Annotated in this window: 145 protein-coding genes and 1 pseudogene (1 of these 146 only partly in view); 129 read left to right on the forward strand and 17 right to left on the reverse strand. The window is 54.4% G+C overall.

Annotated elements, in window-relative coordinates; all coding sequences use genetic code 11:
- Positions 1-291, forward strand: the end of a protein-coding gene (locus MKX63_RS28095) for a Crp/Fnr family transcriptional regulator (protein WP_341021828.1). It extends 420 nt beyond the left edge of the window; the window shows 291 of its 711 coding nt (coding positions 421-711); the start codon falls outside the window, past its left edge; its stop codon occupies positions 289-291.
- Between the two features lie 25 nt (positions 292-316).
- On the opposite strand, the gene MKX63_RS28100 is transcribed toward MKX63_RS28095, so the two are convergent.
- Both MKX63_RS28100 and MKX63_RS28105 read right to left on the reverse strand, forming a co-directional pair.
- Positions 317-1,621: a hypothetical protein gene (locus MKX63_RS28100; RefSeq protein WP_341021829.1), complete on the reverse strand. Its 1,305-nt coding sequence runs from the start codon at positions 1,619-1,621 to the stop codon at positions 317-319.
- Between the two features lie 19 nt (positions 1,622-1,640).
- Entirely contained in the window at positions 1,641-2,141 is a 501-nt protein-coding gene (locus MKX63_RS28105; RefSeq protein ID WP_341021830.1) for a TetR/AcrR family transcriptional regulator, read from the reverse strand.
- Between the two features lie 231 nt (positions 2,142-2,372).
- On the opposite strand from MKX63_RS28105, the gene MKX63_RS28110 reads away from it, so the two are divergent.
- The 7 genes from MKX63_RS28110 (at position 2,373) to MKX63_RS28140 (ending at position 10,621) form a co-directional block, all read left to right on the forward strand.
- Positions 2,373-3,062: a response regulator transcription factor gene (locus tag MKX63_RS28110; protein WP_341021832.1), complete on the forward strand. Its 690-nt coding sequence runs from the start codon at positions 2,373-2,375 to the stop codon at positions 3,060-3,062.
- On the forward strand, positions 3,059-4,177 hold the full coding sequence (locus MKX63_RS28115) for a HAMP domain-containing sensor histidine kinase (RefSeq protein ID WP_341021833.1): 1,119 nt from the start codon (positions 3,059-3,061) through the stop codon (positions 4,175-4,177). The genes MKX63_RS28110 and MKX63_RS28115 overlap by 4 nt, the downstream gene beginning before the upstream one ends.
- A gap of 33 nt (positions 4,178-4,210) precedes the next feature.
- Positions 4,211-6,541, forward strand: a complete 2,331-nt coding sequence (locus tag MKX63_RS28120; RefSeq protein ID WP_341021834.1) for an ABC transporter permease — start codon at positions 4,211-4,213, stop codon at positions 6,539-6,541.
- A gap of 3 nt (positions 6,542-6,544) precedes the next feature.
- The gene (locus MKX63_RS28125; protein WP_341021836.1) at positions 6,545-7,303 is read left to right on the forward strand and encodes an ABC transporter ATP-binding protein; all 759 of its coding nucleotides are present in this window, start codon (positions 6,545-6,547) and stop codon (positions 7,301-7,303) included.
- A 99-nt stretch (positions 7,304-7,402) separates the two neighbouring features.
- Positions 7,403-8,494: a PRK06851 family protein gene (locus tag MKX63_RS28130; protein WP_341021837.1), complete on the forward strand. Its 1,092-nt coding sequence runs from the start codon at positions 7,403-7,405 to the stop codon at positions 8,492-8,494.
- A gap of 199 nt (positions 8,495-8,693) precedes the next feature.
- Positions 8,694-9,464 (forward strand): endonuclease/exonuclease/phosphatase family protein, encoded by a 771-nt coding sequence (locus tag MKX63_RS28135; protein ID WP_341021838.1) that lies wholly within the window; start codon positions 8,694-8,696, stop codon positions 9,462-9,464.
- A gap of 245 nt (positions 9,465-9,709) precedes the next feature.
- A complete protein-coding gene (locus tag MKX63_RS28140) occupies positions 9,710-10,621 on the forward strand; it encodes a glycerophosphodiester phosphodiesterase (protein WP_341021839.1) in 912 nt (303 codons plus the stop codon).
- 106 nt (positions 10,622-10,727) lie between these two features.
- Here the strand turns inward: MKX63_RS28140 and MKX63_RS28145 are convergent, their stop codons facing one another.
- Entirely contained in the window at positions 10,728-11,903 is a 1,176-nt protein-coding gene (locus MKX63_RS28145; protein ID WP_341021840.1) for a serine hydrolase domain-containing protein, read from the reverse strand.
- Between the two features lie 179 nt (positions 11,904-12,082).
- On the opposite strand from MKX63_RS28145, the gene MKX63_RS28150 reads away from it, so the two are divergent.
- Positions 12,083-15,586 carry a glycosyl hydrolase 53 family protein gene (locus tag MKX63_RS28150; protein WP_341021842.1) on the forward strand — a complete coding sequence of 1,168 codons (3,504 nt, stop codon included), beginning with the start codon at positions 12,083-12,085 and terminating at the stop codon, positions 15,584-15,586.
- 458 nt (positions 15,587-16,044) lie between these two features.
- Positions 16,045-17,262: an IS110 family transposase gene (locus MKX63_RS28155; protein WP_341018523.1), complete on the forward strand. Its 1,218-nt coding sequence runs from the start codon at positions 16,045-16,047 to the stop codon at positions 17,260-17,262.
- A gap of 260 nt (positions 17,263-17,522) precedes the next feature.
- Here the strand turns inward: MKX63_RS28155 and MKX63_RS28160 are convergent, their stop codons facing one another.
- Positions 17,523-18,485 (reverse strand): helix-turn-helix transcriptional regulator, encoded by a 963-nt coding sequence (locus tag MKX63_RS28160; RefSeq protein ID WP_341021843.1) that lies wholly within the window; start codon positions 18,483-18,485, stop codon positions 17,523-17,525.
- A gap of 97 nt (positions 18,486-18,582) precedes the next feature.
- On the opposite strand from MKX63_RS28160, the gene MKX63_RS28165 reads away from it, so the two are divergent.
- Entirely contained in the window at positions 18,583-19,068 is a 486-nt protein-coding gene (locus tag MKX63_RS28165; RefSeq protein WP_341021844.1) for a GyrI-like domain-containing protein, read from the forward strand.
- 26 nt (positions 19,069-19,094) lie between these two features.
- The gene (locus MKX63_RS28170; protein WP_341021845.1) at positions 19,095-19,559 is read left to right on the forward strand and encodes a phage tail protein; all 465 of its coding nucleotides are present in this window, start codon (positions 19,095-19,097) and stop codon (positions 19,557-19,559) included.
- A gap of 117 nt (positions 19,560-19,676) precedes the next feature.
- Here the strand turns inward: MKX63_RS28170 and MKX63_RS28175 are convergent, their stop codons facing one another.
- Together MKX63_RS28175 and MKX63_RS28180 are read right to left on the reverse strand one after the other, a co-directional pair.
- Positions 19,677-20,927 (reverse strand): MFS transporter, encoded by a 1,251-nt coding sequence (locus tag MKX63_RS28175; protein WP_341021846.1) that lies wholly within the window; start codon positions 20,925-20,927, stop codon positions 19,677-19,679.
- A complete protein-coding gene (locus MKX63_RS28180; RefSeq protein WP_341021847.1) occupies positions 20,924-21,760 on the reverse strand; it encodes a TrmB family transcriptional regulator in 837 nt (278 codons plus the stop codon). Before MKX63_RS28180 ends, MKX63_RS28175 begins: the two co-directional genes overlap by 4 nt.
- 235 nt (positions 21,761-21,995) lie before the next feature.
- On the opposite strand from MKX63_RS28180, the gene MKX63_RS28185 reads away from it, so the two are divergent.
- Positions 21,996-22,619, forward strand: coding sequence for a lysozyme inhibitor LprI family protein (locus tag MKX63_RS28185; protein ID WP_341021848.1), 624 nt, complete (start codon positions 21,996-21,998; stop codon positions 22,617-22,619).
- A 178-nt stretch (positions 22,620-22,797) separates the two neighbouring features.
- Here the strand turns inward: MKX63_RS28185 and MKX63_RS28190 are convergent, their stop codons facing one another.
- Entirely contained in the window at positions 22,798-23,112 is a 315-nt protein-coding gene (locus tag MKX63_RS28190; protein ID WP_341021849.1) for a DUF1835 domain-containing protein, read from the reverse strand.
- A 260-nt stretch (positions 23,113-23,372) separates the two neighbouring features.
- Between MKX63_RS28190 and MKX63_RS28195 the strand changes: the two genes are divergently transcribed.
- The 5 genes from MKX63_RS28195 (at position 23,373) to MKX63_RS28215 (ending at position 36,188) form a co-directional block, all read left to right on the forward strand.
- Positions 23,373-29,033 (forward strand): rhamnogalacturonan lyase family protein, encoded by a 5,661-nt coding sequence (locus tag MKX63_RS28195; RefSeq protein ID WP_341021850.1) that lies wholly within the window; start codon positions 23,373-23,375, stop codon positions 29,031-29,033.
- Between the two features lie 632 nt (positions 29,034-29,665).
- A complete protein-coding gene (locus MKX63_RS28200; protein ID WP_341021851.1) occupies positions 29,666-30,970 on the forward strand; it encodes a BNR-4 repeat-containing protein in 1,305 nt (434 codons plus the stop codon).
- Positions 30,971-31,285: 315 nt separating this feature from the next.
- Positions 31,286-33,907 (forward strand): phosphoenolpyruvate synthase, encoded by a 2,622-nt coding sequence (gene ppsA, locus MKX63_RS28205; protein WP_341021852.1) that lies wholly within the window; start codon positions 31,286-31,288, stop codon positions 33,905-33,907.
- A gap of 46 nt (positions 33,908-33,953) precedes the next feature.
- Positions 33,954-34,727: an ABC transporter ATP-binding protein gene (locus MKX63_RS28210; RefSeq protein ID WP_341021853.1), complete on the forward strand. Its 774-nt coding sequence runs from the start codon at positions 33,954-33,956 to the stop codon at positions 34,725-34,727.
- 204 nt (positions 34,728-34,931) lie between these two features.
- The gene (locus MKX63_RS28215) at positions 34,932-36,188 is read left to right on the forward strand and encodes a peptidase G2 autoproteolytic cleavage domain-containing protein (RefSeq protein WP_341021854.1); all 1,257 of its coding nucleotides are present in this window, start codon (positions 34,932-34,934) and stop codon (positions 36,186-36,188) included.
- 106 nt (positions 36,189-36,294) lie between these two features.
- Here MKX63_RS28215 and MKX63_RS28220 read toward each other — a convergent pair whose 3' ends face one another.
- Positions 36,295-37,593, reverse strand: coding sequence for an alpha-glucosidase/alpha-galactosidase (locus MKX63_RS28220; RefSeq protein WP_341021855.1), 1,299 nt, complete (start codon positions 37,591-37,593; stop codon positions 36,295-36,297).
- Positions 37,594-37,729: 136 nt separating this feature from the next.
- Here MKX63_RS28220 and MKX63_RS28225 point away from each other — a divergent pair, with 136 nt between their 5' ends.
- Both MKX63_RS28225 and MKX63_RS28230 read left to right on the forward strand, forming a co-directional pair.
- Positions 37,730-38,620: an AraC family transcriptional regulator gene (locus tag MKX63_RS28225; RefSeq protein WP_341021856.1), complete on the forward strand. Its 891-nt coding sequence runs from the start codon at positions 37,730-37,732 to the stop codon at positions 38,618-38,620.
- Complete coding sequence (locus MKX63_RS28230; protein WP_341021857.1) at positions 38,617-39,366, forward strand: AIR synthase related protein; 750 nt, start codon at positions 38,617-38,619, stop codon at positions 39,364-39,366. The genes MKX63_RS28225 and MKX63_RS28230 overlap by 4 nt, the downstream gene beginning before the upstream one ends.
- A gap of 90 nt (positions 39,367-39,456) precedes the next feature.
- Here MKX63_RS28230 and MKX63_RS28235 read toward each other — a convergent pair whose 3' ends face one another.
- The gene (locus MKX63_RS28235; protein WP_341021858.1) at positions 39,457-39,630 is read right to left on the reverse strand and encodes a hypothetical protein; all 174 of its coding nucleotides are present in this window, start codon (positions 39,628-39,630) and stop codon (positions 39,457-39,459) included.
- Positions 39,631-40,083: 453 nt separating this feature from the next.
- Between MKX63_RS28235 and MKX63_RS28240 the strand changes: the two genes are divergently transcribed.
- From MKX63_RS28240 to MKX63_RS28285, 10 genes are all read left to right on the forward strand, one after another.
- Complete coding sequence (locus MKX63_RS28240; RefSeq protein ID WP_341021859.1) at positions 40,084-41,049, forward strand: NAD(P)/FAD-dependent oxidoreductase; 966 nt, start codon at positions 40,084-40,086, stop codon at positions 41,047-41,049.
- Positions 41,050-41,123: 74 nt separating this feature from the next.
- Positions 41,124-42,548 (forward strand): spore germination protein, encoded by a 1,425-nt coding sequence (locus MKX63_RS28245; RefSeq protein WP_341021860.1) that lies wholly within the window; start codon positions 41,124-41,126, stop codon positions 42,546-42,548.
- A 34-nt stretch (positions 42,549-42,582) separates the two neighbouring features.
- Positions 42,583-43,686 (forward strand): GerAB/ArcD/ProY family transporter, encoded by a 1,104-nt coding sequence (locus tag MKX63_RS28250; RefSeq protein ID WP_341021862.1) that lies wholly within the window; start codon positions 42,583-42,585, stop codon positions 43,684-43,686.
- An 18-nt stretch (positions 43,687-43,704) separates the two neighbouring features.
- A complete protein-coding gene (locus MKX63_RS28255; RefSeq protein ID WP_341021864.1) occupies positions 43,705-44,883 on the forward strand; it encodes a Ger(x)C family spore germination protein in 1,179 nt (392 codons plus the stop codon).
- A gap of 47 nt (positions 44,884-44,930) precedes the next feature.
- On the forward strand, positions 44,931-45,149 hold the full coding sequence (locus MKX63_RS28260; RefSeq protein WP_341021866.1) for a hypothetical protein: 219 nt from the start codon (positions 44,931-44,933) through the stop codon (positions 45,147-45,149).
- Positions 45,150-45,287: 138 nt separating this feature from the next.
- Positions 45,288-46,238: an ABC transporter permease gene (locus tag MKX63_RS28265; protein WP_341021867.1), complete on the forward strand. Its 951-nt coding sequence runs from the start codon at positions 45,288-45,290 to the stop codon at positions 46,236-46,238.
- On the forward strand, positions 46,232-47,137 hold the full coding sequence (locus MKX63_RS28270; protein ID WP_341021868.1) for a carbohydrate ABC transporter permease: 906 nt from the start codon (positions 46,232-46,234) through the stop codon (positions 47,135-47,137). Before MKX63_RS28265 ends, MKX63_RS28270 begins: the two co-directional genes overlap by 7 nt.
- 96 nt (positions 47,138-47,233) lie before the next feature.
- Positions 47,234-48,856, forward strand: a complete 1,623-nt coding sequence (locus MKX63_RS28275) for an extracellular solute-binding protein (RefSeq protein ID WP_341021870.1) — start codon at positions 47,234-47,236, stop codon at positions 48,854-48,856.
- Between the two features lie 102 nt (positions 48,857-48,958).
- Positions 48,959-50,425, forward strand: coding sequence for a response regulator (locus MKX63_RS28280; protein ID WP_341021872.1), 1,467 nt, complete (start codon positions 48,959-48,961; stop codon positions 50,423-50,425).
- Positions 50,422-52,254, forward strand: coding sequence for a cache domain-containing sensor histidine kinase (locus tag MKX63_RS28285; protein WP_341021874.1), 1,833 nt, complete (start codon positions 50,422-50,424; stop codon positions 52,252-52,254). Before MKX63_RS28280 ends, MKX63_RS28285 begins: the two co-directional genes overlap by 4 nt.
- A 339-nt stretch (positions 52,255-52,593) precedes the next feature.
- Here the strand turns inward: MKX63_RS28285 and MKX63_RS28290 are convergent, their stop codons facing one another.
- Complete coding sequence (locus MKX63_RS28290) at positions 52,594-53,712, reverse strand: IS4 family transposase (RefSeq protein ID WP_341019699.1); 1,119 nt, start codon at positions 53,710-53,712, stop codon at positions 52,594-52,596.
- Positions 53,713-53,928: 216 nt separating this feature from the next.
- Between MKX63_RS28290 and MKX63_RS28295 the strand changes: the two genes are divergently transcribed.
- Both MKX63_RS28295 and MKX63_RS28300 read left to right on the forward strand, forming a co-directional pair.
- Positions 53,929-57,051 carry a family 43 glycosylhydrolase gene (locus MKX63_RS28295; RefSeq protein ID WP_341021876.1) on the forward strand — a complete coding sequence of 1,041 codons (3,123 nt, stop codon included), beginning with the start codon at positions 53,929-53,931 and terminating at the stop codon, positions 57,049-57,051.
- A gap of 20 nt (positions 57,052-57,071) precedes the next feature.
- Positions 57,072-58,784, forward strand: a complete 1,713-nt coding sequence (locus MKX63_RS28300; RefSeq protein WP_341021878.1) for a hypothetical protein — start codon at positions 57,072-57,074, stop codon at positions 58,782-58,784.
- Positions 58,785-59,098: 314 nt separating this feature from the next.
- Here the strand turns inward: MKX63_RS28300 and MKX63_RS28305 are convergent, their stop codons facing one another.
- Positions 59,099-60,076: a biotin--[acetyl-CoA-carboxylase] ligase gene (locus MKX63_RS28305; protein ID WP_341021880.1), complete on the reverse strand. Its 978-nt coding sequence runs from the start codon at positions 60,074-60,076 to the stop codon at positions 59,099-59,101.
- Positions 60,077-60,325: 249 nt separating this feature from the next.
- Here MKX63_RS28305 and MKX63_RS28310 point away from each other — a divergent pair, with 249 nt between their 5' ends.
- From MKX63_RS28310 to MKX63_RS28645, 68 genes and pseudogenes are all read left to right on the forward strand, one after another.
- Positions 60,326-60,877 (forward strand): biotin transporter BioY, encoded by a 552-nt coding sequence (locus MKX63_RS28310; protein WP_341021882.1) that lies wholly within the window; start codon positions 60,326-60,328, stop codon positions 60,875-60,877.
- A gap of 6 nt (positions 60,878-60,883) precedes the next feature.
- On the forward strand, positions 60,884-61,018 hold the full coding sequence (locus tag MKX63_RS28315; protein WP_341021883.1) for a hypothetical protein: 135 nt from the start codon (positions 60,884-60,886) through the stop codon (positions 61,016-61,018).
- Positions 61,019-61,147: 129 nt separating this feature from the next.
- Positions 61,148-61,360, forward strand: a complete 213-nt coding sequence (locus MKX63_RS28320; RefSeq protein WP_341023392.1) for a hypothetical protein — start codon at positions 61,148-61,150, stop codon at positions 61,358-61,360.
- A 20-nt stretch (positions 61,361-61,380) separates the two neighbouring features.
- Positions 61,381-62,181: an ATP-binding cassette domain-containing protein gene (locus MKX63_RS28325; protein ID WP_341021885.1), complete on the forward strand. Its 801-nt coding sequence runs from the start codon at positions 61,381-61,383 to the stop codon at positions 62,179-62,181.
- Positions 62,166-63,020 (forward strand): ATP-binding cassette domain-containing protein, encoded by an 855-nt coding sequence (locus MKX63_RS28330; protein WP_341021887.1) that lies wholly within the window; start codon positions 62,166-62,168, stop codon positions 63,018-63,020. Before MKX63_RS28325 ends, MKX63_RS28330 begins: the two co-directional genes overlap by 16 nt.
- Positions 63,017-63,781: an energy-coupling factor transporter transmembrane component T family protein gene (locus MKX63_RS28335; RefSeq protein ID WP_341021889.1), complete on the forward strand. Its 765-nt coding sequence runs from the start codon at positions 63,017-63,019 to the stop codon at positions 63,779-63,781. The genes MKX63_RS28330 and MKX63_RS28335 overlap by 4 nt, the downstream gene beginning before the upstream one ends.
- A gap of 42 nt (positions 63,782-63,823) precedes the next feature.
- On the forward strand, positions 63,824-65,023 hold the full coding sequence (locus MKX63_RS28340; RefSeq protein WP_341021890.1) for a phosphoenolpyruvate hydrolase family protein: 1,200 nt from the start codon (positions 63,824-63,826) through the stop codon (positions 65,021-65,023).
- Positions 65,024-65,097: 74 nt separating this feature from the next.
- Positions 65,098-66,315 (forward strand): Tm-1-like ATP-binding domain-containing protein, encoded by a 1,218-nt coding sequence (locus MKX63_RS28345; RefSeq protein ID WP_341021891.1) that lies wholly within the window; start codon positions 65,098-65,100, stop codon positions 66,313-66,315.
- 25 nt (positions 66,316-66,340) lie between these two features.
- Positions 66,341-67,171: a phosphoenolpyruvate hydrolase family protein gene (locus MKX63_RS28350; protein ID WP_341021892.1), complete on the forward strand. Its 831-nt coding sequence runs from the start codon at positions 66,341-66,343 to the stop codon at positions 67,169-67,171.
- Between the two features lie 363 nt (positions 67,172-67,534).
- Complete coding sequence (locus MKX63_RS28355) at positions 67,535-67,822, forward strand: hypothetical protein (RefSeq protein WP_341021893.1); 288 nt, start codon at positions 67,535-67,537, stop codon at positions 67,820-67,822.
- Between the two features lie 117 nt (positions 67,823-67,939).
- On the forward strand, positions 67,940-69,310 hold the full coding sequence (locus MKX63_RS28360) for a right-handed parallel beta-helix repeat-containing protein (RefSeq protein WP_341021894.1): 1,371 nt from the start codon (positions 67,940-67,942) through the stop codon (positions 69,308-69,310).
- The gene (locus tag MKX63_RS28365) at positions 69,307-69,855 is read left to right on the forward strand and encodes a nitrous oxide reductase accessory protein NosL (protein ID WP_341021896.1); all 549 of its coding nucleotides are present in this window, start codon (positions 69,307-69,309) and stop codon (positions 69,853-69,855) included. Before MKX63_RS28360 ends, MKX63_RS28365 begins: the two co-directional genes overlap by 4 nt.
- Positions 69,856-69,857: 2 nt before the next feature.
- On the forward strand, positions 69,858-70,679 hold the full coding sequence (locus MKX63_RS28370) for an ABC transporter permease (protein ID WP_341023328.1): 822 nt from the start codon (positions 69,858-69,860) through the stop codon (positions 70,677-70,679).
- A complete protein-coding gene (locus MKX63_RS28375) occupies positions 70,672-71,391 on the forward strand; it encodes an ABC transporter ATP-binding protein (protein ID WP_341021897.1) in 720 nt (239 codons plus the stop codon). Before MKX63_RS28370 ends, MKX63_RS28375 begins: the two co-directional genes overlap by 8 nt.
- Positions 71,388-71,912, forward strand: coding sequence for a TlpA family protein disulfide reductase (locus tag MKX63_RS28380; protein ID WP_341021898.1), 525 nt, complete (start codon positions 71,388-71,390; stop codon positions 71,910-71,912). Before MKX63_RS28375 ends, MKX63_RS28380 begins: the two co-directional genes overlap by 4 nt.
- Positions 71,913-72,383: 471 nt before the next feature.
- Positions 72,384-73,706 (forward strand): ABC transporter substrate-binding protein, encoded by a 1,323-nt coding sequence (locus tag MKX63_RS28385; protein WP_341021899.1) that lies wholly within the window; start codon positions 72,384-72,386, stop codon positions 73,704-73,706.
- An 80-nt stretch (positions 73,707-73,786) separates the two neighbouring features.
- Complete coding sequence (locus MKX63_RS28390; RefSeq protein ID WP_076153858.1) at positions 73,787-74,668, forward strand: carbohydrate ABC transporter permease; 882 nt, start codon at positions 73,787-73,789, stop codon at positions 74,666-74,668.
- Positions 74,668-75,486, forward strand: coding sequence for a carbohydrate ABC transporter permease (locus MKX63_RS28395; protein ID WP_341021901.1), 819 nt, complete (start codon positions 74,668-74,670; stop codon positions 75,484-75,486). Before MKX63_RS28390 ends, MKX63_RS28395 begins: the two co-directional genes overlap by 1 nt.
- Positions 75,487-75,504: 18 nt before the next feature.
- Positions 75,505-77,241 (forward strand): protein O-GlcNAcase, encoded by a 1,737-nt coding sequence (locus tag MKX63_RS28400; RefSeq protein ID WP_341021902.1) that lies wholly within the window; start codon positions 75,505-75,507, stop codon positions 77,239-77,241.
- Complete coding sequence (locus tag MKX63_RS28405; RefSeq protein WP_341021904.1) at positions 77,234-78,763, forward strand: DUF4127 family protein; 1,530 nt, start codon at positions 77,234-77,236, stop codon at positions 78,761-78,763. The genes MKX63_RS28400 and MKX63_RS28405 overlap by 8 nt, the downstream gene beginning before the upstream one ends.
- A gap of 364 nt (positions 78,764-79,127) precedes the next feature.
- Positions 79,128-79,835 carry an N-acetylmannosamine-6-phosphate 2-epimerase gene (locus MKX63_RS28410; RefSeq protein ID WP_341023329.1) on the forward strand — a complete coding sequence of 236 codons (708 nt, stop codon included), beginning with the start codon at positions 79,128-79,130 and terminating at the stop codon, positions 79,833-79,835.
- Positions 79,822-80,655, forward strand: a complete 834-nt coding sequence (locus MKX63_RS28415) for a MurR/RpiR family transcriptional regulator (RefSeq protein ID WP_341021906.1) — start codon at positions 79,822-79,824, stop codon at positions 80,653-80,655. Before MKX63_RS28410 ends, MKX63_RS28415 begins: the two co-directional genes overlap by 14 nt.
- Positions 80,656-81,389: 734 nt before the next feature.
- Positions 81,390-82,307 carry an ROK family protein gene (locus MKX63_RS28420; RefSeq protein WP_341021909.1) on the forward strand — a complete coding sequence of 306 codons (918 nt, stop codon included), beginning with the start codon at positions 81,390-81,392 and terminating at the stop codon, positions 82,305-82,307.
- Between the two features lie 27 nt (positions 82,308-82,334).
- On the forward strand, positions 82,335-83,921 hold the full coding sequence (locus MKX63_RS28425) for an FAD-dependent oxidoreductase (protein ID WP_341021910.1): 1,587 nt from the start codon (positions 82,335-82,337) through the stop codon (positions 83,919-83,921).
- A gap of 421 nt (positions 83,922-84,342) precedes the next feature.
- Entirely contained in the window at positions 84,343-85,899 is a 1,557-nt protein-coding gene (locus tag MKX63_RS28430) for a stalk domain-containing protein (RefSeq protein WP_341021912.1), read from the forward strand.
- A 564-nt stretch (positions 85,900-86,463) separates the two neighbouring features.
- Positions 86,464-87,993: a methyl-accepting chemotaxis protein gene (locus tag MKX63_RS28435; RefSeq protein WP_341021914.1), complete on the forward strand. Its 1,530-nt coding sequence runs from the start codon at positions 86,464-86,466 to the stop codon at positions 87,991-87,993.
- Positions 87,994-88,217: 224 nt separating this feature from the next.
- Positions 88,218-88,715: a DinB family protein gene (locus MKX63_RS28440; RefSeq protein ID WP_341021916.1), complete on the forward strand. Its 498-nt coding sequence runs from the start codon at positions 88,218-88,220 to the stop codon at positions 88,713-88,715.
- A 310-nt stretch (positions 88,716-89,025) separates the two neighbouring features.
- Positions 89,026-90,774, forward strand: a complete 1,749-nt coding sequence (gene iorA, locus MKX63_RS28445) for an indolepyruvate ferredoxin oxidoreductase subunit alpha (protein WP_341021917.1) — start codon at positions 89,026-89,028, stop codon at positions 90,772-90,774.
- 7 nt (positions 90,775-90,781) lie between these two features.
- Positions 90,782-91,372 carry an indolepyruvate oxidoreductase subunit beta gene (locus tag MKX63_RS28450; RefSeq protein ID WP_341021919.1) on the forward strand — a complete coding sequence of 197 codons (591 nt, stop codon included), beginning with the start codon at positions 90,782-90,784 and terminating at the stop codon, positions 91,370-91,372.
- The gene (locus MKX63_RS28455; RefSeq protein WP_341021921.1) at positions 91,362-99,632 is read left to right on the forward strand and encodes an SDR family NAD(P)-dependent oxidoreductase; all 8,271 of its coding nucleotides are present in this window, start codon (positions 91,362-91,364) and stop codon (positions 99,630-99,632) included. The genes MKX63_RS28450 and MKX63_RS28455 overlap by 11 nt, the downstream gene beginning before the upstream one ends.
- A gap of 6 nt (positions 99,633-99,638) precedes the next feature.
- Positions 99,639-105,854, forward strand: a complete 6,216-nt coding sequence (locus MKX63_RS28460; RefSeq protein WP_341021923.1) for a beta-ketoacyl synthase N-terminal-like domain-containing protein — start codon at positions 99,639-99,641, stop codon at positions 105,852-105,854.
- 32 nt (positions 105,855-105,886) lie between these two features.
- Entirely contained in the window at positions 105,887-112,045 is a 6,159-nt protein-coding gene (locus tag MKX63_RS28465; RefSeq protein ID WP_341021925.1) for an SDR family NAD(P)-dependent oxidoreductase, read from the forward strand.
- A complete protein-coding gene (locus tag MKX63_RS28470; RefSeq protein ID WP_341021927.1) occupies positions 112,038-114,191 on the forward strand; it encodes a beta-ketoacyl synthase N-terminal-like domain-containing protein in 2,154 nt (717 codons plus the stop codon). The genes MKX63_RS28465 and MKX63_RS28470 overlap by 8 nt, the downstream gene beginning before the upstream one ends.
- A gap of 57 nt (positions 114,192-114,248) precedes the next feature.
- A complete protein-coding gene (locus MKX63_RS28475) occupies positions 114,249-126,647 on the forward strand; it encodes an SDR family NAD(P)-dependent oxidoreductase (protein ID WP_341021929.1) in 12,399 nt (4,132 codons plus the stop codon).
- 209 nt (positions 126,648-126,856) lie between these two features.
- Positions 126,857-130,384, forward strand: a pseudogene (locus MKX63_RS28480) (beta-ketoacyl synthase N-terminal-like domain-containing protein); the annotation flags it as partial.
- A 153-nt stretch (positions 130,385-130,537) separates the two neighbouring features.
- A complete protein-coding gene (locus MKX63_RS28485) occupies positions 130,538-139,894 on the forward strand; it encodes an SDR family NAD(P)-dependent oxidoreductase (protein WP_341021933.1) in 9,357 nt (3,118 codons plus the stop codon).
- 52 nt (positions 139,895-139,946) lie between these two features.
- A complete protein-coding gene (locus MKX63_RS28490) occupies positions 139,947-148,886 on the forward strand; it encodes an SDR family NAD(P)-dependent oxidoreductase (protein WP_341021935.1) in 8,940 nt (2,979 codons plus the stop codon).
- On the forward strand, positions 148,883-151,453 hold the full coding sequence (locus MKX63_RS28495) for an alpha/beta fold hydrolase (protein ID WP_341021937.1): 2,571 nt from the start codon (positions 148,883-148,885) through the stop codon (positions 151,451-151,453). The genes MKX63_RS28490 and MKX63_RS28495 overlap by 4 nt, the downstream gene beginning before the upstream one ends.
- 112 nt (positions 151,454-151,565) lie before the next feature.
- Positions 151,566-152,273 carry an MBL fold metallo-hydrolase gene (locus tag MKX63_RS28500; protein WP_341021939.1) on the forward strand — a complete coding sequence of 236 codons (708 nt, stop codon included), beginning with the start codon at positions 151,566-151,568 and terminating at the stop codon, positions 152,271-152,273.
- Positions 152,274-152,301: 28 nt separating this feature from the next.
- Positions 152,302-155,685, forward strand: coding sequence for an ACP S-malonyltransferase (gene fabD / locus MKX63_RS28505; protein WP_341021941.1), 3,384 nt, complete (start codon positions 152,302-152,304; stop codon positions 155,683-155,685).
- Positions 155,682-155,921, forward strand: a complete 240-nt coding sequence (locus tag MKX63_RS28510) for a phosphopantetheine-binding protein (protein WP_341021942.1) — start codon at positions 155,682-155,684, stop codon at positions 155,919-155,921. Before fabD ends, MKX63_RS28510 begins: the two co-directional genes overlap by 4 nt.
- Complete coding sequence (locus MKX63_RS28515) at positions 155,908-157,212, forward strand: beta-ketoacyl synthase N-terminal-like domain-containing protein (RefSeq protein ID WP_341021943.1); 1,305 nt, start codon at positions 155,908-155,910, stop codon at positions 157,210-157,212. Before MKX63_RS28510 ends, MKX63_RS28515 begins: the two co-directional genes overlap by 14 nt.
- Entirely contained in the window at positions 157,213-158,445 is a 1,233-nt protein-coding gene (locus MKX63_RS28520) for a hydroxymethylglutaryl-CoA synthase family protein (RefSeq protein WP_341021945.1), read from the forward strand.
- Between the two features lie 3 nt (positions 158,446-158,448).
- Positions 158,449-159,240, forward strand: coding sequence for an enoyl-CoA hydratase-related protein (locus MKX63_RS28525; RefSeq protein ID WP_341021946.1), 792 nt, complete (start codon positions 158,449-158,451; stop codon positions 159,238-159,240).
- A gap of 12 nt (positions 159,241-159,252) precedes the next feature.
- Positions 159,253-160,026, forward strand: a complete 774-nt coding sequence (locus MKX63_RS28530; RefSeq protein WP_341021947.1) for a 4'-phosphopantetheinyl transferase family protein — start codon at positions 159,253-159,255, stop codon at positions 160,024-160,026.
- A gap of 39 nt (positions 160,027-160,065) precedes the next feature.
- Positions 160,066-160,578: a flavodoxin domain-containing protein gene (locus MKX63_RS28535; protein ID WP_341021949.1), complete on the forward strand. Its 513-nt coding sequence runs from the start codon at positions 160,066-160,068 to the stop codon at positions 160,576-160,578.
- Positions 160,575-161,342 (forward strand): electron transfer flavoprotein subunit beta/FixA family protein, encoded by a 768-nt coding sequence (locus MKX63_RS28540; protein WP_341021950.1) that lies wholly within the window; start codon positions 160,575-160,577, stop codon positions 161,340-161,342. The genes MKX63_RS28535 and MKX63_RS28540 overlap by 4 nt, the downstream gene beginning before the upstream one ends.
- Before the next feature lie 64 nt (positions 161,343-161,406).
- Positions 161,407-162,432, forward strand: a complete 1,026-nt coding sequence (locus MKX63_RS28545) for an electron transfer flavoprotein subunit alpha/FixB family protein (protein WP_341021952.1) — start codon at positions 161,407-161,409, stop codon at positions 162,430-162,432.
- A gap of 4 nt (positions 162,433-162,436) precedes the next feature.
- Entirely contained in the window at positions 162,437-162,715 is a 279-nt protein-coding gene (locus tag MKX63_RS28550) for an acyl carrier protein (RefSeq protein WP_341021953.1), read from the forward strand.
- 11 nt (positions 162,716-162,726) lie between these two features.
- Positions 162,727-163,806, forward strand: coding sequence for a 3-oxoacyl-ACP synthase III family protein (locus MKX63_RS28555; protein WP_341021955.1), 1,080 nt, complete (start codon positions 162,727-162,729; stop codon positions 163,804-163,806).
- Positions 163,807-163,822: 16 nt separating this feature from the next.
- Positions 163,823-164,860 carry a hypothetical protein gene (locus tag MKX63_RS28560; protein WP_341021956.1) on the forward strand — a complete coding sequence of 346 codons (1,038 nt, stop codon included), beginning with the start codon at positions 163,823-163,825 and terminating at the stop codon, positions 164,858-164,860.
- A 20-nt stretch (positions 164,861-164,880) separates the two neighbouring features.
- A complete protein-coding gene (locus MKX63_RS28565) occupies positions 164,881-166,512 on the forward strand; it encodes a class I adenylate-forming enzyme family protein (RefSeq protein ID WP_341021957.1) in 1,632 nt (543 codons plus the stop codon).
- A 55-nt stretch (positions 166,513-166,567) separates the two neighbouring features.
- Complete coding sequence (locus MKX63_RS28570; protein WP_341021958.1) at positions 166,568-167,722, forward strand: acyl-CoA dehydrogenase family protein; 1,155 nt, start codon at positions 166,568-166,570, stop codon at positions 167,720-167,722.
- A complete protein-coding gene (locus tag MKX63_RS28575; protein ID WP_341021961.1) occupies positions 167,715-169,340 on the forward strand; it encodes an amino acid adenylation domain-containing protein in 1,626 nt (541 codons plus the stop codon). Before MKX63_RS28570 ends, MKX63_RS28575 begins: the two co-directional genes overlap by 8 nt.
- Before the next feature lie 3 nt (positions 169,341-169,343).
- Positions 169,344-169,637 carry an acyl carrier protein gene (locus tag MKX63_RS28580; RefSeq protein ID WP_341021962.1) on the forward strand — a complete coding sequence of 98 codons (294 nt, stop codon included), beginning with the start codon at positions 169,344-169,346 and terminating at the stop codon, positions 169,635-169,637.
- 5 nt (positions 169,638-169,642) lie between these two features.
- Positions 169,643-172,597, forward strand: coding sequence for a non-ribosomal peptide synthetase (locus MKX63_RS28585; protein ID WP_341021964.1), 2,955 nt, complete (start codon positions 169,643-169,645; stop codon positions 172,595-172,597).
- Positions 172,598-172,600: 3 nt separating this feature from the next.
- A complete protein-coding gene (locus MKX63_RS28590; protein WP_341021965.1) occupies positions 172,601-173,971 on the forward strand; it encodes a coproporphyrinogen-III oxidase family protein in 1,371 nt (456 codons plus the stop codon).
- Positions 173,968-174,216 carry a phosphopantetheine-binding protein gene (locus tag MKX63_RS28595; protein WP_341021966.1) on the forward strand — a complete coding sequence of 83 codons (249 nt, stop codon included), beginning with the start codon at positions 173,968-173,970 and terminating at the stop codon, positions 174,214-174,216. Before MKX63_RS28590 ends, MKX63_RS28595 begins: the two co-directional genes overlap by 4 nt.
- A 6-nt stretch (positions 174,217-174,222) precedes the next feature.
- The gene (locus MKX63_RS28600; protein ID WP_341021968.1) at positions 174,223-174,966 is read left to right on the forward strand and encodes a response regulator transcription factor; all 744 of its coding nucleotides are present in this window, start codon (positions 174,223-174,225) and stop codon (positions 174,964-174,966) included.
- Positions 174,963-175,994 (forward strand): sensor histidine kinase, encoded by a 1,032-nt coding sequence (locus MKX63_RS28605; RefSeq protein ID WP_341021969.1) that lies wholly within the window; start codon positions 174,963-174,965, stop codon positions 175,992-175,994. The genes MKX63_RS28600 and MKX63_RS28605 overlap by 4 nt, the downstream gene beginning before the upstream one ends.
- Before the next feature lie 86 nt (positions 175,995-176,080).
- On the forward strand, positions 176,081-176,848 hold the full coding sequence (locus tag MKX63_RS28610; RefSeq protein ID WP_341021970.1) for an ABC transporter ATP-binding protein: 768 nt from the start codon (positions 176,081-176,083) through the stop codon (positions 176,846-176,848).
- Positions 176,838-178,796: an ABC transporter permease gene (locus MKX63_RS28615; RefSeq protein ID WP_341021971.1), complete on the forward strand. Its 1,959-nt coding sequence runs from the start codon at positions 176,838-176,840 to the stop codon at positions 178,794-178,796. Before MKX63_RS28610 ends, MKX63_RS28615 begins: the two co-directional genes overlap by 11 nt.
- Positions 178,797-178,970: 174 nt before the next feature.
- Positions 178,971-180,791 carry a sensor histidine kinase gene (locus tag MKX63_RS28620; RefSeq protein WP_341021972.1) on the forward strand — a complete coding sequence of 607 codons (1,821 nt, stop codon included), beginning with the start codon at positions 178,971-178,973 and terminating at the stop codon, positions 180,789-180,791.
- Entirely contained in the window at positions 180,788-181,633 is an 846-nt protein-coding gene (locus MKX63_RS28625; RefSeq protein WP_341021974.1) for a response regulator transcription factor, read from the forward strand. The genes MKX63_RS28620 and MKX63_RS28625 overlap by 4 nt, the downstream gene beginning before the upstream one ends.
- A 630-nt stretch (positions 181,634-182,263) precedes the next feature.
- Complete coding sequence (locus MKX63_RS28630) at positions 182,264-183,559, forward strand: ABC transporter substrate-binding protein (protein ID WP_341021975.1); 1,296 nt, start codon at positions 182,264-182,266, stop codon at positions 183,557-183,559.
- 85 nt (positions 183,560-183,644) lie between these two features.
- Complete coding sequence (locus tag MKX63_RS28635; protein ID WP_341021977.1) at positions 183,645-184,529, forward strand: carbohydrate ABC transporter permease; 885 nt, start codon at positions 183,645-183,647, stop codon at positions 184,527-184,529.
- 12 nt (positions 184,530-184,541) lie between these two features.
- Positions 184,542-185,369, forward strand: coding sequence for a carbohydrate ABC transporter permease (locus tag MKX63_RS28640; RefSeq protein WP_341021979.1), 828 nt, complete (start codon positions 184,542-184,544; stop codon positions 185,367-185,369).
- A gap of 22 nt (positions 185,370-185,391) precedes the next feature.
- Positions 185,392-186,999 (forward strand): bifunctional metallophosphatase/5'-nucleotidase, encoded by a 1,608-nt coding sequence (locus MKX63_RS28645; RefSeq protein WP_341023330.1) that lies wholly within the window; start codon positions 185,392-185,394, stop codon positions 186,997-186,999.
- Positions 187,000-187,067: 68 nt separating this feature from the next.
- Here MKX63_RS28645 and MKX63_RS28650 read toward each other — a convergent pair whose 3' ends face one another.
- Genes MKX63_RS28650 through MKX63_RS28665 form a run of 4 tightly spaced genes read right to left on the reverse strand, consistent with a single transcriptional unit; the run spans position 187,068 to position 191,436 of the window.
- Positions 187,068-187,889, reverse strand: coding sequence for an arylamine N-acetyltransferase (locus MKX63_RS28650; RefSeq protein WP_341021980.1), 822 nt, complete (start codon positions 187,887-187,889; stop codon positions 187,068-187,070).
- 4 nt (positions 187,890-187,893) lie between these two features.
- Positions 187,894-189,138, reverse strand: a complete 1,245-nt coding sequence (locus tag MKX63_RS28655) for a beta-ketoacyl-[acyl-carrier-protein] synthase family protein (protein WP_341021982.1) — start codon at positions 189,136-189,138, stop codon at positions 187,894-187,896.
- Positions 189,135-190,421, reverse strand: a complete 1,287-nt coding sequence (locus MKX63_RS28660; RefSeq protein ID WP_341021984.1) for a beta-ketoacyl synthase — start codon at positions 190,419-190,421, stop codon at positions 189,135-189,137. Before MKX63_RS28660 ends, MKX63_RS28655 begins: the two co-directional genes overlap by 4 nt.
- 4 nt (positions 190,422-190,425) lie before the next feature.
- Complete coding sequence (locus MKX63_RS28665; protein ID WP_341021986.1) at positions 190,426-191,436, reverse strand: NAD-dependent epimerase/dehydratase family protein; 1,011 nt, start codon at positions 191,434-191,436, stop codon at positions 190,426-190,428.
- Between the two features lie 197 nt (positions 191,437-191,633).
- Between MKX63_RS28665 and MKX63_RS28670 the strand changes: the two genes are divergently transcribed.
- The 6 genes from MKX63_RS28670 (at position 191,634) to MKX63_RS28695 (ending at position 195,394) form a co-directional block, all read left to right on the forward strand.
- A complete protein-coding gene (locus MKX63_RS28670; RefSeq protein WP_341021988.1) occupies positions 191,634-192,029 on the forward strand; it encodes an acyl carrier protein in 396 nt (131 codons plus the stop codon).
- A 6-nt stretch (positions 192,030-192,035) separates the two neighbouring features.
- Positions 192,036-192,791: an SDR family NAD(P)-dependent oxidoreductase gene (locus MKX63_RS28675; RefSeq protein ID WP_341021990.1), complete on the forward strand. Its 756-nt coding sequence runs from the start codon at positions 192,036-192,038 to the stop codon at positions 192,789-192,791.
- A gap of 70 nt (positions 192,792-192,861) precedes the next feature.
- The gene (locus tag MKX63_RS28680) at positions 192,862-193,311 is read left to right on the forward strand and encodes a hypothetical protein (protein WP_341021992.1); all 450 of its coding nucleotides are present in this window, start codon (positions 192,862-192,864) and stop codon (positions 193,309-193,311) included.
- On the forward strand, positions 193,292-194,521 hold the full coding sequence (locus tag MKX63_RS28685) for a glycosyltransferase (RefSeq protein ID WP_341021994.1): 1,230 nt from the start codon (positions 193,292-193,294) through the stop codon (positions 194,519-194,521). Before MKX63_RS28680 ends, MKX63_RS28685 begins: the two co-directional genes overlap by 20 nt.
- Positions 194,508-194,930, forward strand: a complete 423-nt coding sequence (locus MKX63_RS28690; protein WP_341021996.1) for an acyl-CoA thioesterase — start codon at positions 194,508-194,510, stop codon at positions 194,928-194,930. Before MKX63_RS28685 ends, MKX63_RS28690 begins: the two co-directional genes overlap by 14 nt.
- Positions 194,927-195,394 carry a hypothetical protein gene (locus MKX63_RS28695; RefSeq protein WP_341021998.1) on the forward strand — a complete coding sequence of 156 codons (468 nt, stop codon included), beginning with the start codon at positions 194,927-194,929 and terminating at the stop codon, positions 195,392-195,394. The genes MKX63_RS28690 and MKX63_RS28695 overlap by 4 nt, the downstream gene beginning before the upstream one ends.
- Here the strand turns inward: MKX63_RS28695 and MKX63_RS28700 are convergent.
- Complete coding sequence (locus tag MKX63_RS28700; protein WP_341022000.1) at positions 195,369-196,103, reverse strand: SDR family NAD(P)-dependent oxidoreductase; 735 nt, start codon at positions 196,101-196,103, stop codon at positions 195,369-195,371. The genes MKX63_RS28695 and MKX63_RS28700 overlap by 26 nt on opposite strands.
- Before the next feature lie 99 nt (positions 196,104-196,202).
- Here MKX63_RS28700 and MKX63_RS28705 point away from each other — a divergent pair, with 99 nt between their 5' ends.
- The 11 genes from MKX63_RS28705 (at position 196,203) to MKX63_RS28755 (ending at position 210,520) form a co-directional block, all read left to right on the forward strand.
- On the forward strand, positions 196,203-197,213 hold the full coding sequence (locus MKX63_RS28705) for an NADP-dependent oxidoreductase (RefSeq protein WP_341022002.1): 1,011 nt from the start codon (positions 196,203-196,205) through the stop codon (positions 197,211-197,213).
- Between the two features lie 25 nt (positions 197,214-197,238).
- Positions 197,239-198,198, forward strand: coding sequence for a phosphotriesterase family protein (locus MKX63_RS28710; protein ID WP_341022004.1), 960 nt, complete (start codon positions 197,239-197,241; stop codon positions 198,196-198,198).
- Positions 198,199-198,219: 21 nt separating this feature from the next.
- A complete protein-coding gene (locus tag MKX63_RS28715) occupies positions 198,220-199,455 on the forward strand; it encodes a sugar efflux transporter (RefSeq protein WP_341022006.1) in 1,236 nt (411 codons plus the stop codon).
- The gene (locus tag MKX63_RS28720) at positions 199,452-200,585 is read left to right on the forward strand and encodes a glycosyltransferase family 2 protein (RefSeq protein WP_341022008.1); all 1,134 of its coding nucleotides are present in this window, start codon (positions 199,452-199,454) and stop codon (positions 200,583-200,585) included. Before MKX63_RS28715 ends, MKX63_RS28720 begins: the two co-directional genes overlap by 4 nt.
- 125 nt (positions 200,586-200,710) lie before the next feature.
- Positions 200,711-201,703: an alpha/beta fold hydrolase gene (locus MKX63_RS28725; protein WP_341022010.1), complete on the forward strand. Its 993-nt coding sequence runs from the start codon at positions 200,711-200,713 to the stop codon at positions 201,701-201,703.
- Positions 201,704-201,920: 217 nt separating this feature from the next.
- Positions 201,921-203,165, forward strand: a complete 1,245-nt coding sequence (locus tag MKX63_RS28730) for an MFS transporter (RefSeq protein WP_341022012.1) — start codon at positions 201,921-201,923, stop codon at positions 203,163-203,165.
- A gap of 37 nt (positions 203,166-203,202) precedes the next feature.
- Positions 203,203-203,889, forward strand: a complete 687-nt coding sequence (locus MKX63_RS28735; protein WP_341022014.1) for a response regulator transcription factor — start codon at positions 203,203-203,205, stop codon at positions 203,887-203,889.
- Positions 203,876-204,865: a sensor histidine kinase gene (locus tag MKX63_RS28740; RefSeq protein WP_341022015.1), complete on the forward strand. Its 990-nt coding sequence runs from the start codon at positions 203,876-203,878 to the stop codon at positions 204,863-204,865. The genes MKX63_RS28735 and MKX63_RS28740 overlap by 14 nt, the downstream gene beginning before the upstream one ends.
- A gap of 81 nt (positions 204,866-204,946) precedes the next feature.
- On the forward strand, positions 204,947-205,630 hold the full coding sequence (locus tag MKX63_RS28745; protein WP_341022016.1) for an ABC transporter ATP-binding protein: 684 nt from the start codon (positions 204,947-204,949) through the stop codon (positions 205,628-205,630).
- Positions 205,627-208,233 carry an ABC transporter permease gene (locus tag MKX63_RS28750; RefSeq protein ID WP_341022017.1) on the forward strand — a complete coding sequence of 869 codons (2,607 nt, stop codon included), beginning with the start codon at positions 205,627-205,629 and terminating at the stop codon, positions 208,231-208,233. The genes MKX63_RS28745 and MKX63_RS28750 overlap by 4 nt, the downstream gene beginning before the upstream one ends.
- A 619-nt stretch (positions 208,234-208,852) precedes the next feature.
- Positions 208,853-210,520 (forward strand): hypothetical protein, encoded by a 1,668-nt coding sequence (locus MKX63_RS28755; RefSeq protein ID WP_341022019.1) that lies wholly within the window; start codon positions 208,853-208,855, stop codon positions 210,518-210,520.
- A gap of 12 nt (positions 210,521-210,532) precedes the next feature.
- On the opposite strand, the gene MKX63_RS28760 is transcribed toward MKX63_RS28755, so the two are convergent.
- Positions 210,533-212,824, reverse strand: a complete 2,292-nt coding sequence (locus MKX63_RS28760; RefSeq protein ID WP_341022020.1) for an AraC family transcriptional regulator — start codon at positions 212,822-212,824, stop codon at positions 210,533-210,535.
- Between the two features lie 261 nt (positions 212,825-213,085).
- Between MKX63_RS28760 and MKX63_RS28765 the strand changes: the two genes are divergently transcribed.
- The 12 genes from MKX63_RS28765 to nagZ all read left to right on the forward strand — a co-directional run bounded on the left by MKX63_RS28765 (position 213,086) and on the right by nagZ (position 230,535).
- Positions 213,086-214,054: an ABC transporter permease gene (locus MKX63_RS28765; protein ID WP_209870926.1), complete on the forward strand. Its 969-nt coding sequence runs from the start codon at positions 213,086-213,088 to the stop codon at positions 214,052-214,054.
- Positions 214,055-214,069: 15 nt separating this feature from the next.
- Positions 214,070-214,939, forward strand: a complete 870-nt coding sequence (locus MKX63_RS28770; RefSeq protein ID WP_341022021.1) for a carbohydrate ABC transporter permease — start codon at positions 214,070-214,072, stop codon at positions 214,937-214,939.
- A 43-nt stretch (positions 214,940-214,982) separates the two neighbouring features.
- Positions 214,983-216,551: an extracellular solute-binding protein gene (locus MKX63_RS28775; RefSeq protein ID WP_341022022.1), complete on the forward strand. Its 1,569-nt coding sequence runs from the start codon at positions 214,983-214,985 to the stop codon at positions 216,549-216,551.
- An 85-nt stretch (positions 216,552-216,636) separates the two neighbouring features.
- Positions 216,637-219,696, forward strand: a complete 3,060-nt coding sequence (locus tag MKX63_RS28780) for a CBM96 family carbohydrate-binding protein (RefSeq protein WP_341022023.1) — start codon at positions 216,637-216,639, stop codon at positions 219,694-219,696.
- Positions 219,697-219,745: 49 nt separating this feature from the next.
- Positions 219,746-220,528: a glucosamine-6-phosphate deaminase gene (locus tag MKX63_RS28785; protein WP_341022024.1), complete on the forward strand. Its 783-nt coding sequence runs from the start codon at positions 219,746-219,748 to the stop codon at positions 220,526-220,528.
- The gene (locus MKX63_RS28790) at positions 220,525-221,691 is read left to right on the forward strand and encodes an N-acetylglucosamine-6-phosphate deacetylase (RefSeq protein ID WP_341022025.1); all 1,167 of its coding nucleotides are present in this window, start codon (positions 220,525-220,527) and stop codon (positions 221,689-221,691) included. The genes MKX63_RS28785 and MKX63_RS28790 overlap by 4 nt, the downstream gene beginning before the upstream one ends.
- A gap of 347 nt (positions 221,692-222,038) precedes the next feature.
- Complete coding sequence (locus MKX63_RS28795; protein WP_341018523.1) at positions 222,039-223,256, forward strand: IS110 family transposase; 1,218 nt, start codon at positions 222,039-222,041, stop codon at positions 223,254-223,256.
- Positions 223,257-223,644: 388 nt separating this feature from the next.
- The gene (locus MKX63_RS28800; RefSeq protein ID WP_341018523.1) at positions 223,645-224,862 is read left to right on the forward strand and encodes an IS110 family transposase; all 1,218 of its coding nucleotides are present in this window, start codon (positions 223,645-223,647) and stop codon (positions 224,860-224,862) included.
- Between the two features lie 388 nt (positions 224,863-225,250).
- Positions 225,251-226,468, forward strand: a complete 1,218-nt coding sequence (locus tag MKX63_RS28805) for an IS110 family transposase (protein WP_341018523.1) — start codon at positions 225,251-225,253, stop codon at positions 226,466-226,468.
- A 148-nt stretch (positions 226,469-226,616) separates the two neighbouring features.
- Positions 226,617-226,901 carry a hypothetical protein gene (locus MKX63_RS28810; protein ID WP_341022026.1) on the forward strand — a complete coding sequence of 95 codons (285 nt, stop codon included), beginning with the start codon at positions 226,617-226,619 and terminating at the stop codon, positions 226,899-226,901.
- A gap of 73 nt (positions 226,902-226,974) precedes the next feature.
- Positions 226,975-228,927: a DUF4838 domain-containing protein gene (locus tag MKX63_RS28815; protein ID WP_341022027.1), complete on the forward strand. Its 1,953-nt coding sequence runs from the start codon at positions 226,975-226,977 to the stop codon at positions 228,925-228,927.
- A 30-nt stretch (positions 228,928-228,957) separates the two neighbouring features.
- The gene (gene nagZ, locus MKX63_RS28820) at positions 228,958-230,535 is read left to right on the forward strand and encodes a beta-N-acetylhexosaminidase (RefSeq protein ID WP_341022028.1); all 1,578 of its coding nucleotides are present in this window, start codon (positions 228,958-228,960) and stop codon (positions 230,533-230,535) included.
- The last annotated feature ends 151 nt before the right edge of the window (positions 230,536-230,686 follow it).

Here is a 230,686-nt window from a genome sequence, read left to right on the forward strand (position 1 = left end):
CTCGCCCACACCGAGAATCTGGCGCAGAGTCTGGCCACCAAGGACCCGGAAATCCGGATCGCTTATATGATTATGGAGCTGAGTGAGAAATACGGCAAGCCGCGCGGCGGACGCGTTCATATCGACCTGCCGCTGTCCCGCGAAGAGCTGGCCAGTTATGTCGGAGTGACCCGGGAGACGATCAGCAGGAAGTTCTCCCGCTTCGAGGACTCCGGCCTGATCAAGCTGATCGGCAACAAGCAGATGGTCGTCATGGACCCGTCGGGTGTGGAGAAATATATGGGCCTTTAATCGATATAGAAGAGCGGCATTCCTGTCATTTCATGATGGGGATGCCGTTTTCATTGTGAGGGAATGTTAATTCCCGCAGAGCTGATTCCCAAAAATCCTTCTCCTCAGACAACAGATCGTTGCCTGCCACATGTAATGAAAGGGTTAGCCGGTCCTCAAAGGTACAGATGCCAACGATCCGCCTTGCATTTGGGACAAGAGGGGGTACGAAGCTGACTGCGGTCAAGCTATATTTGCCTTGTGATTTGTGTATATCTAGTGTAGTCAGGTTGGTGATGCTGATGCTCTTGGGCTTTACTCCATAGCCGAACAGGTTCGAAACGGTGTGAGCCGCTTTGTTCACGTAGCCACCATAGGCAGAGAAATAGGCAGCATCAATCAGTGTCGGTGATACTTCATTCATGAACTGAAGCAAGAAGAACTTCGCTTTATGATTATTTAATTTCTTATAAATTCGTTTATGTACCTTATGGGCGTTCGCCCCAAAATCGTGAGTCTTGTTATAACGGTACCGGATTGAAATTCCTGTGGCGTAATTACCCATTCCCCGATAGTTTTTTGGACGAACACTAACCGCCAGGCCGATGTCAGAGTGACCTTGAGCCGATTTAGCGAAGGCTGTCGTAAGCAAACTGTTAATGGTAATTCCCTGGCGTTTGGCGGTTTCTTTCAAAGCGGATAACTGCGATTCATTAAGCTCCTTACAATAAATTTTAGTTGTTCGGCTACTCCAATAGCTCTGATACATCTCCTGATATTCTGTATAATTAAATGCCTTTCCAGTTGAATTCCATTTACGGTTAAGCCCGTGAAGAATGATGCGCATCCACGGGGGTAGTTTGGAACGAGGAGGAACCGTCTTTGGATCAAAAAGCTGCAGCCGCTTATAAATCAGCTCATCTCCATTTAACGCGTGTAGAACGTCATTCAGTAAATAGGAGACTGCCAGGCCATCGCCTGTCAGATGGTGAGCGAGAATCAGCAATTGGAAGCTGTCCTGTTGCCGCTTAACAAAGAAACGGATCAGTTCGCCGTTAACCCAATCAAAAGCAATCGTTTCCTGATCCTGCACAACTGCCTTCCAATCACGGTCAAACGGCTCGATATGAATCCGCGGCTGCTCTATTTTTTCATAAAAGGCTTCTCCTTGCTCGTCGAATGTTATTTTACAGCTTAAAATTTCATGATTGGATACTGCTGCGGCAATGGCCGCACCTAGATCATGATCGGAGACATCCCCCTGAATGATTCCTAACATCGCAATGGTAATGCTGGGTGAGAATATGTGAGTACGTTCCTTTTGTATGCGTAAGGGTGTGTAAGTGTTCATCGGTAACCTCCTCCCCAATTTATTGATCACTTCTCTTAAAAGAATCGTACGCCTTCACAATCATTCCTTTAACGGTATCCCATGGCAATGGAAGTGTATTGTAGGCCATCATCATAACAATGCCGTGAGCATAAATGATCATGTTCAAGTCGATTCCGCTCTCCTTGGGCATAAACGGCTGATCAGCTTCTCTGTTCCCCCCGCCGGAGGCGAAAATAAGCTGGAACAGATATTTTTCCGTATTGGCAAATTGGACATATCCCAGGATACGTGACAACTCAGCAGGTAAATCCGCATCCCCGTTCATGGAAATAAACTTCATCATCCACTCTTGGGCTTTGTGGGTGAGAGCAAGCTTAAGGCCATTCATGTCGGTGAAGGACTGATAGATCGGTTGTGTGGAACAGTTGAGCGCTTGGGCAAGCTTCCTAGCGGTAATGGATTCATAGCCCTCTTGACGTACCATTTCAAAGGCTTTTTCTACAATCTGAATAGCTGTGATTTGCTTTTTTGGCGGCATCGTACACCTCATATTTTCAATAACATCGTTATATAACAACGTTATTTTACAACTCAAGGAATAAAATGTCAATGGGGCAGGTGAGTTTTGACCGAACCTCTATAAACTGCTTAGACAGCCGCTTCGTATGATAAATCTTAAGGCAATGTTAAGGTAACCCGTGTTTAACTGAAAGGTAGAGCCAACATAATGGACTTACAGCCCTGCGGGATGGGCAGGAGGAGAGGTGAAATGATGAACCAAACAATTCTGATAGTGGATGATGAGAAGGAGATCCGGGAGCTCCTGCGCCTGTATGTTGAAAAGGATGGATATACCGTGATTCAGGCCGGTAACGGCCGGGAAGCATTGAAGCAGGCGGCCGCTGCACGGATTGATCTGGCTGTCATCGACATCATGATGCCGGAGCTTGATGGCTATCAGTTAATTAAGGGCCTGAGAGAGTACAGCAATCTGCCTATTATCGTCGTTAGTGCCAAGACGGAGAATCACGAGAAAATTCTGGGGCTTGACCTTGGCGCGGATGATTATGTGACTAAGCCGTTTGACCCTTTGGAGGTGCTTGCGCGGATTAAAGCCCAATTACGCCGCAGTAGCGGAGTTGAAGCGGATTCCGCAGCGGATAAGCTGATGGCAGGGGAGCTCTGCCTGGATATATCTGTTTGCAGTCTAAGCTGGGGGAGCACCGCGATCCACCTTACCGCAACAGAATTTAACATCTTGAAGCTGTTTATGCAAAGCCCAGGGCGCGTATATACCAAACAGCAGTTGTATGAAGCGGCCTGGCAGGAGACGGCTATCGTGGATGATAATACGGTGATGGTGGCCATCAGCAAGCTGCGCGCCAAGCTTCCCGGCGGCTGCGGGGTGTCCATTGGAACCGTTCGGGGATTAGGGTACCGGCTGGAGGTTCAGCCGTGAAGAACAAGCGCAGCTTCAGAGGAGTCATCATGCGCAGCTTCATAGGCTACACCTTCGGCATTGCGCTGACGCTGCTGGTCCTGGAGTTATTGTTCGGTCTGTTGACATGGAAGAACGGGATGAACTTCGCGGAGCTGGCCTCTTCCCCGCTGGCTAAGGGAACGGAGTCGCTTCAGGTCACGCTGTCCGTAATCTGGATTCTTATTACAGCCGCCGTTTATGTTATCGGGATTGCCTTGTTCGGGCGCGGGATCAACAGGAAGCTTATGGAGCCCGTAAGGAAGATGGAAGAAGGGTTCAAGGCGGTGACCTCGGGCGATATGGAGATCAAGCTGGATTTTGAGACGGAAACAGAATTTGGAGAAATGCGGGATGCGTTCAACTATATGGCCCGGAGGCTGAAGGATGCAGAAGAACAGAGGAAGAGGATAGAGAGCGAGCGGATGCAGCTGTTCTCGCACATTGCCCATGATCTGCGGACTCCTATGACAACGATCTCCGGCTATGCAGGGGCTTTGGCAGGAGGGTTGGTTGAGGAACCGGACAAACAGCGGGAATACCATCTGGCGATCCAAGCGAAATCGGGGCAGATGAACCAATTGATAGACCAGCTGCTGGCCTATTCCAAGCTGGGTGCACCTGAATACAAGCTGAAGCTGGCGAAGGTTGACCTTGTGGAGTTGCTTCGTGTATCTTGCGCTGCTCTGTTTGGTGAAATCGAAAGTAAGCAGTTGAGCTTAGAGCTGCAATTACCGGACCAGCCCGTGTTTTACATGTCAGACCCGCTGGAAATAAGCCGGGCCATCAACAATCTGCTGACCAATGCAATCCGCCATAACCCGTCAGGCAGCCTGCTATATGTGGGATTAACGGATGAATCTGGCCGGATTGCAATCCATATTGCCGATAATGGAGCAGTGATTCCGGAGTCTATCGCCGGCAATCTGTTCGAGCCGTTTGTATCCGGCAGCGCTTCAAGAAGTGCGAGCAGCGGAACCGGGCTCGGGCTGGCTATTGTGCACAAGGTGATGGAACGGCATTCCGGCGGGGTTAGTGTATTGAACGCAGCTTCACCTTATACGAAGGAGTTTGTCCTCGATTTTCCCAAAAAATAAATCTGTAAGGACACAAATAGACGGAGGAGTGACATGTATCTTCAAATGATCAAAAACGATCTGCGCAAAAGCAAGCTGATTACCGCCACGATTATGGCATTCATCCTCGTTGCCGCCATGCTGACCTCGCTCGCCGCATCGCTGACCGTGAATCTGTCTGGCGCAATTGATAACATGCTTCGATCTTCGAAGGCGCTCCACTTCATGCAAATGCATACTGGCAAGGTTGATATGAATCAATTGCGGCACTTCGCGGAGACGAATGGAAGTGTTGAGGAATATCAGGTGCTGGAGTTCCTCAATATCGAGGGTGCAGAGATTGTGATCGGGGATGATACGCTTGCCGGAAGCATACAGGACAACGGCCTTTCCGTACAGGGTGAGAAATTCGACTACCTGCTGGACTTAAACGGTAAGGTGATTCATCCGGCTGACGGTGAAATCTATGTCCCTGTCTATTACAGGCAGGAAGGGAAGGCAGTACTTGGAGATACAGTGAAGATCCATGGTATTTCCTTCCATGTTGCGGGGTTTTTGCGGGATTCGACCATGAATCCGGCGCTTGTAAGCTCCAAAAGGTTCCTTGTGAGCCCGGCGGATTTCGAGCGGGTCCGTGAGTTCGGACAGTTGGAGCACCTGATTGAATTCCGGCTACTGGATGGGGTTAACTATCCGGCATTTGAGGCTGCTTATCTGGATGCTGGACTCCCGGCCAACGGTCCGCCTGCGATCACGTACAATCAGGTGAAGATGATCAACGGCATTACGGATGGCATTATGATTGCTGTGCTGGTACTGATTGGCATACTGGTCATCATCGTGGCGTTCTTGTGCATTCGCTTTACGCTACTGGCAACGATTGAAGAGGATTATAAGGAAATAGGCGTAATGAAGGCCATCGGGATACGGGTATCACAGATTAAGAAGCTGTACCTTGCGAAATATGGTGCGATTACGGGTGCAGCTTGTGTGCTGGGCTTTCTGGCCTCTTTGCCGCTCCAAATGCCTTTTATGCAAAATATACGTCTGTACATGGGCGATAGCGGGAGCCGGTTCCCCGGATTACTCTGCGGGCTTGCAGGCGCAGTGCTCATCTGCGTGGTGGTCATGCTATATGTGAATGGTGTGCTGCAGCGCTTCCGTAACATCTCCCCGGCGCAGGCGGTGAGGTTCGGTACTTCGCGCGAATCCTCGGCACCGGCCAGAGGCTTCCGGCTGAGTCACAACAGACTGTTCACCCGAAATATCTTTATAGGCGTCAAGGATGTGCTATCCCGCAAGAAGCTGTATGTCACCATGACGATAGTGCTGGTGATCTCTTCATTCATTATGATTGTGCCGTATAATATCAGCCGTACAATCTCTGCCCCAAGCTTCATCACCAATATGGGGATGGGCATCAGCGATGTGAATATCGGAGTGCTGCGGACACGGGTGGAGGATGTTCAGGGGAAGGCACAGGAGGTTGCAGCCCGGCTGGATGAAGATCAGAACGTTGAGAAATATGCATTATTCACCAGCCGGATGCTAGAGAGAAGAACAGATGAAGGGACGCTGGAGAAGCTGCGAGTGACCATTGGAGACTATGCCGCTTTTCCTATTACGTATTCCAAAGGCCGTGCGCCGCAAGCGGAAGCAGAGATCGCCCTCTCGGTACTGAATGCGGAAGACCTCGAACAGAATATTGGGGATGAGCTCATCGTAAGGGTTGACGGCATGGAAAAGCACCTGAAGGTGTGCGGGATTTACTCCGATGTCACGAACGGCGGGCGTACAGCACAGGCTAATTTCAACATGAATAACGGGGAGATTCTAAGTGTGGGGCTTGCGGTTACGTTCCGGGACCGTCAGAGTGTCCAGGCGGCCATATCACAGTACCGGGAACAATTCCCCTCAGCCAAAATCACCGGGATCGACGAAACCATCGGGCAGATGCTCGGTCCTATGCGCAAAGCTGTACAAAAGGCATCCATTGTCGCTACTGTGGCAACTGTCCTGCTCACACTTCTGGTAACAACGTTATTCATGAAGATGTTGGTGACGAAGGATCGTTATCCCATTGCGATATTGAAAGCTATCGGCTTCGCTAGCAGGGATATTCGCAGGCAGTATCTTTCGCGTTCCATCACCGTGCTGGTGCCTGGTGTCATCACGGGTACGCTTTTGGCAAATACGCTGGGAGAGCTTGTGGGGGTGGCCATCGTGTCTTCCTTCGGCGCAGCAGCCTTTCAGTTCGCGGTAGACCCGTGGTTTGTCTATTTCATTTCGCCTCTGCTAATTGCAGGCTGTGTCGTTGCCGCTGCCAGGTTAGGGATTTCGGGCATCCAGGCCTTACCAATTGCCGGGCATATCAGGGAGGATTAACAGATGAGCAGCATTATTACAGGTACCCATATCGTGAAAACGTACGGCAAGGGTATAGAAAAGGCGACAGTGTTGAATGGAGTAGACGCAGATATAACAGAAGGTGAATTTGTTGCTGTAATGGGACCGTCAGGCTCAGGCAAAACGACATTGATGTTCGCGCTCAGCGGCATGGATGAGATTACAGAGGGAACGGTCAAATTTGGCGATACAGAATTATCCGGTCTCGGGGAAAGTAGGCTTGCGGATCTTCGCCGCACCCGGATGGGGTTTATCTTTCAGCAGCCTACAATGCTGAGGAACCTGAATCTGATGGATAATATCATGCTTCCCGCCGTGCAGGACGGCAAGAGGAATACAGCGGAACTCGTTGAAAAAGCGGCACACCTGATGATCCAGACAGGCATTGCCGGTCTGGAAAACAGGCGTACCACGGAGGTATCCGGTGGCCAGCTCCAGCGGGCCGGAATCTGCCGCGCGCTGATCAACACCCCGGAGATCCTATTTGCCGATGAGCCAACCGGTGCGCTGAACTCGAAGACCGCAGAGGAAATCATGGAATTGCTGGTGGCCATCAATCAAGCGGGCACAGCCATAATGCTTGTGACCCATGACACGAGAGTCGCCGCCAGGGCGGAGCGGGTACTGTTCATGAGGGACGGGAGCATCGTCTCCGAACTGGTGCTGCCAAAGTTCAGCGGCGGGGATCTGGTGGTCAGAGGGGAGAAGGTGCTTGCCCGGATGGTGGCTATGGGCATTTAGTTGGACGGAAATCTCATCGCTGCCCGAACCTTACAAATACCTGACGCATATTGTATGGTTATAAGCCTATAAGGCGACAACAGGAAAGGAAGTGGATGTATGGCTGCGGGAATTTTAAGATATTTTGCCGACGGAAATACGGCTCTTGGCTTCTACAGTTTGTTCGAATCGAATCTTCAAGGACTCCGGAGGATATTCATCTTGATGGGCGGGCCCGGTTCCGGCAAATCCTCGCTGATGAAAGCAATCGGCACAGAATGGGCAGAGCGGGGTTATCAAATTGAGCTGATCCATTGTTCATCCGATAAGGATTCTATTGACGGGGTCATTATTCCCGCGCTTGGCGTGGGCATTGTTGACGGGACTGCGCCCCATGTGATCGAGCCTAAGGCTCCCGGAGTAATTGAGGAATACGTGAACCTGGGGGAAGCACGGGACTCGGCAGCGCTTATCGGCCAAAGGGGGATCATTGAGGAGCTGAACCGGAAGACCGCGGATGCCTATGCGGCAGCGTACAGCAGATTTGCGGAGGCCCTGAACATTCATGACGAATGGGAAAAGATCTACTTTGAGCATATGGACTTCGGCCAGGCGGATCAACTAACGGCCTTAATGCTGGAACAGTTGTTTGGCGAAGCGAATCTTCAGAAGAGTGCTGAAGTGAAGCACCGGTTTCTGGGCGCAGCAACGCCGGCAGGATCGGTTGACTTTGTGCCTAATTTGACCGAAGGGCTGTCCAGACGCTTCTTCCTCAAAGGCCGGGCCGGAACCGGCAAATCAACCATCCTCCGCAAAATCGCCGCTGAGGCGGAGAAGAGGGGCTTTGATACGGAAATCTATCATTGCGGATTTGATCCCCACAGTCTGGATATGGTTATTGTGCGTGAGCTTGATTTTGCGATATTTGACAGCACCAGCCCGCATGAATATTACCCGGAGCGGGCAGGAGACGTAATCATCGATACCTATGAAGCTGTTGTTGCACCTGGAACGGATGAGCGCCTCGCCGGTCCGCTAGAGGAAATAAGCGCACAATATAAGGCCACAATGAAAACAGCAATAGCTGCGTTGGCAAAGGCCAAGTTGCACCGGGATGAATTAAAGGGAATATATATCGCAGCAATGGATTTTAGCGTGGCGGATGCGGCCAGAAACCGGATTTCTGCTGAACTGGCAAGTATGCTGGCTTAGCAGGTACTATGCTCTGAACCAGCCTTGGGGCTTACTCAGCGGAGGTATTCGCCTTCCGTAGAGTAAGCTCCAAGGCTTATAAAAGATGCGGTGTCTCCTGCCCGGAATACCGGTTGCGCTGCGTTCGGAAGAATTATAGACTTCAAGATGTGACAGTGTGAGAATTATAACCACTACAAGTATGGAGGAGAGAACAGCGATGAGTACTTACGAAATGGCTTCCTTTAATATCCGCCTGGACACTACGGCAGATGGAGAGAACAGCTGGGAGTTCCGCAAGGAGCATATGCTGCGCATGATCCGGCATTACCGCTGGGACGTCTTCGGACTGCAGGAGGCGCGGGGCAATCAGCTGAGGGATTTGGCAGCACTTGAGGATTATGAGGTGGAGGGCATCAGCCGTGATCATGATCCTGAAGGCGAACACTGCCCGGTCTTTTATAACAAGTCCGTATTCACCAAGGAAGACGGAGGCACCTTCTGGCTATCGGAGACGCCGGAGGTTCCGTCCAAGTCCTGGGGTGCTGACTACAACCGGATCTGCACCTGGGTGAGACTGCAGGATACAAGAAACGGGAATCGGATTCACTTTGTGAATACCCATCTGGACCATATCAGTGAGGAAGCCAGATACCGCGGTGCGCGGATGATTCTGGACTGGATTCGTAATCAAAGCGGGAATCTCCCGGTTGTATTGACAGGGGATTTCAATGCCATACCGGACGAACGTTGCTACCGGGAGATTATAGCGCAGCTGACCGATACCCGCAGAGCAGTTGATGCACACTATGGTCCCTGGGGTACATTCACCGTTTTCCGCTACGATATTCCGTGGGATGAGCTTCAGGAGATCGATTATATTTTTACGGACAAGCAGGTGAAGGTGCTGAAGACCCGGACGGTAACCGACAGCTTCGACCGGAAATACCCTTCGGATCATTATCCTGTTACAGCAACTCTGGTAATCTAACGGGGCGAAACTCAGCGAATTGGCTTGGGCTCTGGCAGAGCCTATTCCCGTAACACAAAGAAACCGGACCTCAAGGGGGCTGGTTTCTTTGCGCTGCATGGAGATATGGAGACAGTGGATTGTTTAGGCGATAAATGTCTGATACGATAGATAAGCTTCAAGATGGAAGTCCAAACACTCTCAGGAGTCACGGTTATCCCATTCTGAATAGAGTATCTTATTATCACACAAATGGGGACAACAGCATGATGAAGATGTTCAGACATAAGGGTTATTTTATCGGAGTCCATATTGTATTGTGTATTTCCTTGTTCTCCACCCTGTACGCGTATTCTCCGCTCATCCGGGTGAAAGTGAAGGAGATCATTGAGCCGGCAGACAAAGTCTATACGATTGCCCACCGCGGCGCGTCCGGTTATGCTCCTGAGAACACGCTTGCCGCCTTCGAGCTGGCGCGTGAGATGAATGCCGACTCGATTGAGCTCGATATCCATCTGACCAAGGACCTGATTCCGGTCGTGATTCATGACGAGACGGTTAACCGTACCACCAGCGGCAAAGGCTATGTGAAGAATATGACCCTGGAGCAGATCAAGCAGCTCGATGCAGGCTCATGGTTCAATCAGGCTTACCCGATGTTCGCCAGAGATCTCTATATTGGACTTACCGTCCCTACTCTTGAGGAAGTATTCGAGATGTTCGGCAAGGACATGAGCTATGTGATCGAGATCAAGGAGCCTGCCCCGAAGTTCGGGATCGAAGCGATCCTGAATGAAACGATTCTGAAATATGATCTCGCCAAAAGGGTATCCGTACACTCCTTCAGCGCAGCCAGTCTGCGGAAGCTTCATGCGATCAACCCGGATATCCCGCTATATCAGCTGGTATGGAATGATTATGCGGCTACAAGGGTGACTCAGTCCTATCTGGATACCGTGAAGACTTATGCCGTAGGCATCAGTCCCAATTTCCAGGGAATTAGTGCTGCTTATGTAGCGCAGGTGAAGAGGGCCGGGCTGAAGATCATCCCGTACACGGTGAACTACCAGCTCAATATGGATAAAGCCTACTCCTGGGGACTAGACGGAGTGCACACCAATTATCCCGACCGCTTCCTTGAAGTGATTGCTGCCAACAGGGCGAAAGGCAAATGGTAGGGGTGGAGTGGGAACACAGAGCCGCTCATTTACTATAAAAAGTCCAGAAAAAGAGTCCAGTTCTTGTCCGGGTAGCCGGACAAAGACTGGACCCTTATCGTTGTGCCTATAATGCGCTTAATACGATATTCCGCAGCTTACGTGTAATGGGCAGGGTACCGGAGTCCTTTCTCTGGATCATGAACAGGAGGGTCAGGCGTTCCAGCGGACAATTGGCAAAATAAGCTCCCAGCCAGCCGTCCCAGCCGTATTCTCCCAGGCTGCCGAGTCCTCCGGCTTGACCCGGATTGGTCAGGACGCGCATCTGATTGCCGTAGCTGTAGCCTTGCAGCGAATGCCAGGGGTTGAAGCCTTGCTGCTGCCAGCTGGTCAAGCTGGCCGAGGTCATAAACTGAACGGTGCGGGGCTTCAGCAGCTGCACCCCGTTCAAGCTGCCCTGATTCATCAGCATAGTGGTGAATTTGGCAGCATCCTCAATGGTCGAGACCAGTCCGGCTCCGCCTGCTTCATAAGCTGCCTCCCGGTCCATATGATGGTTAACGCCCAGGGGACTCTCCGAGAACGGTGTCAATCCGCCCTCGCCATCATCCTGGTAGACAGTGGCCAGCCGCTCTCGCTTGTCTTCGGGCAGCCAAAAGCCGGTATCGTTCATTTGCAGCGGACCGAAGATCTCCTGTTGCAGGAATTCTCCGTACCGCATGCCGCTGACAACTTCAACCAATGCACCTAGTACATCCGCAGAGGTTCCATACTGCCAGGAGGATCCCGGCTCTAAGGCCAGCGGACCCTCACCCAGCCGGTTAGCGAATTCCAGGGTGCTCATCGGGTTCGTGCCAAGCAGGCGGCTGTTCAGCTCCTGGTACAACAACTCCGTATACTGACCTGCCAAGCCTTCTCCGCCGTAGACCAGGCCGGAGGTCATGTTCAGCAAGTCATTAATATCAACCTCACGAGTTACGGGCACAAGCTCGCCGTTCTTTTCCGCCTTCTGATTCTTGAATCCGGGTATGTACTGGCTGACCGGATCGAACAGGTCGATCTCCCCACGCTCCAGGAGCAGCATAACGGCTGCGGCAGTAACCGGCTTCGTCATCGAGTAGAGGCGGAAGATCGAATCCCTGGACATTTTACGGCCAGCTTCAATATCGGCAAAACCGTCTTCGTGATACCAGCTTTCATGTCCGTCCTGAATCACCATGAAGTTCGCACCGGCAATTTCCTTATTGGCAATGCTTGCGCTTATCGCTTTGGTGATTAGACGGGTAGTGTTTAAATCCAGCATCTCTAGGTCTCCTTTGGTTATATTTCACATAGAAAATATTATACGTCTTTCAGAGTGAAATGTAAGCGCATTTCAGCGAAAAAATTGAATAAGTATAGGTTTTCGTTGCTTTGCTTAATTCAATGTTACCTTTCTGGTCATCTATACTTACAGGGAGACTATCACAGGGAGGTAATAATTTGAAACAGAGAACAAGATGGCTTGCAGCGGTTCTTACGTTTACAATGCTAATCATGTCGCTGACTGCACTTGGATTACCGGCACAAGCCGGAGCGGCTCCGATTCCGCAATCCTTCGCCAAGGGCGCAGATGTCAGCTGGCTGCCGCAAATGGAAGCTCAGGGTTACAAATTCTATAACGATCAGGGAGACGAAGCGGACCTGCTCCAGATTCTGAAGGATCACGGCATTGATTCCATACGACTCCGGGCCTTCGTCAATCCCTCCGATGATCCGATTAACGGGCATAACAGCACCGGAGAGCTGGTTCAGCTGGCCTCCCGTGTAAGCGCTCTCGGCTTCCGGGTGATGGTTGATCTGCACTATAGTGATTCCTGGGCCGATCCCGGGAAGCAGGTTACTCCGGCAGCATGGGAGAGTGATAACCTGGAGCAGCTCAAAGCACATGTCTCGGAGTACACCACAGAGGTAATGCAGGCGCTGAAGACTGCGGGGGTAACCCCCGAGTGGGTGCAGATTGGCAATGAGATTAATAACGGGATGATGCATCCGCTGGGCAGCTATAGCAATACGGCGAATCTGGTGGAATTGATCCAGTCGGGATCACATGCGGCCAAGGCTGTTTTTCCTGAGACCAAAATCATAATTCACAGAGCCAACGGAGCAGATAGCGGTGTAGATCCTTTCTATGCCGGGCTGGTCGAAGCAGGGCTTAAGGACAGCGATTATGACATCATCGGGTTATCCTATTATCCGGATTCTATCTATACTTCTTCCATTAATGAACTATCCTCCAACATGAATCTTCTGGCTGCAAAATACGGCAAGGAGGTTATGGTCGTCGAGGTTGGCGGCGATGTCAGCAAGAATGTAGATAATGTATATAACATGCTGGTTGCTGTGCAGAACGGCGTGAAGGCCGTACCTTGCGGCCAGGGAACAGGCGTGTTCTATTGGGCACCCGAGGGAGTCTATTTCGGCTATGGGCTGTCTGCCTGGAACCCGGACGGAAAGCCTTCCTTCGCGATGGATGCTTTTATTGAAGGTGCTTCTGCAATCAACCGGGTACCCGTTCAGTCGGTAAAAGTAGAGAAACAGACCGCTATCCTTGAAGTAGGCGGAACCGGCAGCGTCAAGGCAACGATCAGCCCGGGAAATGCAACCTATAAGGGGCTGACCTTCACCAGCTCTGATGAAACCATCGTTAAGGTAGACAAGTATAAAGGAACGATCTCCGGGCTTGCTGCCGGGACCTCCACCGTAACAGCGGTTACTTATGACGGCGGATTTACAGATTCAACTGAGATTACAGTCTCGCCAAGCACCAGCTTCATTCAGAATCCAGGCTTCGAGGACGGGCTGAATGGCTGGACCGTAAGCGGCGACAGCACGGCGGTCAATGTGGAGTCAGATGCCCACTCCGGTTCGGCTGCACTGCACTACTGGAGCTCAGGGGCTGCGGAATTCCAGATCTCCCAGACGGTCACCGGACTTGAGAATGGTACCTATCAGTTATCTGCTTGGGTCTCGGGTAACGGCGGGGAAGAGACGGCAGAGATCTTTGCAGGTAATCAGAAGCAGCCGTTCGTCAATACAGGCTGGCAGCAGTGGAGTAATCCAACCATTGATACCGTTGAGGTTACAGATGGAACGCTGACACTAGGCGCTAATCTGAAATACGCGGGAGACAAGTGGGGGAATATTGATGACTTCAAGCTGGTCAAAAAAGCCGGAGCCGTCAGCACTAATAATCTCACGGTGAACGGCGCGAAGTCCGACTGGTATCTGAGCGGCACCAAGCCCGCTACCTTCGGAGACAGCAATGCTTCAGGCGGCTTCGATTACGGGGATGACAAGCCCATTAACTTCAGCCTTACTCATGAAATTACCGGACTGGAGCCGGGAACCTATACCCTCCAGGCCAAAATCTTCGGGGACAAGGGAGAGCCTTCTCCCGGTTCGGTGATGTATGTGATCTCCGAGGGACAGACGTATTCGGTGCCGGTTACCTATTCAGGCAGCGCCTGGCTGAAGCCCCGGACTCTGACGCTAAAGCATGTGCACATAGGGGAAGACGGCAGCGCATCGCTGGGCTTCAAAGTCATGACGGACTCAGATAATCATTACGGTTATCTGCAAGAGGTGACCTTCGTGCGTAATAGCACAACTGCACCTGAAGTTCCAAGTGAACCAAGCGAACCCAGTGAACCAAGCGAACCTGTAACACCTCCAACAACAGAGCCAGTAACACCTCCGGTTACAGAACCGGTAACACCTCCTGAAGAGAATCCTGCGCCAAGTGCGGAAGCCAGTCCGGCACCAAGTCCGGCTGTGGCACCGGGAAAGGGCTCCGGTTCAGGCTGGACAGCTCCGCTGGCAACAGCACAAGCGTCAGCTGCACCGCAGCCGGAGATTCTGACGGTAACGGAGCCGAAGGTGAATGCCCAGAACCAGATTGTGATTCCAGTGGCCGAGGGGCAGAAGGAAATAAGAATTCCGGCAGACGCTGCGGCGCTTAAGGGAATCGCTGCGCTGAAGGTGGAGGGCCAGACCGTGGCTATAGAAATTCCAGGTAAGGTTGTTCAGCAGCTTCAAGCGTTGGCAGGACAGCAGCTGAAGGGCTCGATGATGTCTATCGTGCTTGAGCCATCGTCCCCAGAGCAGAAGACAGCCTGGATTCTTCAAGCGGGTAAGAAGAATAAGGCTGAACTGAGAACAGCCGGAGAAATGTTCAATCTCAGTCTGTCTGTACTGAATCAGCAAGGGGTTAAGACTCCGCTGGCCTCCTTCACCGAGCCTGTCATGCTTCGTCTGAAGCTTCAGGAGAACGGGAATCGGAAGCTGGCTGGTGTGTACGCGGTAGCAGATGACGGGACGATTGAATATGTGGGGGGAACCAGCGAACAGAGCTTGATGATTGTACAGGTTCCGCAATCCGGCAAGTATGCTGTGCTTGAGTATGACAAGACCTTTGCCGATGTGGGGCAGGGGCACTGGGCCTATCAGGCGGTTCAGGAACTGGCAGCAAAGCATATCATTGCCGGCAACGGCGGGGACAGCTTCGCGCCGAAGCGGGAAGTGACCCGTGCCGAATTTGTTACGATGCTTGTACGCGCGCTTGGGCTAAAGGCGGAGGGCATGAGTTCGTTCGCTGACATAACCAGCAGCAAGTGGTATTCGGCCGATGTGGCAGCCGCTTATGAAGCGGGAATCGTGAAGGGAGATGCGGCCGGCCGGTTCGCAGCAGAAGCGCCGGTCACGCGCCAAGAGATGGCCGCGCTGCTTGTGCGAGCTTACGAGCTGCGCTCGGGAAGCCCGGCTCCGGCAGGAACACCAGCCGCTTATACCGATGCCGGAACCATCGGCGGCTGGGCGAAGGAGGCCGTGGGTGCTGCAAGTTCGCTTGGCTTCCTTGCGGGCAGCCCGGACGGGGCTTTCAAGCCCCAGGCTTATGCAACGCGCGCAGAGAGTGCGAAAGTGTTGGCCTTGCTGCTAAATCAGTAAGCCGAAGACTAAAAGCATAAGTAACAGTAGAGTAGAGCAGCGATCCTCCTGTAAAGGGGGCGCTGCTCTTTTTACTGGCATGGGATCGTGCGGTTGCGAAGGAGCAGGGCGGATATATGCGAAAAACCTACTACATTGGATCGCGGGATGGCAAACGGGCCGAATGCATGCGAAAAACAGGCATGACAAGACAGAGACCTTGTCACCCCCAGGAATGAAAATAAGTGGGTGGCATCCGTCGCATCCATTCTAAAAGAGGCTGTAGTCGTCAACACTACATATACAAATCAAAGGGCGGAAACGGTTACTGGGATACACCCCGTGCGAAAAACTGTTCTATTGCGCTTTTCGAGCATCGCCTATTGTAGCCCCCAAAAGTACGTGTATTAAATTACACTCACTCGAGCGCATGATTTGTAAGCTGACGATGGAGGATGATTGGAATGGATGCTGTACGTATGTGTTGCGCCGGTCTGGACGTGCACCAGGAAACCGTTGTGGCCTGCGTGTTGAAAGGACCGATCGAACAGAAACCCCAATGTCACCTGAAAACCTTTGGGACGACAACCAAAGAATTGCTAGGCCTGCAAGATTGGCTGAGTGAACAAGGCTGTCGGGAGGTGGTGATGGAGAGTACGGGCGTGTTATGGAAACCGGTATGGAACATCTTAGAGGGCAGTTGTGATCTGGTCTTGGCCAACGCCCAGCGGGTAAAGAATACGCCGGGTCGAAAAAGTGACATGCAAGATGCGCGCTGGTTAGCGCAATTGCACCGTTGCGGGCTCATTGAAGGCAGTATGGTGCCCGAACAAGACATCCGGGATTTGCGAGACTTGACCCGTTACCGGAGTAAGATGGTGCAGGCGGTGACGGCGGAGAAAAACCGCATTCACAAAATCCTGCAGGATGCCAACATTAAGCTAACCACCTTTATGTCCGATCTATATGGGGTTTCGGGACGGGGCCTGCTCCAGAAGATCATGGACGGCGAGGTCATCGACGAAGGGACCGTTAAAAACCTGGTCAAAACCCGTTTGAAAAAGAAAGTTCCGCAGTTGCTAGACGCGCTCAATGGCAAGTTGCGCCGTCATCACCGCGAGATGATTCGAGACCACTGGGACCACTTGGTCTATTTGGAGAAAAGGATCACGGAGCTGGAAGCTCGAATCGAGGCGAAGGCAGAACCGTACCTGGAGGTGATTGAACAAATTGACTCCATTCCAGGAATTGAGCGGACGTCTGCCGTGACCATCTTTGCCGAAGTGGGGCCGCATGTCGCGGAAATGTTCCCGAGTGATGCGCAGTTTGCATCATGGGCGGGGGTGTGTCCAGGGAACAACGAAAGCGCGGGAAAGCGAAGAAAGTCAAAAACGATGCAAGGGAACAAGCATCTGAAAGGGGCCTTGTGTCAGGCGGCTTGGGCGAACTCTCGCTCCTCGAACCGGATCGGCCAATTTTTTCGACGAATACGTAAGAGAAGAGGCGATAAAAAAGCAAACGTCGCCACCGCGCATTTGCTGATTCGAATCCTCCATGCCCTGATGCGGGAGAAGAGGTCATACCAAGAAATAGACGTCTCACTAGGCGATGAGACGTCCAAGAAAAACACGTTAGATAGGTACGTGAACTATATCCAGCAGTTAGGATATAGCGTGCAATTAAATCCTATCCAATAGTCTTCCCTTTTTCAAAAAAAACGAAACGTTTTTTTGGGGCGGTGGGTCTTTTTTTGTCAAAACCCGTTCTGCTGCGCATTTTCCGGTACTTTTATTTTCGTATTAAACCGATCACATTGGACAGCGGGAAGGCGAACGGCCGCAATGTAGTTGAAAAACCGATCACATTGGACAGCGGGATGGCAAACGGGCCGAATGTAGTCGGAAAACAGAACACATTGGATCGCGGCGAACGCAACAGTAGGCGGGCCGCACACTCCCTAAGTCTGAAACAAATCTACCCTCGCTTGCAGCTCCGCCCGTACTTCCTCCGGGATTTCCTTCATCTTAAGATCATCGCCCAGGAACAACAGCCAGTTTGTGATCTCCTTCAGCTCCTCCATCCGATTGACCTCGACATCCATCTTCAGGATAGCGGTAGTCTGATAGGGATTGGTGTAGGACAGCGCAACCCGGAACGGGTGATATTTGCGGTATTGGGCAATGGCCCGGGGACCGAGCTCCAGGACAAGGTTGTTTTTTACCTGCTGCTTGCTTAGCTTCTCCTGAATTTTTTTGGTGCTCAGCCTCTTGGGTTCGGGGGAGGGGATCACATCCGTAAGCTGATCAACCGGGATGATCCGTTTTCTGGAGGCGTCCAGGTCGAAGGACTCGATGAGCCACAGGCTTTTCTCCTGATAGAGACGTAAAAGATACACAGCATATGTGATATCCTGTTGCTCTTCCCGGCAGGTGAGTAGCAGATAGCGGTCCGCCAGCAGGAGCCGGATCAGCTTGTCCAGCATAGGGTGGGGGAGATCAGACAGATCCAGCAGATCAGGATTGCCCGGATGGGTGCCCTCGAACAGCAGGATCTGATTGAGAAGAACAAGCTCCTCCTGCTGATTCTCCGAGATGAGCCCCAGTAATTTCTCCGTCAGCGACTGGCGGCTTTTGAGATAAGGAAGTTGGCCGTTTCTTGTCGCCATGAAGGCAATGAACAGCGCTTTGACCTCGTTATCCGTGAACCGGACCACCGGAAGGATAGAGTTACGCATGACGGAATACCCGCCATCCCGGCCCACCTCAGCAACCAGCGGCATACCCAGAGCCTCGATTTCCCGGATATCCCGCTGGGCGGTCGAACGTGAAATGTTGAATTCCCGCATGATTTCCGTCAGGGTAAAATGGGCACGATTGTTAATGTACCGCATGATGATGTTGATCCGTTCTACTTTTTTCATCGCGGCTCCTAAACAGGTTCATTTTTTGACATGATTTAAGGTTATCATATACATAGCAGGTGAGGAACACAAATATGAATAAAGGCGGGATATGACAATGGCAGGGTACACTATTGAAGAGAAAGACAGCTTTACGGTGATTGGTCTGGGCGTTGATCTTAAGAGTGATTATACGGACTATGCGGGGATCTATAAGGAGAAGATGGATTTTTGGCAGGCAGTCAGTGATGATGGCAGGCTCGACTTATTAAAAGGGATTGCGGCGAATGAATATGTGTTTGTAGTAAACGAAGCAGTGAACGGCAAAATGATGCATTACGCCGGGGTAATGGCTGATGCAGCCGCGCAGATTCCGCAAGAGGCCCGGGTGATCCAGTTCCCGAAAGGGGAATACCTCGTAGTGGCAGGAGAAGGAGCGACGACTGAGGAATTAAGCAATACCGTGACGGGCATAGCCTTCGGACAAGCCTTGCCGCAAGCAGAAGGGTACGCCTACGTGGGCGGGCCCAATACGGCTGTGGAGATGGGACGGCGTGACGGCTCGCTGTATGGTGAAATGTGGATTCCGGTCGTCAGAAACTAAAGTAATGTAATGGAGGATAACTAACTATGGCGTATACAGTTGATTTCAAAGAAGTATCTGTGCAAGGTCTGGAGTCGTCGCCCGTTGCTGAGGCGCTGGCGGGTCTGCGTGCGAATGAGGCGCGATATTTCATGAACAAGTATAAGCATGAATTCACAGTCGTTCCGGCCAGTGAAAGCCAGGAGACGCTGGATTACGTGAACGGGATTCTGAGCAAGGAGCGGGGTCTTGAATTTGCAGCCAAGCCACTCCAAACATCGCGCTTCCAGGTGGAGAATATCAGGTTCGCCTACGTTTTCTATGAGGATGGTCTTGCCCTTAACGTGATGTATACGGTGGATGATCCCAAGAAGCGGGCAGTTGGCTTCAAGCTCTCAGAGGGGATGGAGATTCCGAAGGAGCTGGCGGACAAGTTCAAGTTCGCGCGGCAGAAGTCGAAGCTGGCCGGTACGATCCGGGGATCGTTTTTTGTGATTAAAGGGGAGTACTAATTTCCATCCCCACAAAGTGGAGCTTAAGCTTCGAAGTATATTCAGATACTTTGCGGGGGCCCCAAAACAAATAAATTCGTAAAGAGGGGCTGCCAACCGGCAGCCCCTTTCGAGCGTTCAAATCTCCTCCGCTGTATACGTCTTCTGGGTACGGAGGACCGGGAAGAACCGGTACATCCAGAGCACGGTAATAATCAGGGTGCCCACTCCGCCGATCACGGTTGCAGGCACGGCCCCGACGAGCCCGGCCATGGTGCCGGACTCGAATTCGCCAAGCTGGTTCGAGGTACCGATGAATAACGAATTCACTGCGTTCACCCGGCCCTGCATCTCCTGCGGTGTGTTGACCTGCACCAGTGTCGAGCGGATAACGACACTCACGACATCCGAGCCGCCGATCAGAACCAGTGCGAACAGGGACAGCCAGAAGCTGTGGGAGATGCCGAACAGCATCGTTGCCAGGGCGAAGACGACCAGCGAGGCGAACAGCATCCGGCCGATGGCCCGTTCCACCGAATAGCGGGTCAGGATGAGCGAGACGATAATCGCACCTACCGCCGGGGCGGAGCGCAGCAAACCAAGACCGAGCGAGCCGGTCTTCAGGATATCCTCGGCGAAGATTGGCAGCAGTGCCGTGGCCCCGCCAAGCAGTACAGCGAACAGGTCCAGCGAGATTGTACCCAGGATAATCTTGCGGGCGAAGACAAACCGCAAGCCGCTGAGAAAGGTGTCCATGCTGACCGCGTCCAGCTTCTTGACGAAATGGACGGTCTTGACGAAGAAGATTAGCACCGTAGATACCAGCAGCGCGGCAAGCGAGGCGAGATAGGCGGCAGCCGTACCCCAGACGACGAGGACACCTCCGAGCGACGGGCCGACGATCATCGCCGTCTGCATAGCAGACGCGGACCATGCCGCTGCCTTCGGAAGCTGCTCCCGATCCACAATGTCCGGCACCAGCGCTGCCGAGGCCGGACTCTCGAAGGTACGGCATGCACCAAGCACTGCTGCGGCTGCCAGCAGTTGGACCGCGCTGAGCCAGCCTTCGATGCTGCCGAGGACAAGCATCAGCACGATGAGGCACTCTGTAAGCTGGCACAGGAACACAATGGTTCGGCGGTCATAGCGGTCAGCCGTCTGTCCGGCAGGCAATGTCAGCAGCAGCATGGGCAGGAATTGGGCCAGCCCGACCAGTCCAAGCTGGTAGGCGCTGCCGGTCAGCGCATACATCTGCCAGCCAATCGCCACCGACAGCATCTGGAAGGCACTGGTGGAGAAGATCCGCGCGATCCATAGGCGCAGGAACGAGCGGTTATGCAGTACAGATGAGTGTGAAGTAGTCATATCCGGTGTATTCAATCTATTCAATGGGAGTCATCCTCCAAGCAATCTGGATTAGGTTCCGATTCGGGGGCTGGCTTCCGCCCGCGCATTTCTGGGTGTTCCTGGAATATTAAGGAGTAATTCTTGCCATAACGCGCCTCCAGCTCCAGGGCGAAATCCTGCTCAATGCGCATCATCACGACATCGTGATAATAAGACGTCTGAAGGACATCCAGCACAGCCGGATGGTTGCTCTCCAATGCAGAAGCCTGCCCGTGGCGGGTGAAGCTGCCCAGCAGAGAGGTCTCCTTATCCAGCAGGAGAGAGAAGTTCCGGGAGGTCTTCGGCCCGCCTGCCGGAACACTATGCACAATGACACGCGACAGCGCTGTAGGTATGTCGCCTATCACCATCAGGTGGACGGCAATGCCCCGTTCTTCGGCGGCAAGCAGTGTGTCTTCTATCCGGTGCAGATCCTCCGCCCAGATATCTGCCAGAATCTCCTCGCTGGCATTGGCAGCAAGACGCTTTACTGCCAGACCGACCTGTGCATCTCCCTTCCAGTTGCTGAAGAATGGCGGTGCGGCAGGCAGGTGGGTCAGCTCGTTCTCCAGCAGGCGGGCGGTGCGCTCAAACTCTGCCTGAAGCAGCTTGACGACCTGACGGACTGGAATTGCAGCAAAGGTAACCGGCTCGCCTTCGATTGTCCGGCAGACTCCTTTATCTACCAGACTGCGTAGTGCGGCGTATACATTGGAGCGGGACACGGACACCTGCTTGGCGACCTCATAACCCGAGGAGGGCGGCTGCCCGTGCAGCGCCAGATAACAGCGGGCTTCCAGGTCGGATAAGCCGAGCTTGCGTAATGCTTCAATCATAGGTGAACCGCCTTTCTGTGAGAGTAAATAATGCTTCGTTGTATGTAGAAGTATTTCAAAATACTACTCCGATCCCAAAGTGCTGTCAAGCAGTAATATTCGGCCGTCCGCGCTTCCAAGCGTTTCAAAAAATGATTACACCCGGGTGAAATCAGGTAATAACTCTCAAGACGGCTTATGAACAGCCGGTATACAATAGAGTCTCAACTATAAACCAATGACAGGATGAGGACTTATGCGAAAAGCAATTCTGACTACCATGCTCATCTCCAGTCTCTTACTGGCTGGCTGCGGCAATAACGAGGCGGCAAATGGCGGTGCGGCGGCTACGGCAGAGACCGGACAAGCAGCGACGGCAAGCCCGGAGGTTACACCAGAGGTCACGCCGGAACCGGCATCTGAGGCTACCGTAGAGCCCGCACCGGAAGCTACGGCACAGGCTCCTGCGCAGACAGCCGCGCCTGAAGCCACTCCGCAGGCCAGTGCAGCGGCGGGGGAATCCCAGCGGCAGACTTATTTTGACAAGCTGGATAAGATTGAAGAAGGACTAAGCGATCTGAAGGCGATGTCAGCCAGCGGTGTAACGGCAGACATGAAGGAGGCCGCCTCCAAGGAGCATGAACGCTGGGACAAGGCGCTAAATGAAATCTACCAGGAGCTTAAAGCGCAGCTTACCGAAGCCGATATGGCGAAACTGAAAGAGGAGCAGCTAAGCTGGATCAAGGAACGCGATAAAGCAGCAGAGGAAGCAGCTGCCAAATATAAAGGCGGAACGATGGAGGGGCTGGAGTACGCGGCGACCTTGGCTTCAGTAACGAAGGAGCGTTGTTATAAGCTGGTGGAATTGTATATGAAGTAATCAAATAGCGCAGCGATTTTCTCATAAGGAGGGCCGCTGCGCTATTTTTTTGACCACTTGAATGGCTGAAGAATTATTAACTCTAACACGCGGATGAAGACACCCCCTGCACTAACAAATCCCTTTCTGCCCTGATTGCGCTCTTGCTCCACTTTCAGTTCAGTAACGGACCTCAGAATTACCTCATCCAGCGCGCTTTCACGGTCTGTGCCATATGGACAAGCTGATTCTCTTGGTTATGGTGCTGGCTAAGGCTGTAATTCTCATCTCGTTCCATTATCCAAAGATGCCTGTTCTGCATTCCGGTTATGGTGTCCAACCCTGATAAAGGCCCAATTGAGAATAATTCATTAAAAGCCAGAACTTGGCTTGTCTCACGTTTACCGAGGGCACTAAGCGCTACTTTTAAAGAACCCGCATCCGACATGCCGAAAAGAATATGTACATATTCCTGTTCCATTCCTTCAATTGAAGCTCCGTGTGCCTCTGCCATAAACACTCCCCTAACCAAACATATCCTTTATGATACCACATATTGGAACCTGGCTTAGCCGTTATAATAGTCGATTCTAGGCTGAAAGTGCTTTTTTTTGAGCAGAATGAATCCCTATTATTTGTTACGCTCCATATGAATGTTACCAGGAAAGGAGGCGGGAGTGCTCAAGCTCAAGCCGGAAGACAACTATGAGAGCATCTGCACAAGTGTCCCCTGATTTCTAAATTGATTTTAGAATAATAGGAGGAGTGAAGTACATGGGTAGAAAAAAGAGGTCTGTTCAGAAATCCTTGCTCACATTCATATTATCCTGTCTGCTTGTCTTACCGCTTGCCCTCCCGCCTGCTCCGGCACACGCAGCAACTACAGGGAATCTTCCTGCCCGTCAGGCAGAATATCTGGACCGTGGCTTGGTGGCTGTTCTGACGGATGGCGGTGTTTTTGTGAGCTGGAGGTACTTGAATACGGATTCGGATGAAATCGCTTACAATGTCTACAAGAACGGGATGAAGGTGAACCCGGCACCCATCACGGATTCTACCAACTATCTGGACACCACAGGTGCAGACAGCTCACAATATCAGATTTCTACAATTGTTGCCGGGAAGGAAGAGATGCAGCCCGATCGGGCAGCGGTGTGGCATAACTCTTATCTGCCGATTCCGCTGGATAAGCCTGAGGGTGGCCGGACCAAGGACGGGGGGACGTATTCCTATTATGCCGGGGATGCGACCGTTGGCGATCTGGACGGGGACGGGGAGTATGAGATCGTTTTTTTGTGGAGTCCGAGCAATTCCAAGGATAATTCACAAGCCGGGTATACAGGGAACGTCTACATCGATGCGGTCAAAATGGACGGCACCAAGCTCTGGCGCATTGATCTTGGCGTGAACATCCGGGCCGGGGCGCACTATACGCAGCTGATGGTGTATGACCTGGACGGCAACGGCAAAGCCGAGGTGGTGGTCAAAACGGCAGACGGCACCAAGGACGGACAAGGTACTGTCATTGGAGACGGCACCAAGGATTACCGTAATGACGGAGGTTACATCCTCAGCGGACCGGAATATCTGACGCTGTTCGACGGACAGACCGGCGCAGCGGTGTCCACCGTTGACTATGATCCGCCAAGAGGCAATGTGAGCGCGTGGGGAGACGGATACGGCAACCGCGTCGACCGGTTCCTGGCCGGGATTGCTTACTTGGACGGCGTGAAGCCAAGCGTTGTGATGGCCCGTGGCTATTATACAAGAACAACGCTTACCGCATACGACTACACGAATGGCGCATTGGTGAAGCGCTGGAACTTCGACACGAACCAAGCTGGCTCACAGTACGAAGCACAAGGCAATCATAACCTTAGTGTGCTGGACGCAGACGGGGACGGCAGAGACGAGATCATGTACGGTGCGCTGGCAATTGATGATGACGGCACGCTGCTGTACAGCACAGGGCTCGGCCATGGAGATGCGATGCACGCCGGGAAGCTCGATCCGAACCGGGAAGGATATCAGGTCGTCAGTGTGCATGAGCATAAGGATGCTGCTTACGGGCTGGAGATGCGCGATGCGGCTACAGGCGAGATCCTCTGGGGCCAATTCACCGGAAAAGACACCGGGCGGGGAATGTCCGCCGATATCGATCCGGAGCATCCCGGCTACGAGTCTTGGGCGTCCACGATTGTAAACGGGCAGATGGACCCGTTATCCCGAGGCTATTCGGCAGACGGACAGGTGATCTATGAACAGAATGAAGTGCCGCGAAGCGCGAATTTTGCGATCTGGTGGGATGGGGATCTTCAGCGGGAGCTGTTCGACCACGACTGGAATAACACTACCGCGCAAGGCATTCCGCTCATTTATAAGTGGGATTACCGGAATAAGCAGCTGAAGGAGATTTTTCGGGCGGCGGGTACACTGACTAATAATCATACCAAAGGCAACCCGGCCCTTCAGGCGGACCTTCTGGGCGATTGGCGCGAGGAGCTGTTGCTGCGCAGCGAAGACAGTACGGAGTACAGACTCTATACCACCACGATTCCTACAACCTACAGAATTCCAACACTCATGCAAGATCCGGTGTACCGGCTGGGCATTGCCTGGCAGAATGTGGCGTACAACCAGCCGCCGCACACCGGCTTCTATCTGGGGACGGAGTCCACGGCATTCCCCAAAGCCAATCTGACATTGACCGGCGCGCCGCAACCGCTGGAGCAGCTATTCCACTTCGGGTTCGGTACGGAGATTCCAGCCGGAACAACATCTGTGCAGGCTACGCCTTACACGGAGGGAACGGGATATGGTTTCGAGAGCATAAGTGGAATCACCTTAGGCACGGGCCACGCTTCTCTGCCGGAGAACACCAAGTTTGCGGTAGACCTGCCAAATGCCAACTACAAGGTGACGCTCAAGCTGGGCAGCGGAGACAGAGACTCGAACGTAGGGGTGAAATCCGAATTTGTGCAAAAGCTGGCACTCACTGGGGTACCTGCCGGAACACCACTACACTATTCCTATGATATTGCGGTGGTTGACGGACAGTTAGAGTTTATTTTCTCCGGCAAGGCAGCCGATGTGCAGGAGATTAAGATTGAGAAGTACCCGCAGAAGACGACGGGAACCGGAACAACCATCTATATGGGCGGGGATTCGACGATGCAGTCTTATAGCGGGATGCAGGCTCCGCAGGAAGGCTGGGGCCAGCAATTCGGTAACTACTTCAGCAGCGGAGTCACGATCCAGAATGATGCCATCGGCGGCCGGAGCAGCAAATCGTTCATGGTGGATGGCCGTCTGGATAGTATTCTGCAGCAGATCAGGCCGGGCGATTATTTCTTCATCTCCTTCGGTCATAACGATGCAAGTGTCGGCATCCCTGACCGTTATGCCTCTCCGGCAGATTATGCAGCGTACTTGACCCGCTACGTGAACGGAGCCAAGCAGCGCGGAGCCACTCCGGTTCTGTTAACGCCGGTAGGACACAGAGACTTCAATACGATCACTCAGGAATTTAACGTAAGCTTTCCGGAATACGTGAAGGCGGCAAAAGAAACTGCGGCTGCGCTGAACGTTCCGCTGATCGATCTGAGCCAGTTAAGCATTGCAGAGTATAACCGTGTCGGCCTGGCGGCTACGGAGAAGCTTTTCCTGTATGCCAATCCCGGGGAGTATCCGAAGTACCCGAACGGGGTCAGCGATAATACCCACTTCAGCACCTACGGCGCACAGGTCATTGCCGGTCTGGTAGCTGGCGCAGTGAAGGACATGGGCCTAAGTATATCCCCGTTCGTAACTAATCCCGGAGTCACGGAACCGGAGCCAGAGCCGGAGGTGCAGCAATATGCGGAGGACTTCGAGGGTGATCCGGCCGCAGCACAATATTCGATGGTGAATGCTACGGGCACTGCCGGAACTATGGCAGGCACGGTTACCGAAGAGAACGGGAACAAGGTATTGTCTGTGACGGGTTCCGGCTCCGGCAACCGCGCTAAGGTATTCCGCCTGTTTGATGCAGTGAACGGTGACATTGTGAATGTCGATTTCAACTGGCATTCCGGCAATGTGGGCGCTGCTCCGTCGGAGGGGCATCTGAGTCTGCAGGATGCGAATGAGAATTTGATTTTCACCCTGTTCAGCAAGACCGGAGCGGCAAGCCCGAATACGAACATTCATTATTTCACCGGCCCGTATACACCTGATTATGGTACCGGCACTACTGCCATTCCAGGGGGCGGGACCGCTACGGATATTCCCAAGAACCAGTGGGTGAATGTTAAGCTGAAGATTGATTTTGCCGGAAAAACCCTTGACCTCACATTAACAAGTCTCGCTAATCCAAATGTCACCCAGACGATCCGTGATATTCCGCTGAGTCCTGGCGTCTATGCGAATAACGTTAGGGGCTTGCGGTTCCTGGGTACGCGAAAAGGAGGAGGAGGCACGCTGAATTGGACTACCCAGATCGACAATGTAAAAATTGAAGGCACGAAGCTGCCGGTGGCAGCAGGCGACATGGCTGCGTTGATTGTGCTGCACAAAGATGTTAAGGCTATCGACCTGTCATCCTACACGGAAGCGTCTATAGCTGTGGTGCAAAGAGCCTTGAACGCTGCCGAAGCCCTGATCGGAACAACAGCCTCGCAGGCGCAGATTAACCATGCGGTGAATATGCTGAACGTTGCACGCGACTCACTGACCAGCGAGGTTGCCGGGGATGTTAGTACGTATTCCTTTGATTTTGGCTCCGGCAGTGCAGCAGACAGCTATACGAAGGTGGATGCCAAACGGGCCTACGTAGAAGGGAACGGCTACGGGTTCGCCGACACTGCGCTGGTCCAGGATGAGAACCGGGGAACCGGCAATCCGCTGACCGAGGACTTTACCCGTGTGAACGGCACTTCGTTTCTGGTGGAGATGAAGCCGGCGAATTACCGGGTGACGATGACTATCGGGGATGCGCAGGAAGTGACCCAATCCGGGGTTACGGTGGAACAAATGAACAAGCTGCCAGCCACCACCATCCCCTCCGGCCAATTCAAGGAAGTGACCTATGATGTCGCCCTGATCGATGGCATATTTAACTTCAGCTTCTCCGGCAGTACACCGAAGATCAACGCGCTGAAGATTGAACGCCTGCCGGAGAAGGTAGCGGCTGATAAGCCAACTCTCTATCTGGCGAGCGATTCCACCGTGGCCAATTATGCGGAGAGCTACCGTCCGCAGGCCGGATGGGGCGAGACGCTGGGCCGTTATTTTGACACTGACAAGATTGCCATTGATAACCGGGCAGTCGGTGGACTAAGCAGCAAAACCTTCCTGAACGGCGGATATCTAAACGATATTCTGCTCGGTATTCATGAAGGGGATTATCTGTTCATGCAGTGGTCGCATAATGATTCCACGCCTTCCCGGCCGGAACGTTATCTTACCCCGGAGCAGTTCAAGGAGTATCTGAAGGATTATATTAACGGCGCAGTGCAGAGAGGTGCGGTTCCTGTACTGGTTACACCAGTGAACCGGCGGGATTTCAGCGGTGAGGTGCTGAATAAGAGCTTCCCGGCATACGTGCAGGCGATGAAGGAAACGGCGCAGGAGACGGGAACGCTGCTGGTTGACCTGAATGAAGCAAGCTGGGAGTATTTTCAGGAGCTGGGTACAGAGGGCACCAAGTCCATCTTCATGTGGACGGGAAGCACAGAAGACAATACCCATCTACAGATGAACGGTGCGATTAAGGTATCTGAGCTGGTAGCGGGGCTTGTGAAGAAGCTGAATATTCCGCTGTCCGCCTGGGTTACCCTAGGCGAACCGCTCGCGGACGGCGCTCCGGGCCAGCCGGTGCTGTCTGATAATAACGGCCATGATACGGGGCTGCGGGACGGCGATTATACTGTTACGATGAATCTCTGGTGGGGCAATAATGGGACCCGCTTCAAGCTCTTCGAGAACGGCGAAATGATTGAGGAGGGCGCTCTGACAGACCAGTCACCGTCCGCCCAGTCAGTGCAGATTGATATTACCGGCAGATCGAATGGAACTTACGTTTATACGCTGGAATTGAGCAATGGGTATGGAGCGGTGACCAGCGAACCTTTGACAGTAATAGTCGCTGATGCTGCCCCGGGGCAGGCGGAGTTATCCAACGATAACTGGGACGGGGACGGCAGCTATGCGGTCACAATGAATCTGTGGTGGGGGACGAATGCGGCGGAATACCAGTTGTATGAGAATGGTATTTTGGTTGATACCCAGACTCTACAGGCGCATACCCCGGATGCCCAGTCCGCAGTCACTGCAATCTCCGGCAAAGCTCCCGGAACCTATGAATACGAAGCCGTCCTGCGCAACGCGGCAGGCGAGTCGAGATCTGAGAAGATGACGGTAACGGTGGGAAGTGAGCGGCGGGCTAAGACTGAATGATGCGCGTGCTGGTGTGAAAATTACTGGAAAAGCCCGGGGAACCGGGCTTTTTGTGCATATATTAGAAACTATTACAGTATCGGACCGAAGAGACCTTATCCCCACAAGAACACCACCTTTTGTAGCGTAACGGACTCAGGCGACCTTATCGTCTTTCTGCGAGACGTTTCGGAGCTGAAATGCAGGGGATAAGGTCCTTGCGGTCCGTTAATCGCTCAAGTGACGACTTTCTTCCCGGATAAGAGCACCTTAGTCCGTTACGCTAAGCCAAACGGTCCTAAAGAAAAACCTCATAATGACTGTGAAAAACAGCATACATTCAGGCCGCGTATTGGTGCCTCTCCCTACGCCGGATGCCGTCAATAGTAGCAGTAGAGTGAAAGAGAGTCGAAATTCATGCAGCGACGTGCAGCTATTGCGATAAAAGACCCCAGCTACAGCAATCTTGCAATAGTACAGTAACAATCCTTTAAGCAGCATGCTATTCTTGGGCCAGCAACCAGCAGCACCAAGAACACTAATACCTGGATAGTTGTTGAAAGGGGAGGCGGGGCTGGAGAGGAATGTATGCGTTTACATTTAAATTCAGTATGTCTTTGTGTAAGTCGATGAGATAAAGGAGGCGTAAATAGTTGAAGCAGATCAGTAAGTTACAAAAGAACCGAAACCCGAAACAGATCAAGCATTGGATGCTTGCTCTAGTGATGATGCTGCTGACGGTAGTACCTGCGGGGACGGGGAGCGCGGCGGCTGTGCTGGAGGAGGTGCCTTTTCCGATGGATTCCAGTAATCAGGCCGGTTGGTGGTCTCCACTTGCCACTTATGGGCTGGGCTATGAGTATGCTTATATGGCCTATAATGCTCCGGGGGCGATCCCCGGCAAGCATACGGTAGCTATTGCAAGAAGAGACAACGACGGTCTATGGAGCAAGCTTCCGCTCATGGATGGGACAACCCCGACGGAATATCTGGACGATCTCGGGCATAACCAGCCTTCTATGGCGAGAGACGGGAGCGGGCGGTTCCACGTTTTTGCTTCGATGCACAGCAATCCCTGGCGCTATTACCGCTCAGATACGGTGGGCGGGATTCCGCAGAACCACTCGGACGAGCTGCCCGCAGGCATGACGGTAACCTATCCGGTAGTGACGACTGCTCCGAATGGAGATCTGTATTTACTGGTGCGTGTTGATAAAGACCTGGCTGGCAAAAGAGAGGCTGTTCTGCTGCGCTGGAACAATGCCGACTCCGTATGGACTCAGGTAAAAACCATTGCGGCGCATCTGAACCGGTCTGTCTATCCGGATGACCTGGTCTTTGATGCGAACGGCGATCTGCATATCTTGTTCGAGTGGGCGTATTTTGCCGCCAGCCCGCTGCGCCATCAGTTGTCCTATCTGAAGTACAGCCCGTCCACGGGCGTATTCAGCAAAGCAGACGGAACTCCGGTTACAGCGCCGGTCTCGCTGACTACGGCAGATATAGTGCAGCCTATGGCGCCAAGCGAAGCCTATGTGCAGAGCGGCAGCGATCCCGGTGGTCCGGGAGTACAGAGTGCCAAGATGACGCTTGACTCTGCGGGGCATCCGGTCATTGCTTACCGTTACCGTGAGGAGGGCAGCACCAGCTTTGCTGTGAAGCAGGCGACTTACGGTACAGGAGGCTGGAACTTGCAGACCGTCTATAACGCAGCTCCAACCAACGCGGCGATCGATGTGACCTGGTCCGGTACAGCAGCCAGAATCTATTATGTCAAAAGCAGCGGTACAGACCGTGCGTTCATGGCAGTGAATAGCGGCGGAGGCTGGACCGAGAGCTCGCTTGCACCGGGTATCCCGGTTGAACGGCTGGCGGTAGACCGAAGTCCGAAGGGCATTGACATCTTGTATCTGGTAGATGTAACGAACCTGAAGCTCTACTACGGACGAAATAACTAGGCTGGGCAAGGGTGGTTCCACCACATAGCTATTCTACCAAGTGGAAAAGGCATTGCCATCCTACTAAAGGACAGTACCGTTTCAGCGAGAAATAGAATTCAAAAAAAGAACCCGGACATGCGCCCGGGTTCTTTCGTATTGCATCTATACATACACGATGATATAATCAACTGCGACTATTTAAAACTAATTGAGAACATAAAAAAGTCATCTTATATTTTTATCATAACATGCCGACATGAGGATGTCAAATTTTTTCTCGCCCGATATGTTTCCGCTTCACAAGTTCTAATTCACAAGTTAGGGGAGATTGGAATGGAATCACTCGTTCTCGGATTAAAAGAAATGGACCATGAACCACTGCTGCTGGTTGGCGGAAAGGGGCTGAACCTGGGCAAGCTGTCCCGGATGGAAGGCATCCATGTACCAGAGGGGTTCTGTGTAACAACCGAGGGGTATCAGCAAGCTACCCGGCATAATGAAGCGTATCATGCTTTGCTGGAACGGTTAATTGTGTTGCAAGCCAAAGACCAAGACCCGGCACAGATCAAGGACATCAGCAGAGCGATCCGCGAGACGATTGAAGAATCCGAGATTCCGCCCGAAGTTGCAGCAGCTGTGAAGCAGCGGCTATCCCGGCTTGGAGACGATCAGGCGTATGCCGTTCGCTCCAGTGCAACGGCAGAGGATCTGCCGCATGCGTCTTTTGCCGGTCTACAGGATACGTTCTTGAATATTGTCGGACTGGACGCCATTCTGGAGCACATCCGCAAATGCTGGGCATCGCTGTTCACGGATCGTGCGGTGATCTACCGCATGCAGCAGGGCTACGATCACAGACAGGTCTATTTATCTGTCATTGTGCAGCAGATGGTCGTCCCGCAGGTCTCAGGTATTATGTTCACTGCCGATCCTGTCACGAATAACCGCAAGCTGCTGTCGATTGAAGCCGGGTACGGTCTGGGGGAAGCGCTCGTCTCGGGCATGGTATCTGCGGATGTCTATAAGGTGCGGGGGGAGAACATCGTAGAGCAGCGGATTACCTCTAAAAAGCTGGCGGTCTACGCGTTACCGGAAGGCGGGACGGAAATCCGGCAGCTTGACCCGGAGCAGCAGGAAGCGCAGACGCTTACGGAACCGCAGATTGTGCAGCTCGCCCGGATCGGGAGACAGATTGAGGCCAATTTCGGAGCTCCGCAGGATATCGAATGGTGCCTGGCCGATGATATCTTCTTTATCGTCCAGAGCCGGCCGGTCACAACGCTATATCCCATCCCTGATTCCGGGGACTCGGAGAACCGTGCTTACATCTCGGTCGGCCATGGGCAAATGATGACAGACGCAATGAAGCCGCTGGGCTTGTCTTTTCACCTGATGGTTACTCCTGCCCCTATGCGGGTAGCCGGTTCCAGACTGTTCGTTGATGTCACCGCTTATTTGGCCTCACCAGCCAGACAGTCGATTATTGATACGCTCGGGAAGTCCGATCCCTTAGTCAAAGACGCGCTGCTGACGATCCTTGAACGCGAGGATTTCATACCCGTATCGCCAGAGCTTCAACCCGCCGCCAGTCCCGGTACAAGCAAACCAGGCATACCCGCTCCCCAGGAGCAAGACCCGCTCAAGTCTGATCCGGCCATCGTTACAGAGCTGATTAAGAATAACGAAGCCTCGGTTGGCGAATTGAAGCAGGCCATTCAGGGAAAATCCGGCGCGGAAATGTTTGATTTTATCCGTGGGGATATGAAGGAACTCAAGCGGCTGTTGTTCGATCCGCACAGTACAGCAGTGTTCATGGCTGCTATGGATGCTTCGGCCTGGCTGAACGAGCACTTGAAGGAATGGCTCGGCGAAATCAACGCAGCAGATACCTTATCGCAATCGGTGGACAACAACATTACCTCATCCATGGGGCTTGCGTTGCTTGATGTGGCCGATGTCATCCGTCCTTTTCCTCAGGTGACCGATTATTTGCAGCAGCACGTTCAAGACGGGGATTTCCTGACCGGACTCCTTGCGATAGAAGGCGGGCAAGCTGCCTATGCAGCGCTGACAGAGTATCTCGGCAAATACGGGATGCGCTGCACCGGGGAAATTGACATTACCCGAACGCGCTGGAGCGAGAACCCGGCGATTCTAATTCCGATGCTTCTCAGCAATATCCGGCAGTTCGCGCCGGGGGCCGGCAGACAGAAGTTCCAGCAGGGACTTAAGGAAGCCCGGGAGAAGGAGCGGGAGATCATAGAACGCTTGCAGCTGCTGCAGGATGGGGACGACAAGGTGCTGGCAACCAGACAACGGATTGAGCTGGTCCGGCATTACATCGGATACCGCGAATATCCGAAATACGGGATGGTCAGCCGCTATCTGGTATACAAACAAGCCATTATGAAGGAAGCGGACCAGCTCGTTCAAGCAGGCCTTGTTCATGACAGCGAAGATATTTTCTATCTACAATTCGAGGAACTATATGAGGCCGTTCGCACCGGTGTATTCGATGCCGAGCTGATTAAGAGACGCAAGGACGAGTTCAAATTCGCCGACAAGCTTACGCCGCCGCGTGTCATCACCTCAGAGGGGGAAATCCTGTCCGGCCGGTACAGACGGAAGGATCTTCCGCCCGGCGCCCTGGCAGGCCTACCTGTCTCTACAGGTGTAATCGAAGGACGGGCTAGAGTAATCCTTAATATGGAGGAGGCAGAACTGGAAGAAGGAGATATCCTGGTCACCTCATTTACAGACCCCAGCTGGACGCCGCTGTTCGTGTCGATTAAGGGCCTGGTCACCGAGGTCGGCGGGCTGATGACACACGGTGCCGTAATCGCTCGCGAGTATGGCTTGCCGGCAGTGGTAGGTGTTGAAAATGCTACCCGGCGGATTCAGGACGGGCAACGCATTCGTGTAGATGGAAGCGCAGGGTTCGTTGAGCTGCTATAATATTTCATTAAAGACTACTATGAGGGCAGGGGGGAACACCAAGAACATGATTATATCGCTAGAAAAGGTATCCTGGCGGCGTGAGCAGACAATTATTCTGCACGATATGAATTGGCAGGTACATGAGGGACAGCACTGGTGCATAGTCGGTCTGAACGGCTCAGGCAAGACGACCATGCTGAACGTTGTGAACGGCTACATCTGGCCGACAGAGGGACAGGTAGAGGTGCTGGGCCACCGCTTCGGCGATGTGGACCTGAGAGAGCTGCGCAAGCGGATCGGCTGGGTCAGCACCTCTTTGCAGCAGAAGCTGTACGGCCATCAGACGGCACTGAACATCATTCTGAGCGGCAAATTTGCCACGATCGGGCTATACGACAAGACAGAAGAACAGGACCTGAAGCAGGCAGAGGAGCTGCTGGAATTCCTGGATTGTTCGGCTTTGGCATCGCGCACATATGATACCTTATCACAGGGACAACGCCAGAAAATTCTTATCGCCAGGGCGCTCATTGCAAATCCTGATCTGCTCATCCTGGACGAGCCTTGTACGGGACTGGATATTTTTGCGCGGGAGCAGCTGCTGCAGATGATCGAGAAGATCACCAAGCAGGAAGGGGGCCCTACCTTGCTGTATGTGACCCATCATATCGAGGAGATTACTGCCTGCTTCACGCATACCCTGCTGGTTAAGAAAGGGGAAATCTACAAAGCGGACAAGACGACGGAGTGTCTGAAATCCGGGGTGCTCAGTGATTTCTTCGATACCCCGGTTGAGGTGCAGGAGCATCATAGCCGGAGATGGCTCACATTGGGGTGAAAATACATTGCAGAGAAGGCATAAACGCAGTAAGGTCGCCTGAGTCCGTTACGCTGCAAAAGGTCGCGTTTTCGCGGGGATAAGATCTCTCCGGTCCGATAAATAGTGTTTTGTACCCGGGAGACATGCCGTGTCCATTCCATCAAGTCCGCAATATTGTGTAGGGCAGGACCATAAAAACCACAATATTAGGAGGAATGGCTTATGGCAGATGAAGGATGCAATCAGACCGCTTCCGGATCTTGCTCACATGCAGAGGGGAACTCCACTACCGCCAGCGGCTTTGCTTCTCATGCCGAGGGGTTTGAGACCACGGCCAGTGCTTCTGCGGCTCATGCGGAAGGGTACCAGACCATTGCATTTTTGGATACGGCCCATGCCGAAGGAAATGGAACACTTGCCACAGCACCGGCCGCACATGCGGAAGGCTACAAGACCTATGCAATCAGTGACGCTGCCCACGCTGAAGGAGGTTTAACTGTTGCTTCCGCACCTCAAGCTCACGCTGAGGGTGCGCAGACGACAGCTTCGGGTGTGGCTTCACATGCGGAAGGTAATCAGAGCACTGCAAGTGGTGATTACGCCCATTCCGAAGGCTACCTGACTGTAGCTTCTGATGGTGCTGCTCATGCAGAAGGCTTCTTCACTCAGGCCAATGGGCTTTCTGCTCATGCAGAAGGTTCGTTCACTGAGGCGAATGCAAACTTTTCTCATGCAGAAGGTTCTTCTACAATTGCAGGTGCTCAGAACTCTCATGCTGAAGGTAATTCTACAGTTGTTCTTGAAGAACACTTTGAAGCTCACATTATGGGTTCCTTTGGTCAGACGTTATACCCCGGTTCCTGGCACTTAGCCAATGGTACTCCAGGCAATCCTGACCTGGCTGCTGTTCTTCAGGGTTCTACCGGAAATTTATACCTTCAAGGCACCGTAATAAATCCTGGGGCGGATTATGCCGAAATGTTTGAAACGGTGGATGGATTGCCGATGGAGCCGGGTTATTTTGTGACCACGGATGGGGAGCGGGTAAGAAGAGCAACGCCGGCAGACAAATATATCTTGGGCGTGGTCAGTGCAAAGCCCTCTGTCCTTGGCGATGCAAGCCCCTTGAACTGGAAAGGCAAATATGAAAGAGATGAATGGGGCAGGGTTAGATATGAAGATCGGGAAGTAGAGGCCGTGACAGACAGCGAGGGCAATGTTCTCGCACCTGCACATTCTGTGAAGGCGGCTGCGGTCAATCCCCAATTCAACCCTTCTCAAAAATATGTGCCGAGGATTGATCGTCCAGAGTGGGTAGCAGTAGGAACCATGGGCAAGCTGCTGGTCCGTGATGATGGAACTTGTCAGGTGAACGGATATTGTCTGGCTGGTGAGAACGGAGTGGCAACCGCTTCTGCAGAAGGCTACCGCGTTCTTGCGAGAACGGCACCTAATCAAATTAAAATTTATGTGAAATAAATGGTTCTGCAAACGAGCGCAGTTCAAAAATATAAGGCAGCAATTCCCCTGTTACGGAGGATTGCTGCCTTTGCTATGGAGGTACCCCTAAAATATAGGCTGGAAATTATTGATACTTCGGCAGCCAGTCACCATGAGCCGCTATCAGATCATCGCACATGCTGACAATGTCGTCCATCGACAGCTCGGCGGCGGTATGCGGGTCCAGCATGGCGGCGTGGTAGATATGGTCCTTTTTGCGGGTCATAGCGGCTTCGATAGTCAGGAGTTGGGTGTTGATATTGGTCCGGTTCAGCGCTGCGCACTGCGGAGGCAGATCGCCCACGAAGGTTGGCGTTACGCCGCTTCTGTCCACGAGGCAAGGCACCTCGACACAGGCTTCGCGCGGCAGATTGGTGATCAGGCCCGTGTTCATCACATTCCCGCCGATCTTGAACGGCACATCCGTCTCCATGGCTTCCAGGATGTAGGAGGCATACTCATGGGAACGCTCATGTGTCAGATCCTGATTATTTACCAGATCTCCGCGCATCTGCTCCCAGTCCTTAATCTGTTCCACACAGCGGCGCGGATATTCGTCCAGCGGAATCTGGAAGCGTTCGATCAGCTCCGGGTAGTTCCGCTTGATGAAGTACGGATGATACTCTGCGTTATGCTCGGAGGACTCGGTAATGTAGTAGCCGAATTTCAGCATCATCTCATAGCGGACCATGTCGTAGTGAGGCTCAAGCTGCTTCGCGGCCGCACGCCGTTTGATCTCCGGGTACAGGTCCTCGCCGTCTTTGGTGACTTCAAGCAGCCAGGCCATGTGGTTGATGCCGGCGATTTTGGCTTGAACCCCTGTCTTGTCAATGCCGAGGTGGTCGAATAATCCAGGGATACACTGCTGCACGCTGTGACAGAGTCCAATAGTATTCACGCCGCCGTAGGTGTTCATGACATTCGTCAGTACGGCCATCGGGTTCGTATAGTTCAGGAACAGCGCATCCGGGCACACCTCACGGATATCCGCTGCAAAATCCAGCATAACCGGAATGGTGCGCAGATTGCGGAAGATGCCGCCAATGCCTACAGTATCTGCAATCGTCTGGCGCAAGCCGTATTTCTTGGGAATCTCAAAATCCGTAATCGTACAAGGATCGTACCCGCCGACCTGAATGGCATTCACTACATATTTGGCACCGCGCAGCGCCTCCTTGCGGTCGGTATACATACTGACGGTACACGTGCTGCCGCTGCTTTTCTTCAGATTCTGGAGCATGCTGGCAGAGTCATTCAGTCGCTGCAGATCGATATCATATAGGGCAAGCTCGAAGCCCTGCAGAGCGGGCGTAGCCATGATATCTCCGAGGACGTTTTTGGCGAATACTGTACTTCCGGCACCGATAAATGTAACTTTAGACATAAGAGTCTAACCTCCTGTTGGTTGTGGGATATTAGGTTTCAGAAGCTTTTTTCGCTTGTTTCATCTATAATCACTATAGAATAGAACCGAAGTTCCGCCTATGGAGAAAGACAAGATAGATATGGAGGAATGTTGCATGAATCCGGATCATTACGAGTTCACTCTGGCCATTAACCTGACGCCTGAGGAGCAGGATATGTCCGTGCTGTTCAGCGGCGAGGGGAGACCGCTTCCCGGACATACCATTGGACCGTCCGTACATGATTTCTACTTAATACATACCGTTCTGGAGGGCGGAGGCCTCTTCGAGTGCGGGATGTTCACGGCCGAGTGCCGGGCGGGAGATACCTTCGTGATTATGCCCGGGTCCTTATTCAGCTATAAGGCTGACCCGGATATTCCGTGGCATTATGCGTGGGTAGCCTTGCAGGGGATCGGTGTTCTGGATCTGCTTAGAGCTGTGGGCATTACCAGGGAGCAGCCCTTTCTGTCTTCCGGCAACGTACCTGAATTGCACAGCTTATATGAACGTATCCGCTTGTCATTCAAGCAATCCGCATATCCGCGGCTGGAGAGTCTGGAGGCGTCAGGCTGGGCACGGCTGCTGCTGCATCAGTTCGGACGGGATAATTTAAGCGCCTTGCCGCCGAATCCGTCCGGGATGCCGGAGATGATCGACCGGCAGATCGACCAGGCGATCCGCTGGATCTCGCTGCAATACCATCAGCAGATCAGCATCGATCATCTCGCGTCCTCGCTCGGCTATCACCGGGTGCATTTATCCAAGGCGTTCAAGCAGCGGACCGGCCTGTCGCCCAAGCAGTTTTTGCTAAAAATCAGAATGGACAAGGCCCGGGAGCTGCTGGGCAGCATGCTGACGATTGAACAAGTGGCCTCTTCCGTCGGCTTCAATGATGCCTTGTATTTCTCCAAGCAATTCCGCAAAGCTGCCGGTATGCCGCCGAGCGAATACCGGGCCGGACTGAGGAACGGGAACGACAAAGATACAGGAGGATCAAACCTATGAAACCGCAAGTTCAGCGAATCCGGGATCTGACTATAGTGCGGAGAGGGGGAGGCCGCTTGCTGGTCATCGGCTGCGATTCCAGCGCGGGCATCGGGAATAAGCCGATGGATGCCGTGCAGACCCCGCCTGCTGTTGCAGGCTATTACGCGGCCAGAGTTGCAGTGATGGAGGTATTGTCTGCGGGGGCGGAGATCTTAACGGTCATCGATACCCTGGCGGTAGAGAAGGAGCCTACAGGAAATGAGATTATCCGGGGCATCTGCAAGCTGCTTGAGGAAGCCGGACTAACTGCTGCACATGTGAACGGCAGCACCGAGGATAATTTCGTGACCTGCCAGACCGGTATCGGAATCACTGTGATCGGGGAGGCGGATGAGACGCAGTTGAAGGTGGGGTGTTCACGTATTGGGGATTGTATCATGATGCTGGGCGAACCGCTGGTCGGAAGCGCTGTTCTGGAGCGGGAAGCAAGCCAGTGTACCATCCGGCAGCTTCAGCTTCTGGCAGCTGCGCCGGAGGTCCATGACATTCACCCGGTCGGCTCTAAGGGAGCAGGATACGAAGCGGAGCTGCTCGCAGAGCTGAACGGCTGCGGCTTCCGGCCGGTGCCTGGAATAGCAGATAAGCTACAGGCATCCGGGGGGCCGGCGACAGCGGTAATTTTTGCGGCAGAGGAATGTAAGATTAGAGAACTTCAGTCCAGAATAGGCGGCAAGATGGAGATTATCGGTTATTTGCAGGCATAACCGGCCTGCGGAAGGTGAATACCGGTGCGAACAAGGCGGATGTGATTAAGCCACCTCTGCCTTGCCGGCAAATGAATGGATATACGTATCTTAATTTCCCGCTTTCTGAGGAATGTCCTGAAACAAGTGGAAAAACAGCAACTGCTGCTCACGGATTGGGCCGTTTCGGGTAAAGTGTAAGTATTTAAGTGCCGTTTTTCCAATTGCTTCTCCAGCGTGGACCATACGTTCCTCAGCAAGTGGAGAAAATCCAACTAAATGCATTCCAGCAAACCTACATATCCCAGTTTCATCCTCTATCCAAGCGCAAAGTTCACTGTCAGCCCCTTGCAGACTGCGGGGTGGTGTGAGCTGGATGTGTACAATCCTTCTATTAATTGTTCAATCAGCAAAAGCCAAGAATCACTGCAATTGACATCATTTAAATTCGAAGTTATTATAGACACACATAGTCTTTAATTGAAGTGATGCAGATGTGTATTACAGATAGGTGATGTAGAGTGGACCATGTAGATTGGCCGGCGCAGATGTTCATTACAGATTGGTAGATACAGCTGTGCAATACAGATTGGCGACACATGTGGACGATGGAGATGCGGGGTCTATTTTTTTGCAATAATCGCAGACTACAGAAGTCTCTAATATCTGCGATAATTGCCCGCCGTCACCCACCCGCACACCACCTAACACCCACCACACACAAGGAGGAATTGCAAAATGAAGAACCTGGAAAACGCTGATGCAGCAGCAAATGTAAATGTATCAGATACAGCGAACGCTGATGTAGTCATTATCGGAGGAGGGCCTGCGGGGCTTAATGCTGCGCTGATGCTGGGCAGGGCACGCAAACAGACTATTGTTATAGATGCGGGACAGCCGCGCAATGCAGTCACCCGGGAAGCGCATGGCTTCCTGACCCGGGACGGGATTGGTCCGTTTGAACTCCGGCGGATTGCCATCGAGCAGCTTCGGGCTTATCCGTCCGTCTCTCATATTGAAGATACCATAACGTCTGTTACTGGCGAGGATGGAGCCTTCCTGCTGGAGACAGCTTCAGGGCTTAAGATTACCAGCAAGAAGCTGCTGTTCGCCGCAGGCATGAAGGATCGCAGGCTGGACATTCCGGGACTTGCCGAGGTGTACGGGAAAAGCGCCTTTGTCTGTCCGTACTGCGATGGCTGGGAATTAAGAGATCAGCCGCTGGTGGTCATCAGCAGAGGGGCTGCACTCATGCATCTGGCACCTTTGTTATACGGTTGGACGAAGCAGTTCGCGGTCTGCACGAATGGACCCGATGAGCTCACAGAAGCGGAACGCGAGGAATTGCGAGCTCACGATATCCCATTATACGATGCCCCGATTCGTGAGATTTCATCCATTGAGGGCATGGTTAACCATGTGAAGCTTATGGATGGAACAGAGATTCCTTGTACAGGCATCTTCTTCCGGCCCGAGCTTGCTCCGGGAACGGATCTGCCGCAAACCCTTGGCTGCCGGATATCCGAGCAGGGTATCCTGGAGGTTGGCGAGTCCGGTCAGACCAGCGTACCCGGAATATACGCTGCCGGGGATGCCGCCACAATGATGCATCAGTCCATAGCTGCTGCCGCATCGGGCGCGCTGGCTGCTGCTGCGGTGAATGGCGAATTGAACCGGGAAGCCTGGAAGGCCGGGCTTGCATAATTTCCCCCCCGATAGTACAGGATAACATTACTATGAATATGAAATTCAAAGGGTAGAGCAGGGAGGAAGTATAGATGAATACTGCAACAGAAGCAGAACCGGAGACCCGGCTGATCCCGCTGCTGGCAGAGAATGAACTGTTTTTGCGCGGAGTTTTTGATGGCTGTGAGGATGTCGTGTTCCATTCGTTCCAGACAATTCATCGTACTTCCGCGCTCTGTGTATACTGTACAGGATTATGTGATACGGAGCGGTTAGAGCAGCAATTGCTGGTACCGCTGGAGCAGACCGGCCTTGCAGTTGAACCGGCAGTGGAATGGTCTGCAGAGGTTCCGGTCGCCTCGATTCACCGGATTAGAACCGTAGAACAAGCCGTTACAGCGATTCTGGACGGTGAAGCTGTGCTGTTGCTGGACGGCCAGGCTTCGGGTAAAGGCTATCCGTTATACAAGGTCCCCACCCGGACCCCCGAAGAACCGGCGGCTGAATCCACTGTGCGCGGTGCCCGTGACGGCTTCACAGAAGCTCTGGCTACGAATCAGTCTCTATTGCGTATGCGGCTTAAGACGCCAGCACTGAAGCTGCACTCTTGCACTATTGGAGAGTACAGTAATACGAAGGTCACCCTCGTGTATGTGGAAGGCATTATCCAGCCGGGACTGGTCACTGAAGTCAACAAACGGCTAAGCCGGCTGAATATTAAGGATGTGCTGGAGAGCCAGTATATTGAACAGGGCATCATTGACCAGCCTTTTTCGCCGTTTCCGCAGATGATTGCCACGGAGCGCCCGGATGTGGTGGTCTCCAATTTGCTGGAGGGCCGGTTTGCACTGCTGATTGACGGGACGCCCTTCAGTCTGATTGCCCCGGTCAACATGTTCTCCATGCTCCAATCCCCGGAGGATTACTACGAGAATATTTACATGAGTATTTTTGTCCGCTGGCTCCGGTATATCTTCTATGCCTTGTCGCTCCTGCTCCCCTCAGCTTACGTAGCTATCACCACCTTCCATCAGGAGATGATCCCGACCGTGCTGCTGCTGAGCATCGCGCGGGCGAGAGAGGAGATTCCTTTTCCGGCTCTGGTGGAAGCGCTCATTATGGAAATCGCATTCGAGGCGCTGCGGGAGGCCGGCGTCCGGCTGCCAAAGCAGATAGGTTCCGCCGTAAGTATCGTGGGTGCATTAATTATAGGCCAGGCTGCGACCACTGCGGGAATTGTCTCTGCTCCGATGATCATTATTGTAGCGATCACGGGTATTGCTTCCTTCATGGTTCCGCGTTATTCAGCCAGTATCGCAACCCGGCTGCTGCGCTTCCCTATGATGATTCTGGCAGGCACGCTGGGGCTGATCGGCGTTATGCTCGGCATCATCCTGGTGGTGATTCATCTCAGCAGTCTGCGTTCGTTCGGCAGGCCCTATCTGTCACCGGCAGCTCCGACGTTCAGCAAGGCCTTGAAGGATGTGTTGTGGATCTCCCAGCCACGGAGCAAATGACGGCAGCCGGATTTCACCAGAGAAGGGGATTCTTATGTTGACTGACAAAGGGAAAATATCGGTTACCCAGCTGGCCTTTCTGGTCTTTCCCTCCATTCTCGCTACAGCTATTCTGTCTGTCCCCGGGATCACCATGCATTATGCGGGGCATGATATGTGGTTATCGCCCATCCTGGGCTCACTGATTGGAGTAACGGTCATAGGGATCTCGCTTGGCTTGAACCGGCTGTATCCCGGAAAGACCATTATGCAGTCCAGCCTGTTGATCGCGGGGTGGCTGCCGGGCAAGCTGATCGGACTGGGCTTTCTGCTTTTTTTGCCCCATTTGAACGGACTGGTTATTCTGGAATACGGCGAGTTCATTGTGAATAATGCACTTCCCAAGACGCCGCTGCTTGTCACTATGGGGACGATGGTTGCAGTCTGTGCGATTAATGTGAGGCGGGGCATTGAGATAGTCAGCCGGACCGCGCAGGTGTTCGTCACACTGGTGGTGGTGATGCTCTGCCTGATCTTTGTGCTCCTGATCCGTGAGCTTCATCCCCCCGAGCTGCTTCCGTTCATGGAGAACGGGCTGGTTCCCGTCATCAAAGGCTCGGTAGCCCCGTCGGCATGGTTCAGCGAATATATTGTGCTGGCCTTCCTGTTGCCATACGTCAACAATAAGAAACATCTGGGCCGGACGATGTTCGCCTCGCTGGCCGCAACGACACTGGCGATGACCGCGACGAATCTGTTCTGCCTGCTGCTGATGGGCGATTTAACAGACAGCTTTACTTTTCCGGTGATGATTGCTGCACGTTACATTACGATCGCCGATTTCCTGCAGCATATAGAGGCGCTAATTATTGCCATCTGGATCTTCGGGATCTTTGTCAAAATCTCTGTCTTTCTCTATATCTTCGCCGCCTCTGCAGCCGAATGGTTCGGGCTGGACGATTATAAGCCGCTGGTCATTCCGCTCGCCTTCGTAAGCATGGTGTTCTCTTACTGGGTAGTAACCGGCGCTGCGGGGGCGGCTGCGCTTGTCAGTGCTTCGGCTAACATATATACAATGATGTTCCTGGTGGCGCTTCCTGCCGCAATTTATGGACTGGCTCTGCTGAAGAAGGGCTTGAAGCTTCTAAGTAAAGGCTGAAGATAAGGAGGGAGGACAATGCGGGGCTTCAGAGCCATGGTTATGCTTCTGCTAAGCAGCATGCTGCTTAGCGGATGCTGGGACCGGACGGAGATCAATGACTTGGCGATCGTGCTGGCTACCGGCGTGGATTACAAGGACGGCCAGGCGCAATTGACGGCCCAGATCTTCATTCCGCGAAAAGGAAGCGGCGGCTCGGAGAGCGGCGGGGCAGGCGAGAGCGCAAGCGGAGTCACCATGACCCGCACTGCTGAAGGCGTGAACATTGCGGAAGCCTTGAACCGGCTGCAGCGGAAGGTCGCACGCCATATGTTCTGGGGCCACTGTGAGGTCATTGTGATCAGTGAAGAGGCAGGGAAAAAGGGATTACGTGAATATGTTGATTTCTTCCTCCGTTATCCGCAGTTCCGAGAACACGCGTATATCTTCTCCAGCCTGGATTCCGCCAAGGATATTCTTGCCCTGCTGGACCCGCTGGAGCGGAGCTCCTCCGAATCTCTCAGGGAAATGGCGAATATGAACCTTGGCACGCGTGTGACTCTGCTGGAATTGGCCCAAGACATTCAAGGAGCCAGCGGTTCGGCCGTCCTAACCCGTATTCTGATTGCTCCCCCGGAACCGAATGATGGCCCGAATGCGACAACACCCTCACTTAAAGGGTTAAGCTTGTATAAGCACGGACGTTATTCCCTCACGGTAAAAGAGCCGGTTAGCCTGGGAGTATTGCTCATGCTTAACGAGCTGGATAATATTATTATCCCTGTATCTCTGGAGGGTGAGGGAGGCTCCTTCTCAATTCTGTCTAAACAAATCACCACCATGCTGAAGCCAAGCATCGTCAATGGGGAATGGAAGATGAAGGTCCGGATTGTCGCGAGCGGAGAGGTCGTTCTGAATACAACGGATGCCAATCTGACTGATCCGGCGAAGGTGAAGGCGCTGAAGCAGGCATGGCTGGAGAAGCTGAAGGAGTTCGCCGGTCAAGCCCTCCATATGTCGCAAAAAGAGCAGCAGACCGACTTTTACAGATTCGCCGATTCCTTCCGCAAGCAATACCCGCAGGAGTGGAAGGCAAAGAAGGACCAGTGGGAGGCTATGTATCCCGGGTTGAAGGTTGAGGTATCTGTCAAGACGAGCATTACCGGCAACGGAAGATCAACCGGGCCTCAAGGCATACCGGAGCAATCGTCTGACTGACAGAGGCTGCGCCTGAATTCCAGCAACCATACAAGGATGTGGGAAGCATGAAAATGGCAATAATTATAGCGATTCTGCTGCTGGCATGCGGGATCATTATTTTTGAATTCCGGGGCAGTAAGGACAAGAAGGCAAGAAAGGTTATTGCAGGCATTACTTTTGGGGCGGCGGGCCTTACCATTCTGCTGCTTTTTCAACCAGGATTACCGGGTCCCACTGAGCTGGTGAAGCTGTTGTTCGGCAGAATCGATCTGATTATGAAATGAAGCCTAAGGCAGCTCCTTCACGGGGCTGTCTTTTAAGTTTTTACCAAATTCATTTAAGCGATTACATTTTTTAATTCCCCCGGGTGACTATAATGAAAAACAAGAGAGCTCCTTAATACAGCCGGAGGGATGGGAGAAATGAAAGCGGTTTTAAACAATCAGCAAGATCAAATCGGACTCACGCGACAACACACCTTTTGGCTCAGGATCAGGAGAGATGCCTTACTCTACATCCTTTTGCTGCTGCCACTCCTGTACATTGCCATTTTTAAATATGCCCCGATTTACGGCTTGATTATGGCGTTTCAGGATTACAATATTTTTCAGGGGACGAGTGGAAGCGAATGGGTGGGACTGGATGTGTTCCGGTTTATTTTTCAGCAGGACAGCTTCTACCGTGCCCTCAAAAATACGCTGGTTCTGAATGTGCTGGATTTAGTGGCAGGCTTCCCGGCCCCGATTATCCTGGCGATTCTGCTTAACGAGGTCCGCTTGCCCCGGTTCAAGAAATTAACGCAGACGATTCTCTATCTGCCTCACTTCATGTCCTGGGTGATTATCGGCGGGATTGTCTACCTGATGTTCTCGAACAGCGGGATGGTTAATCTTTTTCTGGATAGCCTGGGCCTGTCAAAAATTGAATTCCTGTCGCAGAAGACCCCTTGGCTGGTCACGTATATTACGGTGGGGGTATGGCAGAACATCGGGTGGGGGACGATTATTTATCTCGCGGCGATTACCGGCATCAACAAGGAGCTGTATGAAGCGTCCGATATGGACGGCTGCAGCAGACTCCGCAAAATGTGGCATATTACACTGCCCGGCATTAAATCTACGATTAACATTCTGCTGATTCTTCAGATTGGCCGAATGGTATCGATCGGGTTCGACCGCCCGTTTGTAATGGGGAATTCACTGGTCAGCGAATATTCCGATGTCATCAGCACCTTCGTGTACAGAGTCGGTATCAGCTCGGGAGACTTCTCCCAGGCAACGGCCGTCGGGCTGTTCCAGTCTGTGGTAGGTCTGACCCTGCTGATCGGTGCCAACTATATTGCGAAGAAATTGGGTGAGGATGGGATATGGTGAGAGCGGCAAGCACGATACGAACCAGAAGGATTGGCCGGAAAAAAAGTGTAGCAGATATTGCGATTATAGTCTTTATTGTGGCTTTGTCGTTCACCTGCATTGTCCCGTTCTTATACATGATAGCGCTATCATTCAGCTCCAACGAAGCGATTGTCTCGCAAAAGGTAAGCTTATGGCCGGTAGACTTCACTGTAGATACGTACAAGACGATTCTGAGCGATGCCGATATGCTGTATACGCTGGGCTATAGTATTGTCCTGACGATTTTTTACACCGTGGTGTGCATGTTCCTGACCATCTGTGCGGCGTATCCATTGACGAAAAAGCGGCTATGGGGGAGAAACTTCCTGCTGTCCGCGCTGGTCTTCACAATGTATTTCAGCGGCGGTCTGATTCCTTCCTATATCCTGATCAAGAACCTGGGGATGATGGACACGATATGGAGTCTGGTGCTTCCAGGTGCGATGAGTGTATTTAATCTGATTATCCTGAAAACCTTCTTCAGCTCTCTTCCCGAGAGTCTGGAGGAATCAGCGTCCATTGACGGGTGCTCGGATCTGGGGATTCTTCTGCGGATTGTGCTGCCTCTCTCGCTGCCATCGATTGCCACCTTAAGCCTCTTCTATGCTGTGGACCGGTGGAACGGATTCCAGGATGCCTTATTCTATATTACCAAAAAAGAGCTCTATCCCATGCAGCTCAAGCTCTACCAGATCATCTCAGCCAACCAGCAGCTCGACAGCCAGCAGGGCGGCGAGGGGAGTGTCGGCTCGTTCATTGTGCCGGAGTCGCTGAAGGCCGCAAGCGTCATGTTCACCACCATTCCGATTCTGCTGATCTATCCCAAGCTGCAGAAGTATTTCGTAGACGGTGTAATGACAGGCGCGATCAAGGGCTGATGCAGTACACTCCAGGGAAGGGGGAATGCTTGGCTGGCGGAAGTTGAAGCTGCCTGGGCAAGGAAGCTATAATCTGGATTACTATCATGATAAGAGATGAAAGGGTGGTATACCGTGAAGACAGGCATCAAGAAAATATCGGCCGTTCTGTGCAGCACCGTGCTGCTGGCCGGCGTTGCAGCGGGCTGCGGGGAAAGTGACAAAGAGAGCAAAGAGACAGCCGCGCCGGAGTCGTCGAGTGCAGCAAAGTCCCCTTCTGATCCTCCTGCAAAGCTTACAGTGGAGGTATTCGACAGAGGGGTTCAGGGCCAGCCGGATCTGAATAATAATTTCTGGACGAAATATGTGAATGAGCATTTCGGCAAGGCGAATAACGCCATTGTTGAATATGTACCGGTTCCCCGGTCCCAGGAGGTAGATAAGCTGAACGTATTAATGGCTGCAGGCCAGGCTCCGGACATCTCCTTCACCTATGACGGGACGCTGGTCACCCGCTTTGCCAAAAGCGACGGCCTCTACACGCTCGACGAGCTGCTGGAGAGCCACGGCCAGCAATTGAAGGCTTATCTTGGGGAGAATGTTCTCGCTTACGGCAAATATAACGACAAGCAGGTATCCATTCCGGGTAAGCGTACCCTGCTGGCCTGGAACGGGATGTTCATCCGTAAGGATTGGCTCGACAAGCTCGGGATGCCGCTTCCGACCAATAGAGATGAGTTATACAATACACTGGTAGCCTTCCGCGACAAGAATCCGGGCAATGTGAACGGCGTCATTCCTTGGGCAACGGCGGCAGCGGGCATGAACTACACCTTCGGCAACCTGGTTCAATCCTTCTGGGGACAGATGTCAGAGGAGGAATTCGTCACCACGCCAAACTGGCTGAAGCAGGGCAACAAGGATGCGTATAAATGGCTGAATAAGCTGTATAATGAGAAGCTGATCAGCCCCGATTTTGCCCTGGACAAAACCACCAAGCAGGCGGATGCCGATGTGACCAACGGCAAGGTCGGCTTCTATGCCGCCAACTGGGATTATCCGATGACCCAGAAAATCCGTGTTCCGCTGAAGCAAAACTCGCCGGATGCCCACTATGTTCCGGTGGATACCTTCAAGAATGCCGAAGGCAAATACCTCAAAGAGGTATATAATGAGAACGGGATCTTCTCCTTCATTCCCAAAAGCAGCAAAAATGCGGAGCTGGCGGTCAAATATCTGAACTGGATGGCGGACCCGGAGGTGATGTTCTTCCTGCAGTTTGGTGAAGAAGGCGTTCACCATACGCTGAAAGACGGCATCCCGCAAGGGATTGCACAGACCGGCGAGAAAATGCAGATGAGTAATTTGAACATGGACTATACGATGATTGTTAACGGCGCTGAGCTGGGCGACACCGAAAAGAACGTCAAAACCTATGCCGCAGCTCTGGCCTCCGGGGATACGCAGTATGAGGAGCTCGCGATGGAATCGTATAAAATTAATACTACAGACGGCTATTCCTCCTTCTATTACGGGGTGCCGAACGAAGCCAATATTAAGTACGGCAAGACGCTGGGCGATATGAACAAGCAGATGATTGACCGGCTGATCGTTGCCAAGGCGGCCGAGTTCGATGCCTTGTACGAAAAGCTCGTGAAGGAGTATATGGACGCCGGCGGTAAGGCGGTTCAGGATGAGAATGTGAAGAACTACAGGGAAGTCAAAGCAAATACCAAATAAATCTTGAAATACGGATAAACCACGACGATGATAAGAAGTGGTTTATCCGCATTTCGTTTGCCGGGTAAGCTCAGATGAATTCACAGGTTCAGGAGGACATCCATGTACAAGGTCATTATTGTAGATGATGAGTCGTGGGCGATTAGAGGGATCAGCAATGCCTTTGACTGGGAGCAGTATGGCTTTGAAATCTCGGGACAATTCACAAGTGCCTCCCAGGCGTGGGAAGCCATCGCCTTGCAGGAGCCGGATCTGGTAGTTACAGATATCCGGATGCCGGAGATTTCCGGGCTCGATCTGATGAAGCGTGCCAAAGCGCAGGGCATAGACACGGAATTCGTCATTATAAGCGGGTATGCGGAATTTGAATATGCCCAGGAAGCACTGCGCTTCGGGGCCTTGGATTATTTCCTGAAGCCGCTGGATGTGGATATGACCGATTCGTTCCTGGCGAAGCTCGCCCTGCACTTCTCCCGGCGAAGTGCGGCGCGCAATCACCTTCTGTTGGATGCGCTTACCTCGGCAGATGAAGAGGAGATCAAGCGCTGCCTTCCTGCCGGCATGAGTGCAGGCTGCTGTCAGGTGCTTGCTGTCCATTATGAGGCAGAGCGGCCGAAGCCGGCTGAACTGCTGAGACTGGACGGGCGGCCGGTTCATGTGCTGGTGGTAGAGAACGGAGCAAGCACCCTGCTGGCGGTTCTGATCACAGAGCAGGAGAGTGAGCTGAAAGGAATTACGGATGAATGGCCTGCGGCCGCGGGCAGCCCGGATCTTCCTGTTGTAGGGATCAGCAGCATCGGCAGCGGGCTTAAGCAGATCGGCAAGCTGATCAAGGAAGCCGAGCTGGCGGCCTCCCGGGTATTCGTGGATGAAGCTTCCGGCACGGTTCACTATAATCCCAAGCTGCCCTTGGTGAAGCCCTGTATAGATGAGCTGCATTCTATAGTTCATGGTAATCAATACGACAGCATTGAGACATACACCCTGGGCTTACAGGAATACTTCAGGCTTCATCAGCTGGGCATGAGCGAGGTTGTCTACCTATGGAATCAGGCTGTCGGACTTCTGACGAACGCTTATTCAGAGGAGCTCAGGGACATGGAGCTTGAATTCCTGAATTATGCCGAGCTGAAGGAGCGGTTCGAGGACCTGGAGTCGCTGTGCAGCTTCCTGCATGACGTTCTTACCGTAATCCGGCAGGGGAACAGCCGTGCTTTGCAGGAAGGGGATATCCTCTCCTGCTTCAACCGGATGGTGGCCTATATCGACCGGAATTATGAGCAGAAGCTGTATCTGAAGGAGCTGTCGGTCCAATTTTTCATCAATCAGGTGTATTGCTGCCAATTGTTCAAGAAGAATCTGGGCAAAACCTTCTCTGAATATGTGGCTGACCTGAGGATCAGGAAAGCGCGCGGGCTTTTGCAGCAGACAGACCTGTCCATTGAGAGCATTGCCATCCAGTCCGGTTATTTAGATTACTATTACTTCAATAAGGTGTTCAAGAAGCACTGCGGGATGACGCCCGCCAAATTCAGGAAAAGGGAAGCCGAACGGAGCCGCAGGCCATGAAGACCCGCAAGGTGAAATTGAAGCATCAGCTATGGCTGTTCTTTTGCTGCTCCATTGTTATATTCACTGTGATGGAATTTTACTTCTTCTATAATTTCTCAGCGCTTACTCAAAAGAGGGCGGTCACGTATAGCAACCAGATGATAGAGCAGACCCGCCGCAAAATTGATTCTGTATTCAATGATATCCGGATCAGTACCGGCTTCGCGGTCAACAGCAAGCTGATTCAGGAATTCACTATAGCCGATGATGATTACAAAAGGGCGTTCGACAGCGCTCCCTATGCTCTGGATCTGATGGAATATATGCGGTCCTTCAATTCCTATGTGAACGGCATCATGATCAATGACCTCCAGGGAAGACGGCTCTCCAGCGAGGATTCTGCAAGCGGCGATATTTTTTATATCAACCTGTATGACAGCTTTATCCGCCCGTACAAGAACGATCCTGCGCTTCGGCAGAAGGGGAAGTTCACTGCTATTCTGAAGGATGACCGGACAGGAACGGAACAATTCTTCTATATTGCTCCGATTGTGGAGTCCATCGGCGGTGTTCATTTCTCACAGATTACGGGCTACTGCATGGTGATGGTCAATATGGATAAAATGCAGGGGCTGGTCGCAAATACGGAATTAACGGAGAACTCCACCTTGTCCATCCTGAATAACCGGGACGAGGTGGTGGCCTCCACCAATTCCTATGCGCGGGGCAATGTGATCAAAGATGTGCTGTCTATGGATAAGAACCATTTGCTTAACGGGGTAAAGGCAACGATTGACGGCAAGGAGGTCCTCATTCAGGTGAAGGGGCTGGAGCAGGCTGACGGGTGGCGGGTGGTCAGTATGATCCCGGTGCAGGAACTCACTGCTGATATGATCCCCATGCGCAGGGTCAGCATTATTGTGGGGATTGGCATCATTGTCAGCATGATCCTAACCGGCAGCTTCTTCATGAGCAATCTGATGCGTCCCCTGATGGGGCTGGTCATGGATATGAAGAAGGTGGCCGGGCGGGACAGAGGCTTCCGGATCAAAGTCAGGTTCACTAACGAGGTAGGCCTGCTGGCCCAGGATATTAACCGGATGATGGATGAGATGGACGAAATGACGCGGGAGATGTTCAATACCCAGGCCAGATTGTACGAATCCGAGCTGAGCCAGAAGCAGGCGGAGTTCTCTGCCCTGCAGAGCCAGATTAACCCCCATTTCCTCTATAACACGCTGAATTGTATCAGCAGCATCGGACTGGAGTACGGAAGCCGGGAGATTGCGCAAATTACGTACTGCATGTCCAAGATCTTCCGCTACAGCATCAAGAAGGATGATCTTGTGCAGATTCGTGAAGAGGTGGACTGCATCCAAGCTTACATGAAGATTATCCTGATCCGCTACGAGAATAAATTCTCGCTGGCGCTTGATGTGGAGGAGAGCTTGCTGGGGCTGCAGACCCCTAAGATGATTCTCCAGCCCATCGTGGAGAATTCGGTCTATCACGGGCTGGAGCGGATGGATCAGGGCGGAAGCCTTCAGATTACCGGGAGCGTGGATGAGCGCGGGGATGTGTGCTTCCGCATCACGGATACCGGCAGGGGGATGGAGCCGGAGGAGCTGGCCGCCCTTCAGTCCAAGCTTGGCCTGGAGCAGAACGGGCTGGCTCTGACCGGCCAATCGGCACAGGGCATCGGGCTGCTGAATATCCATAACCGGCTGCGCCATCTGTTCGGAGAAGGCTACGGACTTACCGTTGACAGCCGGTTAGGCTATGGGACAACCGTGAACGTGAAGATTCCGAAGCTTCCGGGCAGCAGCAGCACGCTTCCGGACAAGTAGATTAATAGTAAGTGCGTGCGGATCAGATCAGGGTGCCTCCGTTAAACGGGAGGTGCCCTGTTTGGCTGTGTGGAGAGGGCTTAGCCTCATACCGCCTCTGTACCGGAGGAAGGCCTCTGGATGATTCAGGCGGGAAGGGGAAAATAGTTCGATTTAGTCCACCTTCTGATAGAGTTACAGCCCACCCGGACGCATTAGTTGGATAAACAGCACTTACTCAAGCGCTATTTACTTAAAGTGCCTGAATCCGTGAGCAGCAGTTGCTCTTTTTCCACTTGTTCCCCTGCAATCGCCAGAAGTCGAGAAATTAAGCTGCATTTATCTAAGCCTGTTGATTACCTATATTTTGGTGATAATGTCAGTGGAATGGGCTAAGTAAATCCTCCACTCCACAGGTAGCTTTTGCAGCGTAAATAACCGATCAAACTCGGCGAACGTTAATCTAGCGCTAACATGCACAGTACTATTTCCCTGCTCAAACAGAAACTTTAGCAACACATAAACCAATAAAGCCACATATAGCTGTCCATATACTGCATTTTCTGTGGTTCCAAACAGTTTGGGAATGTTTAAATGCTGCTTGATCCAACGAAAGAAAACTTCAATCTGCCAACGTTTTTTATAGATGTTTGCTATGGCTTCTGGGGAGTGCCAATGCAAATTTGTTGCAAGAATGACGGGATTCCCTTTGGGATCTTTAAGAATCACCACCCGAAACCGATTCTTGGTGAGTGCCTTAACCTTTCCTAATTGACACGTCAAATCTTGCTCGATACTTCCCTCAAATGGGCGATTTCGTAAACGCGGGATCGGATGTACGAGTGTGGTATTATCCTTGAGGCGAATCACAAAATATTGCCGCTCTTTCTTCTCTTGATAGCTGTCAAACAGCCCGTGCTTCCCGTAAGCGCGGTCTGCTACCAAAATATATAGGCTGTCCAGCAGGAATGCACAGCTGTTTAAATCATGCTCTAACCCCGTGGTCTCCGTCACTTTGTGCAATTCATTCGAGTCCCCAAGTAATCCGACATGCAGCTTAACGCCTGCTTTTTGGCCTTTGATGGGAGCCCAAGGCAGTCGGCCGAGACCGACCGAAATGGTGGTAGAATCCACGATTAACAGCTCTTTTGGGATACCGAGTACGCGCTTCGTTTTCCGATTACACAGCCCTATCATGAGATTCAATAGACGCTTAAATAATTGAAAGTGAACCCCTTTGGCCTTTTTAGAAAGCGTTGAGTAATTCACCGCACGTTGCCCATACAGGGACATCCGTTCTGCGCCGTCCCGGTATCCGTCCCACTGCTGGAACGCAGCTTCAGCTAAAAACAAAAACAAATCATAAACGGTAAACTTACGCGCAACGTCAACATACTTTATTTCTTTTAAGATCGGTTTTAATTGTTCCTCGGGAATCAATAATTGCAGAATATTTGAAATTGAAGTAGACTTTTTCATGAGGTCGCCTCGTTTCGGATGTTTGTAGGGGTACAAACACTTTAACGAATCAGCGGCCTTTTTGCTACCTTTTTTTGGGTAATCAACAGGCTTAGCATTTATCCAATTATTTGATTACAAAAACAATTTAAGATCTTCCATTTTTTTAATCTGCCCTGGAGGGTATTATGAGTACGCCAGACGGAATCATCATTCCTGCTAGAAGGAGATGAAAAAATGAAAGCGGTTAATTTTGCCCGAAAAGAACAGAAGTGGTCCAGAACAAGTGTCAAAGCTCTGCTGCTCAGCCTCGTGGTCCTGTTCATGCTGCCTCAGTGGGGAGGGGGCGCTGCGGCGGAAGAATCGGGGCCGGTTACGCCGGAGACGGTGATGGCAGCACAAGGGGGAACGAACGTGACGGATTTCTACAATGTCATCATGCAGACCGGGGCCGATCCCTGGGTATACAAGCACACGGACGGCTATTATTACAACACCTTTGTCAATGCCAGCGGCGTCATGGTCCGCAGGTCAAAGAGCATTACCGGCATTGAAGCAGGCGAGCGGAGTCTGGCTTGGTCGCCCGTTAAAGGAACCATGTACAGCTCCAATGTGTGGGCGCCAGAGATGCATTATCTCAAGGATACGGACGGTCAGTACAAATGGTATATCTACTTCGCAGCCGATAACGGAACCAACGCCAACCACCGCATGTATGTGCTGGAGAATGCCAGTGCCGATCCGATGAGCGGAAGCTGGACCTTCAAAGGCAAGATTACCGATGCCACGGACCGCTGGGCGATTGACGGCACTGTGCTGACGATCGGTGACCAGCACTACTTCATCTGGTCCGGCTGGGAGGACACCGATGGCAGCTTTCAGAATCTGTACATTGCCAGAATGAGCAATCCATGGACGATCAGCTCGCAGCGCGTGCTCCTGTCCACACCGGAATATGACTGGGAGACCTCCCCCGGCCGGATTAATGAAGGACCGCAGATTACGATCAAGGGGAACAAGATCAATCTGGTGTACTCCGCCAACGGAAGCTGGACAGACAGCTATAGCCTCGGATTAATCACAGCCGGCACCAGCGCCGATCTGATGAATCCCGCTTCCTGGACCAAGCGTAACCAGCCGATCTTCGCAAGCGCGAACGGTGTCTATGGCCCGGGCCATCACAGTATCGTGACTTCACCGGACGGTACCGAGGACTGGATCATCTACCATTCCGCCCGCTGGCCGGGCTCAGGCTGGACCCGCAATGTCCGCACGCAGAAGTTCTCCTGGAATACAGACAACACGCCGAACCTGGGAGAGCCTGTTAATCCGAACAATCCGATAGCAGTCCCATCAGGCGAGCCGGCCCGAATTCGTTATGAAGCCGAACAAGCTCTGCTTGTAAAAGATCCGGCTGGCGCTTCATCCCCGGCGGTCCGGCGCGAAAGCTCCGCCTCCGGCGGGATGAAGATTACCAGCCTCGCGAACACCTTCGACTATGCCCAGTTCAATGTCAATGTGCCGGAAGCGGGCTTCTACGTGCTGTCCGTGCGTAACAGCAACGGCTCAGCGAATGCGGGGGATGCCTCTCATATCCTGTCGGTTAACGGCGGCTCCGGAGCGTCGATGAATATCGTCTATTCCGGCGCGAACCGCTGGGGAGCCTCTACGGCGAAAATCTATCTTCAGCAGGGAGACAATGTTCTCCGCTTCTTCAAGGGGAACAATCTGGCGGACATCGACAGCCTGGATTTATCCCGGCTGAATACCTCGGAGCTGCTGTTGGGGGCTCCCGGATATACGCTGGGACTTAACGAGACCCGCAGCCTGCCCCTCTATACAGTAACAGGAACTACCTATTCTGCTGTCACGGCAGGCGTGGTCCTGACCTCGTCTGATACGAACGTAGCCGTTATTCAAGCTGGGAATCAAGTGAAGGCCGCCGGAGCAGGAAATGCAACCATTACCGCCTCCTATAACGGCAAAACCGCAACCGCAGCAGTTAACGTCAAAGCTGATCCGAAAACAGTGCAGTCCTTGGTGCTCACCGGGCCGGAGCCTGTGCTGATCAGCGGCCAGACCAGCTCACCGCTGCGGGCAAAAGCACTTTACAACAATTATGAAGTTCAGGATGTAACTGCGAGTGCGCAGTACACCAGCAGCAATCCAGGCGTGGCGGCCATTGACCCGGCAACCCATACAGTAAGTGCTGTTCAACCAGGCACGGCGCTAATTACAGCCGTAAACGGCGGCAAGCAAGCCACTTACCCAATAACAGTTATTAACGCTTCAAATGCCGTTCAGGTCACTACAACAGTTAAGACACCTTCCGGCATGGTTCCTGCGGTTCCAGGCGTGGTGAATGCTGTCTACCACAACCAGCCGGTTCAGGCACAGGTAACCGGCAGCGAGACGGCAGGTCTGGACTTCAGTACCATTGGCACGGTTCAGATGCCTGTGACCCTCAAGATAGACGGGCAGGAGTTCTCTTCCACGATTTCTGTAGAGGTTGTGCCGGGCTATGGCCTGGATGAGATCGTAAATCAGCTTCGCAGCAAGCTGGCTAATAACTCCTATCCGCTTGGGAACGGGGCAGGCAATTATAGCGGAGCCAAGTACGCTGACTTCGTTGCCGCCGTGGATCATGCGGAGGCGTTGGCCGGTAATGCGGAATTGACGCAGGCGCAGTTCAATGCAGAGCTGAATGCACTTGCTGAAGCGGAAGCCGCCTTGCTGGCTTCACTGAATACCACACAGAACGGGATAACCTATAAGGCTTACCGGGATTTCTCCGGCGATACAACCGGCAAATATCCCTATGGCATTACAACGCAGGATCTGACGAATGGCGCCGCCGCTGTGGTTCAGGAGGAAGCAGGCAATAAATTCCTGCGGTTAACCACAACCTCAGTAGCAGGCAAAGCCAACCTCTTCTTGCCTTATGCGGGCGATGTAAACGCTGAGGGGAATCAGCGGATTGTTATCGAGTACCGCGTCCGGTTAAACAGCAACTTCCAGTATGCCAACGGCGCTATGGTAAGAAATGATAGCGGGACCGGCAACTATTCGATGGTGACAGCGTTTGATTCCGGTAAAATCCTGGTGCAGAATGGCGGCTCCAACAAGGTCAAGGTGAGAGACTTCTCGCTGGGCACATGGTATAGCATCAAAATGGTCGCGAACTGGGATGCCAAGACGTACAGCGTCTATATCAACAATGAAACTGTTCCGGCTGCTACAGATTTCGCCTTTCGTCATACGGGCGGCAGCACATTGACCGGACAACTGTTCGGCGTTGACGGCTATGCGAATGCGTCTATCGACTTCGACGACTTCAAGGTCAGTGTTACCGGAGATTAAGCAGCGGAGGGATAGACAACATGGCAAGTCAAACTTACGAAAAGTTCACGCCGTTACTGAGTGCCAAGCTCGTTCTGGGGTATCTGACCTCTATGGTGGATGCGCAGGAAGATAATCTGCCCTATTGGCTTGTACTGCCGCATAAGAAGCCAGCTGAGGCTGCCCACTGCCGGGTGGACGATGCGGAGCTGGTCGGCTCCTGGTATGAGGCTATAGATGCGGTGCGCAAAATGCTGAAGACGGGGGAAGGCGCTGCGGTGCAGCAATCCTTTTACCGTCATCTGATGAAGTCCTGGGGGGAGCACGGCCTGCGCTTTCATGAGCCTTATCCGTGGACACATACGAATCATAGCTCTTTTCACGAGATGGGCTATATTCTTCCCGCGCTGAACCGGATGCTGGAGAATGATCCCGGGGATGAGGAGGCGGAGAGCAGAGCGGCCGGGCTGGTCAGGGGAATGCGCTCCCTGGTGATCGAGCGGTCGGTCCGAACCTTCTGGTCGGGGGATTATGAGGAACAGGAGCCGCTCTACGAATTCCCGAATGATGTGTATTTGAAGGACGGCGGCTTCGATCTGTCCAGGCATACCGGGCGGGGGGAGCAGGCGATCCGCAATGCCATTGTTCTTCATTCTCTGGTGCGCAGATATGAGCTTGCCGGAGATGAGGCGGCACTTGATCTCGCAACGGGTCTCGCTAATTACCTGCTCGGACCTTCACGCTATTTCAATTATAAGATGGAATTCTTCGGACATGTCCATTCTGCAGGCTGGGTAGCTTCCGGTCTGGTACGTCTGGGCCGGGTAACGGGCAAGGAGCGGTATATTACCGCAGGCAAAGGAATCTATGATTATATCCGCAGCCTGTCCTCCTCCTTCGGTTGGGTGCCTGAGTATGCCCAGTGGCACCCGCCGCATGAGGAGCATTGCGAGACCTGCTGCATCAAGGACATGATCGAATGTGCAAATGAGCTGATTTTGGCCGGGTACGAGGAATATTGGGAGGATATGACCCTGTATGCGCGGAACCAGCTGGTGGAGAATCAGCTAAAGGTATCTGCCTACGTGGTCACAGACAACACCCGGCCTGACGAAGCAGGCATAACCTACAGGGAGATTGATACAAGAATGATCGGGGGCTTCACCGGAGGCTCACTCGTGAATTCCATGTCGTTATCCAGGTTCCGCTCTATTGCGGGCTGCTGCGTCGGCATGGCTCCGGTAGCCCTGGAGATCATATGGAATCGGGCGGTGGAATTCCAGAATGGCACAGTAATCGTCAATATGCCGGTGGATAAGGAGACGGACGAGGCTACCGTCACCATGAGCTATCCCGATCAGGGATATATGTCCATGACAGCCAAGCAGCCGTGTAATGTTGCGGTACGGGTCTATGATTGGATGGGGACGGACCTCACCGTTAGGTTAAATGGAGCCGTATGTGCAGCCGCACGGGAAGGCAATCTGCTTGTGATCCGCAGTGTTGGAGAAGGGGATACGGTAGAGCTTGCGCATCCGCTGGAGACGGTGGTGGTGAAGGAGACGGTGCGCGGCGAGGAATACAAGGTCTCCTGGAGAGGCTGTGATGTCGTGGATATCGCTCCCCGGGGAGAGCATTTGCGGCTGTATCAACGGGATCTGCGCATCCCGAAGGTGTATCCCGCGCCGGAAGATGTTAACTTCACCGGAGCGGCCAATTACGGTCCCACCCAGCAAGCGCAGGGGAGTAAATAACTTCAGCACTGAAGCAAGCCACAACTAAGCCGTAATTGAAAAACCGCACCCCGCAGGCGTCGCTTGCGGGGTGCGGTTTGTTTGCTTGTTCATACACTTCTACTCCTTTGCTTTTTTAATATCGCGCTAACCAGCTCGGAATATTTATGATCTTCAAGCAGACCATGACCCATAAAGTCAGTAAAGTATTTGCTAAGCTATGCTGCATCTATTTTCTGGCATCAATCAATTCACGCGTCAAATATCCGGGCCGAAACAACGGCATTAAAAAACCACAACCCGCAAATAACGCTTGGGAATTGTGGTTTGAGGCGTTAGAGCAGAATACGAACCTCGCCGCTCGACAGATATTCCTCTTCGCCATTCGGATACCGGACCTTCAGGCGGCAGTCATTGTCGATATCAACGGCGGTTGCCGGTTGCTCTTGATGCTCCTTAACAACCATAATTGTCTCGCCCAAGGACATCATGCGCTGGCGGTAATCGGGCAGGAACAGCCGTTCCTTAAGCTGCTCATAATAGGCCATGAAGCGGTTCAGCACTTCGGCTGTAAGCCGGTTCCGCAAATCCCCTTCGGGATTGCCTGCCTGATAGATAGAGGTCGCAACCTCAGACAGCTCTGCGGGAAAGCCGCCGGAGGGCAGTGTCACATTGATCCCGATCCCGAGCACAGCATAATCCAGCCACTCGCTCTCCAGAGACAGGGAAGCCTCGGTGAGGATTCCGCACACCTTTTTACCGTTCATGAATACGTCATTCACCCATTTGATCTGTGTGCTGAGGTCGGATACACTCTCGATAGCCAGAGCGACCGCAACGGCAGCAGAGGTAGTCAGTAGCGTAGCATCCGCCGCCGACAGCCGGGGACGCAGCAGAATGCTCATATAGATGCCTGTCCCCGCAGGGGAAAAGAAAGGCCGGCCTTTCCGGCCACGCCCGGCGGTCTGCTCCTCCGAGAGAATGACTTTGCCTTCCGATTCTCCGCCGGAAGCGAGCGCCTTCACCAGCTCGTTCGTGGAAGCCACGCTCTTGAAGACTTCAAGCCGCAGCTTCTGCCCCCTGGCATCCAGGTATTTGGACACCGCTGCGGCGGACAGAATGTCCGTCTGCGGGGACAGGGAGTATCCCTTATTGGTGACGGCCTGAATGGAGTAGCCATCGCTTTGCAGTGCTTTGATGGCCTTCCAGACTGCGCTGCGCGTCACGGATAACCGCCCGGCGATATCCTCGCCGGAGAAGTACTCACCCTTATTGCTGTCCAGTAAGGCCAGGATATGTTCTTTGACTGTCATGCCTATAACCCTCCACAAGTCTAACGTTCCGAACTCATCTCTTTAAGTATATTAACATGCTTAGGATCATTAGAAAAATCAAGACTTTTCGTTATTTCTTTAGGGCATCTTATATGATTCAATTGTGAACCTAAAATTAAATAATGGTTTACAATAGAACCATCCTCCACTATAATTCAGCTTGTTGGCTGGACTCCCTAACCGGAAGGCCGTCCAGTTCCTATATCTTATCTCGTGGAGGTTATTGAATTGAGAATTAAAGAGTTGGTCTATGCAGCCTTATTTGCTGCGCTAATCGCGGTGCTGGGCTTGATTCCGCCCGTATCCCTAGGCATTATTCCTGTACCTGTCACTGCCCAGACGCTTGGCGTCATGCTGGCCGGCTGTTTCCTGGGCTGGCGGACGGGTGCGCTCAGCCTGATCGTTTTCCTTATCCTCATTGCGCTAGGCTTGCCGGTCTTACCAGGCGGACGCGGCGGGCTGGCTATCCTGGTTGGACCGACAGCAGGCTATTTGTTCAGCTGGCCGCTGGCAGCCGGGCTGATCGGCTGGTTCGCTGAAGCGGTCTGGCCGAAGCTCCGGGCCTGGAAGCTGTTCGCTGTTAATCTGATCTTTGGCGTTCTGCTCGTTAATCTGATCGGCGCTTCGGCCATGGCCTGGATCACACATACTCCGCTCTGGACCGGACTTGCCGGGTCTGCGGCTTTTCTGCCCGGAGATCTGATCAAGGCTCTGCTGGCCGCCGTCATCACCATGCAGCTCCGGGCGCTCAGTCCGCTTGAAGACAAGAGAAGGGGATAGACAGCGATGAATCTGGCAGAGCTTATTCTGGAGCGTGCACAGCAGGTCCCGCACCGCATCGCGATATCGGACGGACAGGAGATTATGCGGCTATGGATGGGGAGGGGCAACTGCGCCTGGCCGGACGCGCAGGCAGTATGATCAAGAGCGGAGGACTGAAGGTGTTCCCCGAGGAAGTCGAGGCCGTACTGCTCCGCCATCCCGCGGTCCGGGAGGTGATGGTGTGCGGCTTCCCGGATGACCGGTGGGGAGAGCAGGTCACAGCGCTCATTGCGTGGAGCGGTCCTGGTCCTGGCCAAGCGGATGCCAGTCGGCAGAATCGGCGGACAGCTCTGTACGCTGGAACCGGAGCAGCTGCTGGCTCCGCTGATTCAGCGGTTAATCCATGAGGCCCGTCTGCCTCCCGAATGGATTGACGATGGGGCTGGCTGTACTTGTCGAAGGGATACCCCGCAGATGAGCGGGTATGAAAGTGAAGGATAGAACAGAAAGGAGCAGCGCCAATGCTGATTTTTGACCGGGTGAATTATGATTACCGGCAGAGGGAGCCTGTGCTCCGCCAGCTTAGCTTCGGGATTCATCCCGGTGAATTCGTAGCCGTCACCGGAGCGAACGGCAGCGGCAAATCCACAGCCGCCAAGCTAATGAACGGGCTGCTGCGGCCTAGAAGGGGAGAGGTAAGATTGGGGGCACTTAGTACCCTGAACCGGGATGATCTTGTGAGCATCCGTGAGCGGGCCGGACTTGTCTTCCAGAACCCGGACGATCAGTTCATCACGGCGTCGGTGCTGGATGAAGTGGTGTTCGGACTGGAGAATCTGCGGGTGCCGGGAGCAGAGATGAGGCAGCGTGCAGAGGCTGCCCTGCGGGCTGTGCAGATGGAAGCCTACGCAGACGCCTCTCCGCATCAGCTATCCGGCGGACAGAAGCAGCGGGCCGCCGTGGCTGCTGTTATCGCCATGCAGCCGGAGATTCTGATCCTGGATGAAGCAACCTCCATGCTCGACCCGCAAGGGAGACAAGAGCTTCTTCAGCTTCTGCATGGCCTGCACCGGCAAGGCCTGACGATCATCCACATCACGCATCATATGGATGAGGTGCTGGCCGCTGACCGCGTTCTGCTGCTAAACAACGGGGAACTGGCCTATGACGGGCCGCCTTCCCGCTTGTTCAGCAATAACTCTATCGCCGGGCAGGCGCTGGAGCTACCTTTTACAGCCAGATTGTATCAGGCTCTTGGACTAGATGTATCCGTAAGCGCGGACTGGAAGGAGGGGATCAGGCAATTATGGGCTATGCGTTAAGGGATATAAGTGTAAGGCTGGACGGCCGGGATATCCTGCGTTCGGTAAGCTGCCATCTTCAGGAGGGGAAGTGGATCTCGCTGATCGGCCGGACCGGGGCCGGGAAGTCTACTTTTGCCAAGGTGGTTAAAGGGCTGATTCCCTTCTATAGAGGCGAATACACACAGCATGGACAGCCTATGCCAAAAGACCGCCACGGACGGCTGAAGGTGGTTCCGCAGATCGGCTATGTTTTTCAGTATCCGGAGCACCAGCTCTTTGCGGCGACGGTGGAGCAGGAGCTGGCGTTTGCGCTCACTGTGCAGGGGGTATCCAGAACAAGCGTGGACCAAGCTATTCATGCGGTTATGGAAAAGGTGGGGATACCCGCTGTGCTTCTTCCGCAGAATCCGTTCCAGCTCAGCGGGGGGCTGAAGCGGCGGGTGGCGATAGCTTCTGTGCTGATTGCGGACCCGGAGCTGCTGATTCTGGATGAGCCGGCGGCAGGGCTTGATCCAGGCAGCAGAAGGTCACTGCTCTCCCGGCTCCGAAGCTGGCAGAAGGAGAACAGGCGGACGGTGCTGTTCATTTCCCATCAACTGGAGGACGTAGCCGAATATTCGGATGAGGTGATTCTTTTCCATGAAGGGCGCAGCTTGGGTCACTACGGGGTGAATGAATTATTCCTGAAGCGCCCGGAGCAGATGGAACAGGCTGGCCTGCCTCTGCCGGAGCCGGTGCAGCTCTTAAGACTCATGGAGCAGTTATCCGGGCAGAGGCTGGAGCCGGCAAGCTGCCGGGAAGCCGATATTATGGAACGGGTCAGAGCAGTCTGGCACGGCAAAGGCAAGCTGGCATGAGCACTGCGACCGCTTGGGGGCAGTATGTCCATTCCAATTCTGTCATTCACCAGCTTGATCCGCGGACCAAGCTGTTGAGCGTCGTTGTGTTCACCCTGTGCTGTATGCAGCTAAGATCACCCTGCGGATATTTGGCAGCTGTTGTACTTGCAGGGAGTTCCATGCGGTTATCCCGTCTCCCGCTTCGTCTGTACCTCGGCGGCTTACGGCCGGTGCTCTTGTTCCTGCTGCTGCCGCTATGCTATCATCTTCTGTTCAACCGGAGCCAGGCCGGTATCATGACGGAAATATTCAACCTCTGGCGCATTCTGCTTCCGGTCGCGTTTGCCCTGGTCCTGACACGGACCACAAAGCCGCTGGATCTGGCCAAAGGCCTGGAAGTCATGTGCAAGCCGCTCGCCCGTCTGGGGATTCCTGTGGAAGCCTTCGCACTGATGGTCATGCTGGCGGTCCGCTTCATTCCGACCATCAGCCAGGAGCTGGACCGCATTCTTATGGCGCAGAAGGCACGGGGCTGCGAAATTGGGAGCCTCCGAGGCCGCCAGCGGCTTCAAGCCTGCCTGCGTTTAATCATTCCGCTGCTGGTTACTACAATCGGCCGGGCCGAGCAGCTCGCTATGACCATTGAGGCCAGAGCTTACGGAGACGGGAGGGGCCGGACCTCGTTCAGAGTGCTGCACTTCTCGCGAATGGATGCTGCGGCAGGGGGAATCATGCTTGTGTATACTCTGCTGATTCTATCAGGCTGGCGGCCATGGTAAGATGGACAAGAAGTGAACAATGTTAGAGAGAAGGGATGACACTTGAACCGGCCTGCTATTCTGGAACGGCTCCAGACACAGCTTCGAGAAGGCAACCATATTATCGGTGTCTCAACAGGCACGGGAATTACAGCCAAGGTTGCCGCTGACAGCGGAGCAGACTTCATTCTCATGCTGAATTCGGGCAAGTTCAGGCAGATGGGGAGAAGCTCGCTGGCTGGGTTCCTGCCCTTCTGCAACAGCAATGAGATGGTGATGGATTTTGCCTCGAAGGAGATAGTGCCGCTGGTGAGAGACACTCCGGTGCTGTTCGGGCTGAATGCGAATGATCCAACGAGAGAAATGTCCCTTTATATAGAAGAGATCAAGGCCAGAGGCTTCGCGGGAATGAACAATTATCCGACGGTCGGCCTGATCGACGGGGTGTTCAGAGAGGCGCTGGAGGAAGCCGGGATCAGCTATGACAGAGAGGTTGAGGCTATATGTGTGGCTCATCAGCAGGGGTTGTTCACCGTGGCCTTCGTCTTCGACGAATCCCAGGCGGTCCAAATGGCCGAAGCGGGGGCAGATGTGATCTGTGTGCATCTCGGCCTGACCGTAGGCGGATTGCTGGGGGCGCGGAAGGTCGTCTCCCTGGAAGCTGCCAAGGCGAAGGCCCTGCGCATTCTCACTGCCTGCGGGGAGGTTAAGCCTGAAGTCATTAAGATGATTTACGGCGGGCCGGTCAAGACTCCGGTTGATGTTCAGTACATGTACAGCAGCAACACGCAGATAATGGGCTACATTGGCGGCTCAGCCTTTGAACGGATTCCCTCCGAGATGTCGATTACATCCATAACCCGCGATTTCAAGCGCCTGGGCAAGCTGGATGAGGATGATCTCATGGTCAAAATGCTCAGCGGCATCACCCGGCATTACGATTACGTAGAATTCGTCAAAGAATATGTCGCCCAGAATTACAGCGAGGAAGTTGTGTTCGCAGATCTGGCCAAGGTGGCGCATGTGTCACGCAGTTATTTGAGCAGCTTATTTAAAAAAGAAGTCGGGTGCAGCTTCCAGAGCTATCTGGTCGGTTTCCGTATGCAAAAGGCTGCCATCCTGCTCCAGGCCCCGCACCTGCCATTATCCGAGGTGTCCGCAATGGTCGGCTACCCCGACTATGCCCAGTTCAGCAGAATGTTCAAAAAGCTTATGGGCTGCTCGCCCAAGCAGTACAAATCTAACCTAAACACAAAAACATAGGACATAAAAGCGTTTTCATATATAAAAATGCCCGGTATGATGAATCTATGATACGCATACGAGGAGGCAGCAGAATGAAGACGATCGCTATAGCTGGAACGTTTGATACGAAGGGTGAGGAGTACCTGTACATCAAGCAGCTTGCAGAGGAGCTGGGCCTCAAAGCCCTGATGATCCATACCGGTGTTTTCGAGACGGCCTTCCTTCCCGAGGTGTCTAACCGGGAGGTCGCTTCCGCCGCAGGGGTGGAGCTGGACGAGCTTGTTGCTAAGAAAGACCGGGCGTTAGCTACAGAGGTGTTGTCAAAAGGACTGGAGCAGCTCGTTCCCCGGTTATACCAGGAGGGCAAGTTTGACGGCATTATTTCCTTCGGGGGCACCGGCGGAACATCACTGGTTGCTCCTGCTATGAGGGCCCTGCCGATTGGCGTACCGAAGGTGCTGGTATCGACGGTGGCCTCCGGAAATACCGCCCCCTATGTCGGGACCAGCGATATTATGATGATTCCGTCTGTCGTGGATGTCTCAGGCCTCAATTCGATCTCGACAAGAATATTCAGCAATGCGATGTTTGCCATCGCAGGCATGCTCCTGTTCGAAGCAGACTATGAACCGGAGAAAAAGCCGCTGGTAGCAGCCACCATGTTCGGAGTGACCACGCCTTGTGTGACCGAAGCGCGCAAATACCTGGAGGAGCGCGGCTACGAGGTGCTGGTATTCCATGCAACCGGAATTGGCGGACAATCGATGGAGGCGCTGATCGAAGCGGGTTTCATTGAAGGAGTGCTGGATTTAACCACTACCGAATGGGCGGATGAGCTGATCGGCGGCGTCTTGAATGCAGGGCCGCACCGCCTGGAGGCCGCAGGCCGCAACCGTATTCCGCAGGTCGTCTCGGTGGGCGCTCTGGATATGTGCAACTTCGGACCGGCGGATACCGTACCGGAGAAGTTCAAGGACCATAGGTTCTATCAGCATAATCCCACCGTCACCCTGATGCGGACGACCGTGGAGGAGAATGAGCAGATCGGCAGAAAACTGGCCGAGAAGCTCAATATGGCGACAGAGAGCACGGTGCTGATGCTGCCGCTTGGCGGCATTTCAGCCATTGATGTGGAGGGGCAGCCTTTCTACGGCCCTGAAGAGGACCGGATGCTGTTCGATACCCTGCGCCGGCAGGTGGACCGCTCAAGGGTTGAGCTGATCGAAATGGACTGTGCGATTAATGATCCGGCTTTTGCCGAGGCGGCAGCCCGGAAGCTGGTTGATCTCATGCAGGCTGCGAAGGCCTGAACCACACATTAAGGAGGAGCTACTAATGAATAAACTGACCAGAGCCGAGATTATGGATAGATTCAAGCAAGAGGTGAAGGCGGGCAAAATTCTTCTTGGTGTCGGGGCAGGCACGGGGATTACCGCCAAGAGCAGTGAGGCAGGCGGAGCGGATATGCTGATTGTGTATAATTCAGGCCGTTACAGAATGGCAGGACGCGGTTCACTGGCAGGCTTGCTGTCGTATGGGGACGCCAATCAGATCGTGGTGGAGATGGGCTCGGAGGTGTTGCCTGTCGTCAAGGATACGCCCGTTCTGGCAGGGGTATGCGGCACCGACCCGTTCCGGGTGATGGAGGTCTTCCTGAAGCAGTTGAAGGAGCAGGGCTTCAGCGGTGTGCAGAATTTCCCGACAGTGGGTCTGATCGATGGCGTATTCCGGCAGAATCTGGAGGAGACCGGGATGGGCTACGGGCTGGAGGTCGAAATGATTCGTATCGCCCATGAGCTGGATATGCTGACCACCCCGTATGTATTTGATCCTGAACAAGCGCGGGCCATGGCAGAAGCAGGCGCAGATATTCTGGTTGCCCACATGGGTCTCACCACCAAGGGCACCATCGGTGCAGTTACCGCGCTGACGCTGGACGATTGTGTAGAGCGTATTGAAGCGATTATCGAAGCCGGACGGGCGGTCAATCCGGAGATTATGATTATCTGCCACGGCGGCCCGATTGCTGAGCCGGAGGATGCGGCTTATGTCATTCAGCGGACGAAGGGCATCCATGGATTCTTCGGCGCATCGAGCATTGAGCGCTTCGCCGCGGAGCAGGGAATCACCCGCCAGACCGAGTCGTTCAAAGCGATTGGGCAATAAGCAAGAAGATAAGATCAAAAATTAAAGACCACAGCCCGGCTTCCGCCGATTGTGGTCTTTTTTTGTTATTATAAGCTGCGATGAGGGATGGGGCCCCATACCCGTAACATTTTAGAGAAATCCTGCAAAAAGTGCAACAATGCTGCCCAATAGAAGCGCCAGATACTGAAATCCTGCATGAAATGCAACAAAGCCAGCGATAACTTGATTTAATCACCGGAATTCCTGCAAATGATGCAACAATGTACCATAGTCAGTAACATTTTTTAGAGAAATCCTGCAAAATGTGCAACAATGCGATCCATACAAACGGTCCGAGAGAGGAAACGCTCAGAATTGGTGAGAGATAGGCGGAGCACCACCATGAAAAGAAAAAGCACTTCAGAACGTATGCGAAAACCAACTATAATACGTGGACAAAAAGGAATATGGGACTGGATGCACGGGCTGTACAATGCCAACGGCCGTAGCACAGTGAAGGGGATTGACGGCGAAAGCTTCCGTATGCTGAATTCATTCTGGGGCAAGGATGATCATGAAGTGTTCTTGCTTCAAGACTGGAGGCGTGCAGAAGACGCCCGGTTCATCTATACAGTTACAGATAACAATACGATTAATCACATTTTAGACACATTTTTTTGTCAAGGATAGCTAAAATGGGCTATGGTCAGCGGAGCTCCTATTACCTACAATGGGAGCGTTATCATTGCACAGCTGTAAGGCTGGAATTGGGAACATTACTACGTCACTATGTCGAGGGAGTGAACAATGCTAATCTCACAAGGCTTTCGTCCATCCCGTTACACCAAAGTAAGGGCTGTACTGTTGGCAGGCTTGTTCATTATATGCCTGTTCTGCTGCCGTGAGGTCAATGCAGGGAGCAGTACAGAAGCGGCTCTTCCGCTTCAGCCCATCATTGATTCAGCCAGTGAGGGAGATCTCATCACCCTGGCTCCGGGAACCTATTCCGGTCCGGTCCGGCTGAATAAGCGGGTGACGATTAACGGTAACGGCAAGGCAATTCTGCTGCATACGGCTAAAGATGAACAGGCGGCGGTGCTGATCGCAGCAGACGGTGTAAGGCTTGAGAATCTGAAGATACAGCAGAATAACGACGGGGAAGCGGCAGCTGTACGCGTTGAAGCGGACAGGGTCACCTTGAAGGGACTGGTGATTCATTCGGCAGGGTACGGAATACTGCTGCGTGAAGCCGATGGCGGAGTGATCTCGGATAATAAAATAAGCTGGTTCATCCCCAAAGGAGAAGCACCGGGAACGAGAGGCAACGGGATCGATCTCTATAACTCTCACGGTGCTGTGATCCGGGGCAACGACATCGTTTATCTGCGAGATGGCATCTATCTGGAGAACAGCCGCAATACGGTGGTGGATCAGAACAAGCTTGCTTATCTGCGTTACGGGGTCCATTGCATGTATATCAATGGCTCGAAGGTCACTAACAACACCGGGGAATACAACATTACCGGCGCGATGGTGATGGGCGTAACGGATGTGGTGGTGTCCGGGAACTCCTTCCGCAAGCAGAGCCGGAATGTACATTCACAGGGAATTCTGCTCTACGATGTGCAGAATTCAGAGATTATGAACAACCGGGTCGAAGGCAACCGGGTGGGGATCTACATGCAGCAGTCCTCAGATAACAAGCTGCAGCAGAATCTGGTGCTCCGCAACTATATCGGTGTACAGTTCGAGAATGCAGAGGGCAACCGCTTTGAGCGTAACGGGTTTATTGCGAATGTCATTGAGGCCCAGGCCACAGGCAGCAGGAACAATGATATGAACGGGAATTACTGGGACGCCTTTGGCGGACTGGATCTCACGGGGGACGGGGTTAGCGACCTGAAGTATGCGATCAACCCCTTCTATCAACAGTTGGTAGCCGGGAATGCAGCGTATCAGCTGTTTTTCCAGTCACCGGGGATGACCTTCCTGAGTGATATGTACACCGGCGGTTCGGCAGGGTGGTCCACAGATTCAGCGCCGCTGATGCAGCTTGAGACAGGTACAGTTAGCCCGGATCAGGCGGCAGGCGGACAAGGCACGGTCATGGTAGTAGGCTGGCTGCTGCTGTTCCTGTCTGTCATTACAATCATATACTTGGGGGTATTGCGGTTATGAAACGATGGAGTCTGGTATTGATGGTAGCAATGAGTCTGGTGATCCTCGCGGCCTGCGGGCAGAAGAAGTACGAGCCGGTAGCGGTTAATGAAGACGTCGATATCTGCGTGGTCTGCAATATGCAGGTGAAGGATGATGCCTTCGCCACTCAGCTAACGACCAAGGACGGCAAGAATTATAAGTTCGATGATATCGGCTGTATGAATGAGTGGAAGAAGAGTAACGGCACGGAGCAGATCGGCATGGATTATGTCCGCGACTATAACGACAAGAGCTGGGTTGAATTCAGCAAGGCGAGCTATGTATATGACGCTTCTCTGCGTACACCTATGGCTTATGGAGTGATTAGCTTCAAGGACAAGGCGGCAGCAGAAGCGTTCGTGAAGGAGCAGGGGGTAGGCGCTGTGCTGACCGCCGGAGAGCTGGCCTCCCATGAATGGAAGCAGAACAAGGATATGATGAACATGGGCATGCAGAGCGGGGAAGGTCATATGGAGGAGCATAGCTCAGAGGAAGGCACGCATTCCGATGAGACGGATATGTGAGTATGGCTGACATCCTGCACATTGCCCGCAGAGAGCTTAAGATGGGCTTCCGCAACCCGTGGGCCTATTCTTTCCTGGTCTTATTCTGCACCTTCAGTCTCGGGCTGCTGCTGATCCATGCGAATAATGCGGTGGAAGGCTATACTGCCGTTACGGGCTCCATGCTGAGCCTGATTCTGTATCTTTTGCCGCTGATGACATTATTTCTGGGCTCCTTCTCACTGACCTCGGAACGGGAAGACGGAAGCTGGCAGCTCTTATCCACCTATCCCATTGGAACCATGTCCTTCGTTCTGGGAAAATACACCGGTCTGGCCGCTGTCCTGCTGACGATTGTAGTGTTTGGTTACGGGCTGATGGGGCTGGTCAGCGGCCTGCTCGGGATGGCTTTTGCGGCGGATACTTACTTCCTGTTCCTGGCCTTCTCGGCAGGTCTGGTCTTACTGTTCCTGACTCTCGCCCTCTTCATTGGCTCGTTATCCCGCAACCGCTGGCAGGCCTTGACGATCTCTGTAGCGGTCTGGTTCTTCGCTGTAATCGGCTGGCCGACGTTCCTGATCGCAGGCCTCGGGCTGCTCCCGTATCTCTGGATCAAGCCTGCGCTGATCGTGCTGACGATTCTTAATCCGGCTGAACTGGTGCGTCTGTTCGTGGTGGTAAAGCTGGGCGGAGGGTCGGTCCTGGGACCGGAATATTATCAGTGGGTGGAATGGATTAGCCGTCCGGGCGGCAGTCTGCTGTTCCTCGGGGTCTGCACGGCCTGGGTACTGCTGTCTGTCTTAGCGGTATATTGGATCTGGGAGAGGGGGCGTTCCCGTGGATAACCCGTTGGTGCAGGTGAAAGAGATTACCAAGGTCATAGGGCGGCAAGCACTGGTTGAAGAGATCAGCTTCCAGGTTCCCGGCGGCAGTATACTTGCCTTGTGCGGCGGGAATGGAGCCGGCAAAAGCACGGTGCTGCGGATGGTAGCCGGGATAGTGCAGCCGACTTCCGGTGAAATTACAGTAAACGGGCTGAAGTGGAAGCAATCCCGCAAGCGCTTTTCCATGCAAATCGGCTATATGCCGGATGATTATCAATTCAGCCACGGACTGTCTGCGGAAGAGCTGCTGAATTTCTGGGCGGCATTGCGCCGGATTCCCAGACGCAAAGAGCGGGTAGAGGAGGTGCTGGCTTTAGTCGGGCTTGCGGATAAACGCAACACCCTGGTGACTACCTTCTCCAAGGGGATGCGCCAGCGCGTCCTGTTCGCGCAAGCGCTGCTGGCGAAGCCGCCGCTCCTGATTATGGATGAGCCGACTAACGGGCTGGACCCGTTCTGGATGAACGAATTCGTGAAGCTGCTGCAGGACATCCGGGAAGAGGGGCATACCGTCCTCTTTTCCACCCATCAGCTGGAGATTGCGGATCGGGTGGCTGATCAGATTGTCTTCTTGAATCAGGGCAAGCATGTGGGGTCAGGTACGACGGCAGAGATCCGGGCAGAATTCGGTTCGCTGTACGCCGCCTTTCACCACAGTCTGGGGCTGGAATGAAGCTGCGCCGGATCGTTACTCTGCTGATTATTGCCGCTGCCTCCGCTGCCGGAATCTGGGTGTACCTTCAGCAGTCCAGCCAGCCTCCTGCCGGGAGAATGACTATAGGGGCTTCAGCTCCGGCGTTCGAAGCGGTAACCTTGCAGGGGGAGAAAGTGAGTCTCAGTGAATACAAGGGCCGGGTCGTGCTGCTTAACTTCTGGGCTACCTGGTGCAAGCCCTGTATGCGGGAAATGCCGCTCTTAAATGAACTAAGCCAATCCGCAGAGCTTCCAGTCGAGACCTTGTTCGTGAACGCTGGGGAATCTAAGGGGACGGTATCGGAGTATATGGCGGAGCAGCGATTTTCATTTCCCGTAATTATCGATGTTACCGGAAGGATATCTGCCTCGTATAGCGTCAATGCACTGCCGACAACTTATATCATCAATAAGGCGGGCGGGATAAGCAAAATCGTGGCCGGAGAGATCGGGGATCTCGATAACCTAAAGCAATGGCTGGTTGAGGCCGGAGCTGAATAATTATATTCTATACAAAGTATAAAAACGGTAAGCTCTCCCAAAGTCATGAAATACAGATAATTATTATCTTTCAAAAAAAGCGAAACAGACGATTTAACTGTTTCGCTTTTTTATCTTAGAAGAAAATTTCCAGAAGGGATTTTTTAATTTTCAGCAATTCTGCATAAGTAATTACATCTTTTTTCCAAGCGGGCGGTGTTCTTCAGGGGCGTTTGGCTTAGCGTTTTGGACTGAGGTGCTCTTATCAGGGAAGAAAGTGGTCACATGGGTGATTAACGGACCCTCCATTCGTTTAAATCTGATTTTAGAACTCAAAAAAGAAAAATTATTTCTTTATTTATTTTATTTTAGGAAAAATATTTTATTTAAATCCGAATTCTGCTATACTCATTGCAAAGAGGGAGCAATAAGTCAGGAATCCTGACGCGGGAAGGGCGCTCGCCTTACACTTAATCTGAGGGGGAATGTGGTGTGGGAACTAACAGAAAGAGCTTCACAGTATCGCTGCTGCTGACCATGTCTATGCTGCTTGCGGCTTGCGGAGGAAATGGCAACACCAAGGGGACAACGGATGCCGGAAGCACCGGAGCACCAGGCACGGGCGCTGAAGCTACGGCTGCGGCAGAGCCGGTGAAGCTTGAATTCTGGACGATTGCACTTCAGCCTACGTTCAATGATTACTTCAATAATCTGATCACCCAGTATGAGAGCAGTCACCCCGGGGTGACGGTGGAGTGGAAGGACTATCCCTATGATGCGATCTCGCAGCGGCTGTTGACTAGTACAGCAAGCGGCAAGAGTCCCGATGTCGTGAATCTCAACACCGAGTTCGCCAGCCAGTTAGGCAGTAAGGGAGCGCTGCTGAATCTGAACGAGTACCTGACGGATGAGCAAGCGAAGAGTTATTTTGAGGGGATTTATAATTCTACGGTATTGGGCGGCCAGGCTTACGCGCTTCCCTGGTACACAGGCACAGAGGTGCTGTTCATGAACAAAAAGCTGGTAGAGAAGGCCGGCCTCGACCCTGCCAGTCCGCCGCAGACCCGTGAGGAGCTGGTGGAGTGGGCCCGCCAGGTTCATGAGAAGACCGGGGCTGCGGGATATGCGCAGCAGCTGGTCTCCAAGCTGTTCCCGATTGACGGCATCCCGATTCTGAACGAGGACAAGACGGCCGCAGCCTTCAATACGCCGGAAGCCGAGGCCATGATCACCCAGATGCGCGATTTGATGAAGGAAGGCGTGGTACTCAAGGAGGATGCGGACTTCAGCAAGCAAATCCAGTATTTCTCAGGTGAGCAGGTGGCCTTCCAGCTATCCGGCCCGACGTTCATTAACTTCATTAAGACCTCCGCGCCGGATGTCTACAAGAACACCATCGCTGTCCCGCTGCCGACAGGCAAGGCAAATCTGCGTCTCTCCAACTCCATGAACCTGGTGGTGCCGCAGAAGTCGAAGAACCCGCAGCAGGCAGTCGAATTCGCCGCCTTCCTTACGAACGCCGAGAACCAGACTGCCTTCTCCAGGGTCGCCAACACACTGCCGTCAAGCAAGGCATCGATTCAAGATCCGTTCTTCACCGACTCTGACGGTTCACTCGAAGCTGAAGCGAAGGTGGCTTCCTCGCAAAGTCTCGACAAGGCTACCGACTATATGGTCGGCGTCCCAAGCGCCGCAGATATCAACTCTGCGTTGGCGCGGGGCTTGCAGGAGATTCTGATGAACGGCGCAGATATCAAGGAGACGCTAGACAAGGTAGAGAAAGAAGTCAATAAAATTATCAGTCAGGGCTCCTAAGCTGCTGAAGCATAGCTGATAAGGGGGAGTTTCTCCCCCGATTCAATTGAGGGTACTTGAAGGAGTGGGAGGTGTAGCGGGTGTACAAGGGGTTTCGGTCTGAATCTTTTACTGCATGGGCGTTTATGGCGCCGGGGCTGCTGTTTCTGGCGGTGTTTACCTTTTGGCCGATTATATACGGAGTACCGCTCTCATTAACAGATTATTCGGTCATTGCCGAGACGAATTATGTGGGTCTGGATAACTTCACCCGGGCCTTCCAGGATCATAATTTCCTGATTTCACTGTGGAATTCACTGGTGTATGTGCTGATTGTGCCGGTGATCCAGATCATTTCGATCTTAATGGCGATTCTGGTCAACAGCCGGATTCCTGGAGTCAAAATGTTCCGGGCCGCCTACTATATACCGGTCGTGACCTCAATGGTTGCGGTGGCGCTGATCTGGAGCTGGCTGCTCGGCAATAACGGAGTTGTCAATTACCTGCTGCTGAAGGCAGGGATGATCAGTGAACAGGTCTCCTGGTTGTCCACGAGCAGCACGGCGCTGTATGTTCTAATGTTCATTACAATGTGGAAGGGTCTCGGCTATTACATGATGCTCTATCTGGCCGGGCTTCAGGGCATTCCGGCAGATCTGTATGAGGCTGCCAGGGTGGATGGTGCAGGGCCGCTGCGGCTGATTGTACATGTAACGCTGCCGCTGCTGCGACCGCATATTCTGTTCTGCACACTGATTTCGGTCATGGGCGCGATCCGGGTGTTCGATGAGGTCTACATTCTGACCAAGGGCGGGCCGGGAACGTCCACATTAACTTCAAGCGTTTATATTTTTCAAAAAGGGCTGGAGCAGTTCAACTTCGGCTATGCCTCGGCGCTCGGGCTGATCGTCAGTGTGATGGTGGGAGCGCTTAGTGTACTTGTATTCAGATTGAACCGGAAAGGCGGGGTGAATTCCTATTGATGCCGCGTAGCTTACGTGTTCTGATTACTTATCTTCTGCTGATCCTGCTCGCCCTGTTCATGATGGGTCCGTTCCTGTGGCTGCTCAGCGTCTCGCTGATGCCGGGGCGCAACGTGTTTGCGAACCCGCCGGCGATTCTGCCCACCTTCATTGCATTCGACAACTATGTGCAGGTATGGAACTTCATGAATTTCCCGCGTTACATTCTGAATACGGTCATCATCACGCTGCTGGGAGTCGTGTTCAACATTATACTGTCCTGTCTGACGGCGTATCCGCTGGCTGCCTTCCGGTTCAAGGGCCGGAATCTGGTCTTCACACTGCTGATCTCGACCATGATTATTCCGTCGGCAACCGCCATGATTGTGCATTATCTGACGATTCAGGCTTTTCAGCTGGGCAATACGTTCTTCGGCGTTGTTCTTCCGGCTGCGGTGTCCGTGTTCAATATCTTCCTGATGCGGCAGACGTTCCTGGGTATTCCGGCAGACATCCGGGATTCGGGTAAAATGGACGGGGCCTCCGAGCTGCGGATCTTCATCCAACTGGTCATGCCGCTCGTCAAGCCGGGGATTGCGGTGATTGGATTACTGGAGGTCATGGCGTTCTGGAATAACTTCCTGTGGCCGATTGTCGTACTGGACGACCCGGAGAAGTATCCGCTCGCTGCGGCGCTGACGTATCTGAACGGGCAATTCTCCTATAACTTCGGCTGGATTGCCGCCGGAACCATGATCTCGGTGCTGCCGATCATCCTCGTGTTCCTGTTCACGCAGAAGTATTATATGGAAGGGATTGCCGGCGCGATAAAAGGCTAACTAAGGAGGCATAACTCAATGGGAATTTCGTTACGGGACTGCCAGTATTTGTTCCGCGACTTTTATTCGCAAGGGAAAGAGCTGACCGTGGAGGGGCCGCAGCTGCGCTGTGAATTGGCCTCGCGGTATGCCATGAATCAGGATGTCCACGGTCTGATGGAAGAAGGCGGAGACATCGCAATTCTGGAACCGGCCGGTCCGGGCGTAGCCACCGCCGATAAAGGCAATGCGCAGCTGATGCTGGAGTATGACGGCGGGATTGCTGCGGACGGCTATCGGCTTGTGATTGGAGAGGACGCGAAGCTGGTCATTGCTGCGTCTAACCGGCGGGGGCTAAAATACGGGCTGGATGCGCTGACAATGCTCCTTACCGCGGAGGAGGATTGCTGCCGCCTGCCGGTGGTTACGGTGGAGGATGAGCCTTCTTTTGCGGTGCGGGGCATTATTGAAGGGTTCTATGGCGTACCCTGGAGCTTCGCGGACCGGATGGATTCGGTGAGATATATGAGTGAGCACCGGATGAACGCGTTCATGTACGCGCCGAAGGATGATCCGTATCACCGGAAGCTGTGGCGTGAGCCGTACCCGGATGAAGTGTTTGCCAAGATTCATGACTTGAAGCGGGAATGCGACAAGCATCTGGTGGATTTCTACTATTGTATCAGCCCGGGCAATGATCTGGAATTCCGCAGCAGTGCGGATTTCTTGAAGCTGGAGGAGAAGCTTGCGGCCATGATTGCGATTGGAGTGCGGCATTTCGCACTATTAATGGATGACATAGATTATGTGCTCCAAGGTGACAACAAGCAGTTCCTGGAGCGCTCCGGGACCGCCCATGCTTATGTGACGAACCGGGTCTATGATTACTTAGCCGAATGTCTGCCGCACTTCACCCTGGCGATGTGTCCTTCGGAATACTGGTCGTATTGGAACACGGAGTACAAGAAGGATATCCTTGAGCAGCTTCATCCCGCTGTCAAGGTGTTCTGGACCGGATATTTCGTCTTCGCCCCGGAGATCGGCCGGCGGCATGCGGAGGATAACTTCAATTATTACGGGCATGAGCTGTGGCTGTGGGACAATATTCCGGTGAATGACTGTGACAAGGACCGGCTGTTCCTCGATCCGGTGCGCGGGCGCAGCTCCCGGCTCGGCAGGTACGGGCATACAGCGGTCGTCGCCAATCCGATGAATCAGTGGGAATGCTCCAAGATCACGCTGGGCACGATGGCCCACTATATGTGGAACAGCGAGCGTTACATGCCGGAGCTGTCCTGGGAGCTGTCCGTGCGTGAATTCGCCGGAGAGCTTGCGGAGGACATGATGTTCTTCTGCCGCCAAAATCTGAACAGCCGCCTGTATTCCGGCGACTACCGGGACCTGGACGATGCGCTGGCGGAGCGCGATCTGGAGCGGCTGGACGCCTATTTCAGCCGGCTGGAGCAGACTGCCGTGCGGCTTGGCGGATTAGACAATGACAAGTTCATAGAAGAAGCTGGACCTTGGCTGTGCCGGGCCATCGGGGATGCTATGCTGTGGCGGGCTGTGCGCAGACAGCTCACGGACCCGCTGAACCCGCAGGCACAGGCGGAAGTTTACCAGCGCCTGGAGACCTGCCGCAGCTACGGTGTACGCCTCGGCATTGATGCGGCCGTGCGTGCGGCTGAGGCACTGGGGATCGGGCTGCCGGAGATGGAAGAAGAGATTAAGGAGGATTTGAAGGAAGCGACAAAGGAGGAGGACAGACATGACTAAGCTTCATAAGCTGATTCTGGTTCCGCTCGATGAGCGGCCCTGCAATTATGAATTCCCGTATCTGCTGGCTCAGGGAACAGATTATACGGTAGAGCGTCCGCCCGCCGGGATTATGGGCCTGAAGAAACGTCCGGGTGATGTTGAGCAGCTGTGGTCCTGGTTCGAGGCTGCCTGTGAAGGTGCGGAAGGTGCGGTGGTCGCGCTGGATACACTGCTCTACGGCGGTATCATTCCCTCGCGGCTGCACCAGCTGGAGCTTGAAGTGCTGGAGGCACGCCTGGAGCGGCTGCGGGAGATCCGGCGGCGTTATCCGCAGCTGAAGCTGTATGCGTTCCAGCTCATTATGCGTTGTCCGCAGTACTCCCTCTCGGATGAGGAGCCCGATTATTATGCCGACTGGGGCCGGGATATCTTCCGCAAGGGCTTTACCGGCCACCGGCTGGAGCTGGGCATTGCCACGGATGAAGAGATTCGCGAGCTGGCTGATATCGATCTCCGGCTCCCGGCAGAGGTGCTGCAGGATTATCTTGGCCGCCGGGCGATTAATATAGAAGCCAACAAGCAGGCGCTGGAGCTGGTGAGTGACGGAGTAATCGACTTCATGATTGTGCCGCAGGATGATTCGGCCCCGTACGGGCATACCGCCAAGGATCAGGAGAAGGTACGGGCACGGATTACGGCGCTTGATCTGGAGCTTAAGGTCTATATGTATCCTGGAGCAGACGAGGTGGGCTGCACACTGCTCGCCCGAATGCTGAACATGGCCGAAGGGCGGAGGCCGCTGGTGTACCCGCGCTTGTCCGCTGTGCAGGGGGCGTTTGTGACGCCGCTGTTCGAGGACCGCTTTTTCTATGAGACATTGAAGTATCAGATTCTGGCGGCTGGGGGGCTGATTGCATCCAGTGCTGCGGAGGCAGATCTGGTTCTGCTGGTCAGTACACCGGGGGAGACGATGGCGGAGGCGGTGTCGCAGCATCATGCTTACTTCAGCTATGATATCTACCGGAATCTGATGGAGCTGGTGGAGTACGGGGAGCATCTGCTTCGTGAACGGAAGATAACGGTGGCTGTAGCAGATGTCGGGTATGCCAATGGCGGTGACCAGAAGCTGGTTAAGATGCTGCGGCAAAAGAACCTGCTGTTCGACCTGGCCGGATACGCCGCCTGGAATACCAGCTCCAACTCGCTGGGAACCGTAATCTCGCAGGCGATGCTCTATCTGATCTACGGACGTACAACTGGCCATCTGGATTTCCTGGCGCTCCGCTATGCCGAAGATGTATGCTATTGTTCGGTAGTGCGCGGAGAGCTTAGTGATGGCCCTGTGCAGGAGATGGGCTATGGCAAATATGAGCTGGACGGACCGCGCGGGCGCGTGGCTGCCCGAGTACAGGAACGGCTGAGTGAGGAGCTGGCTGGCCGGATTGACAGTCCATCGGGGAGCGTGAAGATTACCGATTGCTATATGCCTTGGAACCGGATGTTCGAGGTGGGCTTAACTGTAGAGTATGTGCCCTTGTGAGGGCGAGTTGACTCTATCCATTTTCAATTGAAGCAAACATTCAGAGATAGGTGTATTCTGTGCAATTAAAAACAAGGAAATGGATAGATTTACTCCTCTAAATGTAGTCTGTACAACTAAATTTCCCAAATGGGCCAAAACACAGGCACTGCAGGCATTTTAAATGTACAAAATACAACTAAACGAATCGTAAGCGGAACATCAGATGATTTAATTGTACAGAATGCACTTAAGCATATCGCGTATACCTTAAACGGGGCATCGCAAGCCCTTGGCATGCGGCTGGGTACAGTAATTCTTACTGTTAAATTCTGATGTTGTACTTGTTCAATGGATGTAGAATACGAGAGAGAGGGTGGGGACCCTGAGCAAAAATATACTGGAAAGCCTGCACCACGGGCTGATTGTCTCCTGCCAGGCACTGCCGGATGAGCCGCTGCACGGGCCGGAGATCATGGCCCGGATGGCCGTGGCGGCTGCGGAGGGCGGAGCCATCGCCATCCGGGCGAACGGGGCAGCAGATGTGCGGGCGATCAAGCAGGCGGTTGCGCTGCCGGTGATCGGCATCGTGAAGCGCAATTACCCGGATTCGGACGTCTATATTACCCCTACGCTTAGAGAGATTGAGGAACTCCTGGAAGCGGGGGCGGATATTATAGCTTTTGACGGGACCCGGCAGACCCGGCCGGAGCATTCTACGCTGGAGCAGATCATAGACCTGCTGAAGGCAAGCCCGGCAGCGTCCATGGCGGATATCTCCACTCTGGAGGAAGCGCTATACGCCGAGTCGCTTGGGGTCAGCTGTGTCTCGACCACTTTGTCGGGATATACATTGTATTCCCGCCAGCAGGAAGGGCCGAATCTGGAGCTGCTGGAGCAAGCTGCACGGCGGCTTGAGATTCCGGTCATTGCCGAAGGCCGGATCAGCCACCCCGCCCAAGTGGAGGCAGCGCTGAATCTGGGGGCCTATGCGGTGGTGGTAGGCTCCGCAATTACCCGGCCGCAGATGATCACCCGGCCGTTCGCAGCAGCGGCGAGAAAAGTGAGGATGAACCTTAATGGAAATGAATGACCGGATCAACACGTATTACCCGTCCATGACCAAAGCTGAGCAAAAGGTAGCCCGGTGTGTGCTTGAGCATCCGGATAATCTGATCTATTTGTCTGTGACTGAGCTGGCCGATTTTGCCGGAACGGGCGAGACTACCGTTATGCGCTTCTGCCGCAAAATCGGCTTCAAGGGCTATCAGGATTTTAAGCTGATGCTCGCACAGGGGCTGCCGAAGCGGCAGACTCTGACGGACGGCGAGCAGGGGGCAGGCGAAGGGGATTACGCCGACCATCTGTATTCCCTGATGGTCGGTGTACTGCAATCCAGTCTGGGCATGCTGGACCGGGAGCAGCTGCAGCAGGCAATAGAGGCTCTGGATCAGGCCCGGCATATCCAGTTCTTCGGCGTAGGTTCTTCAGGGATCACGGCACTGGATGCCAAGAACCGCTTCCTGCGGATCGGGCGTCGGGTCGAAGCCAGCTCCGACAGCCACATCCAGGCGATGATGGCGGTGACGATGGGACCGGGTGATGTCGCTTTTGGCATCAGTGTATCGGGCAGCACGCTGGATACGAATGATATGCTGATGAAGGCCAAGCACAATGGGGCCAAAGTCATTGCCATGACTAATTACGCCAAGTCCCCGATTGCTTCAATTGCCGACATTGTGCTGCTGACAGCCGGGAAGGAATCGCCGCTGGAAGGCGGCTCCGTAGGGGCCAAGGTCTCCCAGCTGTTCATTATCGACCTGCTCTGCCAGGGGCTGGAGCAGCTCCATGGCGAAGAGACCAAGCGGATGAAGGAGCTGACCGCCCGGGCGGTTATTGACCGGATTTATTAGGGTGCGGGGGAAATGAAACGGTAGGGAGAAATGAAACGACTGGGAGAAATGAATTATATATTACATGCCGGTTAAGGGAACAGCGTTGGTGATATAGCGGACGTTGAGTTCGTCTGTTGAGTTAGGGTGTGAGAAAGAGGCGTGTAGGCGGAAAACCGAACACATTAGGGTCGGGGACAGCGCGTTGGCCAGATGTAATCGAAAAAACGATTACAATGCGCTGGCGAGAGGACAGATGGCCAGATGTAATCGGAAAACCGATTACATTGCGCTCACGAGAGGGCAGATGGCTGGATGTAATCGGAAAACCGATTACAAGGCGCTCGCGAGAGGACAGATGGCCAGATGTAATCGAAAAAACGATTACAATGCGCTGGCGAGAGGACAGATGGCCAGATGTAATCGAAAAAACGATTACAATGCGCTCGCGAGTGGGCGGATGGCCAGATGTAATCGGAAAACCGATTACAATGCGCTGGCGAGAGGACAGATGGCCAGATGTAATCGGAAAACCGATTACAATGCGCTGGCGAGTGGGCGGATGGCTGGATGTAATCGGAAAAACGATTACAATGCGCTCACGAGAGGGCGGACGGCTGGATGTAATCGGAAAACCGATTACAGGTGTATTGTTACTCAGGGATCATGCTCTATGCCGCCAGAAAGTTACCTTTCCTACAAGGATGGCAGCGCCGTTTCTGTGTGGTACAGACGCAGTAGTGGAGGTGGTGCGAATGCGGCAAGTCATTGGTTTAGATATCGGGGGGACAGGCATCAAGGGGCTTGTGACCGATGAAGCGGGGGTGGTTCTGGCGGAAGCCGGGCGCGACACGGAGGCCCGGCTGGGCCGGGAGGTTATTCTCGGCCAGCTCCATAGTCTGGTGGAGGAGCTGCTGGCGGAGCATCCTGCCGTGGAGGCGCTGGGGATTGGTTCGGCGGGCAGGGTGAATGCGAATACGGGCGAGGTGGTCTACGCCACCGACAATCTGCCCGGCTGGGAGGGCATGCAGCTTACGCAGTGGGCAGAAGCTGCTTTCGGGCGGCCTGCGGCGGCCGATAACGATGCCAACGCGGCGCTGCTGGGCGAGGCCTGGCTGGGCGCGGGACGCGGCAGGGCGAGCCTGGTCATGCTGACCCTGGGCACCGGGGTCGGCGGGGCGAATCTGGCGGAAGGCCGGCTGCTGCGCGGAGCCGCCTGGAGCGGTGGCGACTGGGGGCACAGCGTGCTGGTGCCGGGAGGCCGCCCCTGTAATTGCGGCAAGCGCGGCTGCGCGGAGCAATATGTGTCCGGCCAGGCGCTGCTGCGGCTGGCACTGGAGGAGACCGGCCGTGCGCATGCGCACGGGCGGGAGATTATGGCGGCGGCGGAGCAGGGCGACGCGGCAGCGCTGGCAGTGCTTGCGCGCTTCACAGCGGACCTGGCGCTGGTGGCAGCTAACATCGGGGCGGCGGTAGACCCCGAGCTGATTATAATCGGCGGCGGGGTCATTCAGAGCCGCGCGGTCTGGTGGCCGCTGCTGGCCGGGCAGGCGGACGGCAGTCTGGCCGCCCGGATCGTGCCAGCGGAGCTGGGCAACCGGGCAGGCTGCTTCGGCGCGGCCCGGCTGGCTCTGGAACGGCTGCGCCGCGCCGAAGGCGCAAGGCAGATCTAACTGCTGCGGCGGGGAGGAGATGGAGAGATGACTGGCGAACAGGAGAAGTGTTCGGATGTTGTGATTATCGGCGGCGGCCTTGGAGGAACGGCGGCAGCACTGGCCGCAGCCAAGGCAGGGCTGCGCGTACTTGTGACAGAGGAGACGGACTGGCTGGGCGGGCAATTGACCTCCCAGGCCGTGCCGCCGGATGAGCACCGCTGGATTGAGCAATCGGGCAGTACCGCAGCTTACCGGGAGTTCCGCAGCAGAGTCAGGGAGTATTACAGGCGGAATTATCCGCTTACGGAAGCTGCCAGGAGCAACCCTATACTGAATCCCGGCAACGGCTGGGTCAGCCGATTGGCACATGAACCGAAGGTGGCACTGGCTGTTCTGCAGGAGATGCTGGCTCCGTATGTGAACACCGGACGGATTGAGGTGCTCTATCATACGGTGCCGGTTACGGCCGATACTGAAGGGAATTACGTTACTGGAGTGACTGTACGGCAGGGATCGGGCGGTGACCTGATCAAACTGAGGGGAGCCTACTATCTGGATGCCACGGAGTGCGGCGATCTGCTGCCGCTGGCCGGAGTGGAGCATGTCAGCGGCGCAGAAGCCCGCAGCGAGACAGGGGAGCCGCACGCATTAGAACTCGCGGACCCGCTCGACATGCAATCGATCACCCATGTGGCGGCGGTGGACTATGTGCCGGGCGGAGACTTTATAATCCCGCGTCCAAGAGGTTATGATTACTGGCGCGAATATGTCCCCTCGTTCTCGCAATATCCGATCTTAAGCTGGTACGCTTCAGATGCTGACGATACGACCAAGCTGAAGCAGTTCACGATGTTCCCGAATGAGCAGGGGATTGTCTCCCTGTGGGATTACCGGCGGATCGTAGACCCGGCAATTTGGACGGAGCCGCTGAATGACGGAGAAGTCACTCTGCTAAACTGGGCTCTGAACGATTACTATGCCGGGCCAATTATCGGCGTATCGCCGGAGGAGCGGAAGCGGCATCTGGAGGGAGCACGGCAGCTCACCCTCGCACTTGTGTACTGGCTTCAGACCGAAGCGCCCCGCCTGGACGGAGGGAAGGGCTACCCGGGTGTACGGCTGCGCGGGGATGTGCTCGGCACGGAGGACGGGCTGGCCAAGGCCCCGTATATCCGGGAATCCCGGCGTATTCGCGGGCTGTACACGATAGCGGAGCAGGATGTAAGCAAGGAGCTGCGCGGACCGGCCGGGCCTAAGCGCTATGAGGACAGCGTCGGGGTAGGCAGCTATCATCTGGATCTTCATCCCACGACAGTGAGCCAGCGTACCTTTTATATCCCGAATCATCCTTATGAGATTCCTCTTGGAGCATTGATCCCGGTAAGGGTCAAGAACCTGCTCCCGGCCTGCAAGAACATATCCATGACCCAGATTGCGAATGGCTGCTACCGCCTGCACCCCACGGAATGGAACATCGGCGAAGCGGCGGGAGCCCTTGCGGCTTATGCCATCAGGCAACAGGTCGAACCATCGACGGTCAGGGGAAATACGGAGCATCTGGAGGCCTATCAGCAGCAATTGATTGCACTCGGCGTCCAGCTGCACTGGACCACAGAGGAGTTGGAGGCCTAAGCGCACATGCTCCTGCAATCCACCCTAACTTAACCGGCTATAATCACTTATCCAAGATAAGGTGCCCCGTCAGCGGGGTGCCTTTTTGGCATGGTCTACCTAGTTGTCGAAGTTACTTGGCAGCAAGTAGGTGGATAAACGTATCTTCTTTTATTGATTTTAGCAGAAACGGAGGAAGCAAGTGGAAATTGTACAACTAAATAGCTTCAGTCTCGCTCCTTAGCAGCAAATATGCAAAATTAAGTGCCTTTTTCCAACTCCTATCCTACTATGGCCTAATCGTCCATCTGCAAGTGTAGAAAATCCAACTATTTCCTCTTGCAAAAAATACTTTGCAGAGTACTCCCTTATGCTCCTTTAAAGGAAAAGGTAGATAAATGTCGAATCTAGTCACTATGACATTTCAAGGAGTGAATTTATTTTGTGTAAGACGATCAAACTTGCATCCACCGCTGTACTTGCTTTTCTGCTATGCTTCGTTTCTATTCCATCCGTATTTGCAGAAGCCGCTCTCATCTCAGACAAGAATCTGGAACAGGCAATTCGTATCGAGCTGAAGAAGCCGGCCGCGCCCCTTACCACAGAAGATCTGCAGAGCCTAACCTCCCTCTATCCTAAAGATCCTGAGCAGAAAATTAACAGTCTAAGCGGACTAGAGCTCGCTGTTAATATGAAAAGCTTAATGCTCCCTGGGCTGGGCATTACCAACATTGAGCCCCTTCAAAAGCTGCATAAAGTCACCTTCCTGGCTCTGAATGACAATCGGATCACTGCGCTTGAGCCTTTGCAGGAGTTGTCCCGGCTGGAGCAGCTTAATCTTGATTCGAACAACATAGAGAAGCTTGATGCACTAGCAGGATTAACGCAATTAACCGATCTGTTAATCGGCAATAATCAGCTTAAAGATCTGACGCCAATTCAACCATTAGTCAATCTGAACTGGTTAATCATCAGCGATAACCACATCCAGTCTCTTGAACCGCTAAGAAATCACCCGGAGCTGGAGCATGTCTACTTTGAGAATAATCTGGTCGAGGATATTAGCGTCTTAACTACTCTTCCGAAGCTTAAGGAGGTTGCCATCAGCCATAATCCTCTGAATGCAGGTGCACAGAAAATCCTGACCGCGCTCGCTGCCAAAGGCGTCGAAGTGCTTGATGAAGATACTACAGAACCTGCACCGCCTTCAAATCCCGACGAAATCATGGTGCATTTGAATGGTGAGCGTATGACATTCCAAGCTCCGCCCATCCGGCAAAATGGATCGGTCATGGTTCCGTTCCGTGCTATTTTTGAAGCATTGGGACTGAAGGTTGAGTGGGATTCCACAACGCAAACGATTAAAGGAAGCAAACCGGGTACGCTGATCAAGCTTAAACTGGGTTCAACAACTGCTGAGATTAATGGCAATCAGAAGAAACTGACAGTAGCCCCTGCTAACATCAAGGGAAGTACTTACGTGCCATTACGTTTCATCGGCGAGGCCGTGGACGCGAAGGTGAGCTGGCTCGCGGAGATTCAGACCGCCACAATATCTACGAAGCAGCCTTTTACAACCAAGGATAAAAAAATAAAGGTCACAGGCTACAGTGATTGGAGTGATGTAACTTCTTCTGTAGAGAATGCAGCAGATCGCGAGTTGTTCTTGATCTCACCCGAGAAGAGCATGCTGATTATTAGTCATTATAGTAAGACTGAATTAGGTATGAACCTTGAAGAATATATTAGCTTGGTCAAAAAAGATATAACGGACAAGAATGCCTCGAAAATCACAGAACAGTCCGTAAAAGCAGGGAAAATTAATGCGAAACAGTTGACCTATACTTTGAGCGATACAGATGAAAAGCTGACTTATCAAATGGTTTTATTCGAAAAAGATAATGAAATCTATACCCTGGTGTCAGCTTTTCCAGCGAAGATTAGCCAACAAGCCAAGGCAGAATTCAATGAAATTTTAAAAAGTATACAAGTGAACTAACTTAACCGAGATAACGGATAGGATATTGTGATGTTGTTCTTGAATTCTTTAGTCAAACATACTGTTTGTAATGAGGGAAGAGGGATAACATGCAATTACTTATTGATTGGCTAAACCGCAATCGGATATGTAAATGTGAAGCCTGTAAAACTGAGCTTAATGTTTATGCATACGTCTCTGATAAATCGCTGATTTTGTACTGTGTTGCATGTAATGAGTATTTTTTTAGAGCAGATCCTAACTCACCTGTAAATAAGTATGATGTTCCTGAAGGACTTTTAAAGCTCTGGGCAATGGACCCTTATAATATTTATTATAAAGGGCTTCCAATTAGCCAAGCATACGAGCCCAAGTGGATTAGATTTCTCCGGAAATTTTTAAAATAACGCTATACGTTAGTCAAATAACAGCGGCAGTCTGAGACTTTTTGTCAAGTCTTATTCTGCCGCTGTTTTATATTAAAATTTAAATATAAATTTATATATTAAATCTCATGTGTGTTATATACTCATTCTAGCCTTCCCGATGCATTTGACACCACTAGATGAGGAGAAATGAAATTATATGTCTATTCTGAACAAATTCAAAGGAATCACACCCGCAGGTGCGCCGCCCCAAACAGACCCTCAGCTGATCGGCCTATTAAGAAACTATGTGGAGCGGGCTGAACGAAATGAAGAGCAAGCCGATACATATTCTGCCGCAGTTCCTGATGAACTGCAGGCAATGTTAACGCGACTAACGTCCATGATACATAAACGCGAGGACTATTACAAGGTTCGGTTGGAGATGATCACTGAAGCGATTGAGATCTCCCTATGGGAAATGGATGTGTACGAGGGTGATCCGGTGAATCCGAATAATGAGTTCAGGTGGACCGATGAGCTGCGCCGGATGATCGGCTATACGGATGAGCATGACTTCCCCAATGTGCTGGAGAGCTGGTCCAACTGCCTTCATCCCGAGGATAAAGAGGGCGTACTGCAGCTGTTCGCGGATCATATGCTGGACCGGACGGGCACGATCAAGTACGATATCGAATACCGGCTCAAGACGAAAGCGGGCGAGTACAAATGGTTCCAGGCGACGGGCACAACCATACGTGCCGCTGACGGATCACCTATTATGGTAGCTGGAGCTTTGCTGGATATTCATGACAAAAAAATCAAGCAGGACGAGCTGAGTGCCCTGGTAGTCCGCTACGATCTGGTGAACCGCGCCTTGGTTGAAGCCCCTTGGGATATGGTGGTTATAGCAGGCGATCCGGTCAACCCGGATAATGAGTTCTGGTGGTCAGAGCAGTTCCGCAGAACAATTGGTTTTGAAGGCGAGCATGATTTCCCGAACCTGTTAAGCAGCTGGAGCAACCAGCTACACCCCGAGGATCTTCAGCCCACGCTGGATGCCTTCGCCAATCATCTGAATGATTACACCGGGCAAACGGATTATAAAGTGAACTACCGGCTGCGCTCCAAAAATGGCGAGTACCGCTGGTACCATGCAGGCGGCGAAACCGTTCGCGATGAGCAGGGCATCCCACTGAGAGTTGCCGGTACGATCCGGGATGTTACCCACGAAGTCACCAAAGAGGAAATTGTACGGCAGGTCAATGTACAGATGGAGGGCTTGCTGGCAGCGATTAATGAGATCGTCCGCGGCATTGTGTCGGTTACCGAGCAGGCTCAGGACATGGCCGAGGTCCAGGAACAATCGCACAAGGCAGCCATGGAAGTCAAGGTCAAGACAGGGGAGACCAAGGAGATCACCCAATTCATCAGCGAGATCTCGAACCAGACAGGCCTGCTAGGGCTGAATGCTGCGATTGAAGCTGCCCATGCGGGCGAATACGGCCGGGGATTCTCCATAGTGGCTGGTGAAGTGAGGAAGCTCGCGGAGCACAGCAAGACGGCATCGGGCAACATTGAAACCACCATGCAGCAGATGAATGATAAGGTTGACGACATCATTACACGGATTAACAGCATGTCCAGCCTCACCGAAGCCCAGGCCGCTCTGACTGAGGAGGTCAATGCGTCGATTGAAGATGTGAGCCGGATGTCGGAGGAATTGTTAAATATTCTGCGTACTTTATAATGGCTAACCGGAATGGAACACTATAGTTAAGATCAAAGAGCGAAACGAAGCTTCAAGCGTTTCGCTTTTTTGTGCTGCAAATTTCGGAACGCGATTGGACCTTCAGGGACATTACTATCAGATGTTTAAGATACAGGCGGATGCTTATTGACAAAGTGTTAGAATCCGGATATATTGAATTTCGGTAAATTATATTACGCACAATTAATAGGAGGAGCATACTGATGTCCGAATCCAATCATGCTTTTGGACAAGCACTGGTGAAATCTCTGGTAGGGGAACGTGGACATATTCCGATTGCCCGGGCCTTGCCGGATCTGACACTTGAGCTTGCAGGTTATACAATAGAAGGAATTCCCTACTCCATCTACCAGTTGGTGAAGCATATGGGCTACTGGCAGGACTTCATGCTGACCCATCTGGAGGGGGGCCGCCCACAGCCGCCTGCAAGTGTACAGGAGAGCTGGCCTGCGGAGAAGGCCCCGGCAGAAGAGTCCCAGCTTCAAGAGGCGATTATGCATCTGCTGGAAGGGGTCGATAAGGCAGTTGCCATTGCCCAGACCGTCCAGCTAGACGAGCCATTAGCCCATTTTCCAGGAGAAACCAAGGGCGGGCTTCTACGTAACATTGCCTCTCATAACTCCTATCATCTGGGGGAGATTGTTCTGCTCCGCCGTCTGCAGGGAGCGTGGCCGCCGCCGGGGGGCGGGTATCCTGCTTAAGGCTCAAAAGACGCAAATCCATTCGACATATTTTGAAAATAAATGAAATATATGTTTTTCTATGGAAAAGTCTGCGATGTTAGGTTGCAGGCTTTTTAATTATTTCAATTCTGTGAAATTTAGCAGATTTAAGAATAAAACAGCAGGAATTTATTAAAAAAAAGTAACAAATTTAATAGTAACACTATATTATTGACTATATCCTATTAACAAGTATAAAGTCCTATAAATGTTAATTGCATGAATTAGTACTTTGGGGTGTATGAGGCCGCGCTTTTCTGTTAAATGAGATGGACGAGAGGACGATCTGATGAAAGCTCTAATGATGGGTAATGAGGCAATTGCCAGAGGCGCTTATGAAGCAAATTGTAAAATCATTTCATCGTACCCCGGAACACCGAGCACAGAGATTGTCGAGAGCATCAGTGTCTATGAAGGCGTATATGCCGAGTGGGCACCCAACGAGAAGGTGGCGCTGGAAGTGGCGGCAGGCGCATGTATCGCCGGTATCCGCAGTCTGACCACCATGAAGCATGTAGGGGTCAATGTGGCGGCTGATCCGCTATTCAATATGACCTATGAGGGTGTGAATGCGGGCCTTGTCATTGTCTCGGCAGATGATCCGGGCATCCATTCCTCCCAGAACGAGCAGGACAACCGTATTTACGCCAGTCATGCCAAGATGCCATTAATAGAACCCTCAAGCTCCCAGGAATGCAAAGATATGATGCTTGAAGCCTATGAGATCAGTGAGCGCTTCAATACACCGGTCCTGTTCAGGACGACTACCCGGGTCTCCCATTCCAAAGGAATAGTAGAATTCCAGGAAGGGCTGGCTGTGGAAGAGAGGTATAAGACCTATAAGAAGAACAAGCTGGACCGGCTGCTGCTTCCGGCCATCTCCAGGCGACGTCATCTCGAAATTGAAGCAAATCTCCTGGAAATTCAAGCCTATTCCAACTCCTCCCCTCTAAATGTACTGGAATTCAGCTCCCCGGATATCGGCATTGTCACCAGCGGAATATCCTATCAATATGTTAAGGAAGTATTCGGAAATACAGTATCTGTGCTGAAGCTGGGTATGAGCTACCCGTTCCCGGATGAGAAGGCCCGCGCATTCGCTGCACAGGTCAACAGGATCTATGTAGTCGAGGAAGGCGAACCGTTCATCGAGACCTCCCTGAAGGCCATGGGCATTGCCTGCACCGGCAAGGAGATCATTCCCGTCTGCGGTGAGCTGAATCCGGAGATTATCCGGAAAGCCATCACCCGCGAAGAAATGGACTGCTACGAAGCTGTCCAAGTACCGCCGCGACCGCCGCGGCTGTGTGCAGGCTGCGGATATCTGGGACTGTACAGCGCGGTCAAGCAGCACAGGGATATTCTGGCCGCCGGAGATATCGGCTGTTACACCTTAGGTGGAACGGAGCCGATCAAAGCCCTGGATACGGTGCTCTGTATGGGAGCATCCATCTCCATGGCCACAGGCATGCAGCGGACCCAGGATTTCAAGCCGCTGGGCAAGAAGGTATTTGCCTTCATTGGCGACTCCACCTTTTTTCACTCAGGCATGACCGGGCTGCTGAACGCCGTCTACAACAAGACCCCTATCGTCGTTTGCATTCTGGACAACCGCTCCACCTCCATGACCGGTAATCAAGAGAATCCGGGCACCGGACGCACGCTGCAAGGCAGTACTTCGGAGCCTATACGGATTGAAGATATTGTGCTCGCACTGGGCATCAAACCGGATAACCTCATCATACTCGACCCCACTAACCTCCAAGAAACGCAGCAGTGTGTGGAGACCGCCAAGCTCAGCACTGAACCATTCGTCATCATCTCCAGGCATCCTTGCGAACTTCTCAAAAACAAAACCGAAACCAAAAGAAAATATGTTATTGACAACGCCAGCTGTGTAAACTGCAAAAAATGTACGATGCTGGGCTGCTCGGCGATCAAAATTGTGGACCGCCAAATCATTATTGATCCGCTCGAATGCAAGGGCTGCAGCATCTGCCAGCAGGTATGTCCCTATGACAGCATTAAGGAGGCTTAAGCGACCGATGAACACAGCTACAAGCATTATTTTGGCCGGTGTAGGCGGAAAAGGTGTCATTACTGTAACCAATGTGTTGTCACAGGGACTGGTGACACTCGGGTATGACGTTAAGGTCTCCGAGGTGCACGGCATGTCGCAAAGAGGCGGAAGCGTGCATGCACAGGTCCGGTTCGGCGACAAAATATATTCCCCGCTGATTGAGATGGGTACTGCGGACTATATCGTCGGCTTCGACCAGATTGAAGCCCTGCGCTGGGGAAGCTTCCTGAAGCAGGACGGGCGGATGCTCGTGAATCTTGCGGAGCTGAATGAGGATATTTACAAGGGGAAATACGATGACAGCTTCAGCCGCTACATGCATGTCTCTTTTGTTGAAGGACGGGCCATCGCCAAGGAAACGGGAAATGTGCGGAATGAGAATTTTGTCATGCTGGGCGCGCTCCTGCAGCTGCTCGGATTCGAATTCGCCGCCTGGAAGAGCACGATGGAGAAGTATATCAAGAAGCAATACCAAGAGGACAGCATTCTCGCCCTGCTGAGAGGGATGAGGGACCAGGCTGCTATGGAAGAAAAGGAGACTGTGTATGAGCTCTAAGGCTTCGGCAAGCAGGCTTAAGCCCCGCGGAGGGGCAGCGGGACCGGATGTGGCTATCGTCGGCATCGGCTGCAGGTTTCCGGATGCCGGTCACTACACCCGTTACTGGGATAACATGGTGAACCATGTGAATTCTATCCGCCCCATCAGTCTTGAACGCTGGGAGAACGGAAGATACGGGCTGAAGAAGGGTGCGGAGCTAGGCTGGGACAATGAGCAATTCGTGAAATTCAGTGCTCCGCTGCAGGGAATAGATAGATTCGATCATACCTTTTTTAACCTGTCGCCCAGAGAGGTAACCAGCATGGACCCACAGCAGCGCATTCTGCTGGAGGAGACCTGGCACTGCCTTGAAGATTCGGGCATTCCGCTGGAGTCGCTTCAGCAGGAAGGGACCTCGGTCTATGTCGGCGTAACCGGCAATGATTATGCGCTTCTCGCCCTGTCCGGCGGCGAACAGGTGGATCATTACGCAGGTCTGGGCAACTTCGAGTGCATTGCGGCGAACCGTATCTCCCATTATCTGGGCCTGACCGGAGAGAGCCTCTCCCTGGATACCGCCTGCTCCTCCTCACTGGTTGCGGTGCATAAGGCAAGACAGAACCTCCAGTCGGGCGAAGCGAAATACGCTATCGCAGCTGGAGTGTGCCTCGCTTACCATCCTTGGCGGTATGTGAGCTTCTCCAAGTCGAATATGATGAGCCGGGACGGGCAATGCAAGGCTTTTGACGAGAATGCGGACGGATTCGTGCAGGGGGAGGGCGTTGGTGTTCTGCTGCTGCAGAAGCTGGAGGATGCGATCCGGGACGGCAACCATATCTATGGTGTCATCCGGGGCAGTGCCGTGAACCACTGTGGTCCGTCGCAGACGATCGCCGCACCAAGCATGACCGCACAGAAGCAAGTGATTGAAGCCGCCCTGCGTCAATCCGGAGTTGATGCTTCAACAGTCAATTATATCGAAGCACATGGTACCGGAACCGCTCTTGGCGATCCAATTGAGGTTGAAGCGCTGACACAGGTATTCAGACAGTACACCGAACAGAATCAGTTCTGCACCATCGGCTCTGTCAAGACGAATATCGGCCATCTGGCAAGTGCCGCCGGGATGGCCGGAATCATCCGGGTGCTGCTGATGATGAAGCATAAGACGATTCCTAAGCTGCTTAATCTGACCCGGCTGAATCCGCTGCTGGACTGGGAGCATACTCCGTTCAAGGTGGCAACGGATAATACCGGCTGGGTGCAAGTAGATGCACAGGTTCCACTGCGGGCAGGCATAAGCGGTTTTGGCTTCGGGGGAGTCAATGCCCATGTCATTCTGGAAGCCTATGAGCCGCCGAAGCCCGCCAGGGTAAGCAAGGAACCGGCTCCGGGGCCGCAGATCTTCGCCCTGTCTGCCTTGAATTCCGGCAGTCTGAACGAGGGGATCTCCGCCTGGAAGTCGTACTTGAACGCTGCGGAGATCAACGGGTCTGCCATCGGCGATCTATGCAGAACGCTGCTGGCAGGCAGACGGCATTGCCGGGAATACAGAATCGGCGCGGTTGTAAGAAACAAGGAGGAGCTGGCAGAATTCCTTGAGGGGGCTGCAACCAGCGCTGAACGGTTAGAGCCGGGCTGCAAGGCATGGTCGGTTCAATTCACCAATGTGATTTATAAAGGGTACCCGGAGATTAAAAGCATCCTGCAAGAACCGTATATCCGCCGGACTTTTGAAGAGGTTATCGCTGAGATTGCGCTGACTGAAGGGCTGTCCTCTGTCCGCAGCGGCATCACAGTTGCCAAATGGAGCAAGGAGAAGCTGGCTGCACACTCCTTCATAGTGAATTATACACTCGCTAAGGTGCTGACCGGCCTCGGGGCCGAGATTGCTGCCGTGAGCGGCGAACAGCAAGGAACGCTGCTCGCTATGGCCGTCTGCGGCATGATAACACCCGCTCAGGCATACAGCATTCTTAGCGGCAGGACCACGTTTGAAGAGACTGTCCTGAGAAGCCCGGAACGGACGTTCATTGATCCGGTTCATCATGTGAAGCTTCAGCCCGTGAACATCAGCACTTCATATATTGCTGACCTGCGCAGTATGCGTATCGGCGAAGCTGATGCGGCAGCGTTCAGGCACTATGTGGAGAAGGCCCGGATTCTGAGCCGGACCCAGTTCACTTACAAGAAGTACTTACGGGACTGGGATCAGGTTCCGGCCCTACAAGAGGCGGGGCTGACTGTAGACTCCATACTCAATCAGGAAGAGCTGCTGGTTGCCGGAAATGATAGCCCGGAGGCGGGGTGGCAGTGCGTTCTGCTGCTGTTGATCACCTACGGCTCGCTGCTGAAGCTGAATCAGAAATGGGACTTGTCGGAGCGGATCACTCTAAGGGATGAACGTCTGAATGAATGGGTTCAGCTTGTCCTGGGAGAGGTGATTTCCAAGGAAATGGCAGTGCGGCTGTTAGCTTCTTCCGAAGCGGAAGCAGCCGGGGTCATTGAAGCGGTGCGGGAACAGCTGAATGCACGGCAGAGTCCATTAAGCTTGAACAGGGCTTACACACATCTGCATGAAGCGAACACTCTGCTGCCGGAAATCGCTGACATGGCGGGCTGGAAGCATCAGCTGCAGGAACACAGCGCCGGACAGAGTATTCTGCAGACTGAGATGATCCGGCTGTCAGCGTCAGACAAGGACTCTGAAGTATATTCACTGTCGATCCAGAATGACGGAATCTCCGGGTTCCAAGAGATCCTGCTTCAGTTATGGCTGGCCGGGGCAGATCTGGACTGGAGCCGGTTGTATCCCGGGGGAAGCTTCAGGAAGCAGCCGTTGCCCGGATATGCTTTTAACCGTTCTAGACACTGGATGCCTGCTCCGCCGCCTGCTGCGGTTCCGGGCCATCCGATGCTTGATCTGGCGAAGTCCAGTCCAAGGCAGCTGCTGTTCGTGAAGACACTTCAGGCGAGCGATTTCTACGTTGGTGAGCATGTTGTCGATGGACGGGTGATTCTGCCGGGAGTAGCTTATCTGGAGATGGTCAGAGCCGCTGGTGAGCTGGCCTTCGGTGATCAGGTGCATGCCATTAAGGATGTACTGTGGGTGAACCGGCTGGAAGTGGCCGATACGCGGGATGTCTCCATTCAGCTTACCCGGGATTCAGGGTATTTGAGGTTCCAGGTGTATACCGGGGATATGGACCATCCGGTGATTCATTGTACGGGTAAGCTCTATGCGGCCAAACCGCAGCAGGCGGTACCGCGCAGATTCATGCTTGACGAGATACGGGCAAGGGGCGGAGCCATTGTAGGGAAGGATTTCTGTTACAACGAAGTATTCGCCGGATTCATCGGCTTTCAGTATGGGCCAAGCTTTCAGGCAACGGCTGAAGCGCTCTGCGGTGACAGGGAATCCTTGGAAAAGCTTGAGCTGCCGCCGCATCTGCAGCCCGGCTTCAACGACTACCTGCTGCACCCGTCTCTCTTAGATGCGGCGCTGCGGGCCGTAACCTGGATCGGCGGAGCTGAGGCTTACAAACAGCTCAAACTACATATTCCTTTTGCGCTAGGGGAAGTGATCATTCACGGCAGGCTCACACCAAGCTGCTATTCCTATGCAGAGATTGTTCCTGAGACAGCGGATAAGGCAGCAGGCATGAAGCGGTTCAATATCTATATTCTGAATGAGCAGGGTGAAGTGCTGGTGGAAGCCAGAGACTTCACGATCCGGGCTATTCCGGGCAACTCTCCGCTGAATCCGGCAAGCCGCATTCAATTGTATACCGAACGCTGGCAGAATGCTGAGATCCCCGCTCATTCCGGGCATTCTCCTGTGATGACAAATGTGCTCTATCTGACCCGTGACCACGGAAGGAGGCATCTGCTCGCAGACGCCTTCAACCAAGGGCAAGCGGCACCGGACCACATCATCAGTGTGACTCAGGCGACGGATTACAGCACTTCAGACGAGGTGGCAGAGTTCACCATCCGGCCCGGATGTGAAGCGGATATTCACAAGCTGCTGGGCGGGCTGCTGTCGAGGGGTATAAGAATTGACGCAGTTATAGATGAATGGGACGGGGCACAGACAGGGCTCCTTACCGGTTACTACACGATTCTGTACCTGTTCAAGACGGTTACATTGCTCTACAAAGACCATCCGGTCCGCTATCTGCTGGGTGCAGTCTGTGGAGGCCAGCCGGAAGCGGGGATGCTGCAAGGGTTGTCCAAAGCATTACAGTCCATTAACCGCAGCTTCAATCCGTCCGTGATGTACTGCAGTACCGTTGAAGAAATTCCATTCTATGCGGCGCAGGAGCTGCTCTATCCGCAGCGGTCTTCTTATATAGAAGTCGCCTATACTGGCAGTGCCCGGACCAGTCTTGCTATTCTGCCGCTGGCATCCTTACCGGAGGCTGCATTCAGCGGGTTCCGCAGACATGGAACTTACCTCATTACCGGCGGCATGGGCAAGCTGGGACTTGCGGTGGCCGAATATGTCCTCCGGCATTACGAGGCCAATCTGGTGCTGACCGGAAGAGCCGCGCTGGACGCTTCAAGAAGCGCTGAGCTGCAGCGGCTGCAGCAGTGTCCGGGGCAGGTCATCTATCTGCCCGGCGATATCGCGCAGCGGGATACTGCCATACAGATTGTTGCGCAGGCCAAAGAGGTGTTTCATTCTATGGATGGCATCGTTCACTGTGCCGGAGTACTGGGTGAAATGGCGCTGATGGAGACCACTCCGGAACAGATGGCGGAGGTGCTCCTGCCCAAGATTCAAGGAGCCTTGAATCTGGATGAAGCTACACGGCAGGAGAAGCTGGATTTCTTCGTCCTGTTCTCCTCTCTTTCATCCATTATCGGTGATTTCGGCAGGGGAGCCTATGCCGCAGCCAACAGCTATCTGGACCGGTTCGCCGTGCTGCGCGCGGAGCAGGTTAAGGCAGGATATCGCTCGGGAGCTTCACTGTCGGTCAATTGGCCTGTGTGGAATGAAGGCGCGATGCAGTTGACCGGAGAAGAAGCTGTGCAGTACAGCCGCCAGGCCGGAATGGGTCAGCTGGACACCCGGGCAGGTCTTGAGCTGCTGGAGCAGCTGATCCGCACAGGGGAATCACGCATCATCGTAGCCTGCGGGGAAGCGCAGCAATTGAACCGGGTGCTGGGCACAGCGGCTGAGAAGGCGGGAGAGGAGCAGGTGCTGAGTGCTTCCGTTAAGGCTGCCGGAAAGCGTCCGCAGCTTCAACCTGGTGCTGCCGGGACTGTGCTGGTAGAGGCAGCAGTTCAGCAATATTTGAAAAAAGTCGTGTCTCAGGCAACCGGAGTTCCGGCAGTGCAGATTGAGGCGGACGGCAATTTCTCCAAATACGGCATCGATTCCATCATGATCATGGAGCTGAATGGAATTCTCGATAAGGACTTCTCTGATCTGCCCAGCACCTTGTTCTTTGAATACAGCTCGATCGCGGGCCTGACCGGCTTCTTCATGGAGCATCATGCCGGATTCTTTCAGCAGTCAGCGGGAGAAGCGGAACGGGAGATGGCTACGGGGGATGGAGAGCTATTGAACGGGCCGGCACCGCAGATCATTGCAGATCAAGCGGCAAGTGAAGTGTTCCATGCCCCCCTGTATGCAGCTCATCCCGCTGATCCCCGGTTCCGGGCTGCGGAAGCAGCTGGCGGAGACATTGCGATAATCGGCTTAAGCGGACAGTATCCGATGGCGGAGACGCTGGAGGAATTCTGGGAGGTGCTGTGCCGGGGACAAGACTGTGTCACCGAGATTCCGCCGGAGCGCTGGGATTACCGTAAGGATTACCACCCGGAGAAGGGGAAGCAGGGCAAGGTCTATACCAAATGGGGAGCGTTCATGAAGGATGTGGAAATGTTCGATGCCGGATTCTTCCATATCTCCCCGAGGGAAGCGGAGCTGATGGACCCGCAGGAGCGGCTCATGCTCCAGACCGCGTACCACACGCTGGAGGATGCCGGAGCGGCGCCGGATACACTCTCCGGGAAGAAGGTTGGCGTATTCATTGGCGTGATGAACTCCCATTATCAGCTCCTTGGCGCGGAAGCATACACTAACGGCCGGCTGGTGGATGTGCGTTCATCGTTCGCGTCCATTGCCAACCGGATCTCCTATCATTTCAACTTCAAGGGGCCGAGTCTGGCGGTGGATACGATGTGCTCCTCAGCACTGGTAGCCCTGCATATGGCCTGTGAGAGTATCCGGCACGGCGAGAGCGAGCTGGCGGTAGTCGGGAGTGTCAATACCATTGTGCATCCGGCAAAATACATCTTCCTGGCCGATCAGCGCTTCGGCTCCACGGAAGGCAAGTGCAGGGCATTCGGCCAGGGTGGAGACGGTTATGTTCCCGGCGAGGGCGTAGGCGCAGTCCTGCTGAAGCCGCTGGCGGCGGCGCTCAGGGACGGGGACTCGATCTATGGCCTGATCAAAGGAACGGCGGTGAATCACGGCGGCAAGGTCAGCTCATATACAGTGCCTAACCCGAACGCCCAAGCCGAGCTGATCGAAGAGGCGCTGATGAAGTCGGGCGTGCACCCCAGACAGATCAGTTATATTGAAGCCCATGGCACCGGTACGGCGCTGGGAGATCCTATTGAGGTGGCCGGCTTAACGAAAGCCTTCAAGAAATCCACTTCGGATACCCAGTTCTGCGCCCTGGGTTCCGTCAAGAGCAATATCGGCCATCTGGAATCGGCTGCCGGTATGGCTTCCTTGACCAAGGTACTGCTGCAAATGAAGTATAAACAGCTGGTTCCCTCTATTCTGGCCGAGCAGCTTAACGAGAATATCGATTTCGCAAGAACGCCGTTCTTCGTGCAGCGCTCGCTTGAGCGGTGGGAACCGCTGGCGGAGGAGACGCCGGAAGGGATGAAGCTCCAGCCGCTAAGGGCTGGCATCAGCTCCTTCGGGGCAGGCGGCACGAACGCTCATATGATCATCGAGCAATATGTGCCGGAAGTCATTCCTGCTGCGCAGCAGGGAGAGCAGTTAATCCTGCTGTCCGCCAAGAGCAGGGAGAAGCTGCGGGAACAGGCCAGACAGCTTGCTGCATTCATTGCCCGGCAGCGGAAGGGTGGCTGTGTTACTTCGGGCACTGGAGAATATATTGCCGCCAGAGTGCAGGCTGTTCAGGAGCAATGTCTGAATATGGTGGCTGAGGTGCTTGGCATGAATCCCGGACAGATCGACTTCGATGAAGACTTGGCCGGACTGTGTACGGATGCTGTGCATCAGGTCAGATTAGCCGGTGCGATTAAGGATTTACTTCATGACCCTGCCGCTCAGCACGCACCGTGGACCAACTGGTCCCTGCGGGAGCTGATGGCCGAGATAAGCCGGAGCCTTAGCGGCGAATTATCCGGCGGACGGGCGGATACGGGTGAGTATACACTGCGGCTGGAGGATGTCGCCTATACGCTGCAAGCGGGACGGGAAGCTTTTGACGAGCGGGTGGCTATTGTAGTGCGTAATCTCAGTGAGCTTGAGGGCCTATTGAGCCGCTTCGCTGACGGAGAGCATAATCTGCCGGATGTCTACACAGCCAGCCTGGACCCTCAGCGCGATATCGCGGCTATCCTGTTCCAGAACGGGCCCGGGCACGAGTTCATCCGCAGCGCCATTACCCATAGACAATTGCCGCAGCTTGCCCAGCTCTGGCTGCTGAAGGCGAAGATTGACTGGAAGCTCCTGCATGATGAGCCGAGCTGTGCAAGGGTGATTCCGCTGCCTAATTATATTTTTGACAAGCAAAGATACTGGATCGGCAATAGCTTCTCAGCAGCCCAAGCCGCAGGCCCTTCCGAAGCCAGCCGTTTCGTCATTGAACCGCCGCAGATCTCTGGTGATCCCCGCCGGATGAAACGCTCCCGTCCAGTGTCGCCGGTAGTACCGGCTGAAGCTGAACAGCCCAGTGCGTCTAGTGCCTATGAGGTGAAGCAATGTCTGGAACAGACACTGGAGGAAGTCATTTATAGGGAAGCGGGGACTATCAACCCCGACCTTCCATTCTCGGAGCTGGGTGTGAACTCTGTGCTGACGCTGGAGCTGGTGGACAAGCTGAATGACAGACTTGGCCTGAGCCTGCACTCCAATGATCTGTTCAACTACAATACGCTGCGGCTGCTGACTGCCCATATTCTTAATATGCCAGGTCACACGGCAGTCCTGTCCGGGGATGCTGAACCGGCGGCGGATGATCCGGTTGATCTGAATGAACTTGAACTTCTATTGGAGGGAAGATAAGCGCCTATGTTAAGCAGAACGTATACAGCTGACCCTTCGCCAAGTCAAGGGAATGTTCGCCGGGAGGACATCGCCATTATCGGAATCTCCGGCAGATTCTCCGGCGCGGAGAATGTAGAGGAGTATTGGAACAACCTGATTGAGGAATCGGACTGCGTGCAGGAAGCACCTGCTGAACGCAGGGAGCTCTCCAAGCTAAGCCCGGAGCAGAAGACGCATATCCGTTACGGAGGATTCATCCCCGGGGCGGATCAGTTCGATCCGTTGTTCTTCCGCCTCTCGCCGAAGGAGGCAGAGCATATGGACCCCAGGCAGCGGTTGTTCCTGGAAGAATCCTGGAAGGCCATAGAGGACGCGGGATATTCGCTGGAGGAGATGTCAGGAAGCAAATGCGGCATATTCGTTGGCCTTCAGCAGGGGGAGTACCTGGAACGGTTCGCCGGTGAGCCGAACGAGTATGTTCCTACCGGCAACAGCCTGTCGGTCATTCCGGCGAGGATATCCTATCTGCTGAATCTAAAGGGGCCAAGCATCGCCCTTGATACCGCCTGCTCCTCCTCTCTGGTGGCATTGTCGCTTGCTTGTGAGAGCCTGCACAGCGGCGGGAGCGATCTGGCCATTGCCGGAGGCGTGCAGATTATGCTCGAACCCTGGATCTATATGTCACTGGGCAAGCTGGGGATGCTGAACACCGACGGTATCTGTAAGCCGTTTGCCGAGGAGGCAGACGGTATTGGACTGGGCGAAGGCGCCGGGGCAGTGTTGCTCAAGAGGTATGCAGATGCCAGGCGGGACGGAGACCATATCTATGGCATTATCGCAGGTATCGGGGTGAATCAGGACGGCAAAACCAATGGCATCACCGCTCCGAACGGCCTCTCACAGACAGCCTTGGAACGGGAGATTTACCAGAAATACCAGATCAACCCGGAGCATATCACCTACGTGGAGGCGCATGGCACAGGTACCCGCCTGGGTGATCCGATTGAAGTCGCCGCCCTTACCGAGAGCTTTCAAACCTTCACGGACCGGAAGCAATACTGTCATCTGGGTTCAGTCAAAGGCAACATAGGACATACCTTGTCCGCTTCAGGGATTGCAGGGCTGATCAAGGTGCTGCTGAGCCTGAAGCACGGAAGAATCCCTGCCACTCTCCATACTGGCACGGAGAACAAGCTGATCGATTTCCAAAACAGCCCGTTCTACGTAGGCAAGCAGACAGAGGAGTGGCGCCGGGAAGAAGGGCGCCCGAGGATGGCGGCGGTCAGCTCTTTTGGAATGAGCGGCACCAATGCCCATGTGGTTATTGCCGAGTATATCGAAGACATCCTTAGCGGGACAGACGGAGAGCAGGACGGCAGCATTCTTCTGTTCCCCTTGTCTGCCCAAAGTGACCGTGCGCTGGAGGCCAAGGCCCGGGATCTGCTGGACGCACTGCGCAACGATCCAAGCTTAACGGAACTGGCCAACGTATCTTATACTCTGCTGGCAGGCAGAGATCATTACGCATACCGCAGCATGTTCGTCGCTTCAAGCAGAAAGGAGCTTGTCCTGGAGCTGGAGGCGTACCTGCTCAGGCAGCCTGGCTCCGGCTGGTACAGCGGCGGCGGATCGGGCAGCAGCACAGAGGTGAATCCTGCGCTCAAGGCTAAGATGGAGCGGTTGCTGATACAATTTCATCAGGACCGGCTCCCTCCGCAGGAGCGGGCAAAGGCAGCTCAATTAATCGCCAATTATTACATTAAAGGCTATGCTATTAGCTTCATAAGCCTGCCCCTGCCAAGGAGCTTCCGCAGAGTATCGCTGCCAGGCTATCCCTTCGACTATATGCGCTGCTGGATTGATGCAGAGGAGGAGAAGGCAAGGACTGTCCAGAGCGGAGGTGCCGCAAGCCCCATTACTGTGGATATGGGACTGCTCCATCCGCTGGTACACCGCAATATATCCACAGTTCAGGGAATCTGCTTCATCAGTGAGCCGAGGGCAGCCAGGCAAGCCATGCCCGGCAAGACGGTATACGGGACGGCAGTCTTCAGCGAAGCTGTACTGCTCGCTATGGGCGTACAGGCTGCTGTTCTTGGAGGCAGCACATCGGAGATTACGGCTCTGGAGCGGGTGCAATTCTCCTATCCGGTTGCCGGCAGGCAGCCGGGTAAGCTGCATATCCGGCTCCAGAACGAAGAGGGCTCCCTCAGGTTCGCTGTTCTGTGTGAAGGAGCAGAGCAGGATATTCTGGCAGCAGGCACAGCCAGAACAGACCTGATCCCTTCGCTGGAGGAACGGGCAATCGTGGACATCTGCAAGCTCCAGCAGGAAGCGGCGCAGGTGCGGACCGGGGAGGATGTCTACCGTATATTGGAGAACCAAGGCATGGCTTATGAAGATCAGGCCCTGGTCATTACCTGTATGTACAGCAGCTTAAGCGGACAGCTGGTAGAGATCTCCCAAGCGGCGTTAGAGCAGGCGGACGATAGTCTGTCAGCCCGGCTGACCGAAGCTGTGCTGCAAAGTCTGAACGCGGACATGATCGCTTGCGGCGGCACGGCCGCAGCCGTCTATGAGATCGGTGAAATCCGGCTGGTGTCACCGGCAGCCTCAGCCAGATTTCTCTATTTTCAATCTGGAGGAATAGGCAACAGTCACAATAACAGCGGGCTTCATTATGACGTTCATGTGCTGAATGAGTACGGTGAAGAAGTGTTGCTCTATAAGGACATTCACATGGTTCCGCTCCGGACTGACGGGATTATCTACGGGGGGCAATATGGATTGCTGAAGAAGGAATGGATTAAGTCAGAGCGGATTCAGCAACAGCAAAAACGGCTGGACGGTCAATATCTTGTGATCATCAACGAAGAGATGGACGAAGCCGCACTGGCAGCGGTGAAGGCTGCACTTGATCCGCCGCTGATCCTGTGTGACGGAATACGGCAGCAAGCCCGTGACTCTGTACTGGATGTTGATTTCACTGATACCGCAGGCACTCAGCCATTTATTGATGCTCTGCTTGGCATGAAGCTGACCCTTCACGGAATCATCGATTTCTCAGATCTTCATGTCCGGCCGAAGTCTTGCTCCAAGCAGAGCTACGGCAAAATCATGCTGTTGCAGACCCTAGTCAAGCAGGCGGGCAAGAATTTCCGGATCATACATTTAACCGGCGGTGTTCAGGGCCCCGGAGGCACGCATACACTGGCGGGTGCTGATGTTGCCGGTCTAATCCGCACCATCGGTGCCGAGTACAGGCAGATTACCGCCCGTACAGTGGATATCGGAGCCGGGGCCATGGATATTCAGGCTCAGCTTCAAATGGTGCAGGCAGAATTATGCCAGGAATCCGCAGTAGCGGAGGCAGCTTACAAGGACGGCTGCCGCCATGAGCCGGTACTAGCCGTCCTGAAGCAGGAGAATAAATGGATTGGCCGAAGACCGGACAACCGGCTATCGCTGGACCCGGAGAAGGTCTATGTCATTACCGGGGGGACGCGGGGAATCGGAGCCGAGTTGGCCCGTCTGCTGGTCAGAAGAGGGGCGCGGAAGCTGGTGCTAATGGGAATCCAGGCGTATCCTGCACGGGCAGAGTGGTCCGGAATCTTGTCTGACGCGGGTCATAGCCCCGGGAATCAAGCGCGGATCAAGCGGATCATGGAGCTGGAAGCGTCCGGTGCCTGCATTGACATCTACTCCGGATCGTTGACCGATAACACGCGGCTCCAGTCCTTTATGGGGAATATCCGTCAGCAACGGGGAGAAATAGGCGGCGTGATCCACTGCGCAGGCTCAAGCCTGAATGAGCATCCGGCTTTTGTTCATAAAAGCATCAGCGAAATTAAGCAGGTATTCGAGCCAAAGGTGGAAGCGATGCCTTCCCTCCAGCAGGTGTTCGCCGGGGATGCACTGGAATTCTTCGTTCTGTTCTCCTCCATTTCAGCCTTGGTCCCACTGCTGGCTGCGGGGCTTAGTGATTACAGTGCCGCCAACTATTATCTGGACCTGTATGCACATTACCAGCACACCCTGGGCAACACGCATTATCAGTCGATTCTCTGGCCGAGCTGGTCGGAGGTAGGGATGCTGGCGGACTCAGGGTTCCTGCTCAGTCCGCTCTATACAGAAACTGGCCTCACCGCACACAGTCTGGCCGACGGTCTCTCCATGCTGGAGGATATCCTCTGCGGCAAGGAGGAGCCAAGCGTCATTCCGGCCATTCTCAACATGGACCTGTATAGCCCGGAATTATGGCTAAGGACGAGCGCGGAGCGGTCCAGGGCGGGAGCTTCACCGAAGACATCCCAGACGGATCAGACGGGCAGCTCCGGCACTGCGGCTCCAGGAATCCCGAGTATAGCGGTTCCCTTAGCGGAACTGCAGCAGGCATCCAATCTGATACTGGATCTGTTCTGCACAGAGCTGAAGCTGCCGAGGGAACGTATACGTGAGGATGTACCTTTTGCCGAGATTGGCGTAGATTCCATTCTGTTGATTGAAGTCATTAAGAAGCTGGACATTGCCTTCAAGACCCGTATAGATCCTGCGCTGTTCTTCGAGCTTAGGGATATACGTGCACTGGCGGAGCATCTCTGCCCGAACCGTGCCGAGCTTGCAGAGAAACCGGAACACCTTGATCACGGCGGACAGCCGGGACGCGAAGAGCAGTTCTTACAGACTGGTAATGAGATTAGATTCGCCGGGCAGTACAGCCGGGTACCGGAATTCCGAACCTCCCGCAGCCATGAAGGCAAGGCAACAATACAGAGCACGCACCTGTTGCCGGACGATATGCACGCTTCCCCGGGGAATGCGGATGAGCGGATTGCCGTCATTGGCATGGGCTGTCATTTTCCGGGAGCGGGCGGCAAGGAGGCCTTCTGGAATAACCTGCGGGAAGGGATAGACAGTATTACCGAGGTTCCGGCCAGCCGCTGGGACAAGGATGAATGGTATGCCCCGCAGCATGCCGCAGGAAAAAGCATCAGCAAATGGGGAGGCTTCCTGGAGGATATCGAGAGCTTTGACGGCGGATATTTCGGGATTAAGGAGAATATGGAGCAGATCAGCCCGCTGATGCGGCAGTGTCTGGAGGTAACGGCAGAGACCCTGCTGGATGCAGGGTATGAGCAGGCGGAAATCAGCGGGAAAAAGGTCGGTGTATTCATCGGTGCCCATCCCGGCTCCTATCCCGGCTGGGTGCAGGAGATTAATAAGAATACGATCATCGGCATCGGGCAGAACTTCATTGCAGCCTATGCCTCACATTTCTTCAATCTCAAGGGTCCCAGCTTCACAGTGGACAGCGCCTGCTCTTCCTCGCTCCTGAGTCTGCATCTGGCCTGCCAGAGCATCCGGTTGGGTGAATCGGAGATGGCGGTAGCGGGAGGAGTTGACCTGCTGCTCGATGAGCGCCCTCACCTCGTGTTCAGTGCCTCCAGAGCGATGTCGCCGGACGGCAAATGCCATACCTTCGATGAGGAGGCGAACGGCATTGTGCCCGGGGAAGGCTGCGGGATGGTACTGCTCAAGCCGCTTAACCGGGCCCTTGCCGACGGAGACAGCATCTATGCGGTAATCGAAGCTTCGGCAGCGGGCAATGACGGACGGACCATGGGAGTGACTACTCCAAGCATGCAGGGACAGGAGGAGGTTATCGCTGAAGCCATCCGGCGTGCCGGGATCGACCCGGGGACAATTGGTTATGTGGAGACCCATGGCACAGGGACGATGATTGGCGATCCGATTGAGCTGAAGGCCCTGACTTCCGTATTCAAAAAATACACCGCTGCCACCGGCTACTGCGGGGTAGGCAGCGTGAAGACCAATATCGGCCATTGCCTTAGTGCGGCGGGCATAGCCAGCTTCATCAAGACCGTACTCTGTGTACATCACAAGATGCTTGTACCCACGCTGAATTGCAGTCGGCCGAATCCGCGCTTTGACTTTGCGCATTCGCCTTTTTATCCGGTGCTCGCAGCTTCAGCCTGGGACAATCACGGACAGCAACGCCGGGCAGCCGTCAGTTCCTTCGGCTTCGGCGGCACCAATGTGCACATGATTATCGGGGAATGCGGGGAGGCTGCACGAAGTGGCTATATCCCCCGCAGGCAGCCGTTGCCGGTGGCGGTGTTCGACAAGCAAAGGGCTTGGGTGGACCGCAGGCAACAGGCGCGAGAGCAGACTCAGGAGGAGCTGGACCAGCTGTCCTTCCTGCAATTCATTGAAGAGTGAGCTTGAATACGGAAGAGCGGAGAGGTGCGGGGATGGACACATTACATGGCACTAGGTTCAGTACAGTAATCACCAACAGTAATTACATTGTCAGAGATCATCGGGTCCATGGTGTGCGGATGATGCCGGGAGTCACACTGCTGGACATGATCTGCCGGTTCCTGCAGACCAAGGGCGTGAATCTGCGTGACATCGAGCTGCGCAAGGTTCTGTTCAGCGAGCCGGTCACAACCAGCGAACAGTACGATAAGAAGATCCGGATCACTTTCACAAGGGCAGCAGACGGGTACGAGATTGTGGCACAGTCCCGGAAGGTCAAGGGGCACCGCGAGCTGGACAGTGTCTGGGATGAGAATCTGCGCTGCGGGCTGCATTTGTCTCCTCCGCACAGCGGCGAACGGAAGTCGATTGACATCGGGCAGATTAAAAGCCAGAGCCGGCGTGTGGAAGACCTGGACCATGCCTACAGCTATGTGCGGCGAATTGATATCCGCCACCTTGAATTCATGAAGGGTCTGGGGAAGCTGTACTATGGCGACCAGCGGATTCTCGCGGAGATCCGTCTGGGAGAACTGGCCAGGGAGTATATGGATCACTTCTGCATGCATCCTTGTTATCTGGATGCGGCCACGCTGGTGCAGGGCTTCGTCGTCCTGCAGGAGCTGGATTTCTCCCGCGGAATTCAGGCCTCCATTCCGATGTTCATCGAATCCTTCCGTGCGTATGAACCAATGAAGGAGCAGATCTACGTCTACATTAAGGATGAGGGTTACCCGGATGGCGACATCCGTGACCTGATGTATTTCGATATTGAGGTATATAACGCACAGGGGGAAGAGATTGCCTGCTTCAAGCGCTGGGGCCTCAAAAAGATCCGCTCCAAGGAGCTGATCCGCAATCCCCGGAAGCTCCAGAATCCGGTTGGTCCCGCAGCAGAGCCGGAGCCTGGGACGAAGACGGTACAGGCTAATCCTATCTTGCCGCTGAACCTGGCGGGGAATCCGGCCGGAGAACGTGCACGCCAGGACGCGGTTACCTCTTATCTGAAGCATCTGGTAGGCGGTTTGTCCGGAAGGGACGAGGCCGGGCTTCAGACAGAGGAGGGCTTTTATAATCTGGGGCTCAATTCACAGCATCTGCTGGACATCGTGAAGAGGCTGGAGGAGAGACTTGGATGCCCCTTGTATCCGACGCTGCTCTTCGAATATGCCACACTGGATGAGCTGAGCCGCTATATTCTCCGGGAGCACGCAGAGTCGTTCTTTCATTCCGGTACGGTTGTTCACGCCTATACCCCCGCTTGGACAGAACGTCCGTTAAGACATCCGGGAGGGCCGGGATATCCGGGGCAACAGGAGCAGGTGCTGGTCTTATGCCGGGAACAGGATACGCTGCTAGATCTGACTGGAGCTGCGGCTGGCAACCGGTACACCTTCGTACATCCGGGAGAAGAATTCGCTGTAGAAGGGCCTGGCTTGTACCGCATCAATCTGGCCCGTGAGCAGGATTACAAGCAGCTCGCGGATGCATTATCCGCGTCAAGACAGTTGCCAACGGTTCTAATCAACAGCCTGAACTGCGGCGGGGAGAGCCGGAGTGATCTGACGGAGCCGTCCGGTCAGCGGGTAATGCCTATGTTCTGCATTCTTAGAGAGCTGCTGCGCAGCAGAATAGAATCGGCTGTAAAAGTATTGTATCTGTACAATCGGACAGGCTCTGCGGCTCATCCGGGTGATTCAGCCATGGAAGGATTTCTGGCCTGTCTTCAATCGGAGACAGATAAAGTAACTTATAAATGCATCGGACTAGACGCGGAGAACATACAACACTTACATACCTTTGTCCGTAACGAGCTTCATGAGGGCTGGGAAAATGGCCGAAGCATCGAATATACACAGGGGACACGTAGAATACGGACTTACCGCAAGGCCGGTCAAACCGCTGGCGGTGGGGCGGCAGCGATCCGCAGACACCATATTTATTTGATCACCGGCGGGGCCGGCGGGATTGGACAGCAGCTGGCGGCGTATGTTCTGGAGCAAGGCGGGACAGCTCTCCTCTGCGGCAGAGCAGCAAAGCTGCCGGAACAGATCCTGGCTGCGTTAGGCGCGCATCCGCAGCTGGACTATATGGCTTGTGATGTAACCGACAGGTCATCGGTGGAGCGGCTGCATGCTTATGTGAAGGAGAAGTACGGCAGGCTGGACGGGATTTTTCACGGTGCGGGAATGACCAGGGATTCGCTGCTGGTTCATAAGGACAGTGCAGATTTCCTTGACGTACTGCGGGCCAAGACAGAAGGGACGGCGAATCTGGATGAAGTATTTCAGGAGGAGCCGCTGGCATTCTTCGCCGGGTTCTCTTCTGTCGCAGGGGTCCTGGGCAATCCGGCTCAAAGCGATTATGCGTATGCGAACTTGTACATGGACGGCTATATGCAGCATAGGGAAATATGGAGAACGCAGGGACGGAGGAGCGGTAAATCCCTGTCTGTCAACTGGCCGCTCTGGCGCGACGGGGGTATGAAGGGCGGCGAGCACACAGAGCTTGCGCTAAAAAATAAATTCGGCATTGCGGTGCTGGATACCTCCGCAGCAATCGCGGCGCTGGAGTGGGCCTTGCAGCGCGAAGAAGCCGTACTGCTCATGGCACCGGGGGAAGAACTCCGAATCGATGAATTCCTGATTAGAGAAGGAAGTCCAGCAAGTGAGCCTGCGGCTGCTCCGCAGCCCGAGTTCATCCAGAGCCTGTCCGGAGCCGCCGGAAGCGAAGACGGGGATCTCGCAATTATCGGCATCAGCGGAAGATTCCCGGGGGCGGACAATCTGGAAGAATATTGGGAGCTGCTCAAGTCAGGCCGGGATGCGGTGACTGAGATCGATCCGCAGCGGTGGAACCATGAAGAACAGCAGCGTACGGCACAGGAGAGCTGGGGCAAGGATAGCTCCAGATGGGGCGGCTTCCTGCGCGATGTGGACAAGTTCGATTCCCTCCTGTTCAATATCGCCCCTTTTCAAGCCGTGCTGATGGACCCGCATGAGCGGATATTCCTGGAGCTGGCCTGGGAGACATTCGAGGATGGGGGATATAACCGCTCAGCACTAAAAGGCAAGAAGGTGGGCGTATTCACCGGAGCGATGTGGATGCAATACCAGCTTTACAATACCGGCCGGCAGGTTTCCACTTCTACGATCTCCTCCATTGCTAACCGGGTATCCTACTATTTTGGACTGACCGGACCTTCTCTGGGCATTGATACGATGTGCTCTTCCTCCATGACGGCACTGCATCTGGCCTGCCAGAGCGTGAAGAATCAGGATTGTGCCATGGCGCTGGTCGGAGGCGTTAACCTCTCCGTACACCCGGATAAATATCTTCTGTTGTCCCAGGGCAACTTCGCTTCTTCGGACGGCAGATGCCGCAGCTTCGGTGAAGGCGGGGATGGGTATGTACCGGCAGAGGCGGCGGGGGCCATCCTGATTAAGCCGCTGCGGCAGGCAGAGCGGGATCATGACCGCATCTATGCGGTCATCAAAGGCAGCGCCATTAACCATGGCGGCGAAGCCAGCGGGTTCACCGTACCTAATCAGCGCGCACAGGAAGAAGCGGTATCGGAAGCGATCCGCAGAAGCGGTGTCGATGCTGGCACGATCAATTATATTGAAGCACACGGGACAGGTACCCCGCTTGGTGATCCTGTTGAGATGCAGGCGCTAATGAACGCTTTTGCCCCCTATAAGGATGCTGGCTTCAGCTGTTCCATAGGCTCAGTCAAGTCCAATATCGGCCATGCTGAAGCGGCAGCCGGAATATCGGCCATCGCGAAGGTAATCCTTCAGATGCAGCACGGGCAGCTTGTACCTTCATTACATTCGGAGCCCCTTAACCCGCATCTGCGGCTTGAGGATTCGGGCTTCTATATTCAGCGGAAGCTTGAGACATGGTTACCTGTCACACGTATGGGCCAGGAACGGACAACCGTATACCCTAGACGCGCTGGCATCAGTGCCTTCGGTGCAGGCGGTTCCAACGCTCATGTCATTCTGGAGCAATACACAGGCAGTCTAGAGGACAGCAATCAGGAACAGGAAGAGACGGATACACACGGCCCTTATGTCTTTGTATTGTCCGCCCAGACTCCTGAGCGGCTGCAAGCCTATGTCCGGCGGATGAGGGACTTCATCGGACATGAGCAGGCCGAGGACTGGGGCCATATGAAGGGAGTGCTCTCATATCTGAAGCAGCAGATGGCTCAGATGCTGGATCTTAAGATTACCGGGATTACGGAGGATCACACCCTCTCTGAGCTAGGCCTTGGTCCTGTCGAAACGATCCGGTTAAAGGAGATGCTCCGGGCAGAATTCGGCCTTGCGGCTGATGCTATCGCTGTTAGCGGTGACTTGACGCTGCTGGAGCTGGGAAATCGGCTTATACCCGAAAGAGCAAGTACGGAATTACGCGGGGCTGGCGATGAAGCGAAGACTGGTGCTGTACACGAGCTATCTCTACTGGGGCTAAGCTATACCCTTCAGGTTGCCAGAGAACCTATGAAGCACCGGGTAGCCATCGTATACAGCACTCGAAACGAGCTTCTGGCTTTGCTTACGGATTACTTGGATGAGCGGGCTTCCGGCCAGTGCTTCGCTTCGCAGGTACATGGCCAATCATTACCGGAGGTCCCGGCATACAAGCTGCATGAAGCCGGGAGCCTGGCCCGGGCCTGGGCGCAAGGCGCTGTGATAGACTGGCGGGCGCTGTACGGGAATTACACACCTGAGCTTGTGTCGCTGCCTCATTACCCTTTTGCCCGCAAAAGCTATTGGATAGAGCCGGCGAATTCCTTACATCCAACGACAAGTACACAAGAGCCTGTAAAAACGGCTCAGGCTTCGGAACCCGCAGTGCCCATTGCAGCCGGGGCGGCGTATACCGGAGACGAAGTTGTGCTTGAACGGCTGGAAGGCGGCGTAGCATTGATCCGCATGCAGGATATCAGACATAACAACACATTCACCCATGAGGTCATACAGGGACTAACCCATTGCTTCAACCTTGCACAGCAGGACGAACAGATCAAGGCAATTGTCGTTGCCGGGGATGAGCGGATCTTCTCCATGGGCGGCACCCAGGAGCAGCTGCTGGATATTTCCGACTCGAAGCTGAGCTTCACGGACGCTCCGATCCTCTATAGGGGGATGCTGGAATGCCCTATTCCGGTGATCTCCGCGATGGAAGGCCATGCTTCCGGCGGCGGTATGCTGTTCGGATTGTACGCGGATATCGTGGTGATGGCTGAAGAGAGCGTGTATTCTGCTGCTTTTGCCAAATATGGCTTCACCCCGGGAATGGGCGCCACCTTCATCCTGGAGGACAAGCTGGGCAAAAATCTCGCCATGGAGATGATGTTCACGGCCAGCATGTACACAGGAGAACAGCTCAAAGACAGAGCTGCACCGGTTCTCTTCAGGGCTAAGAACAAGGTATTGCAGGAAGCCGTGTCGATTGCCCGGCAAATTGCCGGGAAGCCCCGGACGACTGTCAGCGTGCTGAAGCAGGAGCTGGCCAGCCGGGTGCTGGAAGAGCTGCTGCACTGTGTAGAACGGGAGAATGAAATGCACCGGATTACCTTCACCACGCCAGAGGTCAAGGCGAAGATCCGCCAGCTGTACCGGCCTTGGACGCCGGAAGCAGATGAACAGGAAAGCGGCAAGCGGGCAGCCGGAACAGCACCAAACGGAGCAAGGGATATAAATTACCCGGATACAAAGGAGGAAGCGGCGGCTGATACAAATGCCGAAGCCGCGCTGAGCATCAGGAGCGAACTCACCCGGATCGTTGCCGGGCGGATTCGACTGGATGAAGAGAAGCTGGATGCGGAGATGAATTTCAAGGAGATGGGGGTGGACTCCATCAGCGGTGTGGAGATTGTCCGCGATCTGAACGAGTGCTTCGGCCTCCGGCTGGATACCATCGATATTTATGATTACTACTCCATTAACCTGCTTGCAGAGCACATCGGACGTATACAGGGTGTGTTGCAGCAGCCCGAGACAGCGGAGGGATCTGTGCAAGCCGTTGACGCTTCGCTTAACCCGGAGGATCACGACCTGCTGGAGCTTTTGTCCAGACTGGACGGGGATGAGCTGGATGTGGATGAGGTTGCCCAGTTCTTGGAGGTGTACTATGAGTAACGGCGGGATGATCAGAGATATTCTGCAGCAGATCAAGGAGCATAGGCTGGAGGCCCGCGAAGGCCTGAGACGTATCAATGAACTGAAGAAGCAGGAGCGGACAGCCGCTGCCGCGCAGCTGGAGCCTACTCAAGAATCGGTGGAGGAGCTGGTCAAGGAGGTGCTGTGCCGGGTGGTCAAGCTTCAGCCGGAGGAGATAAGCGATGAGCTGTCTTTTAAGGAGATGGGGATTGATTCGATCAGCAGTGTGGAGATTGTCCGCGACCTGAATGAAGCGCTGCGGCTCCAGCTCGACGGAATTCTGCTGTATGACTATCCGACGATTCCGGAGCTGGCCCGGTATATGGTTCACGAGGTTCAGAAGAATAGCATTCCTGATATTCCGGGTCCGCTCAGTAGAGTGCAGGCGGCTGCGGAGAAGGTACCGGAGAGCAGCTCTGAAGCCGAAGCGGCACGATCTCTGCGGCTGAACCACAGATATGAATATATGAACGATCTGATCGACCAGTTCTCACAGCACAAACCGGCTGCCGCACCATCCGCACCGATTACAGTGACTCCAGTCAAGCATGAGGCTGGACCATCCCGTGAACCGGTAAAAGCACCGGCGGTGCAGGCTTCTCTGCCCGCAATACCACAAGTCTCCGGGGCGCCCAAGCTTCGGCTTCAGACCGGCGCGAATTCAATGGCACCCGCAGCTCCTGCTGCGGAAGCGGAAGCAGCCGGCAAAATCAAGCTGGGCTTCTCCACCGCCGCCCGCAATGCGAAAGAACCGGCTGCAGCTGCGCCAAAAGCTGCATTCAGCAGTCCGCCGGCAGCCGCACCCGCCACAGCATCCGCCGCTGTGCCGGAAGGCATTGCCATCGTCGGATTATCAGGCCGGTTTCCCGGCGCAGCTACAGCAAGAGAGCTGTGGCGTAACCTGCGGGACGGCGTCTCCAGCACAGGTGAGGTTCCCGGCAGCAGGTTCGATATCCGTGCCTGGTATGACGAAGACCGCAAGGCCGACCAGAAGACCTACTGTACCGTTGCCGGTCTGCTTGAGCAGGTGGATGAATTCGATCCGTTATTCTTCAATATCTCACCTAAAGAGGCGGAGATTATGGACCCGCAGCAGCGGATTTTTCTGCAGGAGGCCTGGAACGCGCTGGAGGATGCCGGATATTCCGACCAGGCGGTGCAGAACACACGCTGCGGCGTATTTGTCGGATGTGCTCCAAGCGACTATACCAAGCATCTGGAAGCGAATCACTTGAGCAATACCTCAGAGGCTTTTACAGGAACCTCTTCCTCTATCCTGGCCGCCCGGATCTCGTATTTCCTGAACCTGAAGGGACCGAGTATTTCGCTGGATACCGCCTGCTCCTCCTCGCTGGTAGCTGTACATCAGGCGTGTGCCAGCCTCTGGAATGGGGAATGCGACATGGCGCTTGCCGGAGGCATCCGGCTGATGATTACGCCAGACAGTATGGTGCAGAGCAGCCAGATGGAGATTTTGTCGGCAGAGGGGGTATGCAGACCCTTCGATCAGGCCGCAGACGGGACCTTACTGAGTGAGGGGGCCGGGGTTGTAGTCCTGAAGCCGCTGAAGCAGGCGATTGAGAACAGGGACCATATCTACGGTTTGATACGGGGAAGCGGCGTGAATCAGGACGGCCGGACAAACGGCATTACGGCGCCGAATGTGAATTCGCAGATTCAGCTGGAGAGAACGGTCTATGAGCGGTTCGGGATCGATCCGGCTGAGATCAATTATGTGGAAGCGCATGGAACCGGCACCTCACTCGGTGATCCGATTGAAGTCAAGGCACTGACAGAGGCCTTCCGGTCCTTTACACAGGACAGCCAGTACTGCGCGCTTGGTTCCGTCAAGGCCAATATCGGACATGCCACGATGGCCGCCGGAGTTGCCGGAATGATTAAGATTCTGCTGTCTCTGAAGCACAGGCAGATTCCGCCGCTGATCCACCATACCCGGCTTAACGAGAAGATCCGGCTGGAGGGAAGCCCCTTCTATATCAACCGTGAGCTGGTGGACTGGCCGGAGAACAAACGCGGCTCCCGGATGGCTGCCATCAGCGGCTTCGGCTTCAGCGGAACGAACTGCCATCTTGTCATTGAAGAATACCGCAGCAGTGCTATTTAGGGGTAGACGCTATATCTATATATGCATTCATTAGGAAGAGAAGTGGAGGCTACACGGATGAGCAATAATGCCATACCCGGCGGCGAACGCCCATTATATCTGTTTCTCTTGTCAGCCAAGACCCGTAAGGGCCTGATCAGGAAGCTCACGGAGCTGCAGGTGTGGATCAGGGAAGAAGCGGACAACCGGACAGATGCCGGGAATATCGCGTACACATTATCCATCGGCAGAAGCCATTTCAGCCAGCGGGCGGCACTGATTGCCGCCGATCTGCAGGAGCTGGAGAGGGAGCTGCTGCTCACCCTGGAGAAGCTCACCTTAAAGAGTGGCGAGGCCTCCCGCGAGCTGCTGCGCAAGCAGACTGCCCGGGAGGATCAGCTCAGGCTGGACGCCATCGCTCTACTCGGGTCTGCTCAAGGGAATACCCCTGCATTATTCTCCCGGCAGACCCTGGAGCAATGCGCAGCGCTGTATCTGGAGGGCGGTGTATGCGATTGGAAGAGCCTCTACACCAACCGTTCTTACTTCAAAATACCTCTGCCCGCCTACCCGTTCGAGAAGCAAAGGTATTGGCTTGAGCTGAACACAGGCCGGACATCCCCATCTTCGGCACCGGGGCAAGCTCATATACAGGCAATAGGTCCGGTGCTGGACTGCAACCGGTCTACGGTGCATGAGCAGTGCTTCGAGAAGAGGCTGACGGGCGAAGAATTCTATCTGAAGGATCATATCGTGTCCGGCCGTAAGCTGCTGCCGGGTGTGGTTCAGCTGGAGATGGCTTTGTCCGCTGCTGCTGCTTCACTGCCGGGAGCTTCAATACGCAGCATCACAGATGTGGTATGGGCTTATCCGGTTCAACTGAGTGACGGCGAAGAGTCCAAGCTGCTGCAGGTACGTCTGTATCCGGGCAGGAGCCAGGACGAGCTGGATTATGAGATTATCAGCCAATCTGACGGAGCTGAAGTTGTTCACAGCCAGGGAAGTATCGGATATACACAGGAAGCACCATGCGGCCCCACGGAATCGATGGATATTGCCCGGCTGTGCCAGGGAAAGACGGACGTAAGCGGAAGCCTGATCTATGACAGATTCAGAGAACATCAGCTGGAGCTGGGCCCGTCCTTTCAGTCCATTACCCGGATGTCCGCCGGAGCGGCAGACGCAGTAGCCTTCATTGAGCTGCCTGCCCATTTGCATGAGGGCTTCGGGGCATTTACGCTGCATCCTACGGTGACTGACGGAGTGCTGGAAGCTGTCATCGGGCTGATCAGCGGCCACGGGGAACTGGAGGGCGCGGTGGCACTGCCGTATTCTTTTGACAAGCTGGAGATCTTCGGAAGCCTGTCGCCTAACTGCGTCTCTTACGTGACAAGGCTTGCTGCCGGGTCAGATGACGGGGATCTGGCCTTCGATGTGGCGGTCGCCGACGTCCAGGGCCGGGTGCTGCTGAAGTTCACCAGATTTGTACTGAGAGTATTCCAGCAGGGAAGAACGCAGAGCATGGAAGAGATGTGCTTTGTGTATGAGTGGAAGGAGCGGAAGACGCTTCTTCCTGCACCTGACAGTGTGTCTGGCGATATCGTATGGTTCGCCGCTGAACCCGAAATGATCAAGTCGCTTGCCCAAGACAGTGACCGGCCAGCCGTCCATCCAGGCGTGTTATATATAGTAGAAGCTGCTGCAGAATATCAACAGGCAGGGGGAGCGAATTACCGGATGAACCCGGAGCACCCTGAAGATTATGTTCGCTTGCTTCGTGATCTGGCAAATAGAGGCTGCAGTCTGGAGACTCTCGTCTATGAGCAGCAGGAGCACTCAGAAGAGACAGCCCCAAATGCTGCTGAAGGAGTGTATCTGCACCAGCTGTATCTGGCCCAGGCGCTGATGGCTGTCCGGGGGAACCGCCATAGCCGGGTGATTCAGCTATGCAGGAGCGGGGAGGAATTCGCTGTGCCTCCCGGACAGGGGGCCTTAAGAGGCTTCAACAAAACGCTGAAGCTGGAGTATTCCAAGCTGCATTTCAGCATGCTGTACACAGGATCTGCGGGCAGGGATGACATCTACCGGATGATTGCGGCTGAGATCCGCTCTACGGACGATGAAGTATTATACCGGCAGGGTACAAGATATGTTCATGCCCTGAAGGAAATCGCTCCCCCTGCGAAGGAAGCCGCTGAAGCCTCTAAAAATATTCTCCGTCCACACGGCGTGTATCTCCTAACAGGCGGACTGGGCAAGCTGGGGCTGATTGTGGCCGGGCATCTGGCCCGCCACTATCAGGCTAAGCTTGCGCTGGTTGGCAGGTCGGCACTCCTGCCGGAGCAGGAACGGGAAATCGCCCGGCTTCAGAAGCTGGGTGCAGAAGTAGTGTATGTGCAGGCGGATCTGTCGCAGGCGGAGGCAGCGGCGGCAGCCGTGGCCGATGCGCGGAGCAGGCTGGGCAGCCTGAACGGCATTATTCATGCGGCAGGAGTTACCCGTGACGCGCTTATCCAGGTGAAGGATGAGGGTCAGGCAAGCGGGGTACTAGGGGTCAAAATCCAAGGGCTGGCGCAGCTTGACCGGGCTACCCGAGAAGATAAGCTTGATTTCATAGCGGGCTTCTCCTCGATTGCGGCGGTCACAGGCAATGTCGGGCAGAGCGATTATGCCTATGCCAATGCCTGGATGGATGAATATCTGCTGTACCGGAAGACCCTGGTCCAGTCGGGGCACAGACATGGCAGATCCATCTCCATTAACTGGCCGTTCTGGCAGGAAGGCGGGCTGTCGGTTGAGGAGCAGACCCTGCTGTTCTTCAAGAATACCGTAGGGCTGAAGCCGCTGGAGACCTCCGCAGGACTAAAACTTCTGGAGGCGATTCTTAACGGGTCTGAAGCGCAGATCCTGCCCCTCTTGGCGAACCGCAGGAAAATATACGGCATTCTGGGGCTGGAATCGGCAGCTTCAGGCACAACAACAACCATCATCCAACCTGGAACCGGTGCCGAGCCTGCCGAGAGCCGGGCTGCCGGGCAGCTGGAGCCAGTACAGCAGATCCTCACTGATACAATTAGCCGTCTGATGAAGCTGGATGCCGCCGCTATTCATCCTGATCAGGATTTGGGCGAATACGGCATGAGCTCTTTAACGTTCACTGATGCCGCAAATGCGGTCAATGCTGCCTTCCAGGTACGGATGACACCGGCAGTGTTCTTTGAATATCCTACAATTCGTGCATTAGCAGCCTATCTGTTAGAGAGCTATGCGGACGAGTTAGTTACATATTTCAGCCGGGGAGCTGCACAGGCACCGGAAGCCGCCGTTGATTACGGCTCCGTTCAAGCGTCCGCTCCCGGCCAGAAGGCCCGCCAGAGCTGGAAGCCGCTCCGGCCGGAGACTGCCGGGGCCGGTAAGCCGGAGCCGGTTGCAATTATCGGCATCAGTGGAGCGATGCCGCAATCAGAGAACCTGGATGCCTTCTGGGAGCATCTGCAGGACCAGCAGGATCTGATCACGGAGATTCCCGCAGACCGCTGGGATGCGAAAGAGCTGAACCGGCTGAAGGGCAGCGGGTCGGATAAGCCCGTCTCCGGCTGGGGCGGCTTCATGCAATCTGCCGATAAGTTCGATCCGGGCTTCTTCAGCATCAATCCGCGTGAAGCGGATCTGATGGACCCGCAGCAGCGGATATTCCTGGAGACTGTGTGGTCCACACTAGAGAACGCCGGGTACAAGCCCTCTGAGCTGTCCGGCCGGAAGGTCGGGCTGTTCGTCGGCGTCTCGACGAATGATTACAGCACGCTTTTACAGGATAACGACATTGAGATTGAAGCCTATTCTTCCACCGGCAGCTCCCACTGCGTGTTAGCCAACCGGATCTCTTATCTCTTCAATTTCCGCGGCCCCAGTGAACCGGTGGATACCGCCTGCTCCAGTTCACTGGTAGCTGTACACCGGGCAGTGGAGAGTATCCGCAGCGGGGACTGCGAGCAGGCGATTGCAGGGGGAGTGAATGTGATTGCCGCGCCGACCCTGCATATCTCTTTCAGCCGGGCCGGGATGCTGTCGCCGGACGGACGCTGCAAGACCTTCGATCAAAGTGCGGACGGTTATGTGCGCGGAGAAGGTACGGGGGCCGTTCTGCTCAAGCCGTTAAGCCAGGCGGAGGCAGATGGGGATTATATCTATGCAGTGATCCGGGGAACCGCGGTCAACCACGGCGGCAAGGTCAGCTCGCTGACGGTGCCGAATCCGAAGGCGCAGGCCGAGGTGCTGGTCGAAGCCTATGAGAAGGCGGACATCCCGCCCGATACCATTAGTTATATCGAAGCTCACGGCACAGGCACCTCCCTGGGGGACCCGGTGGAGATCAACGCGCTCAAAAATGCTTTTAAAGAGCTGCATCACCGGCGGGGGATACCGCTGACCCGGGAGCAGTACTGCGGAATCGGTGCGGTGAAGTCTAATATCGGCCATCTGGAGGCCGCCGCAGGCATTGCCGGCATTCTCAAGGTTGTGCTGGCGATGAAGCACAGGACCTTACCGGGGAATGTTCATTTCAAGCAGCTGAATCCTTATATTGAGCTTGCTCAGTCGCCCTTTTATATTGTGGAGCAGACGCAGGAATGGACGCCGCCTGACGGCCTGCCAAGACGGGCAGGGATCAGCTCCTTCGGCTTCGGCGGGGTGAATGCCCATGTGGTCATGGAGGATTATCCAGCCCGTGACACCGTTAGCTCCGGAACCCGTTTCATGCTGTCCGGGCAGGGCAACGTGATCGTCCTGTCTGCCAAAACGGCAGACCGGCTGCAGGAAAAAGCGCGGCAGCTTCTAAATTACTTGATGCTTCATGCAGCTGACGAAGAGCTTACGCTGCATAACATTGCGTATACGCTCCAGACCGGACGGGAGGAGATGGCGGAGCGGATAGCTTTTACCGCTGTCAGCAAAGAGGAGTTAATAGATATTCTGCGCAGCTATGCTGCCATGCCGGAACAAGCCCATAAGGTACATTATGGACGGGTACCCGTGCAGCTTCCGGCACCTTCTTCTTCCACCGCCAATTCCGGGAAGCCGGTTGGAACTCTGAAGATAACGGAGCTGTCTGAGCTGGCGGAGCAGTGGATCGCCGGGAAGGCAGTCGATTGGAGCCGTCTGTATGCGGACCGGGAGTGCAGACGCATTCCGTTGCCTGCGTACCCTTTTGCCAGAGAGACCTGCTGGGTCCGTAAAAATTCACGCCGTATCGCTCCCAAGCTGTCTTCTTCGGCAGAAGCTTCTACGGTGCTGCATCCGATGGTTGACAGCAATGTCTCCACCATGGAAGAGGAGAAATTCCGCACTGTGCTGCGGCCGGAACAGTTCTATGTCAAGGATCATGTGGTCGGCGGCAAGATGTTGCTGCCCGGCGTAGCCTATCTGGAGCTGGTAAGGGCCGCTGCCGTCCTGGCCGGAATCAACCCTGTAACGGGACTGAGGAATGTCAAATGGATCAAGGCAGTAGAAATGGAAGAGAAGCAGAAGGAGAAGGAGATCTTCACCACATTCGCGCATGTGGATCAAGGCGAAGTGGAGTACAAGGTGTTCAGTGAAGCAGAGGGACAGCGCACTCTGCATTCAACGGGGAGAATTATGCAAGAGACGCCTGCACCTGCACAGACACTTGAGATTGCGAAGATCAGGGAGCGAAGCACCTCCAGCCTCACTCAGGCAGAGTGCTACGATCATATATTCAAGGAGGTCGGCTTCGGCTATGGCCCCGCTTTCCGGGTGACGAAGACAGCGTATTGCTCGCCAGAGGAGGGTTTATCCGAAATCTCCTTGCCAGAGCATCTTAACGAGAGGTATGCGGAGTATGTGCTCCATCCCTCGATCATTGACGGTGCGGTAAGATCGCTATCATGGACGGGAAACCGCAGTGAAGAGGACTTGACGCTCAGGGTGCCTTACGCCCTGGACCGGATAGAGCTGATCGGCAAGGTTCCGCCGCAATGCTATGCCTACGCGAAGCCTGCAGAGGGAGCTTCCGGCACAGATGATGAGGGAACAAGGAAGTACGATATCCATATTACGGACCGGCAAGGTCTGGAGGCGGCACGGCTGTTCGGCTTCTCTATTAAGCAGTATACTGCGGCCGCAGTCCCTGCTTCCGCACTAACCCTGTATTCGCCAGAATGGATCGAGACAGAACTGCCGCAGGTGACCGCGCCATTGTCGTCTATTGTAGTGTTCGGCTCGGCTGCCTTGGCGGAGGCTGTCCGCAGGCAAGCGGTGCAGCATGGGCTGGCAGCAGAATGCTGCATTCAGGTTGAGGCCGGAGCAGCGTATGCCCGGCTGAGCCAGGCAGCTTATGTGATCCGGCCGGAGCATGCGGCAGATTACCTCCGGCTGCTGGAATCCCTAAGGGATCAAGGCATGCAATTGAAGCATATCGTGCACGGCTGGAACTGGAAGGAGCAGGCCGGAGCGGAAGGACCGGATCTGGAGGAGCAGCAGGAAAGCCTGGGGAAGCAGATGGATCAGGGGCTATACTCGCTGCTGTACCTCTTGCAAGCGGCAGCTGTGGTGAAGCCCCGCTCAAAGATCAGATGCTTATATGCTTACAGCAGAGCTGCGGACATGCTGGAGCCGCTGCATGAGATGAATGCCGGATTCGCGCATTCACTGGCTGCCGATCATCCGCTGTTCCAGTTGAGTCTTGTGAACTTAGAGGCTTCGCCGCCCGTACAGGCCGCCGGGAGGCTGATCCGTGAGTTACTGCCGCCGCAGCTGGCGGGCGGAACTGAAATCAGGTATGACGGTGAGGTCCGTTCTGTGCGGAAGCTTCTTCCGCAGCCGCTGCTGCACCAGTCCGAGGCTTCGAGGTTCATCCAGGGCGGGGTGTATGTGCTCACTGGCGGGACTGGGGCGCTGGGCATGCGGGTGGCGGCAGAGCTGGCCTCAGCTTGGCAAGCAAGACTGGTGCTGGCCGGAAGGCAGGCTCAGGATTCAGCCGTTCAGGCGAAGCTGGAGCAGCTGACGGGGCTTGGCGCGGAAGCGGTCTATGTACAGGCTGATGTCGCTGACCCGGAAGACGCAGCAAGGATCATCGGAGCAGCCAAATCACACTTCGGCAGAATCAACGGCATTCTTCATTGCGCCGGAACCGGAACGGTAACGAAGGCCGCCGGGAGCAGTAAAGCGGACTTTGCCGGAATCCTTGCCCCGAAGGTTGACGGGACGCTCAATCTGGACCATGCCAGCAAGAATGAGGCATTGGACCTGTTCATTCTGTTCTCGTCCACCTCTGCGCAGATCGGCGATATGGGTGCAGGCAGTTACGCTGCCGCCAATGCCTTTATGGACCGCTATGCCGTATACCGTGACTGGCTCACGGTGCAGGGCCGGCGCCAGGGTAAGACAGTATCCGTTAACTGGCCGCTCTGGAAGGACGGAAGCTACCTGCTTCCGGCAGCCCAGCAGCAGGTGCTGGCCGGGTATTACGGCATGCAACCGCTGGACACCAGAACAGGCCTCCATATCCTGGAGACGGTGCTGAAGGAGGATGCTGTGCAAGCCTTCGTCGGTTACGGAGATTCGCGTAAGATCAGCCGGGCACTTGGTGTGGCGGAAGCCCCGCTGGCAAATCAGGCAGGCGAAGCCTTACAGCCTACAGGTATCAGCGCCAATAACAAGGATAGCAGGGCGCTGCTGGAGGGGACACAGACTTATCTCGTCAGCCTGCTGGCCAGAACATTGGGCGTTGCGAGAGAGCGGATCGGTCCAACTTCACCGCTGGATGCCTTTGGCCTGGATTCGATTATGATTCTGGAGCTGAATGAGTCGCTGGAGCGTGAATTCAGCGGGTTGCCGACGACACTTTTCTACGAATATAACACGGTTGAAGCACTTGCCGGTTATTTCACCGGTCATTACGGTGCACAGCTTGTAACGTTATTGAAGCTGGAGCAGCCGCATGGTAACGAAGCGCCGATTACGGCAGTGCAGATGCCGGGTGATCTGCAAGAGGCAGATATTACAGCATCACAGAGCAGGCGGTTCATCCCGAAGGCAGGGGAGGATATGTCCCCTGTAAAGAACGCCGGGAATCCCGGTGTGATGGATATTGCTGTAATTGGCATGGATGGCCGGTTCCCGATGGCCGGCACTATTGCAGAGCTGTGGGACAACCTCAAGGAAGGCAAGGACTGCATTACCGAGATTCCAGAGAACCGCTGGGACTACATGCGCGACTACGATACGGAGAAAGGCAAGAAGGGCAAAATTTATACCAAATACGGCGGCTTCATTGATGATGTGGACAAATTCGATCCGTTATTCTTCCAAATGACGCCGCGGGATGCCCAGCTGACAGACCCGCAGGAGCGGCTGTTTCTGGAATGCGCCTATCATACCGTGGAGGATGCCGGATATACCCGCGAGCGGCTGGCACGCTCCAAAGTCGGTGTTTTTGTCGGCGTCATGTACGGTCATTACCAGCTTCTCGGAACGGAAGGCTACACTTCCGGACAACTGGCAGCGCCGAATTCTTCATTCGCGTCCATTGCCAACCGGGTATCCTGGCTGTTCAACTTTCAGGGGCCGAGCATGGCAGTAGATACGATGTGTTCGTCTTCACTGACGGCGATTCATCTGGCCTGTGAGAGTATCCGCAGCGGAGAGAGTGAGGCCGCACTTGCCGGGGGGGTTAACGTGACGATCCACCGCAACAAATATGTGTTCCTGTGCAGTCAGCGCTTCGCCTCCAGTGAGGGCAAATGCCGGGCCTTCGGCGAGGGCGGAGACGGGTATGTTGCCAGTGAAGGCGTAGGCGCGGTGCTGCTCAAGCCGCTCAGCAAGGCCATTGAGGACGGAGATCATATCTATGGGGTCATCAAAGGCACTGCGGTGAACTCCGGCGGCAAAACCAGCGGCTACACTGTGCCGAATCCGGGTGCCCAGGCCGCAGCAATTGCCGAAGCCCTCCGTAAGTCGGGCGTTCATCCCAGAACCATCACCAGTCTTGAAGCCCATGGCACTGGCACCCCGTTAGGTGATCCGATTGAAATTGCCGGGTTGTCCAGAGCCTTCAGCCAGTACACGGACGACAAGCAGTTCTGCTCGATCAGCTCGGTTAAATCCAATATCGGACACCTGGAATCGGCCGCCGGAATTGCCTCGCTGGCCAAGGTCATGCTCCAGATGAAGCACCGGATGCTGGTGCCGTCCATCCATACGGAGGAGCTGAACAGCGGCATTACATTCGAGGATACGCCATTCTATGTACAGCGCAGCCTGGAGCACTGGGAGCATGACTCCGGCAGCAGAAGTATGCGCCGGGCAGGCGTCAGCTCCTTCGGGGCAGGCGGGTCCAATGTGCATCTGATCGCCGAGGAATATGTACCGGTGCAGGTTGCGGCGGAATCCGCCGGGCGCAGGCTAATCGTATTATCCGCGAAGAACCGGGACCGGCTGAGCGGCAAAATCCGGGAGCTGCACCGCTTCCTTGATACGCCGCTGGCCGCAGAATATACGCTGGCGAATATCGCCTACACGCTGAGTACAGGCAGGGAAGAAATGGAGGAACGGCTGGCCGTTGCCGTCCAGACGCTCGATGAACTGAAGCGGGTTATGAAGTCCCTGGCAACCGGTGCAGTATGCGAAGGGGTATACCGGGGCAATACAACCGCTGCCGCAGAGAACGGCACGGCCATTCTCGGGAATGATCCCGAGGATACCGCATATATCACTGCGCTGGCCCGCAGGAATCAGCTGGACCGGATCGGGAAGCTGTGGGTCCTTGGAACAGCGGTGGATTGGAGACTGTTCTTCGCAGATACACAGCTGCAGAAGGTATCCCTGCCTCTGTATCCTTTTGCCAGAGAGAGCTATTGGCTGGAGAACACAGGCGGCGGCTTCTCTGGAGGAGCCGGGCACAAGGAGGCGTCAGGAACAGCATACGGAATGGGACCTGCTGCGGCGGGCGGGCAACTGCCCGGAACGATGAATTCACTCCAGCCTCTGCATCCGCTGGTGGATATCAATATTTCCACACTGCGTGAGCAGCGGTTCCGCAAGCGGCTGTCTGTCGACCAGTTCTATCTGCGGGATCACATTGTTGCGGACCAGATCCTGCTGCCCGGTGTCGCTTACATTGAGATGGCCAGAGCAGCGGGTGAGATTGCCGGAGAAGCCGGGGTCCGGGCAGTGCGTGATGTGGTATGGCTGAAGCCAGTAGTGATGACAGAGGAATTCAAGGAACTTGATATCGTGCTGGAGCCTGAAGGCGAGGCCGTCCATTATGAGATCTTCAGTCAGGTCATGAGTGAGCGGGTTGTACATTCTCGGGGGATTCTGGAGTTCGCGGAAGGACCAGCGGCGGCGGTAAGCCTAAGCTTCGACCTCAAGGAAATCCGGAACCGGTGCCCCGGCCGCAAAGACAAACAGGAATGCTATCAGCAGATCTTCAAAGCCATCGGCTTCAGCTATGGTCCGTCCTTCCAGGTGACGGAAGAAGTGCTGACCGGGAAGGAAGAAACCTTGGCCCGTTTATCCCTGAATGAAGCCTACAGATCTGGATTGCCAGAATATGTTCTTCACCCGGCTCTACTGGACGGAGCGGTACGCTCGGTGGCAGCAGGCAGAGAGGAAGAAGGCCGGGCTACGCATATTCCATTCTCACTCGGGAGTATCGAGATCTTCGCGCCTATTCCTGCGGACTGCTATGTGTACACCCGGGTGAAGGAGCAGCCTGGAGAGAACAATCTGGGGCTGAATATATTTGATATTTCCATTCTTGACCTGCACGGGCAGGAAGTGGTCCGGATTGGGGATTTCATCGTCCGGCCCTATACCGTTAAGCCGGAAGGCAAACCGGCGGCGGAGCTTCACTACTATACTCCAGTCTATGAGCACGAGGCGCTGGTCCCGGTAACGGGAGCAATGCAGCGGAAGGTGCTTATCCTGGGCTACGGCGGGATGAACAGCGGCCGGAATACCGCAGCTTCACCGTCCGGCAGCCTGCCGGGCGGAGCCGGTGCCTGTATCTGGATTAGGCCGGATACGGAGTACCGTTCAGGCCCGGGAGATCAAATATCCATCCATCCGCACAGGGAAGCAGATTATGTGCGGCTGCTGGAGGAATTGCGGGAGAGGGACTTCCATCCCACCCATGTTCTGCACCAGTGGGCAGGAACAGCAGAGCCGCTGTCACTGGCCGCGCTGCAAGCGGAGAGGGTCCAGCCAATACTGACGCAGATGCTGGAGGACGGCATTTTCTCTGTTATCTCCCTGTTCAAGGCCTTCGTCCAGGTGTTCGGACAGCAGCCGCTGAAGCTGTTGTTCGCTTACCCGCAGGAGCAGGGAGGGTTCTCGGTTCCCCATGAGCTGCTGGCCAGCTTCGCCAAATCCATTGTAACCCTGCATCACAAGTTCCTGATTACCAGCGTGGCAGCGGATTACAGCGCGATTCATGCTGCGGATTATCAGGAGAGGCTGTATCAGGAATTGTTCTCCCAGCAGAATCCGGGCCATTTGGATGTCCGCTATGCCGGAGAACTGAGAACGGTGCGGAGAATCCGGCCGCTTACGCCTGGAGAAGGTAACACAGCGGCATCCGTACCTCTGGTTATCAAAGAGAAAGGCACCTACCTGATTCCAGGCGGCACCGGCGCACTGGGAATGATTGTGGGCGGATACTTGGCACGCACATGCGGAGCAACGCTGATCTGTACCGGCCGGCAGCCTGCAAGTGAGCGGACAGACGCTTGCATGGCCGAGCTGAGACGGCTTGGCGGAGATGGACGTTATCTTCAGGGCGATATCGCAAGTGCCGGGGATGTGCTGCGGATGATGGACAGTATCAGGAACGAATTCGGCCTGCTTAACGGAATTATTCACTGTGCCGGCCAGGGAAGCACCCTGCCTGTAACTGAATCCGCTGGGGTCTCCGGCCGCGAGCTGATGAGCTCCAAGGTCGAAGGTCTGATCTATCTTGATCTGTTCAGCACTGCCTTTGAGCTGGATTTCCTGATGCTCTTCTCTTCCATTGCGGTGGAGCTGGGAGATCTGGGAGTTGGGTATTATGCCATGGCCAACAGCTTCATGGACCGTTATGCCAGGCTGAGGAATGAAGCCGTAACGCTTGGGCAGCGCAAAGGCCGGACGATATCGGTCAACTGGCCGCTATGGAAGGACGGGGGCTTCAGCATTCCCGAGAGTGAGGCAGTGTACTATTCCACTTATCTGGGAATGAGCATGTTGGAGGAAGAGAGCGGTATCCGGGCTCTGGAAGCTATTTTCCAGACGGACTGCGGCAATATCATTGTGGCGGCGGGGAACAAGTCCAAGATTGATCAGGCGCTCAAGCTGAACCACAGCATTCCGGTTCAAGAAGTACCGCTAGAAGATAAGGAAGCCATTGTTGACCTGCTGACCCGGCTGCAGACCGGTGAGATGAGTGAAGCAGAAGTGAAGCAGTGGATGGGAGGCCTATGATGAGTGACGCCAATCTGGAGATGGGCAGGATTCTGGAGCAGATTAAGCGGGGAACGCTGGACCCGGAGCAGGGCTACACGCTGATCAAGCAGTTCAAGAGTCAGCCCGCAGAACAAGCAGATACCGGCACCAGACAGACAGGTGAAGGAGCTGGGCCCGGCTCAGGCGGAGACAGGAGTCTCCAGGACTACACTGTGCAGTATTTGAAAGGGCTGCTCTCACAGGTCACCGGCCTTGAGATCGAGCGGATCAATGCGGGTCAGAGTCTGGAGGAGTACGGAGTAGACTCGGTTGCGATTATGGAGATTAACGGTCTGCTGGACAAGGATTTCCCGAATCTTCCGAAGACGCTTATGTTTGAATACGGCAATCTGGCTGAGCTGGCCGGGTATTTCGTTCAGCATCAGCGCGGGCTGCTGGAGGCGCACGCCGGATACCGGCATATTAGACAGAACCTGGAGCAGACGGAGAAGCCCGCTGTTCCGGCAGCAGCATCTGCAAGAGTACAGGACAAGCCTGTAGAGACAGTAGCGCCGAAGAAATACAGATCCTTCTCCACACCCGGCAAGGACCGGAGTAACGAAGAGAAGCGAATACCTTCCCGTATCGAGCCGCAGGCCGTTCAGCAGGAACATCCGGCCAAGGACGGGGGGATTGCGGTCATCGGCATCAGCGGCGCTTTTCCCGGGGCCCGGAATCTGGATGAATTCTGGAGTAACCTGAAGCACGGGGTGGACAGCATCTCCGAGATTCCGCCGCAGCGGTGGGATCACAGCCGCTATTACGACCCCGAGAAGGGCAAGAAAGGCAAGGTGTACAGCAAGTGGGGCGGGTTCATTGACGAATACAATTGCTTTGATCCGCTGTTCTTCCAATTAACGCCAAGAGATGCGGAGCAGCTTGACCCGCAGGAGCGTCTCTTCCTGGAGTGTGCACACAGCGCGATTGAAGATGGCGGATATACCCGCCAATCCTTGTGGAACAGCAAGACCGGTGTCTTCGTCGGTGTCATGTACGGCCATTATCAAATGTATGGAGCGGAGGAGACCGTCAAAGGCAATACGCTGGCACTCAGCTCGTCGTATGCGTCCATCGCCAACCGGGTGTCCTATTTCTTCAACTGGAGCGGTCCCAGCATTGCACTGGATACGATGTGCTCCTCGTCGCTGACTGCACTGCATCTTGCCTGTGAGAGCATTTACCGGGGGGATAGCGAGATTGCGGTTGCCGGAGGAGTGAACGTAACCATTCACCCGGATAAATACCTGTTCCTGTGCAATCAGCGGTTCGCTTCGAGCGAGGGGAAATGCCGGGCCTTCGGCAGCGGCGGAGACGGCTATGTGCCGGGCGAAGGTGTCGGTGCGCTGCTGCTGAAGCCGCTGGCCAAGGCGGTGGAGGACGGAGACCATATCTACGGAGTGATCCGGGCGAGCTCCATCAATCATGGCGGCAAAACGAACGGTTATACGGTTCCGAATCCGAATGCACAGTCGGATATTATTGCCGAGGCGCTGCACAAATCAGGCATCCATCCACGGGCGATCAGCTATATAGAAGCCCATGGAACAGGTACTGCACTCGGCGATCCGATTGAAATCAGCGGCCTGACGAAGGCCTTCCGCTTGCAGACAGCAGAGAACCAGTACTGCGCCATCGGCTCGGTCAAAAGCAATGTAGGCCATCTGGAGTCCGCAGCCGGAGTGGTATCCATCATTAAGGTGCTGCTGCAAATGAAGCATAAGCAGCTCGTGCCCTCGCTCCATTCCGAGGTACTGAATCCGAATATTAACTTTGCAGAGACCCCTTTCTATGTTCAGCGGAGCCTGGGAGAGTGGAAGCCTGTAGTGTTGGAAGAGGAGGGCCAGACCAGAGAATATCCGCGTTATGCTGCGGTCAGCTCATTCGGCGCAGGCGGCACGAACGTGCATGTGATCCTGGAGGAACACCGGAAGCAGGGAAGCCTTGTATCCGCGCATTACAGCGATAACACTGGCGGACCACACATTTTTATTCTTTCCGCCAAAAGCAAAGACCGGCTGAATGCGTACGCCAAGCACATCCTGGATTACCTGGACCGTACGATCCGGCCGGAGAGTGCGCCTGAAGAAGCAGACAGCAGCACGCTGAAGCGATACGTAGTCGCCGATATCACTGCCGCTCTCCTGCAATCGGCCCTGCTGCCCGCACAGATCAGCGCCCAGGAGGCCATTGATGAATACGGCCTGTCTAAAGAAGAGCTGATAACGGCCGCGGACACACTGTATGAAGCCTATCCGGTCCGGCTCCCAATCAGCCTCTGGACAGGCAGCACCACCATTGATGAGATTGCCGCTTATCTGCTGGAGCAGCTAGGTTCATCCGCCATTGCAGCCAGACACGAACGGAGCGCAGATTCTTCAGAAGCGCCTGAGCCTGAAGGAGGAATAACCAGCGCTGACGGTGCTGCCTCAGCCGATGGCTTCCGCCTGGAGGATCTGATCTACACGCTCCAGACCGGCCGGGAGAGCATGGAGGAACGGCTGGCAATCGTGGTATCCGGTACGCAGGAGCTGCGGGAGAAGCTGGGCCGGTTCCTGGCCGGCGACCGTAAAGTCTCCGGGGTCTATGCAGGCAACGTCAGCTCCGGCAGTGAAATCCGCGATGTCTTCACAGAGAGCGAGGAAGGAGAAGCATTCCTGTTGTCCCTGGTGCAGTCCGGCAGACTGAGCCAGCTCAGCAGATTGTGGACAAGCGGGGTGAACTTCAACTGGCAGCTGCTGTATCCGCAGCAGAGCAAGCCTTGCAGAATCTCCTTACCCACCTATCCGTTTGACCGGACGCGCTATTGGTACAGCTCTGCGCAAGACGCAACCGCTGTATACAACAGCAGCAAGCCTGCTGTCTTGGCTGCGGTGATTGATTCCAATGAATCCGTCTTTGAGGAGCAATGCTACAAAAAAAGCTTAAGCGCAGCCGACGCCTATCTGCATGATCATGTTATCCGGGGCCGGATGGTTCTGCCGGGGGTAGTCTATCTCGAAATGGCCTGGAGAGCCGGGCTGCTCGCCAGCCGGGAGTGGCGGGTGCAGTCATTAACAGATGTGAAATGGCGCAGAACACTGGAGCTGCCGGAGAATGCAGCCAGCTTGGACGTCTATGTCGGGCTAGCAGCTCAGGAAGAGGCAATCGAAGCCAGCATCTATTCCCTGAACGGGAACGGGCTTAGAGTACTGTATTGCACCTGTACTGTGAATTATTCGGAGCTTGAAGTGGCTGAATCGTTTGCCCCGGATACGGAGGCGGAGGCGGAAACGGCGGATATCGCACGTATGGTCCAGACCGCCAGCCGTACCACAGAAGGCGAAGACTGTTATGCGCTGTTCGCTGACCATGGAATGAACTACGGCATGAATCTGCGGCCGATTGAAGCCGTGTATACCGGAGTGTATGGTACCCTGGCGAAGCTGGTGCTGCCCGCAAGTACGCAAATGCCGCTCCATGAATATATTCTTCATCCGGCGTTTGCCGACGGAGCGATGCAGACCGCGCTGTATTCGGTGCTTAGCGGCCAGCAACAGACGGGAACCTTCGTTCCTTCGGTCTTGCAGGCTGTAGAGGTCTACAGGCCACTGACCCTTGTAAGCTATTGTCTGGCAGCGCCAGCACCAGCTTCTGGGCAGGAGCAGGGGATGCAGTTCGATCTGCTGCTGCTGAACAGCTCGGGCCTGCCGGCGGTGCGCTTCTCCTGCCTTTCGGGCCGGGATTTGACCCCGGGGATGCAGAGCAATATCGCAGCTCCGGCTGAAATAACCTCTTCAGCGGCAAGTGTGCTGCTGGACGAGATGCTGAATAAGCTGCTGGCCGGAGAAGCCGGAATAGATGAAGTTGAGAGAATGCTGGAGGGAAGCTAAATGAGATCAATTATTGAAAGGATCGCCAGCGGAGCCGTCTCCAAGGAGGAAGGCCTCCGGCAGATCGCCGCGCTGAAGCATTCGGATAAGCAAGTGCTCCTGACCTACACTAAAAGCTTGGCGGAACAGCCGCTTTCAGCCGGATCAGGTGATTCTTCCGGGCATCTGCTGGTGCTGGCGGCTGACGCAAGCCTGGAACCCATGCTGCGCAGCCAGTTAGCTTCCCGCTTCCAGTCGCTTACTTTTGCCGTGGCGGAGGAAGCAGGCGAGACCGAAAACACTGGACAAGAGCGGTATTCACTGAGCACTCAGGAGGATTACACGCGCCTGTTGTCCGGGCTGGAGCAGCAGGGGCGTTATCCCGGCAGCATTCTTCATCTTCTGTCGCAGGAGGAAGGGAGCGGGACGGAAGCAGCCATGGAGAGCGGCATCTATTCAATGTTCGCACTCACCAGGTCACTGCTTACCTTCAAGATACGTACCGGTATCAAGATCCTGTTCCAGTACAGACAATCGGATAATGATGCAGTACATGCCGCGCTGGACGGCTTCGTGAGAAGTGTCATGATCGAGAACCCCGGCCTGCTGTTCAAGACGGTGTCTACCGATCTGTGCCGTGCGGACTTTGCCCCGTTCATGCTGGAGCAGCTGCGGCTGGAGCTGGGCTCCATGTCGAACGATCACCGTGAGATCCACTACCGGGAATCCCGCCGTTATGTGCCTCACTTTGAGCAGTATACAGCTCCGGCCGTTCCCTTCATTGAGCATATGCCTGCAGACTCCCCGGTCTACATCATCACAGGGGGGCTGGGGGCAATAGGCTATACGCTGGCCCGGCATTTAGCGGATACCCGGTCCGCCAGTCTGCTGATTACCGGGCGAACGGCGCTAAACCGTACACTCGAAGACAAGCTGAAGACGCTGAGCAGTAACGGTAATAAGGTGATATATATCCAGGCCGACGTTGCCAGCTCTGCGGATGTGCAGCGGCTGCATGCCACAGCCAGAGCAAGCTTCCCCGGGGTGAACGGAATCCTGCACTGTGCGGGAATGACCAGTGATTCCTTCCTCCTGCTTAAGGAGAGGGAGCAACTGGAGCAGGTGCTGGCTGCCAAAGTGTATGGAACGCAGTATTTATATGAAGCATTCGGCCGTGAGCCGCTGGACTTCATGCTGCTGTTCTCTTCCATCTCTGCCGTAACCGGCAATCTGGGGCAGAGCGATTATGCTTACGCCAACAGCTTCATGGACCATTATGCCAATAGCAAAAGCACATCTGATGGCACCAACGTCCTCTCGGTCAACTGGCCATTGTGGCAAGAGGGCGGGATGACAACGACGGCGGACAGTCTGGACTTCATGCGCAAAAATCTGGGCCTCTCTGTCCTGCCTACGGCTGAAGGATTGAAGGCCTTCGATAGAATCTGCCGCGATAGGCCGGGAAATGCCGTGGTGCTCTATGGGGACGCTGCGCGGATCGGGCAGACGGTGGAGTCGATCAATGACCCTCAGCGCGGGAACCGGCACAAGCCAGTCCAGGCAGGAGCAAACAGCGAAGCAGCACCCTTGCCGGAAGAAGCAACTCCTGAGGTAGTTGATACGGAGGTGCTTAAGCTAGGCGCGGAGCGGCTTTTAAAGGATATTTTCATCAAAGTAACCAAGATTCCGCCGCATGCCCTGGGCCTGGACGACTCCTTCGAGAAAATCGGCTTCGATTCCATCATGGCGATGAGCATCAATGAGGAGCTGGAGGCAAGCTTCGGCGGACTGTCCAAGACGCTGCTGTTTGAATACCAGACGCTGCGGGAGTTGAGTGAATATTTCACCGGACAGCATAGCGGTGTGCTGGCACGGCTCATTGAGCCTCAGATCAGTCCAATCCCTCCGAAGGCGGCGGTGCCGCAGCTTCATCGTCCTGCTGTGCGCCATCAGCCTTCCGGCAAAAGCCCCGTCACACCCAAAGCGGGCCGGCCTTCCGCTGCTGCCGGGCAAGGGCAGAACAACCCTGGACGCAGCCGGGGCACGGAGGATATTGCCATCGTCGGAGTCAGCGGGAAGTTCCCGATGTCGCCGGATCTGGAGACCTTCTGGCAGAATCTGCTTCAGGCGCAGGACTGCATTACAGAGATTCCCGCAGACCGCTGGAGCATTGACGAATTCTATACCACAGACAAGAATCAGCTAGGCAAAATGTACTGCAAATGGGGCGGCTTCCTGGATGATGTCGACCGCTTCGACGCCTTGTTTTTCAATATCTCCCCCCGCGAAGCGGAGATTATGGACCCGCAGGAGCGGCTGTTCCTGGAATGCGCCTACAGCGCCATTGAGGATGCCGGATATACCCGCGATACGCTCGGCAGCCGCAAGGTCGGTGTCTTCGCAGGTGTCATGTACGGGCAATATCAGCTACTGGACGCGGAGGTGGACGGCAGCAAAATCGCCTTATCCTCAGTCTACGCGTCCATTGCCAACCGGGTATCCTATCATCTCAATCTGAACGGACCCAGCATTGCCCTGGATACGATGTGCTCCTCATCGCTTACTTCCATCCATCTGGCTTGTGACAGCATCCGGCGGGGGGAGAGTGACCTCGCGATTGCAGGGGGGGTGAATGTGTCGATTCATCCCGATAAATACATATTCTTAAGCCAGCAGAAGTTCGCGGCCAGCGATGGACGATGCAGAAGCTTCGGCGAGGGCGGTGACGGATATGTGCCCGGGGAGGGCGTAGGCGCCCTGCTGCTGAAAACGGTGGACCGGGCGGTTCAGGATGGAGACCATATCTATGCTGTGATCAAGGCCAGCTCCATCAACCATGGCGGGAAAACAACCGGCTATACAGTGCCAAATCCGTCTATGCAAGGCGCAGCGATTCAGGAAGCCATGCAGGCTGCGGGCATACACCCGCGTACAGTCAATTACATCGAAGCCCATGGTACAGGCACCTCACTCGGTGATCCGATTGAAGTCAGCGGACTGGTCAAAGCCTTCAAGGACGGGTCAGCCGACAAGCAGTTCTGTGCCATCGGCTCGGTGAAATCCAACATCGGGCACTGCGAATCGGCAGCGGGGATCGCAGCCATCACCAAGGTGCTCCTGCAAATGAAATACGGTGTGTTAGTGCCTTCGCTGCATGCGGAGGAGCTGAACAGCCACATTCATTTCGAGGATACGCCGTTTGTGGTTCAGCGGCAGGCGGGCCCATGGAATCGTGTAACGTTGCCGGAAGGCGAAGGACAGAAGGAATATCCGCGCCGTGCGGGAGTCAGCTCCTTCGGGGCAGGCGGAGCCAACGCGCATATTATTCTGGAGGAATACATTCCGCCAGAGCGCGGGGGGAAGGACGGAGACGGCAAAGAAGGCGGTAATATCCAAGGAACTAATGTCTACCAAGAACCGCATATCATCGTCTTGTCCGCCAGAACAGAGGACCGGCTGAAGGCCTATGCGCTGAAGCTTGCGCATTACCTGGAGCTCCCGGAGGCTGAGACAGCCAGTCTAAGGGACATAGCCTACACTCTCCAGCTGGGACGGGAAGCCTTCGCAGAGCGGATGGCGATTACAGCGGGTTCTGTCTCGGAGCTTAAGGGGCTGCTGGACGAATTCAATCAGGGCAGACTGCCGGATGGCAAGGTGTTCCGGGGGAATATCAAAGGCTTCAAGGATTACATTGAGCTGTTCAATGCCCAGCAGACGGGAATCTCTTATGTCGACATGCTGCTGGGCGGTGGAAATACCAGTACCATTGCCCGGCTATGGTCCCTCGGACTGGATGTGGACTGGCAGAAGCTATACGAAGCAGGGCGTTGCAGGCGGGTGCCGCTGCCTACGTATCCCTTCGCCAGGAACCGCTACTGGATCAATGAGGTGAAACGGCGGGATAACCGCCTGCCGGCTGCCGTCCCTGAGCATACTGGACTTGGAGAGCTGGTGGAGTACAATCTCTCAACGATTGGCGGCTTCCGGTTCTCCTCCCGGCCGGCGGTAATCAGCGGATTCTATGAACCGGTAAGCTGGCAGGGACAGGAGTATATGAACGGGTTGGGACTGCTCGCATTCGCGCGGGAGGCTCTGGAGCTGGCCGGATATGCCCGGGAGGAGCTGCAGCTGGAGAATATGGAGTGGTCGGGTCTTCTGAACCGGCAGCAGCTCCATCCTGCCCTGGATGTTCATATCTTCCCGGATCTTGAACCCGCTGCAGCAGAGATCAGGGCCGGGGAGCAGGTTGTCTTTCAGTGTACCCTGGCGGTTAAGGCTGACGGGACCGGGCCAGCCCGTTTAACAGCCGAAGAGATCCCGCTGGCAGGACAAGGGGGACTGCTCCTGAAGCAGAGCCGGAAGCTGCTCCGTTCGCTATATGGTATGGAGTCCGCACTGAGGCATGTCACAGGCTTGCACCAAGATCAGAACCGCCTGCTGGCCTTCGTGGATCTCGGTGAAGCCGCGCCTGCGGATTCTCTCAGCGCCGCAGCAGTGAATTCAGCCGTGCATACGCTGCTGGCCCTTGCAGCGCTGGAGCAGCCGCTGTGTCCAATGGTGCTGCATTCCATCCGTCAAATGTCTTACTCACATAAGCATTTGCAGCAATTTGCAGTTCAGGCCCGGCGTACTGCCGGTGATGAATATACACTGGCAGTGTTCACCGGGGATGGAGCAGCAGTCTGGGAGCTGCAAGGCGTGCGGCTTGCCGGACTTCAGACGGGGAAACGGGAAGCCCCCCTGTATTACACCACAGAATGGACTCCCAGCCCGCTGGAAGCGGCAGGGGCACTGACCGGTGATGTGGTGCTGTTCCTGGACGATCTGGAGGCTCTGCCCCAGTTCAAACGCAGCTTCGCAGCAGGGGCAAGGCTGATCTTCGTCACTGCGGCGGAGCAATTCGCCCAGACCGGCGATAATCATTACAGCTTGCGCTTCGATGACAAGCAGCAGCTCCAGACACTGCTGGATTCCTTGCGGGCAAGACGCGTAAGCCTTACACAGCTGATCTATGCCGCATCGTCTGCTGCAATGGAGCCGCAGGACAAGCTGAACCACAGCATATATCCGCTACTGCTGCTGACCCAGGCGCTGATGCAGAGCAAGGCTGCGGCTGATATCCGTCTGGTCTATGCCTTCAAGGACACAGAAGACATGGGAAGTGTGCTGGATGCCTCGCTGGGCGGGTTCATCAAGACGCTGCGCCTGGAGAATCCCGGGTATTGCTTTAAGACCGTCTCCCTGGCCGCATCGTTGCGGCAGGAGGAGCTCCCAGCGATTCTCGGACAGGAGCTGCAGCTTCGCCCTGAGGAGCAAGAGGTGCAGTACCGCGCCGCAGGCCGGTTCGTCAAGCGGCTCGTTCCAGTCCGAAATGAAGTGGAGGTTGGCATTCCGGTCAGTATTAGAACAAACGGCGTGTATATTATCACCGGGGGACTTGGCGGTCTGGGGCGTGTATTCGCCGCTTATCTGGCAGGCACGGCACAGGCGCAGCTCATCCTGACCGGCCGTTCCCGGCTTGATCAGAATAAAGAGGCGCACCTGGCAACCGTTCGGGCGTATGGAGGCTCGGCAGAATACCTGGTCTCAGATGCTTCAGACAGTCAGGCTGCGCAGGAGCTGATCCGGTATGCGAAGCAGAAATACGGCAGAATTGACGGTATCCTGCATTGTGCAGGGACACACAGTGATGCCTATATTCTGAACAAGGACCGCTCTGACCTGGACGGAATCATCTCCTCGAAGATGATCAGCACACTGAATCTGGATCAGGCTGCGCAGGAGGAGAGCCTGGACTTCATCCTGCTGTTCTCTTCCATTACAGCAGAGACAGGCAATCCCGGACAGGCGGATTATGCTTACGCGAACAGCTTCATGAACGAATTCGCCCTGTACCGTGAACGGCTGGTTGCAGCAGGCAGACGCACCGGGCGCACCTTCTCGGCGGGTTGGCCGCTATGGGAAGCGGACGGCATGCAGCTGACCCCCGGGCAGCGAAGAATTCTTGAGCTTCAGACAGGGCTGACGCCGCTTCCGGTAGAGCAGGGGATCGAAGCCTTTGAATGGCTGCTCCGGCAGAGCAGTCATCCTGCGCTGCTTGTCGGATATGGACAGCCGGAGCGCGTGAGCAGCCTGCTGGACCGGATGAACCGCATGGAACAGGCAGAACGGAAGAATATCACTGAGGAAGCGGAGGAAGAGGCTGTGCCGGCCGTGCCGGGCACTGCCCTGCTGGACAGTACTCTGCAATACCTGACAGGACTATTCAGCGGGCTGCTTAAGCTGCAGCCGGAAGAGATTGATATCACTGCGGAATTCGAAGAGTACGGTATCGAATCGGTCATGGTCGGTTACTTCAACGGCAAGCTGGAAGAGGACCTGGGCGAGCTGTCCAAAACCCTGCTGTTTGAATACCAGACCCTGGAGAGTCTGGCTGCCCATATGGTCAGCCAATATTCCGGTCCGCTGAACAAGCTGTTCCATAGTAACGGGACAGGGAAGAACCTTCCGGAGCAGGCGCAGACTGACAGGGAGATAGACCTGCAATCAGAGCCGGGGCGCCGTCTGCCGGAATATGAAGCGGGAACTGCACCAGCCGCCGGGTACGCAGAACCGCCAGTCTTCCCGGTAGCCGGAGCTGCGGGATGGCCGGAGCTTATATCCTTTGCAGCACAGAGCGGACAAGGAAGCAGCAACAGCGGTGCGAACGGAGGCAATGACGAGATCGCAATCATCGGGCTCAGCGGCAAATATCCGCTGGCTGCAGATCTTGATGAATTCTGGAACAATATCGCAGCCGGAAAAGACTGTATCTCCGAGATTCCGGCAGACCGCTGGGATTACAAGAAATTCCTGGGCGGAAGCTTCGAGCAGGTACAGGAAGGTAAGATGTACAGCCGCTGGGGCGGCTTCCTTGAGGATGTGGACAAGTTTGATCCGGCATTCTTCCATATTGCGCCACGCGAGGCGGTAATCATGGACCCGCAGGAACGGATATTTGCCGAGACGGTCTGGTCCGCGCTGGAGGATGCAGGCTATACCAAGCAGAAGCTCCAGCGTCCCGGGGAAGAGCATGGCGCGAATGTCGGTGTATTCGCAGGGACAACTACCTATTCGTATCAGCTATGGGGCCCGGAGGAATGGGCACGGGGCAATCTGGCTGCCATGCCCAATGTGTCGCCTTGGTCTATCGCCAACCGGATCTCTTATCTATTCAACTTTAGCGGCCCGAGCCTTGCGGTGGACACCGCCTGCTCCTCATCGCTTGCGGCCATTCATGCTGCATGTGAGAGCCTGAAGAACAAAGAATGCCGCCTTGCGGTAGCGGGCGGAGTGAACCTGTATCTGCATCCTTACAAATATGTGCTGATGTGCCAGACCAAAATGCTGTCGCCGACCGGCAAATGCCACAGCTTCGGCGAAGCAGCCGACGGGTTCGTTCCGGGCGAAGGAGTAGGGGCGGTTCTGCTCAAGCCTCTGTCCGAAGCGATTCGGGATCACGACCATATCTATGGCGTGATTAAGGGGACCGGCATCAACCACGGCGGCAAGGTCAGCGGCTACACTGTTCCCAATCCCGCTGCCCAGGCCAGTCTGATCTCCAGGGTGTTGAAGCAGGCAGGAGTGCCGGCGGACAGCATCTCCTATGTTGAAGCGCACGGCACAGGAACCAAGCTGGGCGATCCCATTGAGCTTAATGCGCTGAATCAGGTATTCAGCGAAGCGAATCCGCCCAAGCAATTCTGCGCCATCGGATCGGTGAAGTCCAACATCGGCCATCTGGAAGCGGCGGCAGGCATCGCCTCCCTTACGAAGGTCCTGCTGCAGATGAAGCACCGCCGGCTTGCCCCTTCTCTTCATGCAGAGAAGACCAACAGCAATATTGATTTTACGAATTCATATTTCCGTGTGCAGCGTGAGGAGGGGCCATGGACGGTTGATGGACCGGCCGGTCAGGCTGTCCGCCGGGCCGGTATCAGCTCCTTCGGGGCCGGTGGCACCAATGCCTATGTGCTGGTTGAGGAATACAATGCTGAAGTTCAGCAGGGAGCGGCGGCGGGGCAGTCTATCTCTGGCAACAGCGGCATAACCGGCAATGATGGCAGCAATAAGGAGCAGGTCATCGTGCTATCCGCCAAAACTCCCTATTCCCTGAAGCAAATGGCAGTGAAGCTGCATGCTTTCCTGGACAAGAACCGGGATGTCAGATTTGCAGATGCCGCCTACACCCTGCAGACCGGGCGGGAAGAAATGGCCTGCCGCCTGGCCTTCGCCTGCTCCAGTCTCCAGCAATTGCTGGAGAAGCTGAACAATTACATTGCCGGAGCGGGCTTGGAGGAGCACTATTCCGGTGTAGTATCCAAGCGGACCAGAAGGGGACTATCAACGGCTGGAGAGGCTTCACAGCTGGCAGCGGAATGGGTGCAGGGGGCCGGAATCGACTGGCCGAAGCTGCATTGGGGTGAGCAGGTGCGGATTGTGCCGCTGCCGACCTATGCTTTTGAGAGAGAGCGTTATTGGATTACACGAACCGAAGCTGCCGTTCCCGCTAATCACGGGGGAGAGGAGAAGCTGCATCCGCTGGTGGACCGCAACCGTTCCAGCTTCAGCAAGCAGCAGTACGAGACGGTCCTTAAGGAATCAGAACCGGCTTGCGGCCTGCCTCCTTCCGGATTCATTGAGCTGTTCCGTATCACCGCTGAGCTGTCGCTGGAAGCATCCAGCCGGGTGATTGAAGATGTGGTCTGGGGACAACAGCCGCAGCCCGGAGCTGCGGACAGCATGCTGACTTCTCTATACGAAGCAGGGACGCATGTTGAATGTGAGAGCGGCTACCAGAGCGGACAAGACGGATATGTCATCTGCGCCCAGGGCAAGGCGGCCGTCCCTGCTGGAAGCCAGTCCGCTGATCCGGTACCGCTGCGTATGAGCGGGCTGGGTGCGCCGATTCTTTTGCCGGAGGCTGATTCTGCTCTATACCGTCATCTGGAGACCATTCAAGAGCTGCAGACCGGCACTGGTCAGGCACTGATCCGGCTCCGCATTAAGGAAGCACAGGAGCCTGCGCAGCATCAGAATCAGGCACTATTCCATTATGCGGCGGTTGATGACATGCTGAATTCCCTGGTGCGGCTGACCGCAAAGGCAACCCGGCTTGAATACCGCAGGCTGGGTAGATGTATAGTGCATCATCCTTTGACCCGGGATGTCCAGCTGCTTGCTAAGTGGAGTACGGGAACTGACGGGCTGACAACCTATGACCTCTGTATCTTGGATACGCAGCAGCGGGTACTGGTGAGTATGGAGAAGCTGACACTGAAGCTCAGTGAAGTATACACCCGGCAAACGGTCAATTCAGGAATGCACGCACCGGTCTGACCGGTCAGATACCGGAACTCAGTATATCAAATATAGGTTGGTGGTCAGCACAATGGGCATGGATAACTTGGATGAACGCAAAGAATTGATCTATTTCCGGGAGCAGTGGACGGAATCCGTCCCTGCTCCAGAGCCTTCAGCTGCCCCCTCCGGGGCAGAGGCTCTGCTGGTGTACATGGCAGCAGGGGACATAGAGGCCCGTGAGGCTGCAAGAGAATTAAGCCGTAATTTCACTGTGATAAGCGTTGCAGCAGGCGGTTCCTTCCACAAACAGGCAGAACATGATTACATGATTAATCCCGGGGCTGAGCAGGACTATACCGCTGTGCTGACGGATGTGATAGGAGCGAAGCTGAACGTTACCCATGCTGTGATGCTTTGGAGGAAATCCTCATCCACAGAGGGGCCGCTTACACCAGATACTGGCGCGATGCTCACCGTATTCCACTGGATTCAAGCCTTCCATACCCTGAAGCTGCGGTTGAACCTCCGCTGGTTATCCATAGCCAGAAGCGGTGCTGAAGCAGACCCGGCTACGGAAGCTCTGGGAGCGTACGGCAGCTCGTTACAGCGGGTATATCCGCGCCTGCGTTTCACTCACATCCGGCTTGCCGACGGGGAGTACAATCTGGCAGAGCTTATCCGCCAGGAGAGTCTGCTGGACCGCTTTGCTTTTACACATGAGGCGGAATACAGGCAGGGCCGCAGATTAGAGCGGGAGTTCAGCGAGCTTGACTTGAAGGCGGGCGGCGGACCCGTTCAGCTGAAGCAAGGCGGTGTGTATATCATCTCCGGCGGAGCCGGGGCGCTGGGCAAGATCCTGAGTATACATCTCGCACAGAAACGGCAGGCGAAGCTGATTCTGCTGGGCAGGCGTCTGCTTACTGCTTCCTTAGAGCATCAGCTTGACGCATTGCGCACCTTAGGCGGAGAAGCGCTGTACCTGGCCTGCGATATTGCAAATCCTGCGGAGGTGCATGCGGCAGTCCGGGAGACGAAGCAGCGGTATGGAGCGGTTAACGGTGTGATCCATGCGGCGGGACAGGTGAGCGGGCAGCTTGTTTTTCAGAAAAACACCGCCGCCTTCGCAGAGGTTCTCCGGCCGAAAATCGCCGGAATCGCCGCCCTCGATGAAGCTACTCGGCACGAGCCGCTGGATTTCTTCGCCGCCTTCTCCTCAACGTCTTCCTTGCTGGGGGATTTCGGTCAATGCGACTACGCGTTGGCGAACCGGTTCATGGACCGGTATTTGCAGCTCAGGCATCAATGGATGGAGCAGGGCAGGCGGCAGGGCAAGAGCCTAAGCGTGAATTGGCCGCTGTGGGAAGCGGGAGGCATGCACCTGGACCCGCAGGGGGAACAGCTCTATTTGCAGACCTCCGGGATGGGATATTTATCCGCTGAGCTGGGAATCAGCGCTTTTGAACAACTATTGGCAAGTGAGACCCGGCAAGCCGCAGTAGTATACGGGGAACGGGCAAGGCTGGAGATGCAGCTGAAGCTGAAGCCGGAGCAGGCCGCGCAGGTCAAGGGAGGAAGTGTGAGGTTGGAGGAGCATACGGAGATCAACACCGGATCATTGGAACAACAGGCGATGCAGGATGTGCTGAACCTGGCGGCGCAGATTTTGCAGACACAGCCCGGGAAGCTGAACGTGGAGGAGAACATGGGCGATTTCGGCTTTGATTCGCTGTCATTGAAGGAATTCGCCGACGAATTAAGCGGAATGTATGATATTGAACTGTCACCTGCGGTCTTCTTTGCCAAAACTACACTGGAAGAGCTGCTCGCATTCCTGCTGGAGGAGTTCGGCCCGGAGCTTCAGGCGCACTATTCCGCTGTGACTCTGGCAGCTGCGCCAGCTGCTTCACCTGAACGGGCAGAGCCGCTGCATAAGTTCCCGGCTGCGTCCGCATTGCCTCCCGTGGAGGCTGACGCTGATCCTTATCGCTTCACAGCAGCATCCGCAGACGAAGCACAGCCGCCGGAGCTGCTGCCGCTGGCCCGCAAATTCCCGGGCCGCAGCAAGACCAGCCGCACTATCGCCGCTCCGAAACCGGCAGCGCTGCGGGATGTGGCGGTGACAGGCTTGAGCTTCAAGCTGCCGGGCGCCGATACGGCAGAGGAGCTCTGGCGGATTCTGGAGAACCAGGAGAACCAGATCCGGGAGATTCCGGCAGACCGCTGGGATTGGAAGGCGTACTACAGTACGGACCCGCAGGCGGAGAACCGGACGAATTCCCGCTGGGGCGGCTTTATCAGCGGCCATGATACATTTGATGCGAAGTTCTTCCAGATCTCTCCACGTGAAGCAGAGCTGATGGACCCGCAGCAGAGATTGTTCATTCAGGCCGTCTGGAAGGCTGTGGAGGACAGCGGGTACAAGATGTCCGCGCTTGCCGGGCAGCCGGTGGGTGTCTTCTCCGGTGTACAATTCAATGATTATCAGCAGCTCTTATCTGCGAACATGGACAAGATTCAGGCCCAGTCCAGCATTGGTAATGCAACTGCTCTGCTCAGCAACCGCGTATCCTATCTGTTCAATTTCAAAGGGCCGAGCGAATCCATTGACACCGCCTGCTCCAGCAGTCTCGTCGCCCTGCACCGGGCGGTGAAGTCTATCCAGCAGGGAGAGAGCAGCCTTGCTCTGGCCGGCGGGGTGAGCCTGATGCTTGATCCCAATACCTATGTAGGAGCAGGAGTAATGGGCGTATTCTCCCCGGAAGGACAATGCAGAACCTTCGACCGCAGTGCGGACGGCTACGTTAAGGGTGAAGGTGTTGGAGTCATAGTGCTGAAGCCGCTGGAGCAGGCCGTAGCAGATGGAGATCATATCTACGGCGTAATCAAGGGCACTGCCGTGAATCACGGGGGACGCGGGCATTCGCTGACTGCCCCGAGCCCGGATGCTCAGGCGGAGCTGGTGGTGCAGGCCTTCACTGAGGCGGGTGTCGATCCGGCAGCCGTATCTTACATTGAGACGCATGGAACGGGTACAGAGCTGGGGGACCCGGTGGAGATCAACGGGCTGAAGAAGGCCTTCACTGAACTGTACCGCCGCCGGGGTACCCTTCCGGGTCCCGGACCGCGGATTGGTCTTGGCGCATTCAAATCGAATATCGGCCATCTGGAGCCTGCATCCGGGATTGCCGGGGTGATTAAGGTATTGCTGTCTCTCTCCAGAGGCAAGCTGCCTGGAAACCTTCATTTCAAGGAGCTGAATCCGTATATTCAGCTGGAAGGCACCCCGTTCTATGTTTTGAAGCACACGAAGAACTGGGAGACAGGGGTGAACAGAGACGGACAGCCGGTGCCGCGCTGCGCAGGTATCAGCTCCTTCGGCTTCGGCGGCACGAACGCCCACGCCGTTATTGAAGAGTATTTGCAGCCTGTACAACCCATACGGGCTGTGCATGAACCCGCCATATTTCTCCTGTCGGCTAAGAATTCTGACCGGCTGCGCGAGTATGCGGCACTCCTTCAGAGCGCCCTTACCGGAGCGGCGGATATACACAGGATGGCTTATACCCTCCAGACCGGACGGGAAGAGCTGGAGGAACGGCTGGCTGTCATTGGCTCGACACCGGGGGAGCTGCGGGAGGCACTGGCCGCTTATTGCGGGGGGTATCCGTCGGATTCGCTGTTCACAGGCAGCGTCCCTAAATCCCGCATAGCAGCCCAAGCAGCGGACAATTCCCCTGCGGAAATCACCGGTGCCTTGTCCGTTAGGAATCATGTTTTCCTCGCCAAGGCATGGACAAAGGGCAGCACCATAGATTGGACTGTGCTATACGGCAACCGTTATCCGGTAAGAATGCCCTTGCCGGGGTACCCTTTTGCACAGACCCGTTATTGGATGCCGCTGAAGGAGTCAGGCGGTGTTCCCGCCAAGACTGAAGTTCCCGTCCATGCGCTGCACGCGCTGATTGACCGGAACAGGTCCACGCTGTACGAGCAGGTGTTCGAGAAAACCTTTGCAGGTAACGAATTCTATCTGTCCGACCATGGGCATGTCCTGCCGGGCGTTGTCTATCTGGAGATGATCCGTGCAGCCGGGACACTGGCCGCTCCCGGGCAGACCGTTACCGGAATCCGCAATGTAGTCTGGTCAAGTCCAGTTCTGGTGGACAAGCAAGCGCTAGAGGTTAGGGCTGTATTGCAGCCTGGTGCTCAAGGAATCGGCTTTCAGATCTATTCCGGACAAGACGGACAGCGGGTGGAACATGCCCAAGGCAAGCTGGTGCTTGCTTCTTCCGCAGATAGACTGCCGGAGAGCCTGGATGTCAGTCTCCTGACCGGCCGATGCAGCGGAGGGGAGCAGGAGGCGCGCTCCTACTATGAGCTGCTGCGTAGTCTGGGTGCTGAGCTGGGCCACCGCTTCTCAGGGATACAGGCCTTTTATTTCAATCCGGCAGAGGCTATCTCCAGGCTGGCCGTACCGGAAGATCTCCGGCCGACACTGGACAGTTACCAGCTGCATCCGACTTTAACGGACGGAGGCTTACAGTCAGCGGTGGCTTTTGCCTACCGGACAGGACTGATCGACCGGCAGGTGCTGTTCGTGCCGTTCGTGCTGGGACAGCTCGACATTATCGATGCTTCCGGTCAGCCCGCATACGCTTATGTTAAGCGCTCGCCGGGCCTGGGACTGAAATTCGATATTGCGTTCCTGACGGAAGGCGGAAATGTGGTCTCAAGAATGAAGGAGCTTACGCTCCGCCCGTTCCAGGTGAACCCGCCGGCAGTAGCTTCATCTTCCTTGCCGGAGCCGAAGTCAAGTGTCGGGGAGCTGGTCTATCTGACCCCAAGCTGGGTGGAAAGTGCCGTAGAACCGCTGGTAGAACCCTCCGCTTCAGGAGTCACCCTGCTAGTCATGGGGGCTCCCGTTGAACAAGAGGCCCAGCCGGGCGCTGAATTTCCTGCCGATGCCATACAGGTAAAATCCGCTTCAATTTACTGCAAGCTGGCCGCAGATCAGGTTCAGCTGAATCCGTCCGATCCGCAGAGCTACGCAAGACTGGCAGAGGATTACAGCATCGCCGAGGATACGCGACTGCAGATTATCTATCTGCTTGGCAGTCCGGGCTGCCGGACAGTCAAGGAACGTGTGGACAAGGATATCTATCCCGTGTTCCACCTGTGTAAATGGCTGGCCTCCATCCGCTTCCGGCATCCGGTCCGTCTGGTCTGCATCTACCGCAATGGGCAGACAGTCGCCGAGTATAGCGCACTGTCCGGCTTCTTCCGCTCAGCCGCGCTGGAGAATCCGAAGCTTCAGGGCAGCCTGATCCAGCTCAAGGATCACAGCAGATTGAAGGATGTACTGGAGCAGGAGCTCTCAGACAGCAGACCTGAATATGAGGTCAAGTATGAAGACGGCACCAGATATAGCCGGCGCTTAATTCCCTCACTGCCGCTTGCGGGCAGCACAGGCAAGCTGAAGACCGGCGGTGCTTATATGATTGTCGGCGGGCTGGGCGGGCTGGGCTACAAGGTGGCCGAGCATTTGGCGGCAAAGTATCAGGCCCGGCTGATCCTCTGCGGCAGAAGCATAAGCGCCGACCCCGCCAAGCTGGAGCGGCTGAGGGTTCTTGGCGGTGATGCAGCCTATCTCCCGCTGGATTTAGCGGACGAGAAGGCCGTAGAGCTGGCGGTAACAGCAGCCAAAGGGATCTATAACCGGCTGGATGGTGTCATCCACTCCGCAGGTGTCATTAAGGATTCGCTGCTGGCCAAAAAGAACATGGCGGATATAGCCGAGGTGCTGAGTGCCAAGGTATACGGAACAGTTCATCTATACCGGGCGCTGTCCCGCGATAATCCGGAGCTGCTGTTCCTGCCGTTCTCTTCATCCACCGCGCTGATCGGTAATATCGGGCAGAGTGACTATGCTTATGCCAACAGCTTCTTGGATCATTATGTGGCGCTTATGAATGAGAAGCGGGGCAGAAGGGATACCGCAGTGAACTGGTCCTTGTGGGACAAGGGCGGCATGCAGGTGGACAGCGGGACAAGGGAGCTATTGTGGACGAGATTCGGGATGCTCCCGCTATCCGATCAATCAGGACTGCTCGCCCTGGAAGAGAGCCTGTCCTCCCCGGAAGCCCAGGTGATGGTGGTCTCCGGCGACAAGGAGAGAATGATTCAGGCATTCACCGGGACAGCGGGTCAGCCGAAGCGCCAGCTAAGACAGCCGGAAGGCTGCGATAGCGCCGCGCATGCGGTTACCGGACGGAGCCGTCAACTGGAGGAGGCACTCATCGGGATTATGGCAGAGATCCTTAAGAGCGACCGGAATGAGATTCACCGGGAGTCCGACCTTGCTGAGCTCGGCTTCGATTCCATCTCGTTCACCGAGCTGTCGAATGCCGTTAACCGCACGCTTGGGGTGGAAATCACACCTACGCTGTTCTTTGAGCAGTCTACACCAGCTGCAATTGCGGAAGCGGTCTACGGGGAGTTCCGGTCCGCGGTAGACCGGTATTTTGCGCCGGAGGAGGAGCTTAAGACCGGTCCTCTGACGGTTCAAGCGAAGCAATCAGAGTCTGAGCAATCCGCCCTTAAGGCTCAGGCTGCCTTCAGACTGATGCACCCTGAACCGGGTACCGGCGCAGCCCAGGCTCTGCAATCAGCGAGTTCAGCCGCACAGCCGGGACAGACTACGGGCGTTCTGCCCGGTGCCAGAGAGCCTATCGCCATCGTGGGCATGAGCGGGATGATGCCCGGAGCAGACGACCTGGAGCAGTTCTGGTCCAATCTGGCGGCACAGAAGGATATGGTCACTACCATTCCCGAAGACCGCTGGAGCTGGCAGGAACGGTACGGTGATCCGCGCCGGGAGGCCGGGAGAACGGACGTTAAATACGGTGCATTCCTGAAGCGCATTGATACGTTTGATCCGTTATTCTTCGGTATTTCACCAGTGGAGGCGGAGAAAATGGACCCGCAGGAGAGACATATGCTTCAGACCGTATGGCATACGCTGGAGAATGCGGGCTACAAGCCGGAGACGCTGTCGGGTACCCGGACCTCGGTGTTCATCGGGGTATCGAACGGGGATTATCAGGAACTGCTTCTTAAGGAGGAGATAGCCACTACACTGACCCGCACGATGCTGACCAACCGTATCTCCTATTTCTTCAATTGGAGCGGACCGAGCGAGCCGGTGGATACAGCCTGCTCCAGCTCACTGGTGGCAATCCACCGTGCGGTGGAGTCCATCTGGAATGAAGGCTGCCCTTATGCGGTAGCAGGCGGAATCAACCTGATTGCCAGCCCGAACCTATTCATTGCGGGCGGAAGTCTGGGGATGCTCAGTAAGGACGGGAAATGCAAGACCTTCGACAAAGACGCCGACGGGTATGTACGGGGCGAAGGTGCGGGTGCGCTGCTGCTGAAGCCGTTGTCTGCCGCCGTCAGGGATAAGGACTATATTCACGGGGTGATCCGGGGAACTGCGGTCAATCACGGAGGGAAGTCGAATTCAATCACTTCGCCGCATGCCAAAGCCCAGGCTGAGGTAATTATCCGCGCCCATGCAGCGGCAGGGATAGACCCTTCCACGGTCACTTACATCGAGACACACGGTACAGGCACCAGCCTGGGCGATCCGATTGAGGTCGAAGGATTGAAGAAAGCCTTCAAAGCCCTTTACCAGCAGTGGGGCAAGCCTGAATCCGAGCTGCCGCAATGTGTAATCGGTTCGGTCAAAACGGCGATTGGCCATCTGGAATCAGCGGCGGGCATCGCGGGTGTCAGCAAAGTGCTGCTGTCGATGAAGCACGGGAGCATTCCGGGAAACATCCATTTTGAGGAGCTGAACCCCTATATCAAGCTGGAGGGCAGCGGGCTTAGCATTGCGGAGCACACGGTTCCTTGGAAGCCGCTTACAGGCAGCCGGGACAGCGTAATTCCGCGCAGGGCAGGTGTCAGCGCATTCGGCGTAGGCGGGAGCAATGCCCATATCGTGCTGGAGGAATACCGCAACCCGCCGGCGGAGGTCCCTGAACAGGGCCGCAACCCGCACATCATTATTCTCTCTGCCAAAAGCGGGACCAGCCTCAGGGAAAACAGCCGCAGGCTACAGGCCTACATTGGCCGCATGTTGACAGCTGAAGCGGCCAGTCCTGCGCTGAATAACAATATCCACAGCATCGAGACAAGCCTGCTGCGGGACGTTACCGCCTTATTCAGAGCAGTGATGGCGCTTGACGGGGAGGAAATTGATCCGGGAGCGGAGCTTGAGGAATACGGGCTGGATGCGGTCAAGACACTGCAGCTTCTGGAGCTGCTGAGGGACAAATTCGGACTTGAGTTCAAGGATGCCGTCTACGGCTTCTCTTCACTTGGCAGTCTGGTGATGTTCCTGATGCAGCACGATCCTTCGGGGATCAGCAACTATTATGAGCTGCGGTACCATACAGTTCTCCCTGAAGAAAAGGTCTGCCTGCACGACAGTCTGACTCTGGAGCAGCTGGCCTACAATCTTCAGACCGGACGCGCCGAGATGACGGAGCGGCTGGCTATTGTGGCGGACAGTCTGAGCATGCTGCACGGGAAGCTGGAGGCCTACCTGTCCGGGCGTCAAGGCCAGTCCGGCATCTACGAAGGGCAGAGCAGCCAGCGCTCGGCGCTCAGCCAGCTGTTCGACGGCGATGAGAGCCGCCTGTTCCTAAGTGAGCTGCTGCTTGCCCGGAGACTGGATAAGCTGGCGCAGCTCTGGGTGCAAGGAGTATCCATCGACTGGAGCACCTGGTACCCGCAGCCTATGCGTAAGACACCGCTGCCCGAATATGCTTTTGACGAAGAACGTTATTGGCTGCCAAGTCCGGTGAAGGCTCCTGAAGGAGAAGCGCCTGTCCTGCCCGCCTTCACTGAAGAAGCGTCCGAAGTCTTGGACGATAACCAGCTGCTGATGTGGCTGAACAAGCTGCATAACAGGGAAATAAGCGCCGAGAATCTAAATCTGTTAGTGGGGGATCTCCTGGAATGAGCACCTATTCGAGAATGCAGCTGTTGAAGCTGGTGGAGAATCAGCAAATGTCACCGGAGGAAGCGTTGAAAATCATTAGAGAGAGCAGCACGCGGCCTTCCGGCATGCCGGTACAGCCGCCGCAGAAGATGCAGGAGGAGCCGCTATATGGAGCAGCCTCGCCCCCTGCGCCAGCGGAGCGGCTGAGTTCGGCCGGATCATTGAATAAGCTGCTGGCAGAGGGGGTATCCGCGCTGCTGAAGGTACCGGCAGACAAAATCCGCCCGGATGACGACTGGAAGAGCTTCGGGTTCGATTCTATCAGCTTCACGGGCTTTCACAGCTTTTTGACCGAACGCCTGGGGTTCAGCTTTCCACTGGACAGCTTTTTTGAATACAGCACGATCAACAGCTTAAGCGGATATTTGCTTGCTTCCTTTCCCGAAGCAGCAGGTCAGGATCTCAGCGGGGCAGCCAATGTACAAGACAAGGAGCAAGTGAGCTCTCCAAGTTACCAGCCTGAAGAGAGCCCACGGGCCCCACAGGATTCCCTGTGGCTGGTCAACAGCGCAGACCGCTTTTTCCTTGACTTCTGGAGCAAGCTTGACGGCTCTTCCGCAGCCTCGGCCAAGACAGGTTATCAAACGTTGTCTGTATCCGAGCTGGATCGTGTGCCGCACAAATATATACAAGTATTGGTCAATACCTCCGCCGGACAGAAAATAGAAGCGGTGATCTCGGGGAAGGGCAAGCCGCTGGTGATTGTCGGCGGGGTGGGGATGGCCTCGCCGATGATTCTGCATCAGCTTGATTATTTCTCCAGCCGCTGCCGGGTCATTAGCATTCATAATCCGGGCTGCGGTCTCAGTGAGGCTATTGAAGATTACTCGCTGGAGCACAGGGTCCAAGTAATTGCCGAAGTATTGGACCGGCTGGGAGTGACGGAAGCGGCGGATGTGATCGGTATATCCTGGGGAGGGATGATCGGACAAACGTTCAGTGTCATGTACCCGGAGCGGGTCTCCAGTCTGATTCTGGTCAGCTCCATCTATGAAATCGTCAATGAGAATCCGCAGATGGATGCCGATTCGGCCATGCGCAAGGATCTGGAAGCCGTCGACCGCGGGCTCGATTCACTGGAGCTGATGGAATACGGGAAGAGCATCGACAAGCAGATTTTCACGAAGTATATGGAATATTATCTGCCCGGCAATCACCGCAGCTACTCTACTGCCGGACTGCTCGGCCGTATCCGGGTGCCGGTACTGATCATCTGCGGCAGGAAAGACACCATTATCAATACCCGGCAATCTGCAGAAATGGCAGCTGCCATCCCTGGTGCCCATAGTCTGGAGCTGGCGGACGCCGCCCATTTCCTGTTCATGACACATCACGGCGAACTTAACCGGGCTGTGGAAGAGTTCATCTTCCCGGCGGAACCCGCTCCCTTCCGTCTGCAGGACAACAGCGCGCTCCTGAAGGACAAGGAGGAACTGCACCTGTTGGAGCTGGATATAAAAGGAATTGAAGGCTACGCCGGTCTGGAGGATCGCCTGAATGAATTGTGCATGAGCTATGCCTACAGGTATATCAGTCAATGCGGCTTCGATACTTCGCCCGGGGCAGTCCATGACAGGACTGTCTGGGTGAAGCAGTTGAAGCTTCTCCCGGCGTATAGCCGGCTGCTGGACTCTATGATCGGCATGCTGGCAGAGGACGGGGTGGTCAGACTGCTCGGCAGCCGCCTGCAATTCATCAAGCCCGAAGCGGAGATTCCTGAACCGCAGCAGTTATACGAGGCTTGTCTGGAGGATTATCCCGACTTCCGGGGAATGCTCCGGTTCCTGGATTATTGCTGCGCACATTATAAGGAGGCCCTCAGCGGGGCCATTCCGCCGGTCAGCGTACTTTTTCCCAAAGGCAGCGCGGAAGCACTGGAGCAGAGCAACCGGGATACGGCAGAGCATGGTAGGGAGAGGGTCTATGCCAGGGTAACACATGATATTCTTGCTTCCTTAATCTCTAAGGCCCGCAGCGGCAAGCCGGTCCATATCCTGGAGATTGGCGGCGGGACCGGCTTGTTGACCCGTCAGCTGCTCGATCTGGCCGCACTGCCGAATGTGAATTACTGCTTCACGGATATCGGGGAATATTTCATTACCAAGGCGAAGGATAATCCCGACTTCAAGGCGCTGCATTTCAGGACCTTCGATATCAGCAAGAATCCGGCAGATCAGGGCCTCGCACTGCACAGCTTCGATGCTGTGGTTGGGCTAAATGTAGTCCATGCTACAAGAGATATAGGCGTGACACTGGAGCACCTCCGGCAGGTGCTTGTACCGGGTGGGCTGCTGATGCTGATTGAGGCCTGCCAGCGGCGGCGCTGGGTGGATCTGGTCTGGGGGCTTGCCGAAGGCTGGTGGCTGTTCGAGGACCGGAAGCTGCGCGATAGCTCTCCGATCATAGACCCGTATGCCTGGGAGCAGGCCTTCGCAGATGCGGGCTACCATGACATCCATCTCCTGCCCGGAGACGATGAACGGCGCTTTATGGCGGACTGTATTCTCATTGCGGGGCACAGACGGTAAATATACTATAAATTGAAACAAAATTTAACATTATACAGCATAAACATTCATTGACAGTCAGAGAACGAGTAGATGATAATTTAGTAGATTAGTAGTGAAAATTCTGGAAAATATGACACAGCAAATCTTCAAGGAGGCGGGCATGGAAGCGACCTATGATCTGTTTACGCTTAAAACGCAGTGCATGACTTTTTTGAACTACGCTTATCTCGGTATTGACAAGACCTCCCGCAAAGCTTTTGTGGTTGATCCGTCCTGGGATGTATCGCAGATGATCCGTATTTTGGAGTCACATGACGCCTCGCTTGAGGCTGTGCTGCTGACCCACTCTCATTTTGACCACACCAATATGGTGAAGAAGCTCGAAAGGCTCTACCGTCCCACCGTCTATATCTCCAAAACAGAGGCGGACTACTATAAATACCGCTGCAACCGGCTCAGAACCGTTGAGGACATGGACCGGATTCACATTGGAGATTCAGCAATCACCTGTCTAGTGACCCCCGGGCACACCCCGGGCAGCGTCTGTTACTGGGGCGAAGACCATCTGTTCTCCGGCGATACGGTATTTATCGAAGGCTGCGGCTTATGCGACAGCGACGGCGGTTCGGCAGAGGATATGTTCTACAGCATCCACCGGCTGATCCGGCTGATTCCGCCAAGCGCACAGGTATTCCCGGGCCATTCCTTCGGTGATCCGCCGGGCAAAGAGATGAGCTATCTTTACAAGAAGAATCTGTATTTTCAGATCGATGATATCAATCATTTTGTGAAATACAGGAACCGCAAGAATAATGCCAGAGTGTTTGATTTCAAATAAGCCGCTCCACATTCGGGAGGTACGGAAAATGCACAGCGAAATGGTGTTTATGTTCTCCGGGCAAGGCTCACAGTACCACAAGATGGGGTATGAATTGTTCGAAAAGCAGCCGGTATTCCGTCAATCCATGGAGCGTCTGGACCGGATCTTTCATGAGCTGACCGGCAAAAGTGTGATTACAGAGCTGTATCTGGGCACGAAGCGCAAAGGCTCCAAGTTCGAAGATATTGTCTATTCCCATCCCGCAATCTTTATGGTTCAGTATGCGCTGGCAGAAACATTGGCGGCAGAGGGCATCACCCCGCACTATATACTGGGTGTCAGTCTTGGAGAGTATGTTGCACTGGCTGTAGCTAAAGTGCTGACGCCGCAGCAGGCACTGGAGCTGATCGTGAAGCAAGTAGAGCTGCTCCGCGCAAACTGCACTACCGGTGCGATGATTGCCGTACTGGATCATGAACAGCTCTATCACGAGAACGTAGAGCTGAACTCCCGCTCGGAACTGATCGCGGTGAATTTCGACCAGCATTTCACCATTGCCTGCAGACGCGAGCAGGTTAAGGAAGTTCAGAAGTTCATCAAAGAGCGCGGCGTAGCCAGCCTGAAGCTGCCGGTCAATTACGCCTTTCACTCCTCATCTATCAACGAACTGGAGGAGCCTTACCGTACATATTTGCAGAAAATAGAGTACAAGTCTCCGGCCGGGGAAGTCACTCTGGTATCCTCTATGGCCGGAGGAATCGTGCAGAAGGTTGATGAATCGTTCCTGTGGGATGTGCTGAGGAAGCCGATGAACTTCCGGGGGGCACTTGAGAGTCTGGCTGCCGGGGGAGAACGGTTCTTTCTTGATCTGGGTCCTTCCGGCACCCTGGAGAATTTCAGCAAATACATTTTGGGGAAAAAGCAGTCCGGGCAAATCCGGTCCGTAATTACGCCCATGGGCAGTGAATTGAAGAAGCTGAATGAGCTCGTTGCTGAATGTACGCAAATGAACCTTGAGAAGGAGGCGGAGGAGCCGCTGATGAGCAAGAAAGCCTATTTATTTCCGGGACAGGGTGCACAGTTCGTTGGCATGGGAGGCAGTCTGTTCCAGGAGTATCCCGAATATACAGCGATTGCGGACCGGGTGCTTGGTTATTCCATTGAAGAGCTGTGCCTTAGAAACAGCAGTAACCTGCTGGATACTACTGCTTATACGCAGCCTGCGCTCTATGTCGTTAATGTGCTGTCCTATCTTAAGGAATTACAGAAGGGAAGCGGAACACCGGATTACGTAGCCGGACATAGCCTGGGTGAGTACAGTGCGCTCTATGCGGCGGGTGTGTTCGATTTCGAGACTGGACTGAGAATTGTGCAGCAACGGGGCGCACTGATGAATTCAGCCACCGGCGGCGGCATGGCCGCGGTCATCGGGCTGACAGAGGAAGAGGTCCTGCGGATTCTAGCACAGAACAGTCTCGACCAGCTGGATGTGGCTAATCTTAATACACCTACGCAGATCGCTGTCTCCGGTCTGAAGGAGGATGTCGAAGCCGCCAAAGAAATCTTCGAGAAGAGCGGTGCTTCCGCTTATGTGATTCTGAATGTCAGCGGTGCTTTTCATTCCCGGTATATGCGCCCTTCAGCGATGCAATTCCGGGAATTCCTCAGCCAGTTCGAGTTCGCGCCGCCGTCTATTCCGGTCATTGCCAACCTGACAGCCCGGCCGTATTCGGCAGACGGCGCTCTGCACTATATGACCGAGCAGATGATCAGCAGTGTGAAATGGTCCGAATCTGTCCGTTATCTCATGGGCAGGCACCCGGACATGGAGCTGACCCAGATCGGGCCGGGACATGTGATCGCAGGACTGGTCAGCAAAATTCAGCGTGAAGCCGGACCGCTCATCGTCGATGATGCCGCCGAAGCGGCACTGGCCATCGCGGAAGCAGCCGCGACCGCCGAAGCAGATACGCTGCCGGACACGGATGACAAGGCTGCGGTGCCAGCCGTGGCCGTAACTCCGGAAGCTGACGAAGCTGTGGAAATCTTGGAGGCTGCAGAAGCTGTGACGCAAGAGCAGCCAGCCCTTGGAGGAGCTCTCACCGGGACCGGGCTGGGAAGCCCGGTATTCAAGCACCGGTACGGATTGGACTATGCATATCTGATGGGAGGCATGAATGACGGAATATCTTCACAGGAGCTGGTTGTGCAGGCCGGGAGAGCCGGCTGTCTCGCCTTTCTGGGAGCCGGCGGCATGAAGGCAGCGGAGCTTGGGAATGCAATCCGCCATATCCGCCGGGAACTCGGGGACAGCAAGCTTCTTGGGGTGTCGGTCACCTATCACCCGATCTATCCGCAGCAGGAGGAGCAGCTGATTGATTTCCTGTTACAGGAGAAGATCAGGCTGGTTGAAGCCTCCTCTTACCTCACCTTGACGCCAGCACTGATTAAATACCGTCTGCTGGGCCTTACACGGGCGGAGGATGGTACTGTGCAGAGCAGCCACAAGATCATCGCCAAGGTCTCTCGGCCCGACATTGCCTCCATGTTCATGTCGCCGGCTCCGGCCCGCATCGTGGACAAGCTGCTGGCACAGCGGCAGATTACGGCGGAGCAGGCGGAGCTGGCCAAGCTGGTTCCGGTTGCGGATGATCTCTGCGCGGCCGGAGATTCGGCCGGGCCGACGGATCAGGCCAACCTTCTGAGCCTGCTGCCGACGCTTATCCGGCTGAAGAAAGAGCTGGCGGTCACCTTCGCTCCGGTCAGCAGGATGCATATCGGCGCTGCCGGAGGCATCGGAACACCGGAAGCCGCCGCAGGACTGTTCCTGATGGGTGCTGATTTCATTCTGACCGGGTCGATTAATCAGTGTACGGTGGAGAGCGGCACCAGCCCGGAGGTCAAAGAGCTGCTGGCGCAGGTGAGTGTGTACGACATGGCATATGTGCCTTCCCGGGAGCTGTTCGAGCTGGGCGGTAAGGCCCAGGTGGTCAAGAAAGGGCTGTTCTTCCCGGCTAGAGCCAACAAATTATATGAGCTGTACCGCAGCACCGCCTCTATTCAGCAGCTGGACAGCAAGATGAAGTCCCAGCTCGAAGACAAATACTTCGGCCGGCCTTTGGCGGATGTTCTGGAGTCCAGCCGCCAGGCGATGCCGCCTGAAGAACAGGCTGCTGTCCAGGCAGATCCGAAGCAGCAGCTTGCCGCTGTTCTCAAATGGTACATGACCCGGGGCAGGATTTCCGCCATCGCCGGGGATTCCGGCAACAAGGTCAATTACAGCATCATGTGCGGCCCTGCTATGGGAGCCTTCAACCAATGGGTGAAGGGAAGCCCGCTGGAAGTCTGGAGAAACCGCCGGGCGGGCGATATAGCGGTCAGGATCATGGACGGGGCAGCCCGGATTCTAAGAGGAGAGGGATACGAATGAGCAAAGATCAGGTACTGGAGATTATGAAGCTGAAGATGATCGATATCCTGCCGGACTTAACGCCCGGCCAGATCCGCAGAGAAGTGAGCATGAAAGACCTGGGCGCGAACTCCATTGACCGGTTCGATATTATCTCCGACACCATGGACGAATTGAAGCTCAAGATACCGCTGCTCCAGTTCGGAAGTTTCAAGAATATCGGAGAGGTCGTAGATTTCCTGCATGAGAATCTCTGAGCGCGCACCTGGTTACCGGTATGCTGATTACCGCCCGGTATACGTTACCGGGATGGGGATTGTCAGCGCGGCTGCAAGCGGCACCGAAGCCTTCAGCCAGGCGCTGCGGCACGGACGCAGCGGAATAGGCTATCTTGAAGGGTTAACCTATGCGGACGGGCAACCGCTGATCGGTGCAGCCCTGCCGGAGGAAGGGCTTGAGCCAGCCTTCCTCTGTTATAAAGGGGATTTATCGCGGAATGCCGGCCGGTTATTCCGTATCTCCGGCAAATCGGTTAAGGCCTCAGCACTGGCCGCTGCCCAGGCCTGGCAGGAGGCGAAGCTGAATATAACCAAGCCTGAGGCGGAGCGGATTGGACTGCTTGTAGCCGGAAGCAATATTTCACCGGCAATCAGCTATGCAGCCATGACGGCATGCGGGGGGCAGCCGGAGCTGCTCCATCCCCGTTATGCTCTGAATTACATGGATACCTGCCAGCTCGGGGTACTAAGCGAGATGTTCGGCATCCGCGGAGAAGGGGCCACGGTTGGCGGGGCTTCAGCTAGCGGCAATGCGGCAGTGCTTAGAGCAGCGCAGATGATTCAGCTGGGCATAGCCGATGTCTGTATGGTTATTGGTCCCCTGGCTGATCTGTCCCCGCTGGAGCTGCAAAGCTTCCTTAACATAGGAGCCTACGGCGGCCGGAGCTTCCATTCGGCCCCTGCTCATGCATGCCGTCCCTTCGACAGCCGGCATGAGGGCTTCATCTTCGGGCAGGCCGCCGCCTGCCTGATCCTGGAGGGAGCCGACAGCGCGGAGGCCCGGGAAGCAGAGGTGCTGGCCACCATTGCGGGAGGCGCAGCTTCGCTGGATGCCCATAGCCTGTCCGATCCGAATGAGGACGGACAGGTGCGGACCATGGAGCTGGCGCTGCGTACCGCCGGACTTGGCCCCTCAGGGGTAGATTATATCAATGCGCATGGCACCTCAACACCGCTGGGGGATGTGACAGAGCTGAGATCCATCGCCCGGGTATTCGGCAGCCACACGCCTGGCCTGAGGCTGAATTCGACCAAAACACTGACCGGACATTGTCTGTATGCGGCCGGAGTAGTTGAAGCCGTGGCGACGATTCTCCAGATGCAGGGGGAATATCTTCATCCACTGCCTTGGCTGGAGGAGCCGGTTAGCCCGAATTACCGGTTCGCCGCGAGGCAGGCGGAGCCTGCAAGCATTACCTGCGGGCTCAGCAATTCCTACGGCTTCGGGGGAATCAACACCGGGATTATTATCAGAAAAGGAGCAAGCTGAATGCGTGTGGGGATTGAGAGCATCAATTTTTACGGAGGACCGGCGGTCATTCCGGCCCGGACGATCTTCGAGGGCCGGGGGCTGGACCTTAGCCGGTTCGACAACCTGATGATGGACCGCAAGTCGGTGGGCGTAGCCTGCGAGGATGCTGTAACCGGCGGGGTCAATGCGGCGAAGCCGATCATTGACGCTCTGAGCGAAGCGGACAGAAACCGGATTGAGCTGGTCATTACAGCCAGCGAGTCGGGCGTCGATTTCGGTAAATCACTCAGCACCTATATCCATGACTATCTGGGCCTCGGCCGTCATTGCCGGTTATTCGAGCTGAAGCAGGCCTGCTACGGCGGCACCGCCGGACTGCATATGGCTGCGTGCTTCATCGCCTCGGGGGCGTCTCCGGGAGCCAAGGCACTAGTCATTGCTACCGATGTTGCCAGGGCGGCTGCCAAAAGCACCTATGGGGAGCCGACCCAGGCTGTCGGAGCCGTAGCGATGCTGATCAGTGCCAATCCTGAGATTCTGGAGCTGGATTTCGGCGCTACCGGCCATTACAGCTATGAGGTAATGGACACCTGCCGTCCGCTGCCGGAGATCGAGACCGGGAACCCGGATTTATCGCTGCTGTCTTATCTGGACTGCCTGGAGAACGCCTACAAGAATTATAAGGACAAGGTGGACGGTGTCGATTTCCGTGAGACCTTCGATTACCTGGCCTTCCATACGCCGTTCGGCGGTATGGTCAAGGGCGCGCACCGCAAGCTGATCCATGATGAGCTGAAGCTGAGGGGCTCTGCGGTCCAGCAGGATTTTGAGCAGAGAGTGGCCCCCTCCCTGACCTACGGCATGCAGGTGGGGAATGTCTATTCCGCCGCCTTGTACCTCAGTCTGTGCAGCTTGATTGACCAGGCGGATATTCAGGATTACCGCAGAGTCGGGTTGTTCTCCTATGGCTCTGGCTGTTCCTCTGAATTCTACAGCGGGGTGATTACACCGGAATCCGTCAGGAAGCTAAGCGCAATGAACATACAGGGGCATCTGGACAGCCGTTACGAACTGACCTTTGAGGAATACGACGATATTCTGGATCAGAACGTGGAGTGGCTGTTCGGAATCCGCGATAAGAAGGTGGATTTCTCCAGATTCAGCGGGATTTATGATCACTTCTTCAAGGGCAAGGGTTACCTTGTGCTGACAGAGGTCGATGATTTTCACCGCAAGTATGCGTGGAGCTGAACCATGGTTATGGACTATCAAGCCATTGCCGTTAGCCACCTGGGCGATGGACTGTACAGCATCCGGCTGAGCCGTCCCGGGTCCAGGAATAGCCTGTCTGCCGTTCTTGTATCCGAGCTGCTGGCTGCCTTGGGAAGACTTGAAGCGCTGGACGGCTGCAAAGCTATTGTTCTGGAAGGCACCGGCGGTTATTTCTGCACAGGGATGAACTTCCAGGCATTCGTGGACGGGGAGGCTGCCGGAGGAAGCGCTGATTCCGGTGCCCCACCCTCCGCAGACTTTATGCAGCTCTTGAAGAGGCTCGGCAATCTGTCCAGGATGGTGATTGCCAAAACCGACGGGCAGGTGCTTGCCGGCGGCATCGGACTTATGGCCGCCTGCGATTATGTCATCGCCACACCGCGCTCCACCTTCGCTCTGCCGGAGGCGATCTGGGGCCTCGTTCCCGCACTGGTCAGCCCTTATCTGATCCGACGGACAGGCTACTGGCAGGCGTACAAGATGACGCTAACCACACTGCCATTGTCTGCGGAAGAAGCGCTGGGGTGCAGACTGGCTGATGAGGTGACCGATACCCCGGATGCCGCCGTCCAGCGGCTGTACCGGAGAATCAGCCGGATCTCGCCGCAGACAGTCCGGGAAATTAAGGGCTATTTCCGGGAGATGTGGATCATCAACGAGCGGATGGAGAAGGCTGCCGTGGCGGAGATCGACAAGCTGACCGCATCGCCGGAGGTGAGGGAGAACATTCAGAATTATGTACGTTATCAAAGATTTCCTTGGGAGAAAGAATAGGGGTGCAGACAGGTGCAATATACAGCGTTCGCAAGGCAATATGAACAATTTCTCTCCGAGACAGTGAGAAGATGCCATCTGGAGCTGGAAGGACCGGAGGGACGCTACGGGCTGAAGCTCAGCGTGGTCTCCTTGCCGCCGGAGGACGGTCCGCTGGACTATCTGAGTGCGGCGGAGAAGGAGCAGTATTTCGGCTTCCAGTATCCCAGAAGACGCAACAGCTATCTGCTCGGCAAGCTTGCCGCCAAGATGGCTGCGGCCGGGGAAGAGGATGACCTCGCCGGCATCCAGATTGAACACGGTATTCTGTGCCAGCCGATAGTGTCCGGAAGTACCCGGCGGATTACCATTACCCATTGCGATAGGCTTGGGGCTGCGGTGGATTACGATCCGCGTCTCATGGCGGGCGTCGATATCGAGCTGGTGGACGAGAAGGCCGTGGAGGGGATCAGAAGAATTACCAGTAAGCAGGAGGAGGAGCTGATCAAGGAGTCCGGGCCTCTGCTTGCCCTCCCGAACTTTTTGACTCTGCTCTGGACGGCCAAGGAAGCGATGTCCAAGGTCATCCAGACCGGCTTCACCGTTCCCACTGAGCTGTTTGAAGTCAAATCATGCAGCCGCAGCGGACGGGGGGCCATCAGCCAGTTCAAGAATTTCACGCAATTCAAGGCAATATCCGTTCTGCGGGAGGAATATGTTTTTACCATTGTGCTGCCGGCCAAGGCGATGACTGATTCCTCGGAGGCCTTGCTGCTGCAATCCCTGCAGGAGCTGCTGCCGGACTAACCGGCAGACCATAACATTTACATTTTCAGGAGGTGCTGTATGAAAAGTCTTGTCCTTTACACGAGTGTCTATGGAAGCACGAAGCAATATGCGCAGTGGATCGCGGAGGAGCTTGGAGCCGATCTGGCAGACATCGGGAGCTTCGACATGAAGCAGGCAGACCGGTATGACACAGTGATCATAGGCACGTATGTCCGGGTTCAGAAGCTGGTCATCGCCGATTATCTGAAAAAGGTGTGGGGTCACCTGCAGGATAAGAAGGTCATCCTCTTCTCCGTCTCCAAGACGCCTGTACAGAGCGAAGCCACCGTCAAAAACTATACCAAAAGCATTCCTGAGAAAATCCGTGCCGGCCTTACGTATTTCCCGCTGGAAGGACGCTTCAACTTCGAAACACTTGCCGATAAGGATAAAACCATGATGAAAGTCGGCCAGAAAATGACCCGGCTGTTCATGGGCAAGGAAATGGCGGAAGAAATGGTCCGGAACTGCGACGATGTGCGCAAAGAGAATATTTCGCCGATTCTCCGGGAATTGCGCCAGCCTTCATGAGCAGCGGAGCAGCCTTCCAAGCTACGGAGGGATGGCATATCGCCGTCTGTGTCAAGCAGGTACAGACCGCAGGCTCCGGACTGGCGCTGAATCCGGCGGACGTCTTCGCCCTCGAAGAGGCCCTGCGGATTAGACAGCGCCTGGGCGGGAGCGTGACCGCGGTCAGCATGGGTGCGGCATCCGCAGCCAAGACCCTGCGGAGCTGTATCGCACTTGGAGCGGATCGGGGGGTGCTTCTGACCGACAAGCTGTTCGCGGGCGGAGATACACTGGCAACAGCGATTGTCCTCGCCCGGGGACTTCAGCTTCTGGGCCAGCCGGATCTGGTCCTGTGCGGCACGCACTCCACTGACGGGGAGACGGGTCAGGTCGGCCCCGCGCTGGCGGAGAAGCTGGGAGTGGCCCACACCACGCATGTGCAAGAGATTCTTGCACTGGAGGAACGCTTCATCATCTGCAAGCGGATGACGGAGAATGGTTCTGAAATCGTACAATTGGCGCTCCCGGCCCTGATTACGGTGCACCAGGGCATCAACCAGCCGCGAATGGCTACCGTGAAGGGCATTCTGCAAGCGGGCCGCTCTGAAATTACAAGGCTGTCCGCCGCAGAGCTTAGTCTGGACAAGGCAGCCTGCGGGCTTGCAGGTTCCCCAACCCGGGTATTAGCTGTGCGTAATGCCGTAGAAGGGCAGGTACAGCACACCGTCAGCGGTAAGAGCCTTCACGAGCAGATCCAGGAGGTCGCCCGGCTCGTCCTTGGGTAAGGATGCTCCAGAGCGGAACCCCGCTGTATATCTTCGCTACATTCATTAGGATAAGGAGGCAGCCATGCCGAATCAGTGCCTGCGGGCCAGAGAATACGAAGGGATCATGATTGCCTGTGAATACAGTGACGGAATACTCCATCCGGCCGCTTACGAGCTGCTGGGCTGCGCCCGTGAGCTGGCTGCGAAGCTGCAGACGGATATTGCCGTGGTGCTTACCGGCAGCGGAGCCGCCGCAGATGCAGACTCTTGTATCCGACATGGCGCGGACACCGTCTATATACTGGATCAGCCCGTGCTAAGTCCGGTTAATGAGGAGCTTCATACTGCTCTGCTGTATCAGCTAGTGATGGACAAGAAGCCGGAAATTCTGTTATTCTCCTCCACCATACATAGCAAATCCATCGCGGCCACACTGGCCTCCAGATTGAATACCGGCTTAACCGCAGACTGCACCGGGCTGGATATTGATCCGGCCCAGCGCATGCTGCTGCAGATCCGTCCCGCCCGGGAAGGGACGCTGATGGCCACCATCTGCTGTCCGGAGGCCAGACCGCAAATGGCTACCATCCGCCCCGGAGCCATGCTTCCCGCGCCGCCGGGTCCGCACCGCACGGGCCAGGTCATCCGCCCGCAGCTCAAGCTTCCGCAGACGCTCCGCACCTCCGTCCTTGAGGTCATCCGCACCCGTGAAGCTGCGGATTCCTCCTCCGCTTCGGGTATCATCGTTGCCGCCGGGCGCGGCGTGTGCAGCAAGGAGGGCATGGATCTGGTCCGGGAACTGGCCGCATGTCTGGGTGCAGAGCTTGGTGCTACCCGGCCCGTAATTGACCAAGGCTGGCTGGACTATTCCCGGCAGATCGGCTTAACCGGCCGGAATGTCAGCGGACGGATCTATCTCGCTGTCGGCATATCAGGAGCCGTTCAGCACACCGTGGGCATCCGCAGAATGGACACGGTCATTGCCATCAACAAGGACCGGAACGCGCCGATTCTGGGACTGGCTGCCCACGGTATTGTGGCCGATCTGTTCGAGGCCGTCCCTCTCCTGATTGACCAGGTTAGACACAATATGACAACAGGCAGGTGAGCATATGCAAGAGCGGATAAGCTTTACACAGTTTCAGCAGATTTTCGCCGGATATTTGGGAATTGAGTCCTCCAGACTGACCCCGGAGGTCAATCTGCTGCTGGAGCTGGGGATCGATTCTTTATCCTTAGTGAACGCGATGCTAAGACTCGAGAGAGAGTATCAGGTCATGTTCAATCCCGAAGACCGCGTGATGACCCGGACATTGGGCGAAGCCTACGAACGGTTCAATCACTATCGAAGCCTGGGCGGGGACTTGCAGACCGGCAGTCTATCATCTTAATGGAGAGGAACATGACTATGTTGAATCTGTCTATACGCGCCTTATCCTATTACATCCCAAAGGGGCGCATGAACAACGGGGAGATTGTAGAATGGTTCGCGGAGAATTATTGTCAGGAGCTGCCCAAGGATGATCTGGAGCAGCTCGTGTACGGCAGCAAGCGCAAGCTCGATTTCCTGGAGATAGAGACCCGCTCCTGCTCTGTGGACTACAGGGAAGACGGCTCGGTGCAGATGGCTGTGAAGGTTGCCCTGGAAGCAATCGGCAAGGCGGGGATCCCGGCAAGCGAAGTGGACCTGCTGCTGTTCGTGGGCGTCTGCAATCCGTTCCGTGAGCCGTCGTATGCCATGATTCTCGCACATGAGCTGGGGATGAGCCGGAGCAATTATTATGACATCAACGATACCTGTAACGGATTCCTCAAAGCGATGGAGCTGTCCAGTCTATACATATCTTCCGGCAAATACCGCAATATTCTCGTGGTAACCAGTGAGAATCCGCTGGAGCTGCTGGAGGCCTCCAATTACGCAGGCAAGGTCAGCAGCCTTGCAGACGCGGATTACAAAATGAATCTGCTGTTCGCCGGGGCAGGCGCCGCCGCGATGCTGCTGGGTGCCGATCATGGCGAACGATCTATCCGGTATTACGGGGAGCAGCGGAATCATGAGGATTGGGAGCTGTCCCTTTATGTATCGCCCAAAATCCATATGCCCGTACCAAGCTTCGCGGAGATGGATTTCATGAGCCGGTCGGACGGCCGCGGGATTGCCGCCAAGGTCATTCGCGATATGCCGGGCTTTGTTGAAGAATTCCTGGACGGGCACGGGCTGAGTAAGGACAGTATCGATTATATCTTCTCCCACCAGCTCGGCCGCAATATTACCAATTCACTGCTGAATAAGCTGGAGGTGCGGACAGATAAGGTTTTCCCTGTCAATACGTTTCCCCTGAACGGCAATATGGGCAGCACTAATATCCCTGCGGGCCTGGCTATTGGCGAAGAGCAGGGGCTGCTGCATAAGGGAAATTCTATTCTGCTGCTGGGCAGCGCATGCGGCTTAACGTATGCAGCGGCGTATCTCATATGGTAGGAGAGGGAGGAGAACGATGAAGACTGCGAATTTCCCCGTCCCTAAGCTGATTGTAAGAGAACCGCTTGACCTGGAGATTATCCGCAAAAGAGTCGCTTACGGCAACTATTCCTGCACGGACAAGCTTGTGCCCATGATCCGGGCACGGGGTACGAATCTACAGAGGCAGGAGGACGGGAATCTGCGTATCATCGGCTGGCAGCGGGATATTACCCGTATGCGAAAGCAGGATGTCTCCCTGTCGTTCATGATCCATCTGACGGTAAGCCCGGAAGGGCTGATTCTGGAAGCGGCGGTGGACGAGCTTTTTAACGGCGGGAAGGGTGTATTGTGTTCCAGAGAGTATCTGGAGCGGAAGCTGAAGGAGGAGCTGGAAGGGGAGCGGTTCGACAGGAAGCTCGCCGCCAGGCTCCGGTTTGACCGGTTTAAGTGCTTTCATATTTATGAGATTATGAGCGGGATTTACAGCTCCTACTTCATGTATAGGCAGCAGGTGGAGGAAGGAGGCACCGGTGCATTATTTTACGAAGAGGATATTGTGGATATTTATGCTGCGGACGGCAATCTGTACTTAACCGGGCTTCAGGCCTTCAGCGGAAAAGAGGAGCTATCGTATACGGTGGTCCTATATGATGTGTTCAATCATATCACCTTCGACCAGGAGGGGTACATGAAGCTGAAATCGCCGGTTCTGGCCGAATTCTATCTGAATGGAGAGCTGGTCCACACGGATGAGATCTATCAGAAGGAGAATGACTATATCTTCATCCGTATGCAGAAGTTCCTGTTCGTCTGTGTGGAGAAATTGAAGGCGGAGCTGTTCCCGGACTACGCGGACAAGATGATGAATACCAACCTCGCACCCGGCGCGTTCATCGGGATTATCATGCAGGCCATCGGCATCCGTTCATTCTCGAACAATTTCAATTATATCCAGTATATCATGACGGCTATGCAGCGACCCCGCAAACGGCCGGGCTGTATCGGCGCCATTCTGAACGAGGAAGAGGCCGCGCAGCATTTCGAAGGCTTTGATCTATCCTATCTGGGCTGATAAAGGAGACAGGTACACCAATGATCCATTATGAACGTTTGACCATTGATTGCGTACTGGATACGTTACGGCGGGATTACCCCGGCAAGCCTGCCGTGGTGTTCGAGCAGGAGACCGTAACCTTCGCGCAGTTGTATGATTATGCCGCCACGATCGCCGGCAATTTGCTGGACCTCGGCATCCGGAAGAATGACAAGGTGGCCGTACTGCTGCCTAACAGTCTGGAATATCTGTATCTCTACTTCGCCCTGTTCCGGATCGGCGCATGGATCGTTCCCGTCAGCACACGTTATGAGCCGGATGAGATCAGGCGGATTCTGGAGGATTCCGATGCGGAGACGATCATTTATCAGGACCGGCTGGGCATTTTTAATTATGAAGAGATTCTGTTGAAGGAGCTGCGTCCCCAGCTGCCAGCTATCCGCAATTATATTGTGCTGGGCGATGAGCCTCAGGCAGGCAGTCTGCCGTTCTCCTCACTGCTGAGCCCTCTGACCGTTCCGCTGAATAACAGGCTGCTTGAACCTGCTCAGCCTGACGATGTTGCGATTCTGGGCTACACCTCAGGAACCACCGGCCACCCCAAGGGTGTGATGATCACTCACCGCAATCTGGTGGCTACCTCTTATTACGGCGGACAATTGCTGGATATCCGGGAGGATATCGGCTTTTCGATTGCTCCCCTCTATGCTGCACAGGGCTTCAATGCCGTGCTGGTCTACTTCGTCTCCTGTATTACGATGAAATGGATCACCAACTTCAACCCCAATGATATTCTGAGCCATGTCGCCAAAAATGGAATTAACCTCTTTCACACCCAGCCGACGATGTGGAGCCTGATTCTGGCCATGCCCTACTGCAAGCCGGGGCTGTTCCGCGAGCTGCGCAAGGTCGTGGTCTCCGGTTCGTTGTGCACCCCTTATCTGGCCCGCTCCATCGAGGAGACTACCCAATGTACGCTGATTAATGCCTACGGCATTATTGAAGCTACCGGTCTGGTCACCATGACGCGGCTGGATGATCCGCCGGATGTCCGGCTGCACACCGTAGGCAGGCCGATTGAAGGCTTCGAGGCCAAGATTGTGGACCGGGACCGCAAGGAGCTGCCGAAGGGCGAGATCGGTGAGCTGGCCATCCGGGGCTATCTGATGAAGGGGTACTACAAGAATGAGGCTAAGACACGTGAGGTGATCGATGAGGAAGGATGGCTGTACACCGGGGATCTGGCTTGTTATTACAAGGACGGCGTCAACATTTGTATTGCCGGACGGATCAAGGATATGGTCATCCGCGGCGGCTTCAATGTCTATCCGGCAGATATTGAAGAATGTGTACTGCACATGGACAAGGTGGAGGATGTGTCGGTAGTCGGGGAGCCGGATGAGATCCTGGGCGAGGCGCTGGCTGCTTTTGTCATCCCGAGGCCCGGAGTCCTGCTGACCGAAGGTGAAGTCAAGGCCTACTGCCGCGGCAAAATCGCCAACTACAAGGTACCCGACCGGGTGCACCTCGTCTCCCAGCTGCCGGTGCTGGAGTCCGGCAAGGTGCAGAAGAATGTCCTCAGAAGGTGGGCCGTGGAAGGAATTCCGGCGGAAAGCCAATTTCTGCTGAATGACGTCATCGTCAGAGGTATGGGCGGAGAGAACCTGTAACATTAACTTGTATTCATTGTATGTTCATAAATCTCAGGGTTGAGGGGCGCTTAATGTGGATTTCAGCTATACCGAGGAGCAGCGGCAGATCTGCAGCCTTATGGAGGAATGCAGCGGGCGATATTTGAACGACGGAGTATATGAGGATGATGAGCACGGCACCTTCCGCAGGGATAAATGGTCCAGAATCGCAGATACCGGCTTGCTTGGACTTCCCTTCCCGGAGCGTTACGGCGGCGCAGAGCAGGGGATGCTGACTACCGCGCTGGCGGTGTACTCGCTGGCGCGGCACTGCCATGACGAAGGCCTGGTGTTCTCGGTGTGCGCACAAATGTCGGCGGCACAGGTACCCCTCTGGGTGTATGGTACCGGAGAACAGCAGACAAGGTATCTGGCACCGCTGATCGGCGGCAGATTCATCGGCAGCAGTGTCATTACAGAGCCTGGGTCCGGGTCCGACTCTTCTGCCATGACCACCTCGGTCGAGAAGCTTGCGGACGGGTATCTGCTGAATGGCGTCAAGACCTTTGCCACACTGGCCCCGGAAGCCGATATCCTGCTGGTGTACGGCAAGCATGCGAACGGATTGCCCATGCTGGATGTGTCTGCTTTTATTCTGGAGGCACAGCAGGAGGAGTACAGGATTGGCCAGATCTTCGGCAAAATGGGTCTGCGGACCAGTCCGATGAGTGAGGTTCTGCTGAACCAGACCCGCATTCCGGCTGACAGGCTGCTGGGACGGGAGCGGCAGGGGATGGGAATCTTCTTCAAGGCAATGCTGTGGGAGCGGATTATCGTCAGTGCTTATCATGCCGGAGCCATGGAACAGCAATATGAACAGACGTATCATTATGCAAGCAAGAGGAAGCAGTTCGGACAAGCTATTCTCTCCTTCGAAGGGGTCTATGACAAGCTGGTCCAGATGCGGCTCCGGCTGGAAACGGGCAGGCTGATGCTGTTCAAGGTATGCGCCGACTTCGATCAGGGACGCTGCGGGATGCACAGTGCTTCTATGCTGAAGCTGCATACCTCCGAATCCAAGGTGCAGAACAGTCTGGCGGCTGTACAGATCTGGGGGGCTTACGGATATGTGAAGGAGAGCGCCCCGGAGAAGCAGATGCGGGATTCACTGGCCTCCAAGCTGTACTCCGGCACAAGTGAGATGCAGAAGAAAATCATGATGGAAGGTCTGGGGGAAGGGTATGAGTGATTATCTGCTTCAGCATTACCTGATCCGCAGCGCCGAACGCTGCCCGGAGCGGACGGCGTTGTATCATGAAGGCCGGGAGCTGACCTATGGCGGTCTCTACCGTCGCAGTCTGCAGATTTCCGATGCCCTGATCTCCGCGGGTATGCTGCCGGGGGAGACTGCTGCAATCTGTCTGGACAAGTCTCCGCAGGCGATATGTGCCATGTTCGGCGTGCTGTTCGCCGCAGGAGCGTATATTCCGCTGGATACGACCTATTCTCCTGTTCAGCGGATGCTGACCATCCTGGAGAGCAGCGGGACGCAGTACCTGATTACGGAGCGCAGGAATCTGAAGAAGCTGTTGAAGGAGGGAGACTCCGGGCAAGCAGAACATTTAAGATCGCTGCATGTGCTGCTTCTGGATGAGAAGGAGGCAGAGTCAGAGGATGACAATGAAGATGGAGCGGATGACTGCAAAGCCGTTCATGTGAAGACAGGGCAGCCGCTGCGTGACCTGCAGAGCGGCAGAAGGCTGCCGATCAGCGAGGATCTGGCCTATATTCTATACACTTCAGGCTCCACTGGAGTGCCTAAGGGAGTGATGATTACCCATCTCAATGCCAGAACCTTCATTGACTGGTGCTGCAGCTACTTCAAGCCGGAAGAGCAGGACCGCTTCTCAGCGGTAGCGCCTTTTCATTTCGACCTGGCGGTCTTCGATATCTTCGTGCCGGTTGCCGTGGGGGCGACTCTGATCCTGCTGGGCACTGAGGTCATACAGCATCCGGCACGCTTCCTTGCCGCAGTCAGGCAAGAGCGGATTAACTGGATCTACACCGTGCCTTCCTTGTGGAATGCCGTAGTCAAATACGCCCGGTTCCCCGAAGGCGGTCTGCCTTCGCTGCGCGGCGTGCTGTTCGCGGGAGAGGTTCTGCAGCCGAAGCTGCTGCTGCGGATGATGGAGCTGCTGCCGCATGCAGATTTCTACAATTTATACGGACTAATAGAGACCAATGTCTGTACCTGTTATCCGCTGACGGCTCAACAGATTATACGGGATACCCCGGTGCCGATCGGTTATCCCTGCGGGAATACCGGTGTGGTGGTAATCACCGCTGACGGCCGTCTTGCAGTCAGCGGTGAGGAGGGGGAGATCTGTGTCAGAGGCTCCATCGTCATGAAGGGATACTATCGTAATCCACAGCTTACAGAGCAGAGCTTCCGCCGGGTTCCCCCGGAGTGGGGGCTTGGAGACAGGCTCTATTGTACCGGGGATATGGCTACAGTGGACGAGGATGGCGCTATGGTCCTGATTGGACGCCGGGACGCTATGATCAAGCGCTCAGGCTTCCGGGTTGAGCTGCCGGAGATTGAGCGCGTGCTGCATGAGCTGGAAATGATCCTTCATGCCATAGTTGTTGATATCCCGGACAGCGAAGGCTATCCGCTGATCTGTGCCGCAGTGATCGTGCAGGATGCAGGCAGCTTCACTGTTCTCGGGCTGAAGCAGGCGGTCGGCAAGCGGCTGCCGGGCTATATGGTTCCCGATCTGGTTCATGTATATGACCGCTTCCCGGCCGGGAGCAGCGGCAAGGTGGACCGGCAGCAATTGAAGCTTGAGTTCAGCAGGCGGCTGTGATGGATGAAGAGAGAGGAGAAGATGCAGATGCAGAACATGCTGTATGAGATTATCGCTGGCGTATGCTATTTCGATCAGGAGGAGTTGCATCCGGGCTTATCGATTGCCGACGATCTGGCCATCACCTCGGTGATGATCGTGGAGTACATCGCCATAGTAGAGAGAAGGCTTGGCATTAATCTGGAGAAGCATGTGGACGAGCTGCTTGGCTGCGAGACGCTGGGCGGACTGACCGGGCTTACGGAAGAGCTGGGCCGGGAGCAGTCTGCGCCGGACACAATGCACACGGGGAGGTAATAGTGATGACGGAATCCCGCTGCGGCCGTTCTTCTGCTTCTGCTAATGCTGCCACACTGCATGAATGCTTCGAGCTCCAGGCAGCCCGGCAGCCGGGACAGACTGCTATCGTTACAGCAGGAGAATCTATGAGTTACGGGGAGCTGAACCGGCAGGCCAACCGCCTGGCGCATAAGCTGATTGCCCGGGGTATCCGGCCGAATGACCATGTCGGGGTTATTGTGAACCGGAATAAGCATCTGATTGTGGCCCTCTTGGCTGTGCTAAAAAGCGGGGCCGCATATGTACCGTTAGATCCCCGTTACCCGGACAGCCGCAAAAATTATATTTTGCAGCACTCGGGGGCGGTTGCCGCAATCTGTGAAAGCGGAGAACCGCTGGATGTGCCCGTTCAATTCACACTGGGAGCTGCTGACCTTACGGCAGATCCGGCAGCTTCCCCCTCTTCCGCTGATAATCCCGGTCTCCCGGTCCAGGGAAGGGATCTGGCCTATATCATGTACACCTCCGGATCAACCGGTATGCCCAAGGGTGTGATGATTGAGCACCGCTCTGCCGTTAACCTGATTGGCTGGGTGAACCGTGAGCTCCATATGTCCAGCAGGGACAAGGGATTATGTGTAACCTCGGTATGCTTCGATCTGTCCGTATATGATATCTTCGGCCTCCTGGCCGCTGGCGGCATGATTGTCCTGTGTGCGGAGTCGGAAATTACCAGTCCTGCCGGCCTTATCCGCATCCTGCTGGAACAGGGAATTACGTTCTGGAATTCTGTTCCTGCGACCCTGCAATATCTGATCAGGCATGCGTCGGAGCAGCTGCCGGATTTCACCCAAATGCAGCTGCGGCATATCTTCCTGAGCGGAGACTGGATTCCCCTGGAGCTGGCACGGAGCTATTCCCGTTACTTCCCCCGGGCCAAGCTGACCGCACTCGGCGGAGCTACGGAGGCTGCGGTCTGGTCCATCTATCATCATGTTGCTGAGGTCTGCGGGAACTGGACGAGTATTCCCTACGGCTTGCCGGTTGAGCAGAATGTCTGGTACATTCTCGATGATTCCGGGCAGCCGGTGGACGCGGGCGAGACCGGGGAGCTATACATCGGAGGGATCGGGGTGGCGCGCGGTTACATTAATGACCCGGACAAAAGCGCACGGGCCTTCCTGCCCGATCCCTTCGGCAACCCTGGAGCGGACCGGATATACAGGACAGGCGATCTGGGCCGGATGAGGGAAGACGGGATGATCGAATTCCTCGGCCGCCGTGACGATCAGGTGAAGATTCGCGGTTACCGCGTCGAGACGAAGGAGGTGGAGAAGCGCCTGCTGGACTATCCGGGAATCCGGGATGCAATCGTTACGGCCAGGAGCCAGGGTTCGGGGGAGAAGCATCTATGCGCCTATCTGACTGCAAGCCAGCCAGACATTCCAGTCACTGCGCTCAGGCAGCATCTGGCTGAGCACCTGCCCGTCTACATGATTCCGTCCATATTCGTCCGGGTGGAGCAGCTCCCGTTGAATGCCAACGGCAAGGTGGATAAAAAACAGCTGCCCGAGGTCACCCTGAATGCCATGCTCACGGACAGTGTATACATTCCCTGCACCACTCCGCTGCAGCAGTCCATCCGCCAGGCCTGGGAGGCGGTGCTGGAGCTCAAGGAGCCTGGCCTGCACCATGATTTCTTTGAAATCGGCGGCAGCTCGGTGGAAGCTGTCGCGCTGCACAGCGAGCTTGCTGCAAGAGGCATAACTCTTGCGTATGAAGATCTGCTGAGCAGCTCTACTATCGGAGCGCAGGCTATGCTTGCTGAGCAGGGACTTGCCGTGTATACCACGGCTGCTGCAAGCCTTAGGGGTGACGCTTACCATAAGGAGGTAGCGGCTGGCGCCAGCTTCCCGGAGCAGAGCAACGTCCCGGGAAGCCCGATCATACCGGCATCCGGCATCCAGATATGCCGCGCTGCCCAGCCGCAGCCTTTTAACGACCTATATTACAAAAGCTGTCTCTATAACTCACTGTTCCCTGTGCTGAACGTCTTCGGCAGAAACCTGAATACATTTCTGTGCAGCGATATATATGTATATCGCCTGGAGAGTTCTGAGGCCGGACCGTCGTCCATCTCTGCGGTCTGTCTTGAATCCGCCACACCCGAGGCGCTGCTGGAGCAGTTGCGGCTTACCGTCAGGTACGAGGCCCCGCTGGAAGGGAAGGCGCTGAAGCAGAGGCTTATTGCGGGACTTGAGCGGCAGAGCCTGTTCATTCTGTGGGTGGACAGCTTCTATGAGCCGGCCCGCAGGGACACCTACCGGAAGAAGCATCTTGCCCATACGCTGCTGGTCTATGGCTTCAATGAGTTGCAGGATCAGTTCCTTGTGCTGGAGCACAGTCATAAGGATGCGTTGAATTACAGGGAACGGATGCTTACAGCAGGTGATCTGCTGAATGGTTGCCAAGGCTATCTCCAGCATCTCATGCTGCCGGAGCAGACATACACGCTGATGGAATTCCCGCGTGACCAGCAGCCTTATCTTTATGATAGGCTGCCCGATATCTATAAACTCCGCAGCCTGTACCGCACCTGCCAGGATGACTTGGCCGGAGGTATCGCGGCCTTGTCTGTCTTCCTTGCGGATTATGCCGCTCTACCGGGGAATCCCGAAGAGCCGCATACCCGGCGGCTGATCGCCGGTCTGAATACCATCATTGATTTCAAGCGGGCGGAGCAGTACCGGCTGGAGCGTCTGTTCACAGATCAACCTGCCGCTGCCTCCATCGCGGGCGGGATTATCCGCGCATGGCTGGATATCCGCAGCGATCTCATCCGCTGGAGTAAGGGTATTCAACTGCCGGAAGACTGGCGGACTGCCCATGAACGGCTGCTGAAGGATATCATGCACAAGGAAGAGGAGCTTATAGTGAGACTGTGCAGCCCGGCAAGAACGGGCAAGGAGGGAGCTTAGAACGTGAAACTGGCCACAGAGCATCAACTGCATTATCTGTCACAGAAGTACAACGAATATAATCTGCCGATGTATCTGAGCTATCCGGTGGACAGCCACTGGCGCCAGCCTGCGGATGAATCCGCCATCGCCCTTACCCTTAATGAACTGGAGGAGGCACAGGTCTACGTACATATCCCGTTCTGCAAATCCATCTGCTACTATTGCTGCTGTGACCGGGTGCTGGGCGGCAGAGAGGAAGATCAGGATCTCTATATCGGTGCGCTGGAGCAGGAGCTGGAGCTTAAGCTGGCAGAACGCAGCCGGAAGCTGAGGTCCGGCAATATCCACTGGGGCGGCGGAACACCGGCTTATCTGAATGAACGGCAGATCGAACGGCTGTACGGGAGTCTGAGCCGGTATGTGGAGCCGCTGGATAACGCCAGAGTGAAGCTGGAGGCCTACCCGGACAAGCAGATTGTAAGCGAAGGGAAGCTGCGGCTGCTCAAGGCGCTGGGCTTCAATTATATCAGCTTTGGTGTTCAGGATTTCGACACCCGGGTCCTGAATGCCATTCACCGGGAATGCGATCTGGAAGAGACACGGGAGATTATAGGACTTGCCCGCAGCATGGATTTCACGGTGAATGTTGATCTGTGCTACGGCTTGCCCTATCAGGGTCTCGGAGAGTTCGAGCGCACACTGCGGGAGATTGTCAAGATCGCTCCGGACAAAATTGTGGCCTTCCCGTACGCCCATTATCCGGCCATCTATCCGCTGCAGCGCAAAATCCCGCTGCTCAGCCTGCCCAATTCTTACATGGTAGCCCGTCTTTTCGAGTTGGCCAGGGAGGTGCTGTCGCCGGATTATACCATGATGGGCAGCGATACCTTCATCCGCAATATTGGAAGAGAGCGGCATCCGGGACCGCAGGTGGTCAGGGATTTCATGGGCTCCTCGGAGATCGGCAGCCCGGAGCTGCTGGGACTGGGCAAGTCGGCCGTCAGCAAGACCGGCAGGCTCTATTATAAGAACACCACGGCTATGGACCGTTACCGCTCAGCGCTGGATCAGGGCAGACTCCCTGTAGAGTCCGGCAGAACCCATCAGCTGTCGGAGGATGACCTGGTTCGTGCTGAGCTTATCCTGCAGCGGCTCCTCGGCGGCATGTCCATCGACAAAGCGGCGTTCACTTCCAGCTGCGGCGCAGATTTCGACACTTACTTCCAGCAGGAAATCATTCAGCTTCGTGCCATGGAGCGGGACGGGCTCCTGGAAGGGGTAGATTCTCCGCTGATTCAGGTCACACCAAGCGGTACCTATTTCATCCGGGCGATTGCCCATGTTTTTGATCCCTATTACAAATCCCCCAGTATTGGAGAAAACAGTATATGAAAATCACAGAACAAGTTACAATGATCGTAGCGGGTCTGACCCGCGTTCCTGCTGTGGAGCTGCGCCCGGACACTGATATCTTCGAGTCCCGGCTGCTGAGCTCTCTGGGTCTGCTTGACCTGGTGGACAGACTGGAGCGCGAATTCAAGATCATTATTCTGCCCGAGGAACTGATACATGAACACTTCGCAAGCATCGGCACGATCATCGGGTTTGTCGGCCATAAGCTCGCGGAGGCTTCATAACAGGGAATGATCCAGGGAACTGCGGGCTGCGGAGAGGTGAGCGAATTGTTCAAGATTATGATCGTCGAGGATGATATCAAAATCCGTACGCTGATGACTGATATCCTGCGCAAGTACAGCTATGAGGTGGTGGAGGTTGCAGATTTCCAGGCGGTGGAGAAAATCTTCGAGCAGGAAGCGCCGCAGCTGGTGCTGCTTGACCTGAACCTGCCCTACTATGACGGCTTCTATTATTGCCGCGTATTTAGAAGAAAGACTACAGTTCCGATCATTATCATCTCCGCCAGGGATGAAGAGTCCAGCCAGGTGCTCAGCATGGAGCTGGGCGCCGATGACTACATCGTCAAGCCGCTGAATATTCAGGTGCTGCTGGCGAAGATTATGGCCATTTTGCGCCGCAATTACGGGGAGTACGCGGGTAAGTCCGAGCCGCTGCCGGAGCCGCTCCCCATTCATTTGGATGACCGCAATTTCAGCATCTCCTGCAAGGGCGCGGTGGAGGAGCTGAGCAAGAACGAATATAAGCTGCTGAAGAAGCTGATGGAGCAAAAGGATACCATCGTCACCCGGGAAGAGCTCCTGGAGGAGCTGTGGGACGATGTGCATTTCGTGGTGGACAATACGCTGACGGTCAATGTAACCCGGGTCAAGAGCAAGCTTGCGAGTCTCGGCTTTCAGGATGTCATCAGGGTCAAACGGGGCGTGGGTTATATTTTTGACTCATCGGTGATGGGAGGGACGCGTAAGTGAGTATCAGGCTGTTCCGGTCTTTTGCGCGCGACCATTTATCCTTTACCCTTGTCTATTTCACGAGCCATGTGCTGGTCAGCGTCTACTGCTATTTTTATGTCAGCAACAGCATTCAGCTTCTGTATCTGCTCAGTATTTATCTGTATATTTTCATCCTGTTCATGGGCTTCCGGTTCATCCGTTACGTCTCCACCCACCGGGAGCTCCAGCGCTTGTCCGAGAATATCGAGATTGAAGAGAAGGGCTTCTCGGCCGAGCAGCAGTCTGCCATCCGGCTTATTCACCAGCTTCACCACAGCTACCAGGACCAGATCTATGAGGTCAAGGCCCGGGCCGACAACACCCATAAGTTCATCTCCCAGTGGATACATAATCTCAAAACACCCTTGTCGGTCATCGACCTCATTCTTCAGAATTACAAAATGAATCCCACCGGCCATGCCCTGGCCCTCCAGCATATAGAAGAGGAGAAGGACAAAATTCTCAGTATGCTGAACCAGATGCTGAAGTTTTTCCGTCTGGAGCATTTCACCCGCGATTACAACCCGGGACCGGTCAAGCTGCTGGAATCGCTCCGTCATCTGATCAACAGCAAGCGCAACCAGTATATCTATAACAATGTGTACCCGGTGATTGAATGTGAGGACGAGCAGATCACCGTTATGACAGACAGCAAATGGAATACGGCGATGCTTGATCAGATTATCTCGAATGCGATCAAATACTCTGACTCCAGGGGAGAGGCCAAGTCCATCTATTTCCGTCTTCAGCAGGAGGGCGAGCAGGTGGTACTGTCCATCCGGGATGAGGGGATCGGGATTGAGCCTGTAGATTTGCAGCGGGTCTTCCAGCCCTTTTTTACCGGAAAAAACGGACGTACCCATCATCAGGCTACCGGCATCGGCCTCTACGTCTGCTCGGAAATTGCCCGCAAGCTGGGCCACCGGCTCACGATTACCTCTGAAGCAGGTCAAGGCACTGAGGTGCAGATTTCGTATCTTTCAAAAATGAAAGACAATATAACTTAAATGGATGGATGTGGAAGCCCCGATTCCCTACAATAGAGCTACCGGAAAGAAAAACGATGAATAGATGATTAATGGGAGATGAAGCTGTGAGCGTAGTACTGGAAGTCAAAGAGGTTAAGAAGGTATATGGTGTGCAAAACGGTGAGCATTCGACAGTGGCACTGGATTCCGTAAGCTTCAACGTAGAGAAGGGGGACTTCATCGGGATTATGGGACCCTCCGGGAGCGGCAAGACCACCTTGCTGAACATCCTCAGCGGAATCGGTAAGCCGAGCTATGGCGAGGTTCTGATCGGGGGCAAGAACATTACCTCCATGGATAAGAACCAGATGGCCCTCTTTCGCAGACAGCATCTGGGCTTCGTCTTCCAGGAATTCAACCTCATGGACAGCCTGACGCTGAAGGAAAATGTGATGCTGCCGATGATTCTCGACAAGCGCGATAAAGAGCATATGGAGTCTAAGAGCGAGGAAATCATGAAGCTGCTGGGCATCGACGAGATTGCCGGCAAATACCCGTACAACATATCCGGCGGACAGCAGCAGAGAGTGGCGGTGAGCCGCGCGCTGATTAATGATCCGGACATTATTTTCGCCGATGAGCCTACAGGCAACCTGGATTCCAAGTCGTCGAATGCCGTGATGAAATGTATCGAGAAGATGAACCAGGAACGGGACAGCACCATTCTGATGGTTACGCATGATGCCTTCGCAGCCAGCTTCTGCAAGAAGATTATCTTCATTAAAGACGGTGCGATCAGCATGGAGATTGTCAGCAGCGGAGTCCGCAAGGAGTTCTTCGATCAGATTCTCGACTGTCTGGCCATCATTGGAGGGGAAAGCAATGACCTTTAGAGACGTTACGATTAAAAATTTCAAGCGCAATGTCCGCAATTTCTTCTCCTACTTCATCTGCAGCGCCTTTGCGATCACGATTTTTCACCTCTACGCTGCGCTCTTATTCAATAAAAGCATCCGTGAAGGAGCGACGGAGGATGTCATCCAGATTGTCCTGATGCTAAGTCTGGTTGCGCTGACGCTCTTCTCCGTATTCTTCATCAACTATGCGCATTCCTCCTTCATCAAGGCGAGAAGCAAGGAATTCGCCATCTTCATGTCACTCGGGATGCATAAAAATGATCTGCAGAAGATCATCCTGCTGGAGAATCTGATCATCAGCGTGTCCTCGCTTATCGCCGGAATCATCACGGGTGCGATCTTCTCCAGGCTGTTCCAGAACGTAGCGATCAATCTGCTGGATCTGCAAGGCGTAGCTTATTCACTCAGTGCAGCAAGCTTCATTGTTACTGCGGCTGTCTTCACGGTAATCTTCGCTGCCTCGCAGCTGATCTCAAGCGTCAAGGTCGGGAAGCTCGATATCGCAGACCTGATGAAGGATTCCCGCAAGCAGGATAATCAGGCGAAGGCAAGTGATGCCAAGCTGGGGCTGCTGGGGGTAGGGCTGGTTATAGCGTCCATTCTCTTCCTGATCTTCATCTCGAACGCTGAGAGCCTGAATACCAACCCCTTCATGATTATCACCTATGTTCTGATGAGCTTCATCGGGATCTACATGGTGATCTCCCATCTCGGGAATACACTGATTACCTTCCTCAAGAACAAGAAATTCTACTACCGGCACATCCTGTCGATCACAGAAATCAATCACAAATTCAATCAGAACAAACGGATCATGTTCATCCTGAGCATTCTTAGCGGAATGACGATCTTCCTCGTCGCATCCCCGTTCTCCTTACTGCAATTGTCAGAGAGCATCGCCGAGCGGAATAAATATGATGTGGAGTATATATCCGTTGCCGGTGTACATGTGCTGGAGAAAGACCAGCTGGAGCAGGTGCTGAAGACATCCGCTGAGCCGCTGAAGTCAATCCAGGAGACCCACTTCCTGAATCTGCGGATGAATCTGGAAGGCGATAAATACGATATCCTGAAGACGAAGCCGATCATCTCGCAGGAGATGTATAACAAGCTGACCGGGGAGAAGGTATCGGTGGGCGCAGGTGAGGTTCTTAACATTGTGACAGCCTGGGAGCCGGGTACCCACGGCATCGGAGAAGGAGAGAAGATCCAGTTCACCGACGGCAAGCAGACCTTCGATTACAAGGTGAAGGCCTCTTATCACGGCAACTGGTTTGCAACAGCCAGCTCGTATCCGACCAGCTCAGGCATCGTAGTGAGCAACGAGGATTACAAGAATATGGAGTCCAAGGTAGGTGCGGCGGCAACCGGAACTCATTACGGAATTGATTTTGCAGCCTGGAAGGGGACGGACGGGGTTATTCAGAAGCTTAAGGATACCCTGGATGCTACAGACAAGGACGGAAGCGGCAAGATGTTTGCCGTTGCATCCAAGGTAGATGCCTACAAAGCGCTGAAGAAGAACTATTCGCTCTTTGTATTCGTCACCTCATTGATCGGCGTATTATTCTTTGTCGCTGGCGGAATGGTGCTGTACTTCAAGCAGTATACCGAAATCGGGAACGCCACCATCTTTTTCAGGAAGCTCTACAAAATCGGGATCAGCGACAAGGAGATCCGCTCGGTCGTCTCGGCAGAGCTGCTTATCACCTTCTTTGTCCCGCTGCTGCTTGGCAGCATCCTGGGTTATTCGGTCATCTATCTGATCACCCATGTGATGAGCGGATCGGACATCGTTGGGGAGTTCATGAAAAATACCACTATTGTTGTGGCGGTCTATATCGTGTTCCAGCTCAGCTTCTTCTTCATCACCAAACGCAAGTACAGCCAGGAGGTTGTCCGCAAGCTGACCCGTGCGGCTTAAATTGGCAAGTAAGAGCTCCGGCTGAGTTATTTCCTGCAACTCCACTCAAGCAGCGGTTTCTCTAAGTTACGGAGAGCCGCTGCTTTTCTGTTGTTGTAATTTGTGTATAATACATGTACAACCATACATGTAACGGAGGGAACGATGAAGCGGTTCATGCCATATCCATCCCTCTTGAAGAGGCTAACGGCGGATTTGCCCTTTCTGTTCAGCGGCAGGATGCCGCTGCGGCGGAAGATTCTGCTAAGCAACCTCCTGATTGTCCTGCTGGCACTGGTGATCTTCATGGTCAGCATACAGCGGATTGTCTTCAATCAGACCCTGGAGAGAACCACGGCAAGCTCACAGCAGGAAGTGCGTCTGGTCAAGCAGTCGATGGAGACAGTGTTCCAGTCGGTCCAGAACTTCACGAAGTTCGTGCTGATTAATCAGGACACCCAGAAGCTGCTCAGCAGAGATACCGGTGCCGGCAATGATGCCGCTGCACTGAAGTCGATCTACAATACACTGGCTGCAATGCTGGTCACCGAGCCGAATATCGACTCTGTTATTATTGAATCCTTGAACGGCAATCTCTATTACACCTCCAATCTGACCGGCGTGACCCGGGAGAGTCTCGGCATCTATCCCCGGGCGGAGATTGATGCAGCCAGAGGCGGGGCGGTGTGGGCGGATTCGCTTACGCCTGCCTTTCTGTCCGGGATGAAGCACAAGAATATGATCAGTGTGGGCAGGGTCATTAAGAGCATGGAGAGCGGGACCCCGCTTGGCTATATCTATGTCAACATTGATGAGCGGACACTTGCACGCCTCTATCATAATGAACAGAACCTGGAGAGCGCTACGCTGGTCATCAACCGGAACGGAAGAATCATCTCTGCGAATGAAGCCTCAAGGGTGAACCAGCCGGTCCCGGAGGCCTCCCTTACAGATTGGGTCAAGTCAGTCTCACAAGGAACCCGGACCCAGGAGGTCGCTGGCGACCGTTATTTAGTATCCATGCAGAGTCTCACCCCCTATGACTGGAAGGTAGTCCAGCTGGTGACGATATCGGAGCTAACCTACGGGTATTGGAAAATCGCCCTGCTGCTGGCCGGGTTCGGCCTGATCAGCATTCTGTCGGCCGTGCTTCTGTCCATTCTGTTCGCCCGCCGGCTGACCCGGCCGCTCAGCCAGCTTAGCGAAGCGATTGTCGAGGTGGGCAGCGGGAATCTGGAGCGGCGCGCCGCCGCCGATTCCGAGGATGAGGTCGGCCGGCTGGGAGCTACCTTCAATGAAATGGTGGAGCGCATCCAGCGCCTGATGGTCCAGGTGGAGACGGAAGAGCAGACCAAAAGGATGCTGGAGCTGCGGCTGCTCTATTCGCAGATCAAGCCTCATTTCCTGTACAATACACTGGACACGATCCGTGCGATGGCAGTGATGTCGGGGGCGAAGGACATCAGCAGGATGCTGAAGGCGCTGGGTGAGTTCTACCGGATCTCGCTTAGCAACGGTCAGGAGCTGATAACGGTGGCCCAGGAGCAGAAGCATCTGGAGAGCTACCTCTATATTCAGCAGATCCGATTCCCTAAGCTGAACTACCGGATATCGTTCGGGCCTGGACTGGAGTCCTGCCTGGTGCCGACCATGCTGCTTCAGCCGCTGGTCGAGAATGCGATCCACCATGGCATTAGAGGAATGGCGGACGGCGGCTGGTGTGAAATTACCTGCGCAGCGGAAAGCACGGACGGACAGAATCTGCTGTGCTTCACCGTCCGTGACAACGGTAAGGGCATGAGCGAAGAGCAGCAGCGGCTGATCTGGTCGGAGCATGACAGCGCGGAGAGATACAGCTTCGGACTCCGAAATATTCAGGACCGCATCCGCCTGCGGTTCGGAGCGGCTTATGGAATCCTGCTAGCCTCTGAGCCGGGCCGGGGCGTAGAAGTGAAGCTGCGCTTGCCGCTGCTTAAGCAGACGAACGAACAGGAAGAGGGGACAGTCAGACTATGAACACAGCACCGGTAGCCCGCGTCCTGATTGTGGACGACGAGTATTATTTCAGGCAGCTGCTGATCCGTCTGGTGGATTGGGAAGCCGCCGGGTTCGAGGTGGCCGCAGAAGCCGATGACGGCGCGGCCGCACTACAGATCATCGGGGAGCAGCCTATCGATCTCATCATTACGGATATTGAGATGCCAAATATGAACGGGCTTGAATTCATTGGGGAAGTCCGTAAGCTGAATTCGGCGGCTAAGCTGATTTTCATCACCAGCTACGATAATTTCTCCTATGCACAGCAGGCCATCTCGCTTGGAGCGGACCATTATCTGCTGAAGCCTATCGATGAGGATGCTGTGGAACAAGCTCTTCGCACGATCCGCACGCAGCTGACAGAGAAGTGGGAGGCAGAGCGGTATATCAACCGGCTCAGAATCAAAGCCGGGGATGTACAGGAGCCGCAGGCAGTTGATGCCCGTGCTCAGAAGCGACAGAGCAGCGGTACTGCCTTAATCACCAAAACCATTGCCTATGTGACGGCACATTATGCCGAGGATACGTTGTCACTGCAGAGTACGGCCAGCGCCCTGTTTGTGAACCCTAGCTATTTAAGCCATGCGTTTAAGAAGGAGACCGGCGAGTCGTTTGTGGAATATGTGACAAACGTCCGTCTTGGTGAAGCCATGAAGCTGCTTAGCCAGGGGGCCTTCGAGGAAGAAGCACCCGCACCCAAGATTGCGACGATAGCCCGGCAGGTGGGCTACAAGGACCCGTTTTATTTCAGCAAATGCTTCAAGAAACGTTACGGAATGACCCCGAATACCGTGTACAGCGGTAGTTATTCGGATACATAAGCAGCAGCTATAGGCAGGGCCCGGTGTTTTGCAGCCGGGCTTTTCTATGTTAAGGAATTATGATTTACCCGTCTGCGAATAGGTTTGTACGCGAATGTAATCAAAAAACCGAACACAAGGGGTGCTGCTACGCCGGGAGGTGGTCCTCATTCTTCACAGCCAGTAACATTTATAGAGGAATGCTGCAAGAAGTGCAACAATATTGCTCAATAGAAGCGACGAATGCCGAAATCCTGCATGAAATGCAACAAATCCAACGTTAAGTCGCTCTAACCACCGAACTTTGTGCAAAAAATGCAACATTGTACTTCAACCCCGTAACATTTATAGAGAAATCCTGCAAGAAGTGCAACAATGCTGCTCCTTACAAGCGGCTGGTCAGAGAAGGCACCCGCTTCCTTCACCCGCAGTGTAATTTTGTTCCTGATTGCTTTTCTGTCGGTTAAAGTTAACCCTGTGTAAAGCTGCCGTTAACATGGGAACGCCCCGTAAATTGAGTGTAAACTTACCTGACACACCTAAAAATTTTACTGTTAAAACCAACATATCTCCATTCGTACACGGCGGTTCACTTGTTAAGATGATACCTGTAAGTCAATTCCCGAAATATTGAAAGGTGGTCCAACACAAATGTTCGGAAAAAAGCTTGGGGTAGTTGCAGCATCCATCGCGCTTAGCAGTGTAGTGCTTAGTGCTTGCGGAGGAGCCAACGGTAACGAAGGGGCAACTCAGAATCAGGATGCGAAAGCGGCGGAAGGTAAGGAATCTGTCTCCTTATGGATGTTCGATGCAGATCCGATGTATCAGGCTGCTGCCGAGGCTACCGCAGCGGAAGTCGGCGTGGATTTGAATTATGAGTACATACAGGACGAGACCTACAAGACCAAAATCAGTGTTGCACTGGCTGCCAATGAGCTACCGGATGTATTCCAGCAGCATGCCGGGAAGTCCTACCGGACACCTGTACTGCAATCGAAAACGGTAGCCCCGCTGAACGATACCCTGGATTCCACAGGACTTGGTGCGAAATTTCTGGACAACCAGCTGGTGAAAGAAGAAGACGGCAATATCTATTCCGTTCCTTCCAATATCAGTACAACCCTGGTCTTCTACTATAACAAAAAGCTGATGAGCGATCTGGGCGCTACGCCTCCTGCAACCTGGGATGATCTTCAGGCGCTGGTATCCAAAGCCGATGATAAAGGGATCATCCCTATCGCCCTCGGCGGCAAGGAAAGATGGCAGGGTGATCTGCTGTACAACCTGCTTGTAGCGCGTCAGGACGTTAACGCCTTCGACAATGCGATTAAAGGCGATGCGAAGTTTACAGATGCTCCATTTGTAGATGCGGCGAAGCAGGTAGCCACCCTGGTAAGCAGCAATGCCTTCCAGAAAGGCTTCCTCGGCTCGGCTTACCTGGATGCCCAGGAGCTGTTCAAGAATGATAAGGCGCTGATCTGGATTGACGGCAGCTTCAACTTCGGCGCGTTGTCGAAGGCCATGGGCGATAATCTCGGATATATCGCATTCCCGAAGACGGGTGCAGAGGATGTCTACAGTGCGACGATCGGCTTCCAGAACTCGGCGGCACCTTACTCCTTGTTCGTGAACAACAGCTCCAAGCACCTTGACAAAGCCAAGGAATTCGCCATTAAGCTGTCTCTGAAGCTCAATGATGAGTTCGTACGCAAAGGCCTGCCGGGCTATGCAGCCAGTGAAGTGAAGTCGGAGTCGCAGAATGAGCAGCTCTCCGCTTATGCTGCCGATATCAGCAAAACAGCCAAAACCCAGGCGATGTGGTTCGGCCTGCTGTCGGCAGATACAGGTCAGGAATACCGCGATATGACGCAGCAGCTCTATGGCGGCAATCTGACGCCTGAGGAATACACGGCCCAGCTGGAAACATTGCTCCGTTCGGCAGAGTAAGACACGCTTTACAAATATAATAGGGGAAAGGCGATGCAGTCTCTTGGACCGCATCGCTTTTCTGCACTCTGATAGGTGGATAGTGATGGAAAGAGCGCTCTCGGATAAGAAATTAATCGCTTTGTTTCTAGTACCCGGCTTAACCATATTTCTGGTCTTCTATTTCGTGCCGATCCTCATGACGGCGTATTACAGCTTCCAGGAGTGGGACGGAATTAACCCTATGGCCTTCGTGGGCCTGGACAATTACACCAAGATGTTCACCGCAGATAAAAGCTTCTGGAAGGCGGTATGGAACAGTGTAGCCTTCCTCCTGACTGGCGTGTTCGTCCAGCTTCCGCTCTCGTTCGGCCTGGCGCTCTTGGTCTCCCGCAAAATGAAGGGACGCAAATGGTTCCGCAATATTTACTTTTTCCCGGTGGTCATGTCAACAACGATGGTCAGTCTGCTGTGGGTCAAAATCTACGATCCGAACATCGGGATGCTGAACACGCTGCTGGAGGCCGTTCACCTTGGCAGCTGGGCACAGGCCTGGCTTGGAGATACCAAGACGGCACTTTTGTCCGTCCTGATCGTAACAACCTGGCATTATGTAGGCTATAACATGCTGATCCTGTTTGCAGGTATCCAGGGTATCTCGGAACAGTATTATGAAGCCGCGAAGCTGGACGGAGCTGTCGGCTGGAAGGCAGTCCGTTATATCACGCTTCCGCTGCTGTCTGATGTGCTGCGGATCTGTGTCGTGCTGAACGTGATTTACGCGCTCAAGACCTTTGAGAGTGTGTATGTGATGACGAACGGCGGACCGCTGCATTCCACAACAATGATTGCCCTGAAAATGTTCCAGGAAGCGTTCCTGAAGCAGAACTTCGGCTACGGCAGTGCGCTTGCCGTATTCATGGTGCTGGAGTGTCTGATCATCGCCTGGGTACTCAACAAAGTGCTGACCCGTGAAAAAATTGAATATTAAGGAGGACCGGACATGCTGAAGACTACGAAAAATACAGGCATCTATCTGTTGATGATCCTCATTGCCGTCCTCCAGTTGTTCCCGCTATACTGGCTTGTGGTAAGTGCGTTTAAGGATAATTCGGAGATTATCGGCGGAGTGGTCTGGGCGCTCCCCACAGAATGGCGGTTTAGTAATTTCTCAGAGGCTTGGGTAAGCGCCAAGGTGAATCAATACTTTTTCAACAGTGTGTCCGTTACGCTGATTACCCTCTTGTGCGTGCTGCTGTTCGCTTCGATGATGGCTTACGCGCTGACACGGATGAGATTCAAATACAACGGACTGATTCTGTTCATTCTGCTCATGGGGGTCATGGTGCCGATTCATGCTACGCTGATTCCGCTGTTCATGATCCTGAAGAATCTCGGTATTCTCAGCTCGCGGCTGTCGATTATCCTGCCGTACATCGCTGTGAATCTGCCAATTGGCGTCTATATGCTGTCGGCGTTCCTGCGGAGCATGCCGAAGGAGCTGGAGGAGGCTGCGTTCATCGACGGCTGCGGGGTGGTGAAATCCTTCTTCAAGGTCGTGCTTCCTCTGCTGAAGCCGCCGCTTGCCTCGGTTGCGATCTTCGTGTTCCTCGCCGTATGGAATGAGCTGCTGATGGCGGCAACCTTCATCCAGAAGGAAACGCTGCGGACGCTGCCGCTCGGGCTGATGAACTTCAGCGGCCAGTACAGCATTAGCTGGGGACCGCTGGCCGCAGCAATGGTAATCTCTACGCTGCCGATTCTGCTTGCTTATGTGCTGTTCAGTGACCAGATGGAGAAGAGCTTCACCGCAGGCGCAATTCTGAAATAAGAGACGAAGAAGGGTGGACGAGATGATGGAACCGGCAGCAAGCCGTAACCTGCGCAAGATTGTGATTATCGCTACCTCGGATGTTCATGGCAATCTGTGGGGCTACCGTTATGAAGACGGACTCGATACCGTAAATGACGGGCTCGACAGAGTAGCAGCTTACGTCCGGGAGCTTAGAGAGAGCGGAACCGAGGTTCTGCTGATCGATAACGGTGACATCTTCCAGGGAAATATGCTGACTGACGATGTCTACAATAAGCGGCCGGATGAGAGGCATCCGGTCGCGGCAGCACTTAATGCCATGGGCTATGCTGCACTGACGCTGGGCAACCATGAGTTTAACTTCGGCCTTGGCCTGATTGAGCGGATCAGGCAGGAGCTGAGCTTCCCGGTGCTTGCTGCCAATGTCTGGGACACGGAAGGCAGACCCTTTGCAGAGCCATATGTGATCCTAGAACAGCACGGCATCCGGATTGCGGTTATCGGTCTGACGAATCCCAACGTTCCGCGCTGGGATGGAGGAAAGGTTGAGGGCCTAAGGTTCGGCCATATGGCCGAGACCGCGCAAGCGATTGCCGCCTCCCTCCGTGCGGAAAGGAAGGCGGACCTGATTGTGATCAGCGCCCATGCGGGTATGGTCGCAGAATTCGATGAAGAGGGCGGCTCGGATGCCGCCGGACGGATTGCGGAGCTTGTTCCTGAAGCAGATGTGCTGCTGGTCGGCCATATGCATATTACCGTAAACCAGCGCATCGGGAATACCGTTATTGGAGGGCCGCGGGACCGGGGGCGGGAGGTTGTACGCTTCGACCTGACACTGGAGCTGGAAGGCGGTCAGCCCAAGGTTGTGAGCCGGGAGGTCACGGTGGTAGATATGAGCGGCTGGGAGCCGGACCCGGAACTGCGCAGTATGGTTGCTGGGGCGCATGAAGAGACCCTCCGGTTCATCGCCGAAGGCGGTGGTGGCTCTTCCATAGAAGGGGAGGGCGGCATTCTGGGGTATGCAGCGGCCGATTTCCAGCCTGAAGAGACTGCCGGGCTGCCCGCCGGACGGGTGCAGGATACGGCGGTCATAACCTTGATCCAGCGTGCCATGCTGGAGGCCAGCGGAGCGGATGTTGCCGCTACTAGCCTGTTTAACGACAACGCGGATCTGAAGCAGGGACCGCTGACGTATGCAGATGTCTACCGCATTTACCCTTTTGATAATGTGCTGTATGTGGTTACCGTTACCGGCAAGGAGCTAAAGGCTTATATGGAAGCTTCAGCTTCACATTTCCGGCAGTGGCAGCCCGGAGACACGAATATATCCGCCGATCCCGAGGTGCCGAGCTACCTCTACGATATGTTCGCCGGGGTCAATTATCAGATCGACCTCTCGCAGCCGGCAGGCCGGCGGATCATCCACCTGGCCTACCGGGGCAGACCGCTTGCCGATACGGACGAATTGCAGCTTGCCGTCAACAATTACCGTTACAGCAGTCTATTGAAGGCCTCGGGACTGGTCAGCGCCGTGAAGCACTGGGAGTCGGATTGCAGCGTCCGCGAGCTGCTGGTGCGCTACATCCGGGAGCGCCAGACGATTATACCGGAGGTAGATCATAACTGGTCCATTACCGGAATGGATTAAAATAAGAGCAGCCCCACATTGAATGAACGATCAATGTGGGGCTGCTCCCGGATAAGGCGGGGTGAATTTTATTCACCCCATATTGGTGTGCCCAGGGATTCGAGAGTTTCTACAGCTTCATGAACCGGGAGGTTGGTCATGCCGAATTCATTGTGCACAATATCCTGAATCTCCTGTATGGAGTGCAGCTTCATTTGCTCTTGGCTCTCCTGATACCGGATGGTGAATGTATTATTTACAAGAGACAGCGAGCGCTGCCGGTCCGGCTGCCACTGATAGACCCGCAGGATAGTGGTGAACAGACGCTGCGGCTCATTACTCCAGTGAATAAGCCGGTGAACTTCCGGCAAGCCTGCGCGCTCATAGGGACGAAATATCCAGTGATGCTGTTCTTTGCCTGAAATGCCGTGCACCAGATGGAATTTAAGCTTGTTGCTCGGGTCAGGATAGCCCATAACCCGGGAATGGTGAATCATAAGCTCATGCGGCTGGGAGATATCCAGCGGATAATAGACGGGATGCCCCAGTGCTACATCCGTATAATAGAGCCGGTCTGCAATCTTCACGACTGTAGCCAGATGGGAGGCGTATTTAATAGGATAAGCATCGTAGCCAAGCTCCTGCAGCAGCTTGCAGAAATAATAATTGCCCGTGTGGCACACGCCGGAGTAATCAAATCTATACATATGATCCAAGTAGACTTCCTGCGGAGGAAGATAGTATTGCTGTTCTTCAAAGGCCTTAAGATAATGCAGCTTGGAGATATTCTCAAAGACTAGACGGGTCATCCGCGACCTGACTAAGCGCTGCAGATAATCCAGGCTGGGAGGCTCCACAACCATGCCGATCCGCTTCAGGTACAACCCAGCCCATGCTGAAGGAGTCTCCATTCGTTCATCCCCGCTTATATTTAGCAATGACCAGAGACGCATTCTGTCCGCCCATGCCGAATGAATTGGTGAGGGCCATCTCTATGTCCGCAGGTTTCGATATATTCGGAGTATAGTTCAGGTCACACTGGGGATCAGGGGTTCTGTAATTGATCGTTGGCGGAATGAACCCGCTGCCCAGGCTAAGAATCGTTACCAGAGTCTCCATGGCCCCGGCGGCTGTCATCAGATGGCCATGCATCGATTTGGTGGAGCTGATGTCCAGTTGCCCGGCGAGGGTACCGAAGACTGCCTTAATCGCTTCAGTCTCATGCTTATCGTTCTTGGGTGTCCCTGTGCCATGCGCGTTAATGTAGGTGATGGCCTCCGGCGGCACTCCGGCATCCTCAATAGCCCGCTCCATGGACAGGATCATTCCCAGGGAAGACTCATGCGGGTCTGTGATGGAATAACCGTCCAGCGAGCTGCCATACCCCCGTATCTCCGCATAGATCGGCGCATGCCGGCGGAGTGCATCCTCTTCCCGCTCGAGCAGGAATAGAACCGAGCCTTCCCCGATTGTGAAGCCGTTCCTGTTCAGGTCAAACGGGGAGCAATTCTCAGTGCAATCATCCTTCGTGGGCTCAAGCGCACCGAGCCGGCAGAGGCGGGCCAGAGACATCGGGTCCAGCTTGGACGAGACTCCCCCGGTGATCACCGCATCGGCATCCCCGGATCTCAGCATAAGCATGGCGTCGCCAATCGCCTGCGCGGAAGCAGCGCAAGTGCCGAAATTCGCTATACTTGGGCCTCCTATGCCAAAATCACGGGCAGCATGATAGAACATATAAGAGGGCTGGTTAGCGAGCAGCGTCTCAAGCTCCATCGGCTCTGATGGAGTCTGCTCTGCATTGCCATAAGCGTACAGATACTGGAGATCCTCAGGAGAGGAGGTATTGGGGTCAGTGCCTACAATTAAGCTGATGCGTTCGGGAGCATAGAACCTTCCTGGACCGCCGGTTTCCAGAAGCTCCTTCACACAGGAGTAGAACAGCTTGAAAATAATATTGCCGGCAACAGGGTACTGCACCCGGTCCAGCGCCGAATCATCAATCACAGCTGCATGTTTAACAGGCAGGCTGCCCACCTGATACCGCTGAATCGGCCTGATTCCTGAATGGCCCGCCTTCAGATGGGTGACTATGGATTCCAGTTGGTTGCCCAGAGGGGTAATCGCGCTTATTCCCGTTACTACAATTTTGCTTCTCATCGCGGGTGATTGTCCCCTTTCTCAAGAATGATAGCGCTGTAGGCCCCGCCCGGTCCTGCACTGCTCACGACAGTCCGTTCAATATCCATGGCCGCATTCTCCGGGCGGACCCATTTGGTGCGGCTGTCAGAGGGCGCAGATGTATGGTTCAGCGGCACAGCAGTTTGGCTGATCATCGATTGCACCGCCAGGATCACGTCGAGCAGACCGGATACGGGGCCGAGATACCCAAGATACCCCTTCAATGCAGAAGCGCTTACGCTTGAGCCATTCCACACAGCAGAGATACCCTTAAGCTCAGCATCATCCCAAGCGGCAACAGACGGTGCGTTGCACATCATCAGATCAATGTCACCCGGGGCAAGCTTGGCACGCTCCAGCGCCAGATTCAGGGCCTTCGTGAAGCCTGCCGCCGACAATTCCAAGTAAGTCTCACCAGGAACGGTCAGGCTGGCCCCGCCTTGGATTCTGGCAAGTATAGGGCGGCCATTGCTTAGGGCAACTTCTTCCCTTTCCAGGAAAATAGCGCCCGCGCCCTCACTCATAAGCGTGCCTGATGATTGCGGGCTGAAGGGAGTGACCAGCTTTTCAGGATTCCCCCGTGCGGCCGTGCTTCTGACGAGTCCGGTCTCCAGCCACCACCTGAATTCATGGGCGCTGAAGGGACTGAAGGAGGCGGAGACCATGGCTTGGTCTATCCGCCCGGTCTCGATGGCCCTAGCCGCAGACAGGAGGGCTGTTATGCCTCCGCAATCGCTATTACAATACAAGTTGCCGGGTCCGTGCGCTCCCGTGGTTTTGGCAATGAAGTGCGAAGGTACCGTGGTTAGTTGCTTCACGCCGCTTAAGGGAGGAATCCGGTGCAGGTTATCCCCCAGCCGTGAAAAATCCATGGCTCCCTCTCCGCCGCTGCTGCAGATCGAACGAATGATCTGCAGCGTCTCAGGGTCCAGATTTACCGGATGATTGGCCACATAGACCGCACAATTCATAGCGTTATTCTCCAGACTTGCGAGCAGTCCATAGTCATTCAGCATTTGATAGGCGGCCTTCATCTGCAGCTTATTGTATCTCAGCATCATGTTAGAGCCGGAAATGCCCAGGTCTCTGATACTGAAATTCGGAATTTCACCTCCGATGGAGCAGCTGCAGGCGGATGCATCGAATAGGCTAATGGCGCTATAGGCTGTTTTGCCTTGAAGCATGGCTTCATAGATCTCCCCGGGCGTATAGCCCAGAGGAGTAACACAGCCCATGCCGGTTATAACAACGGATGGTTTCATAGGATTATACAACTCCTGTCGTTGCTGTATGGGATTCGGGCAGCCAGTATCGTTCATACCAGTCTACGGTTTGCCGGATTCCTTCCTCCAGCGGAGTATCTGCTGACCACTGAAGAATCGCCTTGGCCCGCTCAGGGGAGAGATGCTGTTGCAGAATTTCCCTGCCGCTCTGAACTTCATATTGCGGTTCAATATAATCCAGATTCATTGTGCGCTGAATAAGTGAGGTAACCTTCTGGATCTCCCACAGCTTGCCGGTCCCGAAGTTAAATACATGCTCTCCGTCCTGATGTCCTTCATAATGGTACATGGCCATATATGCCTGGACCAAATCCTTGATGTAGAGGAAGTCCCGCATATAGGTTCCGACTGAAGAGATTCGGATGACAGGCCGGAGCTTGCCGTATAGCCGCTGTATGGTCCCGGGAATAAGCCTGCGGAAGTTCAGATCGCCTCCTCCGTAAATATTGCCGAAGCGCCCGACTACAATAGGCAGGCTGAAGCTGTGTCTGTAGCTCTGGGAGATCAGGTCGGAACAGGATTTCGAGGCGTCGTAAGGATTCCTGCCCTGAATGGGCATCTCTTCATCATAGGGGAGAATGGGGCTGTCACCGTAGACTTTGTCACTGGAGGCAATAATGATTTTGGAGATCTGGTCCTTGTGAATCCGGCAGACCTCCAGCAGATTGTAAGTACCCTTCACGTTGGTCTCGAACGTCTGCCAGGGGATCTGGTATGCCAAATCCTGCATGGATACGGCAGCCAGATGAAAGACGGTGTTAATTCTTTCGTCCGTGATAGCGCGTTCAATTAGGTGGTAGTCAGCAATTGAACCATAATAACAGCGGATTTCCTTGTCCAGCCCCATTTTAACAAACGGGCTTCGCGGGTTGAGCTCACTTAGGATGGAGGTTAGTTCAGCACCTTGTTCAAGCAAATGTTGAGTGAGCCATGTCCCTACGAATCCTGATGCACCTGTAACCAGCGCACGGCAGTCCGATAAAGCGCCCTTCATTGACATAACCTCCTACAAATCGACTGATAGAACACTAGGATAATACATCCATTTTTGCCGATAATAACTCACTATGAAAATAATTTCAATAGTAAATAACACTATCTTTAACTCTTTTATCGCCAAAAAAATCATTGCTATGAATAGAAAAATATGTATACAATAACAAATAAATCTATTCTTCGCGGAGGTGCGTTATGGATCAGACCATTTACAGCAAAGTGAAAAAATTGTTGCAGGATGTCCTTGATCTGCCAGAGGCTCAAATCATGCCGGACACTTATCTTTACAGAGATTTAAACCTGGAAAGTGCAGAGACGCTGGAGCTAACGTTCATGCTTGAACAGGAATTCGGCATCAAGATCGACAGCCAGGAATTCTGGAATTTGCCCAATGTGATTGCCAACCGGGGAATGTTCAGCGACGGCCGGCTGTCTCCGGATGCCGTGTCTTCTGTACGGCAATATTTCACTGTATCGGATGAGGACCTCTCGGCGCTTGCCAGCCCCTATGATCTGTTCAATTATCTGACCGTAGAGAATATGGTAGATTTCGTATCGGCCAAGTTAGAGAAATCGGAGAATAGGGTGTGACCGGCCGTGAAGATTGATTTCTCGGGCAAAGTAGTCATTATTACCGGAGGAAGCAGAGGCATTGGGCGGGGAATGGTCACACATTTCGCACGGGCTAACGCGACCGTATACTTCACCTATTTATCCAGTGAAGATCAGGCAGCAGCAGTTGTGCAAGAGTGCAGGGAGCAATACGGGGCAGATGTCACCGGCCTGAGAGTGGACGGGAGATCCAAGCCTGATGTGGAGAGCTTTATGGATACGGTCTGGAATGATCATAAGCGTATAGATGTTGTAGTTAATAATGCTGCCTGGATTCCAAGAGGCCTGTTTCTGCAAATGAGCGAGCAGGATTGGAGCGAGGGAATCAGCGCCAACCTGAATTCTGTCATTGCCTTCTGCTCTTCGGCTATCAAATATATGATCCTGAATAAATCGGGATCGATCATCAATATTTCATCCCGCTCGGCACTGCAGCCCGGGCGGGGCCAAGCAGTATACACAGCAACCAAAGGTGCGGTTGAATCGCTAACGAAGGTACTGGCACTGGAATACGGTTCGTATAACATCCGTGTTAACACTATTGCGCCCGGACTAATCGAAACCGATGTCGTAAATACGATGCAAACCGGGGTCAAGAAGAAGATTCAGGAGCGCACTCCCCTTGGAAGAATGGGCACCGTAGACGATGTCAGTCATGCAGCGCTGTTCCTGGCCAGTGAATATGCCTCATATATTACAGGCACCCAATTGCCGGTGACCGGAGGAAGACATTTGGATTAACTTTGGCGGGTAAGGGATGTGAAGCTGCTTGCGGTATATGCAATTGGTATCTTTTACAAGAGTAGGTCCCATGGAGGCAGAGTCCTGCCAGGTTCTCCAGCCCCGTGAGGATGTCTTTGAAGCGGAATGCGATACAGGATTGACGGTGCCATTCTATGTTCTGCTTGAGTCCGTATTCCAGACTGCAGGCAGGCTTGCGCGTGAAGTCACCCATAACCGGCATGGAGCGGGAATTGTAAGCTTCAGTAATTTTGTGTTTGCCAGGCCTGTTTTTCAGGATGAGCAAGTCACGTATTATGCCAAGCTATTATCGGTCAATGAGGAGAAGCGCAGCTTTTTCTTCCGGATTACGATTTCCGCAGAGGGACAGTTGATTGTGCCTGACGGGAGATTAATCACGAAGCAGGAGGATGTGATCTCTACTCATAGCTTGAATAACAACATAAGGCTGTCTGCAGAAGACGGAATGAACCTGCTCAGATTGAAGAGGGGGGAGAAGCGTGTGGATCTGGATTTTTAATATTGTGATGATGTCATTATTTCTGGTGCCGGGATTTCTTGCTGTTTATTTTATACTGGAGAGGCAGCGTTCCCGCCGGACAATAGCCGCCAAGCCGCCTTATCATCCTAAGGTTACCGTGCTGCTTCCCTTTCGCGGGCTGGACTATAACTTTGAAGCCACCCTGCGGAGTCTTGCCAGCCAGCAGTATGCCGGGAGCTATGAAGTGCTCGCGGTTACCTCGGAGGAGAACGGAAGAGGGGAGGAGCTGGTTCATCAATATGCGGCGCTATCACCTCGGATTCATCTGGTGAAGGCATCTCATTCCGAGGTCTCCCGTCACCGGAGCGATAAGGTGAATAATCTGTTAACCGGCATAGCGCACGCATCCAAGGATACGGAAGTCTATGTATTTATTGACTCGGACATCGTGCCCCAGCCATCCTGGATTGAACAGATGGTACAGCCGCTGCAGTCCGCTCAAGTCGGCCTCACCAGCGGCAGCGCATGGATCGTATCCAAGAGCAGGAGTGTGTTGGCCCTGGCGGCAAGATACTGGGATTTTCTGGCGACCACCATGATCACGTTTCCTGTCACCCGTTTTGCCAGAGGTTTTTCTTTTGGGATACGCAAAAATGTGTTTGAACAGATCGGGATGAAATCCATCTGGTCAGAGGCCTTTCATGATAACTTCACCATTTCGGATGTAGTACGGAGAGCAGGATTCCGCATCCAATACGTTCCCGATTGCCTGGTACCGGAGCATTTCGATATCCAAGGCTTCGCTTGGGTGAAATGGGTGAAGCGCCAGGCCCTGAACACGAAGGTAAATTACAAGCGGTTATGGGCGTTTGGCTTCTTCCTGGTGACAATGCCGCGGTTATTGGGCGCGGTTCTATTCCTGGTTGCCCTCGGGTTCAGAATAACAGGCGATGTCCCTTCCTTGCTGTACATCTTCTTGTACTGGCCGTTGCTGCATATAGCAGGGGCCGCTCTTGTTGTGGCCGCCGTATCCCGGGACGCTTCGCAGATAAAAGATTATCGCCCGTCGTTTATCCGGGTAGCCGTGCTGGTGCTCGCTTCATTCGTATCTGTGGTATATTGCATAAGCTCGCTGTGGGCTGTGATCTCCAACAAAATGGAGTGGAGAAACCTCGTCTATCATCAAAAAACACCATTTACTACCGTCGTAACGGGAGAAAAGGGGAGGAAGCAGGATGCTGGACAATGAGGCCTATTCGGTGATCCATCGGCGGATCTATTTCAAGAACACCGACGCCGGCGGGGTGGTCTATTTCGGTAACGCCTGTGAGTTTATTGAAGCCGGTTGTACCGAATGGTTTCGGACGCACGCTCTTTCCCTCAAAGAAATTCTTGATCAATACCAACTTTTTTTTGTGATGAAAAAAGTTGAAATTGATTTTTTGCACCCGGTCTACTATGACGAGTTCATAGAGATTCGAACGTCCGTGAAGCGTATTATGCATTATTGGATTGATTTCCACACCGAAATCCGGGTGGATCAGGATAAGCGTTACACTGCGGAGAACCGGATGGTTCCGGTCAATCTATTGACCAAAGCACCTGCTCCCATTCCTGAGAGCATCTACTCTGCTATCCAAGGAGCATGCACAATATGAGATACATTTTTATGGATGAAATCACTGCTCTGACGGCTGACTCTATTTCCGGGAAGAAGTATGTTTCTTTGAATGAAGATATCTTTCGGGATCACTTTCCCGACCAGCCTGTGCTGCCTGCGGCGCTGATTACGGAGTCTATCATTCAATTATCGAGGTTGTTCACATGGATCAACAGCGATTACCGCTGTTCGCTGATCCCCGTAAGCTTTGAACGGCTTAAGTTTTTGCGGATGGTGTCGCCGCCGGATATTATTGAGGTGGAGCTTACCTTTGAGAATACCGGCAGCGAAGGGGACATGAAGGCGCGGGCAAGAGTAATGTGCAGGGAGTCAGAGCTTGTCTGTGAAGGCTCCGTTCTGTTCCGGGAGGTCCCGCTGGATGCGCTTCACCGGGAGGAGCGTTGCCGGTCCTTAACCGGAATTCTAACCCGTAATCTCAGTTCAGGTGTGAGCCGCCCGTAACCGGCAGATCTGCTCCGGTGATGAAGCTTGCCGCTTCGCTCCCCAGAAAAGCAGCAGCATGACACACATCCGAAGCGAAGCCCACCCGTTGTAACGGTATCTTGCGGACATCTTCCTCTGTGACCTGTTTCGGCTTCTCGGTGACAATCAGACCAGGGGAGATGGTGTTGACCCTGATGCCAAAGGCTCCGTATTCAAGGCAGAGTGATTTGGTCAGGGAATTGACGGCTTGCTTAGTGGAGGAATAGGCGGCTTGTCCCCGGACCGGGTGATCGGCGCAGACTGTGGATATATTGATGATGCAGCCTGATTTTTGCCGGATCATATACGGGAGTGCGGAGGTACAGTGATGTACCACACCCATCAGATTGGTCTGAAGGGAGGTATTCCATAGCTCGGTGGTGGTGTTGCCGAAATCAGCTCTCCATATGAACGCGGCATTATTAATCAGCAGATCAACCGCCTGATGCTGCCGCCAGACATCCGAAGTAAATGCCTCAACCTGTTGGTCTGACCCCGCATCGACCTGGACCCCAACCGGTTGCGGACCGTCGGCTGAACCGGCAATGACAGGCTGGAATCGTTCAGCAGAGAGATAAGTATAGTACACCTTAGCTTTCATCGCACTAAAGGACTGCACAAGCTGACGGCCGATGCCCCGCGAACCGCCTGTAATCAGAACTACCTTACCGGTATAATCGAAATCCATAATGAGCGCCTCCTTATCTGATCTGTTATCATCATATGTATTTAGTAGTATATATGCAATATTATACTATATTATATATTAAAAGGAATTGATGAAGGCATGCCCTCCCTAACAAATACTAGAATTGTAATGTGCCAGCGGCCTCAGGGCATCCCGCAGCAAGAACATTTCCGGATGGAGACGGTTGAGGTTCCAGCCCTTTCAGATGGAGAGGTCCTTGTAAAGAGCAGCTATCTGTCGGTTGACCCATACATGCGAGGCCTGATGCGCCGCAGCAAATCCTATATGGATTCCTATCGGCTCGGGGAGATTTTTGGCGGGGCGGGTATCGGCGAGGTAGTGGAGAGCCGGTCCTCCAGTCTTCAGGCAGGAGAGAGGGTGTGGGGCATCCTTGGCTGGCAGGAATATAGCGTACATAAGGCCGGACAATTATTGAAGATGGACCCGGGCATCCAGCCAGCTACAGCCTATTTGAGTATTCTGGGTACCCCTGGACTGATCGCTTATTTCGGTCTTGCCGACGTATGTAAGCCCCGTGAAGGCGAGACCCTTGTAGTATCCAGCGGGGCAGGGGCCGTCGGCGCAGCCGTTGGCCAAATCGCCAAAAAAATCTATGGCTGCCATGTCGTTGGCATTACCGGCTCGAATGAGAAGGTTTACTATTTGAAAGAAGCATTAGGCTTTGATGAAGCAATCAATTATCGCCTGGAGCAGAACCTGCGCATCGAATTGATGAAGGCATGTCCTCATGGGATTGATATGTACTTCGATAATGTCGGGGGAGATATATCCGATGCCGTATTCGGTCATATCAATGATCACGCCCGGATCGCGGTCTGCGGTCAAATTGCGCTCTATAATCTCGTGAGATCAGAGGCAGGCTCCCGGATCTTACCGGCTGTTCTTCTTCATAGAGCGATGGTCAAGGGAATTCTGATCGCCGATTATGAAGACCGTCTTACGGAAGCCAGGCTGGAACTGGAGAGATGGCTTAGGGAAGGGCAGCTGAAATGCCCAGAGACCATTACTGAGGGGCTGGAGAACACTGTCGATGCCTTCATTAATTTGTTCAGCGGCACGAATCCGGGCAAACAACTAGTACGTATCTAATCAATAAAAAAGGAAAATAATACCTATGACTAACATAAACTCAGTAACAGGGTCCGTTGACAGTTCAGAGCTTGGGCCTACGCTGACCCATGAGCACCTGCGGGTCAGAACCGTCGAAGTCGCTACGCAATTTCCTCATCTATACAACCGTATTGAAGAGCTTCAGCTGGCGAAGGAGCAGGTTCTGGCTGCCAGGAATGACGGGATACAGACCCTCTGTGACCCGACTGTTATGGGGCAGGACCGGGATATTACCTTCATAAGGGAGGTGTCCGAGAGTACAGGGATGACCATTATTGCAGCGACTGGCATGTATACTTGCCGGGACCTGCCTGAACCGTTACGTAATAAGAGTATTGATTACATCGCGGAGCTATTCATCAGAGATATTGAGGTGGGTATTCAGAATACGGAGATCAAAGCCGGGTTCATCAAGTGTGCAACAGATGTTCAGGGGGTTACGCCGGATGTGGAGAAGATCATCCGTGCGGCTGCCCGCGCCCACAAGAGAACCGGGGTACCGATTATGACTCATACCCATGCGGCCTCAAGGAATGGGCTGGACCAGCTCGATCTGCTGGAAGACGAAGGCGTCTCCGCCAGGGCAGTGATTATTGGGCATTCAGGGGACACCCGTGATATGGCCTACTTATCCCAATTGTTGAACCGGCAGGCCTATTTGGGCATAGACCGGTTTGGTCTGTCTGTCGGGATCATCAATCAGGAGCGTCCTGACCTGCTGCTGAAGCTGATACAGAGCGGTTATCACAAGCAGTTGCTGGTCTCTCAAGATTATTGCGGGTCCATTGATTGGTGGGAGCGGGAAGAGGTGCGTTCCTTTGCCCCCGACTGGTCCATGACTCATCTGACCCATGATGTTCTGCCGTATATCATAGATCAAGGGGTAGCCCCGGACATTCTGAGCGGGATCATGGTCAACAATGTACGGGAATGGTTTGAATATGCAGCGAATGATACCTATTAAATCATAACTGGAGATAGAACGATGAGGATGAATTCCGGTTTTCTCAAAGACATTATCAAAATGCCGAGCTTCGTAGCCCTGGTTTTTACCATCACTATGCTGGGACTTAGTGTATCGGCAACCAACCCCTTTTTATCGCTGTATTGTATTCAGGAGGCGGGCATGACTCCTTTGTCGTATGGCATACTGATGTCGATCACCATGGTCTTCGGCCTGTTCATCAGTACGTTTCTTGGCAAGGCCTCGGATACCCGCTTCAGCAGGAAAACAATCATTATCTTCACCCTGATCTCGACATCAGCCGCCTACGTGCTATTTGCCCTGTTCACCAACTATTATGTGCTGCTGGCCGTGTCTGCGATATTCTTCGGCATATCGTTCGCTTCGTTCCCGCAGGTTTTTGCTTATGCCAGAGACTCCATCTCGAGGTCCAATATCAGTCCCATCAATCAGCCGCTGGCGATGAATATCCTAAGAATGCTATACTCCCTGGGCTGGATTGCCGGGCCGTCGATCGGTTCGGTCCTGGTTAATCAATATAACTTTTTTTACCTTTTTTTGATTGTAGCCGCTACATATATCTTCGTAAGCCTGATTGCCTTCATTCTGTTCCGCAGCCAGCCTGTAACCCTGGCAGTTCAGGAAGACAAGCAGCCTGTACACCTGGGACAATTCATTAAGCAGCCGCAGATTTCCTCCGTGCTGGGTACATTCATACTGCTGAGTATTGCTTCTTCGATGAGTACCCTTGTGCTGCCACTGTTCTTCTCCACCACGCTGCACGGGAATTATCAGCAGCTAGGCTGGCTCTATAGCATTACGGCGATTGTCGAGCTGCCCTTGATGGTTGTTGTAGGAGTGATGTCAAGAAAAATGGGCAAAACCGCGATCATCCTCATCGGTATCATCTCCAATGTCCTGTATTTCCTGGTGTTTGCTCTGGCTCATTCTATTATCCTGCTCTATTTCGCCCAGGTGCTCAGTGCCCTTTCGGTGTCCATTATTATGGGCTATGGCATCAGTTATTTTCAGGAGCTGCTGCCGGAGGAGCCGGGAACCGCAACCACCCTGTACAGCAACACCTCCAGAATCGGCTCCTCCCTAGGAGGCGTGGTCTCGGGAGCCATATCGGGAATGTTCGGCTACCGTTCCGTATTTGTGGCCTGTATGTCTATATCGCTGGCGGCGTTGTCCATCTTCGGGCTGGTCAACACATCGAACAGGAGAACGATCCATAAGGAGACTGGGAAAATATGAGGATAAGCATACTTGTATTGGCGTACAATATTAAAAATCTGGTGGCCGAATGCCTGCTATCGCTTAACCGCCAGGTTCAGGTGCCGGAAGGATGCTTCGAGGTTATTTTCGTTGACGACGGTTCAGATGACGGAACACAAGAGCGGATTACGGCGCTCGACCTTGATTATTCCTTGAAATACGTTTACAAAACGCCGGATGCGTCAAAGTGCAGATCAGCGGCCAGAAATCTGGGCGTTTCGCAGGCGGGCGGCAACATTTTATTATTTTTGGACGGAGATCAGGTCGTAGAGCGGGACTTCATCTATCAGCATTGGAAGGTGCACCAGCTCTGCGGTGAGCCTGTAGTCGTGATGGGCCTGAGAGACTTTCTGGCTGAGGACAACCGGCTGCCGTTCAGCCAGGTGGAAGACAGTAACCGCTCGTCCTTAATCCTGGAACGCAGAGATCCGCGCCTGCCGGTCATCCAGCGGTTCTCGGAGAACGCGGGGAATATTGAGAACATCTGGGCTTTGCTCTATAGCTGCAACTTCTCGGTCCCCCGTGTCAACTACGAAGAAGCCGGAGGCTTTGATGAGGATTTTATCGAGTGGGGACTTGAGGATTGTGAACTCGGATACCGTTTATATCAGCAGGGTGCCAAATTCATCTTAAACACACAATGTGTAGTCTTGCACCAGTATCATCCCACCACCTACGACGAGAAAAAATACCTGGGATGGTTCACGAATCTTGAATTATTCAAGCACAAGCATCCCACACTGGAGGTTGAGCTTCAGAGCATTCTCGGGGATTGGTTCGACCCGGCCCGCCGCAAGCCCTGGAAGGATGCTTTTATCCGGTACGAACTGGCGGTCCGGTCTGTAAAAGGCTTATACAATCAGATGAACAGCTTGTATAATGTGGCCATGATTCACGACGACTCCGCTCCTGTGGAAGAGTGGCTCTCGAGAATCACCCGTGCGCTGGAATCACACAACGTTCTGGTGCTTGATTATTCCCGTTCTGACCTCCATCTGCTGATTCAGCTCGTTCCGCGGTCCTATGATCTGCTCTATTACAGACAACCGTCTGCAGAAAGAGTTATTGATGTTATGCAATCTGTTGCTGTAAATCTATCCGGGCTGTAGCAGCAAAGCGTCTGCCTGTTCATACTCCGTTCATAATGCCGTCATGTTGAGGACATCTTACTCAAGTAGACTCTATCTATACCGTTAAGACGGATCTACAGAGAGAAGGACAGGAGAAGATGAACATGGCAGATACAATCATTAACCAGGAGCCAGGGAAGAAGAGCCGTAAGAAGGGCAAATTATGGTTGAAAATAGTAGGTGGCATTATCGGAGTGCTTGTGCTGTTCATAGGCATCACCTTTATCGTTAATGTCATCAGCACCGGGATCGACAAGAAGAAGATCGAATCGTACGGGCAGTACGTCAACGTGGACGGCAAAAAGATGAATGCAATGATTCAAGGCAGCGGGGAGCAAACTATCGTTCTCCTGCCGGGACAAGGGACCCCGTCTCCTGTACTGGACTTTAAGCCGCTGATTGATGAATTGTCGCCTTCCTACAAAGTGGTGACTATTGAGCCCTTCGGTTACGGTCTAAGCGATGGGACGGATAAAGAAAGAACAACTGAGAATATCATCAGCGAAATTCATGAGGCGGTGCAGCAGCTAGGGCTGAAGCGTTACATTCTGATGGGACATTCCATTACGGGACTCTACGCCGTGTCTTATGTGAAGGAATATCCGGATGAAGTGCAAGCCTTCGTCGGGATTGACAGCAGCGTACCTAACCAGCCAGGGATGGATGTCAAATTGCCTCTCGGAGCGATGAAGTTTGCTAAAGATTCAGGTGTGATGCGGCTGCTAACGAAGCTAAGCGGAGATTCGTTTAAATCGCTTGACTATGATGAGCATACCAAAGAACAGATGAAATACATCTCTGCCGTGCACGGCAGTAATCCAACGCTGATGAATGAGCTTAGCCACCTTGGTTCCAATTTCAAAAACGGCTCAAAGCTGACATACCCGCAGGATCTGCCGGTTCTGCTGTTCGCGCAATCCAATAACGAGCACAACAAGCAGTGGATTCCGCTGCATGAGGAGCAGGTGAAGCAGTCTTCACAGGGTAAATTGATCCCGATGGTAGGCTCCCATTACCTGCACCATACGAAGTACAAAGAAATCGCCGAAGAATTCAAGGAATACATGAAGACCGTTCAATTGAAGCAAGTGAAGTAGAACAGAATAGCCGGATTACAGCTGCGGTGCCGAACAGGGTGCCGCAGTTTTTTTGTGAAGTTTAGCTAAAGCCTCACTTTGGTGCGGTATTCCGAATAATATAATCTTTATAGTTCTGGACCGGGTCCGTATAATAAGGAAGGGAAGGAGAACCATACCGCAGCATTAGATGCAGTATATTTAAGATCATATTTAAGATATATAGGGGGTTAAAGGATTGAATCAGCATGACAAAAGCGCTAGTCCACCGAGCCTGTTCCGGAACAGGTTCATGCAGACCATTCTGTTATCCAGCGTGCTGCTGCAGATCGGGATCTGGGTGCGTAATTTTGCTATTCTGCTGTATGTTGCGGAGAGGACCAACAATGATCCCTACGCCATTTCGCTGATCAGCGTTGCTGAATTTGCGCCTATCTTTGTTTTTTCCTTCATTGGAGGGACCTTTGCGGACCGGTGGCGGCCGAAGCGGACAATGATCTGGTGCGATTCCCTGTCTGCGGTATCGGTATTCGCCGTTCTGCTCAGCATTCACTTCGGTTCCTGGGAATCGGTGTATCTGGTCGCGTTCATCTCGGCTATTCTGTCACAGTTCTCACAGCCTTCAAGCATGCGGTTATTTAAATTCCATGTGCCTGAGGAACAGCTGCAGCAGGGGATGGCGCTCTTCCAATCACTGATGGCCATCTTCATGGTCCTCGGACCGATGTTAGGCACCTTCGTATACAGCACCTTCGGCCTTGAGATCTCCATCGCAGTAATGGGCGTGGCTTTTCTGCTGTCGGCGCTCGTGCTTATTCGCCTGCCTGAGGATCATATGGAAGCCGGGACAGTTGCCGCGAAGGGACAATTCCGTAAAGACTTCACCGAAGGCTTCCGGTATGTCTGGCAGAGCCAGGTGCTGCGGATGCTTGGACTTGCGTTTGTACTAGCGGGACTTGCTGTGGGCGCAGCCCAGGCACTGAATCTGTTCATCGTCACCGAGCGGCTGGGCAAGAGCGAAGAGTTCCTGCAATACATGCTTATGGTCAACGGTGCAGCCATGCTGATCGGGGGAGGGATCGTAGCTGCCTTCGCCAAAAAAGTTCCGCCCCAGCTGCTGCTCGCCATGGGGATGCTGGCAGGTGCTGTATGCACCACCATCGTCGGGTTCTCAACAAGCGTTCCGCTAACGCTCACCATCCAGTTCCTGAACGGGCTGATGTTCCCTTGCATTCACATCGGGATCAGCACAATGATTCTGAGATGGTCTAATAGCTCGATTGTCGGCCGGGTCAACGGGGTGCTGAATCCGATGTTCGTCGGGATGATGGTGGTATCCATGTCGCTGGCAGGTGCGCTGAAGAGTGCCTTTCCGCTCAGTACCATTTACAGCGGAGCCGGAATTCTGTTCCTGCTGGGCGCACTGATGATGTTGCCGATTATGAAGCATAAGGCGCCGGAGCAGGCACAGGCTGCACAATAAATAGGAAGCAGATTAACTAAAATGGAGGCCCTGAAGAATGCCGCAAATATTACTGGTTGAGGATGATCAGGCCATAGCCAGAAATCTCGTGCTGCTGCTCCGCTCAAAAGGGTTCACAGTCACTCACGCCGCTACGCGGAGTGAGGCTGTGGGTATCCTTGGCGGACATCCGTTTGACCTGGCGCTGATCGATATTGCTTTGCCTGACGGGAACGGCTTTACGGTGTACACAGAAATTAAGGCCACAAGGGAGATGCCGGTCATCTTCCTGACAGCCTCAGGGGATGAGGCAAGTGTGGTTACCGGGCTGAACATGGGGGCGGACGACTATATTACCAAGCCGTTTCGCCCGCGTGAATTGATTGCAAGGATTGGAACGGCTCTGCGGAAGAGCGGACGGACCGGGTCTGCCTTTGATATCGGCGGGCTTCATGTAGATACGGCAAGCGGTGTTGTCACCCGGCATGGCAAGGAGGTCTACCTCTCAGCGCTGGAATACCGTCTGCTGCTGGTGTTCGTGAACAACCCCGGGAATATTATTACGCGAAGCAGGCTGCTCGACGAATTATGGGACGCAGCGGGCGAATTTGTTAATGACAACACGCTGACCGTGTACATCAAGCGCCTGCGGGAGAAGATCGAGAGTGATCCGGCAAGCCCGCAGCTCATTCTGACCGTCCGGGGGACCGGGTACCGGCTGGGGTGCAGCGATGCTGCGGAATAAAGAAATCCGGCAATTCGCCCTGTTGTATATTATCATGTCCGCTGCTGCGGTTATCATCGGGTTCACCATACATACGGCAGCGGGATTCCTTGCCGCTGGTTGTGCTGTTGCCTTTGGCACAGCATTTTTGCTGTTCACCAGGGCCCGGTACAAGAGCCTTGCACGCATCTCCAATCAGATTGACCGGGTGCTGCATAATGCAGACCATCTGTTCATCGCGGATGCGGAAGAAGGCGAGTTATCCATCTTACATAGCGAGATTATCAAAATGACGCAGCGCATCCGGGAGCAGAACCGCGAGCTGATCAGGGAAAAGGGCCATCTTGCCGATTCTCTGGCTGACATCGCCCACCAGCTCCGCACCCCGCTTACCTCAGTGAACCTGATTATGACGCTGCTTGCGAATAGTCCTGCGGAAGAGGAGCGGAAAGCTTTTATACGGGAGACCGAGGAGCTGCTGATGCAGATGGATTGGCTGATTACCTCCCTGCTTAAGTTATCGCGCCTGGATGCGGGTATTGTAGTATTTCAAAGCGGGCCTATCGCCGTCATCGACCTGTTGCGCATCGCTGTACGTCCGTTCCTGATCCAGATGGAGCTGCGCAAGGTAGACTTAAGAATCGATTGCCCCTCAGGAGTAGTGATTCAAGGCGATTCTGCCTGGCTGCCGGAAGCGATCCGGAATATCCTCAAGAATTGCCTGGAAAGTGCAGGGGAGAACGGGAAGATAGAGCTGATCTGCACAGACAATCCGCTATACACCGAGCTTACGGTGCATGACAACGGCCCGGGCTTCAGCAAGGAAGAAATCCCCCGGCTGTTCGACCGGTACTATCGCGGCAGCAGTCCTAACCATACCGGCTACGGTATCGGCCTTGCGCTTAGCAAGGGGATTATCTCCCGGCAGGGAGGAAGCGTTACCGCACATAATCACCCGCAGGGCGGTGCGCTCTTCAGGCTTCGTTTCCCTAAGTGACGGATCTATCACCTGAAAGTCACAGAGATGTAAGCTTGCGGCTCTATGATAGGGATAGATCAGGGGAAGGGAGAATGCAGCATGGAGTTTTTGAGAATTGAGAAGCTGAGCAAGGTCTACGGAAAGGGAGACAACCGGGTTACGGCGCTGGATGAGGTATCGCTGACGATTGAGAAGGGGGAGTTCACAGCGATCATCGGCTCCTCCGGCTCCGGGAAGTCGACCTTGCTTCACATCATCGGCGGTGTCGATATGCCGACAAGCGGCAACGTCTATTTGGACGGACAGGATGTGTATGCCCAGAGCAATGACAAGCTGGCTATTTTTCGCAGACGGCAGGTCGGGCTGATCTACCAGTTCCACAACCTGATTCCTACGCTGGATGTGGTGGAGAACATTACTTTGCCAATTCTGATGGACAAACGCAAGGTCAACGAGGAGCGGCTGAACGACTTGCTTGAGCTGCTGGGACTGACAGACCGGAGAACGCATCTGCCGAATCAGCTCTCGGGCGGACAGCAGCAGCGTGTATCCATCGGACGCGCATTGATGAATGCTCCGGCGGTGATGCTGGCGGATGAACCTACGGGCAGCCTCGACAGCCGGAATGGACATGAGATTATTAACCTGCTGAAATTAAGCAATCAGAAGTACCGGCAGACCCTGCTCATCGTTACGCATGACGAGAATATTGCCCTCCAGGCAGACCGCATTATCGGTATCTCAGACGGCAAGGTTGTGCGGGACGAACGGGTACGGCCATGAATATCTTCAACAAGGTTACGCTCCAGAGCCTCAAAAAAAGCCGCACGCGGACTATCGTAACGATTATCGGGGTCATCCTGTCTACCGCTATGATTACTGCCGTCTCCACCTTCGCCGTGTCCTTGCAGAGCTACATGATCCAGGGGTCCATCGCCAAATACGGCGGCTGGCATATCGGGTTCCCGGCTGTGGATTCCTCCTTCGTGCAGGAAAGGGCACACGATCAGGCCGTATCCCGTGCAGCATCCTTCGAGAATATTGGCTACGCGGCACTTAGCGGCGGAAAGAACCCGGATAAGCCTTATCTGTTCATTGCCGGCGTAAGTGAAGACGAAGCTGCCCCTGACATCTTGCCTGTCACTCTGGTCTCCGGCCGAATGCCGGATAACAGCAGTGAGATTCTGGTTCCGTCACATCTGGCGGCGAATGGCGGGATCAAGTTCGCAGAGGGCGATATGCTCACACTGGCTGTCGGAGACCGGATGAACGGCAACCAGCGGCTGAACCAGCATGATGCCTATTTGGCGGGAGACCCGTCCGGGAAGAACGCAGAAGCTTTGGTGCCCCGGGCAGAGCGGACCTACAAAGTCACCGGAATCTACGCCAGACCTGCTTTTGAGGAGTCCGCTGCCCCAGGTTATACCCTGATTACCAGACCCGATCCGTCAGAACGGGCGGACAGCTTCAGCTTGTATCTTAGCCTGAAGCACCCGCGTGAAGTGAAGACTTACGCAAGCAGCACCGCCGCAGGCCATGCTTATATCTACAACGATAATGTGCTTCGCTTCATGGGCGTCTCAAGCAATGGATTACTTACCGCTCTGCTGTACACGGTCGGGGGAATTGTAGCTTTTATCATCGTAACCGGTTCGATCTTCATGATCTACAACGCCTTCACCATCTCCCTGAATGAGCGCACACGCCAGTTCGGCATACTCTCATCGGTGGGAGCCACAGCGAAGCAGCTGCGTAACTCTGTGCTGTTCGAAGGTCTGTGTATTGGGTCGGCTGGCATACCGGCTGGCATTATCTTGGGAATAGGCAGCATGGGACTCGTGCTAACGGTTGTATCCAGGAACTTCGGGAATGTTCTCTATACCAATGTTCCATTAACCTTGCAGGTATCCATTCCGGCCATCGCCTGTGCAGCGGCGCTGAGCATGATCACGATTCTGATCTCAGCCTATATACCGGCCAGGAAGGCAGCAGGTACTCCCGTGATGGAGAGTATCCGCCAGACAAACGAGGTCAAGGTTGAAGCCAAGGCTGTGAAGACGTCCGGGCGGGCACAGCGGATCTACGGTCTCGAAGGCACCCTTGCACTTAAGAATTTCAAAAGAAACAAGAAGCGCTACCGCAGCATTGTGCTGTCGCTCATGTTAAGCGTTGTGCTGTATATATCGGCCAGCGCTTTCGTCACAGATATGAAGCAGATGTCGGAGCAGGCAGTAGCATTCACCACCTATGATATCGGCTTCGCCACACAATCTATGAAGGACAGTGAAATGCTAGCGCTCTATGACAAGCTCAGAACCGCAGGCGGGATCTATGAGAGCTCTTACCAGACACTCATGAAAGTGACCGGACTTGCCCGGGCAAGCGAGCTCTCGGATGCTTATTGGAGCGAAGAGGGCCGCTCGCATGAGCAGGTATCACTGCCCGTCGATCTGCAGTTTCTGGATGACAGCGCTTATCTGAAGATTCTCGAAGGGCTGGGCTTGTCCGCAGCGGAATATACAGGTCCGGACGCCAAGTTTATCGGCGTTGCCAAATCGATGAGTCCTGCCGACGATAAACGGCTAAAGGAGGTAGACCAGTTCGGTAATTTGTTCAAGCGTTCATCCTCTACCCTAACCATTGCCCCTGAGTCGGAGCGAGGAATGAAGATTGGGCAAGGGGATGATGTAACGGTTACCTTCGTAGAGACCGTACCGCCGGATACCCTCCCGGTTACTGGGAGCCCCGGCGCAAGCCAACCGTTCTTCTTCCGGGTGATCGCTCCTTATTCACTCATCGGCAAGTTTGAAGCGGCGGACAGTCCGCCGGCAGTGAAGGGACTGACCTTTCGCTCCAAGCATCCGGCACAATCGGTAGCGGAGATGGAGAAGACCATCCAAGGCGCACAAATTACGGATGAATATCAGTTGTACAATACCTATGCGATGATGGATGAGAATCGCAATATGATTTTTATCATTAACGTATTCGCCTATACCTTCATTATCATGATCTCGCTGATTGCAATTGCCAATGTGTTCAACACCATCTCTACGAACATCAAGCTGCGCCGCCGGGAGCTGGCGATGCTCCGCTCAATCGGGATGTCCGACCGCAATTTCCAGCGGATGATGAATTTCGAGTGTGCCTTCTATGGCATGCGCGCGCTCTTGTTCGGGCTTCCCATCGGGCTGGCCTGCTCCTGGCTAATCTACCGGGGCATGCTCATCGGCGGGGCGGACCAGATCGGCTATATCTTCCCCTGGGCCAGCATCGGCATCAGCGTGTTCAGCGTGCTCCTGATCGTATTCGTCACCATGCTGTACTCGGTCAGCACCATCAAGCGGGAGAATATCATTGATGCGCTGCGGGATGATATGACTTGATAGCAAGTAGTCTGGAACACCACGCATGTGCATGGTAAAGGATGCGGATGGTTACAGGGGCGCGCCAAACCGTTGGATTTACTACACTTGCTGATATACGAATGAATCTTGGGGAAACAGCAGTTGTATAAACAGCACTTAATATTACTCATATTTGCAAAAGAGAGAAAAACAGCATGATTAGATGCTGTTTTTCCACTTGCTTCGGTAAATCTGCCGAATAGCGGTAAATTAAGGCGCGTTTATCCACTTGTTTGCTGAAGGATCTGCTAACGATAGGTGATCCCAAGCTTGACCCTGACGTGCTGGTGCCGGTCACTGTGAACCAACTTTAATTTTTAGGGAAATCCTATAAAAAGTGCAGCAATACCGTCCCATAAAGGCTGTTTATGCTGAAATCTTGCACGAAATGCAACAAGTTCACAAGTTCAGCGTAACTTGCTCTCTACACTGGAATTCTTGCAAATAATGCAACATTGTACCGCAGCCAGTAAATGTAATACAAAAATCCTGCAAGAGGTGCAACAATGCTCTCCATTCCAAACGGCTGGTTCTCTATCTGCAACTATATCCCATTTCTACCGTCCTATATTTATTGAAGAAAGAGGGAGGGTTCAATGTGATAAAGCGAAAACTTCTAGTTCCAGCAGCAGCTATTTCTATAATTCTGGCGCTGGCGGGCTGTACCGGCAGAGATGACGAAGACCAAGCCCTACAAGGTAACAACTCTGTTCATCCCGTATCCAGCCCCATTGATGACAGCAGTACACAGACCATCACAAACTACGAATTTGAGTCCGTCAAGACAATCACGTTTACCAAATTACTCAACAAGACACCGGAGAGCTCTGAAGTTTCGATGGAATACACAGATCAAGAATCTATAGAAGTGATTGTCCGCGCGATCCAAAGTGCAGTCCCCATACCAGGAATTCTAAATGTGTCTGATGCCGGCTACGATATCTTAATGGAGTCTGCAAAGAAGAAATATGCGTTTCAGCTATGGATCAACGAGAAGAGCGAGCAAGCCATGATTATGGATATGAGAGATACGCATACCGGATACACGCTGACTAAGGAAGCTACGGCTGAATTGAAGAAGAAGGTGTTCGCAGCATCAAGCCTGGAAGATCTGACGTTCAGAGCCGTGAGGAATTCTGCCGGAGATCTTGTGGCCAGGCCGATAGGTCTGCCGAAAAATAACTATTCGCTAAGCGGAGGCCCGGCCGTTGAATTACAGGGGATAAAATATCATACCGTGCATCTCTTTTACGGAGACCATAACGCAATCAATGCATTAATATCCCATGATCCTTCTACGGATGAAGTACGTGTAAGATGGAGCGATACATTGAACTCATCAGACAATCGCTGGAATAATTCATTTATGAGCAGTTACAATATGCTGTTTCCAATGGATGACGACCGTCTGTTGTTTCTGGAATCGGAGTTGACGGAGAAGGCAGGACAATACCACTTGTCCGCTTACAATACAGCCACGGGAGCTATTGAACGTCTCCGCGAAGACTTTTGGCCGCTTACACCTGATTACGATTATATTTATAATCAAGAATGGAGAGCGGATGAGCAAAAGCTATTCCTGCAAAGCTACCTTGGAAATGTATGGATCTTTGATCTGAAGACAGGCAAGGATGATGTGCATCTATTAAAATATCCTGTCATCCCTCATTCGACGAGTGGAGCGCCTTCTCTCTTTCTTGCTCCAACGTTAGAGCGGTTTGTCCATGATGATGAGAGCGGACAATTGACATTCTACAATAATAAAGGCGTTCCGTTACGCAGGGTAGCATTGCCGACGAATCAATATGTGCCATCTGAGAAAATAAAGTGGAACCCGGCGGGGACCATTGCCTGGATGAATCAATCCCTTAATGAAAGCAAGCGAATTCTGGATATCGATATTGATTATTTAGAAATAGCTCCGCAGGCCATCCACTTCTACGATAAGGACGGGCTTCCGATTGCTTCCATTCAAACGGAAGACAGCAATGATGATTCGGCAGTGGAGGTTGCAGGTTGGAGGGACGCTAATTTTGCAGTGATAAAATCCTATACGCTGGAGCCTTCGCCCACGGGCTATTCAGCGCCGAAGGCGAAGGATATTTCTTACTTTCTCTATGATGTAAAAAACAAGAAGAAGGGAAGCTCTTCTAATTCTATACCGCCGGATACAACGGTTATTTCAGATCGAGAAGCCGTAGGCACGGGGAATAACGGAAACATTATTGTCAGTAATACGGAAATCACATATAAAGACAGGGACTGAGCTTCTCCCTCCTCATTTCTCCCCGGCCACCGAACCCAGCCCCTGATTATCCCCCGAAGCCCGCTTCCGGTACTCGCCCGGGGTCAGGCCGGAGGCACGCTTGAACATACGGATGAAGGAATTCACATTCTGGTAACCGACCTGAAGCGCGATGTCCTGGATGCGCAGGTCGATGTTCATAAGCAGCGCCTTGGCCCGCTCGATACGCAAGGTGTTAAGATATTCGCTGAAGTTGATACCGGTCTTCTCCTTGAAGATGCTCGACAGATAGCCGGGGGTCAGATTCAGCTTGTCGGCGACAAGGTTCAGATTGATATCCTCCCCATAATGCTTGTCCAGATACTCCAGCACGAAGCTGATGACCGGGTCCCGGGTCTCCGAGCCGTTGCGGACCGCCGCAAGCACCGGAGTCACAATCTCCCGCAGCCATTCACTATACTGCTGCGTGGAATAGAAGGCGGCGTACGGCTCACCGGACAGGGCCGCGACCAGCCCCAGTTCAAGCTCCGGCAGATTCAGCTTCATGACTGTTTTGCTTATCTGCTCTGCAACCCCCGCAGCAAAAGCCCGGAAATCCTCAGCAGCGGCATCCTTATTCTGCAATTGCTCAAGTTGGCGGTCCAGCCACCCGAACACCGCTTCCTCGCTGCCGGACTGCAGCAGGTTATGCAGCTCTTCCCCGTAAGTAATCTTCAGATGGAACGCCTTGGCCGACGAAGCCCGCGGCTCTACAATAATCTGGGTCTCCCCGTTCAGTCTGCGTTCCTTCAGCAGGACCGACAGGTTGTGATAAGCATCAGTAAACGGGGTTTCCCCGGAGTATACCGGACTGACCGCTATCGTGAGGTAGAGGGAGCGCTCCTCTGCCAACAACTCCTGCAGCGTGCCCAGCACCTGAAGAACGCCGCTCTGCGGACCGGGATCGAAGATCAGCAGCAAGAGCAGATCCTGCTCCGGCTGTAAGGCGACATTCTCGGACTCCTCCCCGGTGAACAAGCGCTGAATCAGCTGCCATAACGCCAGCGTATGCTTCTCCGGCTCCTCCGGCGGGCGGGTGAAGCTGAGCTTGAACAGAATGGAGGCATACGGCCGTTCGGAATGCAGGGTATCCTCCAGCTCGCTCAGGCTTGCGCCCAGCGGAATATTTTTTACCTTATGGGTATAAGCATACTGGCGGACCAGTGAATTCTTATGCTCAAGATCATTCTGGATGAAGCGGTTGTTCTCCAGGATGGAGCTTAGGCGGTCGCCGATAATGGCGAACTCTTTAACGCTGCTCACCTTGCCGGGAGCGCCGCCCGATTTGCGGTCGAACGCAGCGATCAGGCGCTGGAGCGGCTGGTTCAGCCGGTAGCTGAACAGGAGGGAGAACAAAAGACTGACCAGCACCGCAGCAGTGAGCAGAACGGCGAGCAGCACCCGCATGCCGCGCAGCCCGCTCGCAATGGCGGCAACCTCGGTGACCCGGACGTAGGTGAAGCCGGTCTGCGCCCCTTTTTGATAGAAATAATAGTTATTCCCGATCCGTTCATGTGAGCTTGTAGCAACGGCATACTCCAGAGCTGGCAGCTCCGTCACTGCGGTGGAGAAGAGCAGACGGTTCTGCGCATCCATTATATAGAAGGGATTCTTCCCGGCATCCCCGTACGCCTGCTCCAGCCGCTGCGGATTCAGCATCACAATGCCGTACACCTCTTCATAAGGAATGGCCTTGATCATGACCGGCATCAGCCGCCCGAGCGGACGCGAGGAATTCATTGTAGTCTCTGTGAAGGAAGCGGCAGGAAGGACCTTCAGATACTGGTTGTCCATGGTCTGGCCGCTCCAGAAGTCCGCCGGATACTCTCCGCTGTAATAATATTTGCCGAACATGTCAGCCGCGGTACTCAGCCCCTCTTTCTCAAGAACATAGTCCTCCGCCTTGAAGTACAGAATGAAATTCTCAATATGCAGAAAAGGATTCCCGTACAGCGTCATCAGGTCCGACTTGACCTCGCTGACAATATCATACCGCCGGTTCTCCTGCAGATGGCTGAGAATGCCCAGGTTGGCCGTCCACGTATCGGACTGGGTCAGCGCCAGAATCATATTCTGGGTCAGCCGGAAGTGATTCTCGTACCCCTCCACTGTCTGCTTCAGGCTCTGCTCATTCTGCCGGACCACCTCCTGATAGACCTTCCCGCTAAGATATAGATGAGAAAACAGATTGAATGAAGCTAACAGCAGGATGACGCTCAGGAAGCTGAGCATAAGCTTGACGAATAAGCCATTGCGGGCAAACTGGCCATTGAGCGGTCTCTTCATATGTATTCCCCCTTGGATGCAGCCGCTTAGTTATCGTTTTATCCTATCATAGCGGCCCAAAGCTGACACGCACAATATGCACTTTTACCGATTTATACACCTAAACCGGGAAATATGCAGATCGGGAGAAAAGTTATATAACATGCTGATAGCGCTTTCTAACAGCTTGCCCCTATAATTCGGAGACAAACCCCGGAAACACGGGGGAAGTTAGCTGACATTTAAGTGCGCTGCATCATTAAGAACAAGAGGGGAATGCCTATGGCTCAAACGAGTGTAGTACAAGACAACCTGAGAAAGGAAATGAAAGATCCTTACCGGCGCCAAGGGCGTCTGCTGCGGACCTGGAACCATAACAAAACGCTATGGCTGCTGTTCCTGCCGTGCCTGCTGTACTATCTGATTTTCCGGTATGCGCCGATGTTCGGTCTCGTCATTACGTTTAAGGATTATAATCTGTTTAAAGGAATCTGGGCCAGCGATTGGGTGGGGCTGAAGTATTACCGGATGTTTTTTGAGAATCCTGACTTTTGGCCGCTGATGAAGAACACTCTGCTTCTGGGCTTGTACAAGCTGGTGTTCGGTTTCCCTGCTCCGGTGATCCTGGCTATTCTGCTGAATGAAGTCCGTAAGGCTGCGTTCAAAAAATTCGTGCAGACCGTCAGCTATCTGCCGCACTTCATTTCAAACGTCATTGTAGCGAGCATGGTCATTATGTTCCTGTCGCCGACAGGCGGGTTAATTAACAATCTGCTGGGTACCTTCGGAATCGGACCGGTTAACTTCATGAATGAGCCTGGAATGTTCCGGGGGATCTATGTTCTGTCGGAGATCTGGCAGCATATCGGCTGGGAGACCATCATCTATCTGGCGGCATTGACGGCAATCGATCCGCAGCTCTATGAAGCGGCCGATATGGACGGGGCCAGCCGGATGCGCAAAATATGGCATGTCACGCTGCCCGGCATCTCGCCGGCGATTGTCATCACGCTGATTCTGAATATCGGCAAGGTGCTGGAGATTGGCTTCGAGAAGGTATTCCTGATGCAGAACCCGGCAATCTACGATACGGCCGATATCATCAGTACGTACGTGTACCGGGTCGGGATGGAGCAGGGGAACTTCAGCTATGGCGCTTCGATTGACCTGTTCATGGGCATCATCAGCCTGATCTTCATCTACAGCGCCAATTACATCAGCCGCCGGGTCAGCGAGACAAGTCTATGGTAGAGAAGAGGTGTGGTGATGAGATCACCGAGAATTTCCTGGTTTAATGTAGTAAGTACGTTCTGCCTGATGATCGTTGTGGTTATTACGCTCTATCCGTTCCTGCATATGCTGGCGGTCTCTCTGAGCAGCGATATCAATGTCATCAAGAACACGGTCTCGTTCTGGCCCAAGGGCTTCAATGTGAAGATGTACGAGCTGGTGCTGGGAGACCCGAAGATCTGGACGGCCTATAAAAACACACTGATCTACACCGTGCTAGGCACGCTGATCTCGCTGGTGGTTACGTCAACCGGGGCTTACGCGCTCTCCCGCCGGGATATGGCGCTGCGGCGGACCTTCACAATGCTGATTGTCGTTACGATGTTCTTCAGCGGCGGGATGATTCCAACCTTCCTCGTGGTCCGCTCTCTGAATATGGTAGATACCGTATGGGGGATGGTGCTGCCGGGCGCGGTCAGCACCTGGAATCTGATTCTGATGCGCACCTTCTTCTCGGGTATTCCCAAGGAGCTGGAGGAATCGGGACGCATCGACGGGTTGAATGATATCGGGATATTCATGCGCATCATCATTCCGCTGTCAAAGGCTTCCTTCGCAACTATTGCTTTATTTTATGCGGTGGGCATGTGGAACAACTTCATCTATCCGCTCCTGTATCTGCGCACCCCGGACCTGTTCCCGCTTCAGGTGCTGCTCCGCAATCTGGTGCTGGCCGGAAGCGCAAGCTCGGGGGATGTGACCGGCATCGGGGGAGACAACCAGGTCGTTGAAGAGTCGCTCAAATATGCAACGATTATGGTCTCCACGCTGCCGATTCTCACGGTATATCCGTTTGTTCAGAAGTATTTTGTCAAAGGCGCCATGATCGGTGCAGTGAAGGGCTGATCCGGCCCTGAACCATAACTACTACTTAAGGGAGAGATGAAGAATGAACAAATGGAAGTCTGTAATGCTGCCCCTCGCGGCAGCGGCAATACTGGTGAGCGGCTGCAGCGGGGGCAATAACAATAACGCTTCTCCTGCGGCTACGGCTGCACCCGGGAGCGAGACTTCTCCCGCCACTTCGGAAGCGAAGCAGGCCCATACCTTCACTGCGCTGCTGGACAACAATGCCACCTTCCCGTATTCCAAGGATTGGCCGGTCTGGGGCTGGATCAAGGATCAGACCGGCGTCACTCTGGAGGTGCAGACACCCTCCGGGAAGCTGGCTGAAGCGCTGAATCTCGCAGTGGCCTCCAATGCGCTGCCGGATCTGATGTATATGCCCAACCGCAAGGAATCTAACAAATTCGGCCAGCAGGGCGCACTTGTAGACCTGATGGAATATATGGATAAGCTGCCGAATCTGACCGCCTGGATGAAGCAGTACCCGGATGAGGCGAAGGCCGCACTCTCCGCCGACGGCAAAATGTATATGTTCCCGAACCAGGGCTTCGGGGAGACGAACCGGATGATCTGGATGTACCGCCAGGATGTTTTTGAGAAGGAGGGGATTCAGGCTCCCAAGACCTATGATGAACTGCACACGGCCTTGAAGACGCTCAAGACGAAATACCCGGACAGTTACCCGCTGTCACTCCGTTATGGCCAGATCCCGGATGAGATGAACACGAATATGACGGTCAACTATGGAACGGGTGAAGGGGCTTACTACGATTTCGATGCAAAAGAATGGCGCTATGGGCCGACAGAGGACAGCTATAAGGAAATGGTCGGCATGTGGAAGCAGTTCTACGATGAAGGGCTGATTCCGCCGGATTTCCTCTCGCTGCAGACCAAGCAGTGGCAGGACATGGTGTCCACCGGCAAGTCTTTTGTAACTGTGGATTATATCAGCCGGGTGGACTTCTTCAATAATGCGATGCGCAAGGAGAATCCTGAATTCAATATGCAGTTCATGGCTCCTCCCGCAGGGCTTGAAGGCGGCAAGCAGCTCAATCCTTACTTCCATTACATGGAGGGCGGTCTGACTGTTGCTTCGACCTCTAAGAATATCGAGGATATCATGAGTTATATGGACTTCTTCTATTCGGAAGAGGGCCGCACACTCAGCAGTTGGGGCGTGGAAGGCGAGACGTATGTGAAGGAAGGCGAGACGATCAAGTTCAAGCCGGAATTCACCGATGTGATTGAAATGCGGAAGCAGACAGGACTTCAGACCAGCGGAACGTATACTTGGATTGACTTCAATGCCCATCTGTCCTTGTTCTCGGAGGACCTGAAGCACGCTTATGAAGAGGCCGTCAAATACGATCCGGCCAACATGCAGCCGCGTCCGGCCTTCACCGAGAAGGAGAATGAAGTCATCTCGATTACCGGACAGGCGATCAAGAAGCACCGCGATGAGAGCTTCGCCAAGTTCGTCACCGGCTCCCGCAAGCTGGCAGACTGGGATAAATATGTTGAGGAGATCAACAATCTGGGCGTAGACAAGCTGCTGGCAACGTACAAGGAAGCCTATGACCGGGTTCAGAATATTCAATTAAGCAGCAAATAAACGGGTACTGACGCAGGGAAGAACCGCTGACGCACAGGCAAGGCAATAAGGGTATTCGCTTGACCATTATGAGGAGGTACCGCTTATGAAGCATTGGCTGAAGAGCTCTGGTAAACGGTTTGGATGGATTCTGTCGGTGTTAGGTCTGATTCTGGTTATTTCAGCAGTGGCGGTTCCGGGCACAGCCCGGGCCGCAGGTACGATTACACTGGACGAACCGCCCGGGGGATATGTGTCCTCCGGCGGGCCAGTTGAGGTCAGCGGCACTTATACTGGACTGTATGATGTCCGGTTGTATGTGAACGGGACAGCCCAGTTCGAGGCGCTGCTGGATGACCCGGACGGGGATGACAGCGGCAGCTGGTCTTATACGCTCGACACCTCCCGGTATGACGGTCCGGTGGAGCTGGTGGCCCGCGGGCTGGATACCACTACCCGTTACGGGGTGTGGAGTCCGTCCGTGACCCTTGAGGTGAACAACCCCGCAGGTGTTGCGCCAGTGGTGAAGATTACGGGACCGGATGAAGGGATTGCCTTGACCGGACAGGTGGCGGTCACCGTTCAGGCAGAATCGGCTACGCCGGTCTCGGCAGTGCAGGTCCGGGTGAACCGGGGCCCTTGGCAACAGGCTGCGCATAACGGCACGGAATATGTATATGCCTGGAATACGGCGGGCATCGGTGACCGCACGCTCAGCCTGGAGGCGCGGGCGACGAATGCGCCAGGACGCTACGGCTATAGCCCGACCGTCTACGCGCAGGTCGGTGCCGGTACCCATGAGCCGGCGGTTCCTTTGCCGGATCAGGACCGGGCGATGTGGATCTGGGAGCCGGAGAGCTATAAGCTGCTGCTGAACCCAGGCTCGCGGGAGGTACTGGAGTCCTTCGTTACGGACACTGCGACCTTCGGATCAGAGACGGTGACGACGCTGTATCTGGCCGTAGGCAGCTACGCGGGCTACCGGGCGCTGGAGGAGCAGGAAGACGAGCTGCGCTCCTTCATGCGCTGGGCGCATGAGCGGAACTTAAGCGTCCACGCCCTTGTGGCGGGCGGAACCTCCCCGGCTTACATGGGTGCTTATGAGCGTTACCATAGCCATGCCGTCCGCGAGATCGAGCAGATTATCAACTACAATCTTGCGGCGGATGCGAATGAGAAGTTCGACGGGATCAACGTGGACATCGAGCCCTATATTTCCCCGGACTTCAAAGATCCAAGCAAGTTCCTGCAGAAGGAGTATCTGAATGGTCTGCGCAAAATGATTGACCGCCGCGATTCAGCCGGTATCCGGCTGCCCTTCGGTCCGGCTGTACCTAAATGGTATGACTCCTCGGAGCAAGGAGCCAATATCCAGTGGAACGGCACAACGAAGTGGCTATCAGAGCATATCCAGGATATCTCCGATTATATCTCGATTATGGATTACAGAGATTCCGCTGAGGGAACCGCAGGCATTATTGCCGGGGCCGCCGGTGAGCTGGCCTATGCAGAGGCCATCGGCAAGCCGAATTCTGTAGTTATCGGAGTGGAGACGCTGGATATTGCGAACAGCGGCGACCCGGAGACGATTACCTTCCAGGAGGAAGGCCGCAGCCATATGGAAGCTGAGCTGGACAAGGTCTATGCCGCTTCCGGGCTGAGCAGCGCCTTCGGCGGAATCGCTGTCCATCACTATGATTCTTACCGGGCCCTGCCTTCCTATTGGGGACCGGGCGGCATCTTCTGGACAGCGCCGGAAGATCATGAAGCCCCGTCTGCCCCTGCGGGTACGCCAACCGCTGTTGCCAGTGACTATCAGAGCATAAGACTGAATTACGGAATGGCTACTGACAATTTAGAGGTAGACCGCTACGTTATCTACCGCAGTACGGGCCCCGGCTTCACGCCAACCTCGGCGGATATCGCCGGACTTGCCCGGGGCCTGAATTATCAGGACAAGGGACTGCTCCCGGACACCACTTACTATTACCGGGTGGCTGCCCGCGATCTGGCGGGCAATATCGGCCCGTTATCCGGTGAAGTGTCTGCTGTCACCGGCAGTACGGCGCTTAAGCCGTTGATTGTGACGGATATGCAGCTCTCCTACACTGGTACCGCTGCGGCAGCTTCGATGAAGGTGCGCGATTATGCCACAGGGGAAGTGCTTACAGGAGCTGCAATAGAAGGCCGCTTCACGTATTCGGCGGGCCGTTATGCAGCGGCAGTTACGGGCGCGGATGGACGGGCAGCCTTCACCTCGGAGGCGATTCCGACCGGCCGTCAAGCCGGGTTCGAGCCGAGAAGAGTTCAGGCTCCCGGTTATTACTACGCCAGCGCCCATGACCTGCCGCACACCACGGCGCTGCTGCCGAATGGCGGGCTTAACGGATTAACGTTATCGGCAGGAGTGTGGGATAAGCCTTTCGCTGCGGGTGACAAAGCCTATACCGTAACAGTCAACAGCAATGTAACTTCACTGCAAGTCACCCCGGTTACCGCCAAGGCATCGGATGTGGTACTTATAAATGGAATGTCCGTGGCATCGGGAACAGCCGCATCCGTCATGATCGGCTCAGAGCCTGCTGATGTACCGGTCCTGGTGTATCACGAGGATGGAACTGCCGATCTCTATCTGCTGCATATCGCAAGAAGCGTTCAGGCAGATCCCGTGATTCCAGTGATCATGGATGCTTATGTCCATGAGCATCAGCCCTTGGCCAATTTCGGACAGGAGCCTGTGCTGGAGATTGCCGATCTGCCGAATGCACAGGGCGGAGGGGACCGCATTGCCTTCATGAAGGCAGAGCTGAATCTCTCCGGGACGACGGAGGTGCAGACCGTAACTATGAACGTGTATGTCACTGCTGCGCCGGCTTCTCCGGTTACACTTGCACTGAAAGGGTACACTGGAGCGCAGTGGACCGAGAACGGCATTACGTGGAATAACCGTCCCGTCAGCGGAGGGACGAATCTCGGAACGGTCCGGGTCACCGGGGCTGGGTGGTACAGTGCGGATGTGACTGCTTATGTTATCGCAGCAGCAGCGGCTGGGCTGCAGCCGACCTTCCAGTGGAGCGATCCTAATACTTCGGGAATCGTTGTAACGCTGGCAAGTTCGGAGAATTCGGATAACAAGCCATATATGTCAGTCAACAGCGGGTTGTAGAAGTGAAGAGGCGGTCACTTCCGCCCCTATAAGGAGGAGAGGGTTCATCATGGAAGAGACGTTGATTCCGGCGGCGGAGTATCTAGTAGAGCGTATGCGCGTTCTGGTCTATAACGAGCGCAGCCAGATGGGGGTTGCGGCTGCGGCTGCGGCTGCGGCCGGACAGAGGATCAGAGACTTGCAGATGCAGTCTACGGCTCCGGTCCGTATCGTATTTGCAGCGGCTCCGTCACAGAATGAGCTGTATGAAGGTCTGGTCCGGGAGCAGGGAATTGACTGGTCCCGGGTGCACGCTTTTCATATGGATGAATATATCGGACTGCCGGAAGACGCACCCCAGCGCTTCGGAAACTACTTGCAGGAACGGTTGTTTAAGAGAGTCAATCCCGGACGGATTGAGCTACTGGGCCGGACGGGCAATATTGAAGAGGAGTGCCGGAGATACGCAGCGCTGCTGAATGAAGCGCCCATAGATATCGTCTGCCTCGGCATCGGAGAGAACGGGCATATTGCGTTCAATGATCCGCCTGTAGCTGATTTCGCCGATCCGTTTATTGTTAAAGCGGTTGAATTAGACGATGCTTGCCGAACTCAGCAGGTCAACGACGGCTGCTTCGTCAGCCTGGACGATGTACCTACTCATGCGCTGACACTGACCGTGCCCGCCTTGATGGCAGGCCGCCATCTGTTCACCATTGTTCCCGGCTTGGCTAAGCGGGCCGCGCTTCAGGCTGCGCTTCATGGCCCGCTCAGTACCGCGTGTCCTGCGAGTGTACTGCGGACCCACCCCGACATTACGCTGTTCACGGACCGGGATGCCTTCGGCTTATGAACGGTGTGATCTCGGGAAGACATTACAGAACCAGCCTGCCTCTTGAGGTCCACGTTAACGAAGGCGTCATTGAAGCCGTTCATACGCTGGCCGAGAGTCCGCATATGGCTGATTGGCCCTGGCTTGCGCCGGGGCTGGTTGATTTACAGGTCAATGGCGGCTGGGGGCTGGACCTGAACACGATTCCGCTTAAGCCGGAGACCGTGGCCGGACTCTCGCGCCGCCTGCTGGCCCGGGGAGTCACCTCATATTGTCCGACTCTGATTACAAACAGACTGGATAAGCTCGCCCAGGCAGCGTCCGCGATTGCTGAAGCGGTACGGACACAGCCGGATAACGCCGGACTGATCGCAGGCATCCATCTGGAGGGGCCTTTCCTATCCCCGGAGGACGGTCCGCGCGGGGCGCACCCCCTGGAGCATATCTGCCCGCCTGACTGGGAAGCGTTCTGCCGCTGGCAGGAAGCGGCGGAAGGGCTGATACGGATCATTACTGTGTCCCCCGAATGGCCGGGGGCCGCAGCCTTCATCTCCCGGTGCAGCGCCACCGGTGTCCGGGTCTCCATCGGACATACAGCCGCCTCGCCGGAGCAGATCCGGGAAGCGGTGGCAGCGGGTGCAGTGATGTCCACTCATCTGGGCAATGGCACACATCTCACGCTCCCGCGTCATCCTCATTATCTGTGGGAGCAGTTGGCTGCCGATGAGCTGTATGGCTGTATGATTGCTGACGGCTGCCATCTGCCGGATACGCTGCTGAAGGTGATTCTGCGGGTGAAGCGCAACCGGGCGATTCTCGTCAGCGATGCCGTCTCGCTGAGCGGCATGGCGCCGGGTGCCTACAGGCTGCACATCGGCGGCGACGTGGTGCTGACGCCGGAAGGGCGGCTGCATCTGGCCGGCCATCCGCAGCTGCTGGCCGGATCAGCCATGATGCTGGCGGATCAGGTGGCCTACCTGGCCCGGGCCGGGCTGGCACCGCTGGCGGACGCCATCGACTGCGCCTCGGTTCAACCGGCCCGGCTGCTCGCATTTCCGCAGGCTGCCGGGCTTACAGCTGGTGCGCCAGCGGATCTGATCGGCTTCCGCAAGGGCGGCGGCGGAGGCCTGGAGATCCAAGCGGTATGGAAGAACGGCCGGATTACAGCGGCCGATAAGGATTAGTACTGCATCAGAATTAAAATAGTGACATCTGCATGATGAGCTATAGAGTCAAACAGATGCGAAAAACAGGCATGACAAGACAGAGACCTTGTCACCCCCAGGAATGAAAATAAGTGGGTGGCATCCGTCGCATCCATTCTAAAAGAGGCTGTAGTCGTCAACACTACATATACAAATCAAAGGGCGGAAACGGTTACTGGGATACACCCCGTGCGAAAAACTGTTCTATTGCGCTTTTCGAGCATCGCCTATTGTAGCCCCCAAAAGTACGTGTATTAAATTACACTCACTCGAGCGCATGATTTGTAAGCTGACGATGGAGGATGATTGGAATGGATGCTGTACGTATGTGTTGCGCCGGTCTGGACGTGCACCAGGAAACCGTTGTGGCCTGCGTGTTGAAAGGACCGATCGAACAGAAACCCCAATGTCACCTGAAAACCTTTGGGACGACAACCAAAGAATTGCTAGGCCTGCAAGATTGGCTGAGTGAACAAGGCTGTCGGGAGGTGGTGATGGAGAGTACGGGCGTGTTATGGAAACCGGTATGGAACATCTTAGAGGGCAGTTGTGATCTGGTCTTGGCCAACGCCCAGCGGGTAAAGAATACGCCGGGTCGAAAAAGTGACATGCAAGATGCGCGCTGGTTAGCGCAATTGCACCGTTGCGGGCTCATTGAAGGCAGTATGGTGCCCGAACAAGACATCCGGGATTTGCGAGACTTGACCCGTTACCGGAGTAAGATGGTGCAGGCGGTGACGGCGGAGAAAAACCGCATTCACAAAATCCTGCAGGATGCCAACATTAAGCTAACCACCTTTATGTCCGATCTATATGGGGTTTCGGGACGGGGCCTGCTCCAGAAGATCATGGACGGCGAGGTCATCGACGAAGGGACCGTTAAAAACCTGGTCAAAACCCGTTTGAAAAAGAAAGTTCCGCAGTTGCTAGACGCGCTCAATGGCAAGTTGCGCCGTCATCACCGCGAGATGATTCGAGACCACTGGGACCACTTGGTCTATTTGGAGAAAAGGATCACGGAGCTGGAAGCTCGAATCGAGGCGAAGGCAGAACCGTACCTGGAGGTGATTGAACAAATTGACTCCATTCCAGGAATTGAGCGGACGTCTGCCGTGACCATCTTTGCCGAAGTGGGGCCGCATGTCGCGGAAATGTTCCCGAGTGATGCGCAGTTTGCATCATGGGCGGGGGTGTGTCCAGGGAACAACGAAAGCGCGGGAAAGCGAAGAAAGTCAAAAACGATGCAAGGGAACAAGCATCTGAAAGGGGCCTTGTGTCAGGCGGCTTGGGCGAACTCTCGCTCCTCGAACCGGATCGGCCAATTTTTTCGACGAATACGTAAGAGAAGAGGCGATAAAAAAGCAAACGTCGCCACCGCGCATTTGCTGATTCGAATCCTCCATGCCCTGATGCGGGAGAAGAGGTCATACCAAGAAATAGACGTCTCACTAGGCGATGAGACGTCCAAGAAAAACACGTTAGATAGGTACGTGAACTATATCCAGCAGTTAGGATATAGCGTGCAATTAAATCCTATCCAATAGTCTTCCCTTTTTCAAAAAAAACGAAACGTTTTTTTGGGGCGGTGGGTCTTTTTTTGTCAAAACCCGTTCTGCTGCGCATTTTCCGGTACTTTTATTTTCGTATTAAACAGGCATGACAAGACAGAGACCTTGTCACCCCCAGGAATGAAAATAAGTGGGTGGCATCCGTCGCATCCATTCTAAAAGAGGCTGTAGTCGTCAACACTACATATACAAATCAAAGGGCGGAAACGGTTACTGGGATACACCCCGTGCGAAAAACTGTTCTATTGCGCTTTTCGAGCATCGCCTATTGTAGCCCCCAAAAGTACGTGTATTAAATTACACTCACTCGAGCGCATGATTTGTAAGCTGACGATGGAGGATGATTGGAATGGATGCTGTACGTATGTGTTGCGCCGGTCTGGACGTGCACCAGGAAACCGTTGTGGCCTGCGTGTTGAAAGGACCGATCGAACAGAAACCCCAATGTCACCTGAAAACCTTTGGGACGACAACCAAAGAATTGCTAGGCCTGCAAGATTGGCTGAGTGAACAAGGCTGTCGGGAGGTGGTGATGGAGAGTACGGGCGTGTTATGGAAACCGGTATGGAACATCTTAGAGGGCAGTTGTGATCTGGTCTTGGCCAACGCCCAGCGGGTAAAGAATACGCCGGGTCGAAAAAGTGACATGCAAGATGCGCGCTGGTTAGCGCAATTGCACCGTTGCGGGCTCATTGAAGGCAGTATGGTGCCCGAACAAGACATCCGGGATTTGCGAGACTTGACCCGTTACCGGAGTAAGATGGTGCAGGCGGTGACGGCGGAGAAAAACCGCATTCACAAAATCCTGCAGGATGCCAACATTAAGCTAACCACCTTTATGTCCGATCTATATGGGGTTTCGGGACGGGGCCTGCTCCAGAAGATCATGGACGGCGAGGTCATCGACGAAGGGACCGTTAAAAACCTGGTCAAAACCCGTTTGAAAAAGAAAGTTCCGCAGTTGCTAGACGCGCTCAATGGCAAGTTGCGCCGTCATCACCGCGAGATGATTCGAGACCACTGGGACCACTTGGTCTATTTGGAGAAAAGGATCACGGAGCTGGAAGCTCGAATCGAGGCGAAGGCAGAACCGTACCTGGAGGTGATTGAACAAATTGACTCCATTCCAGGAATTGAGCGGACGTCTGCCGTGACCATCTTTGCCGAAGTGGGGCCGCATGTCGCGGAAATGTTCCCGAGTGATGCGCAGTTTGCATCATGGGCGGGGGTGTGTCCAGGGAACAACGAAAGCGCGGGAAAGCGAAGAAAGTCAAAAACGATGCAAGGGAACAAGCATCTGAAAGGGGCCTTGTGTCAGGCGGCTTGGGCGAACTCTCGCTCCTCGAACCGGATCGGCCAATTTTTTCGACGAATACGTAAGAGAAGAGGCGATAAAAAAGCAAACGTCGCCACCGCGCATTTGCTGATTCGAATCCTCCATGCCCTGATGCGGGAGAAGAGGTCATACCAAGAAATAGACGTCTCACTAGGCGATGAGACGTCCAAGAAAAACACGTTAGATAGGTACGTGAACTATATCCAGCAGTTAGGATATAGCGTGCAATTAAATCCTATCCAATAGTCTTCCCTTTTTCAAAAAAAACGAAACGTTTTTTTGGGGCGGTGGGTCTTTTTTTGTCAAAACCCGTTCTGCTGCGCATTTTCCGGTACTTTTATTTTCGTATTAAACAGGCATGACAAGACAGAGACCTTGTCACCCCCAGGAATGAAAATAAGTGGGTGGCATCCGTCGCATCCATTCTAAAAGAGGCTGTAGTCGTCAACACTACATATACAAATCAAAGGGCGGAAACGGTTACTGGGATACACCCCGTGCGAAAAACTGTTCTATTGCGCTTTTCGAGCATCGCCTATTGTAGCCCCCAAAAGTACGTGTATTAAATTACACTCACTCGAGCGCATGATTTGTAAGCTGACGATGGAGGATGATTGGAATGGATGCTGTACGTATGTGTTGCGCCGGTCTGGACGTGCACCAGGAAACCGTTGTGGCCTGCGTGTTGAAAGGACCGATCGAACAGAAACCCCAATGTCACCTGAAAACCTTTGGGACGACAACCAAAGAATTGCTAGGCCTGCAAGATTGGCTGAGTGAACAAGGCTGTCGGGAGGTGGTGATGGAGAGTACGGGCGTGTTATGGAAACCGGTATGGAACATCTTAGAGGGCAGTTGTGATCTGGTCTTGGCCAACGCCCAGCGGGTAAAGAATACGCCGGGTCGAAAAAGTGACATGCAAGATGCGCGCTGGTTAGCGCAATTGCACCGTTGCGGGCTCATTGAAGGCAGTATGGTGCCCGAACAAGACATCCGGGATTTGCGAGACTTGACCCGTTACCGGAGTAAGATGGTGCAGGCGGTGACGGCGGAGAAAAACCGCATTCACAAAATCCTGCAGGATGCCAACATTAAGCTAACCACCTTTATGTCCGATCTATATGGGGTTTCGGGACGGGGCCTGCTCCAGAAGATCATGGACGGCGAGGTCATCGACGAAGGGACCGTTAAAAACCTGGTCAAAACCCGTTTGAAAAAGAAAGTTCCGCAGTTGCTAGACGCGCTCAATGGCAAGTTGCGCCGTCATCACCGCGAGATGATTCGAGACCACTGGGACCACTTGGTCTATTTGGAGAAAAGGATCACGGAGCTGGAAGCTCGAATCGAGGCGAAGGCAGAACCGTACCTGGAGGTGATTGAACAAATTGACTCCATTCCAGGAATTGAGCGGACGTCTGCCGTGACCATCTTTGCCGAAGTGGGGCCGCATGTCGCGGAAATGTTCCCGAGTGATGCGCAGTTTGCATCATGGGCGGGGGTGTGTCCAGGGAACAACGAAAGCGCGGGAAAGCGAAGAAAGTCAAAAACGATGCAAGGGAACAAGCATCTGAAAGGGGCCTTGTGTCAGGCGGCTTGGGCGAACTCTCGCTCCTCGAACCGGATCGGCCAATTTTTTCGACGAATACGTAAGAGAAGAGGCGATAAAAAAGCAAACGTCGCCACCGCGCATTTGCTGATTCGAATCCTCCATGCCCTGATGCGGGAGAAGAGGTCATACCAAGAAATAGACGTCTCACTAGGCGATGAGACGTCCAAGAAAAACACGTTAGATAGGTACGTGAACTATATCCAGCAGTTAGGATATAGCGTGCAATTAAATCCTATCCAATAGTCTTCCCTTTTTCAAAAAAAACGAAACGTTTTTTTGGGGCGGTGGGTCTTTTTTTGTCAAAACCCGTTCTGCTGCGCATTTTCCGGTACTTTTATTTTCGTATTAAACCGAACACATTGCTCCCGCGAGCCGGTGTGTGGTCCCATGTATGCGAAAAACCGACTACATTGGACCGGGGGCGGCGCATACGCCCAATGTAATCGGAAAACCGATTACATTTGGACTGGGGGCGGCGCATACGCCCAATGTAATCGGAGAACCGATTACAATCGGACCGGGGGCGGCGCGTACGCCGAATGTAATCGGAAAACCGATTACATTCGGACCGGGGGCGGCGCGTGAGCCCAATGTAATCGGAAAACCGATTACAATCGGACCGAGGGCGGCGCATACGCCCAATGTAATCGGAAAACCGATTACATTCGGACTGTGAGCGGGGCGGTAGCTTCGTCTTACTGATCCAATCCACAAAATTAAATCAAACGTTGTACTAGGAGGAGAGAGCGATGCTTAGCTTAATACCCGAGCCGAAGCAGATAAGGATGACGGAGAAGGAGCCATGGCGGGCAGGCGGGGAAGTCCGTCTGCGGCTGGCCATGGAAGTGGATGATCCCCGGCTGGTGCTTCATTGCAGGCGGGCTTTTCCCGGCCGGGAGATTATCACGACTGTCTCGGGAGCAGCTGAGGGATACTCGCTACTGATTGAGGGGTTTGCGGAAAGCAAGGAAACTGAGATCACTGAGATCACTGAAAGCACTGAGAGCTCTGGGAAAACTTCAATGCAGACTGAACTAGTAGCTTCCGGGCAGGATGCCGCATGGGCAACGCCCGGAGAAGCCGGACTGAATAATGGCAGGGCTTCGGCTCCTGATCCTGCTGAGGCAGACTTGTCCGCGCTGAAGGGCCGGGCGGAAGGCTACCATCTAGAGGTTAGCGCAAGCCGTGCCGTAATTCGTGCTCTGGACGCCCCCGGACTCTATTACGGCTTGCAAACGCTGCTGCAATTGCAGAGCCTGCATGCCGATGACGATATTCCGGCGGTGTCCATTACCGACTGGCCTGATACAGAGCTTCGGGTGATGAATTTCGATCTGCGCCAGACCTTCTCGAAGCCGGAGCGGCTGACCCTATATCTGGCGGAATTCTCCCGCTACAAGACGAACGCGGTGCTGATTGAATATGAGGACAAGTTCCCGTTCCAGGCGCACCGGGAATTCGCCCATCCGCAGAACGCGCTTAGCCGGGAAGAGCTTGCGGCGCTCCAGGCTGCGGCGCATGAGCATTATATCGAGATTATCCCGCTACAGCAGAGCTTCGGCCATCTGGAGTATGTGCTGCGCCATGACGCCTGGAAGCATCTGCGGGAGACCGAAGAGTCTACAGGCGAGATCTGCCCATCCCATCCGCAGACATATGAGCTGATTACCGGCCTGCTTGCGGAGATGATGGACGCCCATCCCGGATCGCGTTACATCCATCTTGGCTGTGACGAGGTGTACAGCCTGTGTGAATGTGAAGCGTGCCGGAAGGAATTCGGCGGTGTGCGGGAACGGGCCTTCATCTCCTTCCTGAACCGCCTGATCGAATTCACGGCCAGCCGGGGACGGCAGCCGATCTTCTGGCACGACATGCTGGACAAATGCCCGCCGGAAGAGCTGGCGAAGCTTGATCCGCGCAGCGCAGCGATGATCTGGATCTATAACGGCCGCAACATCAAACATGAAGTTACTTCCCTGACCCATAAGTTCAGAGCACTGGGTATTGAGGTGATGGGTGCACCGGCGGTCCGCAGCTTCGACTGGGCGGAGCACCAGAACTATCCGGTCATTGATAACCGGACAGATAATCTGCTTCAGTGGGCAGAGACTGCCGGGAAGCTGGATATCCGCTGCATGGTGGCAACGAACTGGACCGGGCCGTTCAGCCTTGGCGTTCCTTATGGCGTGTTCGAGACGACCTGGTATCCGATGCTGCTTCATGCCGATCTCGCCTGGAACCGGCATGCGGATGCCGGTACGTTCATCGACCGCTTCCTGGAGCTGTTCCATGGTATCTCATCCGAGACAGGCCATGCACAGCTTGGCAATTACCTGTTGGAGGATTACTACGATATCATCTGGAAGCTGATCGTTAATGTCCAGAGGAATAAGGATTACGCCGAGCTAATCGCAATTATGCATGATTTCGAGGTGGCGACCGACCGTTCCAGGGCAATCCATAAGTATGCCTACCGCTGGGAGCTGTACCCGGGCGACAGCGCGGAATGGCGCTCGCTGCTGAACAATTACACCCGTAACCATAATGGACGTGAGGCCGTCCGGCCCCGGATGCTGGAAGCACTTCTACAATACCAGCCCCGGGATATGGCTGAGCATTTCGTAACATCGCGTTTTTATCTGCATGATTATCTGGAGCGGACGCTCTACCAGGAGCTGGGACTTGTCCACGACGAGGATTAGCCAACAAACCGACAGGAGGATGGAGCAGTTATGCAACTGAATGAAGTGAATTCCCTGCAAGATCCGGCCGCCATGAGCCTGGAGGACAAAATCACGCTAATGTGCGTAGTGGGCATCCCTTCTACAACAGCGGAGCCAGAATTTCGTAAGCGGATGTCCGGGAACCAGTTCGGAGGGATCGGCCTGTTCCCTCATAATGTTAAGGATGAGCAGCAGACGCTGAAGCTGATGGCAGAGGTTCAGTCCATTGCCGGAGACTCCGGCATTCCACAGCCTTATTATATATCGATTGATGAGGAAGGAGGTACGCTCTCCAAGTTCAAGACCTTTTATCCGCATATCCCCGGTAACCGTGCCGCCGGATTAAGCCTGGATGCTGAGACTGCTTATCTCCAAGGTAAAATCATCGGCAGCCAGCTCCGTGCACTGGGCATTCCGATGAATTGGGCACCGGTGCTGGATGTGAATACGAACATAGACAATCCAGTTGTAGGGGTACGTTCCTTCGGCGAAGACCCTGAAGTAGTAGCCGCCTTCGGCAAGGCATATATTCGTGGAATGCATGAGGCAGGGGTGGCCGTAACAGCCAAGCATTTCCCCGGTCACGGACAAGTCAGCGGGGATTCTCATGTAGTACTGCCTGAGTGCGAACTTACAATAGAGGAATTAATGAACGGACCGCTGTTGCCATTCATCGCCGCCATTGAAGCCGGGGCGGATTCGATCATGATGGGCCATCTCGTCTTTCCGGCCATTGCCGAGTCGGAAGGTCTGCCTGCTTCGCTCAGCCCGTTCTTCGCCGGAGAGCTGCTGCGGAGGCGTCTCGGCTTCCAGGGTGTGATCTGCACCGATGACATTGAGATGGGCGCGATCAAGAAGAATTTCAACCCGGAAGATGTGGGAGTGTTGGCTGTACTGGCCGGCAATGACATGATATTGATGTGTCATACGCCAGAATTCCAGGAGCGGGTCATCGCTTGCATCCGACAAGCTGTTCTGGACGGCGTCATCGCCGAGTCCAGAATTGACGAATCGGTCAGCCGCATCCACCGCCTCTATGCGAAATTCCGGCAATACCAGACGGCAGCCCGGCCTATTCCGCGCGAGGGCTGGAAAGAGGCGGCCCTACAATATGCGCGCCGCACGGTCAAGATCAGCCGTGATCCGCAGCAATTACTGCCGCTGTCTGCTGAACGCTCCTATCTGCTGATCTTGCCGCGCCAGGAGCAGCTCACCATCGCCGACAATTCCGGCGGCCAGACCATCGGCTTGGCCTCACTGCTGGAAGACCAGGGCTTGCCCGTGCAGGTAGAATATTGCAGCATGAAGCCTGAAGCTGCTGAGATTGCCGGCTTATGTGCCAAGGCTGCCGGACATACCGTGATCCAGGGAACGCTGAATGCCCACCTGTTTTACGGCCAGCTCGAACTTGCCGCGCAGCTTGCTGCGGCTTGCCCGCTGCTGAATCTGGTGCTGCGCAACCCGTATGACGATGCTTACCTGCCGCAGAACGCCGGAAGCATCCTGCTGTGCTCGACCTCTGATTATTCGCTTCAGGCGCTGGCGGAAGTATTGAGCGGCCGGAAGTCTAAATGTTCACCGCAGTAACGATTACACTTTAGTTAAGATTTTGTCCTATACAACTCTATCAAGAGCAGACTCTCATCATGAATGAGGTCTGCTCTCATTTGTGTTGATAGAGAAAAAAATAGTACTATGGTTAAAACATAGAATCCCAATTCCTGGAGGGAATACAACA

Source organism: Paenibacillus sp. FSL R7-0179, from assembly GCF_038002265.1.
Classification (GTDB): Bacteria; Bacillota; Bacilli; order Paenibacillales; family Paenibacillaceae; genus Paenibacillus_AQ.

Bases quoted from the DNA above. Each gene is read 5' to 3' on its own strand.
- MKX63_RS28700 (WP_341022000.1), bottom strand. From the start codon at position 196,103: ATGGATTTCGATTATACCGGTAAGGTAGTTCTGATTACAGGCGGTTCG.
- MKX63_RS28805 (WP_341018523.1), top strand. From the start codon at position 225,251: ATGTGTTGCGCCGGTCTGGACGTGCACCAGGAAACCGTTGTGGCCTGC.
- MKX63_RS28300 (WP_341021878.1), top strand. From the start codon at position 57,072: ATGGCAAGTCAAACTTACGAAAAGTTCACGCCGTTACTGAGTGCCAAG.
- MKX63_RS28260 (WP_341021866.1), top strand. From the start codon at position 44,931: ATGAAAATGGCAATAATTATAGCGATTCTGCTGCTGGCATGCGGGATC.
- MKX63_RS28785 (WP_341022024.1), top strand. From the start codon at position 219,746: ATGGAAGAGACGTTGATTCCGGCGGCGGAGTATCTAGTAGAGCGTATG.
- MKX63_RS28145 (WP_341021840.1), bottom strand. From the start codon at position 11,903: ATGCTGGATTTAAACACTACCCGTCTAATCACCAAAGCGATAAGCGCA.
- MKX63_RS28440 (WP_341021916.1), top strand. From the start codon at position 88,218: ATGTCCGAATCCAATCATGCTTTTGGACAAGCACTGGTGAAATCTCTG.
- MKX63_RS28565 (WP_341021957.1), top strand. From the start codon at position 164,881: ATGATCCATTATGAACGTTTGACCATTGATTGCGTACTGGATACGTTA.
- MKX63_RS28735 (WP_341022014.1), top strand. From the start codon at position 203,203: ATGCCGCAAATATTACTGGTTGAGGATGATCAGGCCATAGCCAGAAAT.
- MKX63_RS28420 (WP_341021909.1), top strand. From the start codon at position 81,390: ATGCGGCAAGTCATTGGTTTAGATATCGGGGGGACAGGCATCAAGGGG.
- nagZ (WP_341022028.1), top strand. From the start codon at position 228,958: ATGCAACTGAATGAAGTGAATTCCCTGCAAGATCCGGCCGCCATGAGC.
- MKX63_RS28670 (WP_341021988.1), top strand. From the start codon at position 191,634: ATGGATCAGACCATTTACAGCAAAGTGAAAAAATTGTTGCAGGATGTC.
- MKX63_RS28290 (WP_341019699.1), bottom strand. From the start codon at position 53,712: ATGAAAAAGTCTACTTCAATTTCAAATATTCTGCAATTATTGATTCCC.
- MKX63_RS28135 (WP_341021838.1), top strand. From the start codon at position 8,694: ATGAGTACTTACGAAATGGCTTCCTTTAATATCCGCCTGGACACTACG.
- iorA (WP_341021917.1), top strand. From the start codon at position 89,026: ATGAAAGCTCTAATGATGGGTAATGAGGCAATTGCCAGAGGCGCTTAT.
- MKX63_RS28595 (WP_341021966.1), top strand. From the start codon at position 173,968: ATGAAAATCACAGAACAAGTTACAATGATCGTAGCGGGTCTGACCCGC.
- MKX63_RS28485 (WP_341021933.1), top strand. From the start codon at position 130,538: ATGAGATCAATTATTGAAAGGATCGCCAGCGGAGCCGTCTCCAAGGAG.
- MKX63_RS28510 (WP_341021942.1), top strand. From the start codon at position 155,682: ATGAGCAAAGATCAGGTACTGGAGATTATGAAGCTGAAGATGATCGAT.
- MKX63_RS28450 (WP_341021919.1), top strand. From the start codon at position 90,782: ATGAACACAGCTACAAGCATTATTTTGGCCGGTGTAGGCGGAAAAGGT.
- MKX63_RS28315 (WP_341021883.1), top strand. From the start codon at position 60,884: ATGAATCTGGCAGAGCTTATTCTGGAGCGTGCACAGCAGGTCCCGCAC.
- MKX63_RS28655 (WP_341021982.1), bottom strand. From the start codon at position 189,138: ATGAGAAGCAAAATTGTAGTAACGGGAATAAGCGCGATTACCCCTCTG.
- MKX63_RS28250 (WP_341021862.1), top strand. From the start codon at position 42,583: ATGTTGACTGACAAAGGGAAAATATCGGTTACCCAGCTGGCCTTTCTG.
- MKX63_RS28560 (WP_341021956.1), top strand. From the start codon at position 163,823: ATGAAGACTGCGAATTTCCCCGTCCCTAAGCTGATTGTAAGAGAACCG.
- MKX63_RS28360 (WP_341021894.1), top strand. From the start codon at position 67,940: ATGCTAATCTCACAAGGCTTTCGTCCATCCCGTTACACCAAAGTAAGG.
- MKX63_RS28800 (WP_341018523.1), top strand. From the start codon at position 223,645: ATGTGTTGCGCCGGTCTGGACGTGCACCAGGAAACCGTTGTGGCCTGC.
- MKX63_RS28460 (WP_341021923.1), top strand. From the start codon at position 99,639: ATGTTAAGCAGAACGTATACAGCTGACCCTTCGCCAAGTCAAGGGAAT.
- MKX63_RS28415 (WP_341021906.1), top strand. From the start codon at position 79,822: ATGGAAATGAATGACCGGATCAACACGTATTACCCGTCCATGACCAAA.
- MKX63_RS28335 (WP_341021889.1), top strand. From the start codon at position 63,017: ATGAGCACTGCGACCGCTTGGGGGCAGTATGTCCATTCCAATTCTGTC.
- MKX63_RS28370 (WP_341023328.1), top strand. From the start codon at position 69,858: ATGGCTGACATCCTGCACATTGCCCGCAGAGAGCTTAAGATGGGCTTC.
- MKX63_RS28285 (WP_341021874.1), top strand. From the start codon at position 50,422: ATGAAGACCCGCAAGGTGAAATTGAAGCATCAGCTATGGCTGTTCTTT.
- MKX63_RS28665 (WP_341021986.1), bottom strand. From the start codon at position 191,436: ATGAAGGGCGCTTTATCGGACTGCCGTGCGCTGGTTACAGGTGCATCA.
- MKX63_RS28715 (WP_341022006.1), top strand. From the start codon at position 198,220: ATGAGGATGAATTCCGGTTTTCTCAAAGACATTATCAAAATGCCGAGC.
- MKX63_RS28140 (WP_341021839.1), top strand. From the start codon at position 9,710: ATGATGAAGATGTTCAGACATAAGGGTTATTTTATCGGAGTCCATATT.
- MKX63_RS28405 (WP_341021904.1), top strand. From the start codon at position 77,234: ATGACTAAGCTTCATAAGCTGATTCTGGTTCCGCTCGATGAGCGGCCC.
- MKX63_RS28660 (WP_341021984.1), bottom strand. From the start codon at position 190,421: ATGAAACCATCCGTTGTTATAACCGGCATGGGCTGTGTTACTCCTCTG.
- MKX63_RS28500 (WP_341021939.1), top strand. From the start codon at position 151,566: ATGACACAGCAAATCTTCAAGGAGGCGGGCATGGAAGCGACCTATGAT.
- MKX63_RS28575 (WP_341021961.1), top strand. From the start codon at position 167,715: ATGAGTGATTATCTGCTTCAGCATTACCTGATCCGCAGCGCCGAACGC.
- MKX63_RS28275 (WP_341021870.1), top strand. From the start codon at position 47,234: ATGAAAGGGTGGTATACCGTGAAGACAGGCATCAAGAAAATATCGGCC.
- MKX63_RS28345 (WP_341021891.1), top strand. From the start codon at position 65,098: ATGAAGACGATCGCTATAGCTGGAACGTTTGATACGAAGGGTGAGGAG.
- MKX63_RS28555 (WP_341021955.1), top strand. From the start codon at position 162,727: ATGACTATGTTGAATCTGTCTATACGCGCCTTATCCTATTACATCCCA.
- MKX63_RS28190 (WP_341021849.1), bottom strand. From the start codon at position 23,112: ATGGCAGAGGCACACGGAGCTTCAATTGAAGGAATGGAACAGGAATAT.
- MKX63_RS28765 (WP_209870926.1), top strand. From the start codon at position 213,086: ATGGCTCAAACGAGTGTAGTACAAGACAACCTGAGAAAGGAAATGAAA.
- MKX63_RS28435 (WP_341021914.1), top strand. From the start codon at position 86,464: ATGTCTATTCTGAACAAATTCAAAGGAATCACACCCGCAGGTGCGCCG.
- MKX63_RS28245 (WP_341021860.1), top strand. From the start codon at position 41,124: ATGAATACTGCAACAGAAGCAGAACCGGAGACCCGGCTGATCCCGCTG.
- MKX63_RS28490 (WP_341021935.1), top strand. From the start codon at position 139,947: ATGGGCATGGATAACTTGGATGAACGCAAAGAATTGATCTATTTCCGG.
- MKX63_RS28520 (WP_341021945.1), top strand. From the start codon at position 157,213: ATGCGTGTGGGGATTGAGAGCATCAATTTTTACGGAGGACCGGCGGTC.
- MKX63_RS28550 (WP_341021953.1), top strand. From the start codon at position 162,437: ATGCAAGAGCGGATAAGCTTTACACAGTTTCAGCAGATTTTCGCCGGA.
- MKX63_RS28695 (WP_341021998.1), top strand. From the start codon at position 194,927: ATGAGATACATTTTTATGGATGAAATCACTGCTCTGACGGCTGACTCT.
- MKX63_RS28690 (WP_341021996.1), top strand. From the start codon at position 194,508: ATGCTGGACAATGAGGCCTATTCGGTGATCCATCGGCGGATCTATTTC.
- MKX63_RS28810 (WP_341022026.1), top strand. From the start codon at position 226,617: ATGCGAAAAACCGACTACATTGGACCGGGGGCGGCGCATACGCCCAAT.
- MKX63_RS28515 (WP_341021943.1), top strand. From the start codon at position 155,908: ATGAGAATCTCTGAGCGCGCACCTGGTTACCGGTATGCTGATTACCGC.
- MKX63_RS28165 (WP_341021844.1), top strand. From the start codon at position 18,583: ATGGCAGGGTACACTATTGAAGAGAAAGACAGCTTTACGGTGATTGGT.
- MKX63_RS28465 (WP_341021925.1), top strand. From the start codon at position 105,887: ATGGACACATTACATGGCACTAGGTTCAGTACAGTAATCACCAACAGT.
- MKX63_RS28470 (WP_341021927.1), top strand. From the start codon at position 112,038: ATGAGTAACGGCGGGATGATCAGAGATATTCTGCAGCAGATCAAGGAG.
- MKX63_RS28650 (WP_341021980.1), bottom strand. From the start codon at position 187,889: ATGGAGACTCCTTCAGCATGGGCTGGGTTGTACCTGAAGCGGATCGGC.
- MKX63_RS28425 (WP_341021910.1), top strand. From the start codon at position 82,335: ATGACTGGCGAACAGGAGAAGTGTTCGGATGTTGTGATTATCGGCGGC.
- MKX63_RS28160 (WP_341021843.1), bottom strand. From the start codon at position 18,485: ATGAAAAAAGTAGAACGGATCAACATCATCATGCGGTACATTAACAAT.
- MKX63_RS28710 (WP_341022004.1), top strand. From the start codon at position 197,239: ATGACTAACATAAACTCAGTAACAGGGTCCGTTGACAGTTCAGAGCTT.
- MKX63_RS28100 (WP_341021829.1), bottom strand. From the start codon at position 1,621: ATGAACACTTACACACCCTTACGCATACAAAAGGAACGTACTCACATA.
- MKX63_RS28635 (WP_341021977.1), top strand. From the start codon at position 183,645: ATGGAAAGAGCGCTCTCGGATAAGAAATTAATCGCTTTGTTTCTAGTA.
- MKX63_RS28475 (WP_341021929.1), top strand. From the start codon at position 114,249: ATGAGCAATAATGCCATACCCGGCGGCGAACGCCCATTATATCTGTTT.
- MKX63_RS28395 (WP_341021901.1), top strand. From the start codon at position 74,668: ATGCCGCGTAGCTTACGTGTTCTGATTACTTATCTTCTGCTGATCCTG.
- MKX63_RS28105 (WP_341021830.1), bottom strand. From the start codon at position 2,141: ATGCCGCCAAAAAAGCAAATCACAGCTATTCAGATTGTAGAAAAAGCC.
- fabD (WP_341021941.1), top strand. From the start codon at position 152,302: ATGCACAGCGAAATGGTGTTTATGTTCTCCGGGCAAGGCTCACAGTAC.
- MKX63_RS28195 (WP_341021850.1), top strand. From the start codon at position 23,373: ATGGGTAGAAAAAAGAGGTCTGTTCAGAAATCCTTGCTCACATTCATA.
- MKX63_RS28795 (WP_341018523.1), top strand. From the start codon at position 222,039: ATGTGTTGCGCCGGTCTGGACGTGCACCAGGAAACCGTTGTGGCCTGC.
- MKX63_RS28130 (WP_341021837.1), top strand. From the start codon at position 7,403: ATGGCTGCGGGAATTTTAAGATATTTTGCCGACGGAAATACGGCTCTT.
- MKX63_RS28120 (WP_341021834.1), top strand. From the start codon at position 4,211: ATGTATCTTCAAATGATCAAAAACGATCTGCGCAAAAGCAAGCTGATT.
- MKX63_RS28455 (WP_341021921.1), top strand. From the start codon at position 91,362: ATGAGCTCTAAGGCTTCGGCAAGCAGGCTTAAGCCCCGCGGAGGGGCA.
- MKX63_RS28225 (WP_341021856.1), top strand. From the start codon at position 37,730: ATGAATCCGGATCATTACGAGTTCACTCTGGCCATTAACCTGACGCCT.
- MKX63_RS28640 (WP_341021979.1), top strand. From the start codon at position 184,542: ATGCTGAAGACTACGAAAAATACAGGCATCTATCTGTTGATGATCCTC.
- MKX63_RS28630 (WP_341021975.1), top strand. From the start codon at position 182,264: ATGTTCGGAAAAAAGCTTGGGGTAGTTGCAGCATCCATCGCGCTTAGC.
- MKX63_RS28155 (WP_341018523.1), top strand. From the start codon at position 16,045: ATGTGTTGCGCCGGTCTGGACGTGCACCAGGAAACCGTTGTGGCCTGC.
- MKX63_RS28725 (WP_341022010.1), top strand. From the start codon at position 200,711: ATGGCAGATACAATCATTAACCAGGAGCCAGGGAAGAAGAGCCGTAAG.
- MKX63_RS28125 (WP_341021836.1), top strand. From the start codon at position 6,545: ATGAGCAGCATTATTACAGGTACCCATATCGTGAAAACGTACGGCAAG.
- MKX63_RS28540 (WP_341021950.1), top strand. From the start codon at position 160,575: ATGAGCAGCGGAGCAGCCTTCCAAGCTACGGAGGGATGGCATATCGCC.
- MKX63_RS28355 (WP_341021893.1), top strand. From the start codon at position 67,535: ATGAAAAGAAAAAGCACTTCAGAACGTATGCGAAAACCAACTATAATA.
- MKX63_RS28400 (WP_341021902.1), top strand. From the start codon at position 75,505: ATGGGAATTTCGTTACGGGACTGCCAGTATTTGTTCCGCGACTTTTAT.
- MKX63_RS28380 (WP_341021898.1), top strand. From the start codon at position 71,388: ATGAAGCTGCGCCGGATCGTTACTCTGCTGATTATTGCCGCTGCCTCC.
- MKX63_RS28780 (WP_341022023.1), top strand. From the start codon at position 216,637: ATGAAGCATTGGCTGAAGAGCTCTGGTAAACGGTTTGGATGGATTCTG.
- MKX63_RS28210 (WP_341021853.1), top strand. From the start codon at position 33,954: ATGATTATATCGCTAGAAAAGGTATCCTGGCGGCGTGAGCAGACAATT.
- MKX63_RS28580 (WP_341021962.1), top strand. From the start codon at position 169,344: ATGAAGAGAGAGGAGAAGATGCAGATGCAGAACATGCTGTATGAGATT.
- MKX63_RS28280 (WP_341021872.1), top strand. From the start codon at position 48,959: ATGTACAAGGTCATTATTGTAGATGATGAGTCGTGGGCGATTAGAGGG.
- MKX63_RS28745 (WP_341022016.1), top strand. From the start codon at position 204,947: ATGGAGTTTTTGAGAATTGAGAAGCTGAGCAAGGTCTACGGAAAGGGA.
- MKX63_RS28350 (WP_341021892.1), top strand. From the start codon at position 66,341: ATGAATAAACTGACCAGAGCCGAGATTATGGATAGATTCAAGCAAGAG.
- MKX63_RS28645 (WP_341023330.1), top strand. From the start codon at position 185,392: ATGATGGAACCGGCAGCAAGCCGTAACCTGCGCAAGATTGTGATTATC.
- MKX63_RS28750 (WP_341022017.1), top strand. From the start codon at position 205,627: ATGAATATCTTCAACAAGGTTACGCTCCAGAGCCTCAAAAAAAGCCGC.
- MKX63_RS28330 (WP_341021887.1), top strand. From the start codon at position 62,166: ATGGGCTATGCGTTAAGGGATATAAGTGTAAGGCTGGACGGCCGGGAT.
- MKX63_RS28325 (WP_341021885.1), top strand. From the start codon at position 61,381: ATGCTGATTTTTGACCGGGTGAATTATGATTACCGGCAGAGGGAGCCT.
- MKX63_RS28365 (WP_341021896.1), top strand. From the start codon at position 69,307: ATGAAACGATGGAGTCTGGTATTGATGGTAGCAATGAGTCTGGTGATC.
- MKX63_RS28185 (WP_341021848.1), top strand. From the start codon at position 21,996: ATGCGAAAAGCAATTCTGACTACCATGCTCATCTCCAGTCTCTTACTG.
- MKX63_RS28270 (WP_341021868.1), top strand. From the start codon at position 46,232: ATGGTGAGAGCGGCAAGCACGATACGAACCAGAAGGATTGGCCGGAAA.
- MKX63_RS28170 (WP_341021845.1), top strand. From the start codon at position 19,095: ATGGCGTATACAGTTGATTTCAAAGAAGTATCTGTGCAAGGTCTGGAG.
- MKX63_RS28545 (WP_341021952.1), top strand. From the start codon at position 161,407: ATGCCGAATCAGTGCCTGCGGGCCAGAGAATACGAAGGGATCATGATT.
- MKX63_RS28215 (WP_341021854.1), top strand. From the start codon at position 34,932: ATGGCAGATGAAGGATGCAATCAGACCGCTTCCGGATCTTGCTCACAT.
- MKX63_RS28600 (WP_341021968.1), top strand. From the start codon at position 174,223: ATGATCCAGGGAACTGCGGGCTGCGGAGAGGTGAGCGAATTGTTCAAG.
- MKX63_RS28585 (WP_341021964.1), top strand. From the start codon at position 169,643: ATGACGGAATCCCGCTGCGGCCGTTCTTCTGCTTCTGCTAATGCTGCC.
- MKX63_RS28615 (WP_341021971.1), top strand. From the start codon at position 176,838: ATGACCTTTAGAGACGTTACGATTAAAAATTTCAAGCGCAATGTCCGC.
- MKX63_RS28295 (WP_341021876.1), top strand. From the start codon at position 53,929: ATGAAAGCGGTTAATTTTGCCCGAAAAGAACAGAAGTGGTCCAGAACA.
- MKX63_RS28525 (WP_341021946.1), top strand. From the start codon at position 158,449: ATGGTTATGGACTATCAAGCCATTGCCGTTAGCCACCTGGGCGATGGA.
- MKX63_RS28790 (WP_341022025.1), top strand. From the start codon at position 220,525: ATGAACGGTGTGATCTCGGGAAGACATTACAGAACCAGCCTGCCTCTT.
- MKX63_RS28495 (WP_341021937.1), top strand. From the start codon at position 148,883: ATGAGCACCTATTCGAGAATGCAGCTGTTGAAGCTGGTGGAGAATCAG.
- MKX63_RS28770 (WP_341022021.1), top strand. From the start codon at position 214,070: ATGAGATCACCGAGAATTTCCTGGTTTAATGTAGTAAGTACGTTCTGC.
- MKX63_RS28255 (WP_341021864.1), top strand. From the start codon at position 43,705: ATGCGGGGCTTCAGAGCCATGGTTATGCTTCTGCTAAGCAGCATGCTG.
- MKX63_RS28110 (WP_341021832.1), top strand. From the start codon at position 2,373: ATGATGAACCAAACAATTCTGATAGTGGATGATGAGAAGGAGATCCGG.
- MKX63_RS28705 (WP_341022002.1), top strand. From the start codon at position 196,203: ATGCCCTCCCTAACAAATACTAGAATTGTAATGTGCCAGCGGCCTCAG.
- MKX63_RS28815 (WP_341022027.1), top strand. From the start codon at position 226,975: ATGCTTAGCTTAATACCCGAGCCGAAGCAGATAAGGATGACGGAGAAG.
- MKX63_RS28230 (WP_341021857.1), top strand. From the start codon at position 38,617: ATGAAACCGCAAGTTCAGCGAATCCGGGATCTGACTATAGTGCGGAGA.
- MKX63_RS28535 (WP_341021949.1), top strand. From the start codon at position 160,066: ATGAAAAGTCTTGTCCTTTACACGAGTGTCTATGGAAGCACGAAGCAA.
- MKX63_RS28775 (WP_341022022.1), top strand. From the start codon at position 214,983: ATGAACAAATGGAAGTCTGTAATGCTGCCCCTCGCGGCAGCGGCAATA.
- MKX63_RS28760 (WP_341022020.1), bottom strand. From the start codon at position 212,824: ATGAAGAGACCGCTCAATGGCCAGTTTGCCCGCAATGGCTTATTCGTC.
- MKX63_RS28235 (WP_341021858.1), bottom strand. From the start codon at position 39,630: ATGCATTTAGTTGGATTTTCTCCACTTGCTGAGGAACGTATGGTCCAC.
- MKX63_RS28625 (WP_341021974.1), top strand. From the start codon at position 180,788: ATGAACACAGCACCGGTAGCCCGCGTCCTGATTGTGGACGACGAGTAT.
- MKX63_RS28720 (WP_341022008.1), top strand. From the start codon at position 199,452: ATGAGGATAAGCATACTTGTATTGGCGTACAATATTAAAAATCTGGTG.
- MKX63_RS28180 (WP_341021847.1), bottom strand. From the start codon at position 21,760: ATGATTGAAGCATTACGCAAGCTCGGCTTATCCGACCTGGAAGCCCGC.
- MKX63_RS28265 (WP_341021867.1), top strand. From the start codon at position 45,288: ATGAAAGCGGTTTTAAACAATCAGCAAGATCAAATCGGACTCACGCGA.
- MKX63_RS28220 (WP_341021855.1), bottom strand. From the start codon at position 37,593: ATGTCTAAAGTTACATTTATCGGTGCCGGAAGTACAGTATTCGCCAAA.
- ppsA (WP_341021852.1), top strand. From the start codon at position 31,286: ATGGAATCACTCGTTCTCGGATTAAAAGAAATGGACCATGAACCACTG.
- MKX63_RS28305 (WP_341021880.1), bottom strand. From the start codon at position 60,076: ATGACAGTCAAAGAACATATCCTGGCCTTACTGGACAGCAATAAGGGT.
- MKX63_RS28680 (WP_341021992.1), top strand. From the start codon at position 192,862: ATGGAGGCAGAGTCCTGCCAGGTTCTCCAGCCCCGTGAGGATGTCTTT.
- MKX63_RS28240 (WP_341021859.1), top strand. From the start codon at position 40,084: ATGAAGAACCTGGAAAACGCTGATGCAGCAGCAAATGTAAATGTATCA.
- MKX63_RS28740 (WP_341022015.1), top strand. From the start codon at position 203,876: ATGCTGCGGAATAAAGAAATCCGGCAATTCGCCCTGTTGTATATTATC.